This is a genomic window from Streptosporangium sp. NBC_01639, assembly GCF_045209755.1.
In the GTDB taxonomy this organism is placed as follows: Bacteria; Actinomycetota; Actinomycetes; order Streptosporangiales; family Streptosporangiaceae; genus Streptosporangium.
In genome coordinates this window covers 4,972,539-5,203,224 of record NZ_CP109272.1, presented here as the reverse complement: position 1 = coordinate 5,203,224, position 230,686 = coordinate 4,972,539, and the positions used below count along the sequence as shown (strand labels likewise).

Annotated in this window: 206 protein-coding genes, 3 rRNA genes, 1 pseudogene and 2 riboswitches (2 of these 212 only partly in view); of the genes and pseudogenes, 104 read left to right on the top strand and 106 right to left on the bottom strand. The window is 69.1% G+C overall.

Annotated features, from left to right (window positions below):
• Window positions 1–19, bottom strand: partial view of an RNA polymerase sigma factor SigJ gene (sigJ, locus tag OHA77_RS23800; RefSeq protein ID WP_406311705.1) — the beginning only. 869 nt of this gene lie to the left of the window's left edge; only the first 19 of its 888 coding nucleotides appear in the window; its start codon is at window positions 17–19; its stop codon lies off the left edge, out of view.
• A 143-nt stretch (window positions 20–162) separates the two neighbouring features.
• On the opposite strand from sigJ, the gene OHA77_RS23795 reads away from it, so the two are divergent.
• The 3 genes from OHA77_RS23795 (at window position 163) to OHA77_RS23785 (ending at window position 3,336) form a co-directional block, all read left to right on the top strand.
• Complete coding sequence (locus tag OHA77_RS23795; RefSeq protein WP_406311704.1) at window positions 163–1,311, top strand: serine hydrolase domain-containing protein; 1,149 nt, start codon at window positions 163–165, stop codon at window positions 1,309–1,311.
• Between the two features lie 9 nt (window positions 1,312–1,320).
• On the top strand, window positions 1,321–2,772 hold the full coding sequence (locus OHA77_RS23790; RefSeq protein ID WP_406311703.1) for an MFS transporter: 1,452 nt from the start codon (window positions 1,321–1,323) through the stop codon (window positions 2,770–2,772).
• A gap of 81 nt (window positions 2,773–2,853) precedes the next feature.
• The gene (locus tag OHA77_RS23785) at window positions 2,854–3,336 is read left to right on the top strand and encodes a carboxymuconolactone decarboxylase family protein (RefSeq protein WP_406311702.1); all 483 of its coding nucleotides are present in this window, start codon (window positions 2,854–2,856) and stop codon (window positions 3,334–3,336) included.
• A gap of 68 nt (window positions 3,337–3,404) precedes the next feature.
• On the opposite strand, the pseudogene OHA77_RS23780 reads toward OHA77_RS23785, so the two are convergent.
• Window positions 3,405–3,536 (bottom strand): annotated as a pseudogene (locus OHA77_RS23780) (Tn3 family transposase); the annotation flags it as partial.
• 616 nt (window positions 3,537–4,152) lie between these two features.
• On the opposite strand from OHA77_RS23780, the gene OHA77_RS23775 reads away from it, so the two are divergent.
• The gene (locus OHA77_RS23775) at window positions 4,153–5,091 is read left to right on the top strand and encodes a sulfite exporter TauE/SafE family protein (RefSeq protein ID WP_326826063.1); all 939 of its coding nucleotides are present in this window, start codon (window positions 4,153–4,155) and stop codon (window positions 5,089–5,091) included.
• A 111-nt stretch (window positions 5,092–5,202) separates the two neighbouring features.
• Here OHA77_RS23775 and OHA77_RS23770 read toward each other — a convergent pair whose 3' ends face one another.
• Entirely contained in the window at window positions 5,203–6,864 is a 1,662-nt protein-coding gene (locus tag OHA77_RS23770; protein WP_406311701.1) for an alpha-amylase family protein, read from the bottom strand.
• A gap of 117 nt (window positions 6,865–6,981) precedes the next feature.
• Between OHA77_RS23770 and OHA77_RS23765 the strand changes: the two genes are divergently transcribed.
• From OHA77_RS23765 to OHA77_RS23755, 3 genes are all read left to right on the top strand, one after another.
• Window positions 6,982–7,365: a hypothetical protein gene (locus tag OHA77_RS23765; RefSeq protein ID WP_406311700.1), complete on the top strand. Its 384-nt coding sequence runs from the start codon at window positions 6,982–6,984 to the stop codon at window positions 7,363–7,365.
• Between the two features lie 83 nt (window positions 7,366–7,448).
• Window positions 7,449–9,719, top strand: coding sequence for a protein translocase subunit SecD (gene secD / locus OHA77_RS23760; RefSeq protein ID WP_406311699.1), 2,271 nt, complete (start codon window positions 7,449–7,451; stop codon window positions 9,717–9,719).
• 89 nt (window positions 9,720–9,808) lie between these two features.
• Window positions 9,809–10,009: an EF-hand domain-containing protein gene (locus OHA77_RS23755; RefSeq protein WP_326826067.1), complete on the top strand. Its 201-nt coding sequence runs from the start codon at window positions 9,809–9,811 to the stop codon at window positions 10,007–10,009.
• A 175-nt stretch (window positions 10,010–10,184) separates the two neighbouring features.
• On the opposite strand, the gene OHA77_RS23750 is transcribed toward OHA77_RS23755, so the two are convergent.
• The 3 genes from OHA77_RS23750 to OHA77_RS23740 all read right to left on the bottom strand — a co-directional run bounded on the left by OHA77_RS23750 (window position 10,185) and on the right by OHA77_RS23740 (window position 13,977).
• Window positions 10,185–10,934, bottom strand: coding sequence for a L,D-transpeptidase family protein (locus tag OHA77_RS23750; RefSeq protein WP_406311698.1), 750 nt, complete (start codon window positions 10,932–10,934; stop codon window positions 10,185–10,187).
• A gap of 33 nt (window positions 10,935–10,967) precedes the next feature.
• Window positions 10,968–12,083 carry an FAD-dependent oxidoreductase gene (locus tag OHA77_RS23745; protein WP_326826069.1) on the bottom strand — a complete coding sequence of 372 codons (1,116 nt, stop codon included), beginning with the start codon at window positions 12,081–12,083 and terminating at the stop codon, window positions 10,968–10,970.
• A gap of 556 nt (window positions 12,084–12,639) precedes the next feature.
• Window positions 12,640–13,977 (bottom strand): hypothetical protein, encoded by a 1,338-nt coding sequence (locus tag OHA77_RS23740; RefSeq protein WP_406311697.1) that lies wholly within the window; start codon window positions 13,975–13,977, stop codon window positions 12,640–12,642.
• Between the two features lie 156 nt (window positions 13,978–14,133).
• On the opposite strand from OHA77_RS23740, the gene OHA77_RS23735 reads away from it, so the two are divergent.
• From OHA77_RS23735 to OHA77_RS23715, 5 genes are all read left to right on the top strand, one after another.
• Window positions 14,134–14,766 (top strand): helix-turn-helix domain-containing protein, encoded by a 633-nt coding sequence (locus OHA77_RS23735; protein WP_326826071.1) that lies wholly within the window; start codon window positions 14,134–14,136, stop codon window positions 14,764–14,766.
• Between the two features lie 212 nt (window positions 14,767–14,978).
• Window positions 14,979–15,488, top strand: coding sequence for a hypothetical protein (locus OHA77_RS23730; RefSeq protein WP_326826072.1), 510 nt, complete (start codon window positions 14,979–14,981; stop codon window positions 15,486–15,488).
• A gap of 254 nt (window positions 15,489–15,742) precedes the next feature.
• The gene (locus tag OHA77_RS23725) at window positions 15,743–15,967 is read left to right on the top strand and encodes a ferredoxin (protein ID WP_326826073.1); all 225 of its coding nucleotides are present in this window, start codon (window positions 15,743–15,745) and stop codon (window positions 15,965–15,967) included.
• The gene (locus OHA77_RS23720; protein ID WP_406311696.1) at window positions 15,957–17,351 is read left to right on the top strand and encodes an NAD(P)/FAD-dependent oxidoreductase; all 1,395 of its coding nucleotides are present in this window, start codon (window positions 15,957–15,959) and stop codon (window positions 17,349–17,351) included. The genes OHA77_RS23725 and OHA77_RS23720 overlap by 11 nt, the downstream gene beginning before the upstream one ends.
• A 29-nt stretch (window positions 17,352–17,380) precedes the next feature.
• A complete protein-coding gene (locus OHA77_RS23715; protein WP_406311695.1) occupies window positions 17,381–18,625 on the top strand; it encodes a cytochrome P450 in 1,245 nt (414 codons plus the stop codon).
• 108 nt (window positions 18,626–18,733) lie between these two features.
• Here OHA77_RS23715 and OHA77_RS23710 read toward each other — a convergent pair whose 3' ends face one another.
• The 3 genes from OHA77_RS23710 to OHA77_RS23700 form a co-directional block, all read right to left on the bottom strand.
• Window positions 18,734–19,180 carry a hypothetical protein gene (locus tag OHA77_RS23710; protein ID WP_406311694.1) on the bottom strand — a complete coding sequence of 149 codons (447 nt, stop codon included), beginning with the start codon at window positions 19,178–19,180 and terminating at the stop codon, window positions 18,734–18,736.
• A gap of 93 nt (window positions 19,181–19,273) precedes the next feature.
• Window positions 19,274–19,627 (bottom strand): VOC family protein, encoded by a 354-nt coding sequence (locus tag OHA77_RS23705; RefSeq protein WP_406311693.1) that lies wholly within the window; start codon window positions 19,625–19,627, stop codon window positions 19,274–19,276.
• A 120-nt stretch (window positions 19,628–19,747) separates the two neighbouring features.
• A complete protein-coding gene (locus OHA77_RS23700; protein WP_406311692.1) occupies window positions 19,748–20,014 on the bottom strand; it encodes a hypothetical protein in 267 nt (88 codons plus the stop codon).
• 113 nt (window positions 20,015–20,127) lie between these two features.
• On the opposite strand from OHA77_RS23700, the gene OHA77_RS23695 reads away from it, so the two are divergent.
• The 8 genes from OHA77_RS23695 to OHA77_RS23660 all read left to right on the top strand — a co-directional run bounded on the left by OHA77_RS23695 (window position 20,128) and on the right by OHA77_RS23660 (window position 28,263).
• Window positions 20,128–20,712 carry a TetR family transcriptional regulator gene (locus OHA77_RS23695; protein WP_406311691.1) on the top strand — a complete coding sequence of 195 codons (585 nt, stop codon included), beginning with the start codon at window positions 20,128–20,130 and terminating at the stop codon, window positions 20,710–20,712.
• Window positions 20,713–21,011: 299 nt separating this feature from the next.
• Window positions 21,012–22,181, top strand: a complete 1,170-nt coding sequence (locus tag OHA77_RS23690) for a homogentisate 1,2-dioxygenase (RefSeq protein ID WP_406311690.1) — start codon at window positions 21,012–21,014, stop codon at window positions 22,179–22,181.
• Window positions 22,163–22,972, top strand: a complete 810-nt coding sequence (locus OHA77_RS23685) for a hypothetical protein (protein WP_406311689.1) — start codon at window positions 22,163–22,165, stop codon at window positions 22,970–22,972. Before OHA77_RS23690 ends, OHA77_RS23685 begins: the two co-directional genes overlap by 19 nt.
• Window positions 22,972–24,132, top strand: coding sequence for a fumarylacetoacetase (gene fahA / locus OHA77_RS23680; RefSeq protein ID WP_406311688.1), 1,161 nt, complete (start codon window positions 22,972–22,974; stop codon window positions 24,130–24,132). The genes OHA77_RS23685 and fahA overlap by 1 nt, the downstream gene beginning before the upstream one ends.
• Before the next feature lie 143 nt (window positions 24,133–24,275).
• Window positions 24,276–25,526, top strand: coding sequence for an Ig-like domain-containing protein (locus OHA77_RS23675; protein WP_406311687.1), 1,251 nt, complete (start codon window positions 24,276–24,278; stop codon window positions 25,524–25,526).
• Window positions 25,527–25,580: 54 nt separating this feature from the next.
• The gene (locus OHA77_RS23670; protein WP_326826086.1) at window positions 25,581–26,015 is read left to right on the top strand and encodes an NfeD family protein; all 435 of its coding nucleotides are present in this window, start codon (window positions 25,581–25,583) and stop codon (window positions 26,013–26,015) included.
• A 1-nt stretch (window position 26,016) separates the two neighbouring features.
• Window positions 26,017–27,087, top strand: coding sequence for an SPFH domain-containing protein (locus tag OHA77_RS23665; RefSeq protein ID WP_406311686.1), 1,071 nt, complete (start codon window positions 26,017–26,019; stop codon window positions 27,085–27,087).
• Between the two features lie 117 nt (window positions 27,088–27,204).
• Entirely contained in the window at window positions 27,205–28,263 is a 1,059-nt protein-coding gene (locus OHA77_RS23660; protein ID WP_406311685.1) for a hypothetical protein, read from the top strand.
• A 16-nt stretch (window positions 28,264–28,279) separates the two neighbouring features.
• Here the strand turns inward: OHA77_RS23660 and OHA77_RS23655 are convergent, their stop codons facing one another.
• The 4 genes from OHA77_RS23655 to OHA77_RS23640 form a co-directional block, all read right to left on the bottom strand.
• The gene (locus tag OHA77_RS23655) at window positions 28,280–29,512 is read right to left on the bottom strand and encodes an RNA polymerase sigma factor (protein ID WP_406311684.1); all 1,233 of its coding nucleotides are present in this window, start codon (window positions 29,510–29,512) and stop codon (window positions 28,280–28,282) included.
• Window positions 29,509–29,832 (bottom strand): YciI family protein, encoded by a 324-nt coding sequence (locus OHA77_RS23650; RefSeq protein ID WP_030922074.1) that lies wholly within the window; start codon window positions 29,830–29,832, stop codon window positions 29,509–29,511. Before OHA77_RS23650 ends, OHA77_RS23655 begins: the two co-directional genes overlap by 4 nt.
• A gap of 53 nt (window positions 29,833–29,885) precedes the next feature.
• Entirely contained in the window at window positions 29,886–30,494 is a 609-nt protein-coding gene (locus OHA77_RS23645) for a dihydrofolate reductase family protein (protein WP_406311683.1), read from the bottom strand.
• A gap of 489 nt (window positions 30,495–30,983) precedes the next feature.
• A complete protein-coding gene (locus OHA77_RS23640; RefSeq protein WP_406319861.1) occupies window positions 30,984–31,055 on the bottom strand; it encodes a hypothetical protein in 72 nt (23 codons plus the stop codon).
• Between the two features lie 206 nt (window positions 31,056–31,261).
• Between OHA77_RS23640 and OHA77_RS23635 the strand changes: the two genes are divergently transcribed.
• The 8 genes from OHA77_RS23635 to OHA77_RS23600 all read left to right on the top strand — a co-directional run bounded on the left by OHA77_RS23635 (window position 31,262) and on the right by OHA77_RS23600 (window position 38,891).
• Window positions 31,262–31,684: a hypothetical protein gene (locus tag OHA77_RS23635; RefSeq protein WP_406311682.1), complete on the top strand. Its 423-nt coding sequence runs from the start codon at window positions 31,262–31,264 to the stop codon at window positions 31,682–31,684.
• An 8-nt stretch (window positions 31,685–31,692) separates the two neighbouring features.
• On the top strand, window positions 31,693–31,992 hold the full coding sequence (locus tag OHA77_RS23630) for an alcohol dehydrogenase catalytic domain-containing protein (RefSeq protein WP_406311681.1): 300 nt from the start codon (window positions 31,693–31,695) through the stop codon (window positions 31,990–31,992).
• Window positions 31,993–32,049: 57 nt separating this feature from the next.
• On the top strand, window positions 32,050–32,697 hold the full coding sequence (locus OHA77_RS23625; RefSeq protein WP_406311679.1) for a hypothetical protein: 648 nt from the start codon (window positions 32,050–32,052) through the stop codon (window positions 32,695–32,697).
• A 528-nt stretch (window positions 32,698–33,225) separates the two neighbouring features.
• Window positions 33,226–34,254 carry an L-threonine 3-dehydrogenase gene (tdh, locus tag OHA77_RS23620; RefSeq protein ID WP_406311678.1) on the top strand — a complete coding sequence of 343 codons (1,029 nt, stop codon included), beginning with the start codon at window positions 33,226–33,228 and terminating at the stop codon, window positions 34,252–34,254.
• Window positions 34,254–35,426, top strand: a complete 1,173-nt coding sequence (locus OHA77_RS23615) for a glycine C-acetyltransferase (RefSeq protein WP_326826090.1) — start codon at window positions 34,254–34,256, stop codon at window positions 35,424–35,426. Before tdh ends, OHA77_RS23615 begins: the two co-directional genes overlap by 1 nt.
• Before the next feature lie 200 nt (window positions 35,427–35,626).
• Entirely contained in the window at window positions 35,627–36,136 is a 510-nt protein-coding gene (locus tag OHA77_RS23610) for a MarR family transcriptional regulator (protein ID WP_326826091.1), read from the top strand.
• A 191-nt stretch (window positions 36,137–36,327) separates the two neighbouring features.
• On the top strand, window positions 36,328–37,704 hold the full coding sequence (locus OHA77_RS23605; RefSeq protein WP_406311677.1) for a serine hydrolase domain-containing protein: 1,377 nt from the start codon (window positions 36,328–36,330) through the stop codon (window positions 37,702–37,704).
• 173 nt (window positions 37,705–37,877) lie between these two features.
• The gene (locus OHA77_RS23600) at window positions 37,878–38,891 is read left to right on the top strand and encodes a LysR family transcriptional regulator (RefSeq protein ID WP_406311676.1); all 1,014 of its coding nucleotides are present in this window, start codon (window positions 37,878–37,880) and stop codon (window positions 38,889–38,891) included.
• Window positions 38,892–38,987: 96 nt separating this feature from the next.
• Here OHA77_RS23600 and OHA77_RS23595 read toward each other — a convergent pair whose 3' ends face one another.
• The 5 genes from OHA77_RS23595 to OHA77_RS23575 all read right to left on the bottom strand — a co-directional run bounded on the left by OHA77_RS23595 (window position 38,988) and on the right by OHA77_RS23575 (window position 44,035).
• On the bottom strand, window positions 38,988–40,361 hold the full coding sequence (locus OHA77_RS23595) for an MFS transporter (protein ID WP_406319860.1): 1,374 nt from the start codon (window positions 40,359–40,361) through the stop codon (window positions 38,988–38,990).
• A gap of 178 nt (window positions 40,362–40,539) precedes the next feature.
• Window positions 40,540–41,346, bottom strand: coding sequence for an SDR family oxidoreductase (locus OHA77_RS23590; RefSeq protein ID WP_326826094.1), 807 nt, complete (start codon window positions 41,344–41,346; stop codon window positions 40,540–40,542).
• 191 nt (window positions 41,347–41,537) lie between these two features.
• Window positions 41,538–42,776 carry an SGNH/GDSL hydrolase family protein gene (locus OHA77_RS23585; protein WP_326826095.1) on the bottom strand — a complete coding sequence of 413 codons (1,239 nt, stop codon included), beginning with the start codon at window positions 42,774–42,776 and terminating at the stop codon, window positions 41,538–41,540.
• Between the two features lie 156 nt (window positions 42,777–42,932).
• A complete protein-coding gene (locus tag OHA77_RS23580) occupies window positions 42,933–43,157 on the bottom strand; it encodes a hypothetical protein (RefSeq protein ID WP_406311675.1) in 225 nt (74 codons plus the stop codon).
• A gap of 20 nt (window positions 43,158–43,177) precedes the next feature.
• Entirely contained in the window at window positions 43,178–44,035 is an 858-nt protein-coding gene (locus tag OHA77_RS23575) for an MBL fold metallo-hydrolase (protein WP_406311674.1), read from the bottom strand.
• A gap of 195 nt (window positions 44,036–44,230) precedes the next feature.
• Between OHA77_RS23575 and OHA77_RS23570 the strand changes: the two genes are divergently transcribed.
• From OHA77_RS23570 to OHA77_RS23560, 3 genes are all read left to right on the top strand, one after another.
• Window positions 44,231–45,151 carry a LysR family transcriptional regulator gene (locus OHA77_RS23570; RefSeq protein ID WP_406311673.1) on the top strand — a complete coding sequence of 307 codons (921 nt, stop codon included), beginning with the start codon at window positions 44,231–44,233 and terminating at the stop codon, window positions 45,149–45,151.
• Between the two features lie 17 nt (window positions 45,152–45,168).
• Complete coding sequence (locus tag OHA77_RS23565) at window positions 45,169–45,324, top strand: hypothetical protein (protein WP_406311672.1); 156 nt, start codon at window positions 45,169–45,171, stop codon at window positions 45,322–45,324.
• Window positions 45,325–45,406: 82 nt separating this feature from the next.
• Window positions 45,407–46,831 carry an MFS transporter gene (locus OHA77_RS23560; RefSeq protein ID WP_406311671.1) on the top strand — a complete coding sequence of 475 codons (1,425 nt, stop codon included), beginning with the start codon at window positions 45,407–45,409 and terminating at the stop codon, window positions 46,829–46,831.
• Window positions 46,832–46,987: 156 nt separating this feature from the next.
• On the opposite strand, the gene OHA77_RS23555 is transcribed toward OHA77_RS23560, so the two are convergent.
• Window positions 46,988–47,509, bottom strand: coding sequence for an ATP-binding protein (locus OHA77_RS23555; RefSeq protein ID WP_406311670.1), 522 nt, complete (start codon window positions 47,507–47,509; stop codon window positions 46,988–46,990).
• Between the two features lie 230 nt (window positions 47,510–47,739).
• Here OHA77_RS23555 and OHA77_RS23550 point away from each other — a divergent pair, with 230 nt between their 5' ends.
• The 4 genes from OHA77_RS23550 (at window position 47,740) to OHA77_RS23535 (ending at window position 50,048) form a co-directional block, all read left to right on the top strand.
• Window positions 47,740–48,576 (top strand): helix-turn-helix domain-containing protein, encoded by an 837-nt coding sequence (locus OHA77_RS23550; RefSeq protein WP_406311669.1) that lies wholly within the window; start codon window positions 47,740–47,742, stop codon window positions 48,574–48,576.
• Complete coding sequence (locus OHA77_RS23545) at window positions 48,564–48,776, top strand: DUF397 domain-containing protein (RefSeq protein ID WP_406311668.1); 213 nt, start codon at window positions 48,564–48,566, stop codon at window positions 48,774–48,776. The genes OHA77_RS23550 and OHA77_RS23545 overlap by 13 nt, the downstream gene beginning before the upstream one ends.
• A gap of 215 nt (window positions 48,777–48,991) precedes the next feature.
• Window positions 48,992–49,579 carry a hypothetical protein gene (locus tag OHA77_RS23540; protein WP_406311667.1) on the top strand — a complete coding sequence of 196 codons (588 nt, stop codon included), beginning with the start codon at window positions 48,992–48,994 and terminating at the stop codon, window positions 49,577–49,579.
• A gap of 13 nt (window positions 49,580–49,592) precedes the next feature.
• Window positions 49,593–50,048 (top strand): HEPN domain-containing protein, encoded by a 456-nt coding sequence (locus tag OHA77_RS23535; protein WP_406311666.1) that lies wholly within the window; start codon window positions 49,593–49,595, stop codon window positions 50,046–50,048.
• 88 nt (window positions 50,049–50,136) lie between these two features.
• On the opposite strand, the gene OHA77_RS23530 is transcribed toward OHA77_RS23535, so the two are convergent.
• On the bottom strand, window positions 50,137–50,667 hold the full coding sequence (locus OHA77_RS23530; RefSeq protein WP_406311665.1) for a TetR/AcrR family transcriptional regulator: 531 nt from the start codon (window positions 50,665–50,667) through the stop codon (window positions 50,137–50,139).
• A 100-nt stretch (window positions 50,668–50,767) separates the two neighbouring features.
• On the opposite strand from OHA77_RS23530, the gene OHA77_RS23525 reads away from it, so the two are divergent.
• The 3 genes from OHA77_RS23525 to OHA77_RS23515 all read left to right on the top strand — a co-directional run bounded on the left by OHA77_RS23525 (window position 50,768) and on the right by OHA77_RS23515 (window position 53,471).
• Window positions 50,768–51,925 carry an alpha/beta hydrolase family protein gene (locus tag OHA77_RS23525; RefSeq protein ID WP_406311664.1) on the top strand — a complete coding sequence of 386 codons (1,158 nt, stop codon included), beginning with the start codon at window positions 50,768–50,770 and terminating at the stop codon, window positions 51,923–51,925.
• Window positions 51,925–52,539 carry a VC0807 family protein gene (locus OHA77_RS23520; protein WP_406311663.1) on the top strand — a complete coding sequence of 205 codons (615 nt, stop codon included), beginning with the start codon at window positions 51,925–51,927 and terminating at the stop codon, window positions 52,537–52,539. Before OHA77_RS23525 ends, OHA77_RS23520 begins: the two co-directional genes overlap by 1 nt.
• 86 nt (window positions 52,540–52,625) lie before the next feature.
• The gene (locus tag OHA77_RS23515) at window positions 52,626–53,471 is read left to right on the top strand and encodes a helix-turn-helix transcriptional regulator (protein WP_406311662.1); all 846 of its coding nucleotides are present in this window, start codon (window positions 52,626–52,628) and stop codon (window positions 53,469–53,471) included.
• 100 nt (window positions 53,472–53,571) lie between these two features.
• Here the strand turns inward: OHA77_RS23515 and OHA77_RS23510 are convergent, their stop codons facing one another.
• The gene (locus OHA77_RS23510) at window positions 53,572–55,002 is read right to left on the bottom strand and encodes an MFS transporter (protein ID WP_406311661.1); all 1,431 of its coding nucleotides are present in this window, start codon (window positions 55,000–55,002) and stop codon (window positions 53,572–53,574) included.
• 484 nt (window positions 55,003–55,486) lie between these two features.
• Here OHA77_RS23510 and OHA77_RS23505 point away from each other — a divergent pair, with 484 nt between their 5' ends.
• From OHA77_RS23505 to OHA77_RS23495, 3 genes are all read left to right on the top strand, one after another.
• Window positions 55,487–56,068 carry an RNA polymerase sigma factor gene (locus OHA77_RS23505; RefSeq protein ID WP_406311660.1) on the top strand — a complete coding sequence of 194 codons (582 nt, stop codon included), beginning with the start codon at window positions 55,487–55,489 and terminating at the stop codon, window positions 56,066–56,068.
• Window positions 56,069–56,070: 2 nt separating this feature from the next.
• Window positions 56,071–57,111 (top strand): LCP family protein, encoded by a 1,041-nt coding sequence (locus OHA77_RS23500; protein ID WP_406311659.1) that lies wholly within the window; start codon window positions 56,071–56,073, stop codon window positions 57,109–57,111.
• Between the two features lie 226 nt (window positions 57,112–57,337).
• Complete coding sequence (locus OHA77_RS23495) at window positions 57,338–58,282, top strand: acyltransferase domain-containing protein (protein WP_406311658.1); 945 nt, start codon at window positions 57,338–57,340, stop codon at window positions 58,280–58,282.
• 378 nt (window positions 58,283–58,660) lie between these two features.
• Here OHA77_RS23495 and OHA77_RS23490 read toward each other — a convergent pair whose 3' ends face one another.
• The 3 genes from OHA77_RS23490 to OHA77_RS23480 all read right to left on the bottom strand — a co-directional run bounded on the left by OHA77_RS23490 (window position 58,661) and on the right by OHA77_RS23480 (window position 60,331).
• On the bottom strand, window positions 58,661–59,236 hold the full coding sequence (locus OHA77_RS23490; RefSeq protein ID WP_406311657.1) for an OmpA family protein: 576 nt from the start codon (window positions 59,234–59,236) through the stop codon (window positions 58,661–58,663).
• On the bottom strand, window positions 59,220–59,834 hold the full coding sequence (locus OHA77_RS23485; protein ID WP_406311656.1) for a hypothetical protein: 615 nt from the start codon (window positions 59,832–59,834) through the stop codon (window positions 59,220–59,222). Before OHA77_RS23485 ends, OHA77_RS23490 begins: the two co-directional genes overlap by 17 nt.
• A gap of 329 nt (window positions 59,835–60,163) precedes the next feature.
• Window positions 60,164–60,331 (bottom strand): hypothetical protein, encoded by a 168-nt coding sequence (locus tag OHA77_RS23480; protein ID WP_326826127.1) that lies wholly within the window; start codon window positions 60,329–60,331, stop codon window positions 60,164–60,166.
• Between the two features lie 220 nt (window positions 60,332–60,551).
• Here OHA77_RS23480 and OHA77_RS23475 point away from each other — a divergent pair, with 220 nt between their 5' ends.
• Window positions 60,552–61,844: a cytochrome P450 gene (locus OHA77_RS23475; protein ID WP_406311655.1), complete on the top strand. Its 1,293-nt coding sequence runs from the start codon at window positions 60,552–60,554 to the stop codon at window positions 61,842–61,844.
• A 5-nt stretch (window positions 61,845–61,849) separates the two neighbouring features.
• On the opposite strand, the gene OHA77_RS23470 is transcribed toward OHA77_RS23475, so the two are convergent.
• The 11 genes from OHA77_RS23470 to OHA77_RS23420 all read right to left on the bottom strand — a co-directional run bounded on the left by OHA77_RS23470 (window position 61,850) and on the right by OHA77_RS23420 (window position 73,893).
• Window positions 61,850–62,455, bottom strand: coding sequence for a TetR/AcrR family transcriptional regulator (locus OHA77_RS23470; protein WP_406311654.1), 606 nt, complete (start codon window positions 62,453–62,455; stop codon window positions 61,850–61,852).
• Window positions 62,456–62,587: 132 nt separating this feature from the next.
• A complete protein-coding gene (locus tag OHA77_RS23465) occupies window positions 62,588–63,223 on the bottom strand; it encodes a hypothetical protein (protein ID WP_406311653.1) in 636 nt (211 codons plus the stop codon).
• Between the two features lie 284 nt (window positions 63,224–63,507).
• Window positions 63,508–64,494: a hypothetical protein gene (locus OHA77_RS23460; protein WP_406311652.1), complete on the bottom strand. Its 987-nt coding sequence runs from the start codon at window positions 64,492–64,494 to the stop codon at window positions 63,508–63,510.
• Window positions 64,491–64,871 (bottom strand): hypothetical protein, encoded by a 381-nt coding sequence (locus tag OHA77_RS23455; protein ID WP_326826132.1) that lies wholly within the window; start codon window positions 64,869–64,871, stop codon window positions 64,491–64,493. The genes OHA77_RS23460 and OHA77_RS23455 overlap by 4 nt, the downstream gene beginning before the upstream one ends.
• Before the next feature lie 260 nt (window positions 64,872–65,131).
• Window positions 65,132–67,006 carry an ABC transporter gene (locus OHA77_RS23450; RefSeq protein ID WP_406311651.1) on the bottom strand — a complete coding sequence of 625 codons (1,875 nt, stop codon included), beginning with the start codon at window positions 67,004–67,006 and terminating at the stop codon, window positions 65,132–65,134.
• Complete coding sequence (locus tag OHA77_RS23445; RefSeq protein ID WP_326826134.1) at window positions 67,003–68,892, bottom strand: ABC transporter; 1,890 nt, start codon at window positions 68,890–68,892, stop codon at window positions 67,003–67,005. Before OHA77_RS23445 ends, OHA77_RS23450 begins: the two co-directional genes overlap by 4 nt.
• Window positions 68,893–69,263: 371 nt before the next feature.
• Entirely contained in the window at window positions 69,264–69,968 is a 705-nt protein-coding gene (locus OHA77_RS23440) for a response regulator transcription factor (protein ID WP_326826135.1), read from the bottom strand.
• 119 nt (window positions 69,969–70,087) lie between these two features.
• The gene (locus tag OHA77_RS23435; protein ID WP_406311650.1) at window positions 70,088–70,702 is read right to left on the bottom strand and encodes a hypothetical protein; all 615 of its coding nucleotides are present in this window, start codon (window positions 70,700–70,702) and stop codon (window positions 70,088–70,090) included.
• Between the two features lie 28 nt (window positions 70,703–70,730).
• The gene (locus OHA77_RS23430; protein WP_406311649.1) at window positions 70,731–71,987 is read right to left on the bottom strand and encodes an ABC transporter permease; all 1,257 of its coding nucleotides are present in this window, start codon (window positions 71,985–71,987) and stop codon (window positions 70,731–70,733) included.
• Complete coding sequence (locus OHA77_RS23425; RefSeq protein WP_326826138.1) at window positions 71,984–72,721, bottom strand: ABC transporter ATP-binding protein; 738 nt, start codon at window positions 72,719–72,721, stop codon at window positions 71,984–71,986. The genes OHA77_RS23430 and OHA77_RS23425 overlap by 4 nt, the downstream gene beginning before the upstream one ends.
• Window positions 72,718–73,893 carry an efflux RND transporter periplasmic adaptor subunit gene (locus tag OHA77_RS23420; RefSeq protein WP_406311648.1) on the bottom strand — a complete coding sequence of 392 codons (1,176 nt, stop codon included), beginning with the start codon at window positions 73,891–73,893 and terminating at the stop codon, window positions 72,718–72,720. Before OHA77_RS23420 ends, OHA77_RS23425 begins: the two co-directional genes overlap by 4 nt.
• 150 nt (window positions 73,894–74,043) lie before the next feature.
• Here OHA77_RS23420 and OHA77_RS23415 point away from each other — a divergent pair, with 150 nt between their 5' ends.
• On the top strand, window positions 74,044–75,816 hold the full coding sequence (locus OHA77_RS23415) for an efflux RND transporter periplasmic adaptor subunit (RefSeq protein ID WP_406311647.1): 1,773 nt from the start codon (window positions 74,044–74,046) through the stop codon (window positions 75,814–75,816).
• Between the two features lie 28 nt (window positions 75,817–75,844).
• Here the strand turns inward: OHA77_RS23415 and OHA77_RS23410 are convergent, their stop codons facing one another.
• From OHA77_RS23410 to OHA77_RS23385, 6 genes are all read right to left on the bottom strand, one after another.
• Entirely contained in the window at window positions 75,845–77,230 is a 1,386-nt protein-coding gene (locus OHA77_RS23410; RefSeq protein ID WP_406311646.1) for a sensor histidine kinase, read from the bottom strand.
• A complete protein-coding gene (locus OHA77_RS23405) occupies window positions 77,227–77,934 on the bottom strand; it encodes a response regulator transcription factor (protein ID WP_406311645.1) in 708 nt (235 codons plus the stop codon). The genes OHA77_RS23410 and OHA77_RS23405 overlap by 4 nt, the downstream gene beginning before the upstream one ends.
• Window positions 77,935–77,969: 35 nt before the next feature.
• A complete protein-coding gene (gene lhgO / locus OHA77_RS23400; RefSeq protein WP_406311643.1) occupies window positions 77,970–79,160 on the bottom strand; it encodes an L-2-hydroxyglutarate oxidase in 1,191 nt (396 codons plus the stop codon).
• A 239-nt stretch (window positions 79,161–79,399) separates the two neighbouring features.
• Window positions 79,400–80,074 carry a hypothetical protein gene (locus tag OHA77_RS23395; protein WP_406311642.1) on the bottom strand — a complete coding sequence of 225 codons (675 nt, stop codon included), beginning with the start codon at window positions 80,072–80,074 and terminating at the stop codon, window positions 79,400–79,402.
• Window positions 80,071–80,616: an RNA polymerase sigma factor gene (locus OHA77_RS23390; protein ID WP_406311641.1), complete on the bottom strand. Its 546-nt coding sequence runs from the start codon at window positions 80,614–80,616 to the stop codon at window positions 80,071–80,073. Before OHA77_RS23390 ends, OHA77_RS23395 begins: the two co-directional genes overlap by 4 nt.
• 256 nt (window positions 80,617–80,872) lie before the next feature.
• Entirely contained in the window at window positions 80,873–81,883 is a 1,011-nt protein-coding gene (locus tag OHA77_RS23385) for a hypothetical protein (RefSeq protein ID WP_406311640.1), read from the bottom strand.
• Between the two features lie 188 nt (window positions 81,884–82,071).
• On the opposite strand from OHA77_RS23385, the gene OHA77_RS23380 reads away from it, so the two are divergent.
• Window positions 82,072–83,040: an aldo/keto reductase gene (locus OHA77_RS23380; protein WP_406311639.1), complete on the top strand. Its 969-nt coding sequence runs from the start codon at window positions 82,072–82,074 to the stop codon at window positions 83,038–83,040.
• Window positions 83,041–83,137: 97 nt separating this feature from the next.
• On the opposite strand, the gene thpR is transcribed toward OHA77_RS23380, so the two are convergent.
• From thpR to OHA77_RS23350, 6 genes are all read right to left on the bottom strand, one after another.
• Window positions 83,138–83,710: an RNA 2',3'-cyclic phosphodiesterase gene (thpR, locus tag OHA77_RS23375; RefSeq protein ID WP_406311638.1), complete on the bottom strand. Its 573-nt coding sequence runs from the start codon at window positions 83,708–83,710 to the stop codon at window positions 83,138–83,140.
• Window positions 83,667–85,100 (bottom strand): MFS transporter, encoded by a 1,434-nt coding sequence (locus OHA77_RS23370; RefSeq protein WP_406311636.1) that lies wholly within the window; start codon window positions 85,098–85,100, stop codon window positions 83,667–83,669. Before OHA77_RS23370 ends, thpR begins: the two co-directional genes overlap by 44 nt.
• Before the next feature lie 65 nt (window positions 85,101–85,165).
• The gene (locus tag OHA77_RS23365; RefSeq protein ID WP_406311635.1) at window positions 85,166–85,627 is read right to left on the bottom strand and encodes a MarR family winged helix-turn-helix transcriptional regulator; all 462 of its coding nucleotides are present in this window, start codon (window positions 85,625–85,627) and stop codon (window positions 85,166–85,168) included.
• 163 nt (window positions 85,628–85,790) lie between these two features.
• Entirely contained in the window at window positions 85,791–86,219 is a 429-nt protein-coding gene (locus tag OHA77_RS23360; RefSeq protein ID WP_406311634.1) for a PIN domain nuclease, read from the bottom strand.
• On the bottom strand, window positions 86,216–86,491 hold the full coding sequence (locus OHA77_RS23355) for a type II toxin-antitoxin system VapB family antitoxin (protein ID WP_326826150.1): 276 nt from the start codon (window positions 86,489–86,491) through the stop codon (window positions 86,216–86,218). Before OHA77_RS23355 ends, OHA77_RS23360 begins: the two co-directional genes overlap by 4 nt.
• A 183-nt stretch (window positions 86,492–86,674) precedes the next feature.
• A complete protein-coding gene (locus OHA77_RS23350) occupies window positions 86,675–88,024 on the bottom strand; it encodes an NCS2 family permease (protein WP_406311633.1) in 1,350 nt (449 codons plus the stop codon).
• A gap of 245 nt (window positions 88,025–88,269) precedes the next feature.
• On the opposite strand from OHA77_RS23350, the gene OHA77_RS23345 reads away from it, so the two are divergent.
• Window positions 88,270–88,560 (top strand): DUF2530 domain-containing protein, encoded by a 291-nt coding sequence (locus OHA77_RS23345; protein ID WP_326826152.1) that lies wholly within the window; start codon window positions 88,270–88,272, stop codon window positions 88,558–88,560.
• 89 nt (window positions 88,561–88,649) lie between these two features.
• Here OHA77_RS23345 and OHA77_RS23340 read toward each other — a convergent pair whose 3' ends face one another.
• Together OHA77_RS23340 and OHA77_RS23335 are read right to left on the bottom strand one after the other, a co-directional pair.
• Window positions 88,650–91,721: a sacsin N-terminal ATP-binding-like domain-containing protein gene (locus OHA77_RS23340; protein ID WP_406311632.1), complete on the bottom strand. Its 3,072-nt coding sequence runs from the start codon at window positions 91,719–91,721 to the stop codon at window positions 88,650–88,652.
• A 94-nt stretch (window positions 91,722–91,815) separates the two neighbouring features.
• Window positions 91,816–92,634 (bottom strand): DUF3027 domain-containing protein, encoded by an 819-nt coding sequence (locus OHA77_RS23335; RefSeq protein ID WP_406311631.1) that lies wholly within the window; start codon window positions 92,632–92,634, stop codon window positions 91,816–91,818.
• 197 nt (window positions 92,635–92,831) lie between these two features.
• Between OHA77_RS23335 and OHA77_RS23330 the strand changes: the two genes are divergently transcribed.
• Window positions 92,832–94,448 carry an MFS transporter gene (locus OHA77_RS23330; protein WP_406311630.1) on the top strand — a complete coding sequence of 539 codons (1,617 nt, stop codon included), beginning with the start codon at window positions 92,832–92,834 and terminating at the stop codon, window positions 94,446–94,448.
• A 30-nt stretch (window positions 94,449–94,478) separates the two neighbouring features.
• On the opposite strand, the gene OHA77_RS23325 is transcribed toward OHA77_RS23330, so the two are convergent.
• On the bottom strand, window positions 94,479–94,877 hold the full coding sequence (locus OHA77_RS23325; RefSeq protein ID WP_326826156.1) for a cold-shock protein: 399 nt from the start codon (window positions 94,875–94,877) through the stop codon (window positions 94,479–94,481).
• Window positions 94,878–95,318: 441 nt separating this feature from the next.
• Window positions 95,319–95,963 (bottom strand): HAD family hydrolase, encoded by a 645-nt coding sequence (locus OHA77_RS23320; RefSeq protein ID WP_326826157.1) that lies wholly within the window; start codon window positions 95,961–95,963, stop codon window positions 95,319–95,321.
• A 278-nt stretch (window positions 95,964–96,241) separates the two neighbouring features.
• Here OHA77_RS23320 and OHA77_RS23315 point away from each other — a divergent pair, with 278 nt between their 5' ends.
• The 5 genes from OHA77_RS23315 to OHA77_RS23295 all read left to right on the top strand — a co-directional run bounded on the left by OHA77_RS23315 (window position 96,242) and on the right by OHA77_RS23295 (window position 104,473).
• On the top strand, window positions 96,242–96,865 hold the full coding sequence (locus tag OHA77_RS23315; protein ID WP_326826158.1) for a helix-turn-helix domain-containing protein: 624 nt from the start codon (window positions 96,242–96,244) through the stop codon (window positions 96,863–96,865).
• A 101-nt stretch (window positions 96,866–96,966) separates the two neighbouring features.
• The gene (locus OHA77_RS23310) at window positions 96,967–99,348 is read left to right on the top strand and encodes a helicase-associated domain-containing protein (protein WP_406311629.1); all 2,382 of its coding nucleotides are present in this window, start codon (window positions 96,967–96,969) and stop codon (window positions 99,346–99,348) included.
• A 146-nt stretch (window positions 99,349–99,494) separates the two neighbouring features.
• On the top strand, window positions 99,495–100,079 hold the full coding sequence (locus tag OHA77_RS23305) for an MgtC/SapB family protein (RefSeq protein WP_406311628.1): 585 nt from the start codon (window positions 99,495–99,497) through the stop codon (window positions 100,077–100,079).
• Between the two features lie 149 nt (window positions 100,080–100,228).
• On the top strand, window positions 100,229–101,875 hold the full coding sequence (locus tag OHA77_RS23300) for a DNA repair helicase XPB (protein WP_406311627.1): 1,647 nt from the start codon (window positions 100,229–100,231) through the stop codon (window positions 101,873–101,875).
• Between the two features lie 579 nt (window positions 101,876–102,454).
• A complete protein-coding gene (locus OHA77_RS23295; RefSeq protein ID WP_406311626.1) occupies window positions 102,455–104,473 on the top strand; it encodes a HelD family protein in 2,019 nt (672 codons plus the stop codon).
• A 332-nt stretch (window positions 104,474–104,805) separates the two neighbouring features.
• On the opposite strand, the gene OHA77_RS23290 is transcribed toward OHA77_RS23295, so the two are convergent.
• From OHA77_RS23290 to OHA77_RS23240, 11 genes are all read right to left on the bottom strand, one after another.
• Window positions 104,806–106,011 (bottom strand): beta-propeller fold lactonase family protein, encoded by a 1,206-nt coding sequence (locus OHA77_RS23290; RefSeq protein WP_406311625.1) that lies wholly within the window; start codon window positions 106,009–106,011, stop codon window positions 104,806–104,808.
• A 310-nt stretch (window positions 106,012–106,321) separates the two neighbouring features.
• A complete protein-coding gene (groL, locus tag OHA77_RS23285) occupies window positions 106,322–107,947 on the bottom strand; it encodes a chaperonin GroEL (protein WP_406311624.1) in 1,626 nt (541 codons plus the stop codon).
• Window positions 107,948–108,288: 341 nt separating this feature from the next.
• Window positions 108,289–108,489, bottom strand: coding sequence for a cold-shock protein (locus OHA77_RS23280; protein ID WP_184754294.1), 201 nt, complete (start codon window positions 108,487–108,489; stop codon window positions 108,289–108,291).
• Window positions 108,490–108,807: 318 nt separating this feature from the next.
• Window positions 108,808–109,083: a MoaD/ThiS family protein gene (locus OHA77_RS23275; protein WP_326826164.1), complete on the bottom strand. Its 276-nt coding sequence runs from the start codon at window positions 109,081–109,083 to the stop codon at window positions 108,808–108,810.
• Between the two features lie 22 nt (window positions 109,084–109,105).
• On the bottom strand, window positions 109,106–110,398 hold the full coding sequence (gene thrC / locus OHA77_RS23270) for a threonine synthase (protein ID WP_406311623.1): 1,293 nt from the start codon (window positions 110,396–110,398) through the stop codon (window positions 109,106–109,108).
• Between the two features lie 14 nt (window positions 110,399–110,412).
• A riboswitch (SAM riboswitch) is annotated at window positions 110,413–110,553 on the bottom strand.
• A 415-nt stretch (window positions 110,554–110,968) separates the two neighbouring features.
• Window positions 110,969–112,483, bottom strand: a complete 1,515-nt coding sequence (locus tag OHA77_RS23265; protein ID WP_406311622.1) for a S1 family peptidase — start codon at window positions 112,481–112,483, stop codon at window positions 110,969–110,971.
• A gap of 287 nt (window positions 112,484–112,770) precedes the next feature.
• Window positions 112,771–114,252: a S1 family peptidase gene (locus OHA77_RS23260; protein WP_406311621.1), complete on the bottom strand. Its 1,482-nt coding sequence runs from the start codon at window positions 114,250–114,252 to the stop codon at window positions 112,771–112,773.
• A 295-nt stretch (window positions 114,253–114,547) separates the two neighbouring features.
• Entirely contained in the window at window positions 114,548–116,047 is a 1,500-nt protein-coding gene (locus tag OHA77_RS23255) for a S1 family peptidase (RefSeq protein ID WP_406311620.1), read from the bottom strand.
• Between the two features lie 309 nt (window positions 116,048–116,356).
• Window positions 116,357–117,856, bottom strand: a complete 1,500-nt coding sequence (locus OHA77_RS23250; RefSeq protein ID WP_406311619.1) for a S1 family peptidase — start codon at window positions 117,854–117,856, stop codon at window positions 116,357–116,359.
• Between the two features lie 265 nt (window positions 117,857–118,121).
• Window positions 118,122–118,823, bottom strand: a complete 702-nt coding sequence (locus OHA77_RS23245; RefSeq protein ID WP_406311618.1) for a S1 family peptidase — start codon at window positions 118,821–118,823, stop codon at window positions 118,122–118,124.
• Between the two features lie 233 nt (window positions 118,824–119,056).
• Complete coding sequence (locus OHA77_RS23240; RefSeq protein WP_326826171.1) at window positions 119,057–119,614, bottom strand: RNA polymerase sigma factor; 558 nt, start codon at window positions 119,612–119,614, stop codon at window positions 119,057–119,059.
• 101 nt (window positions 119,615–119,715) lie between these two features.
• Between OHA77_RS23240 and OHA77_RS23235 the strand changes: the two genes are divergently transcribed.
• Window positions 119,716–121,146 carry a trehalose-6-phosphate synthase gene (locus tag OHA77_RS23235; RefSeq protein ID WP_406311616.1) on the top strand — a complete coding sequence of 477 codons (1,431 nt, stop codon included), beginning with the start codon at window positions 119,716–119,718 and terminating at the stop codon, window positions 121,144–121,146.
• Between the two features lie 95 nt (window positions 121,147–121,241).
• Here the strand turns inward: OHA77_RS23235 and otsB are convergent, their stop codons facing one another.
• From otsB to tnpA, 3 genes are all read right to left on the bottom strand, one after another.
• Complete coding sequence (gene otsB / locus OHA77_RS23230) at window positions 121,242–122,024, bottom strand: trehalose-phosphatase (protein ID WP_406311615.1); 783 nt, start codon at window positions 122,022–122,024, stop codon at window positions 121,242–121,244.
• A gap of 98 nt (window positions 122,025–122,122) precedes the next feature.
• A complete protein-coding gene (locus tag OHA77_RS23225; RefSeq protein WP_406311614.1) occupies window positions 122,123–122,425 on the bottom strand; it encodes a DUF3263 domain-containing protein in 303 nt (100 codons plus the stop codon).
• Window positions 122,426–122,609: 184 nt separating this feature from the next.
• Window positions 122,610–123,053 carry an IS200/IS605 family transposase gene (gene tnpA / locus OHA77_RS23220; RefSeq protein WP_406319859.1) on the bottom strand — a complete coding sequence of 148 codons (444 nt, stop codon included), beginning with the start codon at window positions 123,051–123,053 and terminating at the stop codon, window positions 122,610–122,612.
• Between the two features lie 7 nt (window positions 123,054–123,060).
• Here tnpA and OHA77_RS23215 point away from each other — a divergent pair, with 7 nt between their 5' ends.
• From OHA77_RS23215 to OHA77_RS23205, 3 genes are all read left to right on the top strand, one after another.
• Window positions 123,061–124,206 (top strand): RNA-guided endonuclease InsQ/TnpB family protein, encoded by a 1,146-nt coding sequence (locus OHA77_RS23215; protein ID WP_406311613.1) that lies wholly within the window; start codon window positions 123,061–123,063, stop codon window positions 124,204–124,206.
• Between the two features lie 136 nt (window positions 124,207–124,342).
• Window positions 124,343–125,143 (top strand): S-adenosyl-l-methionine hydroxide adenosyltransferase family protein, encoded by an 801-nt coding sequence (locus OHA77_RS23210; protein WP_406311612.1) that lies wholly within the window; start codon window positions 124,343–124,345, stop codon window positions 125,141–125,143.
• Window positions 125,144–125,398: 255 nt separating this feature from the next.
• Window positions 125,399–125,944: a hypothetical protein gene (locus OHA77_RS23205; protein WP_406311611.1), complete on the top strand. Its 546-nt coding sequence runs from the start codon at window positions 125,399–125,401 to the stop codon at window positions 125,942–125,944.
• Window positions 125,945–126,060: 116 nt separating this feature from the next.
• Here the strand turns inward: OHA77_RS23205 and OHA77_RS23200 are convergent, their stop codons facing one another.
• From OHA77_RS23200 to OHA77_RS23180, 5 genes are all read right to left on the bottom strand, one after another.
• On the bottom strand, window positions 126,061–127,074 hold the full coding sequence (locus OHA77_RS23200) for a dipeptide ABC transporter ATP-binding protein (protein ID WP_326826177.1): 1,014 nt from the start codon (window positions 127,072–127,074) through the stop codon (window positions 126,061–126,063).
• Complete coding sequence (locus OHA77_RS23195) at window positions 127,058–128,095, bottom strand: ABC transporter ATP-binding protein (protein WP_406311610.1); 1,038 nt, start codon at window positions 128,093–128,095, stop codon at window positions 127,058–127,060. The genes OHA77_RS23200 and OHA77_RS23195 overlap by 17 nt, the downstream gene beginning before the upstream one ends.
• An 11-nt stretch (window positions 128,096–128,106) precedes the next feature.
• The gene (locus OHA77_RS23190; RefSeq protein WP_406311609.1) at window positions 128,107–129,024 is read right to left on the bottom strand and encodes an ABC transporter permease; all 918 of its coding nucleotides are present in this window, start codon (window positions 129,022–129,024) and stop codon (window positions 128,107–128,109) included.
• The gene (locus tag OHA77_RS23185) at window positions 129,017–129,946 is read right to left on the bottom strand and encodes an ABC transporter permease (protein WP_406311608.1); all 930 of its coding nucleotides are present in this window, start codon (window positions 129,944–129,946) and stop codon (window positions 129,017–129,019) included. The genes OHA77_RS23190 and OHA77_RS23185 overlap by 8 nt, the downstream gene beginning before the upstream one ends.
• 120 nt (window positions 129,947–130,066) lie before the next feature.
• The gene (locus tag OHA77_RS23180; protein ID WP_406311607.1) at window positions 130,067–131,704 is read right to left on the bottom strand and encodes an ABC transporter substrate-binding protein; all 1,638 of its coding nucleotides are present in this window, start codon (window positions 131,702–131,704) and stop codon (window positions 130,067–130,069) included.
• A gap of 502 nt (window positions 131,705–132,206) precedes the next feature.
• On the opposite strand from OHA77_RS23180, the gene OHA77_RS23175 reads away from it, so the two are divergent.
• From OHA77_RS23175 to OHA77_RS23160, 4 genes are all read left to right on the top strand, one after another.
• Window positions 132,207–133,148: an ABC transporter permease gene (locus OHA77_RS23175; protein WP_326826182.1), complete on the top strand. Its 942-nt coding sequence runs from the start codon at window positions 132,207–132,209 to the stop codon at window positions 133,146–133,148.
• Window positions 133,141–133,995 (top strand): ABC transporter ATP-binding protein, encoded by an 855-nt coding sequence (locus OHA77_RS23170; protein WP_326826183.1) that lies wholly within the window; start codon window positions 133,141–133,143, stop codon window positions 133,993–133,995. The genes OHA77_RS23175 and OHA77_RS23170 overlap by 8 nt, the downstream gene beginning before the upstream one ends.
• An 80-nt stretch (window positions 133,996–134,075) precedes the next feature.
• On the top strand, window positions 134,076–134,597 hold the full coding sequence (locus tag OHA77_RS23165; RefSeq protein WP_406311606.1) for a YbhB/YbcL family Raf kinase inhibitor-like protein: 522 nt from the start codon (window positions 134,076–134,078) through the stop codon (window positions 134,595–134,597).
• A gap of 108 nt (window positions 134,598–134,705) precedes the next feature.
• A complete protein-coding gene (locus OHA77_RS23160) occupies window positions 134,706–134,885 on the top strand; it encodes a hypothetical protein (protein ID WP_326826185.1) in 180 nt (59 codons plus the stop codon).
• Between the two features lie 149 nt (window positions 134,886–135,034).
• On the opposite strand, the gene OHA77_RS23155 is transcribed toward OHA77_RS23160, so the two are convergent.
• Window positions 135,035–136,153 carry a hypothetical protein gene (locus tag OHA77_RS23155; RefSeq protein WP_406311605.1) on the bottom strand — a complete coding sequence of 373 codons (1,119 nt, stop codon included), beginning with the start codon at window positions 136,151–136,153 and terminating at the stop codon, window positions 135,035–135,037.
• Between the two features lie 440 nt (window positions 136,154–136,593).
• Window positions 136,594–137,952: a KamA family radical SAM protein gene (locus OHA77_RS23150; protein ID WP_406311604.1), complete on the bottom strand. Its 1,359-nt coding sequence runs from the start codon at window positions 137,950–137,952 to the stop codon at window positions 136,594–136,596.
• A gap of 173 nt (window positions 137,953–138,125) precedes the next feature.
• Here OHA77_RS23150 and OHA77_RS23145 point away from each other — a divergent pair, with 173 nt between their 5' ends.
• The 4 genes from OHA77_RS23145 (at window position 138,126) to OHA77_RS23130 (ending at window position 143,310) form a co-directional block, all read left to right on the top strand.
• Window positions 138,126–138,722 carry a DUF1707 domain-containing protein gene (locus tag OHA77_RS23145; RefSeq protein WP_326826188.1) on the top strand — a complete coding sequence of 199 codons (597 nt, stop codon included), beginning with the start codon at window positions 138,126–138,128 and terminating at the stop codon, window positions 138,720–138,722.
• 99 nt (window positions 138,723–138,821) lie between these two features.
• Window positions 138,822–139,841 carry a phosphate acyltransferase PlsX gene (plsX, locus tag OHA77_RS23140; RefSeq protein WP_326826939.1) on the top strand — a complete coding sequence of 340 codons (1,020 nt, stop codon included), beginning with the start codon at window positions 138,822–138,824 and terminating at the stop codon, window positions 139,839–139,841.
• 242 nt (window positions 139,842–140,083) lie between these two features.
• Complete coding sequence (argS, locus tag OHA77_RS23135; protein ID WP_406311603.1) at window positions 140,084–141,838, top strand: arginine--tRNA ligase; 1,755 nt, start codon at window positions 140,084–140,086, stop codon at window positions 141,836–141,838.
• Between the two features lie 143 nt (window positions 141,839–141,981).
• A complete protein-coding gene (locus tag OHA77_RS23130) occupies window positions 141,982–143,310 on the top strand; it encodes a hypothetical protein (protein ID WP_406311602.1) in 1,329 nt (442 codons plus the stop codon).
• A gap of 153 nt (window positions 143,311–143,463) precedes the next feature.
• Here the strand turns inward: OHA77_RS23130 and OHA77_RS23125 are convergent, their stop codons facing one another.
• The gene (locus OHA77_RS23125; RefSeq protein WP_326826191.1) at window positions 143,464–143,856 is read right to left on the bottom strand and encodes a cell division protein SepF; all 393 of its coding nucleotides are present in this window, start codon (window positions 143,854–143,856) and stop codon (window positions 143,464–143,466) included.
• 191 nt (window positions 143,857–144,047) lie between these two features.
• Between OHA77_RS23125 and OHA77_RS23120 the strand changes: the two genes are divergently transcribed.
• On the top strand, window positions 144,048–144,836 hold the full coding sequence (locus OHA77_RS23120; RefSeq protein WP_406311601.1) for a PhzF family phenazine biosynthesis protein: 789 nt from the start codon (window positions 144,048–144,050) through the stop codon (window positions 144,834–144,836).
• Window positions 144,837–145,053: 217 nt separating this feature from the next.
• On the opposite strand, the gene rrf is transcribed toward OHA77_RS23120, so the two are convergent.
• The 3 genes from rrf to OHA77_RS23105 form a co-directional block, all read right to left on the bottom strand.
• A 5S ribosomal RNA gene (gene rrf, locus OHA77_RS23115) occupies window positions 145,054–145,170 on the bottom strand.
• A 76-nt stretch (window positions 145,171–145,246) separates the two neighbouring features.
• Window positions 145,247–148,372 (bottom strand): 23S ribosomal RNA (locus tag OHA77_RS23110).
• Between the two features lie 385 nt (window positions 148,373–148,757).
• A 16S ribosomal RNA gene (locus tag OHA77_RS23105) occupies window positions 148,758–150,278 on the bottom strand.
• Together the 16S, 23S and 5S rRNA genes form the textbook arrangement of a ribosomal RNA operon.
• Window positions 150,279–150,835: 557 nt before the next feature.
• Between OHA77_RS23105 and OHA77_RS23100 the strand changes: the two genes are divergently transcribed.
• Together OHA77_RS23100 and mgrA are read left to right on the top strand one after the other, a co-directional pair.
• The gene (locus OHA77_RS23100; RefSeq protein WP_406311600.1) at window positions 150,836–152,911 is read left to right on the top strand and encodes a S9 family peptidase; all 2,076 of its coding nucleotides are present in this window, start codon (window positions 150,836–150,838) and stop codon (window positions 152,909–152,911) included.
• Entirely contained in the window at window positions 152,912–153,940 is a 1,029-nt protein-coding gene (mgrA, locus tag OHA77_RS23095; protein WP_406311599.1) for an L-glyceraldehyde 3-phosphate reductase, read from the top strand.
• Window positions 153,941–153,958: 18 nt separating this feature from the next.
• Here the strand turns inward: mgrA and OHA77_RS23090 are convergent, their stop codons facing one another.
• A complete protein-coding gene (locus tag OHA77_RS23090) occupies window positions 153,959–156,385 on the bottom strand; it encodes a YbhN family protein (RefSeq protein WP_406311597.1) in 2,427 nt (808 codons plus the stop codon).
• A gap of 535 nt (window positions 156,386–156,920) precedes the next feature.
• On the opposite strand from OHA77_RS23090, the gene OHA77_RS23085 reads away from it, so the two are divergent.
• Both OHA77_RS23085 and OHA77_RS23080 read left to right on the top strand, forming a co-directional pair.
• On the top strand, window positions 156,921–158,471 hold the full coding sequence (locus OHA77_RS23085; RefSeq protein ID WP_406311596.1) for a M28 family metallopeptidase: 1,551 nt from the start codon (window positions 156,921–156,923) through the stop codon (window positions 158,469–158,471).
• A gap of 75 nt (window positions 158,472–158,546) precedes the next feature.
• Window positions 158,547–160,568: a molybdopterin-dependent oxidoreductase gene (locus OHA77_RS23080; protein ID WP_406311595.1), complete on the top strand. Its 2,022-nt coding sequence runs from the start codon at window positions 158,547–158,549 to the stop codon at window positions 160,566–160,568.
• A 27-nt stretch (window positions 160,569–160,595) separates the two neighbouring features.
• Here the strand turns inward: OHA77_RS23080 and OHA77_RS23075 are convergent, their stop codons facing one another.
• Together OHA77_RS23075 and OHA77_RS23070 are read right to left on the bottom strand one after the other, a co-directional pair.
• Entirely contained in the window at window positions 160,596–161,399 is an 804-nt protein-coding gene (locus OHA77_RS23075) for an alpha/beta hydrolase family protein (protein ID WP_406311594.1), read from the bottom strand.
• A 115-nt stretch (window positions 161,400–161,514) separates the two neighbouring features.
• A complete protein-coding gene (locus OHA77_RS23070) occupies window positions 161,515–161,964 on the bottom strand; it encodes a GNAT family N-acetyltransferase (RefSeq protein ID WP_406311593.1) in 450 nt (149 codons plus the stop codon).
• 91 nt (window positions 161,965–162,055) lie between these two features.
• On the opposite strand from OHA77_RS23070, the gene OHA77_RS23065 reads away from it, so the two are divergent.
• Window positions 162,056–162,523: a hypothetical protein gene (locus tag OHA77_RS23065; RefSeq protein WP_326826200.1), complete on the top strand. Its 468-nt coding sequence runs from the start codon at window positions 162,056–162,058 to the stop codon at window positions 162,521–162,523.
• Between the two features lie 79 nt (window positions 162,524–162,602).
• Here OHA77_RS23065 and OHA77_RS23060 read toward each other — a convergent pair whose 3' ends face one another.
• From OHA77_RS23060 to OHA77_RS23045, 4 genes are all read right to left on the bottom strand, one after another.
• A complete protein-coding gene (locus tag OHA77_RS23060) occupies window positions 162,603–163,070 on the bottom strand; it encodes an SRPBCC family protein (RefSeq protein ID WP_406311592.1) in 468 nt (155 codons plus the stop codon).
• A gap of 24 nt (window positions 163,071–163,094) precedes the next feature.
• Complete coding sequence (locus tag OHA77_RS23055) at window positions 163,095–163,481, bottom strand: VOC family protein (protein ID WP_406311591.1); 387 nt, start codon at window positions 163,479–163,481, stop codon at window positions 163,095–163,097.
• 62 nt (window positions 163,482–163,543) lie between these two features.
• Window positions 163,544–163,867, bottom strand: coding sequence for a DMT family transporter (locus OHA77_RS23050; RefSeq protein ID WP_406311590.1), 324 nt, complete (start codon window positions 163,865–163,867; stop codon window positions 163,544–163,546).
• A gap of 17 nt (window positions 163,868–163,884) precedes the next feature.
• Window positions 163,885–163,951: riboswitch (guanidine-III (ykkC-III) riboswitch) on the bottom strand.
• A gap of 18 nt (window positions 163,952–163,969) precedes the next feature.
• Window positions 163,970–164,755 carry a class I SAM-dependent methyltransferase gene (locus tag OHA77_RS23045; RefSeq protein WP_406311589.1) on the bottom strand — a complete coding sequence of 262 codons (786 nt, stop codon included), beginning with the start codon at window positions 164,753–164,755 and terminating at the stop codon, window positions 163,970–163,972.
• Window positions 164,756–164,982: 227 nt separating this feature from the next.
• On the opposite strand from OHA77_RS23045, the gene OHA77_RS23040 reads away from it, so the two are divergent.
• From OHA77_RS23040 to OHA77_RS23030, 3 genes are all read left to right on the top strand, one after another.
• Window positions 164,983–166,833: an acyl-CoA dehydrogenase gene (locus tag OHA77_RS23040; RefSeq protein ID WP_406311588.1), complete on the top strand. Its 1,851-nt coding sequence runs from the start codon at window positions 164,983–164,985 to the stop codon at window positions 166,831–166,833.
• 294 nt (window positions 166,834–167,127) lie between these two features.
• A complete protein-coding gene (locus OHA77_RS23035) occupies window positions 167,128–167,862 on the top strand; it encodes an NUDIX domain-containing protein (RefSeq protein WP_406311587.1) in 735 nt (244 codons plus the stop codon).
• 45 nt (window positions 167,863–167,907) lie between these two features.
• Complete coding sequence (locus OHA77_RS23030) at window positions 167,908–168,864, top strand: lipopolysaccharide kinase InaA family protein (protein WP_406311586.1); 957 nt, start codon at window positions 167,908–167,910, stop codon at window positions 168,862–168,864.
• A 13-nt stretch (window positions 168,865–168,877) separates the two neighbouring features.
• On the opposite strand, the gene OHA77_RS23025 is transcribed toward OHA77_RS23030, so the two are convergent.
• Window positions 168,878–169,786, bottom strand: a complete 909-nt coding sequence (locus tag OHA77_RS23025; RefSeq protein WP_406311585.1) for an LLM class F420-dependent oxidoreductase — start codon at window positions 169,784–169,786, stop codon at window positions 168,878–168,880.
• 103 nt (window positions 169,787–169,889) lie between these two features.
• On the opposite strand from OHA77_RS23025, the gene OHA77_RS23020 reads away from it, so the two are divergent.
• The 4 genes from OHA77_RS23020 (at window position 169,890) to OHA77_RS23005 (ending at window position 173,146) form a co-directional block, all read left to right on the top strand.
• Window positions 169,890–170,411 (top strand): TetR/AcrR family transcriptional regulator, encoded by a 522-nt coding sequence (locus OHA77_RS23020; RefSeq protein WP_406311584.1) that lies wholly within the window; start codon window positions 169,890–169,892, stop codon window positions 170,409–170,411.
• 196 nt (window positions 170,412–170,607) lie between these two features.
• A complete protein-coding gene (locus OHA77_RS23015) occupies window positions 170,608–171,564 on the top strand; it encodes a hypothetical protein (protein ID WP_406311583.1) in 957 nt (318 codons plus the stop codon).
• Window positions 171,565–171,654: 90 nt separating this feature from the next.
• The gene (locus OHA77_RS23010) at window positions 171,655–172,869 is read left to right on the top strand and encodes an adenylosuccinate synthetase (protein WP_406311582.1); all 1,215 of its coding nucleotides are present in this window, start codon (window positions 171,655–171,657) and stop codon (window positions 172,867–172,869) included.
• Between the two features lie 52 nt (window positions 172,870–172,921).
• Window positions 172,922–173,146, top strand: a complete 225-nt coding sequence (locus tag OHA77_RS23005; protein WP_326826212.1) for a DUF6458 family protein — start codon at window positions 172,922–172,924, stop codon at window positions 173,144–173,146.
• Here the strand turns inward: OHA77_RS23005 and OHA77_RS23000 are convergent.
• Window positions 173,143–173,436 carry a Dabb family protein gene (locus OHA77_RS23000; protein WP_326826213.1) on the bottom strand — a complete coding sequence of 98 codons (294 nt, stop codon included), beginning with the start codon at window positions 173,434–173,436 and terminating at the stop codon, window positions 173,143–173,145. The genes OHA77_RS23005 and OHA77_RS23000 overlap by 4 nt on opposite strands.
• 269 nt (window positions 173,437–173,705) lie before the next feature.
• Between OHA77_RS23000 and OHA77_RS22995 the strand changes: the two genes are divergently transcribed.
• Window positions 173,706–173,987 carry a hypothetical protein gene (locus OHA77_RS22995; RefSeq protein ID WP_406311581.1) on the top strand — a complete coding sequence of 94 codons (282 nt, stop codon included), beginning with the start codon at window positions 173,706–173,708 and terminating at the stop codon, window positions 173,985–173,987.
• A 481-nt stretch (window positions 173,988–174,468) separates the two neighbouring features.
• Here OHA77_RS22995 and OHA77_RS22990 read toward each other — a convergent pair whose 3' ends face one another.
• The 5 genes from OHA77_RS22990 to pdhA all read right to left on the bottom strand — a co-directional run bounded on the left by OHA77_RS22990 (window position 174,469) and on the right by pdhA (window position 180,308).
• Window positions 174,469–176,244, bottom strand: a complete 1,776-nt coding sequence (locus OHA77_RS22990) for an ABC transporter ATP-binding protein (protein WP_406311580.1) — start codon at window positions 176,242–176,244, stop codon at window positions 174,469–174,471.
• A gap of 169 nt (window positions 176,245–176,413) precedes the next feature.
• A complete protein-coding gene (locus OHA77_RS22985; protein WP_326826216.1) occupies window positions 176,414–176,566 on the bottom strand; it encodes a hypothetical protein in 153 nt (50 codons plus the stop codon).
• A gap of 273 nt (window positions 176,567–176,839) precedes the next feature.
• Complete coding sequence (locus OHA77_RS22980; RefSeq protein WP_406311579.1) at window positions 176,840–178,222, bottom strand: dihydrolipoamide acetyltransferase family protein; 1,383 nt, start codon at window positions 178,220–178,222, stop codon at window positions 176,840–176,842.
• Between the two features lie 14 nt (window positions 178,223–178,236).
• Window positions 178,237–179,220, bottom strand: a complete 984-nt coding sequence (locus OHA77_RS22975; RefSeq protein WP_406311578.1) for an alpha-ketoacid dehydrogenase subunit beta — start codon at window positions 179,218–179,220, stop codon at window positions 178,237–178,239.
• Window positions 179,217–180,308, bottom strand: a complete 1,092-nt coding sequence (gene pdhA / locus OHA77_RS22970; protein ID WP_326826219.1) for a pyruvate dehydrogenase (acetyl-transferring) E1 component subunit alpha — start codon at window positions 180,306–180,308, stop codon at window positions 179,217–179,219. Before pdhA ends, OHA77_RS22975 begins: the two co-directional genes overlap by 4 nt.
• A gap of 287 nt (window positions 180,309–180,595) precedes the next feature.
• Between pdhA and purS the strand changes: the two genes are divergently transcribed.
• The 4 genes from purS to purL all read left to right on the top strand — a co-directional run bounded on the left by purS (window position 180,596) and on the right by purL (window position 184,640).
• Window positions 180,596–180,841: a phosphoribosylformylglycinamidine synthase subunit PurS gene (gene purS / locus OHA77_RS22965; RefSeq protein ID WP_326826220.1), complete on the top strand. Its 246-nt coding sequence runs from the start codon at window positions 180,596–180,598 to the stop codon at window positions 180,839–180,841.
• 170 nt (window positions 180,842–181,011) lie between these two features.
• Window positions 181,012–181,452: an ATP-binding protein gene (locus tag OHA77_RS22960; protein ID WP_326826221.1), complete on the top strand. Its 441-nt coding sequence runs from the start codon at window positions 181,012–181,014 to the stop codon at window positions 181,450–181,452.
• Between the two features lie 225 nt (window positions 181,453–181,677).
• Entirely contained in the window at window positions 181,678–182,361 is a 684-nt protein-coding gene (gene purQ, locus OHA77_RS22955) for a phosphoribosylformylglycinamidine synthase subunit PurQ (protein ID WP_326826222.1), read from the top strand.
• Window positions 182,358–184,640, top strand: a complete 2,283-nt coding sequence (purL, locus tag OHA77_RS22950; protein ID WP_406311577.1) for a phosphoribosylformylglycinamidine synthase subunit PurL — start codon at window positions 182,358–182,360, stop codon at window positions 184,638–184,640. Before purQ ends, purL begins: the two co-directional genes overlap by 4 nt.
• A 257-nt stretch (window positions 184,641–184,897) precedes the next feature.
• On the opposite strand, the gene OHA77_RS22945 is transcribed toward purL, so the two are convergent.
• Entirely contained in the window at window positions 184,898–185,779 is an 882-nt protein-coding gene (locus OHA77_RS22945) for a hypothetical protein (RefSeq protein ID WP_406311576.1), read from the bottom strand.
• A gap of 231 nt (window positions 185,780–186,010) precedes the next feature.
• Between OHA77_RS22945 and OHA77_RS22940 the strand changes: the two genes are divergently transcribed.
• From OHA77_RS22940 to OHA77_RS22925, 4 genes are all read left to right on the top strand, one after another.
• Entirely contained in the window at window positions 186,011–188,065 is a 2,055-nt protein-coding gene (locus OHA77_RS22940) for an adenylate/guanylate cyclase domain-containing protein (protein WP_406311575.1), read from the top strand.
• A 93-nt stretch (window positions 188,066–188,158) separates the two neighbouring features.
• Window positions 188,159–188,827: a Crp/Fnr family transcriptional regulator gene (locus tag OHA77_RS22935; RefSeq protein WP_406311574.1), complete on the top strand. Its 669-nt coding sequence runs from the start codon at window positions 188,159–188,161 to the stop codon at window positions 188,825–188,827.
• A gap of 57 nt (window positions 188,828–188,884) precedes the next feature.
• Window positions 188,885–190,465 (top strand): MFS transporter, encoded by a 1,581-nt coding sequence (locus OHA77_RS22930; protein WP_406311573.1) that lies wholly within the window; start codon window positions 188,885–188,887, stop codon window positions 190,463–190,465.
• A gap of 146 nt (window positions 190,466–190,611) precedes the next feature.
• The gene (locus OHA77_RS22925; RefSeq protein ID WP_406311572.1) at window positions 190,612–191,250 is read left to right on the top strand and encodes a hypothetical protein; all 639 of its coding nucleotides are present in this window, start codon (window positions 190,612–190,614) and stop codon (window positions 191,248–191,250) included.
• Between the two features lie 156 nt (window positions 191,251–191,406).
• Here OHA77_RS22925 and OHA77_RS22920 read toward each other — a convergent pair whose 3' ends face one another.
• Complete coding sequence (locus OHA77_RS22920) at window positions 191,407–192,072, bottom strand: TetR/AcrR family transcriptional regulator (RefSeq protein WP_406319858.1); 666 nt, start codon at window positions 192,070–192,072, stop codon at window positions 191,407–191,409.
• Window positions 192,073–192,154: 82 nt separating this feature from the next.
• Here OHA77_RS22920 and OHA77_RS22915 point away from each other — a divergent pair, with 82 nt between their 5' ends.
• Both OHA77_RS22915 and OHA77_RS22910 read left to right on the top strand, forming a co-directional pair.
• Window positions 192,155–193,600 (top strand): MFS transporter, encoded by a 1,446-nt coding sequence (locus tag OHA77_RS22915; protein ID WP_406311571.1) that lies wholly within the window; start codon window positions 192,155–192,157, stop codon window positions 193,598–193,600.
• A gap of 138 nt (window positions 193,601–193,738) precedes the next feature.
• On the top strand, window positions 193,739–194,185 hold the full coding sequence (locus OHA77_RS22910; protein ID WP_406311570.1) for a sterol carrier family protein: 447 nt from the start codon (window positions 193,739–193,741) through the stop codon (window positions 194,183–194,185).
• Window positions 194,186–194,403: 218 nt separating this feature from the next.
• Here the strand turns inward: OHA77_RS22910 and OHA77_RS22905 are convergent, their stop codons facing one another.
• Window positions 194,404–195,879, bottom strand: coding sequence for a hypothetical protein (locus OHA77_RS22905; protein WP_406311569.1), 1,476 nt, complete (start codon window positions 195,877–195,879; stop codon window positions 194,404–194,406).
• Between the two features lie 172 nt (window positions 195,880–196,051).
• On the opposite strand from OHA77_RS22905, the gene purF reads away from it, so the two are divergent.
• Window positions 196,052–197,488, top strand: a complete 1,437-nt coding sequence (gene purF, locus OHA77_RS22900) for an amidophosphoribosyltransferase (protein WP_326826231.1) — start codon at window positions 196,052–196,054, stop codon at window positions 197,486–197,488.
• Window positions 197,489–197,564: 76 nt separating this feature from the next.
• Window positions 197,565–198,590, top strand: coding sequence for a phosphoribosylformylglycinamidine cyclo-ligase (gene purM, locus OHA77_RS22895; RefSeq protein WP_406311567.1), 1,026 nt, complete (start codon window positions 197,565–197,567; stop codon window positions 198,588–198,590).
• 175 nt (window positions 198,591–198,765) lie between these two features.
• Here purM and OHA77_RS22890 read toward each other — a convergent pair whose 3' ends face one another.
• Both OHA77_RS22890 and OHA77_RS22885 read right to left on the bottom strand, forming a co-directional pair.
• Window positions 198,766–198,999, bottom strand: a complete 234-nt coding sequence (locus OHA77_RS22890) for a DUF3073 domain-containing protein (protein WP_326826233.1) — start codon at window positions 198,997–198,999, stop codon at window positions 198,766–198,768.
• Between the two features lie 149 nt (window positions 199,000–199,148).
• A complete protein-coding gene (locus OHA77_RS22885; protein WP_406311565.1) occupies window positions 199,149–200,252 on the bottom strand; it encodes a Leu/Phe/Val dehydrogenase in 1,104 nt (367 codons plus the stop codon).
• A 198-nt stretch (window positions 200,253–200,450) separates the two neighbouring features.
• Here OHA77_RS22885 and OHA77_RS22880 point away from each other — a divergent pair, with 198 nt between their 5' ends.
• Both OHA77_RS22880 and bldC read left to right on the top strand, forming a co-directional pair.
• Window positions 200,451–201,308 (top strand): hypothetical protein, encoded by an 858-nt coding sequence (locus tag OHA77_RS22880; protein WP_326826235.1) that lies wholly within the window; start codon window positions 200,451–200,453, stop codon window positions 201,306–201,308.
• Between the two features lie 319 nt (window positions 201,309–201,627).
• Window positions 201,628–201,831, top strand: a complete 204-nt coding sequence (gene bldC / locus OHA77_RS22875) for a developmental transcriptional regulator BldC (RefSeq protein WP_013133571.1) — start codon at window positions 201,628–201,630, stop codon at window positions 201,829–201,831.
• 150 nt (window positions 201,832–201,981) lie between these two features.
• Here the strand turns inward: bldC and OHA77_RS22870 are convergent, their stop codons facing one another.
• The gene (locus OHA77_RS22870) at window positions 201,982–202,671 is read right to left on the bottom strand and encodes a TetR/AcrR family transcriptional regulator (protein ID WP_406311564.1); all 690 of its coding nucleotides are present in this window, start codon (window positions 202,669–202,671) and stop codon (window positions 201,982–201,984) included.
• A 135-nt stretch (window positions 202,672–202,806) separates the two neighbouring features.
• Here OHA77_RS22870 and OHA77_RS22865 point away from each other — a divergent pair, with 135 nt between their 5' ends.
• The 4 genes from OHA77_RS22865 to OHA77_RS22850 all read left to right on the top strand — a co-directional run bounded on the left by OHA77_RS22865 (window position 202,807) and on the right by OHA77_RS22850 (window position 206,858).
• Window positions 202,807–203,892, top strand: a complete 1,086-nt coding sequence (locus tag OHA77_RS22865) for a LacI family DNA-binding transcriptional regulator (protein ID WP_326826237.1) — start codon at window positions 202,807–202,809, stop codon at window positions 203,890–203,892.
• A gap of 121 nt (window positions 203,893–204,013) precedes the next feature.
• Window positions 204,014–204,262 carry a hypothetical protein gene (locus tag OHA77_RS22860; RefSeq protein ID WP_184754355.1) on the top strand — a complete coding sequence of 83 codons (249 nt, stop codon included), beginning with the start codon at window positions 204,014–204,016 and terminating at the stop codon, window positions 204,260–204,262.
• Between the two features lie 56 nt (window positions 204,263–204,318).
• Entirely contained in the window at window positions 204,319–205,182 is an 864-nt protein-coding gene (locus tag OHA77_RS22855; RefSeq protein WP_406311563.1) for an N-acetylmuramoyl-L-alanine amidase, read from the top strand.
• 35 nt (window positions 205,183–205,217) lie between these two features.
• The gene (locus OHA77_RS22850; protein WP_406311562.1) at window positions 205,218–206,858 is read left to right on the top strand and encodes a beta-N-acetylhexosaminidase; all 1,641 of its coding nucleotides are present in this window, start codon (window positions 205,218–205,220) and stop codon (window positions 206,856–206,858) included.
• A 92-nt stretch (window positions 206,859–206,950) separates the two neighbouring features.
• Here OHA77_RS22850 and OHA77_RS22845 read toward each other — a convergent pair whose 3' ends face one another.
• The gene (locus OHA77_RS22845) at window positions 206,951–208,018 is read right to left on the bottom strand and encodes a quinone-dependent dihydroorotate dehydrogenase (RefSeq protein WP_406311560.1); all 1,068 of its coding nucleotides are present in this window, start codon (window positions 208,016–208,018) and stop codon (window positions 206,951–206,953) included.
• 64 nt (window positions 208,019–208,082) lie between these two features.
• Window positions 208,083–208,685, bottom strand: a complete 603-nt coding sequence (locus OHA77_RS22840) for a GAF and ANTAR domain-containing protein (RefSeq protein ID WP_406311559.1) — start codon at window positions 208,683–208,685, stop codon at window positions 208,083–208,085.
• Window positions 208,686–209,330: 645 nt separating this feature from the next.
• Between OHA77_RS22840 and OHA77_RS22835 the strand changes: the two genes are divergently transcribed.
• From OHA77_RS22835 to OHA77_RS22815, 5 genes are all read left to right on the top strand, one after another.
• Complete coding sequence (locus OHA77_RS22835) at window positions 209,331–209,714, top strand: hypothetical protein (protein WP_406311558.1); 384 nt, start codon at window positions 209,331–209,333, stop codon at window positions 209,712–209,714.
• A 51-nt stretch (window positions 209,715–209,765) separates the two neighbouring features.
• A complete protein-coding gene (locus OHA77_RS22830) occupies window positions 209,766–210,509 on the top strand; it encodes a phosphatase PAP2 family protein (protein WP_326826243.1) in 744 nt (247 codons plus the stop codon).
• Window positions 210,510–210,569: 60 nt separating this feature from the next.
• Window positions 210,570–211,274: a phosphatase PAP2 family protein gene (locus tag OHA77_RS22825; RefSeq protein ID WP_326826244.1), complete on the top strand. Its 705-nt coding sequence runs from the start codon at window positions 210,570–210,572 to the stop codon at window positions 211,272–211,274.
• Between the two features lie 1,077 nt (window positions 211,275–212,351).
• Window positions 212,352–213,164 carry a signal peptidase I gene (lepB, locus tag OHA77_RS22820; RefSeq protein WP_326826245.1) on the top strand — a complete coding sequence of 271 codons (813 nt, stop codon included), beginning with the start codon at window positions 212,352–212,354 and terminating at the stop codon, window positions 213,162–213,164.
• Between the two features lie 228 nt (window positions 213,165–213,392).
• Window positions 213,393–214,262, top strand: a complete 870-nt coding sequence (locus OHA77_RS22815) for a universal stress protein (protein WP_326826246.1) — start codon at window positions 213,393–213,395, stop codon at window positions 214,260–214,262.
• On the opposite strand, the gene OHA77_RS22810 is transcribed toward OHA77_RS22815, so the two are convergent.
• The 5 genes from OHA77_RS22810 to OHA77_RS22790 all read right to left on the bottom strand — a co-directional run bounded on the left by OHA77_RS22810 (window position 214,195) and on the right by OHA77_RS22790 (window position 220,767).
• Window positions 214,195–216,114 (bottom strand): glycoside hydrolase family 15 protein, encoded by a 1,920-nt coding sequence (locus OHA77_RS22810; protein ID WP_326826247.1) that lies wholly within the window; start codon window positions 216,112–216,114, stop codon window positions 214,195–214,197. The two genes, OHA77_RS22815 and OHA77_RS22810, sit on opposite strands and share 68 nt — an antisense overlap.
• A gap of 286 nt (window positions 216,115–216,400) precedes the next feature.
• On the bottom strand, window positions 216,401–216,658 hold the full coding sequence (locus tag OHA77_RS22805; RefSeq protein ID WP_406311557.1) for a hypothetical protein: 258 nt from the start codon (window positions 216,656–216,658) through the stop codon (window positions 216,401–216,403).
• 501 nt (window positions 216,659–217,159) lie between these two features.
• The gene (locus OHA77_RS22800; RefSeq protein ID WP_406311556.1) at window positions 217,160–218,020 is read right to left on the bottom strand and encodes an aldo/keto reductase; all 861 of its coding nucleotides are present in this window, start codon (window positions 218,018–218,020) and stop codon (window positions 217,160–217,162) included.
• A gap of 165 nt (window positions 218,021–218,185) precedes the next feature.
• Entirely contained in the window at window positions 218,186–219,130 is a 945-nt protein-coding gene (locus tag OHA77_RS22795) for an aldo/keto reductase (RefSeq protein ID WP_326826251.1), read from the bottom strand.
• Between the two features lie 215 nt (window positions 219,131–219,345).
• Entirely contained in the window at window positions 219,346–220,767 is a 1,422-nt protein-coding gene (locus OHA77_RS22790; RefSeq protein ID WP_406311555.1) for an alkaline phosphatase PhoX, read from the bottom strand.
• Between the two features lie 384 nt (window positions 220,768–221,151).
• Here OHA77_RS22790 and OHA77_RS22785 point away from each other — a divergent pair, with 384 nt between their 5' ends.
• Window positions 221,152–222,366 (top strand): amidohydrolase, encoded by a 1,215-nt coding sequence (locus OHA77_RS22785; protein ID WP_406311554.1) that lies wholly within the window; start codon window positions 221,152–221,154, stop codon window positions 222,364–222,366.
• Between the two features lie 340 nt (window positions 222,367–222,706).
• Window positions 222,707–223,318: a TetR/AcrR family transcriptional regulator gene (locus OHA77_RS22780; RefSeq protein WP_406311553.1), complete on the top strand. Its 612-nt coding sequence runs from the start codon at window positions 222,707–222,709 to the stop codon at window positions 223,316–223,318.
• A gap of 258 nt (window positions 223,319–223,576) precedes the next feature.
• Here the strand turns inward: OHA77_RS22780 and OHA77_RS22775 are convergent, their stop codons facing one another.
• Window positions 223,577–226,066 carry an FtsX-like permease family protein gene (locus tag OHA77_RS22775; RefSeq protein WP_406311552.1) on the bottom strand — a complete coding sequence of 830 codons (2,490 nt, stop codon included), beginning with the start codon at window positions 226,064–226,066 and terminating at the stop codon, window positions 223,577–223,579.
• Complete coding sequence (locus tag OHA77_RS22770) at window positions 226,063–226,803, bottom strand: ABC transporter ATP-binding protein (protein WP_406311551.1); 741 nt, start codon at window positions 226,801–226,803, stop codon at window positions 226,063–226,065. The genes OHA77_RS22775 and OHA77_RS22770 overlap by 4 nt, the downstream gene beginning before the upstream one ends.
• Window positions 226,804–226,994: 191 nt before the next feature.
• Between OHA77_RS22770 and OHA77_RS22765 the strand changes: the two genes are divergently transcribed.
• Entirely contained in the window at window positions 226,995–227,633 is a 639-nt protein-coding gene (locus OHA77_RS22765; RefSeq protein ID WP_406311550.1) for a TetR/AcrR family transcriptional regulator, read from the top strand.
• A 235-nt stretch (window positions 227,634–227,868) separates the two neighbouring features.
• Here OHA77_RS22765 and OHA77_RS22760 read toward each other — a convergent pair whose 3' ends face one another.
• Window positions 227,869–228,711 carry an aldo/keto reductase gene (locus tag OHA77_RS22760; protein WP_326826258.1) on the bottom strand — a complete coding sequence of 281 codons (843 nt, stop codon included), beginning with the start codon at window positions 228,709–228,711 and terminating at the stop codon, window positions 227,869–227,871.
• A 555-nt stretch (window positions 228,712–229,266) separates the two neighbouring features.
• On the opposite strand from OHA77_RS22760, the gene OHA77_RS22755 reads away from it, so the two are divergent.
• On the top strand, window positions 229,267–230,686 hold the 5' portion of the coding sequence (locus OHA77_RS22755) for a PQQ-binding-like beta-propeller repeat protein (protein WP_406311549.1). Its footprint extends 209 nt past the window's final position; only the first 1,420 of its 1,629 coding nucleotides appear in the window; the start codon lies at window positions 229,267–229,269; its stop codon lies beyond the right edge, outside the window.

Sequence of the window (230,686 nt, the reverse complement as noted above, 5' to 3'; positions counted from 1 at the left end):
GAAAATCATGGGGCGTCACGGTCGTCTTCCTCTCAGCTCAGCCACGTCATACCCCTGACGCATCAAACCAGTGAGAGGTGACCGCGAACGCACCCGGTCACCTTTCCTGCGGATCATCCGTCATGCCGGCGACCGACACTCACTCACAAAGGGTTGCCGACGATGAGCAGGATGGATGTCCACGGAACGGTCGCGGACGGCTTCGAGCAGGTGCGCGAGGAGTTTGCCGCGGTGGTGGCCGAGCAGGACGGCCAGGTGGGCGCGCAGCTGACGGCCTACGCGCACGGCCGGCCGGTGGTGGACCTGTGGGCCGGGGACGAGGTGAGCGGCGACACGCTGACCGGCGTCTACTCCTCCACGAAGGGCGCCGCGACGCTGGTGGCGGCGCTGCTGGTCCAGGAGGGCGTCCTCGATCTGGATGAGCCGGTGGCCCGGCACTGGCCGGAGTTCGCCGCCGCCGGCAAGGACACGATCACGCTGCGGGACGTGCTCACCCACCGCTCCGGCGTCATCGGCGTCGACGACGGGCTGTCGGCGGCCGAACTGGCCGACGACGCGGTGATCGCGCGCCGCCTCACCGCGCAGCGCCCGTACTGGCGGCCGGGTTCCGCCTACGGCTACGGCGGGTTCGTCTCGTTCGCCATGGTGAACGAGGTGATCCGGCGCGCGACCGGCCGGTCGCTGCAGCAGGTGTACGACGAGCGCATCCGGGTTCCGTACGGGCTGGACCTGTTCCTGGGGCTGCCCGAGGCCGAGGAGGAGCGGTTCCGGCCGATCCAGTGGTGGACGGCCACGCCGGAGCAGGAGGCCGCATTCTGGTCGAACGTGCCGGGCCCGCACAGCATCCTCGGCATCGGGTACGGGCTCAACAGCACGCCGCCGCTGGACCAGGTGGCCTTCGCCAACACCCGCGCCGTCCGCGCCAACGGTCCGGCGTCGGCCGGCGGGGTGGGCAGCGCGCGCGGCCTGGCCGGCCTGTACGCGGCGGCCGTCTGGGGCCTCGACGGGCAGCCCCCGCTGCTCAAGCCGGACACCGTCGCGGAGTTCGCCCAGTTGCACTCCACCGGCGCCGACCTGGTCCGCGGCGACCAGGGCAACTACGCGCTCGGGTTCCAGGCCAAGGGCCTGCAATATGCGTTCCTCAGCGCCAACGCGTTCGGCCACGACGGTTCGGCCGGCTCGGAGGCCTTCGCCGACCCGGTCAGCGGCATCGCCTTCGGCTACACCCGGCGCCGTTTCGGATTCGGTTGGTCCTACCCCGAGCACGACCGGCTCGCCGCCGCTCTCCACCGTGCCGCCACCGCCTCCTGAGGAGCCGACATGACCTCGATCAACACCACCCATCCCGAGAGAAGCGGCCTCGCGCTGCCGGTGATCGCGGCCGCGCAGCTGCTGATGGTGATGGACGGCACCATCGTGACCGTGGGCCTGCCCGTCATCGGAACCGGGCTCGGCATCGCCGAGACCGATCTGGACTGGGTGCTCACCGCCTATGCCCTGGCCTTCGGCGGCCTGCTGCTGGCCGGCGGCCGCGCCGGCGACCTGTTCGGCCGGCGCAGGCTGTTCCGTGCCGGACTGGTCGTCTTCCTGGCCGCGTCCCTGGTGGGCGGCCTGGCCGGCAACGGAACCATGCTGATCGCCGCCCGAATCCTGCAGGGTGTCGGCGCCGCGATCGTCGCCCCGGCCGCGCTGTCCCTGCTCGCCGACACCTTCCCGGCCGGACCGGAACGCAACAAGGCGCTCGGCGTCTACGGCGCCATGGGCGGCCTGGGCTCGGTCGCCGGCCTGCTGCTGGGAGGTGCGCTCACCGAGTACCTGGGCTGGCGCTGGATCATGTTCGTCAACATCCCCATCGCACTGTTGGTCCTTGCCGGAACATTCGCCCTGATGCCCGGCACCCGCCAGCGCGGCGGCCTCGACCTGCCCGGCGCGGCCACGGTGACGCTCGCCCTCGGTTCGCTGGTGTACGCGATCAACCGGGCCGGCTCGCACGGCCTCGGCGACGGGCTCACCCTGACCTTCGGCGCTGTCGCCGTCGCGCTGCTCGTCGCGTTCCTGGTCATCCAGCGCACCGCGCGCAGCCCGATACTGCCGTCAGGAGTGCTGGCCGACCGCGGCAGGCTCGGCGCCAACCTGGTCATGCTGCTCATGGGCGCCGGGCAGCTGGCCACCTTCTACTTCCTCACCCTGTACATGCAGACGATCAAGCAGTACTCGCCCATGATCACCGGCCTGGCCTATCTGCCGTTCGCCATCGGCATCGGCATCGGCTCCGGCGTCATCGGACCCCGGTTGCAGGCCCGTACCTCCACCCGGATCGTGCTGGCGACCGGGATGGCGGTGGCCACCGCAGCGATGGGCTGGTTCAGCCTGCTGACCCCGGACCAGAACCCCCTGCTCGTGCTCCTGCCCGCCCAGCTCGCCGGCGGTATCGGCCTGGGCATCGGCTTCGTCGCGGCCACCATCGGTGGCGTGCAGGGCGTCGCACCGCACGACTCCGGCATCGCCTCCGGTCTGGTCAACACCAGCCAGCAGATCGGCGGCGCCCTCGGCCTGGCCGTCCTGGCCGGCATCGCCGTCACCGCCGCAACGAGCCAACCGGCAGGCACTCCCCTGCACGACGCGCTCACCAGCGGCTACACCGCCGGCATGCTCGGCGCGGGCGGCTTCTACCTGGCCGCGATCCTCACCGCCGTCCTCCTCCTGCGCCCCCGCCCCGCGAACCGGGACAGCGAGCCCGCACCGGAAACCCTCGGCAGCACACCCGGATGAAATAGACCGCCTCACCGGTCACCTTCGCCCCATGCGATCCGTCAGAGCAGCGAAACACCGTTCAGAAAGGAACCCACCACCATGACCACCACCGAGTCGCGCCTGCCCAACCCCGCCGTGCTCGTCCCCGAGCTCAAGGACATCGGCGGCGCCCTGTACAAGGCGACCGGGAACGGCACGATCCCGCAGACCACCATCAGCCTGCTACAGCTGCGGGCCGGCCAGATCGCCGGCAGCACGTACCTGACCGTCCTGCACACCGGCAACCTTCGCAAGGCCGGCGCCACGGAGGAGAGCATCACCGCCGTGGCCTCCTGGAGGGACGCGCCCTACTTCACCGACGCTGAACGCATCGCGCTGGAACTGGTCGAATCCGTGCTCACCCCTAACCCGTCCGGCGAGCGCGTCCCCGACGAGCTGTACGCGAGGGCGTCCGAGCAGTACGACGACAAGGCGCTCGCCACGCTCATCATGGCCATCGGCCAGGTCTGCTTCTTTCTCCCTCTGGCCCTCATCGGCAAGCCGCTGCCGGGTGTGTCGCCGACGGAGCAGTGGAGGCCGTAACGCCCAAAATGCTCAGGGCGAGGACACGGCAACCCGTACCTCGCCCTGCCCGGGGTCAGATCAGGGCCGGGCCCAGCGACGGACCCGCGGGTGAAGCGGCGCAGCACCTGCTCGGTCTCGGCGGTGCGCAGCTTGAGGGTGGTGGCGTAGTTGACCATCTGGTCGTATTGCTGGGCGATCAGCTCCCAGTCGATCGTGCGGTCGCTCACCATGCGTGCCAGGCACGGGGGCCGGGTCGTCGGCGTCCACCCAGCGGGGCTCACCGCGGTGGGTGGTGACCTTGGTGCCGCCGGAGCGCTTCTTAGTGATCGCGGCCGCGCAGTCGGCCATCGAGGTGCGCATCGCCTCCTTCAAGGTGGCGATGAACTCTTGTTCGTCCAGCGGCTGGCGCAGGTTCTCGTAGTGCACGTCGCGGTTGTCCTCGAAGTCGGCCGGCAGGTCCTCTTCGGGATTGCGCCAGCGGGCGGCACCGTTGACATAGATCTCCCGGCGGCGCAACGCGTTCTTCAGCGCCACCAGCACGCACAGCTCGCAGGAGACCCGCTCGATCACCCCGTCGCCGTCCACGACCGCCTCCAGCCATCTGTCCGGGACCACTCCCGAAGATCCAAACTCAGAACAGGCCATAGCGGGACTTTTCTCATATCGCCTCACGCGTACCGGGTGAGACGCCTTTTAACAACAGCCCCATTTCCGGTGACGTTGCGTGGCGCCCGGACAACACGATGAGTGCTCGAAACGTGACTTGACTGAGCTATTAGCCTGATAAACGATAATTCCAACTTACAAAGTAGGAAAGATGGGAAGGGGGATGTCGTGCGCGCACTCATCCTGCTCGGGCTGGTCGGGCTCCTCGCCCAGCTCGTCGACGGCAGCCTGGGCATGGCCTACGGCGTGACCTCGACCACTCTGCTGCTCGCCATCGGAACCAACGCGGCGGCCGCTTCGGCCACCGTGCATCTGGCCGAGATCGGCACCACGCTGGCTTCCGGCATCTCGCACTGGCGCTTCGACAACATCGACTGGAAGGTCGTCGCCAAGATCGGTATCCCCGGCGCCGTCGGCGCGTTCGCCGGTGCGACGTTCCTGTCCAGCCTGTCGACCGAGGTCGCGGCCCCGATCATGTCGATCATCCTGCTGACGCTGGGCGTGTACATCCTGATCCGCTTCACCGCCTTCGGCCTGCCGCGCGGCAATCTGGGCAAGCCGTTGCGCAAGCGCTTTTTGGCGCCGCTCGGTCTGGTCGCCGGCTTCGTCGACGCCACCGGCGGCGGTGGCTGGGGCCCGGTCGGCACCCCGGCCATCCTGGCCAGCGGCCGCATCCCCCCGCGCAAGGTGATCGGCTCCATCGACGCCAGCGAGTTTCTCGTCGCCATCGCGGCCAGCCTCGGCTTCCTGGTCGGCATCGGCTCCGAAAACATCGACTTCGCCTGGGTCGGCGTGCTGCTGCTCGGTGGCGTGATCGCCGCCCCGATCGCCGCTTGGCTGGTGCGCCACATCCCGCCGCGCATCCTCGGCTCGGCCGTCGGCGGTGTCATCATCCTCACCAACGTCCGCACGCTGCTGCGCAGCGACTGGATCGACGCCTCCGGTGGCGTGCAGACCATCGCCTACATCACCATCGCGCTCATCTGGGCCGCCGCGATCGCCTACTCCGTGCGCGAGTACCGCCGCGACCAGGCCAACGAGTCGGTCGAGGCGATCGAAGCCGAGCTGCGGCAGCGCGAGGCCGAGGAGGAGACCGCCCCGGCCTGATCGGGTCATGCCCCGCACCGTCGTCCCGCCCGTGAAAGCCGTCACCGGGCTTCGCGCCGTCGCCGACGCGGAGCCCGGTCTCCATCGGAGAGGGGTCCAGCCGCTCGGGGTCTAGCCGCTCTTGGCGGAGCTGTCCTCCAGGGGCTCGTCCGGCACGGCGGCGCGCAGCCAGCGGGTGCCGTACGGCTCAAGCCCGAAGGTCACCCGCCCGTCCGAGGGCAGGTCGAGGCTGCCGTCCACCAGCAGGTCGGTCAGCACGTCGCAGTGGCCGAGGCCGTCCAGCACGAGTTCCACCTTCGCCTTCCGGTCGGCGAAGTTGTGGACGGCGATCACGGTGCCGCCGTCGGCGTCGGCGCGGTGCGCGAGCACGGCCTCGTCGCCGGCGTCCAGCACCTCGTAACGGCCCCAGGCAAGCTCGGGCGACTCCCGGTAGCGCTCGATCAGCAACATGATCCACTTGAGCAGCGAGTCGGGGTCACGGCGCTGGTCGTGCACGTTGACGTTCCGCGGGCCGAACTCGCCCGTGGGGGCCGGGACAGCGGTCTTCGGGTCGGGGGAGAAACCGCCGGAGGCGGACCACTGCATCGGGATCCGGACCGCCATCCGGCCCTCACCCTCCAGGTTCTCGCCGAGCCCGATCTCCTCGCCGTAGAAGAGCACCGGCGTGCCCGGCAGGGAGAACAGCACGCTGTAGGCCAGCCTGAGACGGCGCTGGTCGCCGCCGAGCATCGGGGGGAGCCGGCGGCGCAGGCCCCGATCGTAGAGCTGCATGTCCTTGTCGGGGCCGAACGCGTCGAAGACCTCCTGCTTCTGCGCCTCGGTCAGCTTGTCCAGGGTCAGCTCGTCGTGGTTGCGGACGAACATGGCCCACTGGGAGTCGTCGGGCGGCTCGGGCCGCTCACGCAGGGCTTCGGCGAGGAGCTCCGGGTTCTGGCGGGCCATCGACAGGTGGAAGCGCTGCATGGCGATGAAGTCGAAGCACATCGTGACCTCGTCGCCGTTGTCGCTGTCACCGAAGTACTCCATCAGCTCCGGATAGGGGAGGTTGACCTCGCCCAGCAGGATCGAGGTGCCGTCGCGGCGGTTCATGAAGGCACGCAGGTCGGCGAGGAACTCGTGCGGGTCGCCGCCGATGCCCTCGATCAGGAACGGCACCGCGTCCACCCGGAAGCCGGACAGCCCGAGCTCCATCCAGAAGCCGAGGATGCGCGCGATCTCGTCGCGGACCTCCGGGTTGGCCGTGTTGAGGTCGGGCTGGAACCGGTAGAAGCTGTGGTAGTAGTACTGACCGGTCTTCTTGTCGAGCTCCCAGAGGTTGTCCTCCTTGTCGGGGAAGACGATGGCCTTGGGATCGACGGGGTCGGGGTCGTCCTGCCAGATGTACCAATCGCGCTTGGCCGAGTCCCGGCTGGCACGCGCCTCCTTGAACCAGGGATGCTCGTCGGAGGTGTGGTTGACCACCAGGTCGGCGATCACCCGCATGCCCCGGTCCCTGGCGGTGCGCATGAACTCCACGAAGTCCCCCAGGGTGCCCAGCCGGGGATCCACCGAGTAGAAGTCGCTGATGTCGTAGCCGTCGTCGCGGCTGGGACTGGGGAAGAAGGGCATCAGCCAGATGCAGGTCACCCCGAGCCGGTCCAGATGGTCGATCTGCTGGGTGAGGCCGCGGAAGTCGCCGATGCCGTCGCCGTTCCCGTCCTTGTAGGTCTCGACGTCCAGGCAGTAGACCACCGCGTTCTTCCACCACAGATCAGCCGTGTAGGTCAGTCGCATGCGTCCGCACTACCCTCCTGCGGGCCGTTTACCGGAACGGAGGGCATCTGCTGTTCTCCATCGGGGGCATAACAGCCCTTAACGGGCTACGGTGGGGCCGAGACCCTGGAGGAGACCATGCGGCAGCCAAGGCGCGGTGCGCCGTACGGCTGGCTGCTCGCCCTCCTCTTCCCGCTGCTCGTCTCGGGAGGTCTGGGCGGGAGCGGCGTCACCGTCCTCCTGGGGCACACACCGGGGCACCCGGCCGTCACCGCGGTCACCGCGGAGCACCAGCCCCTCTCCCACCAGGTCCATCCCGGCGGGGAGCGGCAGATCCTCACCGTGGGCTCCGCCGGCTCCGGATCCGGCGGCGGCCACCCGGTCGCGGCCCGTCCGCCCGGCACCCATCCGCCGCTCCGCGCCCCCGGCGCCGGCTCGCGCCGGGCGGGTGACGACGATCCACGCCCGCTCGCGGCCCCGCTGTTCCTGCCCAGCCGGGCACCGCCCTCCACAGGCGTCTGAAGACACCCCGTAGCCGGGCACCGTGACCCGCCGCGGGTGCTTCGCCGTACCCGAAAAACCTTCCCCAGCCTGTGGAGGCTTTCATGTCGCGTGCCCCCGTGGTGCGCGCGATAGCGGCGTTCGCCGTTGTCGCCATCTCCCTTCTCGTAGCGTTGACCATTCCACCGCGCCTCGGACTCGACCTGCGCGGCGGCACCCAGATCGTCCTGGAGACCAGGGACTCCCCGACCGTCAAGGCCGATGCCGAGGCCACCGACCGCACCCTTGAGGTGCTCCGCCGCCGGGCCGACGCCCTGGGCGTGGCCGACGCGCCGCTGGCCCGTTCCGGTGAGCGCCGCATCATCGTGGAACTGCCCGGCGTGCAGGACCCGGCCCAGGCCGCCGAGGTCATCGGCAGGACCGCCCAGCTCACCTTCCACCCCGTCGTCGCCCTGGCCGACGCGACGACCAGAGCCGGGGCGGGTGAGCGGATCATCCCCGACGAGGACGGCGCCAGGCTGGTCATCGGCCCGGCCGGACTCACCGGGGACGGCGTCGGCGACGCCCGGGCCGGGACCGATCCGCAGCGGGGCGGCGGCTGGTACGTCACCGTGGACCTCCGTGACGGGGGCCGCCAGGCGTGGGCCGGGTTGACCGGCAAGGCCGCGTGCAACCCGGTGGGCGACCCGAAACGGCGGGTCGCCATCGTGCTCGACTCCAAGGTCATCGTCTCGCCGCAGGTGAACGAGGACGTGGCCTGCGACGTGGGCCTGCCGGGCGACTCCACCCAGATCACCGGCTCCTTCACCGCCGAGGAGGCGCAGGACCTGGCCGTGCTCATCAAGGGCGGCTCGCTGCCGGTGCCCGTCGAGATCGTCGAGCAGCGGACCGTCGGCCCGACGCTCGGCGCCGCCGCGATCACGGCCAGCGCCGAGGCGGCCGTGATCGGCGTGCTGCTGACCGCGCTGTTCATCACCGTGACCTACCGGCTGGTGGGGTTCCTCGCCACCATCGCCCTGGCCTGTTACGCGCTCGTCTCCTATGCGGCGCTGGTGGCGCTCGGCGCCACGCTCACCCTGCCGGGGCTGGCGGGCTTCGTGCTCGCGATCGGCATGGCGGTGGACGCCAACGTGCTGGTCTTCGAGCGGGCCAGGGAGGAGTACGCCGCCGTGCCGAAACTCCGGCCCGCGCTGGAGAAGGGCTTCCGCAACGCCTGGAGCGCGGTGGCCGACTCCAATGTCACCACCCTGCTCGCGGCCGGGCTGCTGTTCTTCCTCGCCTCGGGGCCGGTGCGCGGTTTCGGCGTCACCCTGAGCATCGGCGTGGTCGCCTCACTGGTCACCGCGATGGTCGTCACCCGGGTGCTGGCCGAATGGGCGGTGTCGCGGCGGCCGGTGGCCGGGCGGCCCGCCCTGACCGGCCTGTCCGGCATCGGGCGCGTCCGGACCTGGCTGAACGCGCGCACGCCCGACCTGATGCGCCACCGGACGGCCTATCTCGTGGTCACGTGCGTGCTGGTGGCCGCCGCCGTGGCCGGGGTGGCGGTACGGGGGCTCGGCCTCGGGGTCGAGTTCACCGGCGGCAGGCTGGTGGAGTACTCCACCGCCGTCCCGATGACCGCCGACACCGCCCGCGAACTGGTCGGCGGGGCCGGGTTCCCGAATGCGACGGTGCAGGCCGCCGGAACGGACATCTCCGTGCGGACCGGTCAGCTCGGCGCCGACGGGCTGGAGCGGATCGAGACGGCGCTGGAGAGCCGGGCCGGGCAGATCACCAAGGAGCGCGACGAGCTCATCGGCCCGAGCATGGGTGACGAACTGCGCCGCAACGCGCTGGTGGCGCTGGGTGTCGCGCTCGCGGCGCAGCTCGCCTACCTGGCCTTCCGGTTCCGCTGGACGTTCGGCCTGGCGACGGTGCTGGCCCTGGTCGCGGACGCGGCGATCGTGCTCGGCGCGTTCGCGTGGCTGGGCAAGCCGGTGGACGGGGTGTTCCTGGCCGCGATGCTCACCGTGATCGGCTACTCGGTCAACGACAAGGTCGTGGTCTTCGACCGCGTCCGCGAGTTGTGGGGGCGGCGCCCCGGGGCGCCCTTCGCGGAGGTGACCGGCGCCGCGATCCTGCAGACCGTGCCCCGTACGGTGAACACGGGCCTGGGTGCGCTGTTCATCCTGGGCGCGCTGGCCGTGCTCGGCGGCGACTCACTGGCCGACTTCGCGGTGGCACTGCTGATCGGCATCGTCACCGGCACGCTGTCCTCGGCGCTGGTCGCGGCGCCGCTGGCGATCGTGTTCGAGAGGCGCAGTTCGGCACCGCCGCCACGGCCCGGCCCCGGGCGCGCGGCGGGACGGCGCGAGGGGTCGGGGGCGGTGGTCTGAACGGGTGGTTGCAGGCCCGCCCCCGGGGCAGCGGTATGCCGCTAATGTGCTTGCGTCTATCTCTCTGCTGATGAAAGGCCGGTGCAATCGTGGCGGACGACTACGCGACGACTTTCAGGATTATCGACGTCGACGGTGACGGCCTGATCTCGGCTACCGAGATGACGCGTCTCATGGAGGTGCTCGGCCAGCCGATCACCCCCGAGGCCGCCGAGGCCGCCATCGCCAGGATCGACCTGGACGGCGACGGGCTGATCTCCCTGGAGGAGTTCGGCGGCTACCTCGGATAGCCCCGGTCCTCCCGCCGGACGCCCGGGGGATTCGCGCCGGCGGGACACGTCGGTGAGGCCACGTCCGGTCCGCGGATCCCCCTTCCGGCCTTCCTCGGCCAACCGCGGGCCGGACGTGGGTGGGATCCATTCCCGGCCCGCATGCCTTGACACCTGGCAGCCGTGCCCTGTTCGGTCAGCGGACGTAGACCGGCTCCCCCGTCTGGACCATCTCGAAAAGCGGCCGGGCGTTGTGCAGCGGGACACGGATGCACCCATGGGACGCGGGATGTCTGGGGACCACTTCGGAGCCGTGGAAGCCGATGCCGCCGTTGAAGTAGACGGTGTAGAACTGTTCGCCCAGCGGGCCCTTGGTCCATCCCGCCGTCCGCCACCAGGCGCGGAAGTCACCGACCGGGGTGACGGCGATCCCGCAGTGACCGTTCTTGCAGTAGTGCTTACCCGTGCCGGTCGAGATGTGGGAGACGATCGCGGGCTTGCCGTCCTGCCACGCGGTGAGCAGCTGGCGGCGCAGGTCGATCTCCACCCGGTCGGGCTCCCCGGAGCGCACCAGTGACCTGACACGGTCCGGGTGATCGAGCGCACGCCAGGTCGCGGGGTCCACCTGGTCGACGGGGGGCAGCCCGTTGGCCTTCTGGAAGGCCCAAACGGCCGCGCGCAGCCCGGGACCGTACTCGGAGCCGAGCGGTCCCGGACTGAAACCCAGTCGGTCGAGACGGACCTGGACCTCGTGGATCAGGGCCCCCTTGTCACCCAGTTGCAGGGTGGGAAGCTGCGGCGGTCCGGCGGCGTGCCGGGAATGAGCCGCGGCGGGCCCGGAATACCGCTGGGCCGCCATACCGGTGCGCTCCATGTCGAACGGCAGGAACGCGGTCAGCGCGAGGACCATGTTCGCGGCCAGGAAGCACTGGACAGTTCTTCGCATGTTTGACGCCCATCCACTCTCAGGCGGAACCGGTCAGAAGGAGTGTGAATACTTACGGCCGTCCACGGCCGAGCGCACCAGACCGACGGCTTCCCGCGCGCATCCCCAGGAGAAACTGAATCCGGCCCCACCGTGCGCGAAATTGTAGATTATCTGGCTTTCTTCATCCCATTCCAGGCAGACGTTCTCCTGCCGAAAAGGCCGCAACCCGACCCGCACCGGCTCATTGGCATCTATTTTTGCCTGGCGCAGTGCGGGCATGAACGCCAGGCAGCGCTCATACATGTCCCGGATGGGTCCGTGGTTCTCCATGGTGAGACCCGTGTCCCACTCGTCCTTTTCCGCCAGTCCGCCGAGAACAAGGATCCGCTGGCTGCGCGGCACGATGAAGACGATGTCCTGCTCGTCGTGGCCCTCCTGGTGGGAGACGCAGTGGGCCTCGTCGATCCGGGGCCCGCGGAGCCCGCCGTTCCGGACCCGGACCAGGGCTCCGCGTAGCGGATACATGCTGATTCCGCGCAGCTGCGCGGTGCCGAGCCCCGCACAGCTGACGATCGCCTCGGCGTCGAACCGGTCGAGGAGCCCGTCCCGTTGCTCGGCGAGCAGCCCCTCGATCCGCTCCCGCCTGACCTGCACCCCGTGCTTCTTGACCTGCCCCATCAGCCACGCCATGTACTGATCCGTGTCGATCATGGGTGCCAGGTGGGAGTACGCGTCGACCACGCCGTAGTCGGGGCTGACACCGTTGCGTTCGGCGAGCGACCGGTCGTGGACGAAGCCGCGCACCTTCCCCGCGAGCTCCTGCATCTTGTGCAGATCGTGCGGGCTCTCTGCGACCGGGCGCCTGAAGTAGAAGTTGGATCTCCGCATGGCCACGCCGGGCACCTTGGCGCGGGCGAGCTCCTCGAAGACCCCGTACGAGGTGACGCACCAGTCCTTGGAACGGGCGAGGGAGATCTGGTCGTGGTGGTAACCGCACACCGCGGGCGGCCACTCCCAGAGCGCACCCGCCACGACGGAGACGATATCGGGTGCGAACTTCTCCGCGACCACGGTGACCCGGAATCCTTCCCTGGCCAGACACAGCGCGGTCGTCAGCCCGCTCACACCGGCCCCGATGACGAGTATTCTCTCCGAATTCGCGCGCACCTGGGAACGCCTTCTTTCTGAGTACATCCGGCTCGATCACTTTTTCGGCATGGCCGACCGCGGGAGGTCGTCGCGACGGACGCTGAAACTCTCCCAGGGTAGATCGGGGCACCGGCGAACTCCGGAGTGGCGATGTGCTCGAAATGGAAGAGGCGCTGCGCCGGAGCGACGGAAAAGAATTGCCGATCACGGATGGGAATCGGATGGAAACCGGGTACGGCCGTGCCGGAGTCCGATACCCGGATGGCCGGCGTTTGACGGACCACTGGATTTCCGCGATCAATTCATCGGCCGACCCGAACCCGTGTTGACACATTTTTAGTCGAGCGCCGGCGGTTACCGCGGACCTGCGGGGGGCGCCAAGGACGGGATTGCCTGTGTTGAGCTTCAGGCTCGCCTATATGACCCCGGCTGAGATCATTGGGCACGAGCAGGCGCCACGTCTCGGTTGCGGGGAAACGCGCCGAAGGCCGGAGGAACAGAGCGGCCCGCGCCCCGAGGAACGGGCGCGGGCCTCTCTGCCAGGATGCCGGGATGCGATGCCGGGACGCCGGGATCAGGCGGTGGTGAGGTAGACCTGGCTGAACGCCTCAGCGATCTTCTTCAGGTCGGTGGTCACGTCCACCTCGGGGGCGGTCGGGTTGTAGACGGCGGCCAGCCGGCGCTTGATCGGGGTGAGCTTCTTCAGCTCCTCCCAGGCGGTCAGCCGGCTCTCGGCGCCCTGGGCGTTCTGGACCCGGGTCCAGAGGTTCACCTGCTGGGCGGCGCCGTCCATGACGGGTGTGGACGCCCGGACGGCGACCTGCTCGGGCGTGACCTCACCCACCAGGCCGGTCTCCTCGGCGGCGATCTGGGCCAGCACGTCCCACGAGCGGGCGCGGACCTGGATCCACTGGTTGCGCTGGGCCTTCTCGGCGTCGATCTTCCAGGTCCCGTAGCCGCCGTACAGCAGGCCGGTGTCCAGGGAGATCTGGTCGACGCGGTCGGCGCTCAGCAGGGATTCCACCTTCTCCGGGATGACCAGCGGGTAGCGCTTGCGCATCTCGGTCTTGCAGGCCTCCTCCGCACCGCAGGCGAGCTCGGGCACGACCGTGTGCAGGCCCAGCCGCTTGCCGGGGGCCGCCTGGCGCAGCGCGGTCGACGCGGCCGTTACGAAGGCGGTGATCTCGTCGTCCGTCGTGAACGCCGTGTTGTAGCCGAGCTGCGAGGTGAAGCGGATCCCGGCCACCTCCGGCCGCGCGGCCAGCGCGCCGATCCGCTTGACGGCCGCGGCGAAGGTCGCGGTGCCCGCCTTCCAATCGTCGGCCAGCTCGGTGTCGAGCCAGACCCGGACCCCGGTGGCCTTGGCGGCGGTGACCGCCTGGCCGGCGGGGGTCTGCGCCGCCGCGGTGACGTCCTGCGCGGCCGGGGCGAAGCTCTGCGCGGCCGCGGTCCGGTTGGGCGAGGCGGAGGTGCCGGTCTCCGGCCGGCTCACCGTGCCGTCGCCGCCCTCCCCGCTCCCGTCGACCGAGCACTGCTGGCCGGGCTCGCACTCGGGGGTCCCGCCGTCTTCGGCGCCCTCGGGAGCCGGGGAGTTCTCGTCACCGACGGTGCCGTCGCCCTCCAGATAGGGGCATTCGCTCCCGGCGGCGGAGCAGTCGAGGAAGTGCCCCTCCGACGGGGTGGCCTCCTTGAGGTTGGCGTTGTCGTTGGCCGCCCAGAACATCGCGACGTCGAGGGCTTCCTCCGGTTTGGCCAGCCACTGGCACATGACGTACGAAGGAGCGTCCGCGCTCAGCAGGTCGTTGCAGCTACGCGGGTCGTCCTGTGAGTAGGCGGCGACCGTGGGGGTCACGACACCGACGACCGCGAGCATGGCACCGACGGCGAGCGCCCGCCGCAGAGTGAATCGCATGTCCTGAAACTCCCGGGTAAAGCCAGTCAAAAGAATCTCCCGCACTCTACCGAGATCACCGCCGTCCTAACAGGGACTGACAGGAAATCTTGACCTCCTCCCGTTCCCGGCACCCCGGATAATCGGGAGCATGCTCCCAGTCCAGCAGGTGCCCTGATGGCCGCCGAATCGTCGCAGACACTGGAACGCGGCCTCCATCTGCTCCGCCTGCTCGCCGACGGCCGGCCCGGTCGCACGCCCACCGAGCTCGCGGCCGAGCTCGGGCTGAGCCGCCCGGCGGTCTACCGCCTGCTCACCACCCTCCAGAGCGAGGGCTTCGTCCGCCGGGACGGCGACGGCCGCGTCCACCTCGGGTTCGGCGTCCTCGTCCTGGCACGCGCCGTTCAACCGCTGCTCCGCGAGGGCGCGCTGCCCACCCTGCGCAGGCTCGCCGAAGAGGTCGGCGCGACCGCACACCTCACCGTGGCCGAGGGAGACGACGGCCTGGCGGTGGCGGTGGTCGAACCCTCCTGGACGGACATGCACGTCGCCTACCGCGAGGGATCCCGCCACCCGCTCACCCGGGGCGCGGCCGGATTGGCGATCCTCGCCCTGCGCCAGGGCCGTACCGCGTATGTGACCACCGAGGGCCAGCTCCAGGAGGGCGCACGGGGCATAGCCGCCCCCGTCACCGGAGTCCCCTGGCTGGAGGCCTCCGTGGGAGTGGTCGCTTTCACCCCCCTCGTCCCCGAATCCGTCGGCCCCCGCGTGGCGGCCGCCGCCGCGGAGCTGGCCGCCTCCCTGGTCTGACCGTGTTATAAAAAACTATATTTTCGATTGAATCGCCGTCGAAAATGATCTATACGGCGCGAGCGGCGCGCATGTCCCACCGCACCGGAAGCGCCTTATTACGGTTACCGCCTCTTCTCTTCTCGCAGGTCGGAGCGGAAACAGCTTTTCCGCTGCCTTTCCGGGCGCCGAATTGCGTTGACCGGCGAACGGGAATTCGTCATATTGGCGCAATGATCTCTCTACGTCCCCTCGCGGGAGTGATCCTCACATCCGTCCTGCTGACCGGCTATGCCGCCGCTCCGGCGACCGCCTCCACCCAGGCGCCCGTCGCGTCCTCCTCGGTCCAGGCGGCGAGCCGGCCGAGCAACGGCAAGATCCTCTACGACCGCTACCGTGGCGGACGGGGCACTCTGAAGATCAAGAACGGCACCGGCAGGGACGCCGTCGTCACCCTCGTCCGGGGCAGGACCAAGACGCTCAGCCTCTACGTCCGGGCCAGGTCGACCGCCAGCGCCAAGGTGGTCGAGGACGGCACCTACCGCGTCTACTTCACCGGTGGCCACCAGTTCAGCACCTCGAAGCGCAGATTCGCCAAGAGCGCCACCTACCAGCGCTTCGACCGGAAGCTGCGGTTCACCACGACCTCGACCAGCAGGACCGTCTGGACGCTGACCCTCAATCCCATCAGGGGCGGGAACGCCAGCACGAGTGGCGTCAACCCGAAGGACTTCCCCGCCTGACCGGCGCATCACCCGAACGAATCACCCACGCCGGCCTGGTGCCCGCGGCTTCACGTCCATAGGAGTGCCTGGGGCCGGGCGATATGTCGCTCGAGATCTCCGTGGGAATGCCCCATCCACCACCGTTTACCAGGAGTCCGGCAAAGATCGCACCAAATGGCGCAACACGACGATCACCGATGACCTCCGCCCTGATCGGCGATCTACGCTGAGCAGCACCTGATGACCGAACCCATCGAAGGGACCGGGTCCTCATGCGGCTCGTCGTCGATCTCAACCGCTGCCAGGGATACGCGCAGTGCGCGTTTCTGGCACCGGATGTCTTCGTCATGCACGGCGAGGAGGCCCTGATGTACGACCCCGGGGCCGACGAGTCGCAGCGCGAGCAGATCACGAGGGCCGCGGCGGCGTGTCCGGTCCAGGCCATCCTGGTCGACCAGGTCGACCAGTTGGAGGAGGCGCGGGCCCATGTCCGTTGACGGGCCGGCGGCGACGTTCCGACGCCGGGGCCGCATAGTCGTCGTCGGCGCCTCGCTGGCCGGTCTGCGGGCCGCGGAGACCCTCCGGGAGGAGGGTTTCACCGGAACGCTGACCATGGTCGGCGACGAGCCGCGCGAACCCTACGACCGGCCGCCGCTGTCCAAGCAGGTCCTGCTCGGAAGGACGCCGGCGGACGGCACCGCTCTTCCCCGGCGCCGCGCGATCGACGCGGAGTGGCGGCTCGGGGTCGCCGCCACCGGGCTGGACCTGACCGAGAAGCGGGTGCGCCTGGCCGACGGGCAGGAGGTCGCGTTCGACCGCCTGCTGATAGCGACGGGCACCCGTGCCCGGCCGTGGCCCAGGGACGCGGAGGCCGACCTTGACGGCGTCTTCGTCCTGCGCACCAGTGACGACGCCGCCCGGCTGGACCGGCGGTTGGCCGCCGGGCCCCGCCGGGTGCTCGTCATCGGTGCCGGGTTCACCGGCTCCGAAGTCGCTTCCGCCTGCCGCGAGCGGGGACTGGAGGTCACGGTCGCGGAACGTGGCCCGGCCCCGCTCGTGGGAGCGCTCGGCGGAGTCATCGGCGCGGTCGCGGCGGAACTGCAGCGCGAGCACGGTGTCGATCTGCGCTGCTGCATCACGGTGACCGCGCTCGAAGGCGACCCGGCCGGGCGGCTCAGACGCGCCCATCTGTCCGACGGCACCGCGCTGGACGTCGACGTGGCGGTGATCGCGCTCGGCGCGATGCGCAACACCGAGTGGCTGGCGGGTTCGGGGCTCGGCGCCGGTCCTCGGGGAGTCGCCTGCGACGCCGGGTGCCGGGCCTTCGACGTCCACGGCATCGTCACCGACGACATCTTCGTGGCGGGCGACGTCGCCCGCTCCCCGCATCCGCTCTTCGGCTACCAGTTCCTCTCCCTGGAGCACTGGGGCAACGCGGTCGCGCAGGCCGAGGTCGCGGCCCATAACATGATCAGTGCCGGACCCGACCGCCGACCGCACCTGTGGGTGCCGGCCTTCTGGTCCGCCCAGTTCGGCGTGAACATCAAGTCCGTCGGCGTCCCGCCCATGGGCGAGGAGATCGCCGTCACCCAGGGTTCCCTCGCCGGGCGCCGCTTCGCCGCGGCCTACGGCTTCCAGGGGCGGGTCATCGCCGCGGTCACCTTCGACCATGCCCGATGGATCGACTTCTACCGCGAGCGGATCGAGGCGGCCGCGCCGTTCCCGCCGGACTTCACCGGCGTCGACCGGCCCCCCGAGGGGATCCGGCCCGTCTCCGCCGACTTCCCGGACCCCGCCCTGCCCACCCACGGGCCCACCGTCACCCTGAGCGGCTACTCGCCCAGCGATCGGCGGCTCACCTTCACCCCGGCCCGTGCCTGACGGCAGGGTCTCCACGCCGGAGGCAACCGATGACGTCGGGAACCCTGCTGTACCAGATCACCGACTACGCCAACCGTGCCGATCCATACCCCCTGTACGCCGAGCTCCGCCGGACACCGGTGGCACGGCAGGACGACGGCGTCTACGCGGTCAGCACCTACTGGGAGATCAGCAGCCTGCTGCACGACCCGAGGCTCAGCTCCGACGCGCGCAACCGCGTCCCCCTGGCGGACGGCTCCCTGCCTCCGGACCCGGAGGAGGACAGCACTCTGCCGCCCAGCTTCCTGCGGCTCGACCCGCCCGAGCACGACCGGATGCGCCGGCTGGCGACCCGGCCGTTCGGTCCGCCGAACTGCCCCCGGCGGATCCACGACATGTACGGCGAGCTCGCCCGGATGGTGTCCGGCCTGATCGACGGCCTCGACGGCCGGGAGCAGGCCGACATCGTCGACGACTTCGCCTACCCGTTCCCGGTGATGGTGATCTGCAATCTGCTGGGCGTGCCCCACCAGGACGAGGCGCGCTTCCACGGCTGGGCGGACGCGATCGTCTCCGGTCTCGACCCCAATCCGGCCGAGGGCCCGGCCGAGCGGCAGCGCGTCGCCCAGCAGGCCCGGACCGAGCTGGGCGGCTACCTCGCCGGCCTCATCGAGGAGCATCGCCGTGCACCCGGCCACGACATGCTGTCGGCCCTGGCCACCGAGGCGGGGCCGGACGGGCGGATGTCGCAGCTGGAGCTGATCACCACCGCCGTCCTGCTGCTCATCGCCGGCCACGAGACCACCGTCAACCTGATCACCAACGGGACGCTCACCCTGCTGCGCCACCCGGAGGTCCTCGGCCGGCTGCGTGCGGATCCCGGCCTGGCCGTACCCCTCGTGGAGGAACTGCTGCGCTACGAGCCGCCGGTGCAGCTCCTGCCGCAGCGCACCGCCCTGGCCGACATCGACGTCGCGGGCACCCTCATCCCGAAGGGTTCGCCCGTCTGGCTCATGCTGGCCTCCGGAAACCGCGATCCCCGGCGCTTCACCGACGCCGACCGGTTCGATCCCGGACGCCGGGACAACCAGCATCTCGGCTTCGGCAGCGGCATCCACTACTGCTTCGGCGCGCCCCTCGCCCGGCTGGAGGCGCAGATCGCGCTGACCGAGCTCGCCCGCCGCCTCGTCAACCCCTCGCTCGTGGCGGACCCGCCGCCGTACCGGCAGAATCCGGTGCTGCGCGGCCCCCGCCACCTCCCGGTCGCCTTCGACGGCCTCGCCACACGGTTCTGACGACAGTGCCTCGGACCCCGGGATGATCTCGCCGCCATACGGCCATGCTGTGACCATGGTCGGAATGCCGCAGGGGCGGCAGGCCGAGGTGAACACCGCAGCCGGTGACTACCCCAGATCGAAGGCGACGTCACCGAGGCGGATCGTGCGGACACGTGGATCGTCGAGGATCTCGCGCAACGCGCCGACCGGTTCACCGGCCGCGATGTAACCGTAGATCCGTCCTTCGGCGGCGGATTTGCGCAGGCGGTTCAGGTCGAGGCCGAGGGCGCTCAGATTGCGCTCGTCATGGTCACGGAGCCCGCCCACCCAGCGCCGGAGATCCTCGATCGCCTCTGTGCCCCGGGCGGAAACCTCGCTCCCCTTCTCCGAGGGCTGCTCGACGAAGATCCTCGTCACAGAACTCCAGCCGAAGGGTGTGCGATCCACGGAGCCGCCACCGGCAGAGGAGAGCAGCAGCCTGTCGGGCGAAGAGAGCCCGTCACCGTAGCGTTCCTCGGCGAACTCCTTGAACTCCGAGCCGGTCAGGGGCTGTTCGAAATTTTCAAAGATCATGATCTCGCCTCGCCACCGGCCCTTGTAGGTGAAGCGTCATGGGGTGCCGTTGTCTTCTCGGCCGCTTCGGCCGGCCTCGGCGGTTGCCCGCCGTCAGAAGCGCGGTTCGAGGAACTCCAGGCGGTTGCCGTGCGGGTCTTCGCTGTAGAAGCGGCGCATCCCGGGGAAGTCGTCGTCGAAGGCGACCGGATAGCCGGCCTCGGTCAGCCGCCGGGCCCACTCGTCGAGGTCGCGGACCAGCAGACCGGGGTGCGCCTTACGGGCCGGGCGGAAGTCCGCCTCGACGCCCAGGTGCAACTCGATGCCGTGACCGCGGAACCAGCACCCGCCGCGTGCGGCGAGCACAGGTGGCTTAGGGATCTCGGTCAGCCCGAGCACTCCTCCGTAGAAGCCCCGCAGCACTGTCTCGCTTCCGGGCGGGCAGGCCAACTGGACGTGGTGCAACATCGCCGCTCCTCAGAAGTATCTTGATGTGAAGGTATTTCTACCTGAAGCAGACCCCTGGCTGCGAGTGCCAAGCACCGCGCCCAGCTCTGACCATCGCACGGGCGCAACCGGGCCGACCCGTCATCTGGTGGCACCGGCCGGGCGGCGGCGCACCTCCGTGTGGACCCGCAGCAGCGCCGGGACCAGCACGTACACGACCACCGGCACGACGACACCGGTCAGGATCAGCGTCCGGACGGGCAGCGGCAGGGCGGCGATCAGGCCACCCAGCAGCAGCTGGGTCACGGTGATCATGGAGTAGACCGCCAGCCAGGTGAGCAGCGCCCGGTGGTGCACGGACGGGGCGGCGGTGGTGGTGGTGGTGGTGGGGGTGCGGGGGACGGACATGACGACCTCTTCGGTACAGGAGCCGGCTCCAAATTCCAACTCGTTGGTTGGAGTTTGGCATACCTACGGAAAAAATCCAACCAACGAGTTGGAATTTGCCGTACGCTGAGGTCATGGCATGGGACACGGCGAAGACCAGGCAGCTCCTGCTGGACGCGGCGGTCGGTGAGTTCGCCGAACACGGGCCGCAGGGGGCGCGGGTGGACCGCGTCGCCGCGAAGGCCGGAGTGAACAAGGAGCGGATCTACCAGTACTTCGGCGGCAAGCAGCAGCTGTTCGGCGCCGTCCTGACCCAGGAACTGGAGAAACTGGCCGCGGCCGTGCCGCTGGACGCCGGACTGGCCGCCGACCTCGGCGAGTACACCGGACGCGTCTTCGACTACCACAGCGCGCACCCGCACTTCGTGCGCCTCCTGCACTGGGAGGGCCTGCAGGCCGGGGACGACCAGGTGGCCGCCGAAGCGCAGCGGGCCGCCCACTACGCCGACAAGGTCGCCGCGCTGGCCGCCGCGCAGCACGCCGGGACGCTCGGTGACGCGATCCCACCGGCAGAACTGCTGTACGCGGTGATCGCGCTGGCCGGCTGGTGGTTCTCGACACCCCAGCTCGCACGGATGATCATGGCGGGCGCAGCGGACGACGGCCCGCGGACCCGGCGGGAGGCGCTGGTGCGCCTGGTACGCAAGCTGACCGTCTGAGCCGCACGCCAGGCCTCCGGCACGACGATCTCCCATCTCGGGCGCTGACGGCCGGGTTCACACCCCGAGTTTCTCGTTCGGCAGAATGCTGGTTTGGTCTTCGGCAATCTGCCGGTTCATGTATCCGCAGGTTGCCGGTGCAGTCAGGCGGTGGCAACCCCGAAAGTCACCTTCGTCGACACCGGACTCGCCGCCCGTCTCACCACAGGAGCGTGGTTGACATCGCCCATGCCATGGCAGATGGTTGTTCGTATAAAGGACATTAGCGTCCGATAAACGGACAAGCCTGGGAGAAGCGGATGCCGTACTACCGCGCCGTGGGAGAGATCCCCCGCAAGCGCCATGTGCAGTTCCGGCGGCCCGACGGCGGGCTGTACGCCGAGGAGCTGATGGGCGAGGAGGGGTTCTCCAGCGACTCGTCCCTGCTCTACCACCGGCACCTCCCCACGGCGATCATCAAGGCGGAGGCGGTCGAGCCGGCGGCCGGCGGCACGCTGAGCCCCAACCTGCCCCTGTCCCCCCGCCACTTCCGCACCCAGGACCTGCCGGTGGGCGGCGACCTGGTGACCGGGCGCGGGCTGCTGGCGGGCAACGCCGACGTCCGCATGTCGTACGCCGCGAGCGAGACCCCCGGCGAGCTCTACCGCAACTCGATGGGCGACGAGTGCGTCTACATCGCGAGCGGCCGGGTCAGGTTCGAGTCGACCTACGGGGTGATCGAGGCCGGCGAGGGCGACTACGTGGTCATCCCGACCGGCACGATCCACCGCTGGGTCCCGCAGGGCCGCGTCACGGCCTTCACCATCGAGGCGGCGGGGCACATCCGGCCGCCCAAGCGCTACCTGTCCACACACGGCCAGTTCCTGGAGCACGCCCCCTACTGCGAGCGCGACCTGCGCACCCCGCAGGAGCCGCTGACCGTCGAGGGCGAGGAGGTTCCGGTGCTGGTCCGCACGCGTGGCGGGCTCACCCGGCTGGTCTACCGCGACCACCCGTTCGACGTGGTCGGCTGGGACGGCTGCCTGTACCCCTACGCGTTCAACATCAACGACTTCGAGCCCATCGTGAAGCGGACCCACGCCCCGCCGCCGGTGCACCAGACCTTCGAGGGCCCGAACTTCGTGATCTGCTCGTTCTGCCCCCGGCCGCTGGACTTCCACCCGGACGCCGTCCCCATCCCCTACAACCACCACAACGTCGACTCCGACGAGCTGATGTTCTACGCGGGCGGCGACTACACCGCGCGCAAGGGTTCGGGCATCGACGTCGGCTCGATCTCGCTGCACCCGGCCGGGTTCACGCACGGCCCGCAGCCGGGCGCCGTGGAGGCCGTCATCGAGGCGGTACGGCAGGGGCACACCCAGACGAGCGAGCTGGCCGTGATGGTCGACACCTTCCGCCCGCTCGACCTGGGCCCCGCCGGCCTGTCCGTCGAGGACCCCGCCTACGCGTGGACCTGGGCCCGATGATCCCGACCCGCGAGGGCTCGGTGCCGGGAGCGCTCTTCCGCGGGCTCGTCGACGACGCGGGACTGTTCCCGCCGACCGCGCTGCCGATGGCCGAGGCCCTCCGGCGGCACCGGGCCGACCTGGCCGGGGGCAGCCCGGTGCTCACCCACCGCTTCCTCTGCCCGGCGAGCCGCCTGCCGGAGCTCCGCGCCCACCTGGACTCCCCCGTCCGGCTCGGACTGATCCTGGACACCCCGGACGTGCCGCCGCTCGACGGCCTCACCGTCGAACTGGTCGAGGTGCCGGGTGGCCGTGCCGTCGCCCTGGACGTCCCGACCCGCCAGTTCGTCGAGGTCACCGCGGCGCAGCTCCCCGTGGACCCGCCTCCCGGGGTGGGCCTGAAGATCCGGTGCGGCGGACCGACCGCGGCGGCCTTCCCCACCGCCGGTGAGCTGGGCTCCTTCATCACCTACTGCGCCGAGCACGCCATCCCGTTCAAGGCGACCGCCGGGCTGCACAACGCGGTCCGCCACTTCTACCCGCCGCTGGGCACCGACCGGCACGGCTTCCTCAATCTGGTCCTCGCGGTCTGCGCGGCGGTGGCGGGCCGGGACCCGGTGCCGGTGCTGAAGACGACGGACGTGGGCGAGTTGGTACGGCTGGCGCGGGCCGTACCGGACGGCGTCGCCGAACGCGCCCGCGGGCTGCTGGTGTCGTACGGCTCGTGCAGCACGAGCACCCCGATCGAGGACCTGCGGGCCCTCGGCCTGATCACCGGCACGACCGCCGGCGTAGTAGAGGAGAACGCGTGATGTCCTGGGGTCTGGAGCACCTGCCCTACGGGGTCTTCTCCCAGCACGAGGGGGAGGTCCCGCGTGTCGGCGTGCGGTACGGCGAGCACGTGGTCGACCTCGCCGGGGCCCTGCACGACGAGGTGTTCGCCACCGGGTCGCTCAACGCCTTCATGGCCAGGGGCGCGGGCGCGTGGCGGGACACCCGGGCGGTGATCCAGAACAAGCTGAGCACCGACCGGGCCGCGATCGAGGCGCATCTGGTCCCGCTGGAGCGGGTCACCCTGCACCTGCCGATCGAGGTGGCCGACTACGTCGACTTCTACTGCTCGCTGGAGCACGCCGCCAACCTGGGCCGGATGTTCCGCCCCGACGAGGAGCCGCTGAAGCCGAACTGGCGGCACCTGCCGGTCGGCTACCACGGCCGGGCCGGGACCGTCGTGGCGTCGGGCACGCCGATCGTCCGGCCGTCCGGACAGCGCGGCGCCGGGGTCTTCGGCCCCTCGGCCAAGCTGGACATCGAGGCGGAGCTGGGGTTCGTGGTCGGCACGCCGACGGCCCTCGGGATGCGGGCCGGCCGGTTCGAGGACCACGTGTTCGGAGTGGCGCTGGTCAACGACTGGAGCGCCCGGGACATCCAGGCGTGGGAGTACGTCCCGCTGGGTCCGTTCCTCGGCAAGTCCTTCGCCACCTCGATGTCACCGTGGATCACCCCGCTGGCGGCCCTGTCGGAGGCCCGCGTCCCGGGCCGGGAGCAGCAGCCCGAGCCGCTGGACTACCTGCGCCGCCGGGAACCGTGGGGGCTCGACCTGACGCTGGAGGTCACGCTGAACGGCGAGGTCGTCTCCCGCCCGCCGTACCGGGGGATGTACTGGACGCCCGACCAGATGCTCGCCCACCTGACCGTCAACGGCGCCGGTCTCCGCACCGGGGACCTCTACGCCAGCGGCACGGTCTCCGGCTCGGAGCCGGGCGAGCAGGGTTCGCTGATCGAGCTGGCCTGGAACGGCGCCGAACCGCTCAAGCTGCCCGACGGATCGGCCAGGGCCTTCCTGGAGGACGGCGACACCGTCACGATCACCGCGTCGGCCCCCGGCCCCGGCGGCACCGTGATCACCTTGGGTGAGGTGTCGGGGACCGTCCTGCCCGCGAGGGACGGGGGCGGCCGGAACCCGGCCTAGCGCGCCGAGCACAGCCCCGATCACCGGCCCGATCCCTTTCCGCCGCATTCCGGCCGCACCCATCGTCACTCAATGTGCTCATCTGATAACTCGTCGCTAGTGTGGGGTTCCCGACCATCCGCCGACCCCGAAGGCAGGAATAGATGCGGCGCGCCGCGGGATGCCTCCCGATCGTTCTCCTCCTCCTCACGGTCACCGGTTGCTCGTCGGTCATGGCCGGTGACGACCAGCCGGAAACGGCCGATGTGACGATCTCGCCGCCACTGAACTCGACGGAGGCCGACACCCGGCAGGGGCTGATCGTCCGGGCCGGATCGGGCACGCTGACCGGGGTGACCGCCTACCTGGACGGCGCCCCGGTGCCGGGCCGGTTCGACGGCACCCGGTCCACCTGGCGTTCCGACTGGGCCCTGGCTCCCGACCGGGAGTACATCGTCAACGTCACCACGGCGGCGGACGGCACGACGGCGACGACCTCCGGAAGGTTCCGCACGCTCACCCCCGCCCGGACCTTCCAGGTCGAGTCCGTCATCCCGGCTCCCGACGAGACCGTGGGCGTCGGCATGCCGGTCATCGTCGACTTCACCGCCCCGGTGGAGGACAGGGCGGCCGTCGAGCAGGCCCTGGAGGTGCGCTCCACCCGGCCGGTCGAGGGCGCCTGGCACTGGGTGAGCGACACCCAGGTGGTCTACCGCCCCCGCCGCGAGTGGCCGGCCCACCAGCGGGTCTCCTTCACCGCGCACCTGTCCGGCGTCCGCGCGGCCAAGGGCGTGTACGGCACGGCCGACCGCACGGTGCCCTTCGCCGTCGGCCGGGAACAGGTGAGCCACATCGACGCCGAGACCCACCAGATGCGGGTCGTGCGGGACGGCGAGGTGGTCCAGCGGATGGCGATCAGCGCCGGGATGGCCACCACCGAGGAGTACACCACCACCAGCGGCATCCACCTGACCATGGACAAGGCCGATCCGGTCCGGATGGTCTCCCCCGGCCGCAAGAAGGGTGAGCCCGGCTTCTACGACGTCATGATCGACCATGCCGTCCGGATCTCCAACAGCGGCGAGTACGTGCACGCCAAGAACAACGTCTGGGCCCAGGGCCGGCAGAACGTCAGCCACGGCTGCGTCAACGCCCGGCCCGACCAGGCCGCCTGGTTCTTCGGCTCCTCGCTGCGCGGCGACCCCGTCGTCATCAGCGGCACCGACCGTGAGCTGGAGTGGAACAACGGCTGGGGCTACTGGCAGCGCTCCTGGGAGGAGTGGCTCAAGGGCAGCGCCCTGCACGCCGCCGTGCCGCCCCGGCTCCTGCCGACCGCGCTTCCCACGCCGGCCGTCGATGACGGCAGCACAAACCCAGTCAAGCCTGACGATTCTCCGAGTGGCGGCATACGGTAGAGGAAAGGAACCTCTCAGGCACCTGCCCCGTTTGACAACGTAGGAGGGCCGAGCATGGACGACTGGTTGATCTGGCTGATCTTCGCGGTGGTGCTGGGTGTCGCGGAGATCTTCACGCTGACCACCGCCCTGGGCATGCTCGGCGGCGCCGCCCTGATCACGGCCGCCGCCGCGGCACTCGGCCTGCCGATCCCCTTTCAGCTGGTGGTCTTCGCGGCATCCCTTGCCGCGGGTGTGATCGTGGTCCGGCCCATCGCCAAACGCCAGCTCAGGCAGGTGCCCTCCGGTAAGCGGTTCGGGGTCCAGGCGCTCGTCGGCAAACCCGCCTATGTCGTGCGCGAGGTGACCGGCCGGGAGGGCCGGGTACAGATCGGCGGTGAGGAGTGGTCGGCCAGGGCCTATGACGAGACGCTGGTGATCCCCGTGGGGGCGACCGTCGACGTCATCGAGATCGAGGGCGCCACCGCGCTCGTATATCCCCGGGAGTGACATGGATGCATTCTTGATCGTCGTCCTGCTCATCGTGCTGTTCGCCGTGCTGACGGTGATCCGCTCGGTGCGCATCGTCCCCCAGGCCCGAGCCCGCAACGTGGAACGGCTCGGCCGCTACCACAGCACTCTCAAGCCGGGCCTGAACTTCGTGATCCCCTACATCGACCGGGTCTACCCGATGATCGACCTCCGCGAGCAGGTGGTCTCCTTCCGCCCGCAGCCGGTGATCACTGAGGACAACCTCGTCGTCGAGATCGACACCGTGCTGTATTTCCAGGTGACCGACCCCCGGGCGGCCGCCTACGAGATCGCCAACTACATCCAGGCCGTCGAGCAGCTCACGGTCACCACGCTGCGCAACGTCGTCGGCTCACTGGACCTGGAGATGACGCTCACCTCGCGTGACACGATCAACAGCCAGCTGCGGGGCGTGCTGGACGAGGCGACCGGCAAGTGGGGCATCAGGGTCAACCGGGTGGAGATCAAGGCCATCGACCCGCCGAAGAGCATAAAGGAGGCGATGGAGAAGCAGATGCGCGCCGAGCGTGACAAGCGCGCCGCGATCCTCAACGCCGAAGGCCAGCGGCAGTCGCAGATCCTCACCGCCGAGGGCGACAAGCAGAGCGCGGTGCTGCGCGCCGAGGGTGACCGGAGCGCCGCGATCCTCAAGGCCCAGGGCCAGTCCCAGGCCATCGACGAGGTCTTCCAGGCGGTCCACCGCAACGACCCGGACCCCAAGCTGCTGGCCTACCAGTATCTCCAGATGCTGCCGGAGCTCGCCAAGGGCCCGGGCAACACGTTCTGGGTGATCCCCAGCGAGGTCACCTCCGCGCTGCAGGGCGTCTCCAAGGCCTTCACCGAGGCACTGCCGCAGTCGGCGGCCACCCGTGACGCCCCCGTGGTCAGCGCGGACGCGTCCAGGGAGGCGGCCCAGGCGGAGCAGGCCGCGGCCGAGGCGGTGGCCGAGGCGGAGGCCGCGGACCTGGGCCCCCGCCAGCTCGGTGCCGGTGCGGCCCTCGCCGACCCGCTCGCCGACCTGCAGGAGAACCGCCGGCACACGACCCCCTGACCCCCGATCCCGTACGGCCGGCGCCCGGCCCTCGCAGGCGCCGGCCGTCCTGCCGGGAGGCTCCGGCACGCCGGAAAGAACCGCATAATACTAAGCATGCTTAATGATGGACGCCCCATGGCAGCCAACCGGGCACTGCTCTGGGGCATCGCGGCCAGTGCGGTCCTGACCGGGCTGGTGTGGCTGCTGGGCGAGCGGCTGCACGGCATCCGGCTCCTGCCCGACCAGGGCGCCTCCTGGTACTACTGGAAGCTGCCGGAGCCGACCGTGTGGACCCGCGCCTCGGCGTGGCTCGGCTACGCGGCCCACCAGCTCTCGGCATGGGGTCTCATCTACTACGCCCAGACCAGGGTCCGCCGCTACAGCAACGGCCTGCAGCCGGTCAACGTCGTGGCGCTGGCGGTGAACTTCGGCTTCATCGTCCTGCACGTGCTGCAGACCCACCTGTTCTACGACGGGCTCGCGCAGGACGTGTCGATCTTCAGCTCGCAGGGGTCGGTGGTCATCCTCCTGGTCGTGGTCCTGCTGATGGAGAACAGGCGCCGGGGGCTCTTCGTCGGACGCCCGGCCCCCATCTCGGCGGAGGTGGTGGGCTTCGCCCGCAAGTACCACGGCTACCTGTTCAGCTGGGCGGCCGTCTACACCTTCTGGTACCACCCGATGGAGAACACCAGCGGGCACCTCATCGGCCTCTTCTACATGTTCCTGCTCCTGCTCCAGGGCAGCCTGTTCATGACCCGGGCCCACACCAACCGCTGGTGGACCATGTCCCTGGAGCTCCTCGTGGCCGTGCACGGCACCCTCGTCGCGATCATGAGCTCCGGCCCGGACGGCGCCTGGCCGATGTTCCTGTTCGGCTTCCTCGGGGTCTTCGTGCTCACCCAGATGCACGGGCTGGGGCTGTCCGGCAACATCAGATGGCTGCTCGCCGCCCTCTACGCCGGCTCCGTCCTGCTGGTCTACAACGGCCGCGGCCTGGGCGGCCTCGACGAGGTCGTGCGCATCCCCGCGATCGAATACCTCCTGGTCGGCGTGCTGGCCGTACTGACCTGGCTGGGCCTGCGGACCGCCCGGCTGGTCACCGCACGCCGGGGCGGCGGGGACACCCCCGAAGAGCCCGAAGAGCCCGGAGCGCCCGGGGCGCCCGGGTCGACTGCCGCTGTGCGCAGGGTTTGATCGGGATCTGTGGGCGCTACCGCAGTTGGTCGCGGCGGCGGGTCAGGTAGGCGGTCTCGGCGGTGTTGCCCGCCAGTTCGATGGCTTTGTCGTAGGCCGCACGTGACTGCCGGCTGTGGCCCTGCCGGCGCAGCAGGTCGGCACGGGTGGCGTGGTAGGCGTGATAGCCGGCCAGCTTGTCCTCAAGACGGTCGACGGCCGCCAATGCCACCCACGGGCCGTCGAGTTCGGCCACGGCGATGGCCCGGTTGAGGGCGATGATCGGCGAGGGGTCGAGGCGGACGAGCTGGTCGTAGAGGGCGAGGACCTGTGACCAGTCGGTGTCGCGGATGTCGCGGGCGGAGGTGTGCACAGCGTTGATCGCGGCGAGGATCTGGTAGCGGCCCGGAGCCGCCCCGGCGGCGGCAGCGGCGAGGCGCTCGCGCACCAGCCGGTGGCCCTCGGCGATCAGGCCTGTGTCCCAGGCCCCACGGTCCTGCTCGGCCAGGGGGACCAGTTCGCCGCCGGCCGAGACCCGGGCGATGCGGCGGGCCTCAGTGAGGAGCATCAGCGCCAGCAGCCCGGCCACCTCGCCGTCGCCCGGCATGAGGGCACGGATCAGGCGGGTGAGCCGGATCGCCTCGGCGGTCAAGCCGTGACGTAGGGGATCGGTGTCGGGGCCGGTCGCCAGGTAGCCTTCGTTGAACACCAGGTACAGCACGGCGAGTACGCCGGACACGCGGGCCGGCAGATCGTCGGCGGCCGGTACCCGATAGGGGATGCGGGCCGCCTTGATCTTGGCTTTCGCGCGGGTGATGCGCCGCTCCATGGCGGTCTCGGCCACCAGGTAGGCGCGGGCGATCTCGGGCACGGTCAGACCGCCGACCATGCGCAGCGTCAGCGCTACGCGAGTCTGCATCGCCAGCGCCGGGTGACAGCAGATGAAGATCAACCGGAGTCGGTCGTCGTCGACGGCGCCGACAGGCTCGGGCGGGTCGTCGTACACCATCTGAGCCTCCTTGTGCTTGTCGTCGCGCTTGTTCTCGCGGCGGATCCGGTCGATGGCCTTGCGGTTGGCGGTGGTGGTCAGCCAGGCGCCGGGGTTGGGCGGTATACCGTCGGCCGGCCACCGCTCGACGGCGGCCGCGAACGCCTCGGCGGCCGCCTCCTCGGCGATGTCGAGGTCACCGAAACGCCTGGTCAGGGCGGCGACCACCCGCGTCCACTCCTCGTGGTGGGCCCGGGTGATCGCCTCCTCGACGTCGCTCACTGGAACGGCCGCACCTCGATCTTCCGATCGCAGACCTTCGACGCCTCGGCGGCGAGCTTGAGCGCCACATCCAGATCGGGGGCCTCCCACACCCAGACGCCGGCGAGGTACTCCTTCGACTCCACGAAAGGCCCGTCGCTGAACACCGCCTGCTCGCCCCGGTTGTCGATGACCGTGGCCGCGTCGGTGTCCGCGAGTCCGCCCGAGAAGACCCAGTAGCCCTCGGCGATCAGTCGTTCGTTGAACGCGCTGATGGCAGGCCGCCTGTCCGTGCTGCCGGGATTGCTCTTGTCATCGATCACGGAAACCAGGTACCGCATCTGAAGATCATCTCCTCTGGTGTCAAGACAGCGTAGTTCGCTGGTCAGGGACTTCAAGCCGTTGCATACCGTGGGCGCCCGGCCGGCCGGTAGACCTGGATCGTCACGCCCTTGGAGTCGACCCGCGACTCGACCAGGTCGAGCGCAAGATCCGGGCCCGCGTCGGGGAACAACCGCGCGCCCTGGCCGACGATCACCGGGATCACAATCAGAGTCATCTCGTCGACCAGATCGTTCTCCAGCAGCCACCGGATGAGGGCGCCACTGCCGTGCACCTGCAGCTCACCGCCGGGCTTGGCCTTCAGCTCACTGATGGCCGCAGCGAGGTCACCGTGGAGAACGGTCGTGTCCTGCCACCGCGGTGCGGTGAGCGTGCTCGAGGCGACGTACTTGGGGGCCTCGTTCAAGGCCACGCCGATGGGATGTGCGCGCATCTGGCCGATCGATCCCCAAGAGCCGGCGAACAGCTCGTAGGTGCGCCGGCCGAACAGGAACGCCTCCGCGCGCTGGTAGGTCTGCGCGATGAACGTCCTGGTCTCGTCGTCGCCCTTCCCCAGGGCCCATCCGCCGCGCTCGAACCCCGTCGGGTGGTCGTCCGTCGGGGCGCCGTTGTTCTGCATCACGCCATCGACGGAGATCTGGGTCATGGTCGTCAGCTTCATATCGCGGTTCCTTTGCCTTGGCGCCGCCCCCTTACGGCGGCCTCACCCCTGCTACGAACACCCCCGCCCCGATCCGACACCGCCTCCCGGACTTCTTCGAAGAAATTTCCGGGACGCCGGTCGTCAGCGATCCGACAGCACGACAGTTTCGCGGCGACTGCGCTCCACCTCGCCGCCGTCGATCAGCCACTGCCATCCAGGCAACTGACCGACACCCCAGCCGGCGCCAGGCCCGGCTACTCGCTTCGCCGTCATCAGGGTCGCGCAGTTCACGAACGACCGGTCGCCCCCGCGGCTCCTGCCAGTTTGGCGGCCCTTAGATGATCAATTCCAAGGGTCAGCGGCTTCGTATGCGGCGAGCGAGCGCATGACGGGTTGGCGGTTTAGTCGCTGCGCGGGTCTGCGGGTAGACCGGTGCGAATCCGGCTGCAAGGAGCAGTTCATTGCGCTCGCGGATCGGCATCTCCAGGGATTCGGCCAGCCGGATGATCATTGATCGGCCGGGGTCGATCGTCCGCTCTCGATGAAACTGACGTGCCGCTGCGTGGTTCCGGCACGCATGGCCAATTCCAGCTGGCTGACGCGCCGCCGAGCGCGCCACTCACGCAACGCTCCGGCGAGCCCGCCCCTGGTCGATTCGCTGATCACCCCTGCTTGTAACCCGATCGGCCGCTGATCCGCGATTCCCTGCAAGGAATTGTCGCGCGACGGCCGGCGCAGCAAGGTCGTTGCCGCACACCGACCATTCGCAACCAAGGGGATCAACCATGGCTGACATTGACATCCACGACCTCACCGACCGCTACGTCGCCGTATGGAACGAACCCGATGCGGAGCGCCGCCGCGCCGCGATTCGCGAGCTGTGGTCCGCCGATGCGGTCCACGTGCTGCAGCCTCCCAAGGAGATCCTGCAGATCGCTGAAGGGCTGGGCTTCGACCGTCTCCTTTTGGAGGCGCGCGGGCACCACGCGTTGGAGTTCCGGGTGACTCGCGCCCACGAGGAGTTCGTCGCGCCAGGCACCTTTGTCTTCCGGTCGCGCGGCAACACCGACCGGCTCCACGACGTTGTCAAGTTCAACTGGGAGATGGCGCCCCGGGACGGGGGTGAGGTCGCCGGCGTCGGGCTGGAGATCCTCATACTCGGCCCCGACGGCCGCATCGTCAGCGACTACCAGTTCATCGAGGGATGACCGCGACGATGGCGATACGCCCATCGATGGTGCGCAGCTACCACGTCACCACCGGCGGCGGTATCGATGGCCTGTCGCTGCGCACGCACGAACCACGCACGCCCGGGGAGGGGGAGGTCGCGGTCGCGGTCCACGCCACCTCACTCAGCTTCCGCGAACTTCTGGTGCTACGGGGGCAGTACGTGCTGCCCGTCAAACCGGACGTCATACCGGTCTCGGACGGTGCCGGCGAGGTCGTCGCCGTTGGGCCGGATGTCCGGCGGGTGCGCCCAGGCGACCGCGTCACCGCCGCACTGTTCCCGCGGTGACTGGACGGCCCGCTGGAACCGGCATACCTGCCGCAACTGGGTGGCTCGCTCGACGGAATGCTGACCGAGCTGGCCATCCTCCCCGAGGACGCGCTCGTGCACATCCCCGACCACCTCTCCTATACCGAGGCGGCAACTCTTCCCTGCGCCGCCGTCACGGCATGGAACGCCCTGACCGGCGACGGCCGCGGAATCCAGCGCGGACAGACCATGCTGGTCACCGGCTCCGGCGGCGTGTCGCTGTTCACGGTGCAGTTCGCCAAACTCCTGGGCGCGAGAGTAATCGCCACGACAAGCCGCGCGGACATCGCAGTGATCGCCACCGCCGGCGCCCTCGCTCTGGCCACGCAGTTCACCATCGACGTCGTGGCTGGACTGCTGTCCGTCGACAACCTGAGCATGAGCCTTCTCACCCGTGAGATCCGTGATACCCCGGGGGTCACTCTCGCGGCCTACGACGTCGGCCCGTACCTCTTCTACATCGGCCAGTTCGCTCTCGTCCAGCTCGCCGTCATGCGCCGGATCAAGGTGTGGACGCCCTTCCTGGTCCTGTGCGACCTCATCATGCCGAACATCGACAAGGACCTCATCCCGCTCGGCGCCATCCTCCTGCTCGTCTCCTTCGCCTCCATCTCCCACCGAGCCACCTCGACCGCCTCCCGTCCGGTTCCCTCGGCCACCGAGCCCATCCCGACCCTGGTATGAGGAAGCGCACTGACCGGCAGGCCACCTGGCCTGCCAGGTTTCGCGGCTGCTACGCCACATGGATTCGCGTCACCGGTAGCCGGGGGTTGAGCTGTGCCCCGATGTTTCGTCCGGACGGCTGTACGCTCCCGCTGCCGGATATGCGGGAAGAGCTGTGCACATCTCCTCGGGCCTCTCCTTGCGAGGCTACAACCATGGCAGGGGGATCGTCGGCGCAGGTCAGCGGACTCACCTGCGCTCTGCTGCGTATGGGCTCCGACTCATCCGCTGGAAGCCCCTGGAGCCGCCATTCCGCAGACGGCCATCCCTGTGACGACCACGAGCTCGATCACACCCGAATTGGCGGCAGCTGATTACGCGAGGTCGCCAGAGTGACACCCCTACGGGAACGCCCGGACCGGGCGCTCGGGCCGGGCGCTCGGGTGGAACGTGAAGCAGCGCTGTGGGCGGGGTTAAGAAAACCGCGATGGACACCTTCAGAGCCGACCGGGCACAGTGCGTAAGGTCGTAGCTGAGGGGGGATCTGTGATGAAAGCGCTGGTCAAGGGGAAGGCCGAGCCAGGCCTGTGGTTGACGGACGTGCCGGAACCGGTCATCGGGCCCGGAGAAGTGCTGATCAGGGTGTTGCGGACCGGGATCTGCGGGACGGATCTGCACATCAGGAATTTCGACGCGTGGGCCCAGCAGACCATCCGGACGCCGCTGATCGTCGGGCACGAGTTCTCCGGCGAGGTCGTCGAGGTGTCACCGGGCGTGGAGGACATCGCGGTCGGTGACCTGGTCAGCGGTGAGGGGCACATCGTCTGCGGGAAGTGCCGCAACTGCATGGCCGGTCGGCGGCACCTGTGCCGCAACACCGTCGGACTGGGCGTGAACCGGGACGGCGCCTTCGCCGAATACGTGACACTCCCGGCCTCCAACGTCTGGGTGCACCGGGTGCCGGTCGACCCCGACATCGCGGCGATCTTCGATCCGTTCGGCAACGCCGTGCACACCGCGCTGGCCTTCCCGATGGTCGGCGAGGACGTGCTGATCAGCGGGGCCGGGCCGATCGGGCTGATGGCCGCCGCGGTGGCCACCCACGTGGGGGCCCGCAACGTGGTCATCACCGACGTCAGCCCCGAACGGCTGGAGCTGGCCCGCAAGCTCGGGGTCACCCTGGCCCTGAACGTCGCCGAGCGGTCCGTCGCGGACGGCCTGCACGACCTGGGCATGCGCGAGGGCTTCGACGTGGGGCTGGAGATGTCCGGACACCCGCAGGCGCTCCGCGACATGATCTCCAACATGACGCACGGCGGGAAGATCGCCATGCTCGGGCTGCCCGCCGAGGAGTTCGCGGTCGACTTCGCCACCATCGTGACCTCGATGATCACTCTCAAGGGCATCTACGGCAGGGAGATGTACGAGACCTGGTACGCCATGTCCGTCCTCCTGGAGAAGGGCCTCGACCTCTCCCCCGTCATCACCGACCGCTTCTCCCACCGCGACTTCGACGCCGCCTTCGACACCGCCGCGAGCGGCAAGACCGGCAAGATCATCATGGATTGGACCGCCTGATGTTCGACAACGTCCGCGCCGACATGCGCGCCACCCTCGACGAGATCGCCTCCGCCGGGCTGCTCAAGCCGGAGCGGGTCATCACCACCCCGCAGAACGCCGGCATCGCCGTCGCCGGCGGCGGCGAGGTGCTGAACTTCTGCGCCAACAACTACCTGGGCCTGGCCGACCACCCCGAGGTGATCGCCGCCGCCAAGGAGTCCCTGGACCGCTGGGGCTTCGGCATGGCGTCGGTCCGCTTCATCTGCGGCACCCAGGAGGTGCACAAGGAGCTGGAGGCGCGGCTGTCGGACTTCCTCGGCCAGGAGGACACGGTCCTGTACGGCTCGTGCTTCGACGCCAACGGCGGGGTGTTCGAGACGCTGCTCGACGACCGCGACGCGGTGATCTCCGACGCGCTCAACCACGCCAGCATCATCGACGGCATCCGGCTGTCCAAGGCCCGCCGCCTGCGCTACGCCAACCGCGACATGGCGGAGCTGGAGGCCCGGCTCAAGGAGTCGGCCGACGCGCGGCGCAGGCTGATCGTCACCGACGGCGTCTTCTCCATGGACGGCTACCTCGCGCCGCTGGGGGAGATCTGCGACCTGGCCGAACGCTACGACGCCATGGTCATGGTGGACGACTCGCACGCGGTCGGCTTCGTCGGACCGAACGGCCGGGGCACCCCCGAGCTGCACGGCGTGATGGACCGCGTCGACATCATCACCGGCACGCTCGGCAAGGCGCTCGGCGGGGCCAGCGGCGGCTACGTGGCGGCCCGCCAGGAGATCTGCGACCTGCTCCGCCAGCGCTCCCGCCCCTACCTGTTCTCCAACTCGCTCGCCCCGATGATCGCCGCCACCTCGCTGCGCATCCTCGACCTGATCAGCGGCCACAGCGACGCCCGGATGCGGCTGCGCGCCAACACCGAGCGGTTCCGCACCCGGATGACCGAGGCCGGGTTCGACATCCTGCCCGGCGACCACCCCATCACCCCGGTGATGATCGGCGACGCCGCCGAGGCCGCCGCGCTGGCCGAGCGCCTGCTGGAGCAGGGCATCTACGTGATCGGCTTCTCCTACCCGGTGGTCCCGCACGGCAAGGCCCGCATCCGGGTCCAGCTCTCGGCCGCGCACTCCACCGAGGACGTGGACCGGGCCGTGGAGGCCTTCATCGCCGCCCGGAAGTGACCCGCCTCGCGGCCGGGGTGGCCGTCCGGAAGTGACCCCGTCTCGTGACCGGGGGGCGACCTCGCCGCTCCCGGAGATGACCCGTGTCCCGGCCGGGGGCGCCCCGCCCCCGGTCGGACGCGATTCCGCACTCATGGATCCATCCCATCTGAAATGACAGAAATTTGTGTTATTTCAGTCATCCATGTAATGTCCTTCATATGGCTTATGAAGTTGAGCTCGCCTTCGCCGACGAGGTCGGCCGTCACTTCGCGCGGCAGAACGACCTGCCGCCGATGACCGGACGGGTGACCGGATGGCTCCTCATCTGCGACCCACCGCAGCAGACCATCGCCGAGCTCAGCGAAGCGCTGCGGGCGAGCCGTAGCGCCATCAGCGGCGCCGTCACCATGCTTGAGGAGTGGTCCTGGATCCAGCGCTCACGCGCCGCCGGTGAACGCGTGGACCGCATCGGCCTCCATCCCGCGATCTGGCTGAGGATGGTGGACAAGCAGGCGGAGTACGCCTCGCTCGGCTCGCTGGCGCAGCACGGACTCGAAGTGCTGGGCGAGGCCCCTTCGGCCCGCCGGGCACGCCTCCTGGAGGTGGCCGCCTTCGCCGACTTCCTCGCCGAACGGATGCCCGCGCTCGCAGCCGAGTGGCGCGCCCGCCGCGACGCCCTGCGCGCCTCGGGCGAACTGCCCGACGGCACCGGGACGGGTTCCTCATAGGGCCTGTTCCGAGGATCTTCCCGGCTGCCTCGACCACCCAGACGGCCCCCGCCCCGTAGCCGATCGAACGTTCCCGGGACGATCCCGCCCACTCAACCGGTGCCCGACGGCACCGGCACCACCGCCATGCCCGGATCCCGTCCATGCCGACCGGTGGACGCGTCGCCCGGAACCCGATGAGGAGAACCTTGATGACTTTCGACTCCGCCCGTTGGCAGGCCCGGCTCGACGGCCTTCGCGCCGCCCACCATGTGCCGGGGGCGACGCTGGCCGTACTGGTGGACGGTGAGATCCACGAGCTGGCCAGCGGCCTGCTGCACCGTGGGACGGGGGTGGAGACGACCACCGACTCGGTGTTCCTGTCCGGTTCGCTGGCCAAGGTCTACACCGCCACCCTGGTGATGCGGCTGGTCGACTCCGGCGACCTGGACCTGGACGCGCCGGTCGTCAGCGTGCTGCCGGAGTTCGCCACCCCCGATGCCGAAGCCACCAAGACGATCACCATCCGGCGACTGCTCAGCCACACCGGCGGGCTGACCTGCGACTTCACCTACGACTCCGGCCGGGGTGACGACTGCCTGGCCAAGTACGTCGAGGCCGCCAGGGAGGTGGCGCTGGACTGCCCGCCCGGGACGGCGATCTCCTACAGCAGCCTCGGATACGTCGTGCTGGGCCGCGTCATCGAGGTGCTGACCGGCAAGACCTGGGACCAGGCGCTGAAGGACATGCTCTTCACCCCGCTCGGGCTGGAGCGCTCGATGACGCTGCCGGAGGAGGCGCTGCGCTTCCGGGTGGCGATGAGCCACCTGGGAGAGCCGGGAGCCGACCCCGACCCGGCCCCGGCCTGGGACCTGATGCCGCGCTCGGCGGGGCCGTACGGCAGGGTCATCATCTCCGCGGGGGACGTCGCCCGGTTCGTCCAGATGCACCTGGACGGCGGCACCGCCCCCGACGGCACCCGTGTGCTGTCCGCCGACGCCGTGGCGGCGATGCAGCGCCGCGAGGTCGACAGCCCGGACAAGTGGACCGTCAGCGCCGACGGCTGGGGCCTGGGCTGGACCCTGTACGACTGGGAGGGCACTCCCGGTTACGGTCACGACGGCAGCGCCGTCGCGCAGCACTCCTACCTGCGCGTCGTCCCGCACGCCGGCGTGGCCGTCGTCCTGCTCGCCAACGGCGGCGGCACCGACCGGCTGTACGCCGACCTGTTCCGGGAACTGCTGGCCGAACTGGCCGGGGTGCGCATGCCGGACGCCTTCGGGCCGCCGGCGGACCCGCCCGTGGTGGACATGGCACCGCTGGTGGGCGTCTACAAGCGCGAGGGCGTCGTCACCACCATCGCCCAGGACGACGACGGCCGCGCGCACATCCGGTACGAGTTCGTCGACGGCATGAAGGACTTCTCCCCGCCGCTGGAGATGGACCTGGTGCCGGTGTCGGAGACGGTGTTCGCCGCCTCCGGCGGTCCCGCCTTCAGCGGGGACCACATCCCCGTCGTCTTCTCCACCCTGAGCGACGGCACCCCGTGCGTGTACATCGGCATGCGCGCCACACCCAAGACCGGCTGAACCCGGTGCCGCCCTGACGTCACCCCGCCCCGCTGTACGGCCCCGACCGGGGTGGGCTGCGTCCGCCCCGACGCGGATATGCCGGCCACCGCACCGTCCCGGCTGGAGGGCTGACCGCCGTACGGTCCCGGGCCCCGTCCCGGTCATGAGACGGCCTCGGTGAGAATGGACGGGTGATAGAGACGCGGCGGCTGAGGACCCTGCGCGCGGTGGCCGACCACCGGACGGTCACCGCAGCCGCCGCCGCGCTCCACCTGACCCCTTCCGCGGTGTCCCAGCAGCTCGTCGCCCTGGAGCACGAGGTGGGCCACCGGCTGCTGGAGCGCGACGGCCGGGGCGTGCGGCTGACCTCCGTCGGCCGTATCCTGCTCGGCCACGCCAACGAGGTGCTCGCCCAGTTGGAGCGGGCCGAGGCCGACATCGCCGCCTACACGACGGGTACGGCGGGCGAGGTGCAGGTGGCCTCCTTCGCCACCGCGATCGGGCTGGTGGTGGCCCCGGCGGTCGGCGCCCTCCGGGGCAAGGAGCCGGGCATCAAGGTGCGGGTCCTGGACGCCGAGGGCGACCAGAGCCTCACCATGGTCCTGGACGGCGCGGTGGACGCCGCCGTGGCCGTGGAGTACCGCGGCGCCCCCGCCGAGGACGACCGGCGGCTGTCACGCATCCCGCTCTACTCCGAGCCGTTCGACGTGGTGCTCCCCGGCGATCACCCCCTCGCGAAGGCCGGGGCGGCCGTGACGGCATGGGCCGGCGGGACGGTCACGACGGGGACCGAGCGGCTGGTCACGGAGGGAGACACCGGGGCGGCTGTGACGGGGAGCGAGGTGGCGGTCGCGGACCTGGCGGGCGAGACGTGGATCGGCCCCTACCCGGGCAACCCCTGCCACGACGTGATCGCGCTGGCCTGCGAGCACGCCGGGTTCACCCCCGCGTTCGCACACTCCTCCGACGACTTCAGCGCGGTGGTCGCGCTGGCCGCCGCCGGAGCGGGCGTGGCGATGGTGCCCCGCCTGGCGCTGCGCGAGACGGACCTGTCGGGTGTGGTGGTCCGCCCGGTCGCGGGCCCGGAGCGCCGGGTCTTCGCCGCCGTACGGCGGGGCGCGGAACGGCACCCGCTCCTCATCCCCCTGCTGGACGCCCTCCAGGATGCCGCGACGACCCTGCGCCAGACCGCCCCGTCGCCGTGACGGGATCACCACATCAAGACCATATTGAACGGCCGCCACGGCGAACCCGCGGTGATGATCTTGCAGATTCCGGAGGATTTCGGCGACGGCCTCGGGCTACGCGGTTCGGCGGCTTGACGTTCCGAGGCGGCGGAAGCCGATCAGGGCGTTGGCCAGTGCGGGCAGCATGATCACAGTGGCGGTTAGGAAAATGGGCATCATCGTATCCGGCAGCGCGGAATGAGTGTCGACGCCGCCCGTGTGTCGAGCGCGGGCGGTGCAGATGGTCACGGCGATGGCAAGGCCGATGGCGGCGCCGATCAGACCGGCGGATTGGATGATGCCCGCGGCGATTCCCATGCTCTTCCTGGGGATCGAGGCCAGCGCCGTTGTCTCACAGGTAATCCAGATGAACGGCAGTCCGGCCCCGGTGAGTACGACACCGGGCAGGAGATCGGTCAGGTAGCCGGTTCCGGGGGCGATGCCGCTGAGCAGGAGCAGGCCCGGGGCGATAAGGACACAACCGAGGAGGTACGGCACGCGGGGGCCGTACCGGTTGAGCAGGCGGCGGCAGGTGCGGCCGAGTATCAGGACCGCACCGACCATGGGCAACAGCGCGAGTCCGGCCGCTTGGGGGCTGAACAGCAGGACCTGTTGGAGGTACAGGCTGCCGATGAAGACCACGGGAGCGGTGGCCGCGGAGACGAACAGCACACCAACGGCACCGGCGACCAGTTCGTGATCTCGGAAGACGGCCGACGGGAGGAGCGGTTGTCGGGAGTAAGCCTGAATGGTCACAAACAGCACGCTCAGGATGAGCGCGGCGGTGAACCCTGCGTAGGTTGCCTGGTTCCAGCCGCGTTCCGGAATGTTGACCAGGGTGTGAACGAGCGCGAACAGGGTGCCGACCAAGGCCAGCGTGCCCGGCACGTCGACGCCTCCGACTCGGGCTCGGCGGTCGTCGGCGGGTAGCAGCTTGAGGGCGCAGAGCAGTGCCGGCGCGATGACGGGGAGATTGAGATAGAACGCCCAGCGCCAGTGCAGGTGGTTGACAACGAGTCCGCCGAGCAGAACGCCGGATACCGAGCCTGCTCCGCCGATCGTGGCCCAGAGGGTCAGCGCCCGGGTCCGCTCGGCGGGCGTGGCTACGGTGGTCATCACCATGGCCATCGCAGCGGGGACCAGCAACGCTGCCGCGCCGGCCTGTACGGCTCTGGCCAAGATCAGTGTTGTGCCCGTCGGGGAGGCGCCACAGGTGGCGGTTGCCAGCGCGAACACGGCGAGGGACCCGAGCAGCAGCCGCCGGGCGCCGAGGAGGTCCACGAACCGTCCGGCCGGAATCTGCAGTACTCCGAGCAGCAGTACATAGATGTTGGTCACCCAGTGCACATCGGTCACGCTCAGGGACAGGTCATGTTGGAGATCGGGGAGGGCCAGCGCGACGATTCCCGCGTCGGCGTTGGCCAGGAACGGCGCCAGCGCCAGAAGCACGATCAAGAGTCGTTGGCGGGCACCGGACCGGCCGTGCGCGAGGGCCGATGGCGGGCATGGCGGGATAACGGTAGCCACAGTGATCCAGGGGTTGATGGGCTGTGCGGGCGGATGGGATCCCGAGGAACGTGATGGGGCCTCCGCGCCTTGGAGGCCCCATCACGTCATCTGCTACGGGTCACAACTCCTTGAGGAATCCGGCATCCACCGAGAATTCGGCACCGGTCGTACTGGCTGAGCGCGGCGAGACCAGCAGGGCCACCACGTCCGCGACCTCCTGCGGGTCAACGAGACGTCCAGTGGTGAGGTTCATCATCTCCGGCGCGATCTGGTCCAGGACGGCGTCCCGGTCCGCTCCGGCTTGGGCGGCGATGATGTCGGCCGCACCGCCCTCCTCGGTCCACCAGGCGGTGCGGACGGGGCCGGGGGAGACGGTGTTGACGCGAATGCCCTGCGGGCCGTACTCCTCCGACAGCGCCTTGGTGAGGTTGGTCAGTCCGGCCTTGGCCGCGTTGTAGTCGACGTTCATCGGGGCCGGTCGCCGCGCGTTGCCCGAGGAGATGTTGACGATCGCGCCGCCGCCCCTCGCAAGCATGAGCGGGATCGCGGCCCGGATCGCGCGGACGGCCGAAAACAGGTTGAACTCGAACATCGCACGCCAGTCCTCATCGGTCGGCGTCAGGAACCCGAAGCGGGGAAGCTGCGCCCCGGGCGGCGGGCCGCCTGCGTTGTTGACCAGGATGTCCAGCCCGCCGAACGCCTCGGCGGCGCGGGCGACCGCTAGGCCGGGACCCTCGGGGTCGGTGAGGTCGACTGACGCATGGACGAGATTCGGGCCGGTCAGCCCGTCGAGTTCGGGACTGGTGCGGCGCGAGACGGCCACCACCTTGGCACCCTCCTGCAAAAACGTACGGGTAGTGGCCAAGCCCACCCCCTTGGAGGCACCGGTGACGACTGCGATACGGCCGGACAGCTGAAAATCCATGATCGTTCTCCTGTGGATCGGTTAATTTAACGGGAAATAAGTCCCGTTAGATGAAGATAGCACGGCTCTTGCATTAATGAAACTTTTGACCCATTTGCTGGCTGTGAGCAGCTGTCAGGTGTGACGGTCAGGTGGTGTCGCCGACGGGTTTCCGCCGTCCCGACCTCTGGCGACGCCTGCCCGCCTGCGCGTTATGGCAGGTCGACGGCCTCGGCCATGACCTGGTAGCCACGGTCGTTCGGGTGCAGGTGGTCGCCGCTGTCGTAGATGGGGTTGAGCTGGTCGGCGTCGCCCGGAGCGGCCAGGCGCCGGTCGAAGTCGAGCACGGCATCGTATGCGCCCGACGTCCGGATCCACTGGTTGAGCGCGTCGCGGGTCTGCTCGCCCTGCTCGGTGAAGTACTGCGAGTCCTTGTACGGCAGGAGCGTCGCGCCGATGGCCTCGATGCCCTTGGCGTGCGCACGCCGGATGATCTCGCGGTGCGCGGCGATGAGCTGCTGGGCCGAGATCCGGGGGTTGGGCGCGGCGGTGGGATCGGTCCAGTCGGCGAAGCCGATGTCGTTGATGCCCTGCAGGACGATCAGCGTGCCGACTCCGGGCTTGGACAGCGCGTCGCGCTGCAGCCGGGCCAGGGCCGGTTCGCCGTACCAGGCCGAGTCGTTGAGCAGGCGATTGCCGCCGATCCCGGCGTTGAGCACCGGCCGGGGCCGGCCGGCCTCGCGCAGGTGCTCGGCCAGCTCGTCGGGGTAGCGGTTGTCGGAGTCGGTGGTGGAGCCGAAGCCGTCGGTGATCGAGTCGCCCAGGGTCACCACCGCCTCCCTGCGCGGTGTGCCGCCGCCGGAGACCTCGACGTCAGTGAGGTAGTACCAGCTCTGGGTCTTCCCGGTGAACGCCGCGGCGCCGAGGTCATCGAGGTGGTCGCCGCTGGTGCGGTACGTGGTCGCGTACCCCTGGGCGTGGAAGGTGGCCGGTCCGGTCCGCTCGGGAAGATACAGCGTGATCGTCACCGATTCCAGCGGCCCCACCCGCAGCCGGGCCACGTCGCTGGCGAGCCCGCCGCCGGGCGCGATCGTCACCGACCGGCTGCCGCCGAACGTCAACGGCCGCACCGACCCGGGTCGCAGGCCGGCGCCCTGGCCGGTCCTGGCGATGGTGGCACCCGCGATCTTCAGCGGGGCGGAGCCGTACTGGTTGGACAGCCGGACGCGGAGCGTCGTGCCCGCGGCGGTGAGGCGGACCACCTGCCGCAGGGTGTGTCCTTCGAATCCCTCCTGCGACCAGTTGGGGGCGAATCCGGTGCTCGGCCGCTGAGGTGAGGCCGACCAGGAACCCGTCCAGGAGGTGCGTTCCGCGGCGGCCGCGGCGGGGACGGCGGCGGGGACGGCGGCCACCGTCAGGGACAGCGCCAGGGCGGCGAAGAGGCGTTTCATGTCATGTCTCCTTGATGTTCAGTCGGCGATGGGCGGGTTGAGTCGGGCGAAACCCTCCTGCCGCCGGTAGGGGTAGTAGGGGCAGTGGGCGGGCCGCAGGCTCGCCGCGTCGAGCCGGGCGATCTGTTCGGGGGCGAGAATCCAGCCGAGCGGGCTTCACACGAGCGCGCCGACGCCCTGGTCCAGACCGAGCGGCATCAGCTCCCACTCGTAATCCCGGCCCACGAGCGAGTAGTAGACCTGGTGTGCGACGTAACGCGGCTGGCCGTAGCGCTCCGCGACCGCCGGCGACTTCATGAGCTGCCAGCCGGAGAAGTCGGAGACGCCGAAGCTCAGCGCGGGGACCTTGAGCCCGGACGCGCCCGGTTGTCGGTATTCCATGAGGTGGCTCTCTCTGTGTTTCATGGTTGTGGTTGCCAGCTGGCACCGTCGGCGTCCTGGCGTACGCGGCCGAAAACCACGTCGGCGAAGTGCACACCGAAGCCGAGGGTGTCGGGCCGCTGGAGCTCGGCCAGCAGCCAGGAGCGCTGGCGGGCCGAGGCGGCGGGGTCATGATCGGCGGCGGCGGACCACGCCGGGTGGCGTACCTGGATGGGAGAGTGCAACGCGTCGCCGAAGGCGATCAGCCGCTGCCGGCCCGCGGTGATCGTGAAGGCGGTGTGCCCCGTCGTGTGGCCGGGCACCGCCAGCACGTGCACGCCCGGGAAGATCTCCTCCCCTTCGCGTATAAGCCGCAGCCGCAATGTGATGGCGGCCAGCATCCGCGTGGTGACGCCGTGCGCGGCTGCCAGGTGGCGGTCGGTCCATTCCAGCTCGGTCACCAGGAAGTCGGCGCCGGTGAAAACCACCGGGTCGACGCAGGCCCAGCCGAGGTGGTCGGTGTGCAGGTGAGTGAACGCCACCGCCTCGATCTCGCCGGGTGCGCGACCGATCCTTTCCAGGTTGTCCAGCAGGGCACCACCGTGGATGGCACCGATCAGCGGATGATCGGGATCTTCCGGTACGGCCCGCGGCCCGAACCCCGCGTCGATGAGCAGGGCCCGCCTGCCGTACTCCACCAGCAGCCCGCCGATGCCCGCCACCAGATGGCCGGTGTCGTTGAGATATTCGGCGTGCTCCGCCCAATCCCGTCCGGTGGCGGCCGGCAGCCAGCCGCGCGGCCTGAGCTGCACCACCCCGTCGGGCACGTAGCTGACCTTCAGCTCGCCGAGCTGGAGCGACCGGATCCCCGACGGCCGGCGTAGCCGCCTGTCGCTCATGAGGGTGCCGCCTTGCCGAACGGCGGCTGCTGCTCGGGTGCAGTGGGGCGCGCCGCCGAAATGTCGATCGCTTCTGTCATAGCGGTGTTCCTCGATCTGTGCTCACCGATCCACCGTCGAGGAATCGGACGTATAGCAACAAGGCTGATATATGGAACAATCCATTAGTAAAGGTCATCGTTCGAGGTGGATGGCATGGAACGGCACGAGATCGAAATCTTCCTGACGCTGGCCGAGGAACTGCATTTCGGGCGCACGGCAGAGCGCGCCGGGGTGTCGCAGAGCAGGGTCAGCCAGACGCTTGCCAAGCTGGAGCGCCGCATCGGGGTGAAGCTGTTCGAACGCAACAGTCGCCGGGTGGCCCTGACCACGATCGGTGAACAGTTGCGTGCGGGAATCGAACCCGCTCACCGGCGCATCCAGGAGGAGGTCGCCAGGGCGACGGCGGCTGGACGCGGCATCACCGGAATGCTGCGGGTCGGCTTCTCCGGAGCCTTCACCGGCGACCTCATCCTTCAGGTCGCCGACGTCTTCTCGGCTCGCCACCCCGGCACCGAACTGCAGATCCAGCAGGTGCAGATGTCCGATCCCTACGGGCCCCTGCGATCCGGCGACGTCGATCTTCAGGTCACCGAGCTTCCGATGGACGAACCCGACCTCACCGTCGGGCCCGTCCTGATCTCCCAACCTCGTGCGTTGCTCCTGCCGTCCGCACACTCCTTCGCCCGCCATGCGTCGGTCAGTCTGGAAGACCTGGCCGAGATGACCCTGCTGACCGTCGCCGGAAGTGTCCCCGCCCAGTGGCGAGAGCATCACTTCCCGCGCCAGACCCCCACCGGCAGACCCATCCCGCAGGGCCAGGCCATCGTCCACTGGGAGGATGTGCTGTCGCTCGTGCTCGCAGGCAAGGGCGTCTGCCCGGTCGCAGCCGCCGGAGCGCGCTACTACAGCCGTCCGGGACTCGCCTTCGTACCCTTCCGCGACGCCTCGCCCATCGAGTACGCACTTGTGTGGCCGAGCGCCCGCGAAACCGCCCGAGTGCGCGCCTTCGCGCAGATCTCCCGCGAATTCACCGAAAGCCGCGGCGGTTCTTCCGCGGTCCTCGACCTGATCTGAACCTCAAGCCTGAGCTGATGGGATTCGGGCTTCGTTATCCGGCCGCCTCCGCGCCGCTGTACTACCGCACGGTCGTCAGCCGGGAGCCGATCGACTCCCACACCGCCGCGCAGGCCGTCGCCGTGGCGCTCGCCGCAGTCCGAGCCGGTGCCTTCATCGATAACCGTGGCTGATCGATCCTTACGCCCTTCATCCTTGTTCCGGACATGCATCTGATCGACCTTTGGGAGGTCCCAAAAAAACGAAGGGTTGAACATGACCATGCTCCAAGACAGGGCCGCGCGGCAGTCGCCTGCCCGGCCATCGATGAGCGGACGGCAGAAGCTGGTCCTCGTACTGCTGCTCGGCTCCCAGTTCATGCTTGCCATCGATTTCTCCATTCTCAACGTGGCTCTCCCCGTGATCGGCGACGGGCTCGGATTCAAGCTGGCGAACCTGCAGTGGATCGCCACCGCGTTCGCGCTGTGCGCGGCCGGATTCACGCTGCTGTTCGGCCGGGTCGCCGATCTGTTCGGCCGGCGCAGGCTGTTCCTGGCCGGGATGGCGCTGCTCGGCCTCTCCTCGTTGGCAGGCGGGCTTGCGGTCAATCCGACGATGCTGCTGGTGGCGCGGGTTGCCCAAGGGCTGGCGACCGCGATGGTCACCCCGGCGGGCCTGGCGCTGCTGACCACATCCTTCTCCGAAGGACCTCTCCGGGACAGGGCTCTCGGGCTCAACGGGGCGCTCATGTCGGCCGGATTCACCACCGGCGCGATTCTCGGTGGGCTGCTGACCGACATGCTGAGCTGGCGCTGGGCGTTCTTCATCAACGTTCCCATAGCTGCGGCCGCCCTGGCGGCCGCCCCGGCACTGATCGCTGAAAGCCGCCCGGCGACACACACGCGGATGGACCTGCCCGGCGCGGTGAGCGTCACCGGCGGGCTCCTCGCGCTGGTCTACGGCCTCACCAATGCCGCCGAACACGGCTGGGTCGACCCGATGACGCTCGGATCGCTGGTGGTCGCGGTGCTGCTGCTGGTGGCGTTCTGGTTCGTCGAGAAGCGGGCCGCCGCGCCTCTGGTGCCGCTTTCCGTTCTCAAGCGGTCCACCGTCAGTTGGGGGAACCTGGCCGGGCTCATCGCCTTCCTCACCGAGACCTCATTGGTCTTCCTCCTGACCCTCTACCTGCAGACCGTGCTCGGCTACTCGGCTCTCGCCACCGGGCTGGCATTCGGCGTGCTCGGCCTCGGCACGGTCGTCGGCGGCGTCGTGGCCCCCCGAATCCTGGCCAGGAGCGACTTCCGGACGGTCCTGACCGCAGGATTCGGCATCCAAGCCGCTGCCACCGCCTCGCTGTTCCTGCTGGGCGACGACCGTAGCTCCCTCGCCCTGCTCCTGGTGGCGACCTTCGTCGGCGGCTTCGGCAACATGCTGGCCATCGTCGGATTCATGGTGGCGGCGACCTCAGGGCTGCCCGACAGCGAGCAGGGCTTGGCCACCGGCCTGGCCACCATGACCCAGCAGCTCGGAATCACCATGGGCATCCCTATCATGAGCGCGATCGCCACCGCCGGGATGTCCGGTGGCGGCTCCGTGCTCGACGGCGTGAATGCGGCCATCCTGGTCAACGCGGCACTCGTGCTGGCCGGTGGAGTCCTGACCTGGATCTTCCTACGGCGGCAGGCGAACCTCCCGACCTGACGTTGCACCGAGGGGAGGCCCCCGGCAGGGCGCTTCAGCGGGGGAGCGGGAGCGAGCACGTGTCGGGGGTCGCGGGGGCGACGAGCACGTGCCGTGGTTTCCCGCCGGGGGCCGGTCTGTACGGCTCCCGCATCGGGCGGGGCCGTGTCGGTCACCTCAGTCCGGCCGGGCGAGAGAGCCGTCCCAGCCAGAGCGAGGGATTCGGCCGGGCCGGGTGAGGAGGTCGGGCGTGGCCGGGAGAGGGTCTTCGGGAGACGGCGGGCGGGCGGGGATCTCACACCAGACGGTCCGGCCGAGGCCCGGCCCGTGCGAGCGGTATCCCCAGTTCCCGTCGGAAACGAGGCTGACGATCGCCAGTCCCCGGCCGCTCTCGGCGAGGTCGGACACCGGTTCCACCGGGATGCGGGGCTCCGTGGTGGTCCAGCCTCTGTCCGCGACCTCCACCCGGAGCGTGCCGCCGTCCGTCACCGTCAGCCGTACGGCCAGCGGGTCGACGGGATGACCGATCCCGTGGGAGGCGTGCCGGACGGCGTTGGTCACCAATTCGGATACGGCCAGCCGCGTGTTCTCGTATGCGGGATGGCTCTCCCCGAGCCATTCGCGGACCTCGTCACGCGCCTGCGAAACCGATTCGGGATTACTGGGCAGACATATCTCTCTCAGAGTCGCCGGATTCACCGAATTGCCCCTCCCTGATTAATCCGGCCGGCCTGTTCTCCGCCTGGGTCATTGACCGTGTCCCCACTGCGGCTCCGGCTTGGTCCTTGAACGGTCCCAAAAAATGGAGCGCCGAGGTGGCCGATCGACGTCCACCATGTGTTCACAATGGTGTGAACACACTGGCGCCGCCGTACGGATCCCCAGGACAATGGCGGAAACACCCCTCGAAAAGGCGAGAGGAGCTCCGAATGACCGTCCCCCCGGAACCGGATTCGTATCTGTCCACGCGTATTCAATTCGGTATTGAACTACGCAAATTCCGACTTTTGTCGGGATTCACTCAGAGAAAGCTCGGCGCGGCGATCCACCTCTCCGTCAGCCAGCTCAGCATGCTGGAGAACGGCCACCGGGCACCCAGCAGGGAGCTGGCCCACCGGGTGGACGACGTCCTCGGCCTGGGGACGGTGCTGGTGGATCTGCTGGACCGGCTGAACCGCACGGCATCGCAGCTCCCCCGCTGGTTCCGGCCCTGGCTGGAGTTCGAACGCGAAGCGGAGATCCTCCACATGTGGGAACTATCGATGGTTCCCGGCCTCATACAAGTGGAGGGATACGCACGAGCCTTGATCGGCAACGAACCAGGTGTCACCCGCGAACAGGCGGACGAGCGTGTAACGGCCCGTCTGGAACGGCAGGGAATTCTCAAGAGGCCCAAGCCGCCCACGATGTGGGTAGTGCTGGATGAAAGCGTTCTACACAGACCTGTAGGAAGTCCAGAAGTGATGAAGTGCCAGCTTCAGCATCTCCTGGAGATTGAAGAAAACCCATACATGTCACTTCAGGTGCTCCCCCACGCGGCTTACAGCACCGTGGGCTTACTCGGAGGGTTCGTCGTCGCGGACATGCCGGGAGGGAGACCTCCGGTGGCCTACATCGACTCTCAGAGCACAGGGGACCGGGTAAGCGAGCGGATCGACGAGGTAAAAGAGCTAGCATTCAGGCACGGTGTAATCCGGGCGGATGCCCTGTCCCGGCGCGAGTCACTCAGCATGATCAAGGAGACGATGCGGAGATGGACGGCCTGACTCAGGAACTCCACAACGCCCAGTGGCGCAAATCCACCCTCTCCGGTGGAGACGGAAGCAACTGCGTCGAGATCGCGGCGCTCTCCGGTGGCCGTCGGGCCGTACGCGACAGCAAGGACCCGAGCGGCCCTGCCCTCGTCCTCACCCCCGGCCAGTGGACCACCTTCGTCACCGGCGTCAGGAACGGCGACTTCGACTGAGCCGCGACGTTCCCGCAGATGTTCACGGGAGAAGCCCTCCGGCCACGTCCCCGGAGGGCTTCTCCCTAGCTTGGCCGCTTCCACCTCGGCACTGTGAGCTGCTCCGTCTCAGATCCGTGATCGGCCCGGCCACATTGCATTCGAGCGCGGCACGAGCACCGAGTACACGGTGACAGAGAGTTGATATTCGGTATAACCGAAGATATATTCGTTCTATGCGAAGCGCTGTAGCGCCCATCGTTCCGATCTTCAGATCCAAGACCCAGGCCGAGGTCCTCGCCGCCATCTACCTGCGGCCTCAGCATCACTGGACTCTCGCCTCCCTTGCCCGCGATCTCCACGTGGCTCCCTCCACGCTGCACTCCGAGGTCCACCGCCTTATCGAAGCGCAACTGATCACGGTTACCGAGGTCGGCCGCTCCCGTATCCTGCGGGTCAATCCCGATCACCCGCTGGTCCAGCCCATGACCGAGATACTGGGCTACGTGTACGGACCTCGCGCCGTCATCAGCGAGGAGTTCGCCGGGATACCCGGCACCGACCGCCTGCTCATCTTCGGCTCGTGGGCCGCCCGTCATGCAGGAAAAGCAGGACTCGTCCCCCATGACATCGACATACTTGTCGTCGGCGACGTCGACCGTACCGCCGTCTACGCCGCGGCGGACCGCGCTCAGGAACGCATCGGCATGCCGGTCAACCCGGTTCTCGTCTCCGCCCGCCGCTGGGACGCGTCGGCCGACGCTCTCATCCGGCAGATCAAGTCAGCCCCGGTGGTCGACCTGTCCGACGACATTCACACCTGATCGGAGTCCCCTCATGACGCGCTGGTCGCGCGGCGAAGCCGACGTTGAGCGGATGCTCGCCTCCGGTGAACTCCAGCGGGTCAAAGGGGAGGCCACCGACGGTCGCAGGTGGTTGGAGAAGGCGACCACCACCCTTGCCAGCGCCGAGGATCTCAAGGGCAGCGACCCGAACTCCGCCTACACCCTCGCCTACGACGCGGCGCGCTTCGCCTGCGCCGGCTTGCTGGCACAACAGGGACTACGTGCCACCACTTCCGGCGGCCACTATGCCGTCCAGCAGACCGTGATCCGTCAGTTCGGCCCGTTGTTCGAGCCGTACGGCACCATGCGCCGCAGACGTAACGAACTCGAATATCCGGAGTTCCCCGACGAGGTCGTGGAGACGGCCGAAGCGGGCCACGCCATAGCGGCCGCCCGTTCCCTGATCGATGCCGCAGAGAAGCTTCTCGACCATCTCGGCCTGTTCTGAGGCCGATCGTTGTGAGACCGATGAAAGCGGTGGACCCCCGACCACGCCGGCGACTTTGGCTGAGTCGCGCCGGCCATCCGCGCCTGGCTCAGACCGGCGCCGGCTTGAGCAGGCGGTCGACCAGGCGCTTGGTGTCCTGCGGCGGGAAGGGCGTGTTGAAAATGAGCAGGTGTAAGTAGATCGGCGCGAGCACGAGCTCCATCAACTCCAGCAGCGTCGGCGCGTCCGCGTGGCGGTCGAGCATGGCCTGCAACTGGGTGCCGCGCTCCACCAGGTAGTACGCATCGGCCCCGCCGCCGACCATGGCCGCGCGCAGGAACAGTCTGCCGTACGGCCCTGCCAGGTCGCGCGCCGCCTGTTCGGCATAGGCTTCGACGTCGCCGCGCAGCGAACCCGTCTCAGGAATCGGCGACGTGTCCTTCAACTGATCCATGATCACTTCGTTGATCAGTTCTGTCATCGACCCCCAACGCCGATAGATCGTCGCCTGATGCACCCCTGACCGCTCGGCGACTTCGGCGATCGACAGCTCACCGGCACCGGTCTCGTGGAGCAGCTCCACGACGGCCTGATGGACAGCGGATCTGATGCGGCTGGAACGGCCACCCGGACGCTTCATGCCGCCATTCTAACGCGAAGGGGCTTGCATTAGCGGCCTGCTTGATGCGAGAGTGTTCGCATTACCTAGTTGCGAATTATTTCGCTTTAGTAGGGGCGACATGCAACCGATCGTCTTCGGGAACGACCCGACGTTCTGGTACGAGACTCTCCGGTCCTTCGGTCACATCGCCTACGGTGGCGCGGATTTCGGCGAAGTCCTGGTCACCGCCCAGCGCATCGAGGAGGGCGACTACGACAGCTGGCACGATGAGTGGCGCCGGATCGCTGATCTGGTGGCGACCGAGGCCGAACGCTCAAGCAGCCCGATCAGCAGGCGCGACGGCTTCCTGCGGGCCTCGAACTACTACCGCTCGGCTGAGTTCTTCCTCCACGGCAACCCGGACGACCCGCGCATCCATGACAGCCATGCCCGCAGCGTCGCCTGTTTCCGAAAGGCGCTGCCCGGCGTGCAAGCCGTGCAGATCCCCTACGAGGACACGACGCTGCCCGGCTACCACTACGACTGCGGTGGCGACCGCACCGTCGTCGTGCACAACGGCTTCGACGGCAGCGCCGAGGAGATGCACTTCGTCGCCGCCGCGGCTCTGGCCGAGCGCGGGTTCAACGTTCTGAGCTTCGACGGTCCCGGCCAGCCGGGACCGATGCACCGCGAGAGCCTGACCTTCCGGCCCGACTGGGAGAACGTGATCGGTCCAGTCCTTGACTGGCTCCAGGCCGATCGGGTCGCGCTGCTCGGCAACAGCATGGGCGGCCTGCTCGCACCCCGCGCCGCCGCCTTCGAACCCAGGATCCAGGCCCTGGTCGCGCTGGATGGCGTCTACGACATGTCCCTGGTGCTGCTCGATCACTTCGGCGGGGACCGCGAGCTTGCAGCCCGACTGCTGCGCGCCGAGTCCGCGCCGGAGATCGACGTCCTCTTCGAGCAACTGATGGCCACCGACCCCGGCGTGCGATGGGCGTGCACACATGGCATGTGGGTCACCGGGACCTCGACCCCGCGCTCATATTTCGCCGACATGCTCGACTACCGCCTCGGCGACGGAGTGGCCGAGCGGATCACCTGCCCGACGCTGGTCTGCTCCGCCCCGGGCGACCTGTTCTTCCAGGGCCAGCCAGAGCTGCTGTATGAGCACCTGACCTGTCCCAAGACCTTCCTCGAATTCGGCGCCGACCTCGGCTCCGACGCGCACTGCCAGGCGGGCGCACAGCGCTTGGCCATGGCCCGCATCGCCGACTGGCTGGAGCGGAACTTCTGATGAACCGCAACCTGATCTCGGTCATCGTGTGGGACGTCGTGCCCGTCGTCGGCGCCTACTACCTGCTCCGCGCATTCGGCGTGAGCGAGTACATCGCGCTGCCGGCAGCCGGCGCGGCGGGATTGGCGCGCGTGGTCTTCGTGGCGGTGAGTCAGCGTCGCCTCGACGGCTTCGCCGCTTTCATGGTCGTCATGTTCGGCTGTGTCGTAGGTCTGTCGCTGATCGCCGGTGATGCGCGGTTCGTGCTGGCGACCAAATCGGCGACCACCGCCCTGGCCGCGCTCATTCTGCTCGGCACGTGGATCGCCGGCCGTCCGGCCGCCTTCTCGGTGGCCAAGAAGTTCGGCGCGGAGGATGCCGCGACCGCGCGACGATGGAACGCGCTGTATGCCGACCAGCCGGGCTTTCGCCGCATCTACGTGGTCATGACCATCGTGTGGGGCCTGGCGCTGCTCGCCGAATCCGCACTGCGGCTGCTGCTGGTCTACCTTCTGCCGATCGATGTCATGGCCGGTCTCTCGACGATACTGCTGCTGACGACCATAGGGCTGGCGGGGGCCTGGAGCGCCTGGTACGGCAAGCGCGGCGAGGCCCGTGCCCTGACAGCACGATAAGCCAGATAGCAATGATCACGGATGCGAAGAACAGGACCTGGCCCTGCCGATTCAAAAATGGGAGCTTTCTGGCATTCTGTGGCGATATGTATCCCGGATCTGCGCTCGGTGAGTTCCTTCGATCGCGTCGCGCCCGGCTCCAGCCCGAGGAGTTGGGTCTGAGCCTCGGCGTGAGACGGCGCCGGGTGGCAGGGCTGCGCAGGGAGGAAGTGGCTCCGCTCGCGGGGGTCAGTGTCGGCTACTACACGCGCCTGGAGCAGGGGCAGAGCCCGAACGTCTCCGACGAGGTGCTGGATGCGATCGCTCGCGTGCTACGGCTGGACGAGGACGAGGTTGCGCACCTGCACCGGCTGGCCCGGGTCGCGCGGGCCAGGGAGCGGAGCCGGCCGGAGCGACTGCGTCCCGGCATCAAGCTCATGGTCGACTCCTTCGCCAGGGTGCCGGCGATCGCGGTGGGCCGGCGGGGCGACATTCTGGCGTGGAACCGGATGGCGCACGCGCTGCTGGGTCCGCATTGGGACTTCGACGGCGAGAAGAAGCCGAACTTCGTCCTCATGGACTTCCTCGAAGTGGATTTCGCCCGCGAGCTCTATGTCGATTGGGAGCAGAAGGCCCGTGACGACATCGCCTACCTGGAAGGGTCGATCGCCAGGTTCCCGGGCGACGAAGAGCTGACCGGCCTGATCGACGAGCTTCTGCTGCTCAGCCCGGACTTCCGGGCGATGTGGACGGAGCATCCGGTGAGCAACTGCGCCTCCATCTCCCGCGACTACCGGCATCGGGAGGTGGGCGTCATGACACTCACCGCCGAGCTGCTGCGCACCCCTGACGATAAGGGGCAGGGAGTGACGGTGTTCCAGGCCGAACCCGGGTCGCCGTCGGCGGAGCGGCTGCGTCGCCTCGCCGAACTGGCCGACGCCGCCGCCGGGTAGCGGGCCGATCGACAGCGCACCGACCGGCGGGCATCGGCCGGGAGCGCCACCTGGCGGGAACGGCCGGATGCCGGCCGGCGCTGGAAGAAGCAGCCGCAGGTCAGGCGGCCAGGAAGTGCTCGGTGCCCGTACGGCGGAGCAGTACTCCGGCGACGACCGCGCCGAGCAGGGCGACCACCCCGGCCACCACGAAGGCGGTGTGCAGTCCACCCAGCGTGGCCAGGGCCTTGGTGGTGACCGGGGCGAGGGCCTCCGTACGGGCGGCCACGATCGCGGTCAGCCCGGCCACTCCCACGGCGCCGACGAAGGTGGGCATCTGCGCGAGGCTGCCCGCGACGCCCTGGTCCGCCTCATCCAGTCCGGAGGTGATCGTGGTGATGGCGGCCACCACGGTCAGCACGTGCCCGAAGCCCATCGCCGCCGAGGTCGTCAGCAGCACCACCAAGCCGCCCTGCGCGGGCAGCGACACCATCGCCACGGTGCCGGCGGCCTGCACGGTCAGACCGATCACGATGGTCGCGGCGGTGCCGCGGGCGCCGATCAGCCGGGCCGCGACGGTGCCGGCGAGCAGGGCCGCGCCGCCCTCGCCCAGGAAGCCCAGGCCGGTCTCCAGCGGTGAGTACCCCAGGACGTCCTGCATGTAGATGCTGAGCAGCAGGGTCGCCCCACCGCACATTCCGAACGTCACCAGCCCGATCGTCATGCCCCACTTGACGGTCCTCCGGCGCAGCAGCCGCAGTGGGACCAGCGGAGCGGCGTGCCGGGCCTCGACAACCAGGAAGGCGCCGAGAAGAATCGCCGAGGCCAGCAGTGTCACCACCGTCTGCGTGCCGGCCCAGCCCGCCTGGCCACCGGTGGAGATGCCGTAGACCAGGGTGAACAGACCTGCGCTCGCCAGGATCGCGCCGGGCACATCCAGCCTGGCGCGGCGCCTGTCCGTGGTCTCGCGGACCACCGTGAACGCACCGAGCACCACCAGGGCGCCGATGCCGAACAGGATGAGCATGGTCCAGCGCCAGTTCAGCCCGCTGGTGATGAGCCCGCCGCCGATCGTTCCGATGACGAACCCCAGCGAAAGCAGGGCGCCGTTGACGCCCAGCGCCCGAGTGCGCTGCGGCCCCTCGGGGAACGCGGCGGTCATCAGCGCCAGCGCGGTCGGGCCGATCATGGCCGCCGCCACACCCTGCCCGGCACGTGCCGCCAGCAGCAGCCCCGGGGTCGGTGCCAGCGCCGCCAGCAGCGAGAACGCGGTGAAGACCAGCACGCCGACGATGAACAGCCGGCGCCGACCGACCATGTCGGAGGCCCGTCCGAACAACGGCATCAGCGCAGCGGTAGGCAGCAGGCAGGCGGTGGCCACCCACTGGAGGCCCGAGGTGGTGGCGAAGCCCAGATCCCGGCCGATCTCCGGCAGCGCCACCGTGATGATCGAGTAGTCCAGACCGGTCATGAACGTCGCGCCGCACAGGGTGATGAGGATGAGCCGGCCGCGCAACCCCAGCCGCGCGGTGCCCTGCAGTGTCTCTGTCATGCGGACAAGACTGCGGCGCCACGGAACGCCTAACCAGCGCCCTGCTGAAGGTACAACTGCCAGATGCAGGCAAACCCATCCGGCACCGGTGCCGTACCTGGTGACCGCCGGGCCGTACCCGACAGCAAGGACCGCAATGGCCCCGCGCCCTCATCCCCGCTCTCGGCCAACGGACCGCCTCCGCCACCGGCATCGAGAACGGCCCCGCCAACTGGGCCACGACATCCATAGGAGAAGCCCTCCGGCCACGCCCCCGGAGGGCTTCTCGCCGTCTATTCTTCCATCGAAATCACCGGGGTCTGGCATCGGACGAGCGGTCCCGACCCCGTCCAGGCGACCGGCAGCCGTTCGGTGTGATCCGCACCACGTCTCAGGCACCCGGAGTTCTCATGGCCGCGCCGTGAACCCGGATCCGGGCTTGTGGTGATACATCCCTGACCGCGTCCCCGACGGAAAGGGCTGCCGCCATGCCATGGTGCCCACGATGACCGCATCGTCCACCACGAGGATCCGTGACTCCGACATCGTGAGCGAGTCGCGGACCAGCCCGGAGGCGTTCGCCGAGCTCTTCGACCGCTACTCCGGCATGCTCTACCGTTACGTCTCCCGGCGGCTCGGCCCGGAGATCGCCGAGGATCTGGTGGGCGAGACGTTCCTGGTCGCCTTCGCCCGCCGAGCGAAGTACGACCTCACGTACACCGACGCCCGCCCCTGGCTGTTCGGCATTCTCACCAAGCTCATCTCCCGGCACCGCCGCACCGAGGCCGTCCGCTACCGGATGCTCCAGCGCAGCCCGGCCGAGGACGTGATCGAGTCGCCCGCCGACCGGATGGACGAGATGGTCACCGCCCAGACCTGGCGGCCGGTGCTCGCCAGCACGCTGGCCGGGCTCTCGGCCAAGGACCGCGACGTCCTGCTGCTGATCGCGTGGGGTGACCTGTCGTACGAGGAGGTCGCGCGGGCCCTCGGCATCCCGATCGGCACCGTCCGCTCCCGGCTCAACAGGGCCAGGCGCAAAGCCCGCACCGCGCTCGGCGACACCAACCCGTTCGACGAGGAGGAGTGACCGTGGACGACCTGAAGATGCTCCGTGACCTCGGCCGGGACCTGGAGTACGAGCCCCCGGCCACGCTGGCCCGCCAGCGGCAGCGACTCCTCGGCGCCGGAACCGGCAGGGAACCCCGGCGGGCGCGCCACTGGACGATGATCGGGCTGGTCGCCGTGGTCACCGCGGCCATCGCCCTCGTCCCCGCCCTGCTTCTGGGCGGGCACCAGGCCGTATCGGTGCTGAGCGGGCACCGGACCGTGCCGACCCTGGTGGGAGACCGCCCGGACAAGCGGACCGAGGCCCTCACCATCCTGCTGGTCGGCACCGACAGCGAGGCGGGCACGCCGCGGCATCGCACGCCGGGCGCGCGGAGCGACACCATGCTGCTGCTGCACCTGCCCGCCGACCGGGGGAAGGCCATCGTCATCAGCATCCCGCGTGACTCGATGGTCCGGATCCCGTCGTGCGGGCCGGACATTCCCGCCCGGACCGACATGATCAACTCGGCGTTCCGCACGGGCGGGCTGGCCTGCGCCTGGAAGACAGTCGAGTCGCTGACGGGGGTGCGTGTCGACCACGCGGTGGAGCTCGACTTCTCCGGCTTCGCGGGCCTGGTGGACGCCGTCGGCGGAGTGGAGGTCACGCTGCCGCGAGCGGTGGACGACCCTAAGGCGAAGCTGCGGCTGTCCGCGGGCAGGCACGTGCTCCGCGGTGAGCAGGCGCTGGCCTATGTGCGGGCCCGCTACAGCATGGGCGACGGCAGTGACATCAGCCGGATCAAGCGGCAGCAGCAGCTCATGAGCGCGCTGGCGAAGAAGGTGAAAACGCTGCTGGCCGACCCCGCCCGGCTGCGCCCCTTTCTCGCCGAAGCCACCAGGTGGGTCAAGACCGACGCGGGACTCGACCTGGAGACGATGTACGAGATCGCCGGCAGCCTCGTGAAGACCGACCTGGGGACCGTTCCGTTCGTCACGGTCCCCTGGCGCCAGCACCCTGCGGACAAGAACCGGATCCAGTGGGCCCAGCCGGCCGCCGAGAAACTCTTCGCATCGATCAGATGATGGGCGCCGCCTCACCCACACCGCGCCGAGTGACCCTCCCTTCGTACTGTGGAGACTTCTATCGGCCTGCCCGTCTCATCCGGAACGAGGCGGTCTCATCAGAGTGAGGCATCCTGTCGGCCGTCTCACCGACATGAGGCAGTTGGTGATCCTGCTCGCAGTCCTCTTGCGCCGAGGAGAGCAGGAGACCAACAAAACAGGACACAAGGTAAGTAGGATCGTCCGCGTGGATCTGGACGACACCGCCGCCCGGCTCGGGGTACCCGTCGAGGATGTCGAGCGCGTGCACCGGCTCGCCGGCGACCGGCCTTCGGCTCCGTTGCCCGCCAAGGCCGACGTGCCCGCGATTCTCGACCGGCTCATGGTGCGGCCGGACGACGCCGCCGAGATCATGGCGGGCTGGCCCGACTCCGGCTCTCCACTGTGGACTCCGGAGCTGCGCTGGCTGCTCGACCGCTCGATCGCCTTGGTCCGCGCCGATCTCGGGGGCCACGGCTGGCTGTCGCCCGGTCCGGAGCTGCCGCGCGAACGGGGCCCCGCCTGGCGGCATCTCTACGTGTACGCGTACCTGGCCCTGGTCGACGTCGTCACGAGGTACCACCGCGACCACGGCATCGCCGATGCCGTCTCGTGGGTGACCCTCGCGGACCTGGGCCGCAACCTCGCGATCGACCGGCGGATGCACCGCGAGGGCTGGCCGGTCATGCAGAGCTGGCTGACGCTGCACGCGCGCGGCGGCGTCTACGAGCTGGGCCGGCTGCAGCATCAGCGCGGCGGCACCGCCATCGACCTGCACATCACCGAGTCGGGGCCGATGACCCCGGCTGCGGTCGCGGCGTCGCTCGACAAGGCCCGCGCGTTCTTCCCGCGCCATTTTCCCGACGAGCGCTACACGGCGTTCTCCTGCGGGTCGTGGCTGCTCGACCCGCAGCTGCTGGAGTACCTGCCCGGGGACTCCAACATCGTCCGGTTCCAGCAGAGGTTCGAGCTGGAGCCCTACGAGGAGCCGGAAGGGTTGGACGCCGATGTCGAGGTGCTGCGGTTCGTGTTCCGCACCCTGACCACGCCGCTCGACCGGTTGCCGCGCCGCACCGTGCTCCAGCGCGCGGTCGTCGACCACCTGAAGGCCGGCCGCCACTGGCACTGGCGCCGCGGCCGCTTCCCGATCTAGCCGGTCGAGACATCCACAGATCCCCCTCATGATCAATGAGACGTGACTTCATCGATTCTGAGGCACCACAGTTCAGGGGGGTCTCATGCCTCAAGTCCAACGAGACAGGGCAAGTGATCTGCTTCTCATAGGGGTTCTGACCTACGCCTTTCCCCTATTTTCGGCAGCGACGAGTCGTTGCACTGCTTCGTCGTGCTTGCCCACCCATAGGAGGGTTCGAGCCATGTCGATCTCGTAGTGCGCTCTGCGGGAAGCTGACAACGTCGAAGGCAGGACATGCCCCTCATCCAGGCCCCTCCGGGGCGATCGGCGAATTCATGGACGCGGTCGGGGTGCGACGGGCACGGTGCCCGCGCCTCGTTCCGGCGCGGGCCGGGGTCACTGCTTGGCGTTGAAGACGATCTCGACGCGGCGGTTCTTCGCGCGGTTCCCCTCCACCGGCCGGCCTTCGACGATGTTGGGCAGCTTGGGCTTGGACTCGCCGTACCCGGTGGCCGCCAAGGACATGCCGGACCCGGCCAGCAGGGGGTTGAGGACCCGCTGGACGGCCTGTGCCCGTCTCAGCGACAGCGTCCTGTTGTAGGCGTCCGATCCCTGGTCGTCGGTGTGACCGCCCACCTTCACCACCCCGCCGGCGGCCTCCGCTTTGATCTTCTCGGCCACGTCCCGCAGCCGCTGCCTGGCCTTGACCGTCAGCACGGCCCTGTCGAGTGCGAACAGCACATCGCTGGTCAGCGCCACGGTGACCTGCTCGCCCTGCTTGGACTCGCTCTCGCTGCCGTCGAGCGACTCGACCTCGGGGATGATGTCCTCGACGGGGAACACCAGGTCCTCCACCGTCACCGCCGCGTCGGGCGGAACGGTGGGATCCGCCCAGGCGACCGCTCCCGGACCCGCGGCCAGCACTCCCGCGAGCACCGCGACGGCCAGTACCCGATCAGGAGATCGGAACATCGGTGAGCACCCCTAGCACCGGAAATTCGACGTTGACCTTCGTGACGTCCGGCGGGGGCGCCCCGAACACCGCGTACAGCGAGGCCGACCCGTCCGCCTTGACCTGCAGGCCCTGAGTTTTGGAGCAGACGCACTGGGAGTCTTCGCCGGTCCCGTTACGCGCGACGCGATACCGCTTGGCGTTGACGGGGTCGATCAGGGAGACGGCGTCAACGGTGTAGTTGAGGGTGTCGGTACTCATCCGGTTGTGCAGGAACCAGCTGTCGTCCTTGCTCAGATTGACGACGTTCCAGTTCAGCGTGACGGTTCGCCCCTGCCGGACGAGCCCGATGACGTCGGCGCGGAGTTCCTTGCCGTCGTCGCTCGCCTTACGGCTCGCGATCACCTTGTCCTGCTGGACCGGCGCGGTCTCCTGCTGGGCGGGGGCCTGCGTGGCGGGCTCCTGCTGGGCGGGGGCCGACACGGGCTGCCGCCCCTGCGCGCCGGTCTGCTTCTCCTCACCGCCGCCGCCCTGCGGCAGGCCGGGGATCATCCCGCAGCCCGTCAGCAGGACCGCCAGCGCGGGCGCCGCCACGGCCAGCGCCATCTTCCTGTACATCCTGTGGCCACCTCTGCCTATCGGGGATCAGGAACAAGCTCGACCATAGGAGGACGACCTTCAGAATCCGCATAGTGCGCCGCAACCGCCGGCCACCGCTCCGCCTCGGTCGTCACCAAGGGCGTGAAACTCCGTCACACCATACACAAAAGCCCCAAAAGACTATTGGCTGGCGATCTGCCCGATCAATCCATAATCAGGGCAGGCAATCCCGATTATGGAAGGCTGGATCTTCATCGAAGGCCCGCGGAGGAAGGGCGGCGCCGGTGGCACCCGTCATCGGATCCCCTTGAGCGCGGAGACCCCGGACTTCAGCCGCGGGGAGGAAGTCACTGCTTGAGGTTCTTACGCAGCGCGGCGTAGTAGAGCCCCACGGAGATGCCGCCCACCACGGCCACCGCCCGGACGGTCGTCCCTCCGGCGTCGAGGATGACGGCCAGCACGATCGCGGCGGCGAAGACCATGGGAACGGCGAGGTCAAGGGTTCTGCGGTTCACGACTCTCCTTTTCGGTGTCACCACCCGGCTTCACCAGGCAAAAAGGGATCATTCCATCAGAATCCCCCTGACGGGTAACCCCGAAAGCCGCACCTCTGCCGACCAGGAGCGGTTGACAGCGGCCTCGACGGACCGGGAAATTCAAAGTTGCATGGCGTGCAAGTCTGGGTATGGTCGAACGAGGACGCACCATTCACTGTGATCCACCACAGGAGCGCTGATGACTCGTTCTACAGCCGAGGTCTCCCACGTCGAGCAGCCCCCGTCGCCTGACCAGGCCACGATGCGGGTGCCGCTGCCTCCCGAGCTGACGGCCCGGCAGTGCCCGTTCGACCCGCCGCAGGCACTGGCCACGATGCACGACAGAGCGCCGGTCAACCAGGTGAAGCTGGGCAACGGTGAAGTGATCTGGCTGATCACCGGCATGAGCGAGGCCCGTGCCGTACTGGCCGATCCCCGGTTCAGCGCCGACCGGTTCACCCGGCCCAACTCCCTGATCTCGGTGCCCCCGGAGATGCGCGAGAAGATGTTCGACGCGCGCGCCAGGGCCGGGCAGTTCATCACCATGGACGCGCCGGAGCACACCCGCCTGCGCAAACTGGTCATCGGCCAGTTCACCCTGCGCCGGATGCGCGCGCTCATCCCGCACATCACCGAGATCGTCGACACCCACCTGGACGCGATGGCCGACGCGGGCACTTCGGCGGACCTGGTCAGCGCGTTCGCCCTGCCCGTGCCGTCCCTGGTGATCTGCGAGCTGCTCGGCGTCCCGTACGAGGCCCGCGCCGACTTCCAGCGCCGCACGGCGGCCCTCCTCCGGATGGACACGGGGCTGGAGGAGGTGCTGCGGGTCCGCGAGGAGATGCGCGGGTTCATGCACGACCTGGTGACCGCCAAGCGCGCCCAGCCCGACGACGGCCTGATCTCCGGGCTGATCCACGGCGACCACGCGGGGGAGCTCACCGACGACGAACTGGTCGGCATCGCGAACCTGCTGCTCGTCGCCGGGCACGAGACCACCGCCAACATGATCGGCTTGGGCGTCTTCGCCCTGCTGGAGCATCCCGACCAGCTCGAACTGCTGCGCAGCGACCCCGAGGTGACCGACAAGGCCGTCGAGGAACTGCTGCGCTACCTCTCGATCGTCCATCTGGGGCCGACCCGCATCGCCGTCGAGGACGTCCAGATCGGTGACGAGCTGATCCCGGCGGGCGGCACCGTGATGATCTCGACACCGGAGATCAACCGGGACTCCGCCTACTGGGACGACCCGGCCGCCCTCGACCTCACCCGTGGGCGCAACCCGCACCTGGCCTTCGGGCACGGCATCCACCAGTGCCTGGGGCAGCAACTGGCCCGCGCGGAGATGACCGTCGCCCTGCCCGCCCTGGTCCGCCGTTTCCCGCACCTGCGGCTGACCTGCCGCCCGGAGGAGGTACCGCTGCGCGACAACATGTTCGTGTACGGCGTGCACTCCCTACCGGTCGCCTGGGACGCCCCCGAGGACGTCTGACACCGTCAATCGCGAGGACGGTCGAGCGGTGCGCCCAGCCCGGCGTCGAGCTGGGCGACCACCGCGTCGACAAGCGCGCTGAGCGGGCCCGACTCGCTCAGCCAGCGCTGGATCGCCACCCGCAGTGCGCTCAGCACGCACGTCGCCACCAGCCCGGGATACAGGTCGCCGTCCGGCACACCGGCGCGATCCGCCACCGCGGCGGCCAGCGCCCGCTCATGCGCGGCGAACGCCTTGAGCCGGTACGGCAGCAGCACCGGGTCGCCGCGCAGGACCCCCAGGCGCTCGGCCCGGAACCGCAGGTCCTCCTCGTCCACCACCCCCAGCACCGCGGCCCGCAACGCCACCAGCACCGGCTCCGGTCCGGGACGTTCCCTGAAGGCGGCGACGACGGCCTCGGCGATGACCGCGTCGCCCGCCACCACAGCCTCCTCCTTGCAGGAGAAGTAGTTGAAGAAGGTCCGCAGCGCGACCCCGGCCTCTTCGGCGATCTGCTCGACGGTGACGTTCGGCACGCCCCGCTCGGCGCACAGCCGCGCCGCCGCCTCGCTCAACGCCGTCCGGGTCGCGCGCTTCCTGCGCTCTCGCCGGCCCACGCCACTCTCGTTCATCGTCACACCTCAGCGAGCCCGCCTGCCGTACCCGGAGGATAGGCCGTACCCGGAGGATAGAGGGTCAGCGGCACACGGCCACATCATCGTACGGCGACGGCGGCTCTCCACTCGGGAAACCGACGTGCAGCCTCAGGGGATCCTCCGCGCCCGCCACAGGGCCACGCCGAGCCAGACCCCGCCGATCGCGATCAAGACGCCGTGGGCGATGCGGAGTGCCGGGGTGGCGAAGAACTGCGGGAGGAACAGGACGAAACCCGCGGCGAGCGGGAGGGCGCTCCAGCGCGGCAGCGCGCCCGAACGCCAGACCGCGACGGCGGCCATCACCGCGCCGACGCCGAGCAGCACCAGGCCGGAGCCGAACATGGTGACCGCGGCCGGGCCGTAGCGGAACTCGTTGGCGAGCTCCAGCAGCGAGACGTCCTGCGCCTGTACGGCTCGGCGGGCGATGACGTTCAGGCCGAAGACCTCGGCGCCGTAATAGGGCAGGGTGAGTCCGGCCCCGATCCACGTCACCACGACGGCCCGGAGGGTGAGAGGCCGGCCCAGCACCTGGTGCAGGCCCAGCAGACCGAGCGTGAGCAGGATGAATCCGGCCACCGCGGACAGGTGCGCGACCATCCAGGCGGAGGAGGCCATCGCACGGGCGCCCTCCATCGTCGTCTCGTCGGAGTACGGCCGCAGCACGGGATAGACGAGGAACAGGATCCCCGCCCCCAGGAGGGAGGCGGCACCCAGTCGGGAACGGACAGGGGCGGAAGCAGTCATGAGGGGCTCCATGGCGAGGAGAGCGTTCGTCGCTCTCTTTCGAGAGCAATGCTCTCGAAAGGGACTGCTGATGTCAACAGAGGGTTGTGCTCTGATTTCTTGCGTCCCACTGCGGGGTCTGGGCGGTTTCCGGCTGCGGAGAGCCCATCGACGACCGCACGCTCCCACTGGGGGCATGGGGAAGCCGCGAGAAGGCCGGTGCGATCCACCACCTGTGACCTGGAAGGGCGACCGGACTCGCCGTGATCGTGGCGGACGCCGTACCTGCGGCGAACCACCCAGGCTCAGGGGGCAGGGGCAGGGGCGGGGGCAGGGGCGACCGGTTTGGTCGAGCGTGCTCCGTGGATGATGAGTTTGGCGATCCACTGCTCCCAGGTCGGGAGTTCGGCATCTCCAGCCAGTGTGTTGTCCACCGCGGTGTAGGTGCCCGAACTGAGCAATCGGGCCAGCATGTGGTTGGTGTGGTTCTCGAATTGGGCCACTATGGCTTTCATCCGGGGCGCAGGGATGTACTTGGCCCCGGGGGCCAATATGGCCAGGTCCAGAACGCCGTTGAAGACCATGGTGGAGGCGAACCCCCGCTCGAACTGCTCCCTGTTCTCCTTGAAACTGGTGACCTCGGTGCCGTTGAGGTCCTTCTTGACGCCCGCGAGCTCGAAGATGCCCCACTGCAGGGCCTGCTGTCCCCCCGCGTAGACGAGGCTGTCACCCAGGTAGTAGAACGCGTTGAAGATGATTTTCTCGACGCTGAGCTTGAAGATCTTCATCTGCAGGACCGCCCGCCCCTTGAACAGCTTCTCGATCAGCTGCCGCTGGACGACCGTGCTGACCCCTGCGGTGCCCCAGCCCCACGCGATGGTGAAGAGGATGTTCACCCACATCTGGACCGCGAGCACGATGAGCACGTATCTGATGGTCTCCACGACCTGGGCGTAGTCGCGACACGCTCTGGCGACGGCCCGGCAGTAGGTCGCGACGTCGGCGGGATACTTCTCGACCTTCCTCTCCCACACCTCTTTGAACACCTCCATGCCCCGACTGGAGTTGTTCTTCCAGATGCTCTCGACGATGCCGTTCGCGTCTTTCCCGCTGCGCTCGACGGTATCGGCCAGATCTTCCCAGATCTCCGCGGCCTCGCGGAGGGCGCCAACGTCGGCCTCCGGCCATTCGACCGCCAGCATCGCGACGGCGAAAGCGGCGCCACCGACCGTACCGATCGCCATTCCGCTTTTGAACGGATTGGCCTTGACGAAGGCCGTCACCTTGCTCACTCGAGCTCGGCCTTGGTCGAGGGGACGACGATCTCCGGACTTTTGATCTCGGTGTCCAACGTGGTGAGCATGGCCGCGATCTCCATGGCGGCGTGGTCGGCCCCCCAGACGGTGAAGTCGGTCAGGTGGAGGTTGGAACTGGTCGCGGAGTAGCTGTCGATGATGTTCCGGACATGCTTTCTCGCCTCTTCGTGCGCGCCCAGGTAACCCTTTCCCCCTTCGACGCCCCCGAACTTCCGACCCGCCTCGTCATTCCCCCAGAAGTTGCCCAGATAGCCGAGGCGTGTCATGGCCCTGTTGAACGCCGCCTCCAGATCCTCGCCCTCGGCGTCCAAGTGCTTCGCGCCATTCGACAGGCTGGATGAGCTGATGCTCATTTCGTCATCCGGGTTATGTGACACGCTCACCCCTCGAACACCGCCCCAGCGATGGACATAACCCTATTGGCCCGTTGTTACAGGACAATTCACCTTATATTAATAAGGACTCACCGTCACCTACGGTGCTGATGCGTCAGATGTTCCGCCGGTGGCGTCCATGGACGGACCGTAACCGGTCACCGTTACGGACGTGTTCGCATCCTGTTGCGGCCGCCCTCCGGCTGGGCGCTCAGGGGGTGGCGTCCCGAGCCGGGCGCTCAGGGGGTGGCGTCCCGGGCCACCGTGACCGCCTCGGTGAAACGACGGTATCGCGACAGTTCCTCGTCCACGGGCGCCAACACGAGTTCGCGGGCGACCTCGTCCACGCTCGCCCGCAGCACCCTGGCCGCCCTGCGTGCCCGCCGGCGGCCACCCAGCCAGGCCGCCGCCCGGGAGAGCAGCGCGATCACCAGCCCGAGCAGGATTCCGCCGGCCAGCAGCAGGGTGGGCCAGGGCAGCTCTCCCGCGGTCGGCAGGTACGGCCTCGGGAGGCGGAGATAGTCCAGCCCCACCAGGCCGAGCAGCCACAGCGCGCCCGCCAGCATGACCGCGAACACCACCCACTGCGCCAGCCCGGTCACCCGCCACCAGACGGGACGCCGCGCCATCCCGAGCGAGGTGGTGGCCACGGCCCGGTCGAGACCGTCCTCCAACTCGTCCCCGCGAGAGCGGGCCGCCCGCCGTACGGCGGCCGCCCACGGTTCGGGCAGCCCCGCCGAGGCGCCCCCGGCGGCCTCGCGGATCGCGGTGTCCATCCGGGAGCGCTGCACGGCGGTCGTGACCGGGATCGAGGTCCGCCCCACGGGTCCGGCGGAACCACCCGTCCCGGGAGTGCCCAGCCGGAGACGGCGGAGCGGATCGGGACGCAACCTGCGGATCCAGCGGGTCAGCGGCCAGCCGGTGGCGGCGATCGAGCGATGCCGGTGGGCCTTGGCCACGGCTTCGACGACGGCCGGCACCCCCGCGGCCTCCGACAGCGCGACGGTCAGGGATGTGGCGAGGCCGTCCATGGACGTCTCCGGCACCGCCATCGCCACGACCGCGCCGGAACCGGCGTCCGCGGCCGCGCCACCCGGCCCGCTCGGCCCGCGCCGTACGGGGCCACCAGGATGGGTGTCCACGCCGTTGGACGCCGCGACGAGCACGTCCGCGGCCGTGCCGACGTCGGCGGCCAGCCGTGCGGCCCAGGACCGCCGGTCGGCGACCCGGGAGGCGAGCAGGGAGCGCAGCTCCGGTAGCCCCGCCCCGGTGCGGGTGGAGACACCCGCCAGCGGCACCCCGGCCAGCCCGTCCTCGTCGAGCAGCCTCCGCAGGTCTTTCAGGCACCGCTCGGCGGCGGCCGGGGTCAGCCGGTCGATCTGGTTGAGGACGACGACCATGACGCCCCGGTGCCGGGCCAGCGGACGGAGATATCGCTCGTGCACGGCCGCGTCGGCGTACTTCTGCGGATCGAGCACCCACACCAGCAGATCGACCAGCTCGACGAGCCGGTCCACCTCCAGCCGGTGCGTCGGCTCGATCGAGTCGTGGTCGGGCAGGTCGAGCAGGATCAGACCGGCCGCGTCGCCGTCCGCCCAGCCGCCCGGACCGGACGCCACCACCGCGCGCCCGTTCTCCGCCGCCTCCCGGCCGGACGCGAACGCCGCGCGCCCGGCCTCCTCCGCCTCCCGGCCGGACGCGAACGCCGTGCGCCCGTTCTCCGCCGCCGGGCCGGACCCGCGGGTGGGATCGGCGGCCGTCACCTCGTGGCGACGGGGGATCTCCAGCCAGTCGAGCAGCGGCCCGGACCCCGCCCCCTCCCAGAGCGCGGCCTGCGCGGTCGAGGTGGTGGGGCGGGTGACCCCCACGGTGGCGAGGGACGTGCCGGACAGCAGGTTGAACAGCGAGGACTTGCCACTCCCGGTGGCCCCGGCCAGCGCGACCACGGTGTGGTCGACCGAAAGGCTCCGCCGTACTCCGGCGCGGGAGACGACGGAACGGGCCTCGGTCACCGCGTCGGCCCTCAGCCGTCCGTCGGCGAGCTCGGCGGCCTCCGCCAGCCCGTTCAGCCGGTCGTCCAAGGAGACCGAATCCGTGCGCCGCAGCACCTTCACCTCTCGTCCCCCTCGCTGTCCGCCGGACGGTGAACGGTTCCCGGGGGCCGGTCCCGGAGGTCCGGGGCCGCGCCCGTGTCCCCGGCGGGGAGGGTGAGCGTGACGGGCGTACCGGGGAGCCCTTCCTGCCTCTCCCCCGCCGGTGACACGGCCCGGCGGTCCGCGGCCGGGATCTCACGCCGATGGTCCCGTACGGCCTGCGCGGCCGCACGGAGGGCGGCGGCGGCGCCTTCGGGCGGCTGGACGGCGTCGAGGAGGGCGGTGAAGCGGGTGGCCTCCGCGCCGAGGAGGGCGGCGACGCGGGCCCGCAGGTCGGTGCGGGCCTTGATGGTGAGGGTGCGGACGGCCTGGTCACCGAAGACCGCCTCCAGGAGTTTCTGGCTCAGCACGCTGGTGCCTCCGGCGATGCCGACCTCGATGCCGGTCAGGCCTCCGGTGGAGGCGAACACCGCGAGCATGAGCAGCAGCCCCGCCCCGTTCAGGCCGTAGGAGGTGAGCCGGGCGGTGGTCCGCCGGTCGGCGCCCTCCTCGGCCACCAGGCCGAGCACGTATCCCTGCCAGCCCCGGACCGTCGCCTCCGCCTTCGCGGGCAGGCCGGCCGAGGCCCTGCCGAGGCGCCCGGTCGCCACCGCCCCGGTCCCCTCAAGCAGGGCGCGTCCCGACGGGTGCGACGACCACGACTCCAGCGCGCGTTCGGCGGCACCGTCGGCCGAGTCCCTGATCAGCGCCTCCACCCCGCTCTCCAGCGCCACCCGCAGCTCGTTCTCGGGCGCCGGCCGCCCGGTGAACAGCGCGACCAGACGATCCCTGACCCGGCCCACCCGGTTCTCCAGGGTGCGCATCAGATCGCCGGTCCCGATGAAGTCCTGCCAGCGGGCCAGCACCTCGCCCCGGAGCAGCGACCCGTCCAGCATGCCCTCGTCGAACGTGGCCAGTCCCCCGGCATAGGCGGCGTCCGTCATCGAACGGAGCTCGCCCGCCACGGCGTGCTGGCGGTCCACGGCGTCGGCGAGTGCGGGGACCCGGGTGGCGAGACTCTCCAGCGCGCCGGACAGGGTCTGGCGCACCACGTCGGCGCGGGCCTGGGAGTCGGCCGCGATACCGGCCAGCCAGTCGGCGACGGGCGCGACCGCCGGGCGGGGCAGCCGGGCGTTCTCCTCGGGCAGCACCAGCTCGGGCACCTCGAACAGGCGGGTCCCGCCCAGGCCGTTGGCCTCCAGCAGCCGGGCCAGATCCCTCTTCACCACGCCCAGCGCCTCCGGCGGAACCCGCGACAGGATGACGGCCATGGCCGTGCTCCGCTCCCTGGCGACGCGCAGGAAGCCCCACGGCACCTCGTCCGCGTAACGGGCCGCGGTGGTGGTGAACAGCCAGAGGTCGGCGGCGGCCAGCAGCTGGGCGGCCAGTTCGCGGTTGGCGGTGACGACCGAGTCGATGTCCGGGGCGTCGAGGAGGGCGAGACCGGGCAGGAGAGCGGGGACGGTCACCACCCGGAGCGTGCCCGGCTCGCCACGGCCCTCCCCGGTGACCCGGGGAAGTCCGGGAAGGACGTGCTGGGCGGTGAACCATGCCTGGTCGGCCGGGTTGACGACCAGGGTGGGGGCCAGTGTGGTGGGCCGCAGCACACCGGGCTCGGAGACGTCGGCGCCGACCAGGGAGTTGACCAGGGTCGACTTGCCGGCTCCGGTGGAACCGCCGACCACGGCCAGCAGCGGGGCGTCGATCGCGCTCAGGCGCGGGATCAGGTAGTCGTCGAGCTGGCCGGTCAGCTCGCGCAGCGCCCGGCGGTCACCGTCGACGTCACCGGCCGCGAGCGGGAACAGAGCGAGATCAAGGTGGCTCCGTAGCTCTCGCAGTGCCCCAAGCAGACCATCGCTCCCGTTCATAGAGGCGATCCTTCCCGCAGGAAGTGCCCCTAGACGGGTACGCCCCATATTGATCGACGATCGTGGGCGATCGCCCCGGGCGGGCCCACCCGGGGGCTCATCGGGGGATGGTTCGCACCGTTGCCGCCGTGGCCGGGCCGGGCATGATTGTGCCCCACCGCTCGACCGGGTCACGGGGGCGAACTCGGTAGAGCGGTGAGGCCTTACCCCGGCGCCTCGCAGGAGGGTCATGCCGAACTCGTCTCCCCCGCAGCTGGAGGCGAGTCCTGACCCGTCCGCGCGATCGCGGGGTGATCTGGGGTCCTGCGCTGCCCATTCGAGCAATCGAAGCTCAGAATCAGGTCAGGTAAAGCTGAATATTAGCTGAAAGTTCAATCACTACGTGGTAGGCGCAGGACGTAGCCCACACCGCGGAGGGTGTGGATGAGCCGCGGTTCCGCCACGTCGACCTTCCGCCGGAGGTAGGAGACGTAGGACTCGACGACTCCGGCGTCACCCCCGAAATCGTAGTTCCAGACGTGATCCAGGATCTGCGCCTTGGACAGGACCCGGCCGGTGTTGACCATGAAATAGTGCAGCAGCTTGAACTCGGTGGGCGACAGCCGTACCGGCTTGCCCGAGCGCCACACCTGGTGCGCCTCCTCGTCCAGCTCCAGATCGCCGACCTGGAGACGGGAGGGGAGGTCGAGGTCCCCTCTCGTACGGCGGAGCACCGCCCGGATCCGGGCGAGGACCTCCTCCAGGCTGAACGGCTTGGTCACGTAGTCGTCGGCCATCCGCAGACCCGTCACCTTGTCGTCGGTCCCGTCCCGCGCGGTCAGGAAGACCACCGGTATCTGCCCGCCGACCTCCCGCAACCGCCCCGCGACCGTGAATCCGTCCATGTCGGGCAGCATCACGTCCAGCACGACGAGGTCCGGGCGGACCCGCTGCGCGAAGTGCACAGCCTCCCGGCCGTCCGCAGCGGTCACCACCTCGAACCCGGACCTACGCAGGCTGGCCGAGAGCAACTCGCGGATGTTCGGCTCGTCGTCCACGACCAGCAACCTGGCCTCGACTCTCTCCGGCACATTCACGAGGCTCGCTCACCCCGCTGGGGCACAGCTCAGCTCAGGCTGAACGTTTCCTGGGAAAACGTTTCCCGGTAAACAAGCCGTCGTCGAGCCCGGGCGGACGCCTCGCGGAGACCGGGCCGTCACCGGCGGCCGCCGCCCTGGCTGATCGCGGTGGCGGTGATCGACCCGTCCTCGGCCTTGGCCCCTTGGACGACCACGGTGCCACCGGGCTTGAGGTCGGAGACCTTGCCGTCCTTCGTGACCCGCACCGCCGTCTCGCCACTGGTGTTCACGGTGACGACGGACCCGTCCATGGTCGTGACATAGAGCTTCGTGCCGTCGACCTTCTGCACCGTGCCGACGGCGCCCCCGCCCTGGCCGCCCGGTCCGCCCTGACCTCCCGGTCCGCCCTGCTGCCCGCCGCCGAATCCGCCGCCGTATCCACCGCCGCCCTGCCGTCCGCCGCCGTACCCGCCCGCGCCCTGCGGCCCACCGCCGTACCCGCTGGCGCCCGGTCCCTGGCGCATGGCGGCGCCCGGCGCTCCGGAGGGTCCTCCGGTGCCGCCCATCGCCTTCTGTGCCTGGATACCCGCGATCACTCCGACGACGAGGATCACCCCGGCGCCGAGCCCCAGGGTGAGCCTGGAGAGCCCGCGCCTCGGCCGGATCACCAGCTCGCTGTCCAGATCACCCCGGAAGGGAGAACTCTCCAGCACGTCCTCGGCCGGAGCCGTCTCATCCGCGTTGCCGCCCATGTCTGTCTCCTTGCGTAAGCCGTACGGGTCACTCGTGACGCAGTGCCTGGATGGGACGGAGCCTGGCCGCCCGGTTCGCGGGGTAGCCCCCGAAGAACAGTCCGATGCCGACACAGACACCGAGAGCCAGCACGATCGAGGACGGCACGATCACGGGCTCGATGCCCGCGACCGTGAACCGGCTGCCGATGAACGCGATCGCCACACCCGACAGCCCACCCACCAGGCTCAGCACCGTCGCCTCCAGCAGGAACTGGCCGAGGATCGCGCTCCTGGGCGCGCCGATGGCCTTCCTGATGCCGATCTCCCTGGTCCGCTCGGTGACGGTGACCAGCATGATGTTGGTGATGCCGATGCCGCCGACCAGCAGGGAGATGGCGGCGACCGCGCCGAGCAGGGCGGTGAAGATGCCGACGGTCGAACTGACGGTCTCCTGCAGGGTGGCCTGGTTCAGGATGCGGTAGTCGGCGGTGGCCGTGGGGGTGATGTCGTGGCGCTGGTTGAGGATGTCCGTCACCTCGGCCTGCGCCGTCTCCGTCGTGTCGGCACCGGTCGCCTGCACGATGATCGAGCTGAGCGAACCGAACCCGGTCAGGCTCTGCTGCACGGCGGGCAGCGGCACGATCGCGACGTCGTCGGCGTCCTGCATCCCGGAGGAACCCACCTCCTTGAGCACCCCGACCACCGTGAACGGCACCCCGGAGACGCTGATCTGCTTGCCGACGGGGTCCACCGTGCCGAACAGCTCCTCGGCCACGGTCCGCCCGATCACCATGACCTTCCGGGCGGCGATCACGTCGTCGTTGACGAAGTAGGCGCCGCTCTCGACCGGCTTGTTCGTGGCCTCGAAGTAGCTCGGATAGGTGCCGACGAACTGGGCGATCGTGTGACTCGCCCCCTCGTGGACGGCGGCGGCCGAGGACGCGGTCACCACCGGGGAGACGCTCCTGACCGACGGGGCCTGCCCGCGGTCGGCCAGTGCCTTGGCGTCGTCCAGCGTGAGCTGCTTGGCCTGGGTGCGCGGCCCGCCACCCTGGCCACCACCACCTCCACCGCCACCACCGCCGCCGAAGCCGCCGCCGGAGAAGGAGGCGGAGACGGTGAGGGTGTTGGAGCCGAGGCGCTGGATGCTCTGCTGGATGCTCTGCGAGGCACCCTCGCCGAAGGAGACCAGCAGGATCACCGCGGCCACCCCGATGAGGATGCCGAGCGTGGTCAGGAAGCTGCGCAGCTTGTTGGCCGCCAGTCCCCGGAGCGCGAACCGGAGGATCTCGAACCAGCTCACGCGGGGACCTCCGGCATGCGCATACGGGGCGGGGGGCCGTCGACGGGCGCCTGACGGCGGTCCTCGACGATCTGGCCGTCCACCAGGCGGATGACCCGCTTGGCATGCATGGCCACGTCGTCCTCATGGGTGATGATCACGATTGTCCGGCCCGAGCTGCTCAGCCGGTCGAAGATCTCCAGCACGTCCCCGGTGGACTTGGTGTCGAGGTTTCCCGTCGGCTCGTCGGCGAGCAGGAGGGCGGGCGAGGTGACCAGCGCCCTGGCCACGGCCACCCGCTGCTGCTGGCCGCCGGAGAGCTCGTTCGGCTCGTGGCGGACCCGGTCGGCCAGGCCGACCTGGTCCAGGGCCGCCAGGGCGCGGGTGCGCCGCTCCGCCGCGCCGACCCCGCCGTACGCCATGGGCAGCTCGACGTTGGCGAGCGCGGTCATCCGGGGGATCAGGTTGAACGACTGGAACACGAAACCGATCTTCCGGTTGCGCAGGATGGCGAGCTGGTGCTCGTCCAGCGATCCGACATCGGTGCCGTCGATGAGGTAGCGGCCGGAGGAGGGCACGTCCAGGCAGCCGAGGATGTTCATGAACGTGGACTTGCCGGAGCCGGAGGCGCCCATGACGGCCACGTAGTCGCCCCGCTCGACGGTGAGGGACACCCCCCGCAGCGCACGGACCTGGGCGTCACCCTCGCCGTAGACCTTCGAGAGGTCCTGGACGGACAGGACCGGCGCGGTCATCTGCCACCCCCGCCGAAGCCACCGCCGCCACCGCCACGGACGCCACCCCCGCCGCCACCGAGGCCGCCGCCGAGGCCGGGGAAACCGCCCTGCTGGGTGCTGCCGGTGGTCGCCGGGCGGACGATCTGGTCGCTCTCGCCGAGCCCCGACTTGATCTCGGTGAGCGTGTCGCCCTTGATGCCGACCTCGACCTGGACGGGCACCTGCGTGCCGTTCCGCAGGACGGTCACGGTGCTCCGGCCGCCCGCGGTGGAGACCACCGCGGAGGGGACCGCGAGCACGTTCTCGGCCTGGTCGATGATCACCTCGACCGTGGCCGTCTGGCCGAGCCGTACCTCGGCCGGTGTCTTGGTGAAGGAGATCGTCACCGGATACTGGACCACGTTGTTGCTGGTGGCGGCGGTCGGCTGGATCTGGGTGACCTCGCCGGTCGCGGTGACTCCGGTCAGCGCGTCGAACCGGATCGAGGCCGTCTGCCCGACCTTGAGCCTGGTGACGTCGGACTCGGTGAAGTTGCCGACGAGCTGGAGCTTTCCGGTGTCGGCGATGTCGACGAAGCCGGTCGAGCTCTTGGCCGTGGAGCCGCTCGCCTGCGCGCCGGAACCACCGGAACCGCCGGAGCCGCCGGAGCCGCCGGACGACGCGGCCGTGGCGGAGCCGGACGCGCCGGAGGAACCGCCGACCGTGCCGTTGACGGCGGTGACCGTACCGGCGAACGGGGCCTTGATGACCGTGCCCGCCACGGTGCGCTGGGCCGCCCGGTAGGTGTTCCGCGCGGTGACGTACTGGGCATAGGAGGCGGCGGTGGAGGTGTCGTCGTCGGCGGTGTCGAGGGCCGCGGCGGCGGCGTCGAGACTCTCCCGGGCGGACGTGTCGTCCAGCCGGGCGAGGACCTGCCCCTTGGTGACCTTCTCCCCGGCCTTGACGTAGATCTTCTCCACCGTGCCACTCGACCCGAAGGCGAGGGAGCGCTCCTGTGCGCTCGCCACCGTTCCGGAGGCGGACACCGAGGCGACGACTGTGCCACGGGTCGCCGACACCGTCCGCGCCGAAGTCTGGGCGGAGGAGACTCCTCCGCCCAGAGAGGAGTAGGCGATCCCCGCGCCGCCCAGCAACAGGACCGCGAGAGCCCCGTTAACGATCAGCGCTCTGCGCTTGGTCGACAGCTTCACAGCGTCGTACTTTGACGCATTTTCCTGAGTCGTACCACTGGCTTCGGCTGAATGTTTCCTGCGGACTTCAAACCTGATCCGGCAAAATCCGCAGGAAACGTTCAGGTATTTGTGAGGGGAGAGTGAATCGGGCAGGCCAGGATGTCTGCCATGAGACCGACCAATCTCCCCAAGCCGCTGCGGACGGGAGGACTGGCACTGGCCGCCCTCGTCCTGGTGGGCGCGGGCGTCCTCTACACACTTGACGACGGCCCGTCCTCGGCACCCCGGGTGGAGCTCGCCTCCGCCAAGCGGGGAACGGTGACCGCCCAGGTGTCCGCGGCGGGCAACACGGTGGACGACGGCACCCGTGAGCTCGCCTTCGGCGGATCCGGCACGGTCACGAAGGTCTACGTCCGGGCCGGGGAGAAGGTCGAAAAGGGCGACGTGCTGGCCAGGATCGGCTCCGCGCCCGCACGCGAGCGCCATGCCGAGGCCGTGGCCCGGCTGTCTGCGGCCCAGGAAGCGCTGGACGGAGCCGAGACCGCGGCGACGGCACAGCCCCAGAGCCAGAGCCAGAGCCAGACTCAGGCACAGCCCCAGACGCAGACGCAGAGCCGAACGTCGAACGACTCCGCCCGGCAGGCGGCCTGCGAACCCACGGCACGCCCCACCGGCATGCCCAGCCCGAACGGCACGTCCGGCCCGACGGGGACGGCCCGCCCGACGGGGACCCCCGGTCCGGTCCTCCCCTCCACACCGGCCGGATCGGAGCGGCCGGTGGCGGTGGTCCCGGCCGCCTACTCCCCGCCGTCGATACGGACGCCGGCACCGACGCCCACGCCGGTACCGACGCCCACCGGCGGGTCTCCCGAACCCGCGCCGACGGTGACCGTCACGGTCACCGCGGCCCCCACGGTCACCGTGACGGCCACGGCCACGGCCACCGTGACCGTGACCGCCACGCCGAGCGCAAGCCGCCCGCCCACGAGCGCGGAACCCACCAGGCCAGGCCCGGCTCCCAGCCTGTCAACCCAGCCGAGCGCGCACCCCGCACCCACCTCGTCGGCCAGGCCCACGTCCACCGCGAAACCCCACACGACCTCGAAGCCTCGCCCGACCTCGAAGCCGACCGTCGGCCGGACTCCCGAGTCGCAGTCCACCGCCTGCCCGGGGCAGAGCTCCGACCAGCGTTCCGCGCAGACCGGCGGCACCGGACGGACGGACACCGGCGGCACCGGCGGCACCGGCGGCACCGGACGGACGGAGACCGGCGGCACCGGCGGGCAGCGGACGCTCAGCGTCGAGCAGGCCGAGGCCGACGTGAAGCGGGCGGAGGCCGAGCTGACGGATGCCAAGGAGGAGCTGGCGGGTGTGCGGATCATCGCTCCGGCCGACGGGACCGTCCTGTCGGTGGCCGGGGCGGTCGGTGACAGCGTGGGCACCGACGCGTTCGTCACTCTCGGAGATCTCGACGAACTCCAGGTGGAGGCGCTGGTCACCGAGTCGGACGTGGGCAGGCTGAAGCTGGGACAGCCGGCGGCGATCACGCTGGCCACCCGGGAGGGCAAGAAGTACACCGGTACGGTGACCGGCGTCGCGCCCACGGCGACCGCCACCGGGCAGTTGGTGAGATACGGGGTCACGATCGCGTTCGACAAGGCTCCGGCGGACCTGCTGGTCGGCCAGACCGCCACCGTCAGCGTGACGGTGGCGGAGTCGGAGCAGGCGCTCTACCTCCCGGCCCAGGCCGTACGGTCCGCGACCGGCGGGGCCTCCACGGTCACCGTTCAGGGCGGCGCCGAACGCACCGTGAAGACCGGGGTCCGCAGCGACCAGTACGTCGAGATCCTCTCGGGTCTCGGGGAGAACGACCGGGTGGTGCTCCCCGGCGGCACCGCCACCGGCGGGTTCCCCGACAGCAGTTGGCCCGGAGGCTCCTGAGCCGGCTGGTCGGCTTGAGGAGGCGCGGTCAGTCGTCGACGGCCAGCGGGAGGGAGACCCGGAACGTCGCACCCTCACCCGGGCACGACTCCACCGCGACCGTGCCGCTGTGGGCGTCGACGATGGCCGCGACGATGGCCAGGCCGAGACCGCTGCCGCCGTCCTCCGGCGCGCGGCGGCCACGGGCGGAGTCGACGCGGTAGAACCGCTCGAAGACACGCTCGCGCTGCTCGGCGTTGAGACCCGGCCCCTCGTCCTTCACCTCGATGACCGCCATGCCGTGCCGGGCGGAGAGCGCCATCCGCACTGAGGTGCCGTCCGGCGTGTGGGTGAGTGCGTTCGTCATCAGGTTGCCCACGACCTGGCGGAGCCGTACCTCGTCACCGGAGACGATGAGCGCGGAGCCGTCCACCGAGAGGGTCACCTGGCGGGCGGGGGCGAGGATGCGGGCGTCGTGGACGGTGTCGGCCGCGATGGCGAGCAGGTCCACCGGGCGCATGGCCATCGGCCGCTGCTGGTCCATCCGGGCGAGCATGAGCAGGTCGTCGACCAGCAGGCCCATCCGGACCGCCTCGGACCCCATCCGGCGCAGCAGCGGAGCGGCGTCGATGTCGGGCGCCTGCTGGTAGAACTCGGCGAAACCGCGGATCGAGGTCAGCGGGGTGCGGAGCTCGTGCGAGGCGTCGGCGACGAACCTGCGCATGCGCTCCTCGGACCTGCGGGCCGACGCCTCCGACTCCGACCGGGCCTGGAAGGCGGCCTCGATCTGGGCGAGCATGCCGTTCAGCGACTGGCCGAGCCGGCCGACCTCGGTGCGCGGATCGGCGTCGGGGACGCGGCGGCTCAGGTCTCCGGCGGCGATGGCCTGGGCGGTGCGCTCGATCGCCTCCAGCGGGCGCAGGCTCCGCCGGATGACCACCACTCCCACCCCGGCGAGCACCAGCATCAGCCCGCCGCCGCCGAGCAGCTCCACCAGCGCGAGCTGTCCGACGATCTGCCGGACCTCCGACATGTCCACGGCCGTGACGAGGCTTCTCCCCCGGTCCAGCGGGATGATGTGGATCCGCCACTCACCGCTGTCGAACGTCCCCGGCCTCCGGTTCACGGGCACGTACGGCGGGGGCTTGTCCTCCACGTCGGCGCCGCTGAACTCAAGGGTGGTCCCGCCTCCGGCGTCGCGGAACTCCACCCGGGTGTCGGCCGGGAGCGGCTTGCCGACCAGCATGGCGGCTCCGCGGTTCAGCCGGCGCACCACGCTGTCGGCGGTCAGGGCGATCTGGCTGTCCACCCGGGCGATGAGGTAGCTGCGCATGATCGAGACGCTGCCGATGCCGATGAGGGTGAGCGCGATGGCCAGCAGGACCAGGATGACCGTGATCAGCCGCACCCGCAGCGGGGTCCCGTTGAGTGTCACGGGGCCGGCGGGAGGCGCAGGACGTAGCCGACCCCGCGCAGGGTGTGAATCAGCCGGGGGTCGACGTTGTCGATCTTCCGGCGGAGGACGGAGACATAGGACTCGACGATCCCGACGTCGCCCCGGAAGTCGTAGTCCCACACGTGGTCGAGGATCTGCGCCTTGGACAGCACCCGGCCCGCGTTGGCCATGAAGTAACGCAGCAGCTTGAACTCCGTCGGCGACAGCGCCACAGCCCGGCCCCTGCGCCACACCTCGTGGCTCTCCTCGTCGAGCTCGACGTCGGCGAAGGTCAGCCGGGCCGGTCGCGCGAGGAGGTCTCCCGAGCCGGTACGGCGCAGCACGGCCCGGATCCGGGCGACGACCTCCTCCAGGCTGAACGGCTTGGTCACGTAGTCGTCCCCGCCGACCGTCAGCCCCCGGATCTTGTCCTCGACGGCGTCACGCGCGGTGAGGAAGACCACGGGCGTGTCGGTGCCGCCGCCGCGCAGGCGCCGTACGACGTCGAACCCGTCCATGTCGGGCAGCATGACGTCGAGGACGATGAGGTCGGGACGGTGGCGCTGAACCGCGGCGACGGCGTCGGTCCCGGTGCCCGCCGTATTCACCCCGAACCCGGCGAACCGCAGGCTCGCGGCCAGGAGCTCGAGGATGTTGGGCTCGTCCTCGACGATCAGCAGGCTGGCTTCAGGTGCGTCGGTCACGGATTTTATCTTCACTCGCCCACATGAAAAAGCAGTTAAATGGTCAGCTCCGAGGTTAACCCCACGATATGCCTGGCAATGGCCAAACTGGAGGTTGCGGCCGGCGAGGGAGCGTTCCGCACCAGAACGATCCGGCCGTGCACGTCGACCGCGAAGTCGTCGAGCATGCTCCCGTCCCTGGCCACGGCCTGGGCCCGGACCCCACCGGCCGTCCTGACCAGGTCAGCCCCGGTGAGCGCGGGCACGTAGCGGCGTGCGGCGGCCAGGAAGTGCCTCTTGGCCATCGATCCCAGCACCTCCCGCACTCCGGTCCGCCAGTGCGTGGCGGCCAGCCGCCGGGTGCCCTCCCAGGTCAGGATCCGGCGCAGGTCGGTGAGATCGATATCACCCCAGGAGTAACCCTCCAGTGCCAGGGCCATGACCGCGTTGGGGCCGACCAGCACCTCGCCGTCGATCCTGCGGGTCAGGTGGACACCGAGGAACGGATAGCGGGGGTCGGGGACCGGGTAGATCAGCCCGCGGACCAGATCCTTCGCCGCACCGGCCAGCGCGTAGTACTCACCGCGGAAGGGGACGATCCGCACGTCGCCGGCGGCTCCGGCCATCCGGGCGACGGTGTCGGTGCCCAGCCCGGCGCAGACGATCAACCGGTCGAACCTGAGCTTCCGCTGCCCGGCCAGCACCTCCACCCCGCCAGCGGTCTCCCGCAGCGCGCGGACCGGGTGGGTCAGCAGCACCGAGCCGCCCGTCTCCTCCACGTCCCGGGCCAGGCGGCGGGCGACGGCGGGGAAGTCGGCGATCGCGGTGTGCGGGGAATGCACGGCGGCCACCCCGACGGTGTGCGGTTCGATCTCGCGCAGCGCCAGCGCGTCCAGCTCGGCGATGCCGGGAACCCCGTTGGCACGGGCACGGTCGGCGATCCTCCGCAGCCCCGGCCGCTCGGCCGAGGTGGAGGCGACGACGAGCTTGCCGACCTCGTCGTAGGGGATGCGGTGCTCCGCGCAGTATTGCCTGAGCAGCGCCACCCCCTCGCGGCAGAGCCGGGCCTTGAGCGATCCCGGCTGGTAGTAGATCCCCGCGTGGACGACCCCGCTGTTGTGACCGGTCTGGTGAGCCCCGACCCGGTCCTCCTTGTCGAGGACGGTCACCGTGGCGCCACGGGTCCGCGCCACCTCCCTGGCCACCGCCAGACCCACGATCCCTGCCCCGACGATCCCGATGTCCACGGCGCGACTCTACCGGCCGACCCACCGCCCTTCCCAGGGGCGAACGGCTGTTTTCAGGCGCTCCTGGGCACAGAGCCGACGATCACCAGGCGAAGGGGAGCCCGGCACCGGCGGCCGAAGGCCGCGCGGACGGCGCCCCTCTCCCGGCCGCGAGGGCACGGCCGGGAGGGGTACGCCGCCCGTGCGGTCGGCCCGGCGGCCCCGCTGCTCGGGGAGGCCGCCGGGCCTGGTCTGCGGTGTCAGTCGGTGACGGTGTTCAGACTGGGGCCCTCGTCCTCACCACCGTTGGCGGTGTCGTTGCTGGGCCCTTCGTCGTTGGTGGACGGGCCGGTGGGCAGGGGCAGGACGGTCGCCTCGCAAGGGGTGACCGCTCCCTTGACCACCTGCAGCGAGGTCGCCATCGGTGGCCTGTCGGCGCCGGCCCGGTCGAGGGTGATCGCCAGGACCAGCGTCTGGTCCGCCCCGACCTGTCCCTTGCCGATCGTGAACGCGATCCCCTCACCGGCTCGGCCGGTGCCGATCTGCAGCTGCCCGCCCCCGCCCGCACCCCCCTGTTCACCCCGGGACGGCCGGCAGCTCTGGCCCGCGGGCAGGTAGTCGACCACCGCCGGGATGCCCACCTCGGCGAGCTTGGCCTCCAGCTCACCGGGGTCGCGGAAGGCGTTGATCTGCACCCGGACCGATCCGTCCGCTCCCTTGTCCACCGCGTAGGCCGGTGTGCCGGCTCCGCCGAACAGGGTGAGCGCCGCGGTGGCGGCCGCCGCGGCCCCCGCCACCGCGGCGGACAGCCCCAGGAGACGCCGGCCGGGGCCGCGCCGTACCGATGTCCGGGCAGCCGGGCCCTCTTCCGCCAGCCTGATGAGGTTCTCTTCTTTGAGTGCACTGAGCAGGCGCTCTTCGAAGGTGTTGTTCATGCTTGTCCCTCCACGTACACAGCCGACGGCGAAGCGACGTTTCCCAGGGTGCGTCTGGCCCGATGCAACCGGACCCGTGCGGTGACCTTCCCGATGCCCAGAGCCGCGGCGGCCTCGGTGACGGTGAGCTGGTCGACCACCACGAGCTCCAGTACGGCCCGCTCGCCCTCGGGCAGGGCGGCCATCGCCTCCAGAGCGCGCCGCATCCGGCGCTCGGCGTCGATCCGCTCCTCCATCCGGAGGAGATCGTTGTCGTCCATCATCCGTCTGCCCGCGACGCGGCCGGTCGCCCGCGTCTCACGGACCGTCTGGCGGTGGTGGGCCGACACGACGTTGCGCGCCACGCCGTACAGCCATCCGATCTCACTGCCCCGACCGGGACGGTAGGTATGCGCTGAGTCCAGGGCCGCCAGGAAGGTGTCAGCGGTCAGATCGGCGGCCAGATGAGGATCACTCACCCGGCGTACGACGAACCGCATGACACCATCAACATGACGGCGGTAGAAGGCCTCGAAGGCCTCGGGATCTTCACGGAGGCGCACTGGCCCCGCTCCCTTCGTCGTCCGCCCTTACCTCTCTACTTGGTCCGAGCACCGCAAAGCGTTTCCAAGCCACCAAGGATCACTGATCCGGACAACGCCGAACCGCTCCCACCGACGGGCCGCGGTCTCCTGACATGCACGACAGCTGGGCATCGCCCGGAACAAGGTCCCTGGCGCGGGCAACGGACGGGCATCGTCCGGAACGAGGTCTCCTGACGCGTACGGCAGACGGGCATCGCCCGGCACGGACGAACTTCTAACGCGTACGGCGGGCGATGAGGGTGATGACGCCGGTCGCGGCGGCGGCGGCCGCCAGCCAGGCGGCCACGGCCAGAGTCGGCACCCCGGCGTCGCCGTCCTCGGCCGCCCTGGTCTCGGCCACCAGCGCGGGCCCCGCCTTCTTGGTGGGCGTCGGCGTGGGAGCGGGCCTGGGTGCCGTCTCCCGGAGGACCTCGGCGGGCAGCGGCACGCGGTAGACCGGGCTGGCCGCCCCCTCGGTGCCGGTCAGCAGCGCCTTGCCGTCGGCGGTGTAGGTGATCGACTCGGCCTGCTCCAACGGCGGCATCGACACCCGGGCGAGTTGCTTCCCCGGAGTTCGGTAGACCGTGGCGGAGAAGTAGGTGCGGATCACGAAATTCGACCCGTCGGGGGCGTAGGCGGCGTCGGTGGCCATCATGGGTGCTGAACCGACCTTGCGGAGCACGTTGACCCTGTCGGTGCGCAACCGTTTCGGGGCGGCGTACACCGCCCCGGCGAACTGCTTGCTCACGACGTAGAGGCGCCCGGTGCGGGGGTGCACCATGATGCTCTCGGCGTTGTGCCCACCGTCCTCGTAACGGAACCGGTAGCGGACCGCGGGGAGCGCGGCGTCCTGCATGGTGGTGGGCTCCGTCACCCGGTAGACGGAGATGTCGGGCCAGGCCCCGTCGAAGTTGTCGCCGATGTCGCCGAACCAGAGCACTCCCGCACCGGTCGCCGGGTCCTTGGACGCGGCCATCGCCTCCCAGTCCCGCGCCACCGCCCCCCGAAGGGTGAACTTCGCACGGGTCCGCCCGTTGGACCCGACGGCGAAGAAGGTCGGCTCGGCCCCACTGTCGTTGTGGGTGTAGTAGACGTTCTTGTGGGTCGGTGAGACCGCCAGCCCGCTCGACTCGGTGATGCGGCTGTCCTTGATGGTGAAGAGAGGTGTTTCGCCGTCGGCCGACGCCGCCGGACCCGCGAACACCGCCGTCCCGGCCAGCGCGGCCACCGCGAGCATGCGAACCATGACATCCCCCGCCCTACTCCCCATCCCGCCATCATGCCCTGCCGCCGGGCTCAGGAAGCGGCGCGAGCGCCTCTCCTCTCCATCAAAGTCGCATCAGCGTTGCCGAAAGCGGCAGGTCGGGTCCGCCCGGTCAGGACTCCTCAGCGCGGGCTCGCCTGGAGTGCACTCCAGGTCCTTAGTGTGGGCGCATGGACTATACGCAGCTTGGCCGTACCGGCCTGAAGGTCAGCCGCCTCTGCCTGGGCACGATGAACTTCGGTCCCGTGACCTCGGAAGACGACTCCTTCGCGATCATGGACCACGCTCATGAGCTGGGCGTCAACTTCTTCGACACGGCCAACGTGTACGGCTGGAAGAAGGGCGAGGGCATCACCGAGAACATCATCGGTCGATGGTTCGCCAAGGGGGGTGGCCGCCGGGAGAAGACGGTCATCGCCACGAAGCTCTACGGCGACATGGGCGACTGGCCCAACGACGGCCGCCTGTCCGCGCTCAACATCCGCCGCGCCGCCGACGCGTCGCTGAAGCGGATGCAGACCGACTACATCGACCTCTACCAGGCCCACCACGTCGACCGGAACACCCCGTTCGAGGAGTTCTGGGAGGCCATGGACATCCTGAAGCAGCAGGGCAAGATCCTGTATGTCGGGTCGTCCAACTTCGCGGGCTGGCACATCGCCAAGGCCCAGGAGACCGCCCGCCGCCGCAACGGCGTCGGCCTGGTCTCCGAGCAGTCCCACTACAACCTGATCGTCCGGGCGCCCGAGCTGGAGGTCATCCCGGCGGCCGAGGACTACGGCCTCGGCCTGATCCCGTGGAGCCCCCTCGCGGGCGGCCTCCTCGGCGGCATCCTGCGGAAGATCGACAAGGGCCGTTCGGCCTCGGAGAACATGGCCAAGGAGCTGGAGAAGCACCGCGACAAGATCGAGCAGTACGAGGCGTTCTGCGATGAGCTCGGCGAGGACCCGGCGAACGTCGGCCTGGCCTGGCTGCTCCACCAGAAGGTCGTCACCGCGCCGATCATCGGTCCGCGCACGCTCGACCAGCTCGACGGCACCACCAGGGCGCTGGAGATCAAGCTGGACGAGAAGGCGCTGACCCGGCTCGACGAGATCTTCCCGGGGTTCAAGACCGCTCCCGAGCACTACGCCTGGTAGCGGTCTAGGAGAGCAGGGCGCCGACCACCACGAGAAGCACGAGCAGCACGAGCACCGTGGGCAGCAGCCAGCGACGGGGACGATCCACGCCTGGAGCTTAGCCCTGCCCACCCGGTGCCCGTGCCGTCAGGGGGTAGGTGGCGACCGTCTCGTAACGGACCACGGCCCCCAGGTGGCTTCTCACCAGGTGAACGTCGCCGGCCTCCCAGGCGTTTCCGGCGAACGGCCCGAAATCCGCCACCAGACGGCTCAGGTCGGCGTCGGTGCGGGATCTGGCCAGGGTCAGGTGCGGGCGGAGCGGCCGTCGGTCGGTCTGTACGGCTCCCGCCCGCTCCGCCCCCGCCCCCAGGGAGCCGGCCAGCCGGACGAGCCGGAGGCGGGGACCGTGCAGACCCGTCCAGAAGACGCGGGCCCGGTGGGCCGAGGGGAAGGTGCCCGCGCCGACGAGGGACAGCGTCATCGGCGCGTGGCGCGACGCGGCGCGGGCGAGCCGTGTCTCCAGGTCGGGCAGGACCTCCTGGGCGACCTCGCCCAGGAACGCCAGCGTCACATGCCAGGTCTCCGGATCCGGCCAGCGCAGGCCGGGCCAGGCGGCGCGGTGGGGTTCGAGGGCGAGGTCGAGCTCGTCACGCACCGGCTGCGGCAGCGGCAGTCCCACGAACAGCCGCATGCGACCTCCTGCCGATCGTCCTGGTCAGCATTATCGCCGCACCGACACCGACCAGGCTGAGCGCCCCGCCGATCACGACCCCCATGCGGGGTCCGCCCAGGTCCGCGACCCAGCCGAGCAGCGGCGCGCCGATCGGGGCACCGCCGGTCATCACCAGTACGTAGATGCCCATCACCCGGCCGCGCATCTCCGGTGAGGCGGCGAGCTGCACGCTGGTGTTGGCGGCCGTGTTGACGGTGATCAGCGCGACACCGGCGGGGATGAGGAGGAGCAGGTAGGCCGGGTACCACGGAGCCAGTCCGGTGACGATCTGGAACACCCCGAACGACGCCGCACCGCCGATCAGCAGCTTGGGGCTGGGCCGTACCCGCCGGGCCGCCAGCAGCGCCCCGCCCAGGGCGCCCACCGCGAACATGCTGGAGGCCAGGCCGAAGGAGGACGCGCCCGCGCCGAAGACCTGACGGGCCATCAGCGCGATGGACATCGAGAACGACTGCGTGAACAGCGACACGAAGGCGACCACCAGTATCGGCAGCAGCAGGTCCGGACGATCCAGCACGTAGCGCAGCCCCTCGCGGAGCTGGCCCTTGGCTCTGGGCAACGGATCGGGTGCGGTCAGCTCCGAGGCGCGCATCAGCGCGAGGCCGCTCAGCACGGCCCCGAACGACACCGCGTTGACCAGGAACATCGGGCCGGTGCCACCGAGCGCGGAGATCAGCACACCCGCGACGGCCGGACCGACCACGCGGGCCAGGTTGAAGCTGGAGGCGTTCAGCGCGACGGCGTTGGCCAGGTCCTTGCGGCCGACCATCTCCACGACGAAGGACTGGCGGGTGGGCACCTCGACGCAGGAGATGAGGCCGAGGACGAAGGCCATCACGTAGACGTGCCAGAACTGCGCGTTGCCGGTCACGACGAGCAGACCCATGGTCAGCGCCAGTACGCCCATGAGCGACTGGGCGACCATCAGCAGCGGCCGCTTGGGATAGCGGTCGGCGAGCATGCCGCCCCAGAGGCCGAACAGCAGCAGCGGCAGGAACTGCAGCGCGGTGGTCACTCCCAGGGCGACGGCGCTGCCGTTCGTCAGGTCCAGTACCAGCAGGTCCTGCGCGGTGCGCTGCATCCAGCCGCCGACGTTGGAGACCACTCCGCCGATCGCGAACAGCCGGTAGTTGTAGTTGCGCAGCGACCGGAACATCCCGCCCTGCGCCTCCGGCACGGTCTGCGCGGTGCCGCTCTCGACGGCCTGCAGCTCATCGGCGGTCGCGGTCTCCGCGATCCGCCGCCGACGCAGCCTCCCCCGTAGCCCAAGCGTCTTGCCGCACTTCTTTCCGGGGACGGCACGCAGGGAGTGCGGCCGTCGTGTCTCTGCCCGCCGTACCGCCCCCACATCGGGTACGGCGTGCGCCTCGGCGTCCTGCGGGGTCGCCGAGGCCCCGGGTTCCTCGGGTTCTGCTAGATCCGGCTGAGCTTCTCCAGAAGCGGAGCCGCCTGCCGGAGCACCGTCCGCTCCTCGGCCGTCAGCTCCTTCAGCCGCTGTGTCAACCACGCCTCCTTGCGGCGGCGTTCCTCCTTCAGCAGCGTTGAACCCTGCTCGGTCACGTTCACGGTCACCTGGCGCCGGTCGGTCGGGTGCGGTGTTCGCGACACCAGCCCCCGCTCTTCCAGCACGGCGATCACGCGGGTCATCGAGGGGGGCTGCACCTTCTCGAGCTCGGCCAATCCGCCGGGGGTTATCCCGGAATGCCGTTCCACTGCGGCGAGCGTCGCGACCTGGGTGGGGGTCAGCGAGTGTCCCGCGGCCTGCCTGCGCAGGCGTCTGTTCAGGCGTGCCAGTGACACGCGCAGTGCTGCTGCCAGACCGGCGTCGCTTCGCAGGTTCGCGACGGGGTCCTTCTTGGGGTTGTTCGTTAGCATAAGTCATTACCTTTGCTAACTATATAGCACCTCACGGGATTCCCTCCAGGTGATTTTTTCCTCGGCGCGGCCGTACCGCGTGGCAGACCGGCGGGCGGTCCCCGAACCCAGCATGACGCCCCTGTCGACGTGAATCGGCAGGGGCGTCATGACCAGGTCTTTCTCAGTTCACCGAGCCAGGCGGGGCGACCCATTCGACCTTGATGTCGGCGGCCTTCGCGATCGTCGCGAAGTCGCGGTCGTAGTGGAGCACCTTGAGCCCGTGGTGCCGCGCCGTGACCGCGATGAGAAGGTCCACCGCGCCCGGCCCCTGGTGGCTCGATGTGATCGCCAGAGTGTCCTGGAGATCGCGCGCCCACCGGAAGGCGTCGTCGGGCATCGACACCCAGCCGTAAGTCCCCCTGAGCACTCCCTCCGCCCGTGCACGGGCCGCCTTGTCGCCCGCCGCGCGCAACACCTCCAACTCGACGGCCGGGCAGATCGCCACCAGGCCCGATGAGATGTGCTCGGTCCAGTGCTCACGCACTTGTGCGTTCCGATAGATGCGGACCACCGCCGACGTGTCGACGAGGTACGTGCCGAAGGTCGTCATGCGGCGCAGCGACCTTCTTCGCTTACTTCTTCTTTGCTCGGAATCGGATCATGCCCTTCCGGCACGGTCCGGTAGTTGCGCTTGTCCAGCAGAGAATCGAACTCACCACTCGCGAAGAGTTCGACCCCCTCTTCCAACGCCTTCAGCCTGGACACCCGCGCCACGACCTCCGCGAGTGCCAGGTTGACCGTGTCCTTCTTGGTCTTGGTGCCGAAGATCGCTTGAGCCGCAGCGAGCATCTCCTCATCGACATCCACCAGGATTTTCCCCATAGGGGCCTCCATATATACGGCTGACTACCAGTGTATATCTCCCCCTTCCCCGCCACCTAGAGTAATCGAACGAACGCTTACAGCAGGAACCTTTTCATCACGAACGTGATGCGAATCCAACGGCCGGAAGACCGCCATGACGACCGGCGCAGATGGTCGTCATGGCGGTCTTCCGATCGGTTCTCAGGCGAGGCCCAGGAGGGACTTGATCGGGCCGAGCGCGAAGTAGACGACGAACAGGATCGCGACCACCCACATCAGGACGTGGACCTCGCGGGACTTGCCCTTGACCAGCTTGATCAGCACGAAGCTGATGAAACCGGCGCCGATGCCGTTGGCGATGGAGTAGCTGAACGGCATGAGCACGATCGTGAGGAACGCCGGGATGGCGAGCTCGTAGTCGGTGAAGTCGATCTCGCGGATCGCGGTCATCATCAGGAAGCCGACGATGACCAGCGCGGGGGCGGCGGCCTCGTAGGGGACGACGGCGACCAGCGGCGACAGGAAGACGGCCAGCAGGAAGAGCACCCCGGTGACCACACTGGCCAGACCGGTGCGCGCGCCTTCCCCGACGCCCGCCGCCGACTCGACGTAGGTCGTGTTGGAGGAGACCGAGGCCGCGCCGCCGACCGCCGCGCCGATGGAGTCGACGAGGAGGATCTCGCGGGTCCTGTCCATCGTCCCGTCCTCCTTGACCAGTCCGGCCTGGCCGCCGACGCCCACGACCGTGCCCATGGTGTCGAAGAAGTCGGTGATCAGCAGAGTGAAGACGAGCAGCAGGGCCAGGATGACGGAGACGGAGCCGAAGGCGCCGAACGGGTCGAACTCCTTGAACAGCACCAGCGGGTTGTGGAACCCGAAGATCTCCTCGGGCATCGTCGGCACGACGAGCCGCCAGCCTGAGGGGTTGGGACTGTCGGGCGTCCCCGAGCCGCCGACCTTGGCGACGGCTTCGACGACGATCGCGAGGACCGTGGTCGCGACGATGCCGATCAGGATGGCGCCCTTCACCTTCCGGGCCACCAGCAGGGCGATCGTCAGCACGCCGACCACGAACACGAGGATCGGCCAGCTGGTCAGGTTGCCGCCGATGCCGAGCTCCAGCGGCACGGCGGGCGCCTTGCGGACGAAACCGGCGTCCACGAAGCCGATCAGGGCGATGAACAGGCCGATGCCGACGCTGATCGCGGTCTTGAGCTGGGGCGGGATGGCGTTGAACACCGCCGTGCGGAAGCCGGTCAGCACCAGCAGGGCGATGATCACACCCTCCAGGAAGACCAGGCCCATGGCCGACTCCCACGACATCTGCGAGGCGACGCCGTAGGTGACGAAGGCGTTCAGGCCCAGACCGGCGGCCATCGCGAACGGGACCTTGCCGATGACACCCATCAGGATGCTCAGCAGCCCGGCCACGAGCGCGGTGCCGGCCGCGACCAGCGGTATGTTGGGCGCACTTCCGTCACCGATGAACTGGCCGTCCGCGTCCTTGACGGTGGCAATGATCAAGGGGTTCAGCACGACGATGTAGGCCATCGTGAAGAAGGTGGCGAGACCGCCGCGGACCTCTTGGCCTACCGACGAACCACGGTCAGAGATGTGAAAGAAACGGTCAAGACCGCTTATTCGGGAAGATTTAGTGTCACTCACGGACGCAGGTTGGCAGCGACCCTCCGCCGTCGGAAGTACCGGGTCACGATGGTGACGCATTTGAGATGGATTCGCGCCCTCACCGGGGCCGTTTTGCGGGTAGTGAGATCCGGTCGCCTACGCTGGAGCACGTGAACCAGCCTCGCCGTCCGGAGCTCCGGCCGTTGAAGACCAACAACACGGCCACGGTCCTCGCAGGCACCGTCCTGTGGGCGGTCGCCCTGCTCGTGCTCCTGATCGTGCAACCGGATGCCGAGCACCAATGGTGGATCTGGACCTGCGTGTCGGGCATCTGCGGCGGCATCTTCGGTCTGTGGTTCGTCCGGCGCCACGACCGCCGGGGACCGCCCCCCGGCTCCGAGGAGCAGATCGAGCCCATCACGGCGGTCCCGCCCGCCTCCTCCACCCCGCCGGCTCCCTGACGGAAGGTCCACTCGCCCGGCAGACCTCCACCGCAGGGCCGAACCGCGGTGACCACGGCCGGACCGAGGCGGAGGTCCGCGGAAGGCGTTCAGCCGGTCGTGGCGGTCCAGCTGTCCAGGTCCGCCTCGGCGAGCAGCAACGGAACCGCGGCCGGGTCGCGCAACAGCGCGGCGGCGGCCAGCCGGTCACCCCACTGACCCGACGCCCACGCGAGCCCGCGGGCCAGGCCCTCCACGCCCGTGGCGTGCACCGCGCCCTCGAAGAACCGCCAAGCTGCGGGGACACCGTCCACCAGCAGCTTCTCGTGCTCCACATAGGTGGCGGGCGCACCCGGCAGCAGTGACCGTACGGCGGGCGGGACCTCGCGGACCGTGCCCGAGGAGGTCACCTCCCCGGCGGCCTCCTCCCCGGCCAGCGGCAGGTCGAGCAGCTCCGACAGCGCCTCGGCGAGGTCGAACGGGGCCAGGATCAGCGGCCGGCCCGCGACCAGCGGGAGCAGGTCCGGCGCTTCGACGACGACCGGCTCGCCCGCCTCACCCTCTGCCTCGGCGACGACGATCTCGCCGTCCAGGACGGCCCGGACCGCGCGAGGCGGCGCGACCCGGGCGGGGGCGACGGCGGCGAGAGCCACCCACAGGGCCCGGAGCTGGACCCGATCCACCTCGATCGAGGGGTCGGCGAGCAGTTCCAGCAGCTCGTCGGGGCCACCGTGCGAGGTCAGCAGACTGGGCAGGGTCGTCCGGACGCCGATCATCTCCAGCGCGGCCTCGTCGACACCGCCGGGGGCGTCGCCGTACAGGCCGAAGAGCAGGGGATCGCCGGTCGGCAGGCGCAGCTCGGTGGGGCGCCTGCCGTTCAGCACCGGATGGGTGGACAGCCACCAGGCGGTGTAGGAGGGCACCTCCACGACCTCGCCCGCGACCAGCACCCGGAGCGGGTGCAGGACCGCGCGGAGCGGCGGGCGCGACAGCAGCGCGAGAGCCGAGGGCCAGTCCGCGACGTACTCCAGGTCGCGGACAGCGGAGAACTCCCGCGCGACCGGCGGCACGTCCAGCTCGGGCAGCAGGTCGAGGACGGCCTCCAGCCACTCGTCCTCGCGGTCGAGATCGTGGTCGCAGTCATCCGGGTCGATCATGACATCGGTGTCGTTGACCACGGCGAAGCCGTCGAGCACTCCGGCCGCGGCCAGCACCCGGGGACCGTACCGCTCCACCAGCTCGGGCGAGGCCGTACCGAAATGCGTCTCCTCGTCCAGCAGCCCGGCCAGCGAACCATCGGCCAGGAGCAGCTCGCCCGCCGGGTACAGCTCGCCGTCGGTGCCGCGCAGCGCCAGCGCCGCCAGCCACGGGGCCTCACCCGCCGCCAGCCCCGCGGCCTCCACCAGCGCGAGGACCGCCTGGGCCACCGGCTCCGCCTCGGGGCTGTCGAGGGACTGCTCGACGGCGGCGTGGGTCAGCGGGTCCTCCAGCACCGTCCGGGGCGTCGCCTCACCCGCGCCGAGCCTCAGCAGCAGGGGGTGGGCGGCGTCCGGATGGACGACGCGCAGTCCGAGCGGGGCGAGCACCGCCGGGTCCAGCGCGGAGCCGTCGGTCAGGAGCAGCGTGCCCCTCGGCCCCCGGACCAGACGGCCGTCGGCCAGCGGCACCGGCAGCGCGCCGAGCGCCTCGGGGTCGTCGGCGGGCAGCACCTCGTACAGCGACCGCCACCAGGCCGGATCCCGGTCCTTCACGGTGTCGCCGGAGAGCATGTCCACGACATCGGCGAGCTGCACCCGCCTGACGCCGAGCGTGTTGATCGCGGGGTGCCGTGACGGCCACCCGGCGGGCAGCAGGCCGGGCACCATGGCGGAGATCTTCTCCAGCAGCTCCGCCGGGGCCGCCACCACGGACGCCTGCCGTCCCGTCACGACCAGGTCCTCGGTGCCCGCGGCCGTCGAGGTGGCCGAAGAGGCGGGCGCGGCGTCAGGCGGAGCGGCGGGCGGGGAGAGCGCGGGAAGCAGCGGAGCGTCGGGGAGCCGGCGCAGGATCGCCCGGCGGATATGGGCGTCGAGCTCGCCCTTGCCCATCAGGCCGGGGACGAGGTCGAGCAGCTTGGGCGTGCGGGGCAGCCCGGCGAGCAGGTCGAGGTAGGCGTCGGCGGCGCGTTCGACGAGGAAGTCGGTCAGCGGGCCCATGGCCACGTGCCGCCGGTCGGTGGCCATCGGGAACGAGGCGATCAGCAGCGCGGGCAGGTCCAGCGGCTCGCTGCTCGGGGTCGGCGCGTGCACGACCGGCGGAACCCGTGCGGGCAGCGGCCGGGGCTCCCCCTCGGCCGGCCCGTCCAGGGCGGCACCGTCCGATCCGCTGACGGGCACGGCCCAGCGGACCAGCCAGTACGGCCGCGCCCGCTCCTCGGTCGGCCGATCGGCGAACAGCTCGGTCACCTGCTCCGGGGTGAATCCCCCGGAGGCCGACACCACTCGCCAGCCGTCCGGCAGGACCGTCCTGACCTCGCCTTCCAGGTCGATCTCGATCGACTCCAGGGCGGGCAGGCCGAGCAGCAGCGCGGGGCCGGTCTCCGCGAGCATCCGCCGGACGGCGTCCTCGGCCGCCTGGTCGCGGAGCGGCAGCCGTACGAGGGTGTCGAACCCCGCGGGGATCTCCAGCGGACCGGCGGGGAACGGCAGACGGAGCAGCGGGACGTGCCGGCCGCGCTCGGCGAGCTCCTTGGCCAGCGCGGGCTGCTCGGCCACCAGAGCCGTGGTCTGGTCGCGCGACCAGCGGACGACCCCGGACCCGAGCGAGCCGATCACCGGCTCGTCGGTGACCGACACCACGGCCGCGAAACCGACCCCGAACCGGCCGGCCATGCCGGACTCGTCGCGCTTGCCGGAGACGCGCAGCGTGGACAGGCCCTCGATCCCGGAGGCGTCCACCGGGGTGCCGGTGTTGGCGGCCGACAGCACTCCCTCGCGCAGCGACAGGCGCAACCGGCCGGGCACTCCCGCGCGCAGCGCGGCGTCGGCGGCGTTCTGGGCGAGCTCGACGATCAGCCGGTCGCGGTAGCCGCCGAGCGCGAAGTCCTCCTCGGCGTTGGCGTCCTCCCGGAAACGCGCGGGCGAGGCCGTCCAGGCCGCGAGCACGGCGGAGCGCAGTCGGTCGGTGCCGAAAATGTCAGTCACAGCGATGAGTCCAAAGGTCGAAGGGCCCGCAGGTCACGTCGCACGGCAGCCGGCAGGGCCAGGGGCGTCCCGGCGGCCTGCGGAGAGTAGTGGATCAGGAATGTCCGAGAGGCTCGCTGTCGGCGTCATCCACGGAACCCGCCAGCTCCGTCTCCGAGGCGTCCTCGGGGAGATGATCATAGGCGAGGTCGTCGAGGATGGGCGAGGTGGGCTCGACCTGGTGCGGCAGCACGGCGGCCTCGGAGTGCGCGCCGCAGCCGTGGTCGGCGGCGACCACGCGGCCGTCGTCGGGAGCGTACTCGTTCGTGCAGACACCGAACCCGACCCCGAGCGCGCCGGCCAGCGGCCAGTAGAAGCCACAGGTCGAGCACTGGGCGGGGGCGGCGTGCGCGAGCGGCGTGTGCGGGCCGGACTCGCCGGAGTGCCAGCGCCGCACCACGCGATCACGGCCGACCGGGGAGAGCACCCGGGCCCGGCCGAGGCCGTACTCGAAGATCATCTGACGGTCGGAGTCGTCGGCAGTCTCGGTGAAGCCGGGCGCCAGCCGGTCGTCGTCGGCGGCGGTCGGCAGCAGGTCGCCCACCCCGAGGTCGCCGGGAAGGAGCCGCTCGCTCCACGGCACCCACTCCGGCGGCAGCAGCGCGCCGGTGCCGGGCAGGAGCACGACCTCGCTGACCGTCACATTGCGCGCCCTGGAGGCTCGGGCGACGGTGACCGCCCAGCGCCAGCCGCGGTAGGCACGGTCGAGGCAGTCGAAGTAATGGGTGACGAGGCGCTCGCCCTCACCCTCGACGCCGAGGTGCTCGCCCACCTCACCGGGTCTGACGTTCTCCTCGATGGCGGAGCGGGCCAGGTCGACGGCGGCGACGCATGCCTGGTCAAGCGGCGCGGTACGGGACCGGGTACGGCTCACGAGTCCCCCTCCGTCGGCCTCGTCCGCAGGATGCTGTGCCCATTGGCTCGCTCGCTACGCTGACTCACACTTCATTCTCGCCTATGCCCGGAGCGTACTGCACCGGTGGCGGGCGGCAAGACAGGACACCACCCCGTGAACGTTGAGGTCGCCCGGCATCAGCCATGGGGTGTATGCCATCGGGTAGGACTGGATGCGTGGCAAACGGGTGGAAACGAGCACGGAAGACGGCAGGCGACGCCGCCCGTCTGATCGGCCGTTCGGCCGCCGAGGCGGGACGGGCCACCGTGCGCGCGGGCAGGGGCACGGGGCGGGCGACCGTGCGGGCCGGCCGAGGCGCGGCGAACGGGACGCAGTGGGTCGGCAGGGCCACCCGGCGGCTGACCCACGCCCAGGGCGCGGGCCGTACGGGGCTGGGCCAGCTGATCGAGCTGACGGCGGCGCAGAGCGCGGGTGACGCGCTGGTCACCGCGGCCCTGGCCGGGACGCTGTTCAAGCTTCCGGTGAACGAGGCCCGGGGCCAGGTCGCCCTCTACCTGCTGATCACGATGGTCCCCTTCGTGGTGGTCGCGCCGTTCGTCGGCCCGGTCCTCGACCGGTTCCGCTCGGGCCGGCGCTTCGTGATGGCGGGCACCCTGTTCGGACGCGGCCTGCTCTGCTTCGCGATGGCGGCGGCGATCATCCCCGGAGACGTGTTCACCATCTTCCCCGGGGCGCTGGCCGTACTGGTGCTGTCGAAGGCCTACAGCGTCTCCCGTGCGGCGATCATGCCGAACGTGCTGCCCGCCGATATCGCGCTGGTCACCGCCAACGCCAGGGTCGCGCTGTTCGCCCTGGTCACGGCCGGTGTCGCGATTCCGATCGGCGCGGGCGCCAGTGCGTGGCTCGGCGCTGAGTGGGTGCTGCGGGGGGCCACGGTGCTCTTCCTGCTCCAGGGCGTGCTGGCCGTACGGCTCCCGCGGCACGTCGACTCCCCCGACCTGGACCTGGAGGAGGAGGGCGGGGAACGGCCGCCCCGCTGGCGCACCATGTTCAACGTGGGTCCGGTGGTCTCCGAGGCGATGCAGGCGAACGTGGCCATCCGCCTCTACTCCGGGTTCCTGCTGTTCTACCTGCTCTTCCTCGTCCAGGACAGGAAGCTGCCCGGCTTCGCCCCGGCCGTCACGATCGGCGTGCTGGCGGTGGCCGCCGGAGTCGGCGGCCTGGCCGGAACGGCCGTGGCCTCCTGGGTGCGCACCCGCTCCCCGCAGCTCATCGTGCTGTCCACACTCGCGTTGTCGGCCGTGACCACGGTGGTGGCGGCGATCGTGTTCACCCTGTGGGCCGCGGTGGCCGTCGCGCTGGTGGCCGCGTTCGCCCAGGGCCTGGGCAAGCTCGCGCTGGACGCGATCGTGCAGCGTGAGATCGGCGAGGAGGTGCGCTCGTCCACTTTCGGGGTGGTGGAGGCGTTCCTGCAGATCGCGTGGGTGATCGGCGGGCTGGCCGGCCTGTGGCTGTCGCTTTTCGCCACCGGACCCGCCGGACTCGCGGTGATGGCCGCGGCGCTGGGCGGCTCGCTCGGCTGGCTGCTGCTGCGGCGCCGCAGACGGTCCGACGCGAGGGACGCCAAGGTCGAGGCCGCCCGGGCCGCCGCCCCTCGGACCCAGGCTTCCGACGGCCCGGCTTCCGGCGCCCCCGCTCCCGACGACCGGCCCGCGGCGGGGCCGAGGGAGCGGTCGTGGCCGGAGCCGCAGGGCACGACGACCGCGGTCGTGCGACGCGACGACCCCCCGACCGAGAAGCGGACCAAGCCGCTGACGAACCCCCACGGCTGAGGCCGCGGGGGCGGGGCGTCCGGGGGAAGGTCAGTCGTCCAGGTCGTCGGCCACGGCGCGGAGCACGGCGGCGATCTGCTTGGCGTGCGCGGCCTCGGGATGCTTGCCCTTCTGGTAGGACGTGGAGACCGCGTCCAGGAGCTTGATCAGGTCTTCCACGATGACGACCATCTCGTCGGGCTTCTTGCGCTTGCCCTTCGGTTTGGCGGCCTTGGCGAGCGTAGGGGGCTGGTCGATCACGCGGACCGAGAGCGCCTGCTGGCCGCGGCGCCCCTCCGCCACGCCGAACTCGACCTTCTGGCCGGGCTTGAGCGCGTCCACGCCACCGGGCAGCGCGGAAGAATGCACGAAGACCTCACCGCCGTCGTCGCGGGTGAGGAAGCCGAAACCCTTGTCGGCGTCGTACCACTTGACCTTGCCACTCGGCACAGGGGTGACCTCGTTCAGACTGTCGTGAAAAGGAATGGATGTAGGTTATGCCCAGCAGACGCCGAGAGCGACCGTCTATTTGGCCGCGAATCGCGAAGCGCGATTCTCCGGTCGTGGGACATTAAACGCGCAGCCCATTTGACCTGGCGTTTCAGATATCCGGCGGCTCCATCTGATCTCACCGGGTCCTGAATCCCGCACACCCGCGCGGTGCGGCCGGGCCTGTCCGGCCACGGCGGCGGTGACCCGCCGAAACATCGTCTTCGGACCTGCCGGAAACGCTCCGCCGACCAGGTGCGGCGAAACGGCTGCGGAAACCCGCCCTTCGACTACGCGGCAGAGGCCGGCGGGTGCGGCGAAGCGCCTGCGGAAACCCGCCCTACGGCTACCCGGCAGAGGCCGGCGGGTGCGGCGAAGCGCCTGCGGAAACCCGCCCTACGGCTACCCGGCAGGGGTCGGCGCGGGTGCGGCGGGGGTCCGCCAGCCGTCGAACCAGTCGGCGAACTCGGTCAGATCGCCGAGCACCACGTCGGCCCCGTGATCGCGCAGCTCTCCGACCGGGTAGACGCCCGTCGCCACCGTCACGCTGACCGCGCCCCCCGCCCGCGCCGCCTCGATGTCGGCGACGTGGTCTCCGACGTAGGCCGTCGCGCCGAACCTCGCGAGTGCCGGGCCCTTCGCCGCCGCGAAGACCGATCCGGCGACCTCGTCCACGTCCAGGCCGAGGAACTTGACGGTCCTGGCAGCATCAAGGGTGTTCTTCCCCGTCACCACGATGATCCTGCCGCCGGCCCGCCGTACGGCCTCGACGGCCTCGATCGCACCGGGCATGAGGGTGGTGGCGGGAACGGCCATCGAGGCGTACAGCGACCGGTAGAGGGCGGCGGCCGCGGGGACCTCCTCGGGCGGGAGCCAGTTGGCCAGCTCCCACTCCAGCGGCGGCCCCAGCCTCGCCACCACGACGGCGCTGTCGATGGGAACGCCGATGCGCTGCGCCACCTCGTCGTAGACGGCGGCGATGCCGGCACGCGTGTCCGCGAGCGTCAAATCCAGGTCGAACCCCACCGAACTCATCCGGTCGCTCACCGCTCCTCATCCGTTTCGCAGAAAATGTCCCCCACTGTCGCTCAAAGAGTGCCAAGTCCGGAAACAGGGGTGATCTCCGGCCGCCGTGCGCGGCCCACCCGCCGGGAAACCCTCTCGGGGGCGCCGCGGGGGAGGGTGGCCCCTGGCCGGGGACCTCGGTGACGGCTCAGCGCCCGCCTGCCACACCGCGTCGGCCTGTCACCACATGCATGGTACGACGCGCTGAGAACCACCAGTTACCGACTGGATAGGGTCATAAAGGAGGTATCACCCGAGAAATGACCAGATCGACACGCGAGCGGATCGTCGACGAAGCCCTGCGCCTGTTCGCCGAGCGAGGTTACACGGCGACCTCGGTGGCGGAGATCGAGGCCGCATCCGGACTCTCACCCGGCGCCGGAGGGCTCTACCGGCACTTCCAGTCCAAGTACGAGGTACTGACGGCGGCGGTGAACGAGCACGCCGCACGGACCCGGGCGCAGATCGCCGCGGCCCTGACGGAGCTGGGCGCCGCCGGCTCCCCGGCCGGCGTCGAGGAGCGTCTGGCGGACCTGTGCGAGGCAGGACTGGCCAAGGTCCGTGAGGAGAGCGAGCTGACACGCGTCTTCTTCCGTGATCTGAGCCGGTTCCCCGAACTGGTCGCGGTCGTCCGGGAGGGCCTGCTGCAGCCCATGTTCGACGCGATCACCACCTGGTTCCGCACCCAGCCGGAATACGCCGAGGCCGACCTGGACTGGCCCGCGATCGGCGCGGTACTCGGCGGCGCGGTGGTCCACTACCGGCTTTTCCAGGAGACCGTGGGCGAGCCGCCCGGCCACACCGAGCGTGATCGCTTCGTCGCGTCCTGGGTGCGCCTGGCCCTGGGCCTGCTGCCGCGACCGGCCGTCCAGGTGATCGACTGAGCCGGTGGAAGCCACTTCGTCCCGCTGTTCACGGCCTGTCGTGAGAAAACCTGCTTTCCCCGAGCCCCGCACTGTCGGTAAGGCCTCCTACCATTGACGGAATGAGCACGGAGTTCACCGAGTGGCTGCGCAGCCGGAGCGACGACCAGTTGCGGGCCCTCGTCGCCGTGCGACCCGAGCTCATCACCCCGGTCCCGGCGCACCTCGAAGGCCTGTCCGGGCGGGCGAGCAGCCCGTCGGCGGTCGGCCGCGTGCTCGACCGGCTCGACCTGTTCACGCTCTCGGTCATCGAGACGCTGGCCGTGCTCCCGTCGCCGATCACCGCCAAGGCGCTGTGCACCCAGCTGTCCCGCGCGCTGCGAAGATCGCCGGATGCGACGTTCCGGCGCACGCTCAAGGAGACGGTGGAGCGGCTGCGGACCCTGGCCCTGGTCTACGGGCCCGACGGTGCCCTGGCTCCGGCCCCCGGCGTGCGGGAGATCCTCGAAACGCCCGCGGGGCTCGGCCCGCCCGTGGTGGAGGTGTTCAGGCACCACCCCGCCGAGCGCCTTGCCGAGCTGGTCCAGGACATCGGCGACGGCGCCGAGGTCACGGGCGACGGCACGAAGGAGACCCTCGCCGCCCTGCTCGGCGACCCCGGAGTGGTCGGCCGGCTGATCCAGGACGTCTCACCCCAAGCGCGGGCCGCGCTCAACGAGCTGACCTGGGGCCCCCCGAGCGGCCGGGTGCCCAACGCGCGCCGGGAGGTGCGGGCCGCCACCGCCCAGTCGCCGATCGAGCAGTTGCTCTCGCGCGCACTGCTCGGCGCCACCGGCGAGGAGACCGTCGTCCTGCCGCGCGAGGTCGCCCTGTTCCTGCGCGACGGCCGGATTCACCAGGACCTCTCCCCCGTCCCGCCCCCGCTGGAGGGCGCCGGCCGCGACCGGAAACTCGCCGACCGCACGGCGGCGGGACAGGCGTTCGCGTTCACCCGCGCGGTGGAGGAGCTGTGCGAGCGCTGGAGCTCCGACCCGCCCGGGGTGCTCCGCGGCGGCGGCCTGGCCGTACGCGACCTGAAGCGGGCCGCAGGCCTGCTCGACCTGCCCGAGTGGGCGGCGGGACTGGTCATCGAGGTGGCGCACGCGGCCGGGCTGGTCTCGGCGAGCGGCACGGTGGACGGCGACTGGCTGCCCACCCCCGCCTACGACGCCTGGCGGGTGAAGGGCACCGAGGACCGCTGGACGGTGCTGGCCACGACCTGGCTCACCATGGACCGGGTGCCGGGCGTCATCGGCGAGCGCGACGACCGTGACCGGCTGCTCAACGCCCTCCACCCCGACCTGCGCCGTTCTTCGGCGGCCGAGGTCCGCACCACCACACTGGGCATGCTCGCCGTCGCCGGGCCCGGCCTGTCCCCCACCCCGGAGTCGGTGCGCGAGCGCCTGGCCTGGGAGCAGCCCCGCCGCCGGGGCGGGCAGCGCGACCAGCTGGTGGAGTTCACGCTGCGCGAGGCCGAGCAGCTCGGGGTCACCGGCCTCGGCGCGATCGTCGACCACGGCCGCGCCCTGCTCCCCGGCGGCGACCGCGCGATGTCGGCGGGCCGACTCCTGGCCCCGCTGCTGCCGGAGCCGCTCGACCATGTGCTCCTCCAGGCCGACCTGACCGCCGTCGCCCCGGGGCCGCTCACCAGTGACCTGAGAAGGTGGCTGGCGCTGGCCGCCGACGTGGAGTCCACCGGAGGCGCGACGGTCTACCGGTTCGACGAGCGGTCGATCCGGCGGGCGCTGGACGCGGGCCAGAGCGCCGACGAGATGCTGGCCATGCTGGAGCGGCACTCGGCCACGCCCGTCCCGCAGCCGCTCGGTTACCTGGTCACCGACGTGGCCCGCCGCCACGGCCGGATGCGCGTCGGCACGGCGAGCGCCTACGTGCGCTGCGACGACCCCTCGCTGCTGGACGAGGTGATGGCCGACAGGCGCGCGCTTCCGCTGCGGCTGCGGCGGCTCGCCCCCACCGTGATCGCCTCCAAGACCACCCGGCCGACCCTGGTCGACTCGCTGCGCGCGATGGGTTACGCCCCGGCGGCCGAGTCCCTGGACGGCGATGTGATCATCACCCAGCTCGACGTCCGCAGGACGGAGGGCCAGCCGCTCGTCCGGCCCCCCGTCACGTTCAACGGGCTGGAGGCCGACGTCGTGGCTGCGGCCGTCCGCGCCGTCCGCGCCGGCGACGCCGCCCACCAGGCACGCCGCGCCCCCGTCGACGCCCCCGGAGGCCAGGTCCCCCGCTCTCCCGCGACCGCCACCATCGTCGCGCTGCGCGAGGCCATCCGGCAGGGTTCCCAGGTCTGGATCGGCTACCTCGACTCCCAGGGCAACGCCACCAGCAGGATCCTCGAACCGGCCAGAATGGAGGGCGGCTATCTCACCGCCTACGACGAGACACGCGCGGCGGTGCACCGCTTCGCCCTGCACCGCATCACCGGCATCGCGGACATCAACTGACCTGTTCCCCTCTTCCGCCCGAGCGGCCCAGAGCCCGGTGAACCGCCCCGGCCATCCGTCCAGACATGGTCACGCCCCCATGTGGCGCAACCTCATATCGTGATATTTCTTAATGTTTTCCACCCAACCGAAGTGAGAGATCTCCAGTGAGCAGCGGTCACCCCGAGGGTCCCAGCACGAATCCGGATGACTGGAAGAGCCCTTACAGCACGGGTCCCAACCCCAACCAGAATCCCGGGTACGGCCAGCAGCCCCAGGGCTACGGCTACGAGCAGCCCGGCCAGGGCTACCAGCAGCCCGGCTACGACCAGGGTTACGGTCAGCAGAACCAGGGCTACGGGCAGCAGGGCTACGGCCAGCCGGGCCAGTACGGCCAGGGTTACGGCGAGCCCGGTCAGTACGGCCAGGGCTACGGCGATCAGCCCTATGGGCAGCAGCCCGGCTACGGCTACGCGGCACCGCCGCACAAGAACAACGACGGCGTCCGGACGCACGCGATCGTCGCGCTCGTCATCAGCATCGTGCTGGCCCTGAGCTGCTACATCAGCCTCGGCGGCATCGCCGGAGCCATCATGTCCGGCATCGCGCTGGGCAAGGTCGAGAACGACCCCAACGGCGCCAGGAAGCTCCTCAAGTGGGTCTGGATCGGCATCGGCATCAACGTCGCCCTGGTCGTCCTGGGCCTCGGCGCCTTCATCGTCGCGGGTGTGAACGGCGCGTTCGACAACTGAGCGGTCCGGGACTGTCCGGAGGCTCATCTCTGTTGGACATACGGGGGACGGGGAGCAAAGGTCCGGAAACGGACCGGCGGGTTCCCCACACGGGTGCGACCATGGGGTCACCCGCCGTACACGGCCTGCCGTACACAAGGGAGAAGTCTTTGACTGACGGACCGTTGATCGTTCAATCTGACAAAACCCTGTTGCTCGAGGTCGACCACGTCAAAGCCGACGAGTGCCGTAAGGCGATCGCACCCTTCGCCGAGCTCGAACGCGCCCCCGAGCACGTGCACACCTACCGGATCACCCCGCTGGCCCTGTGGAACGCACGGGCCGCCGGGCACGACGCCGAGCAGGTGGTCGACGCGCTGATCGGCCACAGCCGCTACCCGGTGCCGCACGCGCTGCTGGTGGACATCGCCGAGACCATGGCCCGGTACGGCCGGCTCCGGTTGGAGAAGCACCCCGTCCACGGGCTCGTGCTGACCAGCACCGACCGGGCCGTGCTGGAGGAGGTGCTGCGCTCCAAGAAGATCCAGCCGCTGCTGGGCGAGCGGCTGGACGCCGACGCCGTGGCGGTGCACCCGAGCGAGCGCGGCAACATCAAGCAGCACCTGCTCAAGCTGGGCTGGCCGGCCGAGGACATGGCCGGATACGTCAACGGCGAGCACCATCCGATCGAGCTGGCCGAGGACGGCTGGCAGCTCCGCTCCTACCAGCGGGAGGCCGCCGAGGCGTTCTGGCACGGCGGCTCGGGCGTGGTCGTGCTCCCCTGCGGCGCGGGTAAGACGATCGTGGGTGCGGCGGCGATGGCGCACGCCAAGGCGACGACGCTGATCCTGGTGACGAACACGGTCTCGGCGCACCAGTGGAAGCAGGAGCTGATCAAGCGGACCTCGCTCACCGAGGACGAGATCGGCGAGTACACCGGCACCAAGAAGGAGATCCGGCCGGTCACCATCGCCACCTACCAGGTGATGACGACCCGCAGGCAGGGCGTCTACCGTCACCTGGAGCTGTTCGACGCCCGCGACTGGGGCCTGGTCGTCTACGACGAGGTGCACCTGCTGCCCGCGCCGATCTTCCGGATGACCGCCGACCTGCAGGCCCGGCGGCGGGTGGGGCTGACCGCGACGCTCGTGCGCGAGGACGGCCGGGAAGGGGATGTGTTCTCCCTGATCGGCCCCAAGCGCTACGACGCGCCGTGGAAGGAGATGGAGAACCAGGGCTGGATCGCCCCGGCCGACTGCGTCGAGGTGCGGGTGACGCTGAGCGACGAGGAGCGGCTCGCCTACGCGATGGCCGAGTCCGAGGAGCGTTACCGGTTCTGTGCGACCACGCCGTCCAAGAGCCGGGTGACCGAGGCGTTGGTCCGCCGGCACCCGGGTGAGCAGGTGCTGGTCATCGGGCAGTACATCGACCAGCTCGATGAGCTCGGCGAGCACCTGAACGCTCCGGTGATCAAGGGAGAGACGAAGATCAAGGAGCGGGAGCGGCTGTTCCAGGCGTTCCGCGACAAGGAGATCCAGGTCCTGGTCGTCTCCAAGGTGGCCAACTTCTCCATCGACCTGCCTGAGGCCGCGGTGGCCATCCAGGTGTCGGGCACCTTCGGGTCACGGCAGGAGGAGGCCCAGCGGCTCGGTCGCGTGCTGCGACCCAAGTCGGACGGCGGTGGGGCGCGCTTCTACTCGGTGGTCAGCCGGGACACCGTCGACCAGGATTTCGCGGCGCATCGGCAGCGTTTCCTGGCCGAGCAGGGATACGCCTATCAGATCATCGACGCGGACGACGTGCTCGCCGAGGAATGACGTCACCCGGCGGACACGTCGTCGTCTACGTCGATCAGGTCCACGAAATACCGCGGTTTTTCGACAAGGAAACCACCCCCTCGCTGGGCCACGACGACCATTAGCGGCATACCCCATGATCCACCGAAGATCACCGGATTTAATAGGGTTTTTCGCTATTTTGCAGCAGAATCACGGAGGGTATCAGGACACTTACCGAAGGTCCGCCCGGCGGGTCCCGAGGATCCCGAAACGGCCGCCGGGAAAGACCGAGAACGGTGAACCCGCAAGATGCCGGAGCGCTTCTCAGCACGATGGGCCGTGGAGGGCTCTGCGGGCAGGCTCCCTCATATTCCGGCCACTCCTCGCCGCGACCGGCCGCGGAGAGCCCTGCGGGCAGGCTCCCTCGTATTCCGGCCGCTCCTCGCCGCGACGGACCGCACAGAGCCCCTTACGGCGGGGCCCTTCGCATTCCGGGCCGTCCCAAAGTGATCTTCTTCCGCGATTAATCCTTTTGAGCGCGCCGAAGTCACCGGTAAGCTGTTCGATTCGCTGCCTGACGACCACCACCTCCGTTTATCGAATGGGAGGCGCTTTCGCGTGCCCGCACATCAATCGGCCCCCGACATAACCGACGACCCGGCCGAGACGCTCGCCGCCGAACGCGAGCACCTGGCCACCTCCAGGGCCGCCCTGCGCGCGATGCGCGAACACGCCCGGTCCCTCTCCTCCGACGCCGCCGGCGACTGGGTCTCACAGCAGATCCTGCAGGGGCTGCTGGACCAGCGGGTGGCGGCGCTCGCCGACCACTCCGGCACTCCCCTGTTCTTCGGCCGCCTCGACCGGGCCGTGGACGACGACCTTCCCGGGACCGTCTACGTCGGGCGCCGGCACGTCCACGACGAGCGGAGCCGTCCCCTGGTGATCGACTGGCGGGCCCCGGTCTCCCGGGCCTTCTACCAGGCCAGTCCGTCAGACCCGATGAACGTCGCGCTCCGGCGCCGGTTCGGCTACCACGGCGGCGACCTGACCGCCTACGAGGACGAACCGCTCGGCCAGGGGGTCACCCTGCAGCACAGCAGGATCCTCACCGACGAGATCGAGCGACCCCGCTCCGGCCCGATGCGCGACATCGTCGCGACCATCCAGCCCGACCAGGACGAGATCGTCCGCTCCGGGCTCGGCCAGACCGTGTGCGTCCAGGGGGCGCCCGGCACCGGGAAGACCGCCGTCGGCCTGCACCGGGCGGCCTACCTGCTCTTCACCCACCGGGAGAAGCTCGCCCGGTCCGGCGTGATGATCGTCGGCCCGAACCGGGCCTTCCTCTCCTACATCTCCTCCGTGCTCCCCGCCCTCGGCGAGGTCAAGGTCGACCAGACCACGGTCGCCGGGATCCTGGGCGACCACACCGCTCCCGAGGCCCCCGAGGTCGGCGCGGTCAAGGGCGACGCGAAGATGGCGCCGGTGCTCAGGCGCGCCCTGTGGATGCACATCGTCAAGCCGACCGAGGGCGTGCTGTACACCAAGGGCGTCAACCGCTACCGGGTGGCCGACCACGAGGTCCGTGAGATCGTCGCGTCGCTGCGCGGCACCACCCGTTACGGCCCCGGCCGGGCGGCTCTCGCCCAGCGGCTGGCCCATCTGGTGCTCGTCCGGATGGAGCAGCGCGGCGAGTCACCCGACGACCGGGTGCAGGACGCGGTGGCCCGCTCCAAGCCGGTCAAGCAGCTCGTGGAGGCGGTGTGGCCCAAGCTGACCCCCCAGCAGGTGCTCCACCGTCTCTTCAGCGACCCCGAGTTCCTCGCCGCCGCCGCCAAGGACGACCTCACCGCCGACGAGCAGGCCCTGCTGCTGTGGGCGAAGCCCGCCAAGTCCTTCCGCTCGGCGAAGTGGTCGGCGGCCGACGGCGCGCTGATGGACGAGCTCGGCGACCTGATCGAGCGGACCGCCGTCCTGGGGCACCTGGTCGTGGACGAGGCCCAGGACCTGTCAGCCATGCAGCTACGCGCCCTCGGCCGGCGCTGCCGTACCGGGTCGGCCACCGTGCTGGGCGACCTCGCCCAGGGCACCACGCCCTGGTCGGCCCGCTCCTGGACCGAGGTCCTCACCCACCTGGGCTTCGAGGACGGCGCGGTCACCGAGCTCACCCTGGGCTTCCGCGTCCCCCGCGAGGTGCTCGACTACGCCGCCCGGCTGCTGCCCGCCGTCGCCCCCGATCTGGCTCCGCCCCGGTCGCTCCGCCCCGGCGTGGGCTCGCTGTCGGTACGGCCGACGCCCGAGGCGACCGCGTCCCTGGTGGAGGCGGTGCAGGAGGCGCTAGCCCGCGAGGGCTCGATCGGGGTCATCGTCCCGGACGCCTCGGTCGCAGCCGTCTCGGCCGCCCTGGCCGCCCTGGACCACCGCGTGCTGAGCCCCGACTCGGTCACCGAGCACCGGCTGCTGGTCATCCCGGCGACGCTGGCCAAGGGTCTGGAGTACGACCACGTCATCGTGGTCGAGCCGGCCGACATCGTGGACGCCGAACCTCGTGGCCTGGCCCGCCTCTATGTGGTCCTGACCCGGGCGGTCACCTCCCTGACCGTCCTGCACACCCGGGAGCTCCCCGCCCAGCTCCGCTGATTCTCCGTCTCTGGGAATCGGCGACCGGCACGGGCGGAGCGAGGACGTCGAAGCGCTGCTGACCTTCCGGCTCGAAACCGCCGAAGGGACCGACCGGCGACGATCCGGCCAAGGTGGTCGCGCTCATCGAGTGCGACCCCGAGGCGGTCCTCATTTCTCATCGCCGAGTTCGACGGGGAGACGACCGGCGCCCGATGCGGCAGTGTCCCCGGCATCTCGCATGCCCGAGAGCCTCCTTCCTGCTCGCAGACTCCCCGCCTACGACCACCGCATGCTCTCCGGGATCCTTACGACGCCTGAGCGTCACACGGCAGCCATGCCCGTGTGCTCCTCTACCGGCGAGATCGCAAACTCTGGGGTGGATCCGACCAGCCCTGCCCCTGCCCCCGGGACGAGAACCCTGAGGGGTGCGGACGGCCCTTCGACCTGCGGATCTTGGCCAGCAAGGTGCCACTCTGGGAAGAGCCGCCTCCGGTTGCGACCCCGAAAGGTTCATCACCGACGGTGATGGTGGCGACGACCTCGTTGATCGCGGTGTCGATCACTGACACACTGTCCGCCCCCAGGTTGGCCACGTAAGCGCGAGCGCAGTTGGGGGAGATCGCAATTCCGAAGGGATTGCGGCCGACCGGGATGGTGGCGACGACCTTGTTGGTCGCGGTGCTGATCACTGACACGCTGTCCGTGTTCAGGTTGGTCACATAGACGTAGATCCCGTTGGAGGCTATCGCGATCCTGAAGGGGTGATCACCGACCGGGATGGTGGCGATGACCTTGTTGGTCGCGATGCTGATCACTGACACGGTGTTGGAGACCTGGTTGGTCACGTAGGCGCGAGTGCCGTTGGGGGAGATCCCGAACCCGAAGGGATTGCGGCCGACGGGGATGGTGGCGATGACCTTGTTGGTCGCGGTGTTGATCACTGACACGCTGTCGGAGTCCTGGTTGGTCACGTAGGCGCGGGGAACGCGGGAAGAGACTGCGACCCTGAAGGGATGATCACCGACGGGAATGGTGGTGAGGACCTTGTTGGTCGCGGTGTCGATCACTGACAGGACGTCCGACGCCGTGTTGACCACGTAGAGGCGGGTGCCACGGGGAGAGACCGCAACCCCGAATGGATAGTCTTTGACGAGGATGGTGGCGATGACCTTGTTGGTCGCGGTGTCGATCACTGACACGCTGTTCGTACCCTGGTTGGTCACGTAAGCGCGAGTGCGACGGGGGGAGAGCGCCACTTCAAGAGGGTTGCGACCGACCGGGATGGTGGCGACGACCTTGTTGGTCGCGGCATTGATCACTGAAACGGTGTCCGACTGCGTGTTGGCCACATAGACGAACTGCCCCGGCTTCGGCTGCGGGGCCGCTGCAGACGGGACAGCCGAAACCGCCGGTATCACCAGCCCGGCCACCACGACCACCACAGCCGCAGACGAACGGATACGAGACCGCCCGTACCCCTGAAACCGGCTCAACGGCTTCCGATGGTGATTCTCAGTCGCGTTTCTCATCCAACGTCGCAGCACCAGAACCTCCATCGACACCACAGGGTTCCTGTTCTATAGCTGCGCGACCTCGCGTACTGGAAAACGACGCACTGACTTGAACCTTCACGGCCGCCCGCCCTGTCCATTCATTGCCCGACGGAGGTGGGGACGGCCAGAATCGACATGAAACCAAACGTATCCGGCCCCTATCGACTCTTACCGTTCCGGCCAGTCCCCACCGGGCTGGTGAACGGTGTGGCGGGACGGACAACGACGAGTGACCGGCGCTACCTTCGGTGAACACGCAAAAGAGGCGGCCCCGGCACTTCGGGGTCGCCTCTTCTACGTAAAGCGGCTGGACTTAGAAGTCCATGTCGCCGCCGCCCGGCATGGCGGGAGCGGCTCCTGCCTTCTCGGGCTTCTCGGCGATGACGGCCTCGGTGGTGAGGAACAGCGCCGCGATGGACGCCGCGTTCTGCAGCGCGGAACGCGTCACCTTGGCCGGGTCGATGATGCCCGCCTCGAACATGTTGACGTACTCGCCGGTGGCGGCGTTCAGACCCTCACCGGGGGTGAGGTTGCGCACCTTCTCCACCACGACGCCGCCCTCGAGGCCGGCGTTGACGGCGATCTGCTTCAGCGGCTCCTCAAGAGCCTTCCGCACGATCGCGGCACCGGTGGCCTCGTCGCTGGTGAGCTCCAGCTTGTCGAAGGCCTTGGCACCGGCCTGCAGCAGGGCCACGCCACCGCCGGGGACGATGCCCTCCTCGACGGCCGCCTTGGCGTTGCGGACGGCGTCCTCGATGCGGTGCTTGCGCTCCTTGAGCTCGACCTCGGTCGCCGCGCCGGCCTTGATGACGGCCACGCCGCCGGCCAGCTTGGCGAGACGCTCCTGGAGCTTCTCGCGGTCGTAGTCGGAGTCGGTGTTGTCGATCTCGGCGCGGATCTGGTTGACCCGGCCGGCGATCTGCTCGGCGTCGCCGGCACCGTCGACGATGGTGGTCTCGTCCTTGGTGACGATGACCTGGCGGGCACGGCCGAGCTGGTCCAGGGTGGTGGACTCCAGCTTGAGGCCGAGGTCCTCGCTGATGACCTGGGCACCGGTCAGGATGCCGATATCGCCCAGCATGGCCTTGCGGCGGTCGCCGAAGCCCGGGGCCTTGACCGCGACCGAGCGGAACAGGCCGCGGATCTTGTTGACGACCAGGGTCGCCAGGGCCTCACCGTCGATGTCCTCGGCGATGATCAGCAGCGGCTTGCCGGCCTGCACGACCTTGTCGAGAACCGGGAGCAGGTCCTTGTTGGCGGAGATCTTCGAGTTGACCACGAGGACGTAGGCGTCGTCGAGGACGGCCTCCATACGCTCCGGGTCGGTGACGAAGTAGGGCGAGATGTAGCCCTTGTCGAAGCGCATGCCCTCGGTGAGCTCAAGCTCGAGGCCGAAGGTGTTGCTCTCCTCGACGGTGATGACGCCTTCCTTGCCGACCTTGTCCATCGCCTCGGCGATCATCTCGCCGATCTGCGGGTCGCCCGCGGAGATGGATGCGGTGGAGGCGATCTGCGTCTTCGTCTCCACGTCCTTGGCCAGCTTGGAGAGCTCCTCGCTGACGCGCTCGACGGCGGCCTCGATGCCCTTCTTCAGGGACATCGGGTTGGCGCCGGCGGCCACGTTGCGCAGGCCCTCACGCACCAGGGCCTGGGCGAGCACGGTGGCGGTGGTGGTGCCGTCGCCCGCGACGTCGTCGGTCTTCTTGGCGACTTCCTTGACGAGCTCGGCCCCGATCTTCTCCCACGGGTCCTCGAGCTCGATCTCCTTGGCGATGGAGACACCATCGTTGGTGATCGTGGGGGCGCCCCACTTCTTCTCCAGCACGACGTTACGGCCCTTGGGGCCGAGGGTCACCTTGACGGCGTCCGCGAGCTGGTTCATACCGCGCTCGAGACCGCGCCTGGCGTCCTCATTAAACGCGATCATCTTGGCTGCCATACGGCTAGACCTCCCAAACGCAGGGTGGCTTGCACCGGATCGAGCCGACGCCCGCGACGGCATGTGAACCCGCGACTCCGTTCGGCGGGTCCCATCGTCTCGATCCAGGGTTGGCACTCTCCAACGGGGAGTGCCAACGAACTGTTTAGCACTCTACCCTGCCGAGTGCAAGCGACGGCGCCCTGACCTGCGTCCAGCTTAGGACGGGAACCCGGATTGACAGCGAAGGCCCGGCGCGCCGATGGGGGCGGCGCGCCGGGCCGACACGCAGGAAGATCCGCGCGGACTGCGCTGCCACGGGATCTGCCGGCATTTCCCGACGAATGGACGGAACGGCTGCGTCAGACCGCCCGGACGGATTCCGCCTGGGGACCCTTCTGGCCCTGGGTGACCTCGAACTCGACCCGCTGGCCCTGTTCGAGGGCACGGTAGCCGTCCATCATGATCGCGGAGTAATGGACGAACACATCCTTACCACCGTCGACCGCGATGAAGCCGTAGCCCTTGTCCGCGTTGAACCATTTGACGGTGCCTTGCGCCACTTCCGACTCCTCTTACTGGACTTGAGGACACCGCCCATTCCTCTCGCGAAGTCCTCAATCTTCGAGGCATGGACATCGCCTACGTCGATCGTTATCGACCATACCTGTGAGACACCGTGGGGCAACAGAGTCAATCCGCAGACTGCTTATTTACATGCGCATTCAAGGTCGGAACCATGTTTTGCTGAGCGTTTGTTCAGTCAAAAACCAAATCACGTTCACCAGCCACATAAGTGGACTCGCGCCACAGAACACGACACCCGCACGCGGTCAGACCGGGTGCGGGTGCGGATGGAGGGGTGGTGCGGGCGCTAAGGATCAGCCTCCGGCGACCGCCGGAATGATGGAGATCTGAACGCCGGACGGCGTGGCCGTGTCAAGGTTCTCCGCGAAACGGACGTCCTCATCCCCGACGTAGACATTGACAAAACGTCGAATCTTGCCCGTTTCATCAAGAATGCGCGCGCCGATACCGGGGAAGTCGGCGTCGAGCTTCTGCAGAACCTCGCGCAGCGTCGCCCCCTCTCCGCCCACTTCGGAGGAGCCGTCGGTGTAAGTCCGGAGAATCGTCGGAATCCGCACAGAAACGCTCATAGTTCAGCACCTTTCACAATTTTTAGGCGATAGCCGTACGGAATGCGTCGAGAGACGGACGGATGACGGCGGTGGGACGTGCCTGGTCCGCCACCGCGTCGAGGGTCTTGAGGCCGTCACCGGTGTTGAGGACCACGGTCTCGGCATCGGGGTCGATCCGCCCGGAGGCGACCAGCTTGCGCAGCACCCCGACGGTGACGCCGCCCGCGGTCTCGGCGAAGATCCCCTCGGTCCTGGCCAGCAACCGGATCGCGTCGACGATCTCGGCGTCGGTGACGTCCTCCACCGCGCCGCCGGTGCGCCGGGCGATGTCCAGCACGTAGGGGCCGTCCGCCGGGTTCCCGATCGCCAGCGACTTGGCGATGGTGTCGGGCTTGACCGGGCGGATCACGTCATGACCGGCCTTGTAGGCGGCGGAGACCGGGGAGCACCCCTCGGCCTGAGCAGCGAAGATCTTGTACGGCTTCTCCTCGACGAGGCCGAGCGTGATCAGCTCCTTGAAGGCCTTGTCGATCTTCGTGAGCTGGGAGCCGGACGCGACCGGGATGACGATCTGGTCGGGGATCCGCCAGCCGAGCTGCTCGGCGATCTCGTAGGCCAGGGTCTTGGAGCCCTCGGCGTAGTAGGGGCGCAGGTTGACGTTGACGAAGCCCCACTTGTCGCCCAGTTCGTCCCCGATGAGCTCGGAGCAGAAGCGGTTCACGTCGTCGTAGGTGCCCTCGATGCCGATCAGCTTGCCGCCGTACACCGACGCCATGACGATCTTGGCCTGCTCCAGATCCGAGGGGATGAACACGCAGGCGTCCAACCCGGCCCGGGCGGCGGCGGCGGTCACCGCGCCGGCCAGGTTGCCGGTGGAGGAGCAGGACAGGGTGTGGAACCCGAAGTTGCGGGCCGCCTCCACCGCGATGGCCACCACGCGGTCCTTGAAGGAGTGGGTGGGGTTGCCGGAGTCGTCCTTGATGTGCAGCGAGCGCAGACCCAGCTCGCGGGCGAGGTTGCCAGCGTCGACGAGCTTCGTCCAGCCGGGGTTCATGTTGGGCTTGGTGGCCACGTCCGCCGGGACGGGCAGCAGGGAGCGGTAACGCCAGATGTTGGCCGGCCCCTCGGCGATCTGCTCACGGGTCACCCGCCCGAAGTCGTAGGCGATCTCCAGGGGCCCGAAACACTCGACACAGGCGAAGTCGGGACCGAGATCGTAGCGGGCACCGCACTCGCGACAGGACAGGGCAGCGGCGGGGCCGAAGCGCCGGTTGTGCGTGTCTCCGACACGACCGATCGAGGTGGTGGGGGTTACAGTGCTTGCGAGCGCCATGAAGCGAGGCCTTTCCCTCATCTTCGTCTGCGACCACCCTGGTCACAGACCGGAATTGGCACCTGTCCCGGCCGAGCTCGTCAGATCACGAGTCTGGAACCGGGAGGGTTGCCGGGGCTTCGCAGGGCCGGTCCCTCCACCCCTCTGGATGAGCAAATATTCAGTTAGGACCTGACGAGCAGGTCTTACGCACTCTACCTCGCCTGCACGCCATCCTGACCAGATGTCTCACTCTGCAAGATGCAGCGTGTTACCTGCCGGACAAGTTCGTCGGGGCCGCCGAGTTTCGCACGAACCGTTCGCACCTGCCTGGGCCTGCTCACCTCATACGGCTCCGGCTATCCGACCGTCGCCGTGGGCACCTCGCCCACTTCGGCCGGGGCGTCTCTTCCACCACCGCCGGCCTGCTCTGGCTCTCGTCCGCCGACGGAACGGACGGAGCTCCCGCCGGACGGATGATCGTCGATCGCCCGTCCGGCGGGAGTTCCGTTCCGCGGCCTCCACCGTGATCAGCACCCCGAGACTGCGGTCAGCCGTCGGGGCGACCGCAAGAGGTGGCGCCAGGGTGGGTCATGGCGCGTTGTATGCCAGGGAGTAGGCGCCGGAGCCGCTGAAGGCGGTCACGCGATAGCGGTAGTAGCCGGCCGTGCCGGTGTAGGTGATCTTCTCGTCGGGCCCCGGGCTGTCGGAGGTGGCGACGGTGGCCCAGCTCCGGCCGTCCCACCTCTGCAGGTAGAGGTCGAAGTCAGTGCCGTCGGGGCCGTCCAGGCAGCCGGAGTGGAGACCGCGGGCGGTCGATTGGTAGTAGCGGCTACCCGGCTGGTAGCCGGACTGACCACTGGTCAGCGTACCGGTGACGGTCCTGGAGTAGCCGGTGCAGGCGCCGGGGGTCGTCGTCGGCGGAGGCGGCGTCGGGGTGGCGCCACTGCTGGCCGTCAGGGTCAGTCCGTAGGCCGTGAGGATCTCGCCGACCGGCTGGAAGTAGGTGACGCCCCCGGAGGTGCAGTTCCCGGAGCCGCCGGAGGTGACCCCTTGTGCCTGGTCCACCGAGATGAACGAACCACCCGAGTCGCCGGGCTCGGCGCAGACATTGGTCCGGACCAACTCGGTGATGGTGCCCTGGGGATAGGTGACGCTGGTGTTGCGCTGCTGGATGGTGCCGCAGTGCCAGCCGGTGGTCGAGCCGGACCGGCAGACCGACGCGCCCTCGATGGCATCCCGGGAACCGGCGACGTTCACCGTCCCGCCCGTGCCGTTCTTCACCACCGGCTTGGGCGTCCAGTCGGAAGTCACCGCGACCCAGGAGTAGTCGCTGCCCGGGAAGGACGACCCCCGGAAGATGCCCTGGGGGCTCTGGTTGAAGCCGGTGGTGGTATCGCCCTCCTTACCGCAGTGCCCCGCGCTGACGAAACCGTTCTGGGTCCCCTTGGTCGCCGAGAAGCCGATCGAACAGCGGGACGCCGAGCCGATGTAATAGGCCTCGCCGCCCACCAGGTCGGAGAGCGGCTGGGGCCGCTCGACAGACGACACCACCCGTACAGCGACCGGATCCACATCGGAGGCCTGGATGACATCCTCGGTCGTCGAGGGCGCGTCGGACAGGATGACGACCTTGTTGGTCTTCACGTCGACATAGCGCACCAGCCCGCTGTCGTCGGCGGACAGCGCCGCGTCGACCTCGTCGATGATCGCGTCGAGCTGCGTCAGCGACCGGCTGACCACCTCACCCCGGGCACCCGCGGCGGCGATCTGCGAAAGGTTGTCCTGATCGGTGGTGGCCACCACGAGGGTCTGCCCGAGGTCCCCCGTGAACCAGGAGCCGGCGAATTCGGTGCCGAGCCCACTGCGGAGCCGTTCCGCGACCGGGGTCAGGCGGGTCTCGTTGAGCAGCCGGGCCTGGGCCTGCTCCCTGGTGAGATGGAGATCGCGCTGGAGCGCCTCCAGCATGCCCGGCGGCGGTTTCAGCGCGGCCGGAGCCGCCGCCGTGCCGGCCGACAGGGGGCGGGCGACGGCCGGAGCGGCCGCCAGAACAAGGGCGGTGATCGCCAGAACGCATCCGGTGGTGACGGTATGTCTGCGGGTCATCGGTCTCTCCTCGACCTCGGCTTTCCAAGCAAGAGGGGGGAGAGCGCCGCATACCACTAGTTGATCATGCGATAAGGGCAACACCACCCTAATCCAGCCGTTGCCGATCAAGACCACAGAAGCGACACGCCACGCGGGGCGCGATTTCCAGCGAGGTCCGGCGCCAGCCGGTCCCTGGCCGCTCCGGGGCTTCCTGCCGCTCCGTCAGGATCACCAATCCCAGACATCACCGGGGTGGCCTGGCAAGGAATTGACCGGAGCGGCAGGAGCGATGAAGCCCAGACGGCTTACGGCGTCTTGTACTTCAGGGTGTAGGGACCGGAGCCCACGGAGGAGGTCACCCGATAACGGTAGAAGCCGGCCGCCCCGGTGTAGCCGATCTTCTCGTCGGGCGCCGGACCATCGGAGGTGGCGACGTTGACCCAGCTTCGGCCACTCCACTTCTGCAGGTAGAGGTCGAAGTCGGCGGTGTCGTTGGCGTCCAGGCAGGCGGAGTGGAAACCCCTGGCGCTGGTTGTGTAGTAGCGGGTCGGCTGGTTGACGGACTGACCGCCGGTCAGCGTGCCGGTGACGGTCCTCGGGTAGTCGGTGCAGGCGATCGCGCCCGGTGGGTCGCCGGCGACCAAAAGCGTCAGATCGTAGGCCTTGAGGATCTCGTTGATCGGCTGGAAGTAGGTGATGCCTCCAGCGTTGCAGTCGCCGGAGCCGCCGGAGGTGACCCCTTGCGCCTGGTCCACCGAGATGAACGAACCACCCGAGTCGCCGGCCTCGGCGCAGACATTGGTCCGGGTCATCCCGGTGATGGTGCCCTGAGAGTAGGTGACGCTGGTGTTGCGCTGCCGGATGAGACCGCAGTGCCAGCCGGTGGTCGAGCCGGACCGGCAGACCGACGCGCCCTCGATGGCCTCCCGGGAACCGGCGACGCTCACCGTCCCGCCCGTGCCGTTGTCCACCGCCGGCTTGGGCGTCCAGTTGGAATTCACCGCGACCCAGGCATAGTCGTTGTCCGGGAAGGACGACCCCTGGAAGGTGCCCTGGGCGGTCCGGTTGGCACCAACGGTGGTCCTGCCCGCCGTACCGCAGTGACCTGCGGTGATGAAACCGTTCTGGGCCTCCTTGGCCACGGAGAAACCGACCGAGCAACGGGACGCGGTACCGACATAGTAGGCGTCTCCGCCCACCACGTCCCCAAGGAGTCGGGGTGCTTCGGTGGACTGCACTGCTTGCACCAGGCTCGTGTTCACACCGGTGGCCTCGATGAGATCCTCAGTGGCTAAAGGGTCTGACGTGAGGATGACGATCCTGTTGTTCCGCACGTCGACGTAGCGAACCTTCCCCCCAGCCGTTGACTGCGCTGTTTCGATGACTTGCAGGGCCCTGTCGAGTTCCGCAAGCGGCCGCTTGACGACCTCGCCCCGAGCGCCCGCGGCAATGATCTGGGGAAGGTCGGCGGGGTCGGTGGTGGTCACCACAAGAGTCTGCGCAACCGTTCCCACGAACCAGGAGCCGCCGAAGCGGTCACCGAGCCTCTGGTGAAGCCCTGCTTCGACATCCGCCAGGCGGGTCTCGTTGAGCAGCCGGTCCTGAGCCTGCTCCCTGGTGAGATGGAGATCGCGCTGGAGCGCCTCCAGCATGCCCGGCGGCGGTTTCAGCGCGGCCGGAGCCGCGGTGTCGGTCGGCAGGGGGCGGGCGACGGCCGGAGCGGCCGTCAGAACAAGGGCGGTGATCGCCAGAACGCATCCGGTGGTGACGGTATGTCTGCGGGTCATCGGTCTCTCCTCGACCTCGGCTTTCCAAGCAAGAGGGGGGAGAGCGCCGCATACCACTAGTTGATCATGCGATAAGGGCAACACCACCCTAATCCAGCCGTTACCGATCAAGACCACAGAAGCCACACGCCACGCGGGGCACGATTTCCAGCCGAACCGCGGAGACACCGCGTCCTGCCAGATCCCCGAACCGGCTCCGACGCCTCCGTTCTCTGCCGCGCCGCCAGGTCGAGCCGCAGACGTCGCCGATGTGGTCGGGTCTGGGCGACCGGAGTAGCAGGGGGAGCGTGCCGGGTCACGGCATGTTGTATCCCAGAACGTAGGGGGTGGAACGGCTGGAGGCGGTCACCCGGTAGCGGTAGTAACCGGCCGTACCGGTGTAGGTGATCTTCTCATCGGGCCCCGGACCCGCGGAGGTCGCCACGGTGGCCCAGCTCCGGCCGATCCACTTCTGCAGATAGAGGTCGAGATCGCTGCCGTCGTTGGCGTCCAGGCAGGCGAAGTGGACACCATCGGCGGTCGACCGGTAGAAGCGGCCGTTCGGCTGGTAAACGGACCTTCCCTCGGTCAGCGTGCCCTCGGCGGTGTGCGGGTAGCCGGTGCACGTGCCCGTGCTCGGCGGCGGCGGATTGCCGGCGATGGTCACCAGGCTCAGCCCATAGGTCGTGAGGATCTCGTTGATCGGCTGGAAGTAACTCACACCACCGGAGGTGCAGTCGCCGGAGCCGCCGGAGGTGACCCCTTGCGCCTGGTCCACCGAGATGAACGAACCACCCGAGTCGCCGGCCTCGGCGCAGACATTGGTCCGGACCAGCTCGGAGACGTTGCCCTGGGCATAGGTGATACTCGCGTTGCGCTGCAGGATGAGACCGCAGTGCCAGCCGGTGACGGGGCCGGACCGGCAGACCGACGCGCCCTCGATGACCGGCCGGGAACCGGCGACGCTCACCGTCCCGCCCGTGCCGTTGCTCACCGCCGGCTTGGGAGACCAGTTGCCGTTGACACTGATCCAGGCGAAGTCACTGTCGGGGAAGGTCGACGCCTGGAAGATCCCCTGCTCCCTCCGATCGGCACCCGTGGTGGTCCTGCCCGCCGTACCGCAGTGACCCGCACTGACGAAACCGTTCTGCAGGCCACGCACCACGGAGAAACCGACCGAACAGCGCGTCGCCGGACCGGCGTAATAGGCCTCGCCGCCCACCAGGTCGGAGAGCGGCTGGGGCCGCTCGGTGGACGACACCACCTGCACCGCGACCGGATCCACACCGGAGGCCTGGATGACATCCTCGGTCGTCGAAGGCGTGTCGGACAGCACGACGACCTTGTTGATCCTTGCGTCAACGTAGCGCACCAGCCCATTACGGTCGGCGGACAGCGCCGCGTCGACCTCGTCGATGACCCCGTCGAGCTGCGCCAGCGACCGGCTGACGACCTCACCCCGGGCACCCGCGGCAATGATCTGGGGAAGGTCGGCGGCGTTGGTGGTGGCCACCACAAGAGTCTGCGCAACCGTTCCCAGGAACCAGGCGCCGCCGAAGCGGTCGCCGAGCCTCCTCTGCAGCTTCGCTTCGATCCCTGCCAGGCGGGTCTCGTTGAGCAGCCGGTCCTGAGCCTGCTCCCTGGTGAGATGGAGATCGCGCTGGAGCGCCTCCAGCATGCCCGGCGGCGGTTTCAGCGCGGCCGGAGCCGCCGCGATGCCGGCCGACAGGGGGCGGGCGACGGCCGGAGCGGCCGCCAGAACAAGGGCGGTGATCGCCAGAACGCATCCGGTGGTGACGGTATGTCTGCGGGTCATCGGTCTCTCCTCGACCTCGGCTTTCCAAGCAAGAGGGGGGAGAGCGCCGCATACCACTAGTTGATCATGCGATAAGGGCAACACCACCCTAATCCAGCCGTTACCGATCAAGACCACGGCAGCCACACGCCACGCGGGGCACGATTTCCAGCCGGACGCCGAGACACCGCGCCCTGCCAGATCCCCGAACCGGCTCCGACGCCTCCGCCTTCCCCTCAAGATCAGAAGCCATATGCACCGTGCAGGCGATGCCGGAGAAGCCGAACGGAGGAGTGGTCAACGACCGGAGTAGCAAGAGAGCGTGCCGGGTCACGGCCTCCTGTATCCCAGAACGTAGGGGGTGGAACGGCTGGAGGCGGTCACCCGGTAGCGGTAGTAACCGGCCGTACCGGTGTAGGTGATCTTCTCATCGGGCCCCGGACCCGCGGAGGTCGCCACGGTGGCCCAGCTCCGGCCGATCCACTTCTGCAGATAGAGGTCGAGATCGCTGCCGTCGTTGGCGTCCAGGCAGGCGAAGTGGACACCATCGGCGGTCGACCGGTAGAAGCGGCCGTTCGGCTGGTAAACGGACCTTCCCTCGGTCAGCGTGCCCTCGGCGGTGTGCGGGTAGCCGGTGCACGTGCCCGTGCTCGGCGGCGGCGGATTGCCGGCGATGGTCACCAGGCTCAGCCCATAGGTCGTGAGGATCTCGTTGATCGGCTGGAAGTAACTCACACCACCGGAGGTGCAGTCGCCGGAGCCGCCGGAGGTGACCCCTTGCGCCTGGTCCACCGAGATGAACGAACCACCCGAGTCGCCGGCCTCGGCGCAGACATTGGTCCGGACCAGCTCGGAGACGTTGCCCTGGGCATAGGTGATACTCGCGTTGCGCTGCAGGATGAGACCGCAGTGCCAGCCGGTGACGGGGCCGGACCGGCAGACCGACGCGCCCTCGATGACCGGCCGGGAACCGGCGACGCTCACCGTCCCGCCCGTGCCGTTGCTCACCGCCGGCTTGGGAGACCAGTTGCCGTTGACACTGATCCAGGCGAAGTCACTGTCGGGGAAGGTCGACGCCTGGAAGATCCCCTGCTCCCTCCGATCGGCACCCGTGGTGGTCCTGCCCGCCGTACCGCAGTGACCCGCACTGACGAAACCGTTCTGCAGGCCACGCACCACGGAGAAACCGACCGAACAGCGCGTCGCCGGACCGGCGTAATAGGCCTCGCCGCCCACCAGGTCGGAGAGCGGCTGGGGCCGCTCGGTGGACGACACCACCTGCACCGCGACCGGATCCACACCGGAGGCCTGGATGACATCCTCGGTCGTCGAAGGCGTGTCGGACAGCACGACGACCTTGTTGGTCTTCACATCGATATAGCGCACCTGCCCGCCCTGATGTGTGGACAGCGCCGCGTCGACCTCGTCGATGACCCCGTCGAGCTGCGCCAGCGACCGGCTGACGACCTCACCCCGGGCACCCGCGGCGGCGATCTGCGAAAGGTTGTCCCGATCGGTGGTGGCCACCATGAGAGTCTGCGCGACGTCTCCCGTGAACCAGGAGCCGGCGAACTCGATGCCGAGTCTCCTGCGCAGCTGCGCCTCGACCGGGGTCAGGCGGGTCTCGTTGAGCAGCCGGGCCTGCGCCTGCTCCCTGGTGAGATGGAGATCGCGCTGGAGCGCCTCCAGCATGCCCGACGGCGGTTTCAGCGCGGCCGGAGCCGCCGCGGTACCGGCCGACAGGGGGCGGGCGACGGCCGGAGCGGCCGCCAGAACAAGGGCGGTGATCGCCAGAACGCATCCGGTGGTGACGGTATGTCTGCGGGTCATCGGTCTCTCCTCGACCTCGGCTTTCCAAGCAAGAGGGGAGAGCGCCGCATACCACTAGTTGATCATGCGATAAGGGCAACACCACCCTAATCCAGCCGTTACCGATCAAGACCACGGCAGCCACACGCCACGCGGGGCACGATTTCCAGCCGAACCGCGGCTTGGGCGTCCAGGTGGAATTCACCGCAACCCAGGCGAAGTCATTACCCGGAAGGTCGGCGCCCGGAAATTCCCCTGAGCGGCCCGATCGGCGCCCGCGGTGGCTCTACCTGCCCACCGCAGTGGCCGGCGGCGATGAAGCCGTTCCGGACCCCTTGAGCGCGGAGAAGCCGACCGGGCAACTGGACGCGGTGCCGGCATGGCAGGCGTCGCCACTCATCGGGGCGGCGACGGGCTGGGGTAGTTCGTTGGAGAAGATCACCCGCACCACAGCCATATCCACACCGGCGGCCTTGAGGATGTTCACTATCGCTGCGACTCTCGAGGAGAGGACGACGACAACGTTGCCCTGCGCGTCGACGTAGCGCACGCTCGCTATGTTCGGGTGATTGGAGAGGACCGCGTCGACTCTCGCCCTGACCGCGTTGAGCTGTTTCAGCGACCGTTTGACCAGTAGGGGCCGTGCCCCCGCAGCAGTGATCCGGGGAAGGTCGGCAGGGCTGGTGGTGGCCACCACAAGAGTCTGGGCAACCGTTCCCACAAACCAGGAACCGCCGAAGCGGTCACCGATTTTCTTCCGGAGCTCCGCTTCGACAGCGGTCAGGCGGGCCTCGTTACGCAGCCGGGCCAGTGCCTGCTCCCTGGTGAGATGGAGATCGCGCTGGAGCGCCTCCACCAACTCCGGCGGCGGATCCCAGACAGCCGCAGCGCCTGCCGCCGGGAATGGGGCGACGGCCGGAGCGACCGCCAGGGCAAGGGCGATGGTCGCCAGAACGCGCCACGTGACGGCGGCATGTCTGCGGGGCATCGGCCTCTCCTCGACCTCGGCTTTCCCACCAAGAAGGGGGAGATCGCCCCGTACCAATAGTTGATCATGCGATACGGGCAACGCCACCTTAATTCAGCGTCGTCGGGCAAGCCTGCACGCCACGCGGGTGACGGTGTCGAACAGGGTCCCCCAGAGCACCGGATGTCCGCGCGGCGTCCGCTGACGCGCTTCAACCTCCGCGAAGGAGCATCGCGACGTTGTCGGGCCCGAGGTCAGAAGCCGTAGGCGTCGCCCAGCGCGGCCTGGACGTATTTGCGCGCCTGGTGGATGCGGGACTTGGCGGTGCCGAGCGGGATGCCGAGCTGCTCGGCCACCTCGTTGTAGTCGAGCTGGCAGATGTCGCGCAGCACCAGCGCCTGGGCCAGCTCGGGCTTGTCGGCCTCCAGCGCCTCCATCGCGTCGAGCAGGTCCAGCCGGGAACCGGCGATCACACTCACCCGGGCGGCGTCGGGCTTCTGCATGGGAAGCTCATCGGAGGTCTGCTCGGCGGCGCGCCGCTTCAGCGAGCGGTAGGTGGTCCGGGCGCAGTTGGCGGTCACGATGTGCAGCCACGTGGTGAAACGGGCACGACCCTCGAAGCGGCCGATGTTGCGGGCCACCGCCAGCAACGTGTCCTGGCACGCCTCCTCGGCATCCTGCCGGTAGGGAAGGATCCGTCCACAATGTCGGAGGACATCCGGCTCTATCCGCCGGAGCAGCTCGCCCAGCGCGCGGTGATCGCCCTGGGCGGCCACCCGGGCCAGTTCCTCGGTCGTCTCGTCCAGCGCCATCACGGGCCCCCATCAGCTGTCACAGTCGTTGAACATCCTATGGTCGAGGGTCGTTTTTGGTTAATGTTCGAGGCAAGCACGTCCCAAGGCGAGGGGAACCCATGAACGCCGTCCTGGTGGCCTCCAACCGAGGCCCCGTCTCCTTCACCCTCTCCGAAGACGGTTCGCTGAGCATGCGCAGGGGAGGCGGCGGGCTGGTGTCGGGCCTGGCCGAGGTGGCCAAGGACCTCGACATGCTCTGGGTCTGCGCCGCGCTGTCCGACGGCGACCGCAGTGCCGTACGGCTGACGTCCGGTGGCCGGCTCGACCACTCCGGCTACGACACCGGAGCGGTGCGGATGCTCGACATTCCTCCGACGATCTTTCACCGGGCCTACAACGCGGTTGCGAACTCCACCCTCTGGTTCGTCAACCACCTCCTCTACGACACTCCCAACAGCCCGCAGTTCGACGCCAGGTTCCGCCGCGAGTGGGAGTCCTACCGGGCCTACAACGAGGCGTTCGCGATGGCGCTGGCCGAGGAGGCCGCGCACGGGGCGAAGGTGATGGTGCAGGACTACCACCTGGCCCTCGTTCCGGCCATGCTGCGGAGCGAGCGGCCCGACCTGCGGGTGGCCCACTTCTCGCACACCCCGTGGGCGCCGCCGGAGTATTTCCACCTGCTCCCCGACGACGTCGGCTCCGAGCTGCTCGAAGGCATCCTGGGCGCCGACCACGCGGGGTTCCTGACCGCGCGCTGGGCCGGGGCGTTCATGGACTGCTGCGAGGCGCTGCTCGGCGCGGAGATCGACCGGGTGGGCCGCACGGTCACGCACGCGGGGCGGACCACCCACATCGGCGTGCACAGCCTCGGCGTGGACGGCGAGGCGCTCTGCGCGCGGGCCTCCGAACCCGATGTCGAGTCGCACATGGCCGCCCTGCGCGACCAGGTCGGCGACCGCAGGCTGATCGTGCGGATCGACCGGACCGAGCTGTCCAAGAACATCGTCCGGGGCCTGACCGCCTACCGGGAGTTCCTGGCGGCCCACCCCGAGTGGCACGGCAGGGTCGTGCACCTCGCCTTCGCCTACCCCTCCCGGCACGACCTGCCCGAATACCGCGAGTACACCGCGGCGGTGCAGCGCTGCGCCAAAGAGATCGAGGACGAGTACGCCACCGAGGACTGGGCTCCGGTGATCCTCAACGTGAACGACGACTATCCGCGCTCGCTGGCCGCCTACCGGCTGGCCGACGTGCTGCTGGTCAACCCGATCCGCGACGGCATGAACCTGGTGGCCAAGGAGGGACCCATCCTGTCGCCGCGCAGCGCGCTGGTCCTGTCCCGCGAGGCGGGAGCCGCCGCCGAGCTGGGCGAACACGCGCTCATGGTCAACCCCTACGATGTCTCCGCGACGGCCGCCGCCCTCTACCAGGCGCTGGTCATGCCCGAGGAGGAGCGTGCCCGCAGGGGCGTCCTGCTGGCGGCCGCCGCCACGGCGCTCCCCCCACGACGCTGGTTCTCCGACCAGCTCGCCGCCCTCGGCGACCCCTGACCGCCGTGGACACGTTTCCCCCGAGCTTCCAGCCGCTCAGCACACCTTGAGCCCTGGCCGCGCCCTGTGCCGCCTCGGAGCCCCCGGCGAGACCTTCAGTCTCCGGCGGCCCGGCGTTCGATCGCGTCGGCGATCGAACCGAGCAGCTCCATCACCCCCGCAGGGCCGTCCACCACGATGTCGGCCGCCACGGAGATCTCGGCCGACCCGCTGAACACCGTCACGCCGGGCAGCCCGGACGCCCGGACCGCCACGAAGGCCGCCAGATCCCCCAGGTCGTCTCCGGCGAACAGCACCGATCGTGCCGCCCGCTCGCGCAGGAAGGCGCTGAGCGCCACGCCCTTGTCCATCCCGGGCGGCCGCAGCTCCAGCACGAACTTGCCCGGCTCGACGGTCAGGCCGGCCTCGGCCGCCAGCTTGGCGACCGGCTCACGCAGTGCCTCCAGGGTGGCCTGCGGTTCGGCGGCCTGCCGGGTGTGCACGGCCACCGCCCGTTCCTTGTCCTCGATCCTGACCCCGTCGACCGTGGAGGCCAACCGGTCCAGCTCGGCGCGGACCCGGTCCAGCTCCGGGTGGACGGGCGGCGCGGTGAGCGTGCCCGCCGCCCAGCGTTCGAGGCCGTAGTGGCCCAGCACGACCAGGCCCGGCACGGCGGCCAGCGAGCCGTACTCGACGGCGGTGCCGGCCGGCCGGCCGGTGATGACGACGATGGCGCCGACCAGTCCGCCGAGCCTGGACAGCACCGCGGGACCGTCCGGATGGATCCTGGCGGACGCGGGATCGGACACGATCGGGGAGAGCGTGCCGTCGAAGTCGAGCCCGATCACCGCCCCGGCGGGATCGTCCAGGATCGCTCGCAGTCCATCGGGAGTGTTCATGGTGGCTCGGCCCCTCCTCGGCTCACCGGGCCCACTCCCCCTATGGGTACGGCCCGGCCGCTTGTCTGACTGGCCGTACCCGGAGACCGGGGACGCAATCAGGGACGCGAGCCCTTCCGGCGGGCGGCGCGGGCCCGGCGGCGGGTCTCGCGGAGCCGTCGCAGGCGCTTGACCAGCATCGGATCGTGGGCGAGCGCCTCGGGTCTGTCGATGAGCTCGCTGAGCAGCTGGTAGTAGCGGGTCGCCGAGATGTCGAAGGTCTCGCGTACCGCCTGTTCCTTGGCGCCCGCGTGGCGCCACCACCGGCGCTCGAAGGCGAGCAACTTCCGCTCCTCGTCCGTCAGTGCCCGTCCGGCCGGCTCCTGACCGGCGCCGTCGTCCGGAGTCGGCCCGGTGTCCATCGTCGTCCTCCTCGGTCGGGAACGGAGTGATCACACCCCGTGCACACGGCCCGCTGCCAGGATAGTCGGGAATTTCAGCGGAATCTGGTATGGGACCCCAGGCGGTTACGCTCCGGGGGAAACGGCGGCGTGGGAGGGCCTCCAGGTCCGAGTGGTGCTGTGGCGGCCGGTTCGTGTGAGCGGATCAGTCCGGTCGTTTCTGGTTTTCGATGTACTCCTCGACGATCGACGGTGGGGTGCCGCCGCAGGAGGCGGCCAAGCAGGACGGGGACCACACGTGCCCGCCTTGCGGGTATTGACGCACATGCGGGCCGAACTCTTTGCCAAGGAGCCGGGCCGAGACGCCCTTGAGGGAGTTGATCAGGACCGGCAGGGCCACGTCGGGCGGGTAGCGGACCGGCAGGTGCACATGATCGTGGTCGCCGTTGAACTCGACCAGGACGGCGCCGAAGTCGTCGCATACCTCGATCGTGATGGCTTCACAGCGGTGCAGCATCTCGTCGGTGAACACGTTCCGCCCGTCTCTAGGGGTGAAGGCCACATGGGCGTGCAGGCAGTGGACGACGGTGCGGCCCCTGCGGACATCAGGATCGGGTTCCCAGCGCGGTGACCTGGACCGAGCGTTAATGTGTTCGATGGTGAAACTGGTGGTGCAGGTGAAGCTCCTGCCGACGCCCGAGCAGGCGACGGCGCTGGAGGCGACCCTGCGGGCGGTCAACGCGGCCGCCTGCCAGGTCTCCCGCCACGCCCACGCACAGCGCACGTTTCGCAACTACGACCTGCGCAAGCACACCTACACGCAGATCAAGGACAGCTACGGGCTGGCCGCCCAGGCCGCGCAGCACGTCATCAAGAAGGTCGCCGACGCCTACGCCGCCCTGCATGCCAATATCCGAGCCGGGAACCTGGGCACGGCGGGCTCTGGGCGCCGGGCACGGGCCGAGTCCACGCCGATCGCCTTCCGCGCCGACGCCGCTCAGCCGTTCGACGACCGCTGCCTGTCCTGGCAGCTCGACGCGCGGACGGTGTCGATCTGGTCGATGGCCGGGAGACTGAAGAACCTGAGGTTCACCGCGTCCGCCGACCAGCTCACGACCCTGGCGGCGCACCGCAGGGGCGAGTCCGATCTGGCCTACCGGGACGGCATGTGGTTCCTGATCGCGACCTGCGACGTCCCCGACGTCGATGTCACCGAACCGGACGCCTTCCTCGGGGTGGATCTGGGCATCACGAACATCGCCACCACCAGCGACGGCAAGCGGTACTGCGGTAAGCACCTGAACGCGGTCCGGCACCGCAATCGCGAGCTGCGCCGCCGCTTGCAGGCCCAGCGCACCAAGTCCGCCAAGCGGTTGCTCAAGCGGCGCCGTCGCAAAGAGGCGCGGTTCGCCGCTAACACCAATCATGTCATCGCCAAGCAGATCGTGACCGAGGCAGAACGCACCGGCTCCGGTATCGCCCTGGAAGACCTCCAGGGCATCCGGGACCGGGTACGGCTTCGCAAGCCCCAGCGGGTCACGCTGCATTCCTGGAGCTTCCACCAGCTGGGTGGCTTCCTGGGCTACAAGGCGGCCCGGGCCGGGGTCGCCGTCATCTACGTCGATCCGGCTTTCACCTCCCAGCAGTGCTCCTCGTGTGGGCAGGTGGACCGCAGGAACCGGCTCGATCAAGCCTCTTTCTCGTGTACGTCGTGCGGCTTCGCTGAGCACGCCGACGTCAACGCAGCCCGCAACATCGCCGCACGCGGCGAGACGGGCTGGGCAGTGAGTCACGCTGCCTGACGCGGACCAGACCGTCGAAGCCATCGACGGCGAGGAGCTGCAAGCTCGGCCGTTCACTGCCGAGAAGCTGACGCCGTTTACGACGCTCGCCCTTCCTGCTGTTCATGTGGGAAACGGGGACGTACAGTCACGAGATGTGACCTCTGTCATCACTCTTCTCACTGACTACGGCCTGGAGGACGGCTACGTCGCCGCCTGTCACGGCGTGATCCTCTCGATCTCGCCGGAGTCGAGGATCGTCGACGTGTGCCATCTGGTCCCCTCCGGTGACGTACGGCGTGCCGCGGCGATCCTGACGCAGACGATCCCCTACCTCCCGCCCGGCGTGCACATCGCCGTGGTGGACCCCGGAGGCGGCTCGCGCCGGCCGGTGGCGATCGACGCGGGCAAGCACGTGTTCCTCGGCCCGGACAACGGCGTGCTGTCGTGGGCGGCCCACGCCTGTGGCGCGGAGAGGGCCTACGGGCTGGCCAACGAGGAGCTCTTCCGGAAGCCGGTGTCGCCCACCTTCCACGGACGCGACATCTTCGCGTCGGTCGCGGCGCATCTGGCGGTCGGGCGCGGCCTGACCGAGCTGGGACCGGAGATCCCGTTGGAGCGGCTGGTCTCGCTCCCCACGCCGACCTCGCTGGTGCGCGAGGGGATGGTGGAGGGCGAGGTGCTGTCGGTGGACCGGCACGGCAACACCCAGCTGTCGGTCGGTGCGAGCGATCTGGCCACCCTCGGGGTACGGCCGGGCGCCACCCTGGTGGTCTGGCTGGGCAGGAGGCAGATCTCGGTGCCGTTCCGGGAGACGTTCGCCGCGGTGCCCCCCGGTGACATGGTCGCCTTCGCGGACTCGGCGGGGCTGGTCTCGCTGGCGGTCAACTCCGGCGACGCCTCCCAGCGCCTGGGGCTCCCACCTGGAGCCCATGTGCGGTTGTCCCTCGCTCCCTGACCTCAGGTCTCCGGGCTGACCTGCGATGACATGCCCGGACCCGAGCGCGCCGGGCGCCCACAGCACAGATCGGACCGGCGGTCAACCAAAGTTCGCCCTGCTCTTGAGGTGCGATCATTACCGTTGACCGACCATTCCGACACCACTTTGAGGCATGTCGATGGATAGTCTCACTCCCGTTACTTTCAGTAGCCACGCAAAAACGGACAGTTTCCGTTCAGGAATTAGCGTGGTTTCCTTTCGGGGGGAAAACAAATGATTCGTCGTCTTCTCATCACCTCTGCGTGCGTCGGCATCGCCATCGTCGCACCGGCCGCCGCCGCGTCGGCAGCCACGTCCGCGACCTCGTCGAAGGCCGCCTGCTGCGGCGGCGGCGTCATCGGAGCTCCCACGGCCGTCGTCGTTCCCACCACCGTCGTCTCCAGCGCCTACTGCGCACCGACCGCCGTCGTCAACTCCGGCGTCTACGCCTCCGGTGTCTGCGGCGGCGGCGTCTACAGCGGCGGCGTCTACGGTGGCGGCGTGTACAGCGGCGGCATCGGCGGCGTCTACGGCGCCAACTGCTACGGCGGCGGCGTCTACGGTGGCGGCGTCTACGCCGCCGGCTACCGTCGCGGCTTCGGCGGCGGCTTCGGCGGCGGCTTCGGCGGCGGCATCGGCGGCGGCGGTGGCAACGGCTTCATCGGCAACGGCAACATCGTCAGCGGCGGCAGCGGCTTCGGCCACGGCGTCGGCATCGGCGGCCTCGTCGGCATCGGCGGCATCAACGCCAACGTCCTCGGCAGCCAGATCGGCGGGTAACCGTACCGATAGCAGGTAGCCGGTAGCGGTAAGCAGAGAGGGTGCCGCCTCCCCGTTTCACCTGGGGAGGCGGCACCCTCGCGCCTTTTCCGGCCCGCTGTCGTTCTCGGCCTCTCCTAGACGTGCACCACGTCGTGGGTCTCGGCGAAGTGGCAGGCGCTCGCGTGCTCGGTGCCCGGCCGGATCTCCAGCAGCGGCTCCTGCTCGGCGCAGATGTCCTGCGCCTTCCAGCACCTGGTACGGAAGCGGCACCCGGACGGCGGGTTCGCCGGAGAGGGCGGATCCCCCTGGAGGATGATCCGCTCGCGCCGCTCCCTGCCGTCCGGGTCGGGCACCGGCACCGCCGACAGCAGCGCCTGGGTGTACGGATGGGCCGGACGGTCGTAGATCTCGGTGTCCTTGCCGAGCTCGACCATCTTGCCCAGATACATCACTCCGACCCGGTCGGAGATGTGGCGGACCACCGACAGGTCGTGGGCGATGAAGATGTAGGCGAGGCCGAACTCGTCCTGCAGCCGCTCCAGCAGGTTGATGACCTGGGCCTGGATCGACACGTCGAGCGCGGACACCGGCTCGTCGCAGACGATGATCTCGGGCTGGAGCGCCAGGCCCCGGGCGATGCCGATGCGCTGCCGCTGGCCGCCGGAGAACTGGTGCGGGTAGCGGTTGATGTGGTCGGGGTTGAGGCCCACGACCTCCAGCAGTTCCTGCACCTTGCCGCGGCGGTCCCCCTTGGGGGCGACCTCATGGTGGATCTCGTACGGCTCGCCGATGATGTCGCCCACGGTCATCCGGGGGTTCAGCGAGGTGTACGGGTCCTGCATGACCATCTGGATGTTGCGCCGGACCCGCTTGAGCTCGGCGCCCCTGGCCTGGGCGATCTCCCGGCCGTTGATCTTCACTGAGCCGGAGGTCGGCCGTTCCAGCGCCATCAGGACCTTGGCCAGCGTGGACTTGCCGCAGCCGGACTCGCCCACGATGCCGAGCGTCTCACCGCGCCGCAGGTCGAACGAGACCCCGTCCACGGCCTTGATCGCACCGATCTGCTTCTTCATGACGATGCCCTGGCTCAGCGGGAAGTGCTTGACCAGGTCGCGGACCTCAAGGATCGGCTCACCCGTGGCTGCCATCGAGGACCTCCCTCCAGTAGTGGCATGCACTGCTGCGCGTCGGGCCGATCTCGTGGAGAGGCGGCGCGTCGGTGGCGCAGTCGTCCTGACGGTAGGGGCAGCGGGGGTGGAAAGCACAGCCCGAGGGCATCGCCAGCAGGTTCGGCGGCATGCCCTTGATGGCGTACAGCTCCTGGCCCTTCTGGTCGACCCGGGGGATCGACTCCAGCAGCCCCTTGGTGTACGGATGGGCCGGCGCCCGGTAGATGTCGTGCACGAGGGCGTTCTCCACGATCCGCCCGCCGTACATGACTGCGATCTTGTCGGCGACGTCGGCGACCACACCGAGGTCGTGGGTGATGAGGATCAGGCCCATGTTGCTCTCGCGCTGCAGTTCGGCGAGGAGCTCCATGATCTGGGCCTGCACCGTCACGTCGAGCGCGGTGGTCGGCTCGTCGGCGATCAGCACCTCCGGGTCGAGCGCGATCGACATCGCGATCATGATGCGCTGGCGCATGCCACCGGAGAACTGGTGGGGGTAGTCGTGCACCCGCTCTCTGGCGCCGGGGATGCGGACCCGGTCCATCAGCTCGACGGCCTTCTTCTCCGCCTCGCGCCGGGAGACTCCCCGGTGCACCCGGAACATCTCGCCGATCTGCGACCCCACGGTGAACACCGGGTTCAGCGCGGAGAGCGCGTCCTGGAAGATCATCGCGATCCGCTGGCCGCGGACCTGGGACCGGGCCTCCTCGGTCAGTTTGAGCAGGTCCGTACCTCGGAAGCGGATCTCGCCCCGGGGGACGCGGGCCGGCGGCATGTCGAGAATGCCCATGATCGCCTGCGCGGTCACCGACTTGCCGGAGCCCGACTCACCGAGCACCGCGAGCGTCTCGCCGGGGTTGAGCGAGTAGCTGACCCCGTTGACCGCCTTGACGACGCCCTGTCTGGTGACGAACTCCACATGCAGGTCGTCGACGGCGAGCAGTGGCTCGTCGTCCAGGGTTCCCCGGGCCGGCAGCACCGATGTTGACGTCTTCTTCACAGATCCCTTCCCTACCGCAGCTTCGGGTCGAGGGCGTCGCGGACCGCGTCGCCCAGCATGATGAAGGCCAGCACGGTCAGGCTCAGGAACAGTGCCGGGAAGAGCAGCGGCGCCGGAGCCTCCAGGAAGCGCTCACGGGCATCGGCGATCATGAGTCCCCAGGAGATGTCCGGAGAGCGCAGGCCCACGCCGAGGAACGACAGGCCGGCCTCGGCGGCGATGAAGGTCCCCAGGTTGATCGTGGCGACCACGATCACGGGCGCGAGCGCGTTCGGCAGGATGTGCCGGAACATGATCCGGGGTGCGGAGGCGCCGAGCGCCCGGGCCGCGAGCACGTAGTCCTGGCCCTTGGCGGTGATCACCGCGGCCCGCATGATGCGGAAGGTCATCGGCCAGGCCAGTACGGCCAGCGCCAGCATGACGGTCCAGATGTTGCCGGTGCGGAAGACGGCCAGGATGAGCAGGGCGCCGAGGACCGACGGGATCGCGAAGAAGATCTCGGTGATCCGGGAGAACACGGTGTCCACCGCGCCGCCCTTGAACCCCGCGACGAGACCGAGCAGGCCGCCGACCACCGCGGTGACGACGGTGGTCGTCAGCCCGACCAGGATCGAGTTGCGGGCACCGTAGACCGTGCGGGCGTAGACGTCGCAGCCGAGGTTGTCGGTGCCGAACCAGTGGGCGCCGCTCATTCCCGTGCGGGCGTCGGCGAGCCGGCAGTTCGCGGCGACGGAGGGATCCACCGAGGTGAAGAGCCAGGGAAGCGCCGCCATGACGAGAAAGACCCCGATGAGCACGGCGGAGCCGATGAAGAGCGGGCGGCGGCGCAGGTCGTGCCAGGCGTCGCCCCACAGGCTCGCGGCCTTCTCGGGCCTGGCCCTCCTGCCGTGCCTGGCCCGCCCGGCGGGCGAGGCGAGGGTGTCACTCATAGCGGATCCTCGGGTCGAGCACGGCGTAGAGCAGGTCGACGACCAGGTTCGCCAGGATATATATCAGCACAAGCACGGTCACGATGCCGACGACCACGGACTGCTCGCGCGAGGAGACCGAGCTGAACAGCTGCTGGCCGATGCCCGGCAGGTTGAAGATCGTCTCAATGATCACCGCACCGCCCATCAGCGTGCCGAGGTCGGCGCCCAGATAGGTGATCAGCGGGATCAGCGCGTTGCGCAGCGCGTGCCGGCCGACGACCCTGCGCCGGGGCAGGCCCTTGGCCACCGCGGTACGGATGTAGTCGGCACGCAGGGTCTCCACGAGACTGGTCCGGGTGAGCCGGGTGAGATAGGCGATCGACACCCCGGCGAGCACGAAGCCGGGCAGCAGGTAGCTGCGCCAGCCCTCGGCCACCCCCGCCACGGGGAAGAAGTCGACGCCCAGCTTCACTCCCAGGAGCAACTGGAGCACGAAGCCGGTGACCAGCGTGGGCACGGAGATCAGCACCAGCGTGGCCGCCAGGACCAGCGAGTCCTGGACCTTGCCGTGCCGCAGCGCCGCGTAGAGGCCGAGGCCGACTCCGATGACCGCCTCCATGACCAGCGCCGTCAGGGCCAGGTTGAGGGTCACCTGGAACTTGCCGGCCATGAGGTCGGTGACCGGGACCCCGGCGTAGGTGGTGCCGAGGTCGCCACCGAACAGGCCCGTGAGGTAGTACCAGTACTGCACCAGGAACGGGTCGTTCAGGTGGTACTGCTCCCGCATGATGGCCACGAGGTTGGGGTCCATCCGCTTCTCGCCCATCAGCGCCGCGATGGGATCGCCGGGCAGCGCGAAGACGATGGCGTAGATGAGCAGGGTCGCGCCCAGCAGAACAGGTATCGCCTGGATAAGGCGCCTGATGATGTATCGGCTCATGCAAGCCTCCCGTACATGCCCTGGGAGCAGCCCCGCGCAACCGGTGGGGGTGTGCGGTGCGGGGGCCGCCCGAGGCGGTTCATGGGGCCGGGCGGCATGCGCTCGGCCCGCAGCCGTCCGTCAGGCGACCTTCTCGACCTTGGTCCACTCGACCTGGTTGAGGAGGTTGATCTTAACGCCCTTGACATGCTGGGAGAAGGCCGCGTTGATCCGGTAGAAGTACACCGGGACATAGGGCATCTCCTTGATCAGGAGGTCGTCGGCCTGCTGGTAGAACTGCAGACCGTCCTTCTGCGTCTTGGCGGCGTCGCCCTTCGCCAGGAGACCGTCGAACTCCTTGTTCGACCAGCCGGCGTAGTTGGAACCGGTCTTGATCGCGATGGTGGAGAAGACCGGGGTCAGGTAGTTCTCCGCGGACGGGTAGTCGATCGCCCAGCCCATGCGGAACATGCCGCCGTAGGTCTTGTCGTCGAGCTCGTCGAGGATCGAGGCGAACTTCTCGAACGGCTTCACCGAGACCTGGACGTCGAGGTTGGCGCGGAGGTTGTTGGCGACGGCCTCGATCCACTCCTTGTGCGGACCGTCGGAGTTGTAGCCCAGCTCCAGCGTCTTCGGGCCGCCTGCTTCGGCGTACTGCGCCTTGGCCTTGGCGGGGTCGTAGGTGCAGACCGCGCAGGCACCCTGGCGGTAGCCGTCGAGCAGCGGGTTGATGAAGTCGTCGGCCGGGGCGCGGGTGCCCGAGAAGACCGTGTCGGCGATCGTCTTGCGGTCGATGGCCATGGAGATGGCCTCACGGATCCTGATGTCCGAGTAGATCTTGTTGTACTGCAGGGGGAAGCCGATGTAGCCGACACCGGCGTCCGCCTGGTCGATGTAGCGCTCACCGAGCTCGGCCTTGGCGCTGGCGACCGCCGACGGGGGCAGCGAGTCGTGGATGTCCAGGTTGCCCGCGCGCAGGTCGTTGAACGCCGTCTCGGCGCTCGTGTAGAGCTTGAACTGCAGCTTGTCGAACTTCGGCTTCTCTCCGGGGAACTTGTCGTACCGGGTCAGGTCGATCGTCTGGGAGGTGCCCTTGTTGTAGGGCGCGTCCATCTTGAAGTAGCCCTGCCCGATCGGCTGCTTGGCGTACGCCTCGGTGACCTTCCCGTCGTCACCGAAGGCGGCCTTGGGCAGCGGGTAGAACGCCGTGTAGCCCAGCATGGTCTTGAACTGCGAGAACGGCTCGGTCAGGGTGACCTTGAAGGTGGTGTCGTCGACGACCTTCAGGCCCTTCATCTCCTTGGTGGAGACGGTCTTGCCCTCGCCCGGGTTCAGGTCGGCCCAGCCCTCGATGCGGCTGAAGAAGCCGTTGGCGCCCTGGACGTTGTCCTGGTTGGCGGAGTAGTTCCACGCGTCGACGTAGTTCTGCGCGGTCAGCGCCGTGCCGGCGCTGTCCTGCCAGGTGTAGCCCGGCTTGAGTTCGATCGTCCAGACCTTGTTGTCGGTCGACTTGATCGACTCGGCGACGTCGTTGACGACCTGCTTGTTCTCGTCGTATCTCACCAGCGGAGCGAAGACGGCACCCAACACCTCGGCGCCCTCGGACTCGGTGGTGTCCCCGGGATAGAAGAGTTTCTGCGGCTCACCGAGCTCCATGCGCACGGGCTGGCCGGCCGCCGCCGTCCCTCCGTCCGTGGAACTCTCGCCGCCGCACGCGGCCAGCCCGAGAGCGAGCAGTGCGGTGCCGGCGATGATCCGTGCGCTGTTGGTAACGCGCATTGTGGTAATTCCTCCCTTTACAGGTGGACGTCGCCAATAAAATTCCCGAACCTGGACAGCCAAGGGAGGAGGTCGCGGTCCCCAGCCTCACCGTCCCGGCCAAGGTGCCGACGCCACACCAGTCGGACGCGACTATCCCGCACCGCTCCACATCGAAACGTCTCCGTGATGTTGCGGTTCGGTCACGCATGTGCCGGTCAGGCGCAGTACGTCTACCAACTCGGCCGCCCCAATCCCCCAGAAGGGCAACAAGCGGACATAGAGGTCTATGTAGGGCGTGAACGGTCACGTCAAAATACCCTTCCACCTGCGGTGCTCGCGTCCTGTTGCCCACAGATGGCTCTCACCTGGGCTAATGTTGACCCGGGCGCGGCAGGACCGGAGGTTCGCTGACGGACCACACAATTGCCCTGGAACCTCTTCTGTGGAGATCCCGTCCAATGTGTGCGGCGGAGCACCGCCGGAGGCACTTCAACCACTCGCATCCAATAGAGTCCTTGCCATGAGCCAGCCGGAATCCGCGATCGCGGACGCCCAGGCGGGCGGCCCGAATAACGGCACCCCAGACAAGGGGCAAGAGCCGCTGGCCAAGCTCGCCGAGCGTTACGGACTTCGGCGTGCCATCGCACGCCCCAGTCTGCCCGTCTACCTGCGCCAGCTGTGGGAACGACGGCACTTCGTCATGACCTACGCCACCTCGCGCAACGTCTCGAAGTACAGCAACTCGGCAATGGGCCAGCTCTGGCAGGTCCTGACCCCGCTGCTCAACGCGGCCATCTACTTCCTGATGTTCGGCCTGATCCTCGGCGCGAGCAAGGGCATCGAGCACTATCCCGCGTTCCTCATCACCGGGATGTTCGTCTTCACCTACACCCAGCGCTCGGTGAGCAGCGGCGCCAAGGCGATCTCCGGCAACCTGTCGATGATCCGCGCGCTGCACTTCCCCCGCGCGGCGCTCCCGCTCGCCTACACGATCCAGGAGTTCCAGCAGCTCCTGATCTCGATGGGCGTGCTGGCCGTGCTGGTGCTGGTCATCGGCGAGCCGATCACCTGGTTCTGGCTGCTGGTCCCGGTCGCCCTGCTGCTGCAGACGATGTTCAACATCGGCGCCAGCCTGGTGCTGGCCCGCGTCGGCGCCACCGCCCGCGACCTGAACCAGCTCCTGCCGTTCATCACGCGCACCTGGCTCTACGCCTCCGGCGTCTTCTTCTCGATCCAGGACAAGATCGTCGTACAGGCCCACCTGCCCCAGTGGGTCGCCGACCTCATGTATGCCAATCCCGCCGCCGCCTACATCGAGCTGATGCGCGATCTGCTCATGCAGTCGCATGACGTGCAGCCATCGACGTGGGTTTGGTCTGTCTGCATATTCTGGGCAGTGTTCGCCCTGATCGGCGGCTTCTGGTACTTCTGGCGAGCCGAGGAGAAGTACGGCCGTGGCTGAGTTGACCGAGGAGCTGCCCCAAGTGAAGGCTGAGGAACCCGGCGTCCCGAGCACGGACGTCAGGGTGCACCCCAACCCGGACCCCGTCGGCGACAGCCGTACGGGCACTCCGACGGTCATCGTGGACGACCTGCACATCATCTACCGCGTATACGGCGCGGCCACCGAGGCCGAGAAGGGCAACGCGGTCAACGCCCTCATGCGCCTGGTCAAGCGCCAGGGCCGGCCGCAGATGAAGGAGGTCCACGCCGTCCGCGGCGTCTCCTTCGTGGCTCAGCACGGTGACGCCATCGGTGTCATCGGCCGCAACGGCTCCGGCAAGTCCACCCTGCTGCGCGCCATCGCCGGGCTCCTGCCGCCGCACTCGGGCGCGGTCTACACCGACGGTCAGCCCTCCCTGCTCGGCGTCAACGCCGCGCTGATGCGCGAGCTCACCGGCGAGCGCAACATCGTGCTCGGCTGCTACGCGATGGGCATGAACCCCAAGCAGGTGAAGGAGAAGTACGAGGAGATCGTCGACTTCTCCGGCATCGGCGAGTTCGTGCAGTTCCCCATGTCCACCTACTCCTCCGGCATGGGCGCCCGCCTCCGCTTCGCCATCGCCTCGGCCAAGGCCCACGACGTGCTCCTCATCGACGAGGCACTGGCGACCGGCGACCGCGACTTCAAGCGCAAAAGCCAGGAGCGGATCAAGAAGATGCGCGACGAGGCCGGCACGGTCTTCCTGGTCGCGCACAACCTCGACGTGATCGAGGAGACCTGCAACCGGGTGATCTGGCTGCACAAGGGCAAGATCAAAATGGACGGCGACCCGAAAACGGTGATCGCCGCCTACAACAACGTCTGAGGCGGCGAGCCGACGCCAGAACGAGCGGCGGCGGGGCAGGATGGGAGCGACCGACAAGCCGTTCCCATTGGAGATGAACCGTGTCCCCACGGCCACCGATTCCCTACGACTTCCTGCCCCAGGTTCCGGCGCTGACCGTCGAGAGCGACGACGTCCGTGACGGCGAGACCATGTCCGAGACCCAGGTGTTCGACGGCTGGGGAGCCACCGGGCAGAACGTCTCCCCGCACCTGCGCTGGTCGGGGGCGCCCGAGGGCACCCTCGGCTACGCGGTGACGTGCTACGACCCCGACGCCCCCACCGGCAGCGGATTCTGGCACTGGCTGCTGTTCGACATCCCCGCCGACGTGACCGAGCTGCCCGCCGGAGCAGGTGGCGCCGACTCCCGTTTCGGCGTGCACGGCCGCAACGACTACAGCATCAACGCCTACGGGGGCGCCGCCCCGCCGCCCGGCTGGCCGCACCGCTATCTCTTCGCCGTGCACGCCCTCGACGTGGAGAAGCTCGATGTGAGCGCCGACACCCCGCCGGCCGTGGTGGGCTTCAACATCACCGCCCACACCCTGGCCCGCGGATACATCGCCCCGGTGTACGAAACCTGAGGCACATGGGGCGATCTGTGGCTTGGGGGCCCACAGCGGCAATCCGCTGACACCGTGATCGGCGTTCCGCTATGATTCGAACGTTGTTTCGATTCGAAAGAAGCCGTCATGGAGTGGGGGCGCGCGATGCGAGAGCTGTCGACGGCGATCGACCACCTGGCCACCGAGGACCCGTCCGAGATTCCCCGCCTCCAGCTGGTCGAGCAGCTCATCGAGCTGCACTGGCAGATGGCCAGACTTCAGGCTCAGATCGCCCGGCGCACCTCCGTGCGGAGACCTGGCCTCTGACAGACAGAAGAGACCGGCCGGTGCGCACCGGCCGGTCTCTTCTGCCGCGAATACCCGGCGTCACGGCGAATATCCCATCTCACCGAGGCTCCGCGCCTCCGCGTCGCCGCGACCGTCCGCCGTCACGGCGATTCTCCGCCTTGCCGTGATTACTCGGCGGCGATCTTGGTGATGCTCATGGCGACATCCGCGGCCGGAGCAGCAGCCTCGGCGGCCGGAGCGGCGGCCTCGGCGATCGGGGCAACCTCAGCGATCGGGGCAACGGCCTCAGCAGCCGGGGCGGCCTCGGCGGCCGGAGCAGCCTCCGCCGGAGCAACTTCAGCGGTCGGGGCGGCGGCCTCAGTCACCGGGGCGACCTCAGCGGCCGGAGCGGCGGCCTCAGCCGGAGCAACCTCGGCGGTCGGAGCGGCCTCGGCAGGGGTGGCAGCCTCGGCAGCCGGAGCAGCCTCAGCAGCAGGGGCGGCCTCGGCGATCGGAGCATCGGCCTCAGCGACCGGGGCAACCTCAGCGATCGGGGCAACCTCAGCGGTCGGAGCATCGGCCTCAGCAGCCGGGGCGGCCTCGGCGGCCGGAGCAGCCTCCGCCGGAGCAGCCTCCGCCGGAGCAACCTCAGCGATCGGAGCGGCGGCCTCAGTCACCGGAGCAACCTCAGCGGTCGGAGCGGCCTCAGCAGGGGTGGCAGCCTCGGCAGCCGGAGCAACCTCAGCAGCAGGGGCGGCCTCGGCGGTCGGGGCAGCATCCTCAGCCACCGGAGCGGCCTCGGTAGCCGGAGCGACCTCAACGGCCGGGGTCAGGACGCCCGTCAGAGGGGCGAGGGCGTCGGGCTGCGGGATGACCTGGTCCGCCGCGGTGTCGACGCTCTGCGTGATCGTGGTGGTCAGGCTGCTGACATCACCGGTGGGGTCCTGGGGGGCCTCAGGAGCCTCGGGCAGCAGAGCGTCCTGGGCGGGGACGTCGGCGGCGGGGGTCACCGGGGCGTCAGCCGTAGGAACCACCGGGGTGTCGGACGTCGGGGCGACGAGGGCGGGATCGTCGCGCAGGCTGCTCAGCAGTTGACGGCCGAACATCGAACCGGTCTGCATGCCCTGGCCGCCCTGCAGGAGCGTCACGTCGTAGACGTCGAGCACCCCACCGGTGAGCTCTCCGATCGGACCGCTCCCGTTCTGGGAGTCGAAGATGTCGTACGTCTCCGCCTGCGCGGGAGCAGAGACCGCCGCCGCGAGACCGAACGCCGCTACGGCCACGGCCGACTTGATGACTCGCTTCATGATTGCCTCCAGCTTGTAGTCGGCCCACTTGATTTCTTGGAAGGTCAGAAAAAAGCAGGCCTGGGACCTTTTTTACCGGCAGGCGCGGTTGAGATGGCTGCACGGAAAGCACCGGCCGGAAACTGCATCGGCATTTGTATCACCGTTCCGAGCAGTGCCCGGGCTGGCAACCGGTGATCGAATTGGCGGTGCGGGCCAAGTCTGGAGCCCCAACAAGACTGCGCCGGGCGGGTCATGAGACCGCCCGGCGCAGCAGATAAATCTGGAAATAGTCCTATGAGGAATGACGATCCAGCGAGCCTTATGCCGCAAAGCCGTGACGGCTGTGAGCACATCCCGGCGATTCTTGAGACGGAAAACCGGAAAAGAAGCGGGAAAGAGAATCCCCGGTCCGGGACATCAGATTTTCCGGTTGCGAGATGCCCGCTTGACCCGACGGATCAGGCGGACAGTCGCTGGGAGGCCATCGCCGTCTCGAAGGGGACGAACGGTTCGGAGGTCGCCGGGGGATCGAAGGGGAAGCGGTCGGCGAACGCCGGCCGCAGATCGGTGAGCCACACCGCCTGGGGGTCGTAGCGCGCGAAGAAGGGGCGGCCGACCAGTTCGGAGTCGCGTGCCTGGATGAGGTGGAGCACGAAGACCTTCTGTCCGGCGATCTCCGCGACGCCGTCCACGCACACCTTGCCGGGAGTGGCCGACATGGAGGGGCCCCGCACCGTGCGGCACAGCCCCGATACGCCCGCGTAGGCGTCCCTGAAGATCTCGTAGGCCCGGGCGAGGGGGACCGCGAAGTAGTCCTGGGGCCCGGTGTCCCTCTCGACGAACATGTAGTAGGGCACCATGCCCATGGTGAGTTGCCTGCGCCACATGTCCGACCAGATCGCGGGATCGTCGTTGATGGACCTGATCAGCGGCGCCTGGGTCCGGATCACCGCACCGGTGGCGAGGATCCCGGCCACAGCGGCCTCGGCGATGGGGGATTCCATCTCCCTCGGGTGGGAGAAGTGCGCCATGAAGGCCAGGTTCTTACCCGCGTCCACCACGGAGGCGAACAGGCGCAACGTGTCGTTCGCGTCAGGGTCGGAGACGAACCGCTGCGGCCAGTAGGCCAGTGACTTGGTGCCGATGCGGATGGACTCGATCTGCTCCAACTCGAGCAGCGGCTCCAGGTAACGGCGGAGCACGGACTCGCTCATGATCATGGGATCGCCGCCGGTGAACAGCACGCTGGTCACCTGGGGGTGGTTCTTCAGATAGCCGACGAGGTTGTCGACGTCGTCGGAGGCGAACTTCAGGTCGGGCTCTCCGATGAACTGCGCCCACCGGAAGCAGTAGGTGCAGTAGGCGTGACAGGTCTGCCCCTGTTTGGGGAAGAAGAGAACGGTCTCGGCATACTTGTGCTGCATGCCGGGCATCGGCTCCGCGCCGACACGGGGGACGTTGAGGTCGAGCTGACCGGCGGGGTGCGGGTTGAGCCGCATCCTGATCTCGTGTGCCGCCGACTGAATCTGCGCGTTCGGAGCACCCGTGCTCAGAAGACCTGCGAGTCTGGTGACGTCCGCCTCGGGCAGCATGTCCGCCTGAGGGAAGACCAGACGATATATGGGGTCATCAGGTATGGCCGACCAGTCGATGAGCTGGTCCACCACGTACGCGTTGGTGCGGAAGGGCAGCACGGTCGCCACCGCTCTGATCCGGAGCCGCTCGTCGTCTCCGAGGCCGCCCCGTCGCAGCAGGTCGTCGAGATGCTTGGCACCGTAAGCCCGAAACCCGCGCGTAGAGCCTTCCTTCAAGATCACTAAGCCTTTCCTCCGTTTTTTGTCGGTCTTCGTGTAAACCTCTCAAGCCGGTCGCGCGTCTGTTGCGCTTATATACCGGACGTAATCACACCCATGACCGGTTCCACTTCACAGGAAGTTCGCAGGTAAAGTTAATATCGCGATATATCTCGTTTAGTCGTACAATCCATGTCATGACCCCTGCCGACCTCCCGCTGCCGAGCCGCTACGCACCGGCCCTGCGTGCGTCCGACGCCGACCGTGACCGCGTGGCGTCCGTGCTGGCCGAAGCCCTCGCCACCGGCCGACTGACCAGCCTCGAACACGCCGACCGGCTGCAGGCGACGTACGACTCCGTGACCGTGGACCAGTTGGCCCCGATCACCGCCGACCTTCCCGACGTCACCGTCACCGGGAACGGGCCCGCCACCGTCCGCCAGGAGGTCAGCGCCGTCTTCAGCAAGGTGGTCCGGGGCGGACGGTGGATCGCCGGACGTCACACCACACTGAACGCCACGTTCGGCGCGTTGATCGTCGACCTGTCCGACGCGGTTCTCCCCGGCCGTGAGATCACCCTTGAGGTCAACTCCTACTGCGGCAAGCTGATCGTCAGGGTGCCCGGGAACGCCCATGTCATCGACGAGGTCGGCGCGCTGTTCGCCAAGAGACACATCTCCGGCGGTCTCGGTGACGAAAGCGGCCCCGTCATCCGGGTCATCGGCCGGGTCACCTTCGGAAAGGTCGTCGTCGCGCGGGAGAGAAGCGACTGGAATCTCCCCGACAAGCCCTGATCGACCCGGGTGCCCCACCTACCGCCCGCCCCACCTACGATGCGGACAAACCATCCCGCACGAGGTGACCGCTTGCCTGACACCGACATTCCCAGCCCCATGCCGGCCTCTCTGCCGATCGCCCTGGACGCGATGGGCGGAGACCACGCCCCCGAGGAGATCGTGGCGGGAGCCGTACAGGCGGTGCGGGAACACGGAATCCCCGTCGTCCTCGTGGGTGAGCCCCGCCCCCTGATGGAGGCGCTCTCCCTGCACGACGCGCTCACCGAAATCCCGATCATCCGGGCCGAGGAGGCCCTGGCCATGGACGAGGGCGCCCTCGCCAGTCTCCGCCGTCCGCGCTCCAGCATCGCCATCGCCTGCCACCTCGTACGGCGCGGCGACGCCTCGGCCGTGGTGTCCGCCGGATCCACCGCCGGGATCGTGGCCACCGGCAAGCTCCGGCTCCGCAGCCAGAACGGAGTGCTCCGGCCTGCGCTCACCGTCGCCCTGCCGACCCGCCCCACCCCCACCGTCCTGCTGGACGCGGGAGCGAACGCCGAGGTGAAACCGGAGATGCTGGTGCAGTTCGCACATCTCGGCGCGGCCTACGCGGAGACCGTCCTGGAGATCGAGGATCCCGGGATCGGCCTGCTGACCATCGGCAGCGAACCCGAGAAGGGCAACAAGCTCGTGAAGCGGGCCCACGAACTGCTGTCGGCCGCCCCCGGCCTGAGGTTCGCCGGCAACGTCGAGGGACACGATCTGCTCACCGGGGCCGTGGACGTCATCGTCGCCGACGGCTTCACCGGCAATGTGGCCCTCAAGACCATGGAGGGCAGCGTCCGCTACGCCTTCGCCGAACTCCGCGAGACCATCAACGAGAGCCGCGCGGCCCGGCTGGGCGGACTGCTGCAGAGGAAACGCCTCAGAGATCTCAGCCGGCGGCTGGATCCCGAGGTCCACGGCGGAGCCGTACTGCTCGGCCTGAACGGCACCGTGGTCATCGCCCATGGCTCCTCCCAGGCCAAAGGGGTGAGCGCCGCCTGCGTCCTGGCCGCCAGACTGGCCCGGCAGGGCGTGGTCGCCCGCATCGGCGAGCGTCTCGGCGCCGCCCACCGGCCACACCGCCTCTGGTGACCCTCCATAGGAGATGAGGAGACCCACACGAGACTCCGGAGGACGCGTGGAGCAGTCGGCGGAGCGGGAGCAGGCCACTGAGGCGACGGCACGGAGCCGGCCCCTGCGGAGGTCACCGAACAGGCGACACGGGGCCGACCATGATTTCGCCGATCTGCGCGTGGCTCTGACGGTCGTTTCACGATCGTCCGATCACACGACAATTCGCCGGGTCAGGAGCGGCCAACCGATATCCTTGGGTTATGACCGACCCGCAGCTCGCACTGACCGAGCGCGTCCAGCAGGCGCTGGCCGCCGCCTTCGGTGCGGAGTTCTCCGACGCAGACCCGCTGATCCGTCCCTCGCAGTTCGCCGACTACCAGGCGAACGTGGCGATGAGCCTGAGCAAGCGACTGCGCCGAGCCCCGCGGGAGGTCGCCCAGGAGATCGCCGCCCACCTCACCGGGGAGGCCGCGGGCGCACCCGGTGAGCCCTTCCCCGGCACGGTCGAGGTCAGCGGTCCGGGCTTCCTGAACCTCACGCTCTCCGACGCGTGGATCGCCGCCCAGGCCGCCGAGGTCCTGGCCGACCCGCGCAGCGGCGTCGCCCTGTCCGACTCGCCGCAGACCATCGTCGTCGACTACTCCGCGCCCAACGCGGCCAAGGAGATGCACGTCGGCCATCTGCGCACGACCATCGTCGGCGACGCCCTGGTCCGGGTCCACGAGCACCTCGGCAACAGGGTCATCCGGCAGAACCACCTGGGTGACTGGGGCACCCCGTTCGGCATGCTCATCGAGCACCTGCTGGACATCGGCGAGCCGGCCGCCGTCGCCCAACTCGAAGCCGGCGAGGGCAACGCCTACTACCAGGCCGCCCGGGCGAAGTTCGACAGCGACCCGGAGTTCAACAGCCGCGCCCGCGCACGGGTGGTGACGCTCCAGGCCGAGGAGCCGGAGACCATGCGCCTGTGGCACATCTTCATGGACGCCACGGTCCGCTACTTCAACAAGGTCTACGCCCAGCTCGGCGTGGGGCTGACCGACGACGACATCGCCGGCGAGAGCATGTACAACCACATGCTCGCCCAGGTCTGCGACGAGCTGCAGGAGCGCGGGATCGCCGTCGTCAGCGAAGGGGCTCTCTGCGTCTTCCCTCCCGGCTACACCGGCCGCGAGGGCCAGCCGCTCCCCTTCATGATCCGCAAGAGCGACGGCGGGTACGGCTACGCCACCACCGACATGGCCACCATCCGCTACCGGGTCCAGGACCTGAAAGCCGACCGGATCCTCTACGTCATCGGGGCGACCCAGGCCCTGCACATGTCGATGCTGTTCGACTCCGCCAGGATGGCCGGCTGGCTGCCCGACCACGTCAGCGCCGAGCACGTCCAGATCGGCAGCGTGCTGGGCAGCGACGGCAAGATGTTCAAAACCCGGAGCGGTGAGTCGATCAAGCTGCTGGACCTCCTCGACGAGGCCGAGTCGCGGGCCGCCGGGGTGATCCGCGACAGTGACTACGACGAGGCCGAGCGCGTGGAGATCGCCCACGCCGTCGGCATGGGCGCGGTCAAGTACGCCGACCTGTCCGTCAGCCACGACAGCGAGTACGTCTTCGACTTCGACCGCATGCTCGCCCTGACCGGCAACACCGGCCCCTACCTGCAGTACGCCCAGGCCCGCATCCGCTCCATCTTCCGCAGGGGCGGGGTCATCCCCGCCGAGGCGACCGGCCCGATCGTCCTCGGTCATCCGGCCGAGCGCGCCCTGGCCCTGCAACTCCTCGGGTTCGCCCGGGCGGTGGAGGAGATGGCGGAGGGGTCGATGCCGCACAAGCTCGCCGCCTATCTCTTCGACACCGCGAGCGCCTTCACCACGTTCTTCGAGAACTGTCCCGTTCTGAAGGACGACGTCGACCCGGCCACACGCGCCTCCCGGCTCGCCCTGTGCGGGCTCACCCTGCGTGTGATGGAGACCGGCCTGGGTCTGCTCGGCGTCCCGGTCCCCGAACGCATGTGAGCTATCTACCGGATGATCGCCTTGATTCACCAAATCGAGGTGATCATCCGGCAAAGTTAGGTTCGGCGCGCCTCCCGGCGGGCATGACCGAGGCGCACTACGCTGACGCGGTCACCGGTCACAACTTCGGAGAGTTCTCTGCCTTGAGCACCGACCTGACCGCGAGCCAGTACATCGGGACGGAGTTGCACCGCTACGCCGAAGCACTCCTGGCCGGCCTGGCCGCCGACGAGTCCCCCTCCACGGCGCCCCCGGATCTCTCGGACGTGACCGACTACTGGCTGGCTCCGGCAGTCGAGGCCCTTGAGCTGGTCATGCGCGGTGAAGACGCGCTGGAGCCCCTCGGCCGTGCCGCCCAGCTCGACGAGCAGCGGACCGCCCTCTTCCTCTGTCTCGCCCTTGCGGTCTCGGGTCAGGGCGAGGCCATCCACGCCTCATGGCTGGGCATCGCCTTCGGCGAGCTGACCGCGGATCGGCCGGTGACCCACGGGCAGCGGGCACTCTGGCTCGCCGCCGCCAGAGGGGCGTACGGCCCCGCCGGAAAGATCTTCGTACTCCGCAAGCTCGACTCGGTTGCCGCGCAGACGGAGGTCGGCCCCGACCGTTGGCTGAGCGCGTTGATCCCGCATGAGCCGGTGCTGGTCATCCCACCTTCGCTGGTCGACTTCCCCGAGCTCGCCGAGCTTCCCGAGCTGGCCGAGCCCGTCCAGGCGGCCGACCAGCTGTCTCGCCTGCTCGGCCGCTGCGTCGAGATCACCTCGGTGCGGGAGGGGACCGGCGGGAAGATCGCCAACCATGCGGGCAAGCCGGCCAGCGTGTGGATCGAAGGCGAGCCGCTGACGGTGCTGCGCCATCTGATCGGCTCCGGGGGGCCCGAAGGCCCCATGAACGCGCTCACCGGCTACCTGCTCACCGACCTGCATCCGGGTTCCGACCCCCACCTCGCCGGCATCGCGCTGCACATGGCCGCGCCTGCCGTACGTGCCGCCGCGGAGAACCTCGCACGGGCCACCGAGGTCGACCCGCCGGAGTCCGTCACCATGCCGCTGCTCGGGCACCGAGTGGTGCTCCGCCCCGAAGGCCCGGACCCCGAGTCCATGGCGGCGGCCGAAGAGCACATCTCCGTCGAAGGTGTGCCCGTCCGCGGCCGCCCCTGGCTCGCCTACGGGCTGCTCGCCCTCGGTATGGTGACGCTGGTGGTCGCGCTCGTCACCCCGATGACGCTGCCACTCGCGGTGCTCGCACTGGTCCTGGCTGCGGCGGGAGGCTACCGGCTCTGGCAACGGCGCAGAGACGAACGGGCGGACGCCGAATACGTCACCGCGCAACTGGCCGAGCTGCGGGAGTTGGCCGATGGCGCCGTGTGGGCCCTGCACGAATACGCTCGCGAGAGCGAGAAGCGCACCCAGACCGCGGCCTCCGATCTGGCCGAACTGATCCGGTTGCTACGCAGAGGCCCCCGCGCCAGATAGCCGGGGGCCGATGAAACCGCGGGGTGCGGGGTCGCAGGACTGCGGGCTGCGGAGTCTCGGGACCACGGGGTTGCGGGACCACGGAGTCGCAGGACCGCAGGGCTACGGATTGCGGGGCTGCGGGGCGAAAAGACCGTTCCAAGCGCTGCCGGATCAGCCGTTCGTGATCTCCACGTCGGCGGGGGCCAGCAGGAACACCTTCTCCGCGATGCGCTCGATGCGGCCCTCACAGCCATAGGCAAGGCCTGCGGCGAAGTCGACCATCCGTGTGGCTTCGGCGGTGCTCATGACGTTGACGTCCATGATGACGGTCTGGCCCTCGCGGAAGTGCCGTCCGATGATCGGAGCGTCGTTGTACTTCCTCGGCGTCAGCATCACGATCCGCGACGGCTCGCTCATCGAACGCCAGCGCTTGGCCGCGCGCTCCGAAGCCGGCTGCCAGTCCTCATCCTCACCCTCGACGCCGTCCTCATACTCATAGGACTCGTCGTAATCCTCTGCTCCACCCAGGCCAAGGTAGGTCGCCACCTTGCGCACTGCCCCCATCGGCTTGTCCTTTCTTCAGGACCACGCCGCAGCCGGCTTGTCCTCCACCTTGGACGGTAACCGACGAATTGAGGTTCGCCGTGCGACACGCCCAACGCTTATTCCTACTTTGTACGGCTAGTGCACCGGTTTGCCTGGCGCCCTCCCATACCCGCTTTCAGCTGGATATTCGTAATGTGTAAAATTACGCCATGCGCATCTATGTGGTCGATTCATTTACTGATCAGTTTTCCAAGGGTAACCCTGCGGGGGTCTGCATACTCGACAATCCGGCTACAGATGCCTGGATGCAGTCCGTCGCAGCGGAGATGAAGCACTCCGAGACGGCCTTCCTGCTGGAAGGAGAAGACGGCAAGCCGTATTCGCTCCGTTGGTTCACGCCGGCGGTCGAGGTGGCCCTGTGCGGGCACGCGACCTTGGCCGCAGCGCATGTCCTCTATTCCACAGGATCAGCCCCCGAAACCCTTGAATTCTCAACAAAAAGCGGGATCCTCACTGTGACCAGGGACGGAACGGGTCTGATCACCATGAACTTCCCGGTCGGCACTCTCGAAGAGGTGAGCCCGCCGGACGGTCTGACGGAGGCACTCGGGGTCGATCTGCTCTGGGTCGGCAAGAACGTGTGGGACTACCTCCTGGAGGTGGAGTCCGAAGAGACCGTGCTCGGCCTGTCCCCTGATTTCCTCGCCCTGGAGAAGGTGGACGCGCGAGGAGTGATCGTAACGGCTCGGGCGTCGCGCCCGGGTGTCGACTACGTCTCACGGTTCTTCGCCCCCAGGGTGGGTGTCCCCGAGGACCCGGTGACCGGATCCGCCCACTGCTCTCTGGCTCCTTACTGGAGCGGCAAGCTCGGCTCGGATTCCCTTGTCGGAGCCCAGCTCTCCTCTCGGGGCGGCGTAATACACACGACCATGCGAGACGATCGAGTCGATCTGGCCGGACACGCGGTGACCGTGCTCTCAGGCGAACTCCATATCTGATGTCCTGAATCGATGTCCTGAGCCGCGCCGCCAGGGCCCTGATGGAGGAAGCTCCCGGGAACGGGGTTTCCAGTGGAGGCAACCCCCGGGGAAAAAGCGCTAGGGGGAAGTCCGGGAAACGTGACCTGCTCGGGAAACGGCCGGGGGAAGGTGACGGGGCCCGGGAAAACAGAAAAGGCCACCCCAACCGGGATGGCCTCAACTGCGACAAAAAATTGTCCGGCGGCGACCTACTCTCCCACACCGTCCCCGGTGCAGTACCATCGGCGCTGAAGAGCTTAACTTCCGGGTTCGGAATGTAACCGGGTGTTTCCCCTTCGCCATAACCGCCGTAACTCTATGAAACTGTCAAACACGAGAACGTGTCTGCTGTCTCAGAATTACATAGTGGACGCGAGCAAGAATGCTTTGTGGTCAAGTCCTCGGCCTATTAGTACCGGTCAGCTCCACACGTTACCGTGCTTCCACCTCCGGCCTATCAACCCAATCGTCTATTGGGAGCCTTACCCACTCTCGTGGTGGGAGACCTCATCTCAAGGCGAGCTTCCCGCTTAGATGCTTTCAGCGGTTATCCCTTCCGAACGTAGCCAACCAGCCGTGCTCCTGGCGGAACAACTGGCACACCAGAGGTTCGTCCGTCCCGGTCCTCTCGTACTAGGGACAGCTCCTTTCAAGTCTCCTGCGCGCGCAGCGGATAGGGACCGAACTGTCTCGCGACGTTCTAAACCCAGCTCGCGTACCGCTTTAATGGGCGAACAGCCCAACCCTTGGGACCTACTCCAGCCCCAGGATGCGACGAGCCGACATCGAGGTGCCAAACCATCCCGTCGATATGGACTCTTGGGGAAGATCAGCCTGTTATCCCCGGGGTACCTTTTAGCCGTTGAGCGACGGCGCTTCCACAAGCCACCGCCGGATCACTAGTCCCAGCTTTCGCTCCTGCTCGACCCGTCGGTCTCACAGTCAAGCTCCCTTGTGCACTTACACTCGACACCTGATTACCAACCAGGCTGAGGGAACCTTTGGGCGCCTCCGTTACTCTTTAGGAGGCAACCGCCCCAGTTAAACTACCCACCAGACACTGTCCCTGATCCGGATCACGGACCGAAGTTAGACGTTCAAAACGACCAGAGTGGTATTTCACCAATGACTCCACCACCACTAGCGTGACAGCTTCACCGTCTCCCACCTATCCTACACAAGACGTTCCAAACGCCAATGTCAAGCTATAGTGAAGGTCCCGGGGTCTTTCCGTCCTGCTGCGCGTAACGAGCATCTTTACTCGTAGTGCAATTTCGCCGGGTCTGCGGTTGAGACAGCGGGGAAGTCGTTACGCCATTCGTGCAGGTCGGAACTTACCCGACAAGGAATTTCGCTACCTTAGGATGGTTATAGTTACCACCGCCGTTTACTGGCGCTTAAGTTCTCAGCTTCGCCACACACGTGCGACTAACCGGTCCCCTTAACGTTCCAGCACCGGGCAGGCGTCAGTCCGTATACATCGTCTTACGACTTCGCACGGACCTGTGTTTTTAGTAAACAGTCGCTTCCCCCTGGCCTCTGCGACCCCCACCAGCTCACAGAGCAAGTCTGATCACCAGCGAAGGCCCCCTTCTCCCGAAGTTACGGGGGCAATTTGCCGAGTTCCTTAACCACAGTTCACCCGATCGCCTTAGTATTCTCTACCTGACCACCTGAGTCGGTTTGGGGTACGGGCCGCCACGGCACTCACTAGAGGCTTTTCTCGGCAGCATAGGATCACCCACTTCGCCACAATCGGCTCGGCATCACGTCTCAGGCTCAATGTGCCGCGGATTTGCCTACGACACGCCCTACACGCTTACCCCAGGACTACCATCGCCTGGGCTGGACTACCTTCCTGCGTCACCCCATCGCTTACCTACTACCAGATCAGGCCAGGCGTTCACCCTCACCCACACCCCGAAGGGCGTTAGGGGGTTAAGGACCCTTAGTATCACTGGATTCAGTATTGGCGCACCATAGCGGGTACGGGAATATCAACCCGTTGTCCATCGACTACGCCTGTCGGCCTCGCCTTAGGTCCCGACTTACCCTGGGCGGATTAGCCTGGCCCAGGAACCCTTGGTCATCCGGCGCAGAAGTTTCTCACTTCTGATTCGCTACTCATGCCTGCATTCTCACTCGCACAGCCTCCACAACTAGATCACTCTGCTGCTTCGCCGGCTGCACGACGCTCCCCTACCCATCCACACACCTAAACCACAAAGGCTCGGCTAACGTGTGAATGCCACGACTTCGGCGGTGTACTTGAGCCCCGCTACATTGTCGGCGCGGAATCACTTGACCAGTGAGCTATTACGCACTCTTTCAAGGGTGGCTGCTTCTAAGCCAACCTCCTGGTTGTCACTGCGACTCCACATCCTTTCCCACTTAGCACACGCTTAGGGGCCTTAGTCGGTGGTCTGGGCTGTTTCCCTCTCGACTACGGAGCTTATCCCCCGCAGTCTCACTGCTACGCTCTCACTTACCGGCATTCGGAGTTTGGCTGACGTCAGTAACCTTGTCGGGCCCATTAGCCATCCAGTGCTCTACCTCCGGCAAGAAACACGTAACGCTGCACCTAAATGCATTTCGGGGAGAACCAGCTATCACGGAGTTTGATTGGCCTTTCACCCCTAAACACAGGTCATCCCCCAGGTTTTCAACCCTGGTGGGTTCGGTCCTCCACGCGGTCTTACCCGCGCTTCAACCTGCCCATGCCTAGATCACTCCGCTTCGGGTCTACAGCATGCGACTAACAACGCCCTATTCAGACTCGCTTTCGCTACGGCTACCCCACACGGGTTAACCTCGCCACACACCATAACTCGCAGGCTCATTCTTCAAAAGGCACGCAGTCACATCACAGACATCCGAAAACGTCTACGCTCCTACGGCTTGTAGGCACACGGTTTCAGGTACTATTTCACGACCCCTCACCGGGGCGCTTTTCACCTTTCCCTCACGGTACTTGTTCACTATCGGTCATCAGGGAGTATTTAGGCTTACCAGGTGGTCCTGGCAGATTCACACAGGATTTCTCGGGCCCCGTGCTACTTGGGATCCCCTCAAACAGTCGACAAGATTTCGCCTACCCGGCTCTCACGGTCTACGGCGCAACTTCCCAGAAACTTCGACTATCCCATCGATTTCTCACTGTCTACAGTCTCGGCAGAAACCATCAGAGGGTCCCACAACCCCGCACACGCAACGCCTGCCGGCTATCACACGCATACGGTTTAGCCTCTTCCGCTTTCGCTCACCACTACTCACGGAATCACTAATTTGTTTTCTCTTCCTACGGGTACTGAGATGTTTCACTTCCCCGCGTTACCACCAACCGCCCTATACATTCAGGCGGAGGCAACACCACATGACTGGTGCTAGGTTTCCCCATTCGGACATCCCCGGATCAAAGTCAGGTTGGCGACTCCCCGGGGCTTAACGCAGCCTCCCACGTCCTTCATCGGCTCCTGATGCCAAGGCATCCACCGTGTGCCCTAAAAAACTTGGCCACAAAGATGCTCGCGTCCACTATGCAAATCTCAAACAACAAACAGCAACCACACCCACCCCACCACCAACACCCACCAAAGGCGAGCTGGTATGACAGGAGGCTGGTCCCGCACGAGGTCAAACAGACAGCAAGCCCGCCACAGCGGGCCCACCAATGTCCGTTTCCTCAGGACCCAACAGTGTGTCCGAACCCATCCGCGCCCCCCAGCCGGCGTTCCCACTCCCGTCCCCCGCGAAGGGTTCAGGCGGTACCAACCGACCCGGGCAGACCCAGATCATCCGATTAACCAGTGCTCCACTAATGAGCGCGCCGAGCGTGAGACATTCGCCCACGGACACGGCTGGACCACGAACCACCAGGTGGCCGCAGTCGATGCTCCTTAGAAAGGAGGTGATCCAGCCGCACCTTCCGGTACGGCTACCTTGTTACGACTTCGTCCCAATCGCCAGCCCCACCTTCGACCGCTCCCCCCAGCAAGCTGGTTGGGCCACGGGCTTCGGGTGTTGCCGACTTTCGTGACGTGACGGGCGGTGTGTACAAGGCCCGGGAACGTATTCACCGCAGCGTTGCTGATCTGCGATTACTAGCGACTCCGACTTCATGGGGTCGAGTTGCAGACCCCAATCCGAACTGAGACCGGCTTTTTGGGATTCGCTCCACCTTACGGTATCGCAGCCCTCTGTACCGGCCATTGTAGCATGTTTGCAGCCCAAGACATAAGGGGCATGATGACTTGACGTCATCCCCACCTTCCTCCGAGTTGACCCCGGCAGTCTCCAATGAGTCCCCACCACCCCGAAGAGCGTGCTGGCAACATTGAACAAGGGTTGCGCTCGTTGCGGGACTTAACCCAACATCTCACGACACGAGCTGACGACAGCCATGCACCACCTGTCACCCGATCCGAAGAGGCACCCATCTCTGAGTGTTTCCGGGCGATGTCAAGCCTTGGTAAGGTTCTTCGCGTTGCGTCGAATTAAGCAACATGCTCCGCCGCTTGTGCGGGCCCCCGTCAATTCCTTTGAGTTTTAGCCTTGCGGCCGTACTCCCCAGGCGGGGCGCTTAATGCGTTAGCTACGGCGCGGAAACCGTGGAAGGTCCCCACACCTAGCGCCCAACGTTTACAGCGTGGACTACCAGGGTATCTAATCCTGTTCGCTCCCCACGCTTTCGCTCCTCAGCGTCAGGTAAGGCCCAGAGAACCGCCTTCGCCACCGGTGTTCCTCCTGATATCTGCGCATTTCACCGCTACACCAGGAATTCCGTTCTCCCCTACCTACCTCTAGCCAGCCCGTATCGAATGCAGACCTGGAGTTAAGCCCCAAGCTTTCACACCCGACGTGACAAGCCACCTACGAGCTCTTTACGCCCAATAATTCCGGACAACGCTTGCGCCCTACGTATTACCGCGGCTGCTGGCACGTAGTTAGCCGGCGCTTCTTCTGCAGGTACACGTCAACTTCGTCCCTGCTGAAAGAGGTTTACAACCCGAAGGCCGTCATCCCCCACGCGGCGTCGCTGCGTCAGGCTTTCGCCCATTGCGCAATATTCCCCACTGCTGCCTCCCGTAGGAGTCTGGGCCGTGTCTCAGTCCCAGTGTGGCCGGTCGCCCTCTCAGGCCGGCTACCCGTCGTCGCCTTGGTAGGCCGTTACCCCACCAACAAGCTGATAGGCCGCGAGTCCATCCCCAACCGAAAAACTTTCCACCACCATCCCATGCGAGAAGTGGTCGTATCCGGTATTAGACCCAGTTTCCCGGGCTTATCCCAGAGTCAGGGGCAGGTTACTCACGTGTTACTCACCCGTTCGCCGCTCGAGTACCCCGAAGGGCCTTTCCGCTCGACTTGCATGTGTTAAGCACGCCGCCAGCGTTCGTCCTGAGCCAGGATCAAACTCTCCAAACAATGTTTGAGAAGTTCTCCCGGCTGAAAGCACCCGGCACCGAATGCCGGATGTTCAACCAAAGGAATCCGTCCTCCCACCAGAAGATGGGTGGGACGGGAGTTGTGCTTCATGCACTGGCTTTTAACACACTGTTGAGTTCTCAAGAAACGGACGCGTTCTCCGTCTTCCCGGCCAGTAGGCCCGGTGTCGGGGGCGTTTCGTTCGTTCCGTTGTGCCTTTATTCTTTCAGGCCCGCGTTTTCGTGTCAAACCGGCCCGTTTCGAACCACTTGACTTGATCTCGCCTGCCTTACCGGAATTCCGGCCGCCCCGTTTCCGGAGCAACCCCTCAAACTTACCAGCCTCTGAGCGGCTCTACGAACCGATCGTTGAAACTGTTTGTTTCAAGGGATTGTCGGCACAACCGGAGCAGGCCACACCGAAGTCACCGTGGTGATTGGAGTGGATTGCGCCGGACCTTGCCGACAACAAAAGATTAGCAGTCCCGGAAGACCGCTCGGGACGGAACCGCAGAGAGGACCCGGGCCCGGCAGGAGGGGAAACATAGACTCGACCGGGTGAGCAGCCAGACGCCGCCTACGGCGAAGAAGGTTCCCAGCGATCGCGTGCACCACGGGGACACCGTGGTCGATGACTACGCGTGGCTGACGGTCAAGGACGATCCCGAGACGATCGCCTACCTGGAGGCGGAGAACGCCTACACGCAGCAGGCGACCGCCCATCTCAAGCCCCTGCAGGAAACGATCTTTCAGGAGATCAAGGGCCGGACTCTGGAGACGGACCTGTCGGTCCCCACCCGCAAGAACGGCTGGTGGTACTACTCCAGGACCGAGGAGGGCAAGCAGTACGGCATCCAGTGCCGGGTGGCGGCCGACGGAGAGACACCTCCTGAGCTCAAGGCGGGCGAGTCGCTCCCGGGCGAGCAGGTCCTGCTCGACGGGAACGAGCTGGCCGGGGAGAGCGACTTCTTCTCCGTGGGCACCAGCGCGGTCAGCCCTGACGGCACCCTGCTGGCCTACTCCGTCAACTTCACCGGCGACGAGCGGTTCACCCTGAAGGTGAAGGACCTCACCACCGGTGAGACGCTCCCCGACGAGATCCCCGGCATCTTCTACGGCGGAGCCTGGGCGGCCGACGGCACGACGTTCTTCTACACGACCGTCGACGAGGCCTGGCGGCCCAACCGGGTCCACCGGCACACGATCGGCACCGCGTCCGAGGACGACGTCGTCGTCCACGAGGAGGACGACGAGCGTTTCTGGGTCGGCATCGGGCTCAGCCGCAGCGAGCGCTACCTCGTGCTCTCGGCCGGAAGCAAGATCACGAGTGAGGTCCGCATCCTTGAGGCGGACGACCCGACGGGTGAGTTCCGCGTCGTGCGCCCGCGCGAGATCGGCGTGGAGTACGGCGTCGACCACGCCGGTGACCACTTCCTCATCCTGCACAACCGGAACGCGGAGAACTTCGAACTCGCCACCGCGCCGCTCGACGCGCCCGGTGACTGGACTCCGCTGATCGAGCACCGCGAGGACACCCGGCTGCTGGACGTGGATGCCTTCGCCGGCCACACCGTCGTGCACTTCCGCCGCGAGGGTCTCACCGGGATCCGCATCCTTCCGGAGAACCGGGGGGGCGCCGAGGGGACCGAGCCGTATGAGATCTCCTTCCCGGAGCCGATCTACGACGCCACGCCGTCGGGCAACCCGGAGTTCACCACCGGGCGGCTCCGTCTCGGCTACACCAGCATGGTCACTCCCCCTTCGGTCTACGACTACGACCTGCGGACGCGCGAGCTGATCCTGCTGAAGCAGAAGGTCGTGCTCGGTGACTACGACCCGGCCGACTACGAGCAGTTCCGCGAGTGGGCCACCGCCGCCGACGGCACCCGCGTCCCCATCTCGATCGTGCGCAGGAAGAACACCGAGCAGCCCGCGCCCACCGTGCTGTACGGCTACGGCAGCTACGAGATCTCGATCGACCCGTCGTTCTCGGTGGCCCGGCTCAGCCTGCTGGACAGGGGCTTCGTCTTCGCCGTCGCGCACATCAGGGGAGGCGGTGAGATGGGTCGCCGCTGGTATGAGGACGGCAAGTTCCAGAAGAAGAAGAACACCTTCACCGACTTCGTCGCCGTCGCCGAGCACCTCAAGGCGGAAGGCTGGTCGAGCACCGTCATCGCCCGGGGCGGCTCGGCGGGTGGGCTGCTGATGGGCGCGGTCGCCAACCTCGCCCCGGAGACCTTCGCGGGGGTGGTCGCCGAGGTGCCGTTCGTGGACGCGTTGAACACGATCCTCGACCCCTCGCTGCCGCTGACCGTCATCGAGTGGGACGAGTGGGGCGATCCGCTGCACGACGCGGACGTGTACGCGTACATGAAGTCCTACTCGCCCTACGAGAACGTCGATCGGCGGGTCTACCCGCCGATCCTCGCCATCACCAGTCTCAACGACACGCGCGTCTTCTACCACGAGCCCGCCAAGTGGATCGCGAAGCTTCGCGACACCGCGAGCGGCGGGCCGTTCCTTCTCAAAACGGAGATGGGCGCGGGACACGGCGGCCGGAGCGGCCGGTACGACTCCTGGCGTGAGGAAGCCCTCACTCTCTCCTGGATCCTCGACACGGCCAAGGTGGTCTGAATGTCCTACATCGCAACGGAGGACCGGTACGACGGGCGGCAGCCGTACAACAAGGTCGGCAGGAGCGGGCTGCGGCTTCCGGCGGTCTCGCTGGGGCTCTGGCACAACTTCGGCGACGACCGGTCCTTCGACACCCAGCGGGCGATCCTCAGGAGGGCCTTCGACCTGGGGGTGACCCACTTCGACCTGGCCAACAACTACGGCCCGCCAGCCGGCTCGGCCGAGACCAACTTCGGCCGGCACCTCCGGGACGACTTCGCCCGGTACCGCGACGAGCTGGTGATCTCCACCAAGGCCGGATACGACATGTGGCCCGGGCCGTACGGCGAGTGGGGGTCGCGCAAATACCTGCTGTCCAGTCTGGACCAGTCGCTGAAGCGGATGGGGCTGGACTACGTCGACATCTTCTACAGCCACCGGTTCGACCCGGACACGCCGCTGGAGGAGACGATGGGCGCGCTGGACCACGCGGTCCGGTCAGGCAGGGCCCTGTACGCGGGCATCTCGTCCTACTCCCCGGAGCACACCGCCGAGGCGGCCCGGATCCTGCGCGAGATGGGCACGCCGCTCCTGATCCACCAGCCGTCCTACTCGATGGTGAACCGGTGGATCGAGGGCGGTCTGCTGGACGTGCTGGAGGAGGAGGGCGCGGGATGCATCGCGTTCTCCCCGCTGGCGCAGGGCATGCTGACCGACCGCTACCTCGACGGCGTCCCGGAGGGGTCGCGGGCCTCGCAGGGGCGCTTCCTCACCCGGGAGATGCTCACCGAGGAGAACATGCGGCACATCCGCACGCTCAACGGGATCGCGGAGGGCCGCGGTCAGTCGCTGGCGCAGATGGCGCTGGCGTGGGCGCTGCGCGACCGGCGGGTCACCTCGGTGCTCATCGGCGCGAGCAGTGTCCGGCAGCTGGAGGACAGCCTCGGCGCGGTGCGGAACCTGTCCTTCACCGACGAGGAGCTGGAGACGATCGACAAGGACGCGGTCGAGGCGGGCATCAACATCTGGTCCCGGTCCAGCGACGCCTGACCTGCGCCAGGGCCTCGTTCACAGGGCCTCGTTCCGCTGCAGGTAGGTGAACGAGGCCCAGCCGGGCAGGACCGGCAGCCAGAAGGTGAGCAGCCGGAACAGCAGCACGGCGGAGGTGGCGACCTCGCCGGGGAGGCCGGAGATGGTGAGGCCGCCGATGAGGGCGGCCTCCACCGCGCCGAGGCCGCCGGGGGTGGGGGCGGCAGAGCCGATGGCGTTGCCGGCGAGGAAGACGATGGCGACGGCGGCGAAGCTGAGGGAACCGCCGAAGGCGCGGACGCTGGCGTCGAGGCAGACCACGAAGAAGATGGTCAGCAGCAGGGTGCCGGAGAAGCCTTCAATGATCTTGCGAGGCGACTGGAGCACGTCCAGCAGGCGCGGGATCACCCCGGAGAACAGCGACCGGATGCGCGCGGTGACCATCCGGCGCAGGCGGGGGATGCTCACCGCGACCAGGGTCAGCACGGCCACGGCCAGCAGGACGGACACCAGCGTGCGCGACGGGGTGAACGACGAGGCGGCGCTGGAACCGGTGATGTAGGCGAACAGCAGGAGCAGCATGATGTGGAAGCCCAGGCCGATCAGCTGGGAGGCGCCCACGCTGGCCACCGCCTGCCCCGGGGGGATGCCGCGTTTCTGCAGGTAGCGGGTGTTGATCGCGACACCGCTGACCGCCGCCGGGGCGACCAGCTTCACGAACGACCCGGCGAACTGGACGAGCACGGTACGGCCCAGCGGGAGCTTCTCCGGCACGAAGCCCCGCAGCATCAGCGCGGCGGCGACGTAGCTCATCATCGCGGCGACCAGCGCCACACCGGTCCAGCCCCACTTGGCCGAACTGATCATGTTCAGGTTGATCTGGGTGATGTAGTAGACCAGGAAGTACGCGGCGAAGGCGCTGGCGATGATGGTGATGAGGGTCCGGGGGCGGAAGCGCTCCAGGCGGACCTCGTCGGCCTCGACCTTGGGCTTGAGCTCGACGATCCGCTCGCGGATCTCGGTCAGGAGCTCCTTGTCCCTGCTGAGCGCGGACCTGGTCTCGCGGGTGAGCGCGATCCGCTGGAGCAGCGGGAGAGCACCGGCCAGCGTGTCCGGGCCGGCGACGGTCGCGGCCGCGCGGACCGCGCGCTCGGCGCCGACGCGCAGGCTGAGGTAGGTGAGCAGCTGGGCGATGTCGAGGCGGAGCAGGAGGTCGCCGGCGGCGATCTCCCCGCTGCGGGCGTCCATGAGGATGACGCGGCCCTCGTCGTCGACGTGGATGCTGTCACCGGTCAGGCGCCGGTGCGCGAGCCGCTGGACCTGCAGGAGCAGCACCTGCTCCCAGATCTGGGCGAGCAGGTCGTCGTCGATCTCGTTGTCGGGGATGTCGTCGAGTGCGCGGGTGTCGGTGTGCTCGTAGGCGAGCAGCGCGGCGTCGGTGCCGATCTCGCTGGTGCCGACGAGCCGGGGGGTGCTGGCCCCGGCGGCCTGCGCGGCGTACGCCATCAGCGCCTCGCGCTCCAACTCGGCGCGGAGGGAGCGGATGGCCCGGCGACGGGTCTCGGTGTTGAGCCGGATCCGCCGCCAGAGGCGGTAGAGCAGCCCGGCGACCTGGCGGTCACGGTCGAGGACGGTGACGTCGAGGCGGCTGCCGTCCTTGAGGCCGATGGCGTATCGCCGGCTGCTCTGGTGGTCGTCGTCGAGCCGGCGGGCCCGCACCGGGACGAAACCCAGTTTGGCGACCGCCGCGACGATCGCGCTGCCCGGCGGTCGGGTGTTGGGGCTGCCCACGCCGTACAGCGTGGCGTAGCCGACGGCCAGGCCCACCAGGATGGAGACGACGATGCCGAGGATGGTGGCGGCCGTCGCGGCGAAGAGGGCGATCGCGTTGAGTGCGACCGCGATCCACAGGGCCGCCCGCCAGGTGGGCCTGCGGGATATCCGGACGGCCGTGACGTAGGCGATGATCGAGGTGAGCAGGGTGTTGAGGGGTTCGACCCCTCTGCGGCCGCCGGTCAGCAGGAGACGGAGGTCGTCGGGGCCGGCGTTGAGGATCCACTCTCCGAGCGCGAAGGACAGCACCATCCCGGTGATGGCCGCGAACAGGCCCTCGGCCACCCGGAGGCCGTCGCGGTGGAGCACCCGCTCGATCGCGTAGGCGGCGGGAACGCCCAGCATGGCCGCCCCGCTCAACACCCCGACCAGGCCGCTGAGCAGGAACGGAACCCGGTTCGTGCCGTCGATGACGTCGGCTTCGAGACCGTTGAGGGTCTTCTTCGCGACGAGCGCGAGCAGCACCACGGCCGCCAGCATGAGCAGGGTGGCCAGGAAGCGCAGCAGGTCGGAGGGCCGCCGGATCCGCTGGGGGAGCAGGGGCTCGACGACGAGCACGGCGGAACCGTCGCCCGTCGACGGTCCTGGGTCGTCGAAGGCCGCCACTTTGCCGCTTTCCTTGATTTTCGTCACCACTAGCGATTCTGCATGTTCCGTATTACAGGTGCGTCACCGATCTTCTTCCGTGTCCGCAATCGGCGACATACGCATCTCGCCGCTCTCCGAGAGCGTCGACGGTATGACCCCATCCTGATGCCCGAGGCCCGGAAAAGGGCGGCGTCCGGCGATCCGGCACGGCGTCGTGACCGACTCGACCATAGTCACCGCCGCCGGCCGCCCGCTCTTGGGGTACGGCCCAGACACTCCGCCAAGGTTATGAGGTTTTCCGGAGATGGCATGAAATCCTGCGTACACGACGGGAAGCTCTCCCGGGCGGTGCGGGGTGAGCGCGTGCAGCTCCGCGCCCTCGGTGTCCCGTCGGAGGAGCGGCGGCACCCGTGCCTGCGTCACGACCCTCACGTAGAGCTGGGAACCCCCCGAACGCTTTTGACTCTGCTCGATAACAAATGTCGAGTGGATCTTTAAAGATCGCGACTTCCTAACATCTTCCGACTTATCGCGATTACGGGGTTTTCATCCCACTCGTGCCGGCGCTAAAGGAGTTTGCATGCGCATACGTGCTTACCGGGGCCTGGTTGCGGCGGTCGCCGCCGCTTCAGCCGTGACTTTGCCGATGATCTCCGTCGTGCCCGCCGCCGCCGAACCGGATCCCGCGGCGTTCAGCGCGTCGATCAAGGTTCCGGCGGTCAGAGGGCACCTGGAGAAACTCCAGCAGATCGCCGATGTCAGCGGCGGCACCCGTGCCTCGGGAAACCCGGGCCACGAGGCTTCGGTCACCTACGTGGCCGACCGGCTGCGGGCTGCGGGCTACCAGGTCACCCTGCAGGAGTTCGAGTTCCCGTACTTCCGCGAGCTCACCCCCTCCGTGCTCAACGGGGTCTCGCCCGGCGGCAGGACCTACGCGCGCGACACGGATTTCGCGGTCATGACCTACTCCGGTTCGGGGAACGTCACGGCCCCCGTGCAGGGCGTGGACCTGGTCCTGCCGCCGAGCCCGGTACCCAACTACTCCACCTCCGGCTGCGAGGCGAGCGACTTCGCCGGGTTCACCGCGGGCAACATCGCGCTGCTCCAGCGGGGAACCTGCGACTTCCAGGTCAAGGCCGGGCTCGCCCAGGCGGCCGGCGCCTCCGGTGTGATCATTTTCAACGAGGGCCAGCCGGGCGCGGGTCTCAACGACCGCCGGACCCTGCTGACCGGCACGCTCAACGCGCCCACCATGACCATCCCCGTCGTGGGCGCCACCTTCGCCGTCGGCGCCGAGCTGGCCGCGACCGGGGCGGCGGTGACACTCACCGCCGACACCGAGGGCGACCCCCACCGCAGGACACGCAACGTGCTGGCCGAGAGCCGCTGGGGCGACCCCGGCAAGGTCGTCATGCTCGGTGCGCACCTGGACAGCGTCACCAAGGGCCCGGGGATCAACGACAACGGCTCCGGCAGCGCGGCCGTCCTGGAGACGGCGCTGAAGGCCGGCGCCCTGCCGACGAGGAACAGGCTCAGGTTCGCCTTCTGGGGTGCCGAGGAGCTGGGTCTGCTCGGCTCCCGGCACTACGTGGCGAGCCTCTCCCCGGAGGAGAAGGCGAAGATCAGGCTGTACCTGAACTTCGACATGATCGCCTCGCCGAACTACACGCTCGGGATCTACGACGGGGACAACTCCGACGCGGCCGGCGCTCCGGCGGGGCCCGCGGGCTCGGACACGATCGAGAAGCTCTTCGAGTCGTACTACAGGTCCATCGGCCGGCCCTACACCAGCACCGACTTCACCGGCCGCTCGGACTACGGCCCCTTCATCGCGGTCGGCATCCCCGCGGGCGGCCTGTTCACCGGCGCCGAGGGCATCAAGACCGCCGAGGAGGCCGCGAAGTTCGGCGGTCAGGCCGGGGTCGCCTACGACAGGTGCTACCACCAGGCGTGCGACACCATCGCCAACGTCAACGACGAGGCACTGGCGATCAACGCCGGCGCGGTCGCGACGGCGGCGTTCGTCTACGCCTACAGCGACACCCTGCCGGGCGGCGGCACCCCCACCTCCACCTGGCAGGGGATCGGCGGCGGCGGCCTCCGGCACGACCACGACGGCGTCTCCAGGTAGCGGGCACGGCATCGACGAGGGGGTACGGCCGAGGCGGCCGTACCCCTTTTGCCCGGCGCGGCTAAAGTCGGGGGCATGTCTCAGGGTGAACTGCAGGTTCTGGGCGCGTGTCCGCTGGACTGCCCGGACGCGTGCTCATGGGTGGTGACCGTCCGGGACGGCAAGGCCGTCAAGATGCGCGGCAACCCCGATCACCCCTACACCCGCGGCGCGCTCTGCGTGAAGGTCAACCGCTACCTGGAGCACACCCAGGCACCCGACCGCATCCTCCATCCGATGCGCCGGGTCGGCCCCAAGGGGTCCGGCCGGTTCGAGCGGATCAGCTGGGAGGAGGCCCTGGAGGAGATCTCCGTACGGCTGCGCGGGATCGTCGACGAGCACGGCGGCGAGGCGATCTGGCCGTATCTGGGCACCGGCACGCTGGGCTACATCCAGGGTTCCGAAGGGGCGGCGGGGCGGCGGTTCTGGAACGTGCTCGGCGCCTCCAAGCACTTCCTGAACATCTGCTCGACGGCCGGCAACGTCGGACTGACCCGGACCAACGGCACGGCCGGCGGCATGGACCCCGAGACGTTCGCCCTCTCCAGGCTGATCCTGCTGTGGGGCACCAACACCCTGACCAGCGGGCACCACCTGTGGAAGTTCATCCAGGACGCCCGCGCGGCCGGGGCGCACGTGGTGGCGATCGACCCGATCCGGACCCGGACCGCCGAGCAGGCCGACGAGCATCTGCCGATCCGGCCCGGCACCGACGCGGCCCTGGCACTCGGGCTGATGAACGTGGTCCTGTCCGAGGGGACGGAGGACCGCGACTACCTGGAGAACCACACGAGCGGCTGGGCGGGTTTCCGGGAGGAGATCCTGCGGCACCCCCCGGAGCGCATGGCGGAGATCACCGGTCTGCCCGAGGCCGACATCCGCGCCCTGGGCCTGCGGCTGGCGCACACCCGGCCCACCGGCATCAGGGCGACGATGGGCGTCCAGCGGCATGCCGGCGGCGGCACCGCGATGCGCACGATCGCCGCCATCCCCGGAGTGACCGGCGACTGGCGCCATCCCGGCGGCGGGGTCGCCTACTCCACCACCGCCTACATCCACCTGAACATCGACACCCGTGAGGACCTGCTCGCCGAACCGGTCCGGCAGCTCACGATGACCCGGCTGGCCGAGGGGCTGGACGAGTCGGTGAAGTGCCTGTGGGTGTACGCGGCCAACCCGATGGGCTCCACCTCCGACCAGAACCGCATCCGCGAGAAGCTGCTGCGCGAGGACCTGTTCACCGTCGTCATGGAGCAGTTCCCGACCGACACCGTGGACTACGCCGACATCGTGCTGCCCGCGACCATGCAGACCGAGCACACCGACCTGCACGCGGGCTACGGACACATGTATCTGATGTGGAACGAGCCGGCCGTCGAGCCACCGGGCGAGTGCCTGTCCACCATGGAGACCTTCCGGCGCCTGGCCCGGCACATGGGCCTGACCGAACCGTCGCTCTACGACTCCGACCTGGAGCTGGCCGAGCAGCTGCTCTCCTCGGGGCACCCGTCGCTGGAGGGCATAACGGTGGACCGGCTGCGCAAGGAGGGCTGGGTCCGGCTCAGCGTGCCGCAGCCGTTCGTGCCCTTCGCCGACGGTTTCCCGACGCCCTCCGGGAGGCTGGAGTTCGGCTCCGGACCCGCCTACGTCCCCTCGCACACCGCCTCCGCCGAGCGCGGGGCCTACCCCCTGGCGCTGATCACCCCGGCCGCCCACACGTTCCTCAACACCATCTTCGGCAACAACGCCGAGCTGCTGCGTCGTTCGAAGGGGCCGCGGATCCTGGTCAACCCGGTGGACGCCGCGCAGCGGGGGCTGGCCGACGGGCAGCGGGTCCGGGTGTTCAACGCGGGCGGTGGGTTCGAGGCCGTGGCGGAGATCAGCGACCGGGTGCAGCCGGGCGTGGTGGCCTCCACCAAGGGGCACTGGCGGAAGCTGAGTCCGGGTGGGGCGACGGTGAACGCCGTGGTCGAAGAGCGCGACGCCGACATGGGCCGGGGCGCCGTCTACCACGACAACCTGGTCGAGCTCAGCCCGTGCCCCGCCGAATCCGGCTGAGCCCGGTCTCCGCGTCCGCCGGCGAGCTCAGTCTCTGTGCTTGTCGAGGAAGGTCAGGACGGCGCGGAACACCTTCGGTGCCTGGTCTCCGGTGAAGAGCGCGCTGGCGTGTTCCCTGCTGGGGAGCATGACCAGCTGACGGTCGGCCGATTCGGTGGCCGCGTCGTAGACGGCCTGCACCAGGTCGGCCGGGGCGATGTCGTCCTGGTCCCCGTCCACCTGGAGGAAGGGCGCCTTGAGCGTGGCGGCGTCCCCGGGCTCGGCCACCCCGGAGATGCTGATGACCCCGGCCACCGGGAACGGCAGTTCGCCGGCCGCGAGCACGGAGGCCTGCCCGCCCACCGAGCCGCCGACCAGGAACACCTTCGCGACACCCGCCTTGCGTAGCCGGGTGGCCATCGCGACGGTGTCCTCCTCGGGTTCCGCACTGTTGTTCCGGTCGGCCAGCAGGACCCGATATCCCGCGTCGACCATCCGGTCGGCCAGCGGGAGCCAGTCGCACACGCTGCCCCGGCGCTCGTAGGAGACGACCACCCCCACGGACCCCTTCCCCATGATCACGCCCTGGGTGGTGGTGCCGCCGCGCTTGTACGTGAAGAACGTCCCGTTCTTCTCCGTGACGCAGCCATCGATGTTCACCCCGGTGGGGCGGGGAGCGGGGGTCGTGGCGGGGGTGGCGACGGCGCTCGACGTGACCGTGGGGACGGTGCTCGACGTGGGCGCCGGAACGGCCGGGGAGGCCGCGAGCTCTCCGGACCCGCTGCCGGCCGTACCTCCGCAGGCCGTCAGCAGCATCGCCAGAACTCCCAGCCCGAGCGCGTGTCTTCCCATGACTCCCCCATCGACTCTGTCCGGATTGACATCGTTGAGGATGCCGTACCGGAGATCAAGTTCGGGTGGGTTCCCGGCCGTCGGCGGGTTTCTCCGCGACCGGAGTACGGGCCGGTCAGCTCAGCGCGAGCTTGTATCCCTCGTGGGACGCGACGAAACCGAGAGAGTCGTAGAAGCGGTGGGCGTCCTTGCGCGTCTTGTCGGTGGTGAGCTGGACCAGTGCGCAGCCGCGGGCCCGGCCGCGCTCGACCGCCCACTCCATCATCTGCCGCCCCAGCCCCCGGCCGCGCAGGGCCGAGGTGATCCGGACCGCCTCGATCTGCATCCGGAGCGCTCCACGGCGGGAGATGCCCGGGATGTAGGTGAGCTGCATGGTGCCCACGACCTCGCCGTCCAGCTCCGCCACGATCAGCTCGTTGTTGGGGTCGGCGTCGATGACCTCGAAGGCGGCACGGTGCTCGTCGCCGTAGTCCCCGGTGCGGGCGGCGGAGACGGCGTCATCGGCGATCATGGCTACGAGCAGCGGGACGTCCTCGGCACGGGCGGGACGGAAAGTCACTGGCATGACGGCCAACCTATCGATCGCCGCGGCTCAGGGATGGGTCAGGGTCTTCCCCCGATGTGACCAGGGGGGCCGGAAGGGCAGTCTTGGTGTCATGAACGACGAACTGACTCGACGTGACGAGATGTCCCTCGCCGGCGCGGCCCTGCGGGGTGCGCCGTGGAAGGCCGCAGCGGTGACCGGCGGCGCGGTCGCGGCCGCCAGTTTCGGCATGGGCGTGATCCTGCCGGGGAACGCCGACCTGACCTGGGCCCTGACGCTCGGCATCGGCCTGTTCGCGCTGATCGCGGCGGTCGGCTCGATCAGCAGGCCCGGCAAGGGAGACCGGGTGACCCGGCAGGCCCGCCTCTGGGCCCTGCGCCGCCCCTGGCGGTTCTCCCTCTATCCGGCGCTCGGCGCCGCCGCACTGATGTATCCCGTCCAGCTCGTCGTCGACGACGAGGGGGTGTTCGGCGCGGCGCTGGACGCACTGCAGGGCGGTGTCGCGGTGTATCTGATCACCGCTGTCCTGGCCCTGACCCTCAGGGGACGCGGCCAGTCGTCCCTGCCGCACGGCCACTGACCGGGCCTCCACCGGTGTGCCCGCGCAGATCCGGGTCCCTGACCCATGGCCACCGACCCGACCCCACCGACATGCCCGCTCAGGTCCGCTCCACCACCCGCTTGATGCCTTCCAGGGTCCGCCGCATGTTGGCCTCGTTGTGGGCGGCCCGGTCCCGGACCCCGGTGACCAGCCCGCCGACGACCCGCATGAAGGGGCCGCGGGTGTCCCAGGTGCCCTGTTCCAGATGGCAGCCCGTCTTGGTGGGGGTGATGCCGAAGCGCCAGAGGGCCACGTCCAGCAGGCCGGCGGCGCGGACGTGGTAGGCGAAGACCCGGCCGGGATCGGCGGCGGTCACCGTGCAGATCGTGGACCAGCGCCGCCGCCCGCGGCTGTTGTGCCCCCGGAACCGGGCGCCGGGCCGCGCCTCCCGGACCTGTCCCACCCATTCGGCTCGCAGACACTCGACGTTCCAGGCGCTCATGCCGGTGATATCGGTGACCAGCGCGTAGACCACTGCGGGCGGCGCCGAGACGTGGATGCTCACAGACGCGCTCGGGGGGCTCATGACGGCAGCATCCCCGACAGAACATCACTCCGGCAAGTGCTGCCGGGCCCTCTCGTACTCGGCGCGGCAGACGCAGAACTCGTTGCCCTCCGGGTCCAGCATGGTCACCCAGCCGACGCCGGTGGGTTCGCGCCTGTCGTCGTGGATCGTGGCGCCGAGCCCGAGCAGGCGTTCGACCTCCTGGTCGCGGGTGGTGCCGTCCGTACCGGTGACGTCCAGGTGAATGCGGTTCTTGACCGATTTGCCGTCCGGAACCCGGATGAACAGCAGATCGAACGCGCCCTGGAGGAGGACCTCGTCGTCCTCCTTCCCGTCGCCCGGGTGGATCTCCCAGCCGGTGGCGCTGCTCCAGAAGGTCGCCAGCTCGTACGGCTGGGCACAGTCGATGGTCACGGTGTGAACGTCAATCATGTCCACACCCAACCCGACACCGGCTAAACCGTCAAGCCGGTTTCTCGACGGTCTGCGGACGCTCAGTGCCCGCCACCGGCGAGGTTGAGGCCGACGACCCCGGCGAGGATGAGGGCGATCGAGGCGACCTTGAGAAACGACACGTCGTCGCCGAGGAACAGCATGCCCAGGGACGCGGTGCCGACGGCGCCGATGCCCGTCCAGACGGCATATGCCGTACCGACTTCAAGGCTTTTGAGGCCCACCGCGAGCAGACCGAAACTGAGGATGGCGAAGAGGACGAACCCGACGCTCGGCAGCGGCACGGAGAACCCGTGACTCATCTTGAGCGAGTAGGCCATGGCGACCTCGAACAGACCGGCGACGACGATGACGACCCAGGCCATGACGGCTCCTTCCATAAGGAGCGTCGTCTTTTCAGACCGGGTACGGCGCGTCTCGTCCGGGAGCCACCCTCATGGGGGCTCTTCTCTAGAAAATAGCAAACGTCATCGTGGCTCCCACCAGAGCGTGAACCACCGATCGCGCGGGACCGGCCACATGTCCAGCTCGGCCGCCGCCGCGACGACCTCGTCGATCCGGTCCCGGCCGAGACAGAGCCGCCGGCACGCGCTCTCCCCCAGGTCCTCCAGCGTGGCGAACCGGCTCAGCGGAGCGAGGCGCCACTCGTGGTGGACCTCGTGGCCGAGCGCCTCGGCGACGGCGATCACGTCGCCGACCGTGGGCTTATCCGGGCGGACGAGACCGTGGAAGTGCTCCCAGAGGGGGGTGAGCCAGCTCATCGGGTGGCGCTCGGTGAGCTCCAGGACCACCCGGCGGCGGGCGTGCCCGGACAGTTCGGCGAGGAAGGCCGCCAGGTCGGGCACGTTGTAGACGACGTGGGCGGCGACCGCCACGTCGGCGGCCGGGGTCTGGGCCGCGACGTCGGGCCACCGGCCCCGGATGATCCGGGTGGGAACGCCCGACCTCTCCGCCCGGGACGCCAGCTCGGCCAGCATCTCGGCGGAGGAGTCCACCGCGATCAGCTCCCCCATGCTCCCGGCCAGCGGCAGCGAGGCCGCGCCGGTGCCGGCGCCGACGTCCAGCACGCTCCCTCCCGCCGGAAGGGCTTCGACGACCCGGGCCAGGGTCGGCCCCTCCGGATCCGCCAGCGCGCGGTCGGTCCGCTCGGCGAACCGGGCCGGCGAGTGCCCCCAGGGGTCCTCCGGGGCCCGCGCCGCGATCTCGTCGGGGATGCCCCACCGCGCGAGGTCCGCTCGCCACTGTTCGTCCATGGGAGGAGCTTAGAAAAGCTCACCGGACCGGTCGACCGAAGTGCGGGCCGGGCGCGTCTCCGCAGCAGACCGGTAGGTGGCACGGAACGGATTCCTTCCCTGGACGCCTGTGACAAACGTCCCATCGGTACGGTTTTTTTGTGGTTACCGGCGGGTAGCATTGTCGGTAAGGTTACTGGTCAGTACGTAACGAGTCCCGGTTCCCCCGGTTTCAAGGAGCAGACCCCATGGGCCACTACAAGAGCAACATCCGTGACCTGGAGTTCAATCTCTTCGAGGTGTTCGGGCGCCGGGAGATCCTGGGCACGGGCCCCTACGCCGATCTCGACGAGGAGACCGTGCGGACCATCCTCGACGAGGTCAACCGCCTGGCGACGGGCGTGCTGGCCGACTCCTTCGAGGAGGGCGACCGTACGCCTCCGGTTTTCGACCCCGCCACCGGCACAGTGACGATGCCGGAGGGCTTCAAGAAGTCCTTCGCCGCCTACCGTGACGCCGGCTGGACCAACCTCGGCCTGCCCGCCGAACTGAACGGCCCCGGCCTGCCCAACAGCGTGAACTGGTCGCTGGCCGAGCTGATCCTCGGCTCCAACCCGGCGATCTGGATGTACGCCAGCGGCCCGGCCTTCGCCCACGTGATGCACGTGATCGGCACCGAGGACCAGCGGCGCTACGCCGAGCTGGCCATCGAGAACCAGTGGGGCGCCACCATGGTGCTCACCGAGCCCGACGCCGGCTCCGACGTGGGAGCCGGGCGTGCGAAGGCCGTCCGGCAGCCCGACGGCACCTGGCACATCGAGGGCGTCAAGCGCTTCATCACCAGCGCCGAGCACGACATGGCCGACAACATCTTCCACCTGGTCCTGGCCCGTCCCGAAGGACACGGGGTAGGCACCAAGGGCCTGTCGATGTTCCTGGTCTCGAAGTACCACGTCGACCTTGCCACCGGCGAGCTCGGCGAGCGCAACGGCGTCTACGTCACCAACGTCGAGAAGAAGATGGGCCTGAAGGTCTCCACGACCTGCGAGCTCACCTTCGGCGAGAAGCACCCGGCGGTGGGCACGCTGATCGGCGAGGTGCACGAGGGCATCAAGCAGATGTTCATGATCATCGAGCACGCCCGGATGATGGTGGGCACCAAGGCGATCGCCACGCTCTCCACCGGTTACCTCAACGCGCTGGAGTACGCCAAGTCCCGCAAGCAGGGCGCCGACCTCACCCAGATGGCCGACAAGTCGGCTCCGCGCGTGACCATCACCCACCACCCGGACGTGCGCCGCGAGCTCATGCTCCAGAAGTCCTACGCCGAGGGCATGCGGGCGCTGGTCCTGCTCACCGCCACCTACCAGGACGCGGTGCAGATCGCCGGCTTCGAGGGCCGCCGGGACGAGCACGCCGAGACGATGAACGACCTGCTGCTCCCCCTGGTCAAGGGAGTCGGCTCCGAGCGCTCCTACGAGCTGCTGGCCCGCTCTCTGCAGACCCTGGGCGGCTCGGGCTACCTGCAGGACTACCCGATCGAGCAGTACATCCGGGACGCCAAGATCGACTCGCTCTACGAGGGCACGACGGCGATCCAGGGGCAGGACCTGTTCTTCCGCAAGGTCCTGCGCAACCAGGGCGTCGCCCTGGGCTCGCTGTACGGAGACGTCAAGGCCTTCGCCTCCTCCGAGGCGGGCAACGGCCGCCTCAAGGAGGAGCGCAAGCTCCTCGGTGAGGCCGCCGACGAGGTCAAGGCCATGGCCGACACCCTGGCCGGCTGGGCGATCGGCTCGCTGGAGGCACCGGAGGAGGTCTACAAGGTCGGCCTCAACACCACCCGGTTCCTGCTCGCCCTGGGCGACGTGGTCATCGGCTGGCTGCTCCTGCGCCAGGCCGAGGTGGCACTGGCAGCGCTGGGCTCCTCGGACATCGCGCCGGACTCGGGCGCGGCCAAGGGCGACCGGGCCTTCTACACCGGCAAGGTCGCGGCGGCCTCGTTCTTCGCCCAGACCGTCCTGCCCCGCATCGCCGCCGAGCGCCGCGTGCTGGACGCCACCAACCAGGATCTGATGGAGCTCCCGGAAGAGTCCTTCTGAGCTGAGACCACCTGCTCCCGCGGCAGGCGACACCGAGGGGCGGTCCTTCTTCCCGGAGGGCCGCCCCTCACCCATGAAGATCGTTTGTTGGGAAGTGCACCATCAGGCGACCTCGCGGACGTGCACTTCCCAACAGATGATCCGACGCGGCGCGCTGCCGTCCCGCACTCCGGCCGTGCGGCGAACGGATGTTCCCGGCGGCGCCACCCGAGCGACGAGATCATGGACAGGATGTCGACATGCGCGCTAAGTTATTCTCATAATGAGATTGTCTCAAGGTTAGAAGGTCATCTGGTGGATGAGTCCGAGTTCCTGGCGGGGTACGACCCCCGGGCGTTCCCCGCGGTCGCGGTGACGGTCGACGTGGTGGCGTTGACCATCCGCGAGGGCGCGCTGCACGTGCTGCTGGTCCGGCGGGGCGAGCAGCCCCATGCGGGGCGGTGGGCGCTGCCGGGCGGGTTCATCCGGCCGGACGAGGACCTCGCGGAGGCCGCGGTGCGGGAGCTGGCCGAGGAGACCGGGCTCACCCCCCGGGTGCACATCGAACAGCTGGCCAGTTACGGCACACCCGGCCGGGATCCCCGGATGCGGATCGTGTCGGTCTCCTACCTGGCCTTCGCCCCCGACCTGCCGGATCCCCGTGCGGGTTCGGACGCGGCCGACGCCGCCTGGCACCGGACCGACCGGCTGCCGGAACTGGCGTTCGACCATGGCCGCATCCTCGGCGAGGGACTGGAGCGGGCGCGGGACAAGCTGGAGTACACCCCGCTGGCCACCACGTTCGTGGGCGAGACGTTCACGATCTCCGAACTGCGCGGCGTCTACGAGACGGTCTGGGGGGTGCCGCTGCACGCGGGCAACTTCCACCGCAAGATCCTGTCGGTGCCCGGGTTCGTGGAGAGCACCGGGGAGACCACCGAGAGCGGCGGAGCCAGAGGCGGCCCCCGGGCCAGGCTCTACCGGGCCGGAGACGCCCGGCTCCTGCACCCCGCGCTCCTGCGGCCCGCACGCGAGGAGGAGGTGCGATGACACCGCACGAACCCATGCGACCCCCGCAGTAAGGAGTGTGGCCCAGTGACCACAACGACCGAGGCGATCGCCCTGGTGTCGGCCGCCCGCACACCGGAGGACCTGTTCGGCGGGGACTCCCCGCACCGGACCTACCGGCGGCTGGCACGGCTGCTCCACCCCGACCTCGCTCCCGGGCCCGAGGCCGCCGAGGCCTTCGCCAAGCTCGCGGGGCTGTGGGCGGCGCGGGACCGGAGCACCGAGACGGTGATCACCACCAGGCTGGGGACCTACCGGATCGGAAGGGTGTTCCGGCGGGGCGCCACGGCCGTGCTGTACGGCAGCGGCGACGACGCGCTGCTCAAGCTCCCGCGCAGCCACCTGGACAACGACCTGATGCGACGCGAGGCGGAGTCGCTCAGGAAGATCGCACGGGACGGCGACCCGCTGCTCCTGCCGTACGTGCCCCGGCTGGTGGAGTCGTTCCGGCACCGTTCGGGCGGGGTCGAGCGGCAGGCGAATGTGATCAGCCGGGCGCCGGACGGATTCGTGAGCCTGGCGGAGATCACGCGGCTGCGACCAGTGCTCGATCCGAGGGACGCGGCGTGGATCTGGCGGCGACTGCTGGTGGCGATAGGGATGGCCCATCGGGCGGGGGTGGTGCACGGCGCGGTGTTCGGGCAGCACGTGCTGGTCCACCCGGTCGACCACGGCCTGCTGCTCGTCGACTGGAGCCAGTCGGTCCCGCTCGGGACCCCGCTGACCGCCCTGGTCGCCCGGCGCCGGGCCGACTACCCGCCCGAGGTCCTCGGCAGGAGGCCGGCGACCGAAGCCACCGACATCCATCTCGCCACCCGCTGCGTGGCCGCTCTCATGGGCGACCGCGCCCCCGTCCCGATCCGCCGTTTCGTCCGGGGAAGCCTGACGCATCCGCCGCGTGACGCCTGGTGCCTCCTCGGCGAGCTCGACGATCTGCTCGACGACCTGTACGGCCCGCGGAAATACCGGCCCCTGCACCTGTGAGCCGTAGCGGGCCCTATGCCTCGTCGCGCAGGGAGGCGACGAGATCGAGGGTCCGTGCCTGTTCCGCATCGGTGCCGACCGGGCTGACCAGCAGTTCCGTCGTTCCGGCTTCGGCATACCGCCGGATCGCCCGTGCCACGGCGGCCTCGTCTCCCGCGATGACCGTCTCGTGCACCCCGGACAGGCCCTGACGGTCCAGCATGGTCTGGTAGCTGGAGAACTGGGAGGCGAATCCCAGCTGTCCGGCCACCTGCTCTCTGACGGCGTCAGGGTCGGCGGTGACGCTCACCATGGCCGTCGCCACGATTCGGGGAGCGGGCCGTCCCGCCTGTGCGGCGGCGCGGGTGATCGTCGGTTCGATGTGGTCGGCGATGGCCTCCGGGCCCGTCCACACGGTCACCGTGCCGTCGGCGAGTTCACCGGCGACGCGCAGCATGACCGGTCCGAGGGCGGAGACCAGCACGGAGGGTGCCTTGGTGCCGGGTGCGTCGACCTGGCCCGTGACGGCGAGGGTCTCCCCCCGGTACTCGACGTGCTCACCGCGGAGCAGGGGTCGCAGCGCCGACAGGTACTCCCGGATGTGCCGGGCCGGCCGGTCGTAGGAGAGGCCGAACTGTCCCTCGATGATCTGCTGATGGCTCGGCCCGACACCCAGGGTGAGCCGGTTGCCGCTCGCCGCCTGCGCGGTGAGCGCCTGCCCGGCCAGCGCGAGCGGATGCCGGGGGTAGGTCTGCACGATCGCCGTCCCCAGCTCGATGCCGGGCACCTGCTGCGCGCTGAGCGCCACCACGGTGAGCGCGTCCCATGAGGTGAGCTGGGAGAAGAAGGCGCTGTCGAGTCCGGCCTCCGCCGCCGTGCGCACCCGCCCCACCAGGGCGTCCAGGCCGGGCCCGGCGGCGTGGATGTACAGACCTGTCTTCACTGATCCTCCAAAGTGAATCGGATCTTCCGCTTCCGCTATGCCACGTTACACTAATCTGAATCTGTGATTCCGCTTGCTGGCATCCATTCGAAGAGGGGCCACCGTGCGCGCCGACGCGCGACGTAACCGCGAGCTCATCGTCACCACGGCGATCGGCCTGTTCACCGAGGCCGGACCGGGCGTGTCGATGGAGGAGATCGCCCGTGCGGCCGACCTCGGAGTCGGCACGCTTTATCGCCATTTTCCCGATCGGCAGGCGTTGCTGGAGGCCATCGCCCTCGAAGCGCTGGATCGGCTCCGGACGCTCATCCGGACGGCCGTCGCACAGGACGTACCGCGATGGCAGGCTCTCGGCAGGGTCGTCGAACACTGCGTCGAACAGCCGCTGGCGTTGATCAAGTCGCTGTCGCCCGCCACGCCGGCCGACCCCCGGCGCGGGGACCTGGAACGCGAGGTCAACGACCTGATCGAACAGCTTCTGGAACAGGCCCGCGAAGAGGGGACGCTGCGCCCCGACATCCCACCACGCGAGGTCCTCGGCCTGCTCAACGTGGCCATCTGCCGTCCGGGAGCGCGTGCCGACGACCATCTGATCACGGTGATACTCGACGGCCTCAGGCGCTGAGCCCGCGAGGTTCCGACGACCGCCGCGCCCGCCCTCGCAGACGCGCACCCTCCACCCCCGCCCTCATAAGCGGAAATGCCCTAATGGGTTGACGCGGGCCGTTGTTATTCTCATACTGAGAACATCTCAACCTAAGAACAACTTGTGGTGGACGGGTCCGGCCCGCCGGGTCCCGCCACCGATGTCAGGAGACCCCATGGGAAGCGGAAACTGGTCCACCGACGTCTACGCGGCCGCCGCGAGCTACCGCGCGGCGAAGGGCACCAGCGCCTTCGCCTACAGCGACAGCGGCGCGCGCGCCGTGCACGACGATCTCAACCCGTACGGCGTGCCGGCCCGGGAGAGCCGCGACTCGGCCGAACACCCCGCCACCGTGGCCGTCGCCGTCCTGTTCGACGTGACCGGCTCGATGCGCGGGGTGCCCCGCACGCTCCAGGCGAAGCTGCCCGACCTGCTCGGCCTGCTGCTCCGCAAGGGCTACGCGACCGACCCGCAGGTCCTCTTCGGTGCGATCGGCGACGCCACCTGCGACCGGGCTCCGCTGCAGATCGGGCAGTTCGAGTCTGACAACCGGATGGACGAGGATCTCGGCAGAGTCCTGCTGGAGGGCGGGGGCGGCGGCCAGAAGAGCGAGTCGTACGAGCTGGCGATGTACTTCATGGCCCGGCACACCACGCTCGACTGCTTCGAGAAGCGGGGACGCCGGGGCTACCTGTTCATCATCGGCGACGAACTGCCCTACCCGAAGGTCAAGCGCCGCGAGGTCGGCAAGGTCATCGGCGACAGACTGGGGCGGGACATCGCGATCAAGGACATCATCGCCGAGCTGACCAGGAAGTACGACGTCTACTACATCCTCCCCGCCGGAGCGAGCTATGCCGGAGATCGCCAGGTGCTGGACGCCTGGCGCGGCCTGCTCGGCCAGAACGTGCTGGAACTGGACGACCTGAACGCCGTCTGCGAGACGATCGCACTCACCGTCGGCCTCGGCGAGGACGCCATCAGCCTGGACGAGGGGCTGAGCGACCTCGACGAGCTCGGCTCGTCCGCCGGGACCGTCGTGGGAAAGGCCCTGGCCAGGCTGGACCGGGACACGTTGGTGGTGGCCGAGGGGCTCGACCTCGGCGGCGACAGCGGCGTGGTCCGGCTGTGAGCCGCACGGCCACCGGCAGAGGGGCGGCGCCCCGGGGGCGCTCCTCGCACCCGCGCGCCCCGCAGACTCGCACCGGAGACGGGGCCTCGCATGGGTGAGCACGTGATCGTGACCGACCTCGGGTACGGCGACGCAGGCAAGGGCACGGTCGTGGACTGGCTCTGTGCCCAGGGGCCCGTCCAGGCGGTCGTCAGGTTCAACGGGGGCGCTCAGGCGGCGCACAACGTCGTCCTGCCCGACGGGCGGCACCACACGTTCGCCCAGTTCGGGTCCGGGACGCTTCGGGGCGTCCCGACGCACCTGTCCCGGTTCATGGTGGTGGACCCGCTCGCTCTCGCCTCGGAGGCCGCGCACCTGACCGCGCTGGGGGTCCCCGACCCGTTCGGGCTGCTCACCGTGGACCGGGACGCCCTTCTCGCCACGCCGTACCACGTCGCGGCAGGACGGGCGCGAGAGTCGGCGCGGGGTGCGGGCCGGCACGGGTCGTGCGGGATGGGTGTCGGCGAGACCATGTCCTACGCCCTGGGGCATCCGGGTCTCGGGCCGACCGCCGGCGACTGCGAGAACCCGGCGCTGCTCACCCGGAAACTGCACGCACTCCGGGAGGCGCTGGGGGTGGCCGGACCGCCGGTGGAGGACTGTGTCGCGGCCTTTCGGGCGTTCGCGGAGCGGGTGATCCTGGTGGACTCCTCGTTCACGAAGGCTCTGCTGCGGGGGCACCCGGTGGTCTTCGAGGGGGCACAGGGAGTGCTGCTCGACGAGTGGCACGGTTTCCACCCCTACACGACGTGGAGCACGACGACCTTCGCCAACGCGCTGGCCCTGCTCGACGGGGTGCCGGCCGTACGGCTGGGCGTGCTGCGCACCTTCACCCCCCGGCACGGGCCCGGCCCGCTGGTCACCGAGGATGCGGCGCTGGGAACGGCCGAAGCCCACAATATGGCCGGTCCGTGGCAGGGCCCCTTCCGCGCCGGCCACTTCGACGCGGTGGCCCACCGCTATGCGCTGGCTGTCGCGGGCGGGGCTGACGCGCTCGCGCTCACCCATCTGGACGCGCCGGTGTCACGGATGTGCGTCTCCTACGACACCGGCGAACTTCCGGTGGGCACGGCGGGCGACCTCGACGGGCAGACCCGGCTGACCCGACGGGTGCTCCGGGCCCGTCCCCGCTACACCGACGGCGTCGACGACTGGCCCGCCGCCGTCGCCGACGCCCTCAACGTCCCGGTATGGCTGGGCTCGGCCGGCCCCACCGCCATGGACAAGATCCGACTGAGTGACGCGATCGCCCTTGAGAGGGTGTGACCGGCAACGTACGCTCCATTTACCTGGTCATTACTTGCGTCCGGAGGTCTTGATGGGTGTCGGGGTCAGCATCTTCTTTCTCACGCTCGGCGCCATCCTCCGCTTCGCCATCGAACCCGACGTTCTCGGCAGGGATGTGCACATCGACATCATCGGGGTGATCTTCATGATCGTCGGAGCGATCGGGGTCGTGCTCAGCGTCGTACTGGCGCCCAAGCGCGGGCTGACGTCGGAGGACCGCCTGATGCACCGCGAGAACCATCCGCCGGAGGTCTAGCAGACGTACTGCACGGCCGCGCGTGAGGCCAGGATCGGCTTGATGTGTTCGGCGATCACGGCCTGGTGGGTCGGGTGGTCGCGGTAGACCACATAGTCGTCGACGCTGTCGAAATCGGCGACGACCGCGAAGTCGTGGTTTCCGGGATTCACTCCCGCGTCGGCCCCGACGACGTAGGCGCGGATTTCGGTGATGACCTCAGGCAGCTTGCGGAGCTCGGTCGCGACCGTGGCTTTCTGCTCGGCGGTGGCCCCTTCGGCCCAGGTGAAAAGCACGACATGCCGGAACATGATCTTCCCTTCGTTCGAGTCCCCGTCAGCGTACGGCCACGCCCGCAACGGTGAAACAGCGGGGACTAAATCCCATTTAGCATGGGTAGAACTATTTGTCCAGAAATGAGTTGATATGCTCAATTTATTTCTTATTTATACAGCTATGTGGTGCTTTGCCAAAGCATAAGTGCTTTGCGGTGTCTTGATCGCTTCGCCTCCGGCAGTCTGTGAATTGTCCAGAAATCCATGAGGACGGATCCGTCTTCGCGTGAAAACCGGAGGACCGCATGAAAACCAAGACTGCTGCCTCGTTCATCGCGAGCATGATGAGCGCGGGGCTGCTCGCCGGAGCACTCGCCGCAGGTCCCGCACAGGCATCGGTCACCGTGGCCTCACCCCCCGCCGTCCAGACCGCCACCACGGCCACGGGGTTCCTCACCGGCTGCGGCGGCTGCTGGAGACGGCGCTGCTGCTGTCGCTGTCATCGCTGCTGCCGATGCGGCGGCGGCTGCGGCGGCGGCTGGGGCGGCGGCGGAGGTTGGGGCGGCTGGGGTGGCGACTGGTGGTGATCCGTGGCCGGATAGGCCACCCGCTCTAAGCACGCAACACCGGGACAGAGGTGCCTTCCTCACCCGGCCGGCCCGGGGAAACAGCCCCGGGCCGGAAATTCGGCGGCGTTTTCCGCAGGCCGTACTCAGCGGTCGAGCCGGACGGATTCGTTCGCCTTCATGATGAGCCCGCTCCTTTTCGGGAGCGGGCTCACCGTATTTCCCACCGTCCGGCACGTGACGCGTATCGCGACTCCCGGATGCCCGGCGCATATCGGAGCCCGACTCGGACGCCCGGCGCATACCGAAGCCTGCCCGCCCCGTACGGCGCCTATCGGAGCGCTCCCGGATGCCCGGCGCATATCGGAACCCGACTCGGACGCCCGGCGCATACCGAAGCCTGCCCGCCCCGTACGGCGCCTATCGGAGCGCTCCCGGATGCCCGGCGCATATCGGAACCCGGCCGCCGTGGCCCCCTGGAACCGTGTGCCGGGGACCGCTCTCAGACCGGGCGCACTGTCGTGCCACGGCGTTCGGAGAGTCTGATCCTCGTCCGGACGGGGCTCCGGACGGGTTCGAGGACGACGATGCGTGCCGTCTCGGGGATGAGGCGGAGATCATGGGTGATCAGGATGGTCGTACGGCCGGACATGAGCCGCCTGAGAGGTTCCATGATCCGGGCCGCGGTAGGCGAGTCCAGTCCGGTCATCGGCTCGTCGAGGACGAGGACCGGGGCGTCGCGCAGGATCGCCCGGGCGATGGCGATCCGCTGGCGCTGTCCTCCGGACACGAGCCGGCCGCGTTGCCCGAGAGGCGTGTCGTATCCCTGGGGAAGCGTCCCGATGAAGTCGTGCACGTCCGCCATGACGGCGGCCCGGACGATGTCGTCCATGGCGGCGTCCGGACGGCCGTAGGCGATGTTGTCGCGCACGGTCCCGGAGAAGAGCAGGTTCTCCTGCTGGAGGATGGTGATGTTGTCGCGGAGCGACCGACGTTCCAGGTCGCGGATGTCGGCTCCGTCGAGCAGGATGCGCCCGGCGGTGGGGTCGTAGAACCGCAGCAGGAGCTTGGTGAGGGTGGACTTGCCCGCACCGCTGGGTCCGGTGCACACGATCAGCTCGCCCGGGCCGGCGCTGAAGGACAGGTTGCGCAGCGTGGGGTCGGTCCTGTCCGGATAGGTGAAGCCGACGTCCTCGAAGTCGATCTGACCGCGGATCCGCCCGGCCAGGGGAGTCGCCGCGTCGCGGTCGGTGAGAGTGGGCCGGGTCCGCAGGATCTCGATGACACGGTCGGAGCCGGCCGCCGCCTCGGAGACGGTGAGCGCGAGCTGCCCGAGGCTCTGCACCGCCGGATAGAGGTAGGCGAGATAGGCGGCGAAGGCGAGCAGCCCGCCGATGGTGAGGCGTCCGGCCGCGATCTCCCATGCGCCGAACCCGATGATGACGAGCATGCAGACGGTCTCGATGACCTGGACGACCGGTCCGTACAGGCCGGACAGCCCGGCCTGGCGGAGGTTGGCCCGTAGCCAGGTGCGGCCCTCACCGTGCAGGCGCCGGGCCTCGGCCTCCTGACGGTTGTAGGCCTGCACGAGGGACTGGTTGGCCAGGCTCTCCTCGATGACGCTGCTCATGGTGCCGTTGCTGAGCCGCTCGCGCGCGGCGGCGTCTCTGAACCTCGACGCGAACACCTTGGAGACGATCAGGAAGGCCGGGACCATCGCGAAGGTGACCAGTGCCAGGTCCCACCGGATGTAGAAGGCCGCTCCGGCGAAGAAGACCACGCTGGCCGCCGTCGTGAAAAGCCGCACCAGACCGGAGCCGACCAATTCCTCGATGGCTTCGACGTCGTTGGTGAGCCTGGCCATCAGGTCACCCAGTCGGCGCTTGTCGAAGAAGTCCGGGGTGAGCGTCTGGATGTGGGAGAACACTCTGTCCCGCAGCCGTAGCAGGAAGCGTTCGCCGCCCAGGGCCGTGGCGTAGGAACCGGTGAAGGAGGCCAGGCCCGCGACGACCGCCAGACCGAGCCACGCGGACGCGGGCCCCCAGAACGCCCCGAGGTTCCCGCGGCTGAGGACCTCGTCCGTGATGAGCCCGAACAGCCCGATCGCGGCGACCTCGCAGAGGGCCGCCACGATCGCCAGCACGACGCCGGCCGCGAACAGCTTGCGGATGCCGTGGGTGAAGGGCCAGAACCTCCGGAAGGCCTCCCGGAGGGCGACCGACGGCGCGACAGCGGGCGGGGAGTCCACCACCGATTCGGCTCCGTCGGACGAGGACAAGGACGAAGGCGAGGACGAGGACGGCGGTGAAAACGAGAACCGGCGGAGTGACCGCCGGTTCCCGTTCGATTCTTCTACCACCAGTAGCTTCGCCGCCACCGCCGCCGCCTGCATCCGCATCCGCATCCGGCAAGGGGCGCGCGGCTCGTCGGGAAGATCATGTTCAGTCTCATGGAATATCTCCTTTGGGCTGACCTTTCATCCGGTTGCCAATATCGACCATATCATCCATAACGGCACAAATCGCCAAATTCGACATCCATTGAAGACGCTTTAATCGATCATTCCGATAGCCCGCGGAATCAGAATCGGTGCGTTTCACCCGGAATTTCCATAGAATCACATAACGAGCTTGACCTGCAGAGACGCTCTCAAAAGCGCACCCCATAGCAATCCCACAGGAAGGTCGGAACGGTCGACGAGATGGCAATCAGGGCGTGCGAAGCTTGTCTCCCGGGGAGAGCGCATAAGTTTTCCATAAAAACCATGGAGGAGGCGGACCGGCAAACGCCGAGTAAATCAGGTTGACCTGTCTGGGCATGCGGAAACACCGTGAGCCCGCTCCCCAGGGGAGCGGGCTCACGTCACCTCGCCGTCAGTTCCAGGCGAGCATGCGCAGCGGGTCTTCCAGCATGGCGCCGACGTCGCGCAGGAAGAGCGAGCCGAGCTCCCCGTCCACGACCCGGTGATCGAAGGAGAGCGCCAGCGTGCACACCTTACGGGGCACGATCTGCCCGTCCACCACCCATGGCAGGTCCCTGATCTGGCCGAAGGCCAGGATCGCCGATTCACCCTGGTTGAGGATCGGCGTGCCCGCGTCCACCCCGAACACGCCCACATTCGTGATCGTGATCGTGCCCCCGGCCATCTCGGAGGGCTGGGTACGGCCGGCTCTGGCGGTCTCGGCAAGGGCGCCGAGAGCCCTGGCCAGATCCGGGAGGGAGAGGGCGTGGGCGTCCTTGACGTTGGGGACGAGCAGGCCGCGCGGGGTCGCCGCCGCGATGCCCAGGTTCACATAGTGCTTGACCACGATCTCCTGCGCGGACTCGTCCCACATCGAGTTGATCATCGGATGGCGCCGGGCCGCGACGAGCACCGCCTTCGCCACCAGGAGCAGCGGCGACACCTTGACCTCGGCGAAGTCGGGGAGCAGCCGTAGCCGGACGACCGCGTCCATGGTCGCGGTCACGTCCACCTGGAGGAACTCGGTGACGTGCGGCGCGGTGAACGCGGAGGCCACCATCGCCTGCGCGGTCGCCTTCCGCACGCCCTTGACCGGGATCCGCTCCTCACCCGCCGGTACGGCCCGCGACACGGCCGGGGAGGCCGCTCCGACCGCCGAGTGGACGTCGTCCCGGGTGATCGAGCCCTGCGGGCCGCTTCCGGTGAGCTCCGTCAGGTCCACCCCGAGGTCTCTGGCCAGTTTCCGCACGGGGGGCTTGGCCAGCACCGCGCCCCGCCCCGGGCGCGAGGCGGTGCCCGGCTCGCGCCACGACGGGGACGCCGGAGCGGCCTCCCCGACGAAGCCGGGGGAACCGGCGGGCGCCGTGTCCTCCCGGACGGGCGGCCGGGTGACGGGCGGGGCGGACGTCGCCTTGCGGGCCCGGCGTTTGGCGGTGCCCATCTTCACGCCGTAGCCCACCAGGACGGGCTGGCGCTCCTCCTTGGGGACCGCGGGGACCATGTCGTCGGCCAGCGCCTCCACGCGCTCGGGGACGGGCGCGGCGGCGGGGACCGGAGCGCTGCCGTCGTCGACGGAGATGATCGGCCTGCCGACGTCGACGGTCTCCCCCTCATCGGCCATCAGGGCCGCCACCACGCCGTCGAACGGGCAGGGCAGCTCGACGACGGCCTTGGCCGTCTCGATCTCCACGATGATCTGGTTGACCTTGACCGGGTCACCGGCCTTCACATGCCAGCGGACGATCTCGGCCTCGGTCAGGCCCTCACCCACATCGGGGAGCTTGAACTCCTTCATCGTTCCTCCCCTCCTCAGAACGCGAACGCGCGGTCGACGGCGTCGAGGACCCGGTCCAGGTCGGGCAGGTAGTGATCCTCCAGTCTGGAGGGCGGGTAGGGCGTGGACGGCCCGCCGACGCGCAACACCGGCGCCTCCAGGTTGTAGAAGCACTTCTCGGTGACCCGGGCGGCCACCTCGGCACCGAAGCCGTTGTAGACCGGCGCCTCGTGCACCACGACGCAGCGCCCGGTCCTGCGGACCGACTCGGTGACCCGGGCGACGTCCAGCGGGTTGAGCGAGCGCAGGTCCAGGACCTCCAGGGACCGGCCGTCCTCCTCGGCCGCCGCCGCGGCCTCCAGGCAGGTCTTCACCATCGGCCCATAGGCGATCAGGGTGAGGTCCGTGCCGGGCCGTACGATCCGGGCCTGGTCGAAGGGCGTCCAGCCGGTGGGATCGGCGGAGGTGTCCACCTCGATCTTCTCCCAGTAGCGGCGCTTGGGCTCGAAGAAGACAACGGGGTCGTCACAGCGGATCGCCTGCTGGATCATCGTGTAGGCGTCGGCGGGGTTGGAGCACGCCACGACCCGGAGGCCGGCGGTGTGGGTGAAGTACGCCTCGGGCGACTCGCTGTGGTGCTCCACGGCGCCGATGCCGCCGCCGCACGGGATCCGCACCACGACCGGCAGCTTCAGCTTTCCCAGCGACCGCAGCGGCATCTTGGCCAGCTGGGTGATGATCTGGTCGGCGGCGGGGAAGACGAACCCGTCGAACTGGATCTCGCAGACCGGGCGGTATCCCCGGAGTGCGAGACCGATCGCCGTTCCGATGATGCCCGACTCGGCCAGCGGGGTGTCGATGACTCGCTGCTCGCCGAAGTCCTTCTGCAGTCCGTCGGTGACGCGGAACACGCCACCGAGCTTGCCCACGTCCTCGCCCATGATGAGGACCTTGGGGTCGTCCTCCATGGCCTTGCGCATGCCCTCGTTGAGCGCCTTCGCCAGTGTGAGAGTCGTCATCCCTCGAAACCCTCCAGGTAGGTGGCGAACTCGGCGCGCTCTGAGTCCATCAGCCCGTGCGGTTCCGCGTAGACGTGATCGAAGATGGCCAGCGGCTCGGGGTCGGGCAGTGCGAGGCAGCGCTTGCGCACGTCTCTGCCGAGTTCGTCGGCCTCGGCGTCGATCGCGTCGAAGAAATCCTGGTCGGCGATCTGGTTCTTGAACATGTAGGCGCGGACCCGCTCGATCGGGTCCTTGAGCTTCCACGCCTCCAGCTCACCCGCCACCCGGTAGCGGGTCGGGTCGTCGGAGGTCGTGTGCGCGCCCATCCGGTAGGTGAAGGCCTCGATCAGCATCGGGCCCTGCCCGGACCTGGCGTCGGCCAGCGCCTTGCGGGTGACCGCGAGGCAGGCGAAGACGTCGTTGCCGTCGACCCGGACGCCCGGAAAGCCGAAGCCGCTCGCCCGGCGGTACAGCGGGATGCGGGACTGCTTCTCCAGCGGCTCGGAGATGGCCCACTGGTTGTTCTGGCAGAAGAACACCACGGGCGCGTTGAACACCGACGCCCAGATGAACGACTCGTTCACGTCTCCCTGGGAGGTGGCGCCGTCGCCGAAGTAGACGATGGTGGCAGCCTCGGCGCTGTCGCGCTGGATGCCCATGGCGTAGCCGACCGCGTGCAGGGTCTGGCTGCCGATCACGATCGTGTACAGGTGGAAGTTGTGCTCGGCCGGGTCCCAGCCTCCGTGGTTGACGCCGCGGAACAGGCCGAGCAGGTTCACCGGGTCCACGCCCCGGCACCAGGCCACACCGTGCTCGCGGTAGGTCGGGAAGGCCATGTCGGCCTCGGTCAGTGCCCGGCCCGAGCCGATCTGGGCGGCCTCCTGGCCGAGCAGGGAGGCCCAGATGCCCAGCTCGCCCTGGCGTTGCAGGGCCACGGCCTCCAGGTCGACGCGGCGGACCAGCACGAGGTCCCGGTAGAGCCCGCGGATCTCTTCGTGCGTCAGATCGATGTCGTAGTCGGGATGCTCGACCCGTTCCCCTTCGGGGGTCAGCAACTGGACGAGCTCCGGAGGTGCTTCCGCACCACGAGGGGCCTCGGCTGTCACGTGCCGCTCCTGTGTGCTCGGGGCCGTCCGGATGGGTTCGCCATCCGTGTCCGGCCGATCCGCAGCGCATACGATCCGTTTGGTGGTGGTTCGTACGCGTTTGAGGACATCGTGGCAGAGGTCACGCACCTGTGCGCAAGACCTGAGCCGGCATCCATACGCTCCCCGTTCCCGCTGAACCCCGCTTTACCCTTGCACGCGGGGCACCCGGACCCGGCGACGAACTGCCGGAGAAGCCCGTTACGCTTAAGGCGCCGAACGTCCCCGCTGCAACCAGGAGGAACACCGTGGCGCGCGTCATCGTCGACGTCATGCTGAAGCCCGAGATTCTCGACGCGCAGGGCCAGGCGATCGCCCGGGCGCTCCCTCGGCTCGGCTTCTCCGGTGTCTCAGCGGTACGGCAGGGCAAGCGGTTCGAGGTGGAGATCGAAGGCCCCGCCGACGAGACCGCCCTTTCGGATGTCCGGAAGATGGCCGAAACCCTGCTGGCCAACACCGTGATCGAGGACTACACGGTGACTGTGGAGTCGTAGACCATCACATATCACGCAGGAAATTTCCTTACGTCAGGCTAAATCCCACTCCGGATGTGCCGGAATCCCACAGCTTGACCAACACTAAATAACATCAAGGTTATTTTGCGGTTAGCCCGGATTCTGCGGGGAAACCTTGACAGGGTGACGTCTGGCCCGGGAGGGATCCGGTGGATATCGAGTTCGCGTTGGCTCTGCCGAGGGAGGCCATCGGCATTCCGATGGTCCGCAGAGCGTTGGGCGACTCTTTACGGTCGCTCGGCGTCACCGAGGACTGCGTGTCCGACATCCTGCTCGCGGTCACCGAGGCATGTGCCAACGCGGTGCGCCACGGCGGCCCGGCCAACCGCTACGGAGTCGAGGCCGCGATCGGCCACGGCCGCTGCGACGTCCGCATCATCGACCACGGCCACGGCCTCCTGAGGGTGCCCGAGCAGTACCCCCCGGCGGACAACGAGAACGGCCGGGGCATCCTCATCATGCAGGCCGTGGTGGACGAGATCAGCTTCGACATCGCACCCGGCCGGGGCACCACCGTGCATCTGCGCAAGCACCTCGACTGGGACGACGACGCCGCCTTCCTCCGCCACCCGGTGCTCGCCGCCGTGTGACCGCCCCGCATACCGGCCCCGTTCCATCCGGCGGGGCTCTGCGGCCTGGCCGGCACCGGCCGATCCCCCGACTCGCGGCCGGTTCCGGCGGGGTGAGCTGTGCGATCGGACGACTCCGCGTGTCACCTCCGCTCCAGGAGCGGATAGCCTGGGCACACCGCCGCAGACCGTCGTCCGATGTGTGAGACGTCGGCGCGGTGCTCGTTTGTGGAGGGGAACGCTGTCATGAGTGCTGCCCGCGTGGGCGTCGTCACTTTTCCCGGAACTCTTGACGATCAGGACGCGGCCCGCGCCGTGCGGCACGCGGGCGGCGAAGCCGTCCCGCTGTGGCACGCGGATCCCGATCTCAAGGGCGTGGACGCGGTCTTCCTGCCAGGCGGGTTCTCCTACGGGGACTACCTGCGGTGCGGGGCGATCTCCAGGTTCGCGCCGCTGATGGAGGAGCTGATCCCCGCCGCCAGGGCCGGGCTCCCCGTCCTCGGCACCTGCAACGGCTTCCAGATCCTCTGTGAGGCCCACCTGCTGCCCGGTGCGCTGATGCGCAACGCCGGGCTGCACTATGTCTGCCGCGACCAGGGCATCCGGGTGGAGAACACCGCCACCCCGTGGACGTCCGACTTCACCGAGGGCCAGGAGATCGTCCTGCCGGTCAAGCACGGCGAGGGCCGCTACGTCGCCGACGAGGCGACCCTGGGCGCGCTGGAGGCGGGTGGCCAGGTCGTCTTCCGCTACACCGGGGGCAACCCCAACGGCTCCCTGAACGACATCGCGGGCATCCGCAACGAGGCCGGGAACATCGTCGGCCTCATGCCGCACCCCGAGCACGCAGTCGAGGACCTCACCGGCGCTCCGAGCACGGACGGTCGCGGATTCTTCTCCTCCATCCTGAAGAAGCTGGTGAACCTGTGAGCGAGCGACCCGGCGGAGTCCCCGCCAACCTGGACACCGTCAAGCGGGCCGAGGACACTCCCGACGAGCGCCAGCCGTACGTCGAGCTGGGCATGAAGGTCGAGGAGTACGACCGGGTCCGCGAGATTCTCGGCCGCCGGCCCACCGGCTCCGAGCTGGCCATCTACAGCGTCATGTGGAGCGAGCACTGCTCCTACAAGTCCTCCAAGGTGCACCTGCGCCAGTTCGGCACCAAGGCCCCCGCCTCCGAGGCCCTGCTCGTCGGCATGGGCGAGAACGCCGGCGTCGTCGACATCGGCGACGGCTGGGCGGCCACCTTCAAGATCGAGTCGCACAACCACCCGTCCTACGTCGAGCCGCACCAGGGCGCGGCGACCGGCGTCGGCGGCATCGTCCGCGACATCATGTCGATGGGCGCCCGGCCGATCGCGGTGATGGACGCGCTGCGGTTCGGCGCGGCCGACGCCCACGACACCCGGCGGGTGCTGCCCGGCGTGGTCGAGGGCATCAGCCACTACGGCAACTGCCTGGGCCTGCCCAACATCGGCGGCGAGGTCGTCTTCGACCCCTGCTACATCGGCAACCCACTGGTCAACGCGCTCTGCGTGGGCCTGCTCCGCAAGGACCAGATCAAGCTGGCGACCGCCCCGGGACCGGGCAACAAGGTCGTCCTGTTCGGCGCGCTGACCGGCCCCGACGGCATCGGCGGCGCGTCCGTCCTGGCCTCGGCCACGTTCGAGGACGAGTCGCAGGCCAAGCGCCCGAGCGTCCAGGTGGGCGACCCGTTCATGGAGAAGCTGCTGATCGAGTGCTGCCTGGAGCTGTACCAGGCGGACGTGGTCGTCGGCATCCAGGACCTCGGCGCGGCCGGCGTCTCCTGCGCCACCACCGAGCTCGCGGCCAAGGGCACCGGCGGCATGGACGTCAGGCTGGAGGAGGTCCCGCTGCGCGACCCGTCGCTGCGGCCCGAAGAGATCCTGATGAGCGAGTCGCAGGAACGCATGATGGCCGTCGTCACACCCGACGACATCGATGCCTTCATGGCGATCTGCGCCAAGTGGGACATCCCGGCGACCGTGATCGGCGAGGTCACCGACTCCGGCCGCCTGGTGATGACCTGGTACGGCGAGACCATCGTGGACATCCCGCCGGGAACCGCGGCCGACGACGGCCCGATCTACGAGCGGCCCTTCCACGAGCCCGCCGGTCAGGCCGCGCTCAACGCCGACGACCCCTCGCGACTGGCCCGCCCCGACGACCTGAGGGCGACGCTGCTGGAGCTCCTCGGCTCGCCGAACCTGGCGTCCAAGGAGTGGGTGACCTCCCAGTACGACCGCTACGTCCGGGGCAACACCGTGCTGGCCCAGCCCGCCGACGCCGGCGTGCTGCGCATCAGCGAGGTCATGCCGGGCGCCGAGGAGACGACCCGGGGCATCGCGCTGTCGACGGACGGCAACGGCCGCTACGCCCGGCTCGACCCGTACGCCGGCGCGCAGCTCGCCCTGGCCGAGGCCTACCGCAACGTGGCGGTGACCGGTTCCCGGCCGCTCGCGGTGACCAACTGCCTCAACTTCGGCTCTCCCGAGGACCCCGAGGTCATGTGGCAGTTCGCCGAGGCCACGCGCGGCCTGGCCGACGCCTGCAAGACCCTGGGCGTGCCGGTCACCGGCGGCAACGTCTCCTTCTACAACCAGACGGGATCCACCCCGATCCACCCGACTCCGGTCGTGGGCGTGCTGGGCGTGATCGACGACGTGGCCGGACGGGTCCGAAGCGGCTTCACCGGACCGGACGAGAAGATCGTCCTGCTCGGTGCGACGGAGGAGGAGTTCGGCGGCTCCGAATGGGCCCACGTGGCCCACGGCCACCTCGGCGGGCTGCCGCCCCAGGTCAACCTGGAGGCCGAGCGCGCCCTGGGGACCGTCCTGGCCGAGGCGGCCTCCCAGGGCCTGCTGACCGGCTCCCACGACCTGTCCGACGGCGGCCTGGGGATCGCCCTGGCCGAGGCCTGCCTCGCCCGGGGCATCGGCTGCACGGTCTCCCTGACGGGTGACGACGCGTTCGTCGACCTGTTCAGCGAGTCGCCGGCCCGTGCGCTGGTGACCGTGGCACCGGAGTCCTTCGGAGCCTTCGCCGAGCTCTGCGCCGCCCACGAGGTCCCCTGCTACGGCCTGGGCACCACCGGTGGCACCGCGCTGGCCGTCGAGGACGTCCTGGACATCCCGGTCGCCGAGCTCAGGGAGACCCACACCGCAACCCTGCCGGGCATCTTCGGCTGACCGTCACCCGCACGAGGTTCCGTATACGGGACAGTGGGCCCCTCCCGGCACGTCGCCGGGAGGGGCCCACTGACTTTCACAGGTGAGTCACGTCGTCAACGCCGGTGGTTGACCTCCCCTCCCGGAAAGGAGGGGGTTCCCACGGTTACCCGTGAGGTTTCCTACTTCACCGCCGGTCGCCCGGAAGGATGTCCGTTGAGCAGTGGAAACCCCCGGGCTCCGTCGCTCATCCGGCCGTCTCCGTTCCTTCGGACGGGTCAGGCGGCGGCGCAGATCACATAGACGGTGCCGGTGATCCTGGAACCGCTCTGGCCGCCGGTGGTGAGTTGGTTGTTCGCGTTCGGGGTGGCGCTGGGCGAGGAGGTCGGTGCGGAGTTGGCCGCGACGCCGTTTCCGGAGTTGGAATTCACGTCGATGGAGACGGTCCAGCCGCTCGGCTTCTTTCCGGAGAAGGTGGGTGCGGAAGCCGTGACGAGAACGTTGCCCTTGACCTGGGACAGGCTGTAGCCACCACCGGTGGCGACCTCGCCGCTGCCGCAGGAGACCTGCTTGGTGCCGTCGCCCGAGAAGCTGAAGGACTCCGAATCGGAGCCGATCTTCACGCTGCCGCCGGTACCCGGCTCGCCCTTCGGACCGGCGGCACCGTCTTTACCGTCCTGACCGGGAGCGCCACGCAGGCCCTGCTCACCCTTCGGACCGGCGGGTCCGGCAGGACCCTGCGCGCCGGCCTCACCCTTGGCGCCGTCCTGACCGGGAGCGCCACGCAGACCCGGCTCACCCTTCGGACCGGCGGCACCGTCCCTGCCGTTCCGGCCGGGAGCGCCCCGGAAACCCTGCTCGCCCTTCGGACCGGCAGGCCCCTGGGCGCCCGTCCTGCCTGCGGGGCCCTGCGGTCCGGCGGTGTTGACGCCCTGGGGCTGGGAGTTGCCGTCCCCCCAGGTCACCCGGATCTCGGTCGTCCTGCACACGGTCGTCGGGTTGACGATCCGCGCATAGCGCGTCTTCTTGTTGACGCACGCGTGAACGTCCGCACCGGCCGACGACGCGACGGCGCTGCCGCCTGTCGTGAACAGGGTTCCAGCCAATACTCCGACGGCCACGACGGCGATCGTGCGTCCACCCGGCAACGTGAAAGCCACGGGGCTTCCTTTCTGCGACACCAGGAATCTGGCGTGTTCTGTGAGTCGGGTGTTTCACGTTTGGACCGTTCTAATGGTTGCCACGCAGAACATCACAGTTTGAGTTCGGACGATGTCCTGGCCAGGTCGGCGAGGTGGGCGATAATCGGACCGTTCGAGGGCCTCGCCCGGTGGGCGTGGGCGGACACAGCAGGGGGCCCGTCGCGGGTTCCCATCACACGGAGGCCACCCGTGCCGGCGAACGACCTCGTGAGCGCACCAATCCAGGGACAGCCCCGGACCGGTCCCTACCTGCCTCCGGCGACCCAGCCGGTGCGCACGGTGGTCTGGGTGATCCATCTCGCCCTGCCGATGCTGGGACTCTGGCTGCTGCTGGCCAACCACGACGACCTGAACATCGAGTGGCACGACAACTTCGGCCATTTCCTGCTGATCATCGCCGTGGCGGGGATCAACGTGGTGCTGGGCGCCATGATCGGTCAGGCGTCCGCGCGCCGGGCCGACGCCCGGCTGCTCCTGGTCTCGCTGGTCTTCCTCAGCAGCGCGGGGTTCTTCCTGCTGCACGGTCTGGCCACGCCGCAGATCATCCTTCCGAAGGGAAGCTACGGGTTCGACCTCTCCCAGCCGATCGGCCTGCTCATCGCCTCGGTCTTCGCGGCCGTCTCGGCCCTGCCGCTGAACGAGCGGGCGGCCCGGGCCGTACTGAGATCGCAGATCTGGCTGCGCGGCGGGCTCGTCCTGGTGCTCGTCGGCTGGGGGCTCGCCTCGCTGGTGCCGGGCTTCACCGCGCTGAGCGACCCGTCTCCCCCGCTGGGCGCCGGTCTCGGCGGGTTCGAGCCCGTCGGGGTCGTCCTGTACGCGGCGGCGACCGCGATGATGTTCCGGCTCCACCGCAGCCGGCCGGCGGCCATGCTGATCAGCCTGGTCACCGCGTACGCACTGCTCGCCGAGGCGATGATCGCCGGAATGTACCGCCACAACTGGCACCTGTCGTGGTGGTTGTGGCACCTGCTGCTGACCCTGGCCTTCGTGTTCGTCGCCTACAGCGCCCACCTGCAGTTCCGGCGGGAGGGCAGCAGCGCGGGGCTGTTCGACTCGGTCGCGCTGTCGGCGACCGTCCGGAAGATCAGAGCCGAGTACGAGGAGGCGCTGGAGGAGCTCGTCGGCCACCTCCGGAGCCGGGCCGAGTCCAGGGTCCCGGTCGCGACCAGGCTGGCCGGCAAGTTCGGGCTCACCGAGGGGCAGGCGGCGGTGCTCGACCGGGCCGGTGCGGCACTGGCCGGCGAACGGGAGCTGTCCGAACGGCTCGCCGCGCTGGTGGACACGGGCAACCAGACCCGCGTCGGGCTGCCCGAGCGCGAACTGCTGACCCTGGCCCTGGACCGGGTACGGCAGGCGTACGGAGACGTGCGCATCACGCTGGTGGCGGACGGGCGTGTCGCCATGGGTGCCAGAGAGTACGGTCCCCGGGACTTTCCGGGCAACCAGCCCGTCCGCCTGGAGAGCACGATCGTCCACCCGCTGACCGTGAAAGGCCGACTCGCCGGCGCGCTGGAGGTGCCGGTGGGCAGGACCGCGCAGGACGCGGCGCTCGCCGCCACGCTGGCGAGCCAGCTGTCCATCTCCCTGGAGAACGCCCGGCTCTACCAGGAGCTGTCGACCCTGTTCCGGCAGTACATGTCTCCGGACGTGGCCAACTCCCTGCTGGCCGACCCGCGGACGGCGGCGCTCGGCGGCGAACTGGTCGAGCTGACCGCGCTCTTCGCCGACCTGAAGGGCTTCACGAGCTTCTCCGAACGGGCCGCTCCCGGGGAGATCGTGGAGATGCTGAACCGCTACCACACGGCGGCCGTGCCCATCATCCTCAGCAACGGCGGCACGATCGTGCAGTTCGTCGGAGACGCGCTCCTGGCGCTGTTCAACGCCCCCGCCCGGCAGGCCGACCACGCCGCCGCCGCGGCACGGGCGGCCCTGGCCATGCAGGAGGCGGCCGAGGAGATCGCGGCCGGGACGGCGGGCTACCCCCGGTTCAGGATCGGGATCAACACCGGGCTCGCGCTGGTCGGCAACATCGGCAGTCCCGAGCTGCGCGGCTTCAACGCGATGGGCGACTGCGTGAACGTGGCCGCCCGGCTGGAGGGCGTCGCCGAACCCGGTACCGTCGTGATCGGCCAGAGCACCTTTGACCAGATCATCCCCCCTCCCACGGTCCGCCCCCTGGGCGACCTCGCGCTCAAGGGCAAGGAAGAGCCTGTCCGCGCATATGTGCTGTCCGGCCTTCCGTAGAAGATCCATCCCCCGTTGTGCCGCCCGGCCTTCCACAGAAGATCCATCCCCGCCGGAACCCCGTAGGCACCCCCGACGTCGCCAGGAGGCACCGTGAGTCCCACCCCCGAACCGGGCGAGTTCGTCACCTTGCTCAACGCCGATGAGGTCGCCGCGCTGCACGCGGCGGGGCGCCCCCGGCGCTGGGATCGCGGCGCGGCGGTGTGCACCGAGGGCGACACCGCCGAGTGGGTGCTCCTGCTGACCTCCGGTCGTGTCAAGGTCTCCTCGCACACCGCCGCCGGGATCGAGGTGGTCCTCGCGGTGCGCGGACCGGGCGCGCTGCTCGGCGAGTTCGCCGTGCTCGACGGCCTGCCGAGGTCTGCCACGGTCACCGCGCTGGAGCCGGTCGAGGGCATCACGATCCGCGACTTCCCCGGCTACCTGCGGGAGAACGGCCGGGTCGCGGTGCTGCTCATGCAGATGTTGATCGGCAAGATGCGCGACTCCGACCGCAAGCGGATCGAGTACGGAGCGTTCGACACCACGGGCCGGGTGGCGACCCGGCTGGTCGAGCTGGCCGAGCGGTACGGCGAGCCGGTCAACGGCGGGGTACGGGTGGCGCTCCCCCTCTCCCAGGACGAACTGGCCGGCTGGACCGGTGCCTCACGCGAGGCGGTCAGCAAGGCGCTGCGTTCGCTCCGGGACCGCGGACTGATCGAGACGGGACGTCGCCGCGTGATCGTCCACGATATGGAGGGCCTCCGCAGACGGGCCCGCTGACACCGCGCGGACGATCTCCCCGCAGGCACAAGTACGGCGTACGTCAGACTGGGACGCATGGTCTCAATCCCCCAGGACCTGCCCGGCTCCCCCGAGTACCTGTCGAAACTCCGCTACGCGTGGCGGGTCTGCTCCGTCACCAGTCTCGGCCTGGTGCTGATCGGCATCTCGGGAAGCACGCTGAACGTGGCGCTTCCCTCGGTCGTCAGGCACTTCGGCGCGGACGCGTTCGCCGCCGGCTGGATCCTGCTGGCCTTCCTGCTCGTCAACACCGCAACCCTGGTGTTCTTCGGCCGGGTGGCCGACCTGCTCGGTCGCAGGGAGGTCTACCTGGCGGGATTCGCCCTCTTCACGATGGGGTCGCTGCTGGCGGGGCTGTCGCCGGGGGTCTGGTCCCTGATCGCGATGCGGGCGGTGCAGGCCGTCGGAGCCGCGATGATCCTGGCCAACGGGACAGTGATCATCGCCGACGCCTTCCCTCCGGACCGCCTCAGCCAGGGCATGGGCGTCTACATCGGCACCCTGTCGGTCGCCCAGCTCGCCGGCCCCACCCTGGGCGGCCTCATTGCAGAGACCGCCGGCTGGCAGTGGATCTTCTGGATGAACGTGCCCGCCGGCCTGGTCGCCCTCCTCTGGGGAGCGTTCACCCTCCGCCGCGTCACCCGCAGGCCGCGCGAGCCGGTGGACGCGCTCGGCAACCTGCTCGTCTTCGCCGTGCTGTCGGCCGCGCTCATCACGCTGTCCGAGGCGGGGTCGCGGGGCGTGTCCAGCCCCGTCGTGATCGTCGGCGCCTCCGTCTGCGCGGTCCTGATCCCGGTTCTGGCCGTCGTGGAGCGGCGGGCGTCGCATCCCGTACTCAACGTGCGGCTCTTCGGAGAGCGCATGCTCGCCTTCGCCAACCTCGCCTCGTTCTGCAACGCGCTGGCCCGCGCGGCGCTGATCCTGCTCGTCGCCCTCTACTTCCAGGCGGCCCGGGGCGTCGACGCCGTCACGGCCGCCCTGGGCGTGCTGCCCGTCCCGGTCGGCATGGCCCTGGCCTCGCCGGTCGCGGGCTCGCTCGGACGCCGGGTCTCCCCTTACACGCTGTCCGTCGGAGGCTCACTGCTGAGTACGGCGGGGCTCGGCGTCCTGATGCTGAACACCGATCCCGCGACGCCGTACGGGGTCGTCGGGGTGGGCCTGTTCCTGTGCGGCTGTGGCAGCGGTACCTTCCTCACCGGCAACACCACCCAGGTCATGGCCGCCCTGCCCGCCGGGAGTCTCGGCGTGGTGAACGGCTTCCGGCTCATGATCATGAATGTCGGGATCGTGCTCAGCGTCGCCCTCACCCTGAGCGTCGTCACCGGCTCGGTCGGCGCCGGACTACGCGACCAGGTATACGCGGGCACCCTCTCCCGCCTGTCTCCCGTCGCCGTGGACCAGCTCATGAATGGCTTCCGCACCACTTATGCCGTCCTGTGCGCCATCGCCCTCTGCGGCGCCGTTTCCGCGCTGCTGGCCCGCCCGCGCCGTACTCTGCGGGCGGGCGATTTCCCGGCGGCCACCACGCATGAGTCCTTCCTCCCACCAGAACACCCCAAGGGCCTCGGACCGGCACACACGCTCGTGGACCGTGGCCTGGAGGACGGCAAGCAATGAATGTGAATTAGGAAGATACTGATCGCTGGATAGGTGTAAATGGCGACTCGGCGAGAATTAATGAAACCAGCCGCCAAATAAATGCTTTTCCGGGGGGTACCATGCAAAGTCGGCGAATACTTGTTTTTCTTACTTTATGGATATTTATGCCCTTTCTGTCTGGCTCTTTCGGCGCCGGGGCACGCGCCGACAGTGGTCCCTCGGCCAGCTGGGCACGCCCCATCGGCAACGGTGCGGACAGAAACGGTGCGGACCGAGGGGCGGACGACTCCTCGGCGTCCACCGAGGCCTCGTTCCGGGTGCTCCCCGCACCGACACCGGCACCGACACCGACCAACCGCTGGCCGATCTGGTTCGGGGACATCAACGCCGGCGTCGGGGACGATCTCCTTGATGACATCGAGGCCGGTGTCGAAACCAAAATCGGGGACATCGAGGCCGGCGCCGAGGCCGGCGTCGGGGCCGGTCTGGGGGACACCGAACCCGCCGACCCCGGTTCCGGGCACCCCCGACCCAAGCACCACGGACCCGGGAACGCCGATTCCGAAGACTCCGACCCCGTGGACTTCGGGAGCGATTTCGAAGGCTCCGAACCCGTGGACTTCGGGAACATCGGCCCCGGCCCCGTAGGTCCCGCACCGACCGGGGATGCCAGCCTGCCGTTCACCGGGATCGACGGCCGTCGTCTGGCGGTCCAGGCGCTGGCGGGAGCGGGGGCCGTGCTGGTCGGCGCCTGCCTGATCCTGCTGTCCACCTCGCGCCGTCGCCATCGAAAGAAGGGCTGACCGCCTCCCCGACGATCCTGGGCGAGACCTCTCCCCGAACCCGTCCCGGTGAGGGTCCGGCCCCCAAGACGAGCCACCGGGACCAGGCGGACACCGCCGGACGCGCCGGGTCACGGATGCCCGGCACCTGTTCGCACACGGCCGTTCCGGCCGAGGTCAGTCCACGTGGAGGCGGGCCGCCATGGTCTCGATGCCGGTCATCAGGATGTCGATGCCGAAAGTGTCGTAGAGCTCGGTCGTGCCGCCGTCGACGAGAGGGCCCGCCATCTCCACGATGTGCGGGTAGACGTCCGGCGGCAGCGACTGGAGGGTGGCGCGCTTGACGCGCAGGCAGGCGGCCCCCTCCTCGCTCGTCGCACTCGGACGGCGGTTCATCGGGCCGGCGGCGGCCAGGGCGATCGCCCCCCGAAGCAGGTAATTGGAGATCAGGCAGTTCTCCTCGTAGGAGAACCCCGCCTGCTTGGCCAGGCCGAGCGCGGTGTCCCACACCCGCAGGAAGTTCGGCACGGTCATCTGGTCCACCTCCTCCAGCACGGCCGCCGCGCACGGGTAGTGGCGCAGCACCCTGACCAGGCCGGTGACGAGCTCGCGGAGCTGCTCCTGCCACGGCCTGGCGTGGTCATCGGCGATCACGAACCCCTCGATCAGGTGGTCCGCCATGCCGACGAGCAGTTGCTCCTTGTTCTTGAAGTGCCAGTACAGCGCCATCGGGGTGACCCCCAGCTCCTGGGCGAGCCGCCGGATGGTCACCGCCTGGAGCCCCTCGGCCGAGCCGATCTCCAGCGCCTGCTCGACGACGGCCTCACGCGTCAGTTTTCCCATCACGCTTGACAACTATACGCCGTACACGTTCAACTCTACGTCGTACATGTACGCCGTACATGTACGACGTAGAGGAGGGGCTGTGACGGACAACCGCAGATGGTGGGCATTGGGAGCGATCTCACTGGCCACCTTCATGACGTACCTGGACAACAACGTGGTCAACGTCGCGCTGCCGACGATCCAGCGGGACCTCGGGTTGGGCATCTCGGGCCTGGAATGGATCGTGAGCGGTTACATCCTGGTCTTCGCCGGGCTGATGCTGACCGGCGGACGCCTGGCGGACGTCTTCGGACGGCGGCGGATCTTCATGATCGGGCTCGGTGTGTTCACCGCGGCGTCGTTCGCCGCCGGGCTGGCCACGGACGGCACGGGCCTGATCGCCGCTCGGGCGCTCCAGGGCGTCGGCGCCGCGTTTCTCGCGCCCACCGCGCTCGCCCTGCTCACCTCGATCTTCCCCGACCCCCGGGAGCGGGCGACCGCGGTCGGACTGTGGAGCGCGGTCGGCGCGCTGGCCCTGGCCCTCGGCCCGCTGACCGGCGGACTCATCAGTGAGCGGTGGCACTGGGGGTGGATCTACCTGATCAACGTGCCGATCGGGGTCGTGACCCTCGGGCTCGGCCTGTGGGCGATCCGGGTGACCCCGCAGGACCGCGTACGGCACAGCCTGGACGTTCCCGGCCTGGTGACGTCGGGCCTGGCGCTGTCCGCGCTGACCTACGCGCTCATCGAGGGCGACGGGGCCGGGTGGACCTCACCGGAGATCCTGGTCTCGTTCGGCCTGGCTGCGGCGTTCGCGGCGGCGTTCGCGGTGATCGAGACCAGGAGCCACGAGCCGATGATCGACCTGTCGCTGTTCCGGTCCCGGGTGTTCAGCGGAGGTCTGCTGTCGATGGGGCTGTGGTCGTTCGGGGTCTTCGGGATCTACTTCTTCACCGCGCTGTACCTGCAGAACGCACTGGGCTTCTCACCGACGGAGGCCGGGCTCTCGTTCGTGCCGATGGCGCTGGTGATGGCTGTGACCGCGGCCGTCGCCCAGCGGATCAGCCGGGCTCTGGGAACCGCGCGGACCGTGGCCGCCGGGCTCCTGCTGATGGCCGTGGCGGTGTTCGGGATCTCCTTCATCGGGCAGGACGGCTCGTTCGGTGACCTGCTGCCGTGGTTCCTGGCCTACGGACTGGGCGGCGGGATGCTCGTGCCCCTCACCACGGCCATCCTCGGCACGCTCCCCACCGGCCGCACCGGGGTGGCCTCGGGCGTGCTGAACATCTCACGGGAGATCTTCGGCCTGCTCGGGGTCACCGTCCTCGGGGCGATCCTCAGCGGCAGGCAGAGCTCGATCCTCCAGGACGGCGCCAGGCCGCTGACGGCCTTCCTGGAGGCCTACCAGTTCACCCTGGTCATCGCCGCGGTCATCGTGCTGGTGGGCGTACCGGTCAGCCTCTTCTCCCTGCGTTCCCCCGCAGCTGCGCAGGACCCCGGCAGCGCGGAGACCACCGGCGAACGCCTCGCCGTACCGGCGGCCTGAAAGGGTGGGAGACGTCGGCCGCACCCGTCGCGGCAAGGCCTGCGCCGCCCGCCCCCGCCGGTGTTCCGGAGGGCGGGCACCCGCCGGGGTACCGTCCGCCGCGGCCGAGAGCGGGCCCCGAAGGGGCATGATGAAGGCGTGCCGCCTCACAAGCCTGATCCCGCCAAGGTCCGCGCCGCCCTGGACGCCCAGTTGACCGCCCTCGACGAACCGTCCTACGACGGCCCCGGAGACCTTCCGGCACTGCTGGCGGCATGCGTGCCGGTGGTGTTGCGGGCCTATGAGCGGCAGGTCCGGCCGGAGCGGGAGATCGCGCGTTTCGCCGTACGACACCTGCTGGACCGGTTGGCGACGGCGGCTCCCGGACGGACCGTCGAGGTGCGGGTCCCTCCATATGCGGCGGTGCAGTGCGTGGAAGGCCCCCGGCACACGCGGGGCACCCCGCCGAACGTGGTGGAGACCGACGGCCGGACCTGGCTGGAGCTGGCCACCGGACGGCTGACATGGGCCGAGGCGGTGGCGGCGGGAAAGGTCACCGCGAGCGGGGCCCGGGCCGACCTGTCCGACCACCTGCCGGTCCCGTAGACCCGGTGTCCGCCGGGCCGTGGAGACCCGCTACCGGGCGTCCGCGACCCGACGGCCGGTGATCGGCGGTCGCGACCGACCGGGCCCGACATCCGGAGCCCGACATCCGGAGCCCGGAGCTTGGAGCCCGACTCCCAGAGCCCGGAGCTTGGAACTCGACGTCCGGAGCCCGACGTCCGGGGCACGGGTCTGATGACCGCAGGCTTCTTCCCGTGGCGTCAGGGGTTGGTCCGGACCTGTACGCCCAGCCTCTCCTCGATGCAGCGCTGCTGGAGTTCGGTCGGCAGGTTGGCGCAGTCGCCGATCCTGCTGTAAAGCCAGCTCAGCAACACCACGGCGATGATCAGAGCCAGAGCGCTCAGCACGATGCCCACCCAGGCGCGGCCACGGTTGGAGTTCTTGGCGACCGCGATGATGCCGATGACCAGTCCTACTACGGCCGTCAGCACGCCGATACCGCACACGACGAGCAGGAAGAGGCTCACGATGCCGAGCACGAGCGCGGTGGTGCCGAGACCTCCACCCTGCCTGCGCGACCAGTCGCCCGTCGGAGGCGCCGGGTACGGCGTGCCGCCCGGGTAGCCCGGATAGGGCGGAGGCTGCCCCTGGTACGGCTGGCCTGACGGGTAGGCGGGGCCACCCTGCGGCGGGTAGGGCGTGCCGCCTGACGGGTAGGCCGGGCCGCCCTGCGGCGGGTAGGGCGGTGGCTGCTGGGAGGGCTCGTCCGGTCGGCCCTCGGGCACATCGCCGCCGTGGGAAGCCCCGTAGGAACCCGTGCCGGGAGAGGTCTCGGTGGAGAGGTCGTCGCCGGAGAGGCCCCGGTGGACACCCGGGGCGGGGCCGCCGTACGGGCCACCCGGCACGGTCGGCGCGGTCGGCTGGACGCCTTCGGACTGCCCGGAGGTCTGGTGCCGTGCCTCAGGCGAGGCCGGCGGCTCATAGGACGGCGGCTGAGCACCGGACGGGCTCGGCGGCTCGTAGCGCGAAGGCTGGGTGGCAGCGGGGGGCACACCGGTGACGTCCTCGTCGTCCTTCGAGGACGGCGTTTCGGAGGCGCTCTCCCAGCCCGGGTAGGCGGGCGGCGGGGCGCCGGGAACCGGATAGGAGGGCTGAGATCCGGCATCCTGGGCGCCCGGGGACGCGTCAGTGCCGTCACGGTCTACGCCGTCGCGGGCCGTACCGTCGCGGGCCGTACCGTCACGGTCTGCGCCGTCGCGGGCCGTACCCTCACGGGCCGTACCCTCGCGGGCTGCTCCGCCTGAACCCGCATCATCCGGACCTGCGTCGCCCGGGTCCGCCTGGACCGGCTGGGGAACCTCCGGCGCGGAGGGCACATCCGGGTGCGCCGGAACCTGCGGTTCGCGCGGCGTGGAGATCGGCGGCCATTCCGGGGGCTCACCGGGCCGGTCGGGGTCGGGAAGCCGCGGAGCCGTTCTCTCCGGTTCCTCCGGCTCCACCGGCGGCTGCGTGGACGACGGCTCTCCGGGCGTGGGCTCCGACGGAGGACGTGCGGGAGCGGGGTCGGGGGCCGACCAGGTGGAGGGGTCCTCGGGACGGAAAACGGCCGGCTCGTCCGGAACGGAGGTCTCTTCCGGACCGTCAGAGGGCTGCTGGTCCGGCCCCTCCGGCTCGGATCGCCGGTCTCGCGAATCCCGCCGCGGATCGGGCTGGTTGGGGTCCTCAGGTGTTGTCACGTCCACTCTCCCGACGCGTAGGCATGCCGGATACCTCAGGTTCCCCCGCTCCTTTGCGATAAAACAGGCCGACACGGCAAAAGACCAACGATTGTTCGGCAACAGGGAACACAGCCCTCAGACCCGCCCCCCGAGGTACGAGCAATGAGGAAGCCGACCTAGACTGAGGCATGTGCTGAAGGGCGACGGCCATCTGAGCCATGACCTTGACCCCCATGACCAGCCCCCGAAGGACGCATGTGGCGTCTTCGGCGTCTGGGCACCGGGGGAGGAAGTCTCCAAACTCACCTACTACGGGCTGTACGCGTTACAACACCGCGGTCAGGAATCCGCGGGTATCGCGGTCAGTGAAGGCAGCCGGATTCTCGTCTACAAGGACATGGGCCTCGTCGCCCAGGTCTTCGACGAGTCGGTGCTCGGTACTCTCCGCGGCCACCTGGCCATCGGTCACTGCCGCTACTCGACCACCGGATCGAGTGTCTGGGAGAACGCCCAGCCGACGCTGAGCTCGACCGAGGACGGCGGGCTCGCGCTCGCCCACAACGGAAACCTGATCAACACTCCGGAGCTGGCCCAGCGGCTGGCCCCGGGCGCGACCAGGGCGACCACCGACACCGAGGTGTTGACGTCGCTGCTGGCCCAGGACCGCAGCCAGTCCATCGACGACGCCGCCGCGGAGCTGCTGCCCCAGGTCAAGGGCGCCTACTCGCTGGTCTTCATGGACGAGAAGACGCTGTACGCGGCCCGTGACCCGCAGGGCATCCGCCCGCTGGTCCTCGGGCGGCTGGAGCGCGGCTGGGCGGTCGCATCCGAGACCGCCGCCCTCGACATCGTGGGCGCCACGTTCGTCCGCGAGATCGAGCCCGGCGAGCTGATCACCATCGACGAGCGGGGCGTGCAGTCCCGCCGGTTCGCACTGGCCGAGCCCAAGGGCTGCCTGTTCGAATACGTCTACCTGGCCCGGCCCGACACCACGATCGCCGGGCGCGGCGTGCAGACCACCCGCGTCGAGGTCGGCCGGGTCCTGGCCCGCGAACACCCGGTCGAGGCCGACCTGGTCATCCCGACGCCCGAGTCGGGCACCCCCGCCGCCGTCGGTTACGCCGAGGAGAGCGGGATCCCGTACGGCCAGGGCCTGGTCAAGAACTCCTATGTCGGCCGCACCTTCATCCAGCCGTCCCAGACGATCCGCCAGCTCGGCATCCGGCTCAAGCTCAACCCGCTGAAGGAAGTCGTCGCGGGCAAGCGCCTGGTCGTGGTGGACGACTCGATCGTGCGAGGCAACACCCAGCGGGCGATCGTCAAGATGCTGCGCGAGGCCGGCGCACGCGAGGTCCATGTCCGGATCTCCTCTCCGCCGGTCTCCTGGCCGTGCTTCTACGGCATCGATTTCGCCACCCGTGCCGAGCTGATCGCCGGTTCGCTCAGTGTGGAGGAGATCCGTGCCTCCCTCGGCGCCGACTCCCTCGGGTACATCTCGCTGGAGGGCCTGACCGAGGCCACCACCATCCCGGCCGAACGGCTCTGCCGCGCCTGCTTCGACGGCGTGTATCCCATCGCCATCGACCGCGACAACGTCGGCAAATACGTCCTGGAGGGCAAGCTGTGAACCGGGACGGCAGGCAGGACGGCGGAGCCGCGACCGAGCGCGGCTCCTCGGTCGTGCGACCTGAGAGGGAGGACGCATGACGAGCTACGCCGCCGCCGGCGTTGACATCGACGCCGGTGAGCGCGCCGTCGAGCTGATGAAGTCGAAGGTCGCGCGGTCCCGGCGGCCCGAGGTGGTCGACGACGCCAGCGGCTTCGCCGGCCTCTTCGACGCCTCGGCCCTGCTGGGCTACCGGCGACCGCTGCTGACGACCTCGACCGACGGGGTCGGCACCAAGGTCATGCTGGCGCAGGCACTCGGCAAGCACGACACGATCGGCGTCGACCTGGTCGGCATGGTCGTGGACGACCTGGTGGTCTGCGGCGCCGAACCGCTGTTCATGACCGACTACATCGCCTGCGGGAAGGTCGTCCCGGAGCGGATCGCCGAGATCGTGGGCGGTGTCGCCGAGGGCTGCCGCCTGGCGGGCTGTGCCCTGATCGGCGGCGAGACGGCCGAGCACCCCGGAGCCATGGGCGCCGACGAGTACGACCTCGCGGGTGCCGCCACCGGTGTGGTGGAGGCCGACACGATGCTCGGCCGGGACCGGGTCCGTGCGGGCGACGTGGTGCTGGCGCTGGCCTCCTCCGGCGTGCACTCCAACGGCTACTCGCTGGTCCGGCACATCATCAAGCTCGCCGGGCTCTCCCTGGAGGCCGAGTTCGCCGAGCTCGGCCGGTCACTGGGCGAGGAGTTGCTGGAGCCGACCCGGATCTACTCCCTGGACTGCCTGGAGCTGGCCCGCTCGGCCGACGTCCACGCGTACGCGCACATCACCGGCGGAGGTCTCGCGGGCAACCTGTCCCGCTCGCTGCCGCCGACGCTGGACGCGCTGCTGGACCGTTCGTCCTGGACCCCGCCCGCCGTCTTCGAACTGCTGGCGGGACACGGCAAGGTGGCACAGGCCGACATGGACCGCACCTTCAACCTGGGTGTGGGCATGGCGGCGATCGTCGCGGCGGACGCCGTCGACGGGGCGCTGGCCCTGCTCAAGGAGCGTGGCCTTCCGGCCTGGGTGCTCGGCGAGGTCGTCCCCGGCACCGGTGAGGCGCGTTACCGCTGAGGCGTGGGGGCGCCGGCCACCGTCGGCGCCCCGCCGTACACCGGGAATCACGAGTACGGGACGACGAAAAGCGCCCCGGACCACCGGAGCGCTGAGCTGAACCGACACATACGGAGAAAACACCCGGTGGTCGTTGACCACCGGGTGTCCCGCTCACACTCAACCTGAAGCTCGCCTAACGGCGGCCGGACGCACCTTCGTCCGGTTTGTCACCAGAACCGAAGTCATCGGCGTAATCGGCATACCGATCCGCCAGCTCATCGTAGGCGTCGTTGGCGTCGTCATCGTGGTTGGAGTCATCTCTGACTCCGAGCTCGTCGCGAAGACGCTCAAGATCAGTGCCACCGCTGTTGTACTTCAGCTGGCGAGCAACCTTGACCTGCTTGGCCTTTGCTCGGCCGCGCCCCATTGGCTCGACCCCCTCGTGTGGGGTCGTGCCCGACCCCTCGTCGCTAACGCACCACCCACTGACGCCACCTGACTTAGGCATCAGCTCTCGTTCGACTACAACCGTACCTGTTTTACGCCCGGCTCGGTACGCCGTATGGGCGTGAGGGGCTAGGCGCCTAGCCAAATGCCCCTAATTCGCCCGACTTCCGACATTCTGCGCTCAGCTAGCCTATCGGCTGCGACAGCCGGGGGGACGCCATCCTCCGCCGCCGTGGCAAAAATCTTGAGAGTCGTGTCGTAGATCTGGGTCGCCTTTGCCTTGGCCCGCTCCATGTTGAACCCGCCGATCTCGTCCGCGACCTGGATGACGCCGCCGGAGTTGACCACGTAGTCGGGCGCGTAGAGGATCCCGCGGTCGGCGAGCTCCTTCTCCACCCCCGGGTGGGCCAGCTGGTTGTTCGCCCCGCCGCAGACGATCGCGGCGCGCAGCCGGGCGACCGTGTCGTCGTCCAGCGCCCCGCCGAGCGCGCACGGCGCGTAGACGTCGATGTCGGCCGCGGTCAGCTCCCGCTGGTCGGCGACGACCTCGACGCCGGGGTGACGCCGCCGGACCCGCTCGACCGCCTGCTCGCTGACGTCGCAGATCACCACCTCGGCACCGTCCTCGACGAGATGGTCGACCAGCCGGTGACCCACCTTGCCCACGCCCTCGACCCCGACCCGCCGGCCACGCAGCACCGGTGCGCCGTAGGCGTGCTCGGCCGCGGCCCGCATGCCCTGGAACACGCCATAGGCGGTCAGGATCGACGAGTCGCCCGCGCCGCCGTGGGCCACCGTGCGGCCGGTCACGTACGAGCTCTCACGGGCCACGATGTCCATGTCCTCGCTGTAGGTGCCCACGTCGCACGCGGTGAAGTAGCGGCCCCCCAGCGACTGCACGAACCGGCCGTAGGCGCGCAGCAGCGCCTCGCTCTTGTCCGTCGCCGGGTCGCCGATGATGACGGCCTTGCCACCGCCGAGGTCGAGCCCGGCCAGGGCGTTCTTGTAGGCCATCGCCCGAGAGAGGTTGAGCACGTCGGCCAGCGCCGCCTGCTCGCTCTCGTAGGGGTAGAACCTGGTGCCCCCGAGGCCTGGGCCGAGGGCGGTGTTGTAGATCGCGATGATCGCGTGGAGGCCGCTGCGCTCATCGGAGCAGAAGACGACCTGCTCGTGTTTCGTCTGGCCGCTTGCGGGGCTGATGTCCTTGTGGGACAGCCCGAAGACGTCGGTCACTGTGGTGACTCCCGGTCGTCCGGTCCGCCGCTCCGTCGCGGCGGAGATCACTATCAGCGTAACCACAACTTTGAGTGGATTGACGGAGGTCATGGCTGGTTCTCCGGTCTCGTGACGCCCGGGACGCGGCAGGCGTCACACCGGCCGTCACGTGGTCGATACCGGACAGCGACGGGTTCTTCGTGACACGATGCGGACGTGCTGCCCTATGCCGCGTACCTCCGCGTCTATGAACCACTGACCGCGTTCACCCCGCCGGAACGCGTCTCGTGGGCCGCCTACGCCGAGACCGTCGACCGGCCCCGCCGCGCGAGCGCGCTCCACGCCGAGCACGGCGAGGCGGTCCGCCGCCTCCTGGGGGTTCCTCCCACCCCCGCACCCGCCCAGGAGAGCCCCAACGCCTATCTCAGGCGCGTGGAGGGCGTCCTCTACGTCTGCCCCTGGCAGAGCAGGCTGAGATCGTGGCTGGCCTTCTCGCGCTTCCGCGGGGCGACTCCGCAACGGCTGATGGAGCGGTTCGTGCCGACCTCCGTCGCCGAGCAGACGGCCGACGACTTCGACAGGTTCAAACGCCGTGGCGGCTCGGCCGCCCTGCGCACCCATATCCGGACCTCGACATGGCACGTTCCGACCTCGTGGTTCATCCCCTTCGACGGCAACGAGCGCTGGCTGGTCCTCGACGGGGCGGACACCCCGGAGGACGCGACCACCACGCGTAACCTGATCTACGTCACGTCCATGGCCCACGCCCGGCGCCGCAGCGCCCGCGCCCTGCAGATCGTCCGCAGACACGTGGGCGCGGTCGCGGTGACCACCGAGGTCGAGGACGTGGCGCGCTGGCTGGAGGAGTTTCATCCGCATTCGCTGGTGGAGCTCGACTACGGCGGCATCGTCCACCTCATGAACGACGAGAAGCTCCAGAGCGACCAGTCGGTGGCGGAGCTCGCGGCGGCTCTGACGGGTCTGGAAACCGGCGAGGAAGAGTTGGCCTTCGCCCTGTATAGGCGAGTTATCCTCCGCTGGCGATCAATACAACTTCTCGAATCAGCAAACTGAGTCGCAAATCATCCCTCTGACCTGCATAAGTAGTTCGGTCGATGACCGACGACACGTCTACGAACTGAGTAGTTTGCCGTTTTCGCTGCGATACCACGAAACGTGTCGCTAGAATCACCGAGCGTGACAACAACAGGTACACATGAGAGATGAGCCACTCAAAGGCTCGCCAATCGCTCTACGTGGCTGTATGGTCACATCGGGTGATGCCGCATATGGCCCGAACAGCCGCACGCAAGGGGCCATAAGGGGACATCCGTGACAAGCGTCAAGTCGCAGGATCGCTGTCGCCGGTCCACATGGAGGAGAGGCCGCACAAATGTCAGCTCGTACACCCGAGGCAGAGCCGCTGCTCACCCCGGCGGAGGTCGCAACCATGTTCCGCGTCGATCCCAAGACCGTTACGCGGTGGGCGAAGGCCGGCAAGTTGACGTCCATCCGCACTCTGGGTGGGCACCGCCGCTACCGGGAGACCGAGGTTCGCGCGCTGCTCGCGGGGATTCCGCAACAGCGCTCTGAGTAAGACGGGGACCTTCTAGGGGGAAACAAGCGCGCGCTCACCACGTGAGCGCGCAAGCCATACGCGTTGTCTGTGGGGAGCGGCGTCGCCCGCCCGGCGCCGCCCCGGCACCGTTTCCGCATGGCTTCCGCCGTTCTTTCGGGCGCCCGGTCGCTACGGCGTGTTCTCGTCGGTCAGGTCACCGAGGAGCTGCCCGGCCTGCGGATCGCGGTCCGCGGCCACCCGGAGCAGGGCCATCATCTGGCCGACCAGCATGCCCTCGAGTTCCGCCCGATCGATGTCCCGGTGTTCCAGCCAGTCGAGGCCGGCCGTCTCGACCGACGCGATCCACGAACGCAGGGTGATGCGGAGCACGGGCCCGGGTTCATGGACCCTCATCTGCCTCATGACGAGGCGGAACAGGCGGTGCCGGACACTGTCGACGATCTCCCCGATCTCGCCGCTGCGGTTGGTGGGACCGCCCCTGAGCAGTGCGGCGAAGCCCGCCGCGCGCTCCTCGACGAAGTCGAAGTAACGTCCCAGCCCGGTGGCGAGCTCGTCGATCGGGCGGCCGCCCTCAAGAGGCCGGAGCCGCGCCTCCAGTTGTGCCGCGGCGCTCCTCAGTGCGGCGACGTAGAGTTCCTGCTTGCCACCGAAGTAGTGGTAGACCAGGGCCCGCGACGCTCCGGCGGCCGAGGCCACGTCGTCGATCGAGACACCCTCGGCATCCTGCTTGCTGAACAGCTCCAGAGCCGCCGCCATGAGCTCCTCACGACGCTGGTCCACGCTGAGCCTGCGCCGCGCCGGTCGCGTGCCCTCCGTAACAGGGTCGTCCTGTTTGGCCGCTCCGGATGTCGAACCCACACTCCGCACACTATCGGAGTCGATCGCGGCGGCGATGTCGTCAAGATCGGAGTTCCCTTGGGCAGAAGCCGTACCCCATTCGGAACTCGATCGTTTTGAGTGACAGGTGCCCATCCACCATCCCGGGGGAGAGCCATGTCAGGACCGCCGGTCAACACCACCGTCACCCGAAGCCGCCGATTCGCCGAGCCCGTCTCGCCGAACGATCCCGGCCCACGTCCGCGGCCCACGATCCGCAACGTGGCCGAGCGAGCCGGTGTCTCCAAATCACTGGTCTCGCTCGTGCTGCGCGGTTCACCGCATGTGAGCGAGCACCGCCGGCAGGCCGTGCTCCAGGCGGCCAGAGAGCTCGGCTACCGGCCCAACGCCGTCGCACGCAGCCTGGTCGAAGGCCGCACACATCTGGTCGGGGCGCTCGTCGCCGACCTGCACAACCCTTTCTACGCCGAATTCCTGGACGGCCTGCAGGAGAGCCTGCACGGCGACGGCCTCCGGCTTCTCATCGGCAACAGCCAGTGGGATCCGGCCTTCGAGGTGGAGGCGGTCGAAGCCTTCCTGGAACTACGGGTGGACGGTCTCGTCCTGCTCGGCATAGCGCCCACCAGCGAGACGCTCATCGAGGCCACCGGCTACACGCCGACGGTCGTGGTGGGCGAGCGCGACATCGATCTCGGCGGGGTGGACATCGTCGCGGACGACGACCAGCTGGGCGCCCGGCTGGCCATCGACCACCTCGTCTCCCTCGGCCACCGCAGGATCGCCCACATCGAGGGCACCCGCTCCTCATCCGGGCGGTTCCGCTGCGAGGGCTACCTGGTCGAGATGCGCAGGCACGCGCTGGCGCCGTACATCATGGTCGAGCAGGGCGACTGCACCGAGGAGAGCGGCGCGGCGGCGGCACGGAGCCTGCTCACCCGTTTCCCCCGGCCCAGCGCGATCTTCGCCTCCAACGACGCGGTCGCCATGGGCGTGCTCTCCGCGGCGGCCGAGCTGGACCTGCGGGTGCCCGAGGACCTCTCGGTGATCGGATACGACAACACGCACCTCTCGGGGGCCTCGGCGATCTCGCTGACCACCGTCGACCAGCCCCGCCGTGCCATGGGCCGCTCGGCCGCGGCCCTGCTCAGCGACCGGATCGGCGACCCCGGCAAGGCCTCGCGCCTGCGCCAGGTCGTCCCCGAACTCGTCGTACGGCGCAGCACGGGCCCCGCCAAGGACTGAGGGACCCGCCTGGAGCGTTGCACAATGCCCAGGCGGCCCCTAAGTCCTCGTCAAAACCAGGTCAACCATCGACGTGGCGGCAGAGTCCCGGTGTTGACTCCGGTCTGACGAGGGGGTAACGATGCGCGATCCAGAACTGGTGTCATGCGCCCAGCGCGCGGCCGCCGAGCTTGAGCGGGCGTGGGCGCACTGGCGGGCCGCCCGGGGCCGAAACGGGGATGCCGGCGCCGAGTCCGTGGCGAGCTATGTGGCCCATTCGATCGACCACCCCTGGGGGCGTCCACGGGTGGTGCTGGGGCTGGACGCCGAGGACGCCAGGGAGCTCGCCTCCCTCCTGCAGAAGCTGGAGGCGGGGGAGCACGTCTGGTGACGACGGCCGGGTCACGTAGGTTGGTTGGTTGACGGACTCCTTCGAGGGGGATCAGCGTGACCAGCAAAGCATTCGTGGCGGCCCTTGCCCTGTCCGGCCTGAGCGTCGCGGCCTGCGGCGGCGCCGTGAACGGCACCACGGCGGACCCGGCACGGCACGGCGAGCCCGCCTCGCCTGCCGCCTCACCGGCCGCTTCTCAGGCGACCCGGGTGGCCGCGACCGCCACGCCCGCCCCATCGGCCGGCCGGAGTGTGCCGGCCGGACCGCTGCGCGGCAAGGTCGTGGTCATCGACCCGGGCCACAACGGGCTCAACTACAGATACCCCTCGAAGATCAACAAACTGGTCGACGTCCTGACCCAGCGCAAGGCCTGCGACACCACCGGCACCGCCACCGACAGCGGTTACAGCGAGGCGGCCTTCACCTGGGACGTCTCCCAGCGCCTGGCCAAGATCCTCAAAGCGCGGGGAGCCACGGTGAAGCTGACCAGGACCGACAACTCCGGCGTGGGTCCGTGCATCACCCAGCGCGCGGCGATCGGCAACAAGGCCAAAGCGGACGCGGCGATCTCGATCCACGCCGACGGGGCGCCCGCGGCCGGCCACGGCTTCCATGTGATCATGCCGAAGAAGATCGGCGGACCGGTGGACCCGGTGGTCGGGCAATCCAGGGAGCTCGGCATCGACGTCCGCGACTCCGTCAAATCCGTCGCCGGCCTGCCGTACTCCACCTACATCGGCAACAAGGCCCTGGACTTCCGCGACGACCTCGGCGGATTGAACCTCTCCACGGTTCCCAAGGTCTTCATCGAGTCCGGCAACATGCGCAACCCGGGTGACGCGGCCAAGTTCCGGTCGCCGGCGTTCCGCCAGAAGCTGGCGCTCGGCATCGCCGACGGGATGCAGACCTACCTGAAGTGATGCGTGGTCTGACCCGACTTGGCATGATCTGAGGCATGACTGACCTGCTGCCGTATCCTGCCGTCGTCGAGTCTGCCCATGGTTTCTTCGCGCTCTCCCCCGGCGCCTCCGTCTCCGGTCCCGCCGACCTGGTGGACGGGGTACGGCCGGCCCTGGCCGTCCTCGACCTGCGGCCCGTGGAGTCGGGGGCGGGGGCGGTCGTGGTGGAGCGGGACGCGTCACTGGGTGCGGAGGCCTACACGCTGGAGGTGACCGCCGAGGGCGTGCGGATCACCGCCGGGGACCGTGCCGGGGCGTTCTACGCGGGTCAGACCCTGCGGCAGCTCCTGCCCGACGGGGCGTTCCGGACCGTCGGGAGAGCCGGCTGGACCGTCCCGTGCGGCCGGGTGGAGGACGCTCCGCGCTTCTCCTGGCGCGGCGTGCACCTGGACGTGGCACGGCACTTCATGCCCAAGCGCGAGGTGCTCCGGATGATCGACATCATGGCCGTGCACAAGCTGAACCGGCTTCACCTGCACCTGGTCGACGACCAGGGATGGCGGGTCGAGAGCCGGGTCGCCCCCAGGCTGCACCAGGTGGCGTCCCACCGGCCGCGTACGATCACCAGCCCCCGTGGGGCGAACCCGGTCTACGACGAGGTGCCGCACGGCGGCTACTACACGCTGGACGACCTCGCCGAGATCGCCGCCTACGCCCGCATCCGGGCGGTGACGGTCGTGCCCGAGATCGACGTACCGGGACACGCCTCGGCGATCCTGGCGGCCTACCCCGCTCTCGACGCGCGGGCCACCGGCGGCCGGGAACCCGAGCCGTTCGGCGTGCTGGACCGCTGGGGCATCTCCCCCGCGATCCTGTCCCCGCTCCCTCCGACGATCGACTTCCTGACCGCGGTGCTCGACGAGCTGCTCGGCGCGCTGGGTGAGACGCCGTACGTGCACCTCGGCGGGGACGAGTGCGTGCTCGACGACTGGGCCGCCGCACCGGAGATCGTCGCGTTCCAGGAGGAGCTCGGGCTGGCGGGCCCGAGCGACCTGCACGCCTGGTTCCTGCGCCGGCTGGCGGACGTGCTCGCCGAGCGGGGCAGCCGGGCGGTCGTCTGGGACGAGGCCTTCGTCAGCGGCATGCTGCGGCCCGACACCGTCGTGATGCCGTGGCGCGGGACGGGAGTGGCCCTGCGCGCGGCCGAGGCCGGACACGACGTCGTGCAGACCCCGGTCTTCCCGCTCTACTTCGACTACGCCGAGGCCGCCTCGGCACAGGAGCCGCGCGCCATCGGCGACGCGACCACCCTGCCGGACGTCGTCGCCTTCGACCCGGCACCGGAGTCCTGGACCGCCGAACAGCGTGCGCGCGTGCTGGGGGCGCAGTTCCAGCTCTGGAGCGAGTATCTGCCCGACGGCCGGGCGGTGGACTACCGGGCCTGGCCCCGGGGCTGCGCGCTGGCCGAGGTCGCCTGGTCGGGCTCGGCCCGCCCCGGATTCGCCGCCCGGCTCGAAGGGCACCTGGGCCGCCTGGACGCGCTGGGGGTGGAGTATCGCCCCACCACCGGGCCGCACCCCTGGCAGCGGGGCGGCGGCAGGCGCGGCCACCGCCCCGGTGCCGTCGATGTGCAGGCGGTCATGGAGCGCCTGGAGAAGCTGACCCGGCTCGCGGACTCGACCCGGCCGAGCCTGTGACTCTCCGTCCGGCGTGGCGGCGGTGAATCACCGGCGCACGAGAAGCGTGGGGTGACGGAGGGCGGCGGCCCGTCACCCGCACGGGGTGGCACTCAGGTCGCGGTGCGACCGATGATCTCGCGCAGCTCGGTGGCGCCGTGGCGGCGGAGCCGCCGCGACAGCCCGCGATGGATGCGGTGGGCCCATAGGGGGCCCTCGTAGATCAGCGCGCTGTAGCCCTGGACCAGGGTGGCGCCGGCGAGCAGGCGCTCCCAGACGTCGTCCACGTTCTCGACCCCGCCGACGGAGACGAGCACCAGGCGGTCGCCCACCCGGGCGCGCAGCCTGCGCAGCACCTGCAGCGAGCGGGCCTTCAGCGGGCGTCCCGACAGACCGCCGGCCTCGGTGCTGGAGACGCTCTCACGGCTGATCGTGGTGTTGGTCGCGATGATGCCGTCGAGCCCGAGCTCCAGGGCCAGGTCGGCGACCGCGTCCACGTCGTCGTCGGCCAGGTCGGGTGCGATCTTGACCAGCAGCGGGGTCCGCCTGGGGGTGCCGTCGGCGACCTCCTTGACCGCTTCGAGCAGGGGGCGCAGGAGATCGACCGCCTGGAGGGCGCGCAGGCCGGGAGTGTTCGGCGAGCTGACGTTGACGACCAGGTAGTCGGCCAGCGGCGCCAGCTCCCTGGCGCCGGCCACATAGTCCTGGACGGCCTCCGACTCGGGCACGACCTTGGTCTTGCCGATGTTGACGCCGACCACCGCCGGGACGCCGCGGGGCCTGGCCAGCGCCCGGGCCGCGGCGCTCGCCCCGGCGTTGTTGAAGCCCATCCGGTTGATGATCGCCCGGTCCCCGACGAGGCGGAACAGCCGGGGTCTGGCGTTGCCGGGCTGGGCGTGCGCGGTGACCGTGCCGACCTCGACGTGGCTGAAGCCGAGTGCGGACATGGCCTCCACGCAGCCGGCGTCCTTGTCGAAGCCCGCCGCCAGCCCGAACGGGCCGGGGAAGTGCACGCCGAAGGCCTGCACGCGCAGCGCGGGGTCGCGCGGCGCGAGGCGGCGGTGGACGAGCCGCTTGACCACGGGCGTCACCGAGAGGAGGCGGAGCGCGCCGAGCGTCAGATGGTGCACATCCTCCGCGTCGAAGCGGCTGAGAACCTGCGTGAACACGAATCGATACATCACCGATCAGGTTAGTCCCCCGGCGGAGCGGGGCTCGCGCCGGCCGTCCGCGGCGGGAGCGCGCTCACCGTAGTTCGCCGGCCCCCTCACCGAGCACCTCGGCCGCGAGGTCGGCCACCCGGCGACGGCTGTCCCTGGCCTGCTTGCGCAGACCGGTGAAGGCCTGAGCCGCGGTGAGGTCGTGTTTGCCCATCAGGTAGCCGACGGCCCGCTCGATGACCACCCGGTAGTCGAGGGCGTACTGGAGTTGCTCGGCCAGCGCGCTCTTCTCCTCGGCGGCCATCGCCGCGGTGAGAAGCTGCTCGATCACGTCGGCGTAGGACCTGAGCGCCTGGATGTCCGACTGATCCCACTCATACGGTTCGGACTGGTAGACGTTCAACGTGCCCACCGGGTCTCCGCCGAGCCGTACCGGCACCCCGGCGACCGCCCGCACCTCGGGGTGGAGGCGGTCGGCGAGCTTCGGCCAGCGCGGGTCCACCTGCACGTCGGAGGAGGTCACCGGGGCGTTCTCCTCGTAGGCGGACACACATGGCCCCTGGCCCAGGTGGAGTTGGGCGTCCTCCAGGCTGCGCCCCCGATCATCGGTGGCGACCAGGTAGCGCAGGTCCTTGCCCTCCTCGGCGAACATCAGGCCCGCACCCGCATAACCGAACAGCGTGTCCACGACGTCCACAGTCCGCTCAAGCTGATGGACTATGCCTGTTGCGGCAGCTGTCGTCTGGAGCCGTCTCAGGCTTGCGACCAGCGCTTCCGGGTCGATGTGCGTCATATGTGTGGCGCCTTTCAGCGTCGGCCGGATTACTTGACATGCTGACTACGACTGCCCAGGAATAGGAGACTTATGAACGGGATTCCGTAGAACCGTCACCATGAGCCCGCTGCGGGGTTCTCCGCTGCGGGCTTTCACGGGCTGCCGTTCGCGGCCGGCGCGGTCGTAGAAATTCAGGGTGCCGATCAGCCGGTCTCCAGCGCGCACCGGCGACGGCACGGACTTCGGAGACCTGTCCGGCGAGGCGGGACAGATCGGGGGGCGTGCGGCGTGGAGCCCGTCGGCCAGGACGCTCGGGACGCTCAGGGCGCTCAGGAAGCGATCGACCGGTCGGGAGCGTCCGATGCCTTGGGCCATGGGGAGGCTTCCTCCGCGTTGAGGTAGCTCCGCGGACGCAAGGCGGAATGATCAGCAATGGGAAAGGATAGTGCTGCGCGGCCACTACGGCCAAGCGGTTCCTCGTACCGCCCGTCAGAGCGTTTGCAACGCTGTCAATAGATCGGCAAGTGATCGGCAAGTCGGGGACGGCAGGGTGGAGACATGAGCAACTTGTCACGTTCCGCCATCGCCCGCCGACGTCGCACGATGGTGCACGTCGTACTCCGCGACATGGCGGAGACCGGTAACACGACCGTACCGTCCTGGTGGGACTCCGAAATCCAGCGAGAATTCGCCGGCCTGGGCGGATTCCTGGCCGAACTGAGCCGCCAGTGGTGGACGGCCTACGCCGCGCACCTGGACACGCTGATCGAACTCGGCGCGGGTGATCACGTCCAGGCGTGGACCGACGTCACCGAGCAGATGCCGTACCTGCGGGCCGTACTCGACGCCTACGCCGACGAGTCCGCCCTCGCCGAGGCCGAGCGGCGCCACTGCGACGTGTTGCGCTGGACCGCCCGGCGCGAGAACCGCCGCGCCGCCTGAACTCCGCTCCCGGGCTATGCATATCCACCCGTCATCGGGTAGCGATGAACGATGGTCAGGCTACTCAGTCAACGTCAGCGGAATCGCCAGGATTCGGACCGCCGCCTGGGTGCGCGGCTCACGTTCGCGGTGGCGGCCGTGGTGGTGTTCTCGGTGCCGTTCATCCTGCTGCTGGTGTTCGTGGTGTCCTCGTTCGGGCCGCTGAACGACTTCGACAGGAGCGTGGCCCGGCAGCTCCACGCCCAGGCCCTGGCCGAGCCCGGGTACGCGCACTTCCTCAACGTGGCCACGGACGTGCTCGGGCCGACGACCTGGCGTGTCCTGGTGGTGGCGGTGGCGATCTCGCTCTGGGTGCGGGGATCGCGGCGCGTGGCGGTCTGGGCGGTCGTCACGATCACCGTCAGCGGCCTGCTGAACCTTGCGATCAAGGACATCGTCAACCGGGCGCGGCCCGTGCTGCCCGATCCGGTGTCGTGGGCGCCGGGCGCCTCGTTCCCCTCCGGGCACGCGATGGGCGTGGCGACGTGCACCTGTGTCCTCGCCCTCGTCCTGCTGCCCTACCTGAAGGGCTGGGGCCTCCGATTCGCCGTCTGGGCCGCCGCGACGGCCTTCACGGTCTTCGTCGCCTACAGCCGGGTCGCGCTCGGCGTCCACTGGTTCAGCGACGTGGTCGCGGGGACGACGCTGGGCGTCGCGGTGGTCGCGGGGACCGCCGCGGGATTCGAAAGCTGGCGCCGGGGCGAGGGGCGCCGGCCTGCCGAGCCGTACAAGGAAGGGGTCCAGCCCGAGGAGTGAGCCGCGCACGACGGCGGCCGGCGGAGTTCTGAAGGTAAAATTCAGGGTAGCTCGGGCGCCATGTCTAAAACGTCGGTCGACTTCAAGGGCGTGGCCCGCCTCATCCTGCTGCCGTTGGCCCTCATGGCCGCTCTGACGGTCGGCGTCGGGCTACTGATCACCAAGGTTCTGCAGACGACCACCCTCATCGCGAACGACGAGGGGGTGAACGAGCAGTTGGCCCACGGCCGCACGGCGTTCTTGAACGACATCACGGACAAGATGACCAAGCTGTCGGACATGCCGACGATCATCATCGCCACCGCGGTGCTCATCATCGTCTTCCGGCTGGCGTTCAAGCGCTGGAACGAGTCGCTCTTCCTGCTGCTGTCCGTGTTCTCCCAGTCGGCCATCTTCCTGCTGGCCACCGTCTTCGCCGAGCGCAAACGACCCACGGTGCAGCACCTCGACCCCGCGCCGCCCACCTCCAGCTTCCCGTCGGGGCACACCAGTGCCGCCGTGGGCTTCTACTGCGCCCTGGCGCTGGTGCTGACCCTGCACACCCACCGCTACAAGATCCTCAATGTGCTGTGGTGGGCCGTCGGCCTGGCGATCCCGCTGGGCATCGGCTACTCCCGGATGTATCGCGGCATGCACCACCTGAGCGACGTGAGCTGGGGCCTCCTGCTCGGCGCCGTCTGCATCGCGGTGGCCGCCAACGCGCTGCTGCGGCGACGCCCCGTGGCGGGAGACCGTTCCGTGGTGCGGGAGAAGGCCACGGCATAGCGGCCCGGGGTGCGGGAGAGGTTCCGGCAAGGTCCGGGGACGGCGGGGCGGAGCGAAGTTCCGGCGGGACCGTCCCCGGCGGTACGGAGCGAGGTTTCGGCAGGGCCGTCCCCAGCGGGGGACCGTCCCCAGCGGGATCCGGGACGGTGCCGGGGCGGGCGGCGGGACCCGGGGCGGGGGCTCACAACGCGAGAGCTTTTTCTCCGCTTCCCATCGGGTTTCAGCTTGTGCGCACCACGGGGCGGGCTACATTCAGCAGGGGCAAACCAGCGTTCGCCTGTCACTATCAGCAATTTGCTGACTACCGTGTGCTACCGAGTAAGATAAAGACCCCATGGGCAGATTGACGTCTTCCCATCGGGGCAGGAGCAGCCAGCCGGCCGGACCCACACGTGTTCGACGGCACCCCTCAGGAAGGAAGCCGTCCCGTGGATTCCCAGCCCATCGTGTGTCATACCTGCGCAGGTGTTCTACTCGCCACCGATTCCCGCACGTACACAGCGCAGCGGGGGCGCATGATCGTGTCCAACGGATACTGCACGTGCCCGCCGGCCGCGGAGTCGGAGCCGTCGAGGCAGCAGGAGCAGGCCCCCGCCCCGGCCCCGACCGCGATGGTGAACGCCTGAGAGCTTTTTCGATCACCGGAAGGTTCGCCCCACGCGGCGTCCGGCCGTTTCCCCGCCGGTCCCCCGCCCGTGTCCGGCGCACCGCCCGCACGCGGAGCACCGCGGAGGACACCACCCCGGGTCTCAGCCGGACAACCCCCAGGACGCGACCACCGCGAGGCCGCTCGTTCCGATCAGCCCGATGAGCACCATGACGGCGATGACGCGACGATTCATACTCCTGAGCCTAACCAGAGGTGCCCGGTGAGGCGGCCCGCCGGCGAACGCTCACCCGAGCGGCCTCAATTTTTCCGACCAATCACCACATCCTCGTCGGCGCGGCGGCGGACTGAAGATCATCGGGATATCCGTCCACCTCAACCTCGGGTACCGCCGATGAGAATGATTTAGGCTCATCATCGTCGGCTAGTGAAGAACGGGCTACGGCGTACGCCGCCCCGCCGAGGACGAGGTGCACGTGGTCACGGAAGACGTCGAGCAATCGGCCAAGAGCGGCAAGAAGCAGAAGCGCTCGTTCTGGCTGGAGTTCCCCCTCCTGGTCGTGGTCTCCCTGCTGCTCGCACTGCTGATCAAAAGCTTCGTCGTCCAGGCGTTCTACATCCCGTCGGAGTCGATGGAGAACACGCTTCTCGTCAACGACCGGGTTCTGGTCAACAAGCTCGTCTACTACACCCGCGACATCGAGCGCGGTGACGTCGTGGTCTTCTCCGGAGTCGACTCCTGGAAGGGCGAGGTCGAGATCCCGGAGCCGTCCAACCCGGTCGCGGCGTTCCTCCAGTGGGCCGGCACCGTCTTCGGCGTGGTGCCCGGCGAGAAGGACTACATCAAACGGGTCATCGGCGTTCCCGGTGACGTCGTGGAGTGCTGCGACGTCAAGAAACGTGTCACGGTCAACGGGGTCCCGCTGGAGGAGAAGGACTACCTCTACCCGGGTGACGATCCGTCAGGCGATACTTTTAAGGTCACGGTGCCCGAGGGCCGGCTCTGGGTGATGGGCGACCACCGTTCGGTGTCGTACGACTCCCGCAAGCACCAGGGCGACCCGGGAGGCGGCACGATCCCGGCCGAGCAGGTGATCGGCCGTGCCTTCGTGATCGTGTGGCCGTTCTCCCGCGCGACCACGATCCCGATCCCCGAGACCTTCTCCCAGCCCGCGCTGAACGCGGCCGGGGCGATCGGCGCCCAGGCCCCGCTCCTGCTCGGGTTCACCGGCGCGGTGCCCCTGGTGCTCTGGCGTCGCCGCCGGATCCTGAAACGGCTCTGACCGCCGGGCAGCCCCTGCTCCCACGGCCCGTATGACCCGCGGTGAGGGCGTTTCCCTTGAGGGCCCCGGACGGGGGCGGTCAACACGTCTTGCGGTGCCCGCGGGATCTCACTCGTGCCTGCCGTAGGTCAAAGGAAGTTCCGTGACCTGGCGTGCCCCTCGCCATAACCAGCGAAACAAGACAAGTATGGAGGTGAGGGGCACAGAGGGCACGGGGAAGTGGTGGCGATGTACGCACACGACGGGCGGCCTGTGGTCGCCGGATACGACGGTTCGAAGGCAAGCAGGCAGGCCCTTCAGTGGGGCGTCAGCGAGGCCCGTACGCGGTTCGTTCCCCTGGTCGTCTGCCACGCCTGGCAATGGCTCTACCCCATGCCTCCCGTCTCCCCCGAAACGCTGGAGGCCGTACGGCGGATGGGCCAGCACGTGCTCAACGCCGGAGTGAGCCTGGCACGCAGCATGGCTCCCCGGCTGGAGGTGGTGGAGCGGCTGGAGATGGGGTCACCCGCGGTCGTCCTGGTGAGCGAGTCGTCGGCCGCGGAGCTGGTCACCGTGGGACCACGCGGGACGGGCGGCTTCAAGGAGCTCCAGATCGGTTCGGTCGCGATGCAGCTCGCCGCGCACTCCTACTGCCCGGTGGCCGTCGTCAGGGAACCGGACCGGCCCGCCACGGGACGCGTGGTGGTCGCCGTGGAGGGGGCCGGTCCGGAGCGTTCGGGGATCGGGGTGGCATTCGAGGAGGCGCGGCTGCGGCAGGCGTCGCTGACCGCGATCTGCCTGTGCCCCGAGGACATGGACGACACGCGGCAGGCGGCCACCCGCTTCTACAACACCGTCTCGGTGTGGGAGGAGAAGTATCCCGGCGTGGCCGTGGACACCTCGGTCGAGACACGGCCCGCTACGGCGGTGCTGCACGGTGCCGCCGAACACGCGGACCTGGTGGTGGTCAACGGTCGCGGGGAGGACGACCCGATCGAGCTGCCTCTCGGCGTACTCTCCCAGTCGCTGCTGCGCGGGGCGTCGTGCACGGTCATAGTGATTCCGGATCGGATGTCCGCGGCCTCCTCCCGGGCAGCGACTCGCGTTCCGCCCGGATGATGTGGATGACCGCGTTGATGAGGGCCAGATGGGTGAAGGCCTGGGGGAAGTTGCCCAGGTGACGCCCGGTGACGGGGTCGATCTCCTCGGCGTAGAGGCCCAGGGGGCTGGCGAAGGAGAGGACCTTCTCACAGAGCCTGCGGGCGCGGGTCTGCTCCCCTATCTCGGTGAGCGCCGAGACGAGCCAGAACGAGCAGATCGTGAAGGTGCCCTCCTCGCCGGACAGGCCGTCGTCGGTCTCCTTGCTCAGGTAGCGCATGACGAGATCGTCGACGGTCAGCTCGTCGGCGATGGCCAGGACGGTGTCACGGATCCTGGGGTCGTCGGCCGGCAGGAAGCGCACCAGAGGGAGGAGGAGAAGCGAGGCGTCGAGAGCGTCGGTCTCGTAGTGCTGCCTGAAGATTCCGTTATCAGTCACCCCGTGCGCGCAGACGTCGGCGTGGATCTCGTCGGCGGCCGCCTGCCAGCGCGTCGCCAGGTCGAAGTCGTGGCGGCACCGGGCGAGCCACGCGCCGCGGTCGGCCGCCACCCAGCACATGACCTTCGACGAGGTGAAGTGCTTGGGCTGGCCCCGCACCTCCCAGATGCCCCGGTCGGGCTCCCGCCAGTGCGCGATGGCCGCTTCGACCTGGCGTTTCAGGATGGGCCAGATCCGCTCGTCCAGTCGGTCCCGGGAACGGGTGTGAAGATAGAAGGAGTCGAGGACCGCTCCCCAGACGTCGTGCTGGCGGTGCTTGTAGGCGTTGTTGCCGATCCTGACAGGTTTGGCCCCCTGGTAGCCGTCCAGGTAACCGAGGATGTGCTCCTCCAGGTCGCGCTCGCCGTCGACGCCGTACATGATCTGGAGCTCGTCGTCCCGTTCGGCGACGTCGGCGATGAACCAGAAGAAGTCGTCGGCCTCCCAGTCGAAACCGAGCGTGTACAGGCCCCAGAGGGCGAAGGTCGAGTCGCGGATCCAGGCATAGCGGTAGTCCCAGTTTCTCTCCCCGCCCGGCGTCTCGGGCAGCGAGGTGGTCGCCGCCGCGACCAGCGCCCCGGTCGGGGCGAAGGTCAGGCCTTTGAGGGTGAGGGCGCTGCGTTCCAGGTAGCCGCGCCAGGGATGGTCGGGGAAGTCACCTCGGGCAAGCCAGTGCTGCCAGTGGTGGGCCGTCCACACGAGCCGGTCGTACGCGTCCGCGAAGGTGTAGGGCGGTTCGTGAGCGGTCCAGGACAGCGCGCAGAAGCGCGTGTCCCCTTCTCGCAGCAGAGTGCGCGCCGTCGCCCGTGACGCCTCGAACCCCAGTCGCATGTCGGTGGTGAGCCTGAGCTCCAGGTTCACCCCGTCCCCCTGGGCGACGGCCTGGTGGTAGCCCCGGTCGGCGTAGGCCCAGTGGGCCGGCCTGCGGCCGTAGTCGAACACCGGCTCGCAGTCGAGGGTGATCTGCACCTCCCCGCTGACGCAGCGCACGGTGCGCAGCAGCACGTGGCTGGCGTCGTAGTCGGTGGGCGCCCGGCGGTGGGTGTGGGAGAGCTCGTCGTGGTGGTGCCAGGGGCCGATGAGCAGCAGGTCGCGGACGATGATCCAGCCGGTCGGGGTGCCCCAGCTCGTCTCCAGCACCATGGTGCCCGGCAGGTATCGGCGTGCGGCCGGCACCCTGAGGTCGGCGGGGCCGAGCCGGAACCCTCCGGCGTCCCGGTCCAGGATGGCCGCGAACACACTGGGAGAGTCCATCCGGGGCAGGCAGAGCCACTCGATGTTCCCGCTCGGAGCCACCAGAGCGGTCGCCTCGCAGTCGGACAGGAAGCCGTAGTCCGCGATCGGCGGGAAAGGGGAACGTTCGCAGAACACGTCCACCGGTGGATCGAGAGTCATACGATGACCTGCTTTCCCGCCGCTCCCACTCGGACTTACCGGCGACCGGATCGCGCTCCGCGGCCTCGGTCACCCGGCACGGTCACAGGCCGCGGCGCACGTCCGGCCGGGTGCCCCGCCACCGGCAGAACCGGTGGCGACCGTCATACCATCGACTGTAGGCACCGAAGTCCGCAGCTCAGCAGGCAGGGGCCGGTAGAGGTCGCCTTTTCGTGGCGTCGTCAGGACGGCCAGGAGCACCCGGACCACGACGGCCTCCTCTGGCGCGGCGCCGCGGACCCGTTGTTCAAGGCGTCAGCACCGAGACGATCTTGTTGATCGTTTCCTCACCTGGATTGTATTTGGCGAGATTCTGTCGCAGCGAGGTGAGGTTACTGTCATCGGCGGCATAGGGCCGATATTCGACGACCTCCTTCGCCCACCGTTCGGGGTTGGACACGTCGGCGGCCTTGAGTGCGGCGGCGATCTCACTCTCATTGGCGGTGTTCGCCGAGACCTTTCCCAGCCGGGTGGATCCGCTGGTGGCCGTGGTGGAGGCGGACATCTGTTCGGACGACGATCCGCCGCAGGCGGTGAGCGAGAGGCAGGCGACAAGTGCCGCCAGAGCCGATCTCGTTATCGCTGATCCCATGGTGCTCCGTCCGGTGTGGTCCTTATCGGTCACTTACAAACTGGCCGATTCACCCCGGACGACCCTCCATGGAACGTGAGAATCAACTGAAAAATGACGCTGCCCTTGCTGACATATATACAAGAAATACGAAAGACGCCAGGAATGTCATTGTATTAATTTATTTAATGGATTTTTGTTGTTTTGCTTAACGCATTACCTTCCTACGGCGCCCCTCGCCGTCGACGCCACGATCACCGTCCCACCGCTCGACGCCATCCTTCGGAGCCGGTTAGCCCGTGCACGGCACCCACCGGTGACGCGTGAGGCCGGCCTGGGATGGCAGGCCGGCCTCACGGCGATCGTTCCGGACGCGACGCGCTCGGTCAGGCGGGCGTTCCAGACACGACGCGACGCGCTCGGTCAGGCGGGCGCTCAGGCCGCGTCGAGGCGGGCCAGTTCCTCGGCGGAGAGCTTCAGATCGACCGCGGCCGCCGAGTCGCGGATGGTCTCGGGGCGTGAGGAGCCGGGAATCGGGATCACCACCGGCGATTTGGCGAGCATCCACGCCAGGCACACCTGCTGCGGGCTCACCCCGTGCTCCCGCGCCACGTCCGCGAACACGGCGAAGCGCGAGCCCAGCTCACCGGCGCGCAAGATCCCGCCCAGCGGGCTCCACGGCAGGAACGTGATGCCCAGTTCCGCGCAGAGCTCCAGCTCCGGCTCGCTGGAGCGGAACGACGGCGAGAACTGGTTCTGCACGCTCACCAGCCGCCCGTCGAGGATCTCGCGGGCCAGCCGGATCTGCTCCGGGTTGGCGTTCGAGATGCCCGCGAAACGGATCTTTCCCGCGTCCAGCAGGTCACGGATCGCCCCGACCGACTCCGCGTAAGGGACCTTCGGGTCTGGCCGGTGAAACTGGTAGAGCCCGATGGCCTCGACGCCGAGTCGCTTGAGCGACGCGTCGCAGGCCTGCTTCAGGTAGTCCGGCGAGCCGTTCAGGGTCCACGATCCGTCTCCGGGGCGGAGATGACCGCCCTTCGTGGCGATCAGCACGTCGGACGTGTCGCCGCCGTAGCCGGCCACCGCGCGGGCGATCAGCGACTCGTTGTGACCTACCTCGGCCGCGTCCCTGTGGTAGGCGTCCGCGGTGTCGATCAGTGTCACGCCCTCCTCCAGGGCGGCGTGGACGGTGGCGATCGAACGCTGCTCGTCGGGGCGCCCCTCGATCGACATCGGCATCCCGCCGAGACCGATCGCGCCGACCTGGACATCGCCGATACGGCGAGTTTGCATGGGAGTTCCTCCTCGGAGATCGGTTGGTACGTCCCCAGTCTCCCTTCCCACGATCAGGACATCCTCTCCAGGATGGGAGATCCGGGAAGCGTTCGACGACGTGCTCACCGCCGCGGTCGTCGAACGCCGCGGTCAGGAGGCGAGCGGCCACGGGCGGCACAGCGCTCAGTTCGGCCGTGGCGCGATCCGGTCGAGCTCGGCGAGCGCCTCCTCGTCAGGGTGCCAGGCGCCCGCGGCGGCGTTGGCCCTGACCTGCTCCGGTCTTGTCGCACCGGCGATCACCGAGGTCACCTCGGGCTGCGCGAGCAGACCGCCGATCGCGACATCGAGCAGACCGACGCCCTGCCGCTCGGCGAACTCCGCGAGCCTCTCCACGACCTCGAAACGGGCATCGGTGAGATATTCGGGGCGGGCGGCCAGACGGCTGCCCTCCGGCGCCGCGGCGCCCCGCCGGTACTTGCCCGTGAGCAGCCCGTTGGCCAGCGGGAAGTACGGCAGCAGCCCGATACCGTAGTGCCGCAGAGCGGGTGTCAGCTCCACCTCCACCCGCCGCTGCAGCAGGCTGTACTCGTTCTGAGCGCTGACGAAGCGCTCATGGCCTTCGACGCGGGCGATCCAGTCCGCGTCGGCCACCTGCCAGGCGGCGAAGTTGGACGACCCGATGTAGCGGACCTTGCCCTCGCGCACCAGATCGGACAGGGTCGCCAACGTCTCCTCGACCGGAGTCCCCGGATCGGGGAAGTGCACCTGGTAAAGGTCGATCCAGTCCGTACGCAGGCGGCGCAGCGACCGTTCGACCGCCTTGCGGATGTATCTACGAGAGGTGCGGGCGCCCCAGTCGGGGCCGTTCGCTCCTCCGGTGTCCCCGCCGAACTTCGTGGCCAGGACCACGTCGTCACGCCGTCCCCGCAGCACGTCCCCCAGAAGCACCTCGGACTCGCCGTAGATGTCGGCCGTGTCGATCAGGGTGATCCCGGCGTCGAAGGCGGCGTCGACCACCGCGCGTGTCGCATCGAGGTCGATCCGGCGGCCGAAGTTGTTGGCACCCAGTCCGACGGCCGAGACGACCAGCCCGGATTCGCCGAGGCGGCGATAAGACATCTCAGGCATGAAACGCTCCTTACTTCCACATCACGTACAGCGAGGCGACTCAACGCCATTGTCCCCGCCCTTCCGTGACCAGCCGCTCAGAGACACCCTCCATGCCGGACCGGCCCATCGGAGCCGGTCCTCCCCGCACCGTGGTCTCCGGCGGCCCACCGCCCCGCCCTGCACCGACCGGCGGCGCGGGGCGGGGCGGTGGGTCGCCCGTGGTCGTACGAGGGTCAGTGCTTGCCGCCGTCGCCCGGCTTGCCCCAGGGACCGGTGATCGCGAGCACGTATCCCGGAGTCTGGATGTTGGCGAACAGGATCTTCCCGTCCGCGCTGAAGGTCGGACCGGTGAACTCACTGTCGTTGAGCTCGTTGCGGGCCATCGGGTAGGCATTGCCCTTCTTGGTGACGCCGATCAGGTGGGAGACGCCCTCGCCGTCCTCGGCGAGGATGATCCCGCCGTACGGGGAGACGGTGATGTTGTCCGGTCCGTCGTAGTCGGTGTCCTGCTCGGGGTCCGGGTTGACGCCGAAGATCGTCTTGAGGGTCACCGTCTCCGACCTGGGGTCGTAGAACCACACCTGGCCGTCGTGCTCGTTGACGCTGCCGTCGTCGTGACGGGCGAAGCTGGCGACGAAGTAGGCGCCGCCCTCGGACCACCAGGCACCCTCAAGCTTGCGGCTACGGGTGACCTGGTCGTCGGTGAACTGCTTGCGCACCGAAACGGTCTTGGCGTCGCGGTCGGGCACCTCGACCCACTTCACCTTGTACTGGGTGCCCGGCTGGGTGGCCTCGGACAGGTCGGCGATGTGCTTGCTCCCCTTGAAGCAGCTCATGGCCTCCAGGGTGCCCGCGGTGTCGCCGCCGTCGCTGAGCGCGAGCTTGCGCAGCTCACCCTTGCGGCCCCGGAAGTGCCTGGGCGGGGTCCAGCGGAAGTACAGGCCGTTCGGGCCGCCCGCGTCCTCGGTCTCGTAGATCGCGGAGGTGTGCGGGTCGACCGCGACGGCCTCGTGGGAGAACCGGCCGAGGAACTTCAGCGGGACCGGGTTCTGGTTGGCCTCATGGTCGAACGGGTCGACCTCGAAGACGTACCCGTGGTCCTTCTGGAACGCGCCGCCCGCGCGCTGCTCGGTCTCCTCGCAGGTCAGCCAGGTGTCCCAGGGGGTGATGCCACCCGCGCAGTTGTTGTGGGTGCCGGCCACGCTGACGTACTCGCGGACACGGTTTCCGTGCCTGTCGACCTCGATGTTGGTGGTACCGCCGTGTGCGCCCGGGTCGTACGTCAGGCCCGGCAGAGTGGGCACGCCGTACGGCTCGGTACCGTCGATCTCGTGGTTGTTGACCAGGACGAACCCGTCGCGACCATTGCCCTTGAAGAAGCCGGTGCCATCGGCGTCGCTCGGAGTCGGCTCCCCGCTCTCCAGCAGCGTCTTCCCGGCCTGAGCGACAATCTTGTAGGAGAAGCCGCGCGGGAGCGCGAGCAGGCCGGCCGGGTCCGCGACGACGGGACCGTAGCCCACCGCCTTGAGACCGGTCTGGGCGGCCTGGGCGGCCGCGGGGCCGGCGATCGCTTCGATGCTGCCAAGGATGGCGATGCCCAGACCGCCTGCGGCTCCGGAGCGGATCAGATCGCGGCGAGAGATGGAGGAAGTCACAGGAGTACCTTTTCCACTACATATCGGTAGGTATGTCTTGGAGCCAAGTCCCTCATCCTGAACGCTTCCTCCCCGGACACGGTCATCAAGATGAACGCACGACGAACGAATCGATCCAGGTTTCCGCCACCGGTTCTTACCTCCGGACGGCCGTAGGGACGCACGGTACGCCGGGAAGCCGTCGCCGTAGGGACCCACGGCACACCGGGAAGCCTTCACCGTAAGGACGTATGACACGCCGGGGAGCCATTGCCGTAAAGACGTATGACACGCCGGGGAGCCGTCGCCGTGACGGCATCCGACGCCCCGGCTCCGCCGGCGGGACCCAGGTGAGCGATCCGCCCCCTTCCATCGTCGCGAAGGAGGGCGAGTAGGTTGCAGGCCATGAATATTGCCATTACCAGTGGATTCGTCGTACCCGTTGACGGTGAGCCGATTGACGGTGGCACCGTCCTGATCCAAGACGGCAAGATCGTAGCGGTCGCTCCCGATGCCGAGGTCACCGTCCCCGCCGGTGTCACGACGATCGACGCGGGCGGCTCGTGGGTGCTGCCCGGCTTCGTCGAGGCGCACGGCCACCTCGGCGTCCACGAGGAGGCCGAGGGCTGGGCCGGCCAGGACACCAACGAGATGACCGACCCCAACGGCGCCCGGCTGCGCGCCCTCGACGCGATCAACCCGGCCGACCTGGGCTTCGCCGACGCCCTGTCCGGCGGCGTCACCACAGCCGTCATCAAGCCCGGCTCGGGCAACCCCATCGGCGGGCAGACGGTCGCGGTCAAATGCTGGGGCCGTACGGTCGACGACATGCTGGTCCGTGAGCCGGTGAGCGTGAAGAGCGCGCTGGGCGAGAACCCCAAGCGCGTCTACGGCGACCAGAAGAAGCTGCCCTCCACCAGACAGGGTGTGGCCGCGGTGATCCGCGACGCGTTCGTCAAGGCGCAGGACTACAAGGCCAAGCGGGAGCACGCCGCGACCGAGGGCAAGCCGTTCGACCGTGACGGCACCATGGAGATCCTCGTCCGGGTGCTCGACGGCGAGCTGCCCTGGTGCCAGCACACGCACCGGGCCGACGACATCGCCACCGCCCTCAGGCTGGCCGACGAGTTCGGCTACCGCCTGGTGATCAACCACGGCACCGAGGGACACCTCATCGCCGACGTGCTCGCGGAGCGGAACATTCCGGTGATCATCGGCCCGCTGCTCGGCAGCAGGTCGAAGGTGGAGCTGCGCCAGCGGTCGCTGCGCAACCCCGGCATCCTGGCCCGCGCCGGCGTCGAGTTGGCGATCACCACCGACCACCCGGTCGTGCCGATCCACTTCCTCGTGCACCAGGCGACTCTCGCGGTCAAGGAGGGTCTGGACCCCGAGGTCGCGCTGCGCTCGATCACGCTGAACCCGGCCAGGATCATGGGCCTGGACGACCGGGTCGGGGCGCTGAAGCCGGGGCTGGACGGCGATGTCGTCATCTGGTCGGGCGACCCCCTCGACATCATGAGCCGTGCGCTCCGGGTGTTCGTCGAGGGCCGCGAGGTCTACAGCTTCTCGGCGGACAAGGGCGAGGGGGAGGTCGCCGACCCCTACTACCGCGAGGCCTGACAGCTCCGTCGCGCGGCCGACCGTTCCGGCCTGACAGCTCCGTCGCGCGGCCGGCCGTTCGCAGGGTCAGCGGACCTTCCGTACCACCCCCGGCCCTCGGGCGCCTTCCGTCCTATCGGGCCGGGGGCGAGGACGGCACCGACACGGGAGGCATCGGTGCAGGAGACGCCGGTGGGGGAGGCGCCACCGCCGTGGGGTGGCCTCGCCGGAGGCGCGGCGTGGTCGAGTGCGGACACGATGGAGTACTTCCTGACCGATGGAGCACTAACGGGTCTGAAGTTCCTTTAGAATGGAGTAGCCACAGCACGAGAGCACTCAATAATGAAACTGGAGTTCCGTTATGAGTTCCGAACAGGTGGAGCCCGGCACTGTCCGACCCGGTGGGCGGACCGCCCGTGTCCGGTCGTCCGTGTTGCAGGCGGCAGGTGACGCCCTGGCGGAACACGGCTTCGACCGGCTCGACCTCGCCGACGTCGCACGCCGCGCGGACGTGGGCAAGACGACCGTCTACCGGCGCTGGGGCACGACGACCGGTCTGGTCACCGATCTGCTGGTCGACATGGCCGAGCAGTCCCTGCCGCGCACGGACACCGGCTCGCTGATCGAGGACCTCAAGGCCAACGCCCGGCTCGTGGTCAAGACCCTGACCGACCCGCGCCAGGGCGCCCTGTTCAAGTCGGTGATCGCCGCCGCCACCTGTGACGAGCGCACGGCGGAAGCCCTGCACCGCTTCTACGCGACCCGTATCGAGGAATGGGCCGGGTGCGTCCGCCAGGCCGTCGAACGCGGGGAACTGCCCGCGGGAACCGACGCGGCGGAAGTGATCCGCGCCGTCTCGGCCCCGCTCTACTACCGGCTGCTGGCCAGCGGCGACCCGCTCGACGGAGCCGTCGCCGACCGCGCCGCCACCGCCGCCGTGGCCGCCGCGAAGGCAGGCGCCTACGTCATCTGATCGCGGGCGAGGTCGACGACGCTCACCGGAGAACCCAGGGACTCTCCGCTCCCCCGCCATAAACGGCCGTGCCCGCTTTCCTCCACCGCCGGCGGACATCGTGCTTTGCCCCGGTGCGCGGCACCGTTCGGCCCGCCGGGCGGTCGGACGGGCGGACGGTCTGCGCGGTCGTCAGCCGACGGAGCGCGCCGCGCTGGACGGGGCGATCGAATTGTTCGGGGCGTCTTTCCTGCTCAGCGGGGTCGGTGTGCGGCTCGGCTATTCGCGGGTGCCGACGAGCCGCACCGTCCTGGCACGCAGCGCCGCGCCGACGGGCAGCACGGTGCCGACCACGGCGAGCAGCGTGGACACGACGGTGACGCCGACGACCACCGCGTACGGCACCACGATAGGCGTCGTACCGAACAGTTGGAGCTGCGCACCCCACAGGCCGGCGAGGTTCACCGCGGTCGCCACCAGCGCGAGTGCCAGCCCGACGGCGGCCACCAGCAGTGACTCGGCGACGAAGAACCGCACGACCTGCTTCGGCGTCGCCCCGGCCATCCGGAGCACCGCCAGATCGCGTCGCCGGTCGGCGGTCGCCATGAGCAGGGTGTTGAGGATCGCGATGAAGCAGAACAACACGATGATCAAGGCGGTGGAGCGCTGCCGTACCTCGGTGAGACGACGTGCGTACGCGCTCTCGGATGCGACCAGTCGATCCCTGGTCATGAAGCTCGTTCCGGTTCCGTCGACCGCCCTGCGGATCGCCGCGGTGGCGGCGGTCCGATCGGTGCCGGGTTCCAGCGAGATGTAGGCGCGCCGTGCGAGCCCGTCGCGGGCGTAGGCGGCGGTCGTGGTGAACCGCTGAGGCAGGTAGGCGACGTCCTCGCCGCGCAGCGCCTGGTAGGTCGCCGCGATGCGCAGGTCGACCTCCCGGCCGTCGGCCATCAGAACCCGGTGCGTCGAGCCGACCGGCATTCCCCACAGCTCGGCCACGGCCATGCTGTTGTCGTCCAGATCGTCCAGGGAGCCGTCGACCACCTTCAGCTTCATCGTCCGCTTCAGCGCGGCAGGGTCCACGATGAGCCCGTCGTTCTCATCCACCCGTCCCTCGTCCTCGGTGTAGACGGTGGTGAGAAGGGGGCCTGCGATCTGCACCCCGTTGATACGGGAGACCCGGTCGATCACCTGTGGGCTGATCCCCGGGGTGCCGTCGGGGGCGAGTGCGTACTCCGACCTCACCTGGTTCTGCAGTCCGTTGTCGCGTGCGGCGCCCAGCGAGTCGGTGGCGGCGATCAGTGAGAACGCCAGTCCGATGGTGAGCAGTACGGGCGCCGCCGTGGCGGCGACGCGCCGCCGCGAGGTCAGCGCACTCTCCCGTACCAGCATGGCGGTGGGTCCCGGGAAGCGGCTGAACGGCCACATCAGCAGCTTGGTGAGCGGTCCTACGGCGAGCGGTGCGAGCACTGCGGCGGCCAGCACCGGAATCATCAGCGAGACGACATAGGTGGTGGGTGACAGGACACTGCCCGGGTCGCCGACGGCGATCCAGGCGGTCCACCCGACACCGCAGATCAGCCCGGCCACACCGAGCAACCACCGGCTCGGTGTCATACCGGTGTCGTCGACCGCCGCTTCGCGCAGCGCCTCGATGGGACGGATGCTCCCGGCCCGCCGTGCGGCGGCTGCCGCCCCGCCGAGTGCCACCAGGACGCCCACCAGGAAGGCGCCGGCGAGCGGCGCCAGCACCGTCCAGTGCAGCGAGGGTTCGACCTCGAACCAGGGGGGTGAGACGCCCATCTCGATGAGCATGCCGGCGAGCAGCCGCGCACCGGGCAGGCCGAGTGCCGTGCCGGCCGCCGAAGCGAGAACGCCGACAAGCAACGCCTCGTTCCGCACCATCCTGCGCACCTGCCTGGGCGTGGCGCCGACCGTACGGAGCAGGGCTATCTCACGGCGGCGTTGAATCACCGCGAAGGCGAAAGTGGAGGCCACCACGAAGATCGCCGTGGTGCCTGCCACGCTGGCCATCACCGGCACCAGCGTGATGGTGTTGTCCAGCGTCTCGCGGTCGCGTTCTTCGCTGGCGTCCGCCCTGTGGCGGGCCTGCCCGGTGAGCACCTCGGCGTCCTTGCCGACTGCCTCGCGCACCTTGCCGGTCGGGCCGAGTGCCACCAGGGCCTCGATGCGCGGCGAGAGCCGGGCCGCTTCGGCGTCGGTGAAGAAGACCGCGTCCTCCCAGCCGACCGGGGAGACGGTGCCGCTCACCGTGTACCGCGCGACGCCCGCGGCGGTCAGGACGGTCACCTCGACACCGGTACGCGCCTGGCCGGAAGCGACGACGATCTCCTTGTCGGACGACGGCCGCCTGCCGTCCGTCAACTCGTAACCGCCGAATCGCGCCACCGGCCACGGGTGTCCGACCTGATCCTTGGAGCCGCCTTCGAGCTGGGCGTAGAAGGAACGATCCACCACGGTTTCGCCGGTGGCGGCGACCTTCTGCCGCAGTTCCGGGGAAATGCCCTTGGCCTCCGCCAACGAGCGGATGCCGAGGTCGTGCTGGGCGGAGTTCCACGTCGGGTCGGCGGGCTGCACCACCGCCGGGGCCCGGGCGAACCGTTCCGCAGGCCGGTCCGGCAGATTGAACATGGTCATCAGCAGGACGCCCATGGCCGCGACCTGGGCGACCCCGAGCACCAGCGCCACAAGCGTGCCGAGGAACGACACCCAGCGGGCCCGCAAGGTCTGGAAGGCCACTCTGATCACTGGGACACCGTCAGATCCGTCATCCGCGCGGCGACCGCTTCAGGCGTGGGAGCGATCAGCTCGCCGACCAGGCCGCCGTCGGCGAGGAACAGCACCCGGTCGGCGTACGAGGCCACATTCGGATCGTGTGTGACCATCACCACCGTGGTCAGTCCGTCCCCGGGGCTGTCGACCAGTTTCCGCAGCATGTCCAGCAGTTCGCGTCCGGTGGTGAGGTCGAGCGCACCGGTGGGTTCGTCGGCGAAGAGCACGGCCGGACGGGTCACCAGCGCGCGGGCGACGGCGACCCGCTGCTGCTGGCCGCCGGAGAGCTGACCAGGGCGGCTCCCGCCCTTGTCCTCCAGCCCCACCTGGGCGAGGGCCCGCTGCACCGTCCGCCGGTCGGGCTTCCGCCCGGCCAACCGCATCGGCAGCGCCACGTTCTGCTCGGCGGTCAGTGAAGGCAGCAGATTGAACGCCTGGAAGACGAAGCCGGTCGACTCTCGTCGCAATTCGGTGAGTGCGGTCTCGTTCAGCCCCGCGATGTCCGTCCCGTCGATGAACACCCGTCCGGATGTGGGCCGGTCCAGAGCGGCGGCACACTGCAGCAGCGTCGACTTCCCCGAGCCGGACGGCCCCATGACGGCGGTGAACGTCCCCTTGGGAAAGTTCAGCCGGATATCGCGGAGCGCGGTCACCGCGCCGTCGCCCGATCCGTAGGTCTTCGTCAGCGACTCGAGCCGTACTGCGTCATCCATCGATTCTCCGTGAGTGAAGCGTGATGGGGAGCGGATGCCTCCCCGTGGTGCCGCGAGGTGGACGTGGCCGCCGCCGACAGGTCTTGTGTACGATGTCCACATTCACAGCGCCGCAGCAGGCGGAGTTGTTCAAGGGCGAACGCTCGTAGGTTACACAGCTAAGTGGATGCTGTCCACATAATGGAGCGGTGATGGCTTCCAGTGCAGACGTACCGAAGCGGAACACCTACCGGCACGGCAATCTGCGCAATGCGCTGATTCAGGCCGGACTCGAACTGGCCCGTGACAGCGGACCGGACGCGGTGATCCTGCGCGAGGCCACCCGGCGGGCGGGCGTGGTCCCCAACGCCGCCTACCGGCACTTCGCCGACCGCCGCGCTCTCCTGCGGGCCGTCTCCCAAGCGGCGCTGGCCCGACTGGCCTCCGCCATGGAGACCGAACTGGCCGCCCTGCCGGCGGCTGACGACCCGGCCGAGTCCGCCCGTGCCCGCATTCGCGCCCTGGCCACCGGTTATCTGCGCTTCGCCCAGGCCGAACCGGGACTTTTCCGTGCCGCCTTCTCCACCACCGACATGGATGACACCGGGGGCGAATCCGCCACCGGAGCCGGCGGCCTGACCGCGTTCCAGCTCCTGGGCGCCGCGTTGGAGGACCTCGTCGAGACCGGTGTCCTGCCGTCCGACCGCCGCCCCGGCGCAGAATATTTCGTCTGGTCCGCCGTGCACGGCCTGGCCGTACTCCTCATCGACGGCCCGCTGCGCGGCCTGCTTCCCGGACAAGCCCGCGAAGCCGAGCAACGGCTCATGGACTCCATCGAACGAGGCATCTGATCCGCACCTGGACACCGGACAGGTCGTCGAACGTGGCAGGCGGCTCCATCGTGATCACGATTCTCGCGGTGGCGGTGGTCGTCGGGCGATCAGCTCTGCGATCTACGGCATCGGCCCGGCACCCGCCGCCCGGTCGAGGCGCTCCCGGCGACCACCGGGAGCGCCTCGCGAGGACGCCCAAGATGTAAGAGCTCCGGCCGGCCTCCGGCGGGGAGTGCCCGAGCGGAGTGGGAGGTCAGTCCGGCACGTAGTCGAAGGTGTCCGGATGCGGGCCGATCCGGCCTGCCTCACCCTTGTCGAGTGAGTTGATCGCCTCGAACTCCTCCGAGGACAGGGAGAAGCCGAACAGGTCGGCGTTCTCCTCCATCCGCTTGCGCGACGTCGTCTTCGGGAAGACGATGTCGCCGCGCTGGATGTGCCAGCGCAGTGTGACCTGCGAGATGGTCTTGCCGTGGGCGGCGGCGATCTTGCCGATCAGTTCGTTGCCGAGCACCGCGCCCTGCGCGAGCGGTCCCCACGCCTCGACCGCGATGCCGTGCCGGCGCGAAGCCTCGCGGGCGGTGTCGTTGGCGAAGTACGGGTGCACCTCGATCTGGTTCACCGCGGGCACCACCCCGGTCTCGGCGATGATGCGGTCCAGGTGCGCGGGCTCGAAGTTCGACACGCCCGCCGTGCGCAGCCGGCCGTCGGCGACCAGGTCGGTGACGGCCTTCCAGGTCGAGACGTAGTCGCCGTCGTAGCGCGTGGGCAGCGGCCAGTGGATCAGGAAGAAGTCGAGCCGATCCAGGCCGAGGTTTTCCAGGGTCTCGTCGAAGGAACGGCGCACGTCGTCTGGACGGTGGTTGCCGGTGCTGAGCTTGCTGGTGATGTACAGCTCCTCGCGCGGGATGCCGGATGCGGCGATGGCGGTGCCGACTCCCTGCTCGTTGCCGTACATCTGTCCGGTGTCGATGTGGCGGTAACCCACCTGGAGCGCCTGACCGACGATGTCGGGGGCCTGGTCCGGTGGGATGAGAGACGTCCCGAAGCCGAGCTGCGGGATGGTGCTCTGGTCGTTGAGAGTGATCGTCGGAACCATGGCACTCACCGTAGACGCGGAATTCCCGGTCAGAAAGTCCTTAACAGCCCTACCTCCCGATTGTCAGGACATCAGCGAATTAAGGGCAGACCGAATACACCGAATATATTCGCAACATATCTCGCCGAAATCGGTAATGGGCCGAGCCAGGTAAGGACTTTCCAAGCAGCCGAAAAGAGGGCCGAAAAGAGCAGGGCACGGCTCCCGAGAATCGGAGGTCTCTGCCGCCACCTGATCCGAGGGGAGATCGCGCCCGTCGCGCCATCATCGCTGATCACCGCCACCGACCGTGCGCAGGCTTGGGCGAACGGTCCCCGATTCACCGATCCGGCCGAGTCTTATGAAATGGTTCGCCGTGGTCTCGGATCCACGAGAACGAAGCGGGCAGCGGCGCGCCCTCGACCTACTCAAGATCGAGGACGCGAGATCAAACTGATCGATCACAAACTCGCCGAGCCCTGGTTCGCCAGGGTTTCGGCCGGTAACGTGCCGCTGGAAAAGCGCCGAGCCACTCCTCAGCGCTCGGTTTGGATCGAGACAAAAGGGAGGGTTCGGATGCCACCGAACCAAACTCGCGGCACCCGGCCGGTCGCCCGGCTGCTGTGTGTCGTCGCGGTGAGCGCGGCCATCGCGGGTGTCGCGGGTGCCGGTGCGCTCACACCGGCGACGGCGGACGCCCCGGGTGCGCGCGGCGTCGTGTCGGCAACGGAGACCCCGGACGAGCGCGGTGTCGCGTCGACGTGGTCGGCGCCCAACGGCGACAAGGCGAGCACGCGACGCGTCCGCGGCCCGATCGACTCCACGTCGGTCTCGCGCCTCGGCGTCGCCTGGTCGGTCCCGATCCAGGCGCCTACGGACCGCTGGCCGGGCGGCTACGCGGCGACGCCCGTCGTGGCCGACGGCGTCGTCTATACGCAGGACCTCGGCTCGAACGTCTACGCGGTCGAGCTGCGCACCGGCCGGCTGCTGTGGACGAAGATGTACAACGCCCCCAGCAGCGGTCCCAACGGGGTGAACGTCGGCGACGGCATGGTGTACGGCGCGACCGTCACATCCGCGTTCGCACTGGACGCGCGGACGGGTGTGGAGCTCTGGAGCAAGCCGCTCGTACGCAACCAGAACGAGGGCATCGACATGGCCCCCGGCTTCAACAACCACACCGTCTACGTCTCCACGGTCCCCGGCAACGCCGACGCCTTCTTCACCGGCGGCAGCATCGGGGTGCTCTGGGCACTGGATGCCAAGACCGGCCGTACCAAGTGGAAGTGGAACACGGTCCCGACCGACCTCTGGGGCAACCCGGAGCTCAACGCCGGCGGTGGACTGTGGCATCCGCCGAGTTTCGACGAGAAGGGCGACCTCTTCGTCTCCGTCGGCAACCCGTCGCCCTTCATGGGTACGGAGGAGTACCCATGGGGATCGAGCCGGCCGGGGCCGAACCTCTACACCAACTCCATCGTCAAGCTCAACGCGGCGACGGGCACTCCGCTCTGGTACCAGCAACCGCTTCCCCACGACATCTACGACTGGGACCTGCAGAACTCCCCGGTCCTGACCAAGGTGCACGGCAGGCCGGTGGTGCTCGCCTCGGGCAAGGTGGGCTACGTCTACGCCTACGACCAGCGCACCGGCCAACTGCTGTGGAAGACACCGGTGGGCAAGCACAACGGGCATGACGGCGACAACCTGATCGCGCTCAAGGGCGACTACTCGAAGATGCCGACATTGCCGTTCACCATCTATCCCGGTGTGCTCGGCGGCATCCCGGCGCCGATCGCCGTGGACGACACGACCGTGTACGCCGCGGTGAACAACTACGCCGCGACGTGGACGAACCAGACCGTGCCCACGTTCCCGCCGTTCGACGAGGCGACGGGCGAGCTGGTCGCGATCGATCTGGCGACCGGCGCGATCAAGTGGACGCACCCGTTCGCCCAGTCACCGTACGGCGCGACGAGCGTGGTCAACGACCTCG

Coding starts and splice junctions, on each gene's coding strand:
- OHA77_RS23465 (WP_406311653.1), bottom strand. CDS start 63,223: ATGACTGCTTCCGCCCCTGTCCGTTCCCGACTGGGTGCCGCCTCCCTC.
- OHA77_RS23445 (WP_326826134.1), bottom strand. CDS start 68,892: ATGAACGGGAGCGATGGTCTGCTTGGGGCACTGCGAGAGCTACGGAGC.
- OHA77_RS23205 (WP_406311611.1), top strand. CDS start 125,399: ATGATTCGTCGTCTTCTCATCACCTCTGCGTGCGTCGGCATCGCCATC.
- OHA77_RS23550 (WP_406311669.1), top strand. CDS start 47,740: ATGACCGTCCCCCCGGAACCGGATTCGTATCTGTCCACGCGTATTCAA.
- OHA77_RS23795 (WP_406311704.1), top strand. CDS start 163: ATGAGCAGGATGGATGTCCACGGAACGGTCGCGGACGGCTTCGAGCAG.
- OHA77_RS22845 (WP_406311560.1), bottom strand. CDS start 208,018: ATGTATCGATTCGTGTTCACGCAGGTTCTCAGCCGCTTCGACGCGGAG.
- OHA77_RS23060 (WP_406311592.1), bottom strand. CDS start 163,070: ATGAGCCCCCCGAGCGCGTCTGTGAGCATCCACGTCTCGGCGCCGCCC.
- OHA77_RS23185 (WP_406311608.1), bottom strand. CDS start 129,946: ATGAGCCGATACATCATCAGGCGCCTTATCCAGGCGATACCTGTTCTG.
- OHA77_RS23610 (WP_326826091.1), top strand. CDS start 35,627: ATGGCTTATGAAGTTGAGCTCGCCTTCGCCGACGAGGTCGGCCGTCAC.
- OHA77_RS23380 (WP_406311639.1), top strand. CDS start 82,072: ATGGACTATACGCAGCTTGGCCGTACCGGCCTGAAGGTCAGCCGCCTC.
- OHA77_RS23475 (WP_406311655.1), top strand. CDS start 60,552: ATGACTCGTTCTACAGCCGAGGTCTCCCACGTCGAGCAGCCCCCGTCG.
- OHA77_RS23455 (WP_326826132.1), bottom strand. CDS start 64,871: ATGAGCATCAGCTCATCCAGCCTGTCGAATGGCGCGAAGCACTTGGAC.
- OHA77_RS23605 (WP_406311677.1), top strand. CDS start 36,328: ATGACTTTCGACTCCGCCCGTTGGCAGGCCCGGCTCGACGGCCTTCGC.
- OHA77_RS22810 (WP_326826247.1), bottom strand. CDS start 216,114: ATGACTCTCGATCCACCGGTGGACGTGTTCTGCGAACGTTCCCCTTTC.
- OHA77_RS22780 (WP_406311553.1), top strand. CDS start 222,707: ATGAGTTCCGAACAGGTGGAGCCCGGCACTGTCCGACCCGGTGGGCGG.
- OHA77_RS23730 (WP_326826072.1), top strand. CDS start 14,979: ATGATCTCTCTACGTCCCCTCGCGGGAGTGATCCTCACATCCGTCCTG.
- secD (WP_406311699.1), top strand. CDS start 7,449: ATGTCGCGTGCCCCCGTGGTGCGCGCGATAGCGGCGTTCGCCGTTGTC.
- OHA77_RS23650 (WP_030922074.1), bottom strand. CDS start 29,832: ATGCGGTACCTGGTTTCCGTGATCGATGACAAGAGCAATCCCGGCAGC.
- OHA77_RS23385 (WP_406311640.1), bottom strand. CDS start 81,883: ATGGTTCGCATGCTCGCGGTGGCCGCGCTGGCCGGGACGGCGGTGTTC.
- OHA77_RS23155 (WP_406311605.1), bottom strand. CDS start 136,153: ATGAAGCGAGTCATCAAGTCGGCCGTGGCCGTAGCGGCGTTCGGTCTC.
- OHA77_RS22850 (WP_406311562.1), top strand. CDS start 205,218: ATGACTGACCTGCTGCCGTATCCTGCCGTCGTCGAGTCTGCCCATGGT.
- OHA77_RS22830 (WP_326826243.1), top strand. CDS start 209,766: ATGGTCAGGCTACTCAGTCAACGTCAGCGGAATCGCCAGGATTCGGAC.
- OHA77_RS23675 (WP_406311687.1), top strand. CDS start 24,276: ATGCGGCGCGCCGCGGGATGCCTCCCGATCGTTCTCCTCCTCCTCACG.
- OHA77_RS23705 (WP_406311693.1), bottom strand. CDS start 19,627: ATGTTGCACCACGTCCAGTTGGCCTGCCCGCCCGGAAGCGAGACAGTG.
- OHA77_RS23245 (WP_406311618.1), bottom strand. CDS start 118,823: ATGCCCCGCAGACATGCCGCCGTCACGTGGCGCGTTCTGGCGACCATC.
- OHA77_RS23490 (WP_406311657.1), bottom strand. CDS start 59,236: ATGTTCCGATCTCCTGATCGGGTACTGGCCGTCGCGGTGCTCGCGGGA.
- OHA77_RS23045 (WP_406311589.1), bottom strand. CDS start 164,755: ATGGACGAACAGTGGCGAGCGGACCTCGCGCGGTGGGGCATCCCCGAC.
- OHA77_RS23565 (WP_406311672.1), top strand. CDS start 45,169: ATGGGATTCGGGCTTCGTTATCCGGCCGCCTCCGCGCCGCTGTACTAC.
- OHA77_RS23080 (WP_406311595.1), top strand. CDS start 158,547: ATGTCTCAGGGTGAACTGCAGGTTCTGGGCGCGTGTCCGCTGGACTGC.
- OHA77_RS22765 (WP_406311550.1), top strand. CDS start 226,995: ATGGCTTCCAGTGCAGACGTACCGAAGCGGAACACCTACCGGCACGGC.
- OHA77_RS23740 (WP_406311697.1), bottom strand. CDS start 13,977: ATGCGATTCACTCTGCGGCGGGCGCTCGCCGTCGGTGCCATGCTCGCG.
- OHA77_RS23585 (WP_326826095.1), bottom strand. CDS start 42,776: ATGAAACGCCTCTTCGCCGCCCTGGCGCTGTCCCTGACGGTGGCCGCC.
- OHA77_RS23040 (WP_406311588.1), top strand. CDS start 164,983: ATGGGCCACTACAAGAGCAACATCCGTGACCTGGAGTTCAATCTCTTC.
- OHA77_RS23560 (WP_406311671.1), top strand. CDS start 45,407: ATGACCATGCTCCAAGACAGGGCCGCGCGGCAGTCGCCTGCCCGGCCA.
- OHA77_RS23570 (WP_406311673.1), top strand. CDS start 44,231: ATGGAACGGCACGAGATCGAAATCTTCCTGACGCTGGCCGAGGAACTG.
- OHA77_RS23530 (WP_406311665.1), bottom strand. CDS start 50,667: ATGAAGCGTCCGGGTGGCCGTTCCAGCCGCATCAGATCCGCTGTCCAT.
- OHA77_RS23710 (WP_406311694.1), bottom strand. CDS start 19,180: ATGATCTTTGAAAATTTCGAACAGCCCCTGACCGGCTCGGAGTTCAAG.
- OHA77_RS23255 (WP_406311620.1), bottom strand. CDS start 116,047: ATGACCCGCAGACATACCGTCACCACCGGATGCGTTCTGGCGATCACC.
- OHA77_RS23365 (WP_406311635.1), bottom strand. CDS start 85,627: ATGCTAACGAACAACCCCAAGAAGGACCCCGTCGCGAACCTGCGAAGC.
- OHA77_RS22835 (WP_406311558.1), top strand. CDS start 209,331: ATGAGCAACTTGTCACGTTCCGCCATCGCCCGCCGACGTCGCACGATG.
- OHA77_RS22785 (WP_406311554.1), top strand. CDS start 221,152: ATGAATATTGCCATTACCAGTGGATTCGTCGTACCCGTTGACGGTGAG.
- thpR (WP_406311638.1), bottom strand. CDS start 83,710: ATGCGGCTGTTCGTGGGACTGCCGCTGCCGCAGCCGGTGCGTGACGAG.
- OHA77_RS22865 (WP_326826237.1), top strand. CDS start 202,807: ATGTCAGGACCGCCGGTCAACACCACCGTCACCCGAAGCCGCCGATTC.
- OHA77_RS23615 (WP_326826090.1), top strand. CDS start 34,254: ATGTTCGACAACGTCCGCGCCGACATGCGCGCCACCCTCGACGAGATC.
- OHA77_RS22795 (WP_326826251.1), bottom strand. CDS start 219,130: ATGCCTGAGATGTCTTATCGCCGCCTCGGCGAATCCGGGCTGGTCGTC.
- OHA77_RS23545 (WP_406311668.1), top strand. CDS start 48,564: ATGGACGGCCTGACTCAGGAACTCCACAACGCCCAGTGGCGCAAATCC.
- OHA77_RS23725 (WP_326826073.1), top strand. CDS start 15,743: ATGCGGCTCGTCGTCGATCTCAACCGCTGCCAGGGATACGCGCAGTGC.
- OHA77_RS22805 (WP_406311557.1), bottom strand. CDS start 216,658: ATGTCCGCCTCCACCACGGCCACCAGCGGATCCACCCGGCTGGGAAAG.
- purM (WP_406311567.1), top strand. CDS start 197,565: ATGACGAGCTACGCCGCCGCCGGCGTTGACATCGACGCCGGTGAGCGC.
- OHA77_RS23215 (WP_406311613.1), top strand. CDS start 123,061: ATGGTGAAACTGGTGGTGCAGGTGAAGCTCCTGCCGACGCCCGAGCAG.
- OHA77_RS22975 (WP_406311578.1), bottom strand. CDS start 179,220: ATGACGACTCTCACACTGGCGAAGGCGCTCAACGAGGGCATGCGCAAG.
- OHA77_RS23350 (WP_406311633.1), bottom strand. CDS start 88,024: ATGGCCTACATCGTCGTGCTGAACCCCTTGATCATTGCCACCGTCAAG.
- OHA77_RS23310 (WP_406311629.1), top strand. CDS start 96,967: ATGAGCACGGAGTTCACCGAGTGGCTGCGCAGCCGGAGCGACGACCAG.
- OHA77_RS23240 (WP_326826171.1), bottom strand. CDS start 119,614: ATGGCGCTGGACGAGACGACCGAGGAACTGGCCCGGGTGGCCGCCCAG.
- OHA77_RS23085 (WP_406311596.1), top strand. CDS start 156,921: ATGCGCATACGTGCTTACCGGGGCCTGGTTGCGGCGGTCGCCGCCGCT.
- OHA77_RS22860 (WP_184754355.1), top strand. CDS start 204,014: ATGCGCGATCCAGAACTGGTGTCATGCGCCCAGCGCGCGGCCGCCGAG.
- mgrA (WP_406311599.1), top strand. CDS start 152,912: ATGTCCTACATCGCAACGGAGGACCGGTACGACGGGCGGCAGCCGTAC.
- OHA77_RS23435 (WP_406311650.1), bottom strand. CDS start 70,702: ATGGGCGGCAACGCGGATGAGACGGCTCCGGCCGAGGACGTGCTGGAG.
- OHA77_RS22930 (WP_406311573.1), top strand. CDS start 188,885: ATGGTCTCAATCCCCCAGGACCTGCCCGGCTCCCCCGAGTACCTGTCG.
- OHA77_RS22800 (WP_406311556.1), bottom strand. CDS start 218,020: ATGCAAACTCGCCGTATCGGCGATGTCCAGGTCGGCGCGATCGGTCTC.
- fahA (WP_406311688.1), top strand. CDS start 22,972: ATGTCCTGGGGTCTGGAGCACCTGCCCTACGGGGTCTTCTCCCAGCAC.
- OHA77_RS23770 (WP_406311701.1), bottom strand. CDS start 6,864: ATGCGACTGACCTACACGGCTGATCTGTGGTGGAAGAACGCGGTGGTC.
- OHA77_RS22995 (WP_406311581.1), top strand. CDS start 173,706: ATGAAAACCAAGACTGCTGCCTCGTTCATCGCGAGCATGATGAGCGCG.
- OHA77_RS23120 (WP_406311601.1), top strand. CDS start 144,048: ATGCGCATCTATGTGGTCGATTCATTTACTGATCAGTTTTCCAAGGGT.
- OHA77_RS23190 (WP_406311609.1), bottom strand. CDS start 129,024: ATGAGTGACACCCTCGCCTCGCCCGCCGGGCGGGCCAGGCACGGCAGG.
- OHA77_RS23415 (WP_406311647.1), top strand. CDS start 74,044: ATGAGACCGACCAATCTCCCCAAGCCGCTGCGGACGGGAGGACTGGCA.
- OHA77_RS23015 (WP_406311583.1), top strand. CDS start 170,608: ATGGGAAGCGGAAACTGGTCCACCGACGTCTACGCGGCCGCCGCGAGC.
- OHA77_RS23005 (WP_326826212.1), top strand. CDS start 172,922: ATGGGTGTCGGGGTCAGCATCTTCTTTCTCACGCTCGGCGCCATCCTC.
- OHA77_RS23235 (WP_406311616.1), top strand. CDS start 119,716: ATGAACGCCGTCCTGGTGGCCTCCAACCGAGGCCCCGTCTCCTTCACC.
- OHA77_RS23765 (WP_406311700.1), top strand. CDS start 6,982: ATGCGGCAGCCAAGGCGCGGTGCGCCGTACGGCTGGCTGCTCGCCCTC.
- OHA77_RS23690 (WP_406311690.1), top strand. CDS start 21,012: ATGCCGTACTACCGCGCCGTGGGAGAGATCCCCCGCAAGCGCCATGTG.
- OHA77_RS23575 (WP_406311674.1), bottom strand. CDS start 44,035: ATGAGCGACAGGCGGCTACGCCGGCCGTCGGGGATCCGGTCGCTCCAG.
- OHA77_RS23695 (WP_406311691.1), top strand. CDS start 20,128: ATGGCATGGGACACGGCGAAGACCAGGCAGCTCCTGCTGGACGCGGCG.
- OHA77_RS23355 (WP_326826150.1), bottom strand. CDS start 86,491: ATGGGGAAAATCCTGGTGGATGTCGATGAGGAGATGCTCGCTGCGGCT.
- OHA77_RS23065 (WP_326826200.1), top strand. CDS start 162,056: ATGAACGACGAACTGACTCGACGTGACGAGATGTCCCTCGCCGGCGCG.
- OHA77_RS23010 (WP_406311582.1), top strand. CDS start 171,655: ATGGGTGAGCACGTGATCGTGACCGACCTCGGGTACGGCGACGCAGGC.
- OHA77_RS23720 (WP_406311696.1), top strand. CDS start 15,957: ATGTCCGTTGACGGGCCGGCGGCGACGTTCCGACGCCGGGGCCGCATA.
- OHA77_RS23700 (WP_406311692.1), bottom strand. CDS start 20,014: ATGTCCGTCCCCCGCACCCCCACCACCACCACCACCACCGCCGCCCCG.
- otsB (WP_406311615.1), bottom strand. CDS start 122,024: ATGAACACTCCCGATGGACTGCGAGCGATCCTGGACGATCCCGCCGGG.
- OHA77_RS22815 (WP_326826246.1), top strand. CDS start 213,393: ATGTACGCACACGACGGGCGGCCTGTGGTCGCCGGATACGACGGTTCG.
- tdh (WP_406311678.1), top strand. CDS start 33,226: ATGAAAGCGCTGGTCAAGGGGAAGGCCGAGCCAGGCCTGTGGTTGACG.
- OHA77_RS23000 (WP_326826213.1), bottom strand. CDS start 173,436: ATGTTCCGGCATGTCGTGCTTTTCACCTGGGCCGAAGGGGCCACCGCC.
- OHA77_RS23535 (WP_406311666.1), top strand. CDS start 49,593: ATGACGCGCTGGTCGCGCGGCGAAGCCGACGTTGAGCGGATGCTCGCC.
- OHA77_RS23175 (WP_326826182.1), top strand. CDS start 132,207: ATGAGCCAGCCGGAATCCGCGATCGCGGACGCCCAGGCGGGCGGCCCG.
- OHA77_RS23425 (WP_326826138.1), bottom strand. CDS start 72,721: ATGACCGCGCCGGTCCTGTCCGTCCAGGACCTCTCGAAGGTCTACGGC.
- OHA77_RS23785 (WP_406311702.1), top strand. CDS start 2,854: ATGACCACCACCGAGTCGCGCCTGCCCAACCCCGCCGTGCTCGTCCCC.
- thrC (WP_406311623.1), bottom strand. CDS start 110,398: ATGGCGCTCGCAAGCACTGTAACCCCCACCACCTCGATCGGTCGTGTC.
- OHA77_RS23145 (WP_326826188.1), top strand. CDS start 138,126: ATGACCCCTGCCGACCTCCCGCTGCCGAGCCGCTACGCACCGGCCCTG.
- OHA77_RS23790 (WP_406311703.1), top strand. CDS start 1,321: ATGACCTCGATCAACACCACCCATCCCGAGAGAAGCGGCCTCGCGCTG.
- OHA77_RS22760 (WP_326826258.1), bottom strand. CDS start 228,711: ATGGTTCCGACGATCACTCTCAACGACCAGAGCACCATCCCGCAGCTC.
- OHA77_RS22770 (WP_406311551.1), bottom strand. CDS start 226,803: ATGGATGACGCAGTACGGCTCGAGTCGCTGACGAAGACCTACGGATCG.
- OHA77_RS23075 (WP_406311594.1), bottom strand. CDS start 161,399: ATGGGAAGACACGCGCTCGGGCTGGGAGTTCTGGCGATGCTGCTGACG.
- OHA77_RS23315 (WP_326826158.1), top strand. CDS start 96,242: ATGACCAGATCGACACGCGAGCGGATCGTCGACGAAGCCCTGCGCCTG.
- OHA77_RS23580 (WP_406311675.1), bottom strand. CDS start 43,157: ATGGAATACCGACAACCGGGCGCGTCCGGGCTCAAGGTCCCCGCGCTG.
- OHA77_RS23225 (WP_406311614.1), bottom strand. CDS start 122,425: ATGGACACCGGGCCGACTCCGGACGACGGCGCCGGTCAGGAGCCGGCC.
- OHA77_RS23470 (WP_406311654.1), bottom strand. CDS start 62,455: ATGAACGAGAGTGGCGTGGGCCGGCGAGAGCGCAGGAAGCGCGCGACC.
- OHA77_RS23265 (WP_406311622.1), bottom strand. CDS start 112,483: ATGACCCGCAGACATACCGTCACCACCGGATGCGTTCTGGCGATCACC.
- OHA77_RS22925 (WP_406311572.1), top strand. CDS start 190,612: ATGCCCTTTCTGTCTGGCTCTTTCGGCGCCGGGGCACGCGCCGACAGT.
- OHA77_RS23660 (WP_406311685.1), top strand. CDS start 27,205: ATGGCAGCCAACCGGGCACTGCTCTGGGGCATCGCGGCCAGTGCGGTC.
- OHA77_RS23645 (WP_406311683.1), bottom strand. CDS start 30,494: ATGAAGCTGACGACCATGACCCAGATCTCCGTCGATGGCGTGATGCAG.
- OHA77_RS23520 (WP_406311663.1), top strand. CDS start 51,925: ATGAACCGCAACCTGATCTCGGTCATCGTGTGGGACGTCGTGCCCGTC.
- bldC (WP_013133571.1), top strand. CDS start 201,628: ATGTCAGCTCGTACACCCGAGGCAGAGCCGCTGCTCACCCCGGCGGAG.
- OHA77_RS23625 (WP_406311679.1), top strand. CDS start 32,050: ATGCTGACCGAGCTGGCCATCCTCCCCGAGGACGCGCTCGTGCACATC.
- OHA77_RS22980 (WP_406311579.1), bottom strand. CDS start 178,222: ATGAAGGAGTTCAAGCTCCCCGATGTGGGTGAGGGCCTGACCGAGGCC.
- OHA77_RS23125 (WP_326826191.1), bottom strand. CDS start 143,856: ATGGGGGCAGTGCGCAAGGTGGCGACCTACCTTGGCCTGGGTGGAGCA.
- OHA77_RS23050 (WP_406311590.1), bottom strand. CDS start 163,867: ATGGCCTGGGTCGTCATCGTCGTCGCCGGTCTGTTCGAGGTCGCCATG.
- OHA77_RS23290 (WP_406311625.1), bottom strand. CDS start 106,011: ATGGAGGTTCTGGTGCTGCGACGTTGGATGAGAAACGCGACTGAGAAT.
- OHA77_RS23510 (WP_406311661.1), bottom strand. CDS start 55,002: ATGACAGAGACACTGCAGGGCACCGCGCGGCTGGGGTTGCGCGGCCGG.
- OHA77_RS23055 (WP_406311591.1), bottom strand. CDS start 163,481: ATGATTGACGTTCACACCGTGACCATCGACTGTGCCCAGCCGTACGAG.
- argS (WP_406311603.1), top strand. CDS start 140,084: ATGACCGACCCGCAGCTCGCACTGACCGAGCGCGTCCAGCAGGCGCTG.
- OHA77_RS23635 (WP_406311682.1), top strand. CDS start 31,262: ATGGCTGACATTGACATCCACGACCTCACCGACCGCTACGTCGCCGTA.
- OHA77_RS22920 (WP_406319858.1), bottom strand. CDS start 192,072: ATGGGAAAACTGACGCGTGAGGCCGTCGTCGAGCAGGCGCTGGAGATC.
- OHA77_RS23735 (WP_326826071.1), top strand. CDS start 14,134: ATGGCCGCCGAATCGTCGCAGACACTGGAACGCGGCCTCCATCTGCTC.
- OHA77_RS23630 (WP_406311681.1), top strand. CDS start 31,693: ATGGCGATACGCCCATCGATGGTGCGCAGCTACCACGTCACCACCGGC.
- OHA77_RS23395 (WP_406311642.1), bottom strand. CDS start 80,074: ATGAACAACACCTTCGAAGAGCGCCTGCTCAGTGCACTCAAAGAAGAG.
- OHA77_RS22890 (WP_326826233.1), bottom strand. CDS start 198,999: ATGGGGCGCGGCCGAGCAAAGGCCAAGCAGGTCAAGGTTGCTCGCCAG.
- OHA77_RS23670 (WP_326826086.1), top strand. CDS start 25,581: ATGGACGACTGGTTGATCTGGCTGATCTTCGCGGTGGTGCTGGGTGTC.
- OHA77_RS23200 (WP_326826177.1), bottom strand. CDS start 127,074: ATGGCAGCCACGGGTGAGCCGATCCTTGAGGTCCGCGACCTGGTCAAG.
- OHA77_RS23360 (WP_406311634.1), bottom strand. CDS start 86,219: ATGACGACCTTCGGCACGTACCTCGTCGACACGTCGGCGGTGGTCCGC.
- OHA77_RS23540 (WP_406311667.1), top strand. CDS start 48,992: ATGCGAAGCGCTGTAGCGCCCATCGTTCCGATCTTCAGATCCAAGACC.
- OHA77_RS22825 (WP_326826244.1), top strand. CDS start 210,570: ATGTCTAAAACGTCGGTCGACTTCAAGGGCGTGGCCCGCCTCATCCTG.
- OHA77_RS23070 (WP_406311593.1), bottom strand. CDS start 161,964: ATGCCAGTGACTTTCCGTCCCGCCCGTGCCGAGGACGTCCCGCTGCTC.
- OHA77_RS23275 (WP_326826164.1), bottom strand. CDS start 109,083: ATGAGCGTTTCTGTGCGGATTCCGACGATTCTCCGGACTTACACCGAC.
- OHA77_RS23515 (WP_406311662.1), top strand. CDS start 52,626: ATGTATCCCGGATCTGCGCTCGGTGAGTTCCTTCGATCGCGTCGCGCC.
- groL (WP_406311624.1), bottom strand. CDS start 107,947: ATGGCAGCCAAGATGATCGCGTTTAATGAGGACGCCAGGCGCGGTCTC.
- OHA77_RS23160 (WP_326826185.1), top strand. CDS start 134,706: ATGGAGTGGGGGCGCGCGATGCGAGAGCTGTCGACGGCGATCGACCAC.
- OHA77_RS23505 (WP_406311660.1), top strand. CDS start 55,487: ATGACCGCATCGTCCACCACGAGGATCCGTGACTCCGACATCGTGAGC.
- purQ (WP_326826222.1), top strand. CDS start 181,678: ATGAGTGCTGCCCGCGTGGGCGTCGTCACTTTTCCCGGAACTCTTGAC.
- OHA77_RS23485 (WP_406311656.1), bottom strand. CDS start 59,834: ATGTACAGGAAGATGGCGCTGGCCGTGGCGGCGCCCGCGCTGGCGGTC.
- OHA77_RS23715 (WP_406311695.1), top strand. CDS start 17,381: ATGACGTCGGGAACCCTGCTGTACCAGATCACCGACTACGCCAACCGT.
- OHA77_RS23665 (WP_406311686.1), top strand. CDS start 26,017: ATGGATGCATTCTTGATCGTCGTCCTGCTCATCGTGCTGTTCGCCGTG.
- OHA77_RS23180 (WP_406311607.1), bottom strand. CDS start 131,704: ATGCGCGTTACCAACAGCGCACGGATCATCGCCGGCACCGCACTGCTC.
- OHA77_RS23590 (WP_326826094.1), bottom strand. CDS start 41,346: ATGGATTTTCAGCTGTCCGGCCGTATCGCAGTCGTCACCGGTGCCTCC.
- OHA77_RS23525 (WP_406311664.1), top strand. CDS start 50,768: ATGCAACCGATCGTCTTCGGGAACGACCCGACGTTCTGGTACGAGACT.
- OHA77_RS23250 (WP_406311619.1), bottom strand. CDS start 117,856: ATGACCCGCAGACATACCGTCACCACCGGATGCGTTCTGGCGATCACC.
- plsX (WP_326826939.1), top strand. CDS start 138,822: ATGCCGGCCTCTCTGCCGATCGCCCTGGACGCGATGGGCGGAGACCAC.
- OHA77_RS23260 (WP_406311621.1), bottom strand. CDS start 114,252: ATGACCCGCAGACATACCGTCACCACCGGATGCGTTCTGGCGATCACC.
- OHA77_RS23750 (WP_406311698.1), bottom strand. CDS start 10,934: ATGCGAAGAACTGTCCAGTGCTTCCTGGCCGCGAACATGGTCCTCGCG.